We start from the raw sequence: 230686 nt of genomic DNA on the forward strand, positions 1-230686 counted from the left end.
CGTGACAATAACATCAATACCCAGCTCAGTGGCATAGGCAATCTGATGATAGGCACTGATACCAGTATCCACCGTAATGACGAGAGATACACCCTGTTGGACCGCCCAGTCAAGCGCATGATTATGCAGTCCATAGCCTTCATTGGAGCGATGGGGAATATAAATGTCAAAGGAGGCCCCGAGATGACGCAACAGGTAGATCATCAGCGCCGTGCTGGATACCCCGTCTGCGTCATAATCACCGTACACCAGAATATGCTCTTCCTCTTGCAGTGCCTTTTGTATCCGCGGCACCGCTTCAGCCATTCCTTTGAGCAGGAATGGATCATGTCTATCTTCCGCTCCCCCATCCATAAATACCTGTGCCAGCTCAGCGGTATCCATGCCTCTTTGCACCAGCAGTGACGAAAGGAGCGGAGAAATAGAAAGGCTCCGGGCCAGTTCCGAAATACGCTCGGAATCGGCTGCCGGAGATTGCCATCTTGTTTTTGAATGAAGCAATACAGCTCACCTTTCTCTCACCTTGCAGACTACTGAAGCAGCGTGGGAATATCGTTGTCCACGAGCTCATGATTGCTTTTATAAGGATAACCCGGATCATACGGCACAACATCCATATGAACCTCACCAACATGAACGAACCGGTGCTGCAGCAGCTTCCGCGCACATTCCGAAATGTCCTGAGCTTCCATCACGCTGATCCGCGGATTCACACTAATCTTCACATGCAGATTCACATAGCTGCCTTCCTCCAGTGCCCGGAGCTGCTCCACACGAATGACTCCATGCACCCGCTGAACCGTCTCAATGAAGCTAGCCGCTTCCTCGGAAGGGAGCTCCTGAATCTTCTTGCTGTACACAGAGGAAGCAATTAATGAATAACCTTTGCGGAGAATCAGACATCCGGCCAGCAGGGCTGCGATGGGGTCCATGTAGAGCAGAGGATGCCAGTTCAGGTATCCTCCAGTCATGGCCAAGGCAATTCCGATAAACACAGTTATAGACGTATACAGGCTGAACCGGTGGCTATCGGCATAAGCCGCATGACTACCGTCGCCCTTTTTTTTGAAATAACGGTACTGGTATTGAAATACAGCCTCTTTGAACACAATGCACAGCAGGACAGCGGCAAGGGCTGACTGCTCCGGTGCCGACAGATGTCCCCGGGTCAAATCACGGATCGCCGAGAAAGCAACCTGTAGCCCGCCCATAATAATCAGCACAGAGAATAGAATAGCCGCCATCGGCTCCTTGCTTCCTTGCGCAGCCCGGCCGCGTTCTGCTGCGCCTGCAACCTTGTGACTCTGCTTCAGGTTCCACGGAATCACCCCCGCCATTCTGGCAGCGGCATCTGCTCCGGAATAGATTGCATCCCCCAACAATGCCTTGCTGCCTGACAGATAACCGATACTTCCCTTGGCTACAGCGAGTAGAACATCACTAAGGATTCCGGTCCAGGCAACGGATTGTTTCTGGAGTAATGGTTTGTCACTCATAACGAGGCCCTCCTTACCACTAGCAGGTAAACTCATGATGATGAAATCAAGCAAGACATCCTGACCCGAAGATTCCGAAAAGCCGCGTCGCTACAGACGCGGCTCACAGAACAAGCGGATATTAGACTTTGGCCGGGGTATTCACCGCTGGCTTCTGGCGCTTCTTCAGGAGCAGCCAGAGCGGACTTGCGATGAAGATCGATGAATAAGCTCCGAAGAGCAGACCAATAACCATGGCAAGTGAGAACATGCGGATCGATTCACCACCCATAATCAGCAGGAAGAATGCAGCAATAAATACGGTGAACGCTGTATACAGCGAGCGCATAAGGGTCTGGGCCACACTTTTGTTAACCAGACTCTTAAGATCCTCGTACGACTTCTGCTTGCCGAAGCGCAGGTTCTCGCGTATCCGGTCAAAGATAACGATGGTATCGTTAATCGAGTAGCCGATAATGGTCAGCACCGCGACAATGAAGGTAATATCTACCTCCAGACGGAAGATCGAGAAGACCGCCACAACCATGAATGCGTCATGAAGCAGCGCCACAATGGAAGCCAGCGCAAAACGCCATTCAAAACGGATACTTACATAGATGATAATCCCGATACTGGAGAGCAGCACAGAATAGATCGCATTGCGGGCCAGTTCCTTAGCCATCTCAGTATCTACGGTGTTGATTTCAAAAGACGCCTTGTCATCAATCTTGTTGATTGACTTCTTAAGGGTCTCACTTTGTGCATCACTCAGCTCTTGATCATAGCGGATATTGACCCGCTTGTCGCCGATGGTAATGGTTGGTTCATGCTCAATACCTGCCCCCTTCAGAGCCGGCTGCAGCTCAGCCAGTGTGATACTCTTGGAGAGTGCTACGTCCACATTGGACCCGGCCTTGAAGTCAACACTGTAGTTCAGGCCGAAGGTTGCCAGAAAGACCAGACCCGCCACAGTAAGGGCAATCGAGAAGATATAGAAGAATTTACTTAAATGTACGAAATCAAGCTCTTTCTTAAAGCGCACTGATGTCACTCTCCTTTACCCCAAATTGCTTCGGCTTGTTGAGTGCGCCGGCTTTAACCAGCACTGTCAGCAGCCAGTGGGCAAAATAAAGGTTTGTTACGATACTAAGTACAATTTCCACGATCAGAATCAGCGCGAAGCCTTTGACCGCACCAGTACCGAAGGCGAACATGACAGCCGCTACGATAATCGTAGTGACATTCGCATCCATAACTGTACGGAAGGAGGTCTTGTTCCCTGCTTTGACGGAAGACATAATGCCTTTACCGCTGCGCATTTCTTCCCTGATCCGTTCATTGGTAATGATATTGGCATCGACGGCCATCCCTATACCCAGAATGAACGCAGCAATACCGGGAAGGGTCAATGTAAAGTCAGCCAGAACAAATACCAGAATCAGCAGCCACGTATGCAGGATCAGCGCGAAGCTGGCCAGTACGCCCGGAAGACGGTACATAAGCAGCATGAAGAGCAGAATAATCACTGAACCGATAATACCGGCTCTGACGGTCTCATCCAAGGATTGCTTGCCGAGGGTTGCCCCTACGCTCTGGGAATACTTCTCTGTCAGCTTAAGCGGCAACGCACCGAGGTTGATCGTATCGGCAATCTCACGGGCTTCATCCAGTGTATATCCCCCGGAGATCGAAGCTTTACCATCGGTCAGGACAGCTCGTACCGTTGGGGGTGAAGATAACAGGTTCTCATCCAGATAGATGGCAAGTTCCTTACCCAGCAGACGCTCGGTAATCTCTGCGAATTTCTTTTTGTCTTTGATAGAGATGCTAATTTCAGGACGGTTCAGTTGATCGCGCTGCACCTCTGCCGCACCTTCAACAAAGTCACTGCCTACCAGCTCAATCTTACTGAATACCCCGGCAGCATCCCCTTCATTAGCACTGCGGAAGGTCAGAACTGCGGGTTCTTTCATTTTCTTGCGGACCTCTGCTTCGTCGGTAACACCTGCGATCTTCAGACGGATGCGGTCCGTACCTTCGGTGGTCACCTCAGGCTCGCTGGTTCCGAGTGCATTTGCCCGCTTCTCCAGGCTCTCTGCAGTCTTCTGCAGCGATGCGCGGGTCAGAGTTCCTCCCGTATCCATTGGCTCTGCGTGGTACAGAATTTCGAATCCGCCCTTAAGGTCAAGACCCAGACGGACTCTGTCCAGCAGCCCAGGAGTTGTAAATACCATGACGCCAGTTAGAACGACCACGGTAATGATAAAGCTCAACATTCTCTTCATGCTCTAGCTAGTTCCCCTTTCATTACATCAATATTCCTATTATAGCTACGTGCGAAATGACCGTCAATTCAGAAGGAATGACGGTGTCTTGATTCACACAAAGAAACGGCAGGTTCTGCTGCAAAGCGAGGATACCTCCGTTTGATAGGACAAGTCTGAACACTCATTCCTTACTTTACTGCTTCCAGTACCCGTTTGCAAAAGAAAATCGTTCCTTTTGACAAATACTTCTCTTAATTCAATCCCCGATAGGCCGCCAGGGTCAGATAAGTCATATAACTGCCTGACTTGAGCGAATAGATGTCATTGACCAGCCGATGCAGGGGAGGTCTTCCCTCCTTGGCATAATTGCGGCTGATGCAATCCCAAATATCCTTACCGGTCACATATTCATAGCCGAGGAGCCGGAATTCCTCCGCTTTGCTGATGCACATGGCTTCGATATCTTCACTAAGCTCGTCATATCTCCATTGTTCCGATTCCACGTGCAGGCACCTCCAAAGATTCCTCAATTACGTATGCTCAGTGCTACGTATTCGACCTTACGTTCACACTTTCCTGCTTTCAGTCAAAAAACTTGTCTATGGAATGCTTGTCATGGAGTAGGCCTGTACTGGCATATCCTTATACAAGCCTGGCTTGATATTAACGATAATTGACCTGCAGTTTCATCTCATATGTAGGAAGAAGGAGTGCCCTGTGAGGAAACAGACCTTTATACAAGGAACGATCATCCTGCTGTTCGCCGGTATCATTAACCGGATGCTTGGCTTCATTCCCCGGATTGCCCTGCCCCGGATCATCGGCGCTGAGGGGGTGGGGCTGTATCAGCTCGGATACCCTTTTTTCATTGTGCTGATCACAGTAATTACCGGTGGCATACCGCTGGCGATTGCCAAGTTGGTTGCGGAAGCCGAAGGGGAGAACCGCCCGGAGCAGTCGCGCAAAATCCTGCAAACCGGCCTTGCCCTCAGCCTGTCGCTGGGCATTGTGTTCACCTTCGTGGCCCTGTTCAGCGCCTCCTGGGTCGCAAGCGTTCTTCTGACGGACCAGCGTGTCTATTATACGTTCGTCAGCATGACCCCCATGATCGCCATCGTCGCCGTCTCCTCCATCTACCGGGGGTACTTTCAGGGCAAGCAGAATATGATTCCCTCGGCGTTCTCTTCCGTGCTGGAGTCAATCATCCGGATCTTCTTCATGCTGTGGTTCTCCTGGCTGCTGCTGCCGAAGGGCATCGCCTTTGCGGCTGCGGGTGCGATGCTGGGTGTGACTGTGGGAGAGATCGCCGGAATGCTGGCCCTGCTGGGGCAATATTATTTTAACGACAAAAAAGACAGGTCTGAACTCCCGCCTTCCGTGGATACTACTATTCAGGATACACAGGGCAGTGACGGACGCGAGCCCGCGCAGACGACCACACCTGTCCTTAAACGCCTGCTCGGCATTTCTGTGCCGGTAACCGCCGGACGCCTGATCGGCTCATTCTCTTACCTTCTGGAATCGATTATTACCGTACGCAGCCTCGCGCTTGCCGGAATCGCGGCTGCAGCCGCAACCGCACAATATGGTTCCTTGCAGGGAATGGTGATTCCGCTGCTGCTGCTGCCGGGTGTGCTCAGCTCCTCGCTGGCCGCTTCCCTCGTCCCCTCCTTATCCGAGGCCGCCGCCCGCAACGATCTGCCCACGATTCATAAAAGAATGCACCAAGCCCTGCGGCTCGCCATGGTCACCGGTGCCCCGTTTGCTGCCGTTATGTATATTCTTGCCGTACCGTTGTGTTCGTTAATGTACGGCAATGCAGCGGATACGGCACCTATGCTAAGGATGATGGCCCCGTTCGCTGTGTTTCTCTACGTCCAGGCTCCGCTTCAGGCTGCGCTTCAGGCTATGGACCGGCCGGGCAAGGCACTGATCAATACACTGATAGGAGCCATTGTCAAAATCCTGCTGATTCTCCTGCTGGCCTCCCGGCCCGAATACGGAATCCTGGGCGCCATCATCGCCATTATGGTCAACAGCTTACTTGTCACGCTTCTGCACGGCTACAGTGTAGTCAAGCTGACCGCCATGTCCTTGCGCTGGTCGGACCCGCTCAAAATCCTGGCCGCTACGGTCATCATGGCCGCCGGGATGTCGTATGTCTATACATCTGTTCCGATCTCCCCGTCGCAGTGGATACAATTCCTGGCAGCTGCTGCCTGCGGAATGGCCATCTATCTGAGCATCTGCCTGTTATCCGGGTTGATTTCCAGGCGAGATCTGGAGCGCGTCCCCTTTTTCAGACGCTGGCGCAGTTAAGTCAGCTTGTCCTTATTGGGTTTAATTGGGGCAATATAGAGCTCCCCCTTGTGATCAACCGAGCACAGGAAGACATCCCGGAAATCAGAGACACCCTTCTGCCGGATTTGGGTTCTAAGCCAGAACCGGTTCTTGCCGATCATCTCCAGATTGCCGTCCTGCACCTTCCCGTCCATAATCAGCGGAATCGGCAGTCCTTCATAACGGATCTTATGCTTCGGCAGCTTCACGGAAGCAGAGTCGCCGCCGGATAATGCGGAATCATCTGAATCCTGCTGGCTATCGCCGTTCTTCTCCTTCCGCTCTGCACCGGAGCTGCTGTTGCCCGACTGATTGGATGAAGTGACATTCTGGTTCTTCTCAATCACCGTTAACTGCCCGCTTGTCTCCAATATGGCGAACTCCACATCTGCCGGACTGACAATATTCTGCCCGCGCAGCTGCAGCAGCAGATCATCAATATTATACCGCTGCCTGCGCATCTCGCCCCGGTGAATCTTCCCGTCCGAGATCAGGATGCTGGGTCTTCCGTCCACCAGCAGCCGCAGCTTCCGGCTCTTCAGGCTGAGCTGTGCGACGATCACCTGAATCAGCACCAGGGTCGCCATAGGTACGACTCCGTCATAGATGGGGCGTTCGATATCTTCAATTACAAACACAGCGATCTCGGCGATCATAATCGAAATGGTCAGGTCAAATACAGACAGCTTGCCGATCTCCCGTTTGCCCATGATCCGCATGCACAGGAAAATGAAGATATACATCAGCACGGTCAGAAAGATATGGGTCGTAATATGCTGGAACATATTCTCTTCGCTCCCCTTCCGCTTCTCCCCCATAAGGCGGATTAATGTATCCCTATTCTGACCTGACCTCCAAGGGAACATTCGGAAAGCTGCTGCTTAATTACTGGTAAAAGTCATACCGCCCATTCTTGTACTATTGGGGCAAGCCTCCCCATACAATAATTAGTATCCGGTTAACAAACTTTTAGGGGGTTTTACCATGTCTCTGATCAGGCGTCTATTCTCATGGAAAATATCTAGTCCGGTATTATCGGGTTTAATCCGCTCGTTCCTGTGGATGATGCTCGGTGCGTTCATCCTCTCTCTCTTGCTCTGGGGCAGCGGACTGCAGGAACAGGACCTCACTATGTACACCTACATTGTGCACGGCGTGGCTGCCGCTTTCGGAGGTTTAACCGCAGGCAGCAGGGCCGTCCGCAAAGGCTGGTACCAGGGCGCACTCACAGGCATGTTATACGGACTGGCTGTGCTGCTGATCGGATTTCTGGCGCTTGACAGTTCTCCGGGGGGAATGGACTTCCTGTGGGTTCTGGCAGCTGCAGGAATCAGCGCACTTGGAGGAATGTTTGGAGTTAATTTACAGAAATCCTAATTAATATAATTTTTCGAAAATTGAAACCTTCCCTTGAAAATATGGTACACTACCTATGTCTGACTTCACATGAGCGATTATCAAGGAGGCTTCGAATGCTTTGCTGTACCAATCCATGAATCTTGTAGTTGTATATACCGTTGCCATTGTTGTGATCCTAATCTGGATCGGCGCACGGCGCAATCCGCTGATGGCCTTAGTTGAAATCGGAAGAGAGCTGCTGCGGTCCTATAAATTCACACTCATTATTGTAGGAATGTTCAGCATTCTTGCCCTGAATAAATATGAGCTGCAGATCGAAGAGAAGATGCGGTTGACCGCAGATTACACAGGTTTTATATTCGGCCTGGAGGGGCATTTCGTTCGGATAGTACAAGAGCTGTTCTACGCACCTTGGCTGACCCCGGTTATTGTCTTCTTCTATATCTTCATGCTGCAAGCCGTGCTGGCGGCCTCACTGGGGATCTATCTGCTGGACAACAATCGTGTGATCCTCTATGCGACCTGCTACACCATTATTTTAACGTATGCCATTGCTATTCCGTTCTATCTGTACTTTCCGGTTAACGAGGTGTGGTCCTATGCGCCCGCTGGGGTACGGTTCATCATGCTCGATGCTTTCCCGAAGTTTGAACAGGAATACCGGCCGCTATCCGGCCTCAATAACTGCTTCCCGAGCCTGCATACCGCTATCTCCGTCTCTATGGCCCTGCTCGCTTACCGTTCCGGCAACCGCCGCTGGATGGTGATCAGTACAATCTCAGCCGTTATTATCGTTTTTGGAATCTTCTATCTCGGCATTCACTGGCTGACCGACATGATTGGCGGCACCTTGCTGGCTGTGCTGTCCACGGCTATCGCCGTACCGCTTGCCAAGCTTACCCTGCGCAGCGGGGAACAGGGTTTGAGAGTCCGGGGCCGGGTCACCAATTCACGGTAATTGCAATCATTTCTGCATATGAAAAGCATGAAAGCCTTATATATTAAAAAAATCGGCGTTTTCTCCAAGGAGAAACGCCGATTTTTATGTAATTTGGTGCAGAGACAATTACATCTTGTCTTCTACTTCCACAACCGAGTGACTGATCGAACCACGGTCAAAGGTCAATCGGGTCACATCGTTAACCCGCAGTATAACAATGTCATCCGAAATCTCCATGATCGTTCCGTGCAGACCGCCGATGGTAACTACCTTATCGCCCTTCTTCAGCGATTTGAGCATTCCGTTGCGTGCCTTGGTCTTCTTCTGCTGCGGACGAATCAGCAGGAAGTAGAACACAACAAACATCAGTACAAAAGGACCTACAAGGCCCAGAATGCTGCCTCCGCCGCCTGAACCTGCTGCCATATAAAACTGTGACATATCATTTCCCCCCTTTCAAGAATAAACATGAACACTCCACTCCGTACGATCTAGAAGCCTTTTAGATTATCATATAATCCGTATTGTGCAAAAAACTCATCGCGAAAATCAAGCAGCCGATCTTCCATGATGGCTTCACGCACTTTACGCATCAAATCCAGCAGGAAGTGTAAGTTATGGTACGTTGTCAGCCGCAAGCCGAAGGTTTCGTCGGCCTTAATCAGATGACGCAGATAAGCGCGGGAATAATTCCGGCAAGTGTAGCAGGTACACTCCGGATCAAGCGGCCCGAAATCACGGGCATACTGCGCGTTGCGCACGACGAGTCTTCCCTGACTGGTCATCGTTGTTCCATTACGGGCAATACGGGTAGGCAGAACACAGTCGAACATGTCTATTCCGCGAATTGACCCTTCCAGCAGCGCGTCCGGTGAACCTACGCCCATCAAATAGCGCGGTTTCCCTTGCGGCAGCAGCGGAACCGTGTAATCCAGCACTTCATACATAAGCTGCTTGGACTCTCCGACGCTGAGTCCCCCAATAGCATACCCCGGGAAATCCATGGAAGTCAAATCAGCCGCGCTCTGGCGGCGGAGATCCTCATGCATGCCTCCCTGCACGATGGCGAACAGTCCCTGATCATTCGGACGGGCATGGCTTTTGAGACAACGTTCGGCCCAGCGGGTGGTACGTTCGAGCGATTTCTTCACATACTCATATTCTGCCGGGTAAGGCGGGCATTCATCGAAGGCCATCATAATATCGGAACCGAGGGCATTCTGAATCTCCATAGCCACTTCGGGAGACAGAAACTTCTTGTCCCCGTTCAGATGAGAGCGGAAATGAACCCCTTCTTCGGTGATCTTACGCATGTCGCTCAGGGAGAATACCTGGAAGCCGCCGCTGTCGGTTAAGATCGGGCGGTCCCAGTTCATGAACTTATGCAGGCCGCCCGCTTCGCCAATGATCTCATGACCCGGACGAAGGAACAGATGGTACGTATTGCTCAGAATGATCTGTGCTTCCATCTGCTTAAGCTCCTCAGGACTCATCGTCTTGACAGTAGCCTGGGTACCCACCGGCATGAAGGTCGGTGTGTCAATAATTCCGTGCGGGGTGTGGACTCTTCCGAGCCGTGCTCCGGATTGCTTACAAGTCTTAATGTGTTCGTAAGTGATTGCTGCCATTGGTTTAACCCTTCCTCTTGCTTAATAAATGAACATTGCATCGCCAAAGCTAAAGAACCGGTACTGCTGCTTAATCGCTTCTTCATACGCAGCGAGAATCAGCTCCCGGCCAGCCAAAGCGCTTACCAGCATGACCAAGGTTGACTTGGGCAGATGGAAATTGGTGATCAGTGCATTAACGACAGTGAATTCATAACCCGGATAGATAAAAATATCCGTCCAGCCGCTGCATGCCTCAATCGGCCCCCCTTGGCATTGTCTGCCTACGGTCTCCAGGGTCCGGCAGGAGGTTGTGCCTACAGCAATTATTCTTCCGCCTCTTGCTCGGGCTTCATTGAGCACATCAGCTGCTGCCTGGGACAGCTCGAAATACTCGGCATGCATGACATGCTCTTCCACCGTCTCGACAGACATTGGACGGAAGGTCCCCAGACCGACATGAAGTGTGATATAGGCGATATTCACACCAATGGCTGCAATCTGCTCCAGCAGCTCTGTGGTGAAATGCAGTCCGGCTGTCGGCGCTGCCGCCGAGCCTTCATGACGGGCATACACGGTCTGATACCGCTCACGGTCATCCAGGGTTTCCTTGATATAAGGAGGGAGCGGCATGGAGCCGAGCCTGTCCAGAATCTCCTGGAAAATCCCCTGATAGATGAAGCGGAGTGTCCGCCCGCCCATATCTGCCTCATCTTCAATCACGGCACGAAGCTCTTCGCTGAAGACGATGACCGCTCCGGTCTTCAGCTTCTTGCCGGGCTTCACCAGTGCCTCCCAGCGGTCCCCCTCCAGATTCTTAAGCAGCAGGACCTCCGCCTTGGCTCCGGTATCTTCCTTGACTCCGAACAGTCTGGCCGGAATAACCCGTGTATCATTAAGTACAAGTGTATCTCCCGGGCGGAACTGCCCCAGTATATCCTTGAAATGACCGTGGTCCAGTTGGCCGTTCTCCTTGTCTACCAGCAGCAGTCTGGATGAACTGCGGTCGGCAAGCGGAGTCTGGGCAATCAGCTCCTCAGGCAAATTGAAATCATAAAGTTCAACATTCATAATAGGATCTTCATTCCTTAATTCTTGATTATAGTAACGTTATTAAAATAGTGTTGCAATATTTGCTTATAATCATACCCTTTGTCGGCCATTCCCTTCACGCCCCATTGGGACATGCCGAGTCCGTGCCCGTAACCCCAGCCGATGAAATAGAAGCCCGTACTGCCGGTCACGACTCTGGAGGTCTGATCCGCGCCCATCACAACCGTTCCGCTGCCGCTGGACGTCACTTGGCCCGAAGCAGACAACACTCCCGCTGAGCTTGAGCTGCCGATAGCAGCTGTAGAGCCGTCAGCGCCTAATACAGTATAACTTCCGGCAGGTACAATATCAAACAAGGTGCTGGGCAATCCCCCGAAGGAGGAACGGAACAGATCCGGGTACTTCACCTGCAGGATCTGGCCGTTCGCCTTGACCTCCACCGCTCTTCCCGATGGTCCTCGCCGGGTAACCTCCAGAGTGGTTATAGAAGAAGGCAGAGTGCCGCTGGTCTTGCCGGCCAGGCTCTTCAGCAGCTCTGCCGAAGAATACGGACCCTTGATCCAGCTGTAGCTGCCGGATTCATAGACCTGATTCAGCACTACGGCGTTCTGGCCGGGATTCAGCTTGCCAGCGGGAGCAGCACTGCTGTCAACGACAGGCAGCGGCCGGATATTCACATCCTTGGTAGTAGCTGTGGCAATCGGGAGCCCTGCTGCTGTTTTGCTGCCTGTTAATTTGATATTATCTTCCCGGGCATAGCCGGAGACGCCGCTGTCCAGCAGTACATAATACCACTTCTTGGCCGAACCCACCGCAGCCACATCCTCTGCGCTGGCTACACTGGTATAGTTGCCGCCGCTGTTCCATACTTCCGTCGGGTCAGCCGTAACGCCGCCGCTGTTCGAGGAGAATACCGCCTCTACGACCTTGCCGCCGCTCTGCAGCAATTCACCTGCCGTTGCATCGACCGCCTTGATGATTGTGGGTGCTTCTGCACCGATTCCGTTATAGACCTGGCTGAGCGTCGTATCCACCACATTAGCAACATCGAAGCGGTTCCCCTGGGACAGCGCATAGCTGCGTGCCGCCACAGCCTGGGCCTTCAGCGCCTCTTCCGGCCAGCCGGAGGATACCTCTCCCCCCACTACCGCATACAGATATTGCTCCAGCGGAACTACGTTAATGACAGCTAATGAACCATTCAGATTGCCAAGCTCCATATCGCCGCGGTAGATCCGCTTAGATCTCTCGGTAAGCATGATTCCTTTCTCATTGCCCGACAAGATGAACTTCGCGTCACTTCCGGATAACAGATAATGAAAGGCCTGGACTTCGCTGCTGAAATCAAGCCCTGCGTCCATGCGGATAATTAATCCGGGTGCGCCAGGAGCCACAGGCGTCAGGGCAAGCTGAGGAAGCAGCGTTGCTGCCGAAGCAGAGACCGCCGCAAGCTCGCTGTCACTTGACGCCTCGCCTACCCATACCTCGGTACGCGCACTGCCGCCCTCACCGGATACGAATACCGGCCAGGCATCTAAGCCGGCAGTGGTCAGGCTGCTGACTACTGCCTGGGCCTCCTCGAGTGTAGCATAGGAGCCCGCAGACAGATGCTTGGTTCCGGCCACTACAGGAGTCTGCCCTTCGGGAATCGCCAGACCGGCTTTGAGGACTGCGTTCAGCCCGTTATTGGCTGCACTCTCACTGGCATAGCCTCCGGTATATAACTGATATACCTTGGCGCCGCCTCTGGAAGCCATGAAGATCTGCGGCTTATTGGAAGAAGACTGGAGCTTCTTCGCCGCATCCGCAGCAGTCTGCCAGCTTGGTGTCTCCAATACCTTTACCCGGAACCCGTCCAGACTGACACGGACTTTGTTCTGGGCCGGAACCGACAATAATGGGCTGCCGCCGGCTGCCGGTAGCAGGCTGAAGCTCTGCTCGGATTGCAGGGTTACCAGCGGTACAGTAGATTTATATTTGCTGCCAATATCGGCATACAGTGCAACCCGGATCGACCCGCCGGAATCGGCGCGGGCGTGATCTGCCGGAATGAGCAGACTGCCTGCTGCAAGCAATGCAGCCAGCGCCCCCCGGCCCAGCAGCCCGATTCCTGTTGTTGTCCACTTCGCAAGTTTCATTGTAGGCCTCCTATAAATATTAATGATATAAACACGCACTTAGATGTTGTATTATGGACAGGATTCTCAGCAATCAGTTCTGTTGCGGAGGAAGAGGAAGGCCAAGATGGTGGTACGCCGCAGGCGTAACAATACGCCCGCGCGGCGTACGCTGCAGGAAACCAATCTGCAGCAGATAGGGCTCATATACATCCTCAATAGTCTGGCTCTCTTCGCCTATTGTAGCGGCGATAGTATCCAGCCCGACAGGCCCGCCCCGAAAAGAGCTGATCATGGATTGCAGCATCTTATGGTCGATGTTGTCCAGTCCCCGGGGGTCCACCTGCAGCATCTTCAGCGATTCGGCTGCAATCTCCGGGGTGATGATTCCGTCGCCACGGACCTGGGCGTAATCGCGTACCCGCTTCAGAAGACGGTTGGCAATCCGGGGTGTCCCCCGGGCCCGCAGGGCAATCTCTTCCGCAGCATCGCCCAGAATCTCGATGCCCAGCAATTCGGCGTTGCGGGCCACGATGAAGCTCAGTTCATCGATGGTGTAGTACTCCAGCCGGCTGACCACTCCGAAGCGGTCACGCAGCGGAGCAGACAGCAGTCCCGCGCGTGTCGTTGCCCCAATTAGTGTGAAGGGCGGCAGGTCGAGCCGAACCGACCGTGCGCTCGGCCCCTTGCCGATCATAATATCCAGCGCGAAATCCTCCATCGCCGGATACATGACCTCCTCCACCGTCCGGTGCAGACGGTGAATCTCGTCAATGAACAGCACATCACCTTCCTGAAGGTTGGTCAGCAGCGCTGCCAGATCACCGGGCCGCTCAATCGCCGGGCCGGAGGTGGTCCGCAGATTAACGCCCAGCTCATTGGCGATAATATTGGCCAGCGTTGTTTTGCCGAGACCCGGAGGCCCGTACAGCAGCACATGATCCAGTGCTTCACTGCGCATCTTGGCCGCTTCAATATATATTTTCAGGTTCTCTTTCACCTGGTTCTGGCCGATATATTCACCCAGATAACGGGGGCGCAGACTTAATTCCACCGCCTGCTCGTCCATCATCAGATTAGCCGATATAATCCGGTCATCCATTCTTCCTCACTCCGTTCTTCAGGGACCTATTTGGCGGTATACAGCAGCCCCAGCGCCTTCTTCATCAGCACATCCACCGGTCCGGTATCCGTGCCTTCCTGCTTCATCTTCAAGTACACCCGGTCCAGCTCGGCATCGGTGTAACCAAGCGCCTTCAGGGCGTCCCTGGCTTCTTCCCACGGAAGTGCCTCCGCCTTGCTCTGCGCTTCAGCCGCTACTGCGAACAATCCCGTCTGCAGTGCTGCTCCGCCGAAGCCGTCCAGCTTGTCCTTCAGATCCAGAATCATCCGCTGCGCCGTCTTCTTACCGATGCCCGGCAGCTTCGTCAGGAAGGTGATATTCTCCTGATAGATGGCCGCGATCAGCTGGTCCGGCGTTCCGCCGGTCAGAATGCCCAGCGCAACACGCGGGCCGATGCCCGATACCTCAATCAGCTTGCGGAACAGCCGCTGCTCCTCGCGTGAAGGGAATCCGAACAGAAGCGTCGCATCCTCGCGGGTCTGATAATGAATGAACACAGTCACCGGACCCTCAGTCTTGGCAAAAGCATACGGGTTCGGGCAGAATACCCGGTACCCCACGCCCTGCACATCCAGCACAACATATTCCGGCTCCAAATGTGCAACCGGCCCTCTAAGAAAATCTATCATTTTCGCAATACCTCATTTAATTTGGAATTAAGACTCACGGAATGGGCATGGCATACCGCCACCGCCAGCGCATCCGCCACATCATCGGGCTTCGGCACAACTGACAGCTTAAGGAGCAGCTTGACCATCTCCTGCACCTGCTTCTTCTCAGCCTTGCCGTAACCGACTACGGCCTGCTTCACCATCATTGGAGTGTATTCTGCAACCGGAAGCCCGCGCTGCACGGCCGCCAGAATCAGCACCCCGCGCGCCTGCGCCACCGGCAGGGCCGTGGTCACATTGCGGCTGAAGAACAGCTTCTCTACCGCTACCGCATCCGGCTTATATTTATCAATCAGCTGCACCATGCCTTCATAGACATGCAGCAGACGCTCTTCTTCCGGGGTATGTGCCTCCGTCTGGATGCAGCCGTATTGGACCGGTGTTAATTTGTTGCCAACCTTATCTACGAAGCCAAAGCCGACAATCGCCAGCCCCGGATCAATCCCCAAAATGCGCAAGATCCTTCTCTCTCCTCTATGCCCGGGCGGATACTTTCAGATAGATGCCAAGCCAAAATAATCCTGCGGGGCAAGCCCCAGACATCCATCCCTCCGGCCCTAAAGCGAACATATGTATTCCTTCCACCCATTATAGCAAAAAAAATTCCCCGGGAGACAAAAAGTTTGTCCCCGGGGAAATGAACCATGCATAACACAACAAAGACCCGCAGGCACCTGTGCGCCCGCGAGTCTTCATGCTAATAATTCTATAGTCTCTACCTCACTCCGCATGCATCACCTGTTCCGAGGAAACACGCGCATAGTCGCTGAAGGTGGAGAGTACGCTGTTGTACTCCTCCAGATCCTGCACCCGGATGCCCTGATGAAGCTGCTCCCAGATGCCTTTGGGCAAAGAGGATTTGATCGAGCCCATGTCCATCTGGAAAAAGGTCTTCATGACCCGCTCCGCCTCGGGCGGTCCTTGGAACAAGGTCAGGTTGCCCTGCTCGTCCACTCCGAAGTAGGCTTCTTTTTTGGTCAGCGGAGACAGGTCGTTGACCCGCTGTTCCAGCCACAGATCCCCTTCCCGGCTGAACCAGCCGCTCCAGCCCGCATGCCGGACAATCAGCTCGCTTAGCTGGGCCGGAGTCTGCTTGCCGGGCAAAGTCTGCACCTCTTCACCGGCTACATAGAGCGTCTTGAGATGCACCGTTCTGCTAATAGCTTCCTTACCCACAGCCTTCAGCAGCTCTTGACTGTTCATCACGGCGGCATCCTCTTCGGCATCATCGTCTGTATGTTTATATACGGCGGCTACAGCCGGTAAGCTGCTACCGGGTTCCAGATTCTTCCTTGCGCTGCCGCTCAGGAATGACGAAGATTTAAGCAGCGTGCTAATCTCTTCCGGAACCTGCATGCCACGCCAGGCGAGCAACGTCAGCACGAGGCACGCCGCACCTACCCAAGGAGCCTTTTTCCAGCGTCTCCACCGCCGCCACAGTTGTTTTTTCAGGCGAATAGCATTCACGTTAATCCCTTCATTCTGGTTTTTTCCTATTGTGACCTGTGAAGGGATCATTTATGCGTAAATGCTTGAAATTCATCCCAGCCCGAATTCAATCCGTGCGCTGCGGATTCTCAATCGCCCCAAGGAACAGCGTGGCTCCGGTCTGCGTGTCCCGGATCATGAACAGGAACGGCCGGTTGACGTTCATTTCAAAGGGCTTATCAATAGGAGGGGCTGATCCGGCACGCATATCAATTACAGTGGAAGCCGCCGCCTCCGTTCCCCGTTCGTTCACATCGATATAGGTTTTGTGGATGACCTGTTCAAAATAGATCGGGCTGTCCAGATCCGACATAAGAGAAAAATCACCCTGGCTCGGGTCAAAGGCCAGCTTTACACCCAGCGCCTGCAGCGCCTTGGAGAGCTCTGTCCCATAGCTGGCTGTAAACCTAGGCAGCAGCAGCGTCCCCAGGGTACTGGTGTAATCCTCATCTAGCGGCAGAGTCCCCTGCTCCAGTTGACCCACAAGCTCCGCGAGAGAAGATTGCTCACCCGGAAGGACCACTACCATCTCCATCTGTCCCTCTCCGTAGGGAAGCTTAACCGCCTGCCAATTCTTATGAGCTGCATACGGGAACATTCCGCCCCGCTTCATCATCATGACCTGTACTGCCGGTCCGTCCGGAGGATAAAAGTCCGCCTGCTTCGTAGCCTGTTCCTCGAACACATCCGTCCAGCCGCCTTTGAAATACAGAGCATTGACCAAGACGACCACAGCCTGCGGGCCCGGCGGCTTCGTGAGCATCTCTTGAATCTTGTCCCCCGTATGGTCCGCCACCCAACCGTTAATCTCCTTCACAGACTTCTCTGCTGCCAGGTCCGTAGTCTTAATCTGCGCATCATAGAAGTCCTCACCGGTCTTGAGATAGTCCCTGCGCAGCGGCAGGCCCTTCATACCCCAGACCGAATTCGCGATCTTCAGCTCCACGCCCGGTCCTCCATGATTCAAGAGCTCCATTAATGACTGATGGCCGGTATTCAGCTTCTGCCGTTCGTCCGGCGCATAGCCCAGCAGCTTCCCCAGCTCCTCTGCCGTCTCTCCGGCACTGCCGTTATAGGCCAGGGCCAGAGCGGCAGCAACACTGTACGGGGATATCGTCAGGTTCCCGCCCCCCTGCTTCCATAACTGGCCGAACAGCTTCACGCCCAGCCGGTTGCTGCTGTCAGCCAGACCCGATTCAAGCCCTGCTGCGGCAGCCTGTCTCTCCGCGTAATTCATGCCCGAACCCCCTTCACTGCAGCCGCCCAAGAGCAGCACGGTTAGTATAAGTGCGGATAATCTTTTGCCCATGCCCATGCCAATCCCCTCCCTGAATTCATCCGTAACCTCTCTACCAAATGACGCCGCGGATTGGGAAAAGTTGCAAATTCATAGCGGCAGGCATACAAAATTGCTATTCATTATATTGAAGGCTTATCTTTCTATGCCATCATTTGCTATACTCTATATTAACGAAAAAAGTTAAAAACTAAAACAAAGGGGATATCCTTGATGATTATTCAGCCAAAAACACGCGGCTTTATCTGCACAACAGCTCACCCGGAGGGATGTGCCGGACAAATACAGGAACAAATCGACTATGTACGGTCCCAAAAGAAGCTTACCGGCCCGGTGAACGTGCTGGTCATCGGCGCTTCCACAGGTTATGGACTGGCTTCGCGGATTGCCGCTGCCTTTGGCGCAGGCGCGAACACCATCGGCGTCTTCTTCGACAAGGCTGCTGAAGGCACCCGCACCGCCTCCGCAGGGTGGTACAATTCTGCTGCCTTTGAACGTGAAGCGGCCAAGCAGGGGCTGAAATCCTTCAGCATCGTCGGCGATGCCTTCTCGGACGCCATCAAGTCCACAACGATCGAGCTGATCAAGGCCGAATTCGGCACCGTAGATCTGGTCGTCTACAGCGTGGCCTCCCCGCGCCGCACTCATCCGGTAACCGGTGAGGTGTTCTCCTCGGTGATTAAGCCGGTAGGCGAAGCCTACTCGAACAAGACGATGAACTTCCACACCGGAGAAGTCTCCACCGTTACTATTGAACCGGCTACAGAGGATGAAGTCCGCCAGACCATCGCCGTGATGGGCGGGGAAGACTGGGGCATGTGGATCAGCCAGATGCAGGAGGCTGGTGTGCTTGCAGACGGAGCAACTACCGTAGCGTACTCTTATATCGGACCCAAGATTACGCATCCTATCTACAAGGATGGAACGATCGGCCAGGCGAAGAACCATCTGGAGCAGACCGCTATTGCTTTGAATGATCAGCTCTCTGCCACAGGCGGCCGGGCCTTCGTCTCCGTGAATAAGGCACTGGTTACCCAGTCCAGCTCGGCCATCCCGGTGGTGCCGCTGTATATCTCCGCCCTGTACAAGGTCATGAAGGAGAAGGAGCTGCACGAGAACTGCATCCAGCAGATGTACCGCCTGTTCGCAGACCATCTGTATAACGGCGGTGAAGCGGCTGCAGACGGCAGCCACCTGATCCGCATTGACGACTGGGAGATGCGCGAGGATGTGCAGATCGAGGTCATGAGACGCTGGAATGAGCTGGAGACGGATAATGTGCCTGAGCTGGCGGATCTGGCAGGCTATCAGGACGACTTCTTCCATCTGTTCGGCTTCCGTACCGAAGGCGTAGACTATGAAGCTGAGACAGACCCTGCCGTAGATATTCCTAGTATGGTGTAAAAGCTTGACGTTTGCTGTCCGCACAAGTGGAAACGGCTTTGCCGTCCTTTTAAAGGGTGGCATTCATTTCAGCGAGAAATAGAAGGATAATTTATCATGTGCAACATATAAATTCTTATATTTGCGCAAAGAAGCCGCTCCTCCCCGGAGCGGCTTCCTTTGCGTTCTATCCAGCCTTTAGCGCGGCCTGCGCCACGAATCGTCACAGCCCCGCCAGCCTATTCGTCCCGGAGCCGCTTCTGGTACAACACCACAGACACAAGGGTCAGCACGGCTGTCCAGGCCGCAATGATTAGAAGAGGCGACCACACTTCTGCCGCCGAATAACCGGCAGGGCTCAGGTTCAGTAAATGCACCAGCTGGCTGCTTGGCATGTAATCCAGCACCCCGAACACCGGATAATCCTTCGCCAGTACGGCACCCCAAGGTGCGCCCATGAAGATGAAGGCTACCGGGATGATCGATAAGGACGCATCCAGTAAGGTTTTGGAATAGAGACCGCAGATCGTCCCGGCTGCCGTGTAGAGAACAATGGAAAGCACGATCGCGGCTACGAATGCCCCTATATTTGCAGGCTCATAGCCAAACAATAGTGTAGAAATGGCGAGAACCACCGTCGACATGACAAAGACCAGACTGCTTTTGCCCATCAGCACATCCATTGTTGTAGCCGGTGTCAGCATGAGTGTACGCAGCGTGTTGCGCTCCTTCTCTTCCGCAATCAGGCAAGCTTGGGCGAAGCAGGTCAGTAGAACAAACGAGCTGTTGAACAGAAATCCGGCGGCTCCCGGCAAGGATGAACCTGCGCTTTTGAACAGCAGCGCAAACAGAATCGGAAACAGCAGCATAATGGACAGCGCATAATTGCGCGAGAATTCCTTGTAATCCTTCACAAAGATCGCGCTGGCCCGCTTATAGGAGATATTCATAGCAGCTCACTTCCTGTCATTTTGATAAAAATATCACCCAGGCTCGGTTCCTTCGTCTCTACCCGCTCAATGAGTCCCCGCTTCATCCAATCCGCGATCCGGTCCGCCGTATCCCCGTCCACCGGAAGCTCATAAGCCTCTCCGCTGGTCAGCTCCACCCGGATCAGGTTCTCGCGGTGCTGCCGCTTCAGCTCCTGCGGAGAGCCGATAGTCTGAATGCGTCCCTGATAGAGGATCGCTACACGGTTACAGAGCAGCTCCGCCTCCGCCATATCATGCGTGGTGATGAAGATGGTTGTGCCCTTCTCATTCAGATAACGTAAGCCTTTATAGATATGCGCTGAATTCACCGGGTCCAGTGCCGAGGTCGGCTCATCCAGGAACAACAGCTCCGGCTCATGGATAATGGCGCAGGCCAGCATCACCCGCTGACGCATCCCTTTGGACAGCGTGTTTGTTTTCTTGCGGCGCTCACTGCTTAAATTAACGAACTGCAGCACCTGATCCACCGCAGAGCGGGGAAGATCATACAGCTTCCGGTACAGCTCCAGATTCTCCTCGATGGACAACCGCTCGTACAGGCCGCTGTTATCGGTCAGAATGCCAAAACGCATCTTCTGGGCCGACTGCTGCATCGCCTCCGCCGGCTGATCGAATACTTTGGCCGCTCCGCCTGTCGGCTTCAGCTGTGCAGTCAGAATCTTAATCAAGGTGGTTTTGCCTGCACCGCTCGGACCGAGGAACCCGAAAATCTCCCCTTTCGGAATACTGAAGGACACCTCTGTCAGCGCATCTCTCGCCCCAAAGGTCTTGCGGACCTGTTCTACCTGAATAACCGCCATCTCACCACATCCTTATGTTGTTGATGACTTAACGTTATCCAGAATTCAGCCTTTCAGCCACCAAAACCGGGTGAATTGTACCCATTCCGGCCTGAACGGTACCTTTTACAGCTTAAGCAGCGCCTTAAGTTCCTGCAATTTGGAGCGGGATAACGGAACCACGGCCTCCTTGCCGGTGTTCAGCCGCAGACTGTAGCTGTTCTTCGTCCAGGTAATGATCTCGCGTACCTTTTGCAGATTAACAATGTAGGACCGGTGGCACCGGAAGAAGCCGAAATTCAGCAGCCGCGCTTCAAGCTGGGTCAAGGTCAGGGCACAGTCATAATGCTCACCGCCGACATGCACCAGGATAGAGCCTTCTACACTTTCAATAAAATCAATCTCGGGCGGATCAAATAAAATCACCTTATCCTCCCGTTTGGTCGAGACCTTCTGCAAGGTGATGTTGGCCTCATCCTGCTTCACTGCCTCCTGCTTCTCCTCTTCCGAATCGCGGATATCCAGCTGATGAAGCCCGGACCCGCTCAGCCGGTAGATGACATCACAGGAGATCAGCGCATCCTCCAGATTCGAGGTCAGAATGAGTATCCTTTTCTGCTGCGACAGGTCATCCAGTATCCGCTTCAGCTGACGGCGGTCCTGCTCCTCCAGATAGAAATACGGCTCCTCCAATACGAGCGTGGACTGATGGGCGAAAAAAGCCCGTAACAGGGTAACATACACCCTTTTCGAAGAGCTGAGATTCATCAATCTGACCTTACGTTCCTCCTTCAGCGCAAAATAATCAGTCAACACAGCCGCTCGCTCCTCCCGTCCCGACATTCGGATCAGAAACGAGATTAGCTCCTCTACCGTCAAGCGCATATATTCGTTCTGCCCGGCCCACGACAAATAATTGCCGGATTCCCGGGACAATTGCTCCATTAATAACTGCTTGCGCCTCAAATCCGTGATAATACCAACCGAAGGATTCGCAGACAGATCGAGTTCGAGCTTCGGCATAATTAATTCTCCGTCTTCATATATAGGTTGAAATTGCATATCTTCCTCCCGCTCCAGGCTCTCTAGGATATATAATGCAATTATAGAGTTATGCCATGTATTTGTCAGGTACGGCCACTATTAATGCACAGGAAGGCGGATTTCTGCGATGGGACTGCATGCTCAAGGATTTATCATATCTTTACTTGTATTACTGCCGAATCTCATATTCATATTCTTCCCGCCCCGGAGTGCTCCTGGCTCCCTGGACTCCGTCCCTCTGGTCTTCACGCTCCTGGAGCGGGCAGGCCAGATCACCTGCTTCATGATGCCCATTCTTTTAGGCCGAATGATTTCTACCCAGCCCCTGGGAGCATCCGCTATACTGATGGCACTCTGCCTGCTGGCTTACTACGGCTGCTGGGTGCGCTATTACCGGAGCGGGAGAGCTTTTGCGGTGCTGTTCAAGCCCTGGCTGGGCATCCCCGTTCCTATGGCCGTCTTCCCGGCCCTCTATTTCCTGCTGCTTGGCGTATGGCTCCAGTCCTGGCTGTTCGTTGTTCCGGCCTGTCTGTTCGCCGCCGGTCATTTAGTCAACAGCTGGAGCGTCTACGGGCAGGTCCGTTCATAGCAGATCCGCAATATAACTATAGTTTTGTGCAACAAACCTACAGCTTGACCGGCTTATAATATGGTTAAGCACACTATAGCGATATTATGGAGGTTATGGCGGGTATGATGAACTGGGAGCAGGCGATTGAGCAGACGCTTACGACTACGCGGCTTAATATGAAGCGATTTGGGGAGAGGTTTCCGATTGTAAGTATGGGGGACGGCAAATATCATCTGACCGACCACACCAACTGGACGGAGGGCTTCTGGCCCGGCATTCTGTGGCTAAGCTATGAATACAGCCGGGACCCGGAGATTCACGCTGCCGCCATCCAGGCGACAGATTCCTTCCGCCAGCGCATGCTGGACGGGCAGGCGCTGGATCACCACGATATCGGCTTCCTGTACTCGCTGTCTGCCAAGGCCCGCTGGATTGCAGACAAGGATGAAGCCTCGCGTCTGCTCGCCTTGCAGGCAGCGGACCACCTAATGAAGCGCTGGCGCTCCGGTCCGCAGCTCTTTCAGGCTTGGGGAGCCGAGGGCGATGAAGACAACGGCGGACGGATCATCATCGACTGCCTGATGAATCTTCCGCTCCTCTGCTGGGCCAGCGAACAGACCGGCGACCCGGTCTATGCCAGGGCTGCCCGTATCCACGCCGAGACAAGCCGCCGCTTCCTGGTGAGGGGCGACGACTCTTCTTACCATACCTTTTATTTCGACCAGCAGACGGGGGATGCCCTGCGCGGAGGTACGGCACAAGGGTACCAGGACGGCTCCACCTGGACGCGGGGACAGGCCTGGGGCGTCTATGGCTTCGCTCTCGCCTACCGCAGCTTCCAGGAGCCTCATTACCTCGAAGTCTCCAAAAGAATGGCCCGCTACTTCGTGGAGCATCTCCCCGCCGACCATGTGGCCTATTGGGATTTCGATGCCCCGCAAGAGGATGGCACCCCGCGCGACAGCTCCGCTTCCGCCATCACCGTATGCGGTCTCTTGGAGCTGCTGGAGCATCTGCCGGAGAATGATCCGGACCGGGAGTATTTCAATGACGCCGTGAACAAGTCCATGGATTCGCTGATCAATCACTACTTCACCGCAGGCCATCCATCTGAGGAGGGGTTTCTGCGCCACGGCTCCTATTCCGTCAGAGGCAACGCCTCCCCGGATGACTTCATGATCTGGGGCGATTACTTCTTCCTGGAGGCGCTGCTGCGTCTTGCGCGGGGGGTTCCTGGGTATTGGTATGAGCGGGGGAATAGTTGATTAGAACCAGCATCCGCTGATTCCCATTGCCAGAGGTCCGAGGTCTATAAAAAATTCCGGTCTACGATTAGTCCCAGTTGCTTGGCCTTCACTGTAGCCTCGGAACGGGAATGAACGCCGAGCTTCTCGAACACCCGGGTCAGATTATACTCTACGGTACGCTGGCTCATTAGCAGCTTACTAGCAATGTCCTTATTGCTGCGGCCGTCCGCCACCTCCTGCAGAATCTCCTGCTCCCGCTCGTTAATAGAGATGTCTTCCATCTGCTGCTCATCACGGGAGGCAGACACCCGCATGTCACTGCGGCGAAGCTGCCTGAGCAGGCTGACAGGGATGACGGATTCTCCCCGGAGCGCACAGCGGATGGCAGTAAGCAGCTGTTCTCTGCTCGCTGTTTTACTGACGATGCCCGAGACACCGGCCTCCACCAGAATGTTGAAGTTTGAGCTGATTTCGTAGCCTGTATAGATTAGAATCCGAAATTCCGGATTGATGCTGATCAGCCGCTTGGTCAGCTCAAGTCCGCTCAGCACAGGGATATTTAGATCAAACAGCATCAGGTCGTATTCCCCCGATTTAGCTATTTCCAGGGCCTCCGGTGAGCTGTACGACACTGTTACACCCATCTCGGGGTCCTGCTCGATCATATTTTTGGTCCCTTCGCAGACCGATGGATGATCGTCAACCAGTAATATACGAATCATCATCATAACCTCCTTCTTCAATGCCGGCTGTCAGCGGAAGCACAAGCCGTACTTCAAATCCCTGATCCGGCGCCGATACAAATTTGATCTCGCCGTCCAGACTCCGCACACGCTCCTGAATACCGGATATCCCCATATGGCCGAATGAATCCTTGAGCTCCTTGAGATCCAGCCCTTTCCCGTTATCCTTATAATAGAAGTATAATCTCCCGCTATGGGATTCCAGTGACAATATGATATATGAGGCCTTGGCATGTTTGTCAGCATTTCTGAGCAGCTCCTGAACGATGCGGTATACCGCCAGAATCTGGACATCATCCATTTCTATAGTATCAGGTTCCGTCTGAAGCTCCACCGTGTAGTCGGAACGGATCTGCTCCTGCTGGATCAACTGCTTCAAGGCTTCCACAATGCCCATCTCCATTAACAGCGGCGGCCTAAGCTCATTGCAGGTCTGCCGGATCTGATGGATTACATCAAGGAGCCCTTCCTTAATTTGGTCGAGCTGAACAATCAGGCCAGGCTCCATCGGGTAGTCCAGCATCAGCGATTCCAGCTTGCGGTACCAGATCAGCTGATCCTGAAGTGCCGCATCATGCAGGTCGGAGGCCAGCCGGCGGCGTTCGTTCTCTGACAGGGTGAAGATCAGACGCAGCACCCATGGCGGAGCCAGCGCATTGCGGTTCTTGATTTCACCCTCCAGATTCTCAATCAATCCCGCTACGAGATACAGGTTCTCATAGATAATGCTGCTGTAATGCGCTAAGGTTTTCAGCCAGTTTTTCTCGGCATAGTTATAACTGGTGTAGTTTGTTTTGTCATCGAGCCAGAGAATATGCCGGGCGGGACCATAATTTCCAATTACCAGGCAGATCCCCCGGTACATCCGGGTCATTTCACCAGCGGCAAGACCATTGACCGCCTGCTCCAGGTCCTGCTCTATCCGTGGATCGGCTCTCCCGTCACTGGTCACACTCGCCTGACCCTGCTCACTCCCGCGCGTAATCTCCAGAAAAGAGACCGTACGGACCGCCAGCACCAGTCCAATCTCCCGCTCCAGAAACTGCTCCAGGTCCGATCGCTTCATCACCTTCGAGATGCGTTTGGAGAAACGGTCAATACTCCCCTGGAAATCCTGTAAGTCCTTCATGAAATAAGGACGTAGCCGGTAATCCATCAGTTCCTTGAAGAACAGAAACAGCGTGATCATCAGATATACCGCGAGAAATATTTGCACCCAAACAATCCAGCCGTACGGATTCTGGTGAATCAGCAGGCCCATAACGCCAAGGATCAGCAGCGCGGGAACCAGCGACAGCGCCGTATAATAGAATAACCGGTTAAGCAGAAAATCGATATCGAACAGTCTATGGGTAACAAAAAGATAAAAGTAGACCACAGGAATCGCATATACAAAGATTGCGGTCATTTCTGCAGAAATAAACGTCACGCCAAACAGTCCCGGCAAAGCGTTAAACAGCAGAAACGGTGAAAAAGCTACCGCATGCGCCGTCAAGGCAAACTTGAACAAGGTATGCAGCTCACCTGTCCGGTGCTGGCGGAAGCCCGAAAGCAGCTTATAGACAATCAGGAAATTAGCGGCTACAAAAAAGATCAGCAGCATTTGAGTTTCAAGCGGATGAATCCGCCGAGTGAGCGCCACATCCAGAATCATCAGCACACTTACCAGACCTGCACAGACATACATAACTTTCAGAACGGCTCTGGACAGGAACGGCTCCTTGAACCTTTGAAGATAGGCCTGCATAAAGTGAACGAAAAAAACGGGAACAACAGCGAAGCTGGTACCCAGGCACACTCTCCCAACCTTATCCGCCATCCCGGAGGGCGTTGAACTGAAGTAACTTAGCCCGATACTGAGAAAAAACAGAATGAGCTGCAGCGCAGCACGGTCATTCCGCTTTTTCCGGTATACGTATACGGAGAATCCGAAGAGCAGCAGCAAAGAAATACCGGGGATCACCAGACGGAAGATCAGCTCATGCGCAGACAAGCCCGGCTCAACTTCCAAGCTGGAAGTCACCGGGTTTCCGTCCGGTTCCGTATGCTGAATGACGAGTGAATCCACATTCTCAATACTGTTATATTTGCGGATCGTCTCCAGAAGCAGCGGATCTTCCCCGTTAGCCTGAAGAACCGTATCTCCAGGGTGAATTTTATGCTCGCTCCAGCTGCCCGCTGCAACGCTAGTTACAGTAACACTGCCTTGCGGTGTTAACTTCACATCGATTCCTATCACAGGACGGGATAGAATCACATAGGTCAAATACGTGGCCATGAGGACAAAAATGGACAGGCCCGCAATAATTTTGGGATGATGGCTAGATAATTTAGGCAATGAGACAAGCCTCCAGGATTATATTATATGCTTTTAACACCAGTACATCTCTCTAAGAAGAGTCTGGCTGTTATCTTTATCACGGCTGTTCATAACATCCATCAGCGCCCGCTCTTCCAGCACAGACATTCCGGCAAGCTGAAGCTGTCCGCTCTGTAGCTGCATCAGGAACCCTGGCTCTTTTACCAACTTGCGAATGATTTCTTGTAACATAATTTGCTCCCCCTTATCATTGGTTCGTTTCTTCTTCCTGCAACCAATATATCAGGTTATCCCCCCGAGCAAAACGACATTATAGCCCGTAATTACCGCCAATTTGTTGCGGTTCTCCGCATGCGGTATTGCGTGGCTCCGAGCACTACATTGCGGCCTTAATAATGAGATCCCGCCACTTGGAATCCAGTTCCATACGTTCAATGATATCCAAAAATCGGTAATAATGCGAACGCATCCGCACCGAGGTATACAGCTGGGTGCCCGTACGTTCCACAGCCTCGCCGAATTCCGCGAACCGGTGTAGCACATCCTCCGGCTCCAGGCTGCCGGCAAAGTATTCCGCAATCCACTTATCGTTCTCACCGATCTCCGCAAGCAGGAACAGCAGAGGCAAAGTCCGCTTGCGGCGGATGAAATCATTTTTGCCATCCCAGTTTAACAGATCCCGGTAGTCATTCTTAATCTGGGCAGCAATTCCGATCTCTTCGGCATATTCGGCTACGCGCTGATCTGCACTTCCTGTAGCCAGAATTACACCGGTCATACAGGCACACACAAGGAGCGCCGCTGACTTCTGCCGCACCATGATGAGGTAATCCTCTTCCGTCTCAATTTCATTCAACAGGTCTAGCGTCTGTCCGTTAATCGCTGCGAAGAGCTGATTATTGAATAATGCTGCAATGCTCCTTGCGTGTTCGTCAGGCATGTCGCTATACAGCAGCGTTTCCTGGGAGAGGCTGAGGAAGCCGAGGGCCAGATTAAGGGCGATCTCCTTGGGCATCTGGCACCACGGCATATCTGTATGATCCTCATCCTGTATATCATCGATGATATCAAGCGCTAAAATCATCATTTCCACAGCGGCAGCCGCTTTATATATCCCGGAATCCTCCCCGCCGAACATCCGGTAGTGCAGCAGGGTCATTTTACCAAACAGCAATGATTCTGAACACTTTATATTGATGGCCGCCTGGGCCGCTTGGTGCAGCAGCTTCACCCGGAAATACCGGTCGATCTGAGTCTGAAATTCGGACATCACGTTTACTATAAAATACTCCATGAACCGTCCCCCGCATCTGTATCTATCATCTTCTGTTTCTCATGGTTCATTTTAATAGATACGGTCCGATAATTCCATTGTTTTCCTGTAAAAGAAATCCTCTCATTCTCTATTTCTGACATTGACAATGCGCGGAACGCGGGGAAATTAGGCTGGTGTAATGCATTGCATTGGCATCGAATACAATTTTACGCTCATGTACGTTAGAGAGAAGCGTAATGTATGAGCTGTAATGATCGACAAGCGCGCGCAGGAATTCCTCCTCCAGCACAGCAGACCGTTCCCCTGCCAGGGGGCTTGTCCAGCGGATATGATAGGTCTGAAGCCTGTCGATAAGGCAGTCGAAGCAAAAGGATGGATGCAGCGCATAGACCGGTCCGATCTCCGTAATCTCCCCTTCTGCTACCCGGCAGAGAAATATAGTATCCCTGCGTCTCAGATCAACCTCCTCACGCAGTCTCCGCAGCTGCAAGGGATCACTGTACATTACAAGATGATGCTGCGGGGCATTCTCATCCTTGATTAACGGGGCTGCAGGATAAGCAAAAGGGACATCGGCTCCGGCATACCGGATTACCCGAATCTCGGAGCGCAGATACCCGCCTGTCAGCACAAGTGATAGAGCATACGGGTCCACGTCGGCGTCCACACCCGCGAACATCTCTTTGAAGCGCTCAAGCACCGCCAGATGAACAGGGTCCACCAGGATGCCATTCTCATACAGCCGCCCCGCCCCCTTGGAGTCGGCAGAGAGCTGACGGTCTTCAAGCACCCGCTTCAGCCGCACCGGATCACGGTGGGAGATCGTGTAGAGCGGGCTGGTCCGGCGGTAGCAATTCATGACCTGAAGAGTATCTTCTGCTGCCTGCAGTTCAAAAAAAGCATTCAACATGTTCTTCTCCTCCTTCGTTTATCCCAGCACTATGCCATACACACAGTGCTGATATTTATGCTCCCTTAACAGCAGAAGCTCCTCTACCTTGTCCGCAAAATACCCGCAGATCGGCAGCGTATTCTTGTCCATGGCGGTGCTGAGCAGCTGTACATTCTGGGCAATATGGCCGGCTTCGAGCAGGGCAAGCTTATAGGCCAGACGGCCGTATTTCTTGAAGCTGTATTTCAAATCCGCCATGAAGAACAACAGAATGGACGCCCCTTCCAGCGCCAGACTTCTCGCATCCGTCTTGTACAGGGTCATGGGGAAAAGACGCTCCAGTTCTTCCGGCGGCAGTGCGCTGCGGAAGCGGTACAGCTCTTTTTGCAGCGGCGCATAATAGTACACACCGTCCTCAAGCCCTTCCACTCCGCGGATATACATATACAGCTTGATAGAATACATCGCCCCGCCCGAAGGATAGGTCCGCATGGAGATCTGCTTGCCTGCATGATGGCTGCCCATATGCCGGTCCTCATCGCGCGGTCCGGCGGACCAGCTCAGCATGGCAGCCAGCTCGTCCAGTGACCAGGACGCCCCCATCTGGCCCAGCAGTGTAGATCTGCGCTTCAGCAGCAGCTTGTCGAGCCGCACCTCATATTTCTCCGGCAGGGACGGGCCGCGTTCCAGACTGACCTTGTCCAGGTATTCCTCCAGCGGGACTTCATTGCCGGGGAATTCGTAGTTATCCAGCGGCCGCTGGTTGAATCTCCAGGCCACAGAGCGCGGCTCCTCCCCGGCTATCTCCTCGAACAGCAGATCATAATCATAGAACTCGGATATTTGATTATGGGACGGTAACATTTGAACCCACCTCCTGATTAATTGTGAGACTCCAGAGCGTCCGGTATAGCGCATATTCATATTCCGGACTGATTCCGCAGCGGTTGTTCAGCATGTGCAGGTGCGAATACAGGATGGATCTTACCCGCTGTTCATTCTGTTCCGCTGCTGCAATGGCGGTATAGCCATCAAGCAGAGCGGTCCGCAGGTGTCCGTAATTCCCATCGCTAAGCAGTAGACTGTCCACCGATTCCCGCCAGTCCGGGTGCGCTGTACACCAGCGGACCAGCTTGGTTGTAAGCTCCATGTCACCGAGCTGATACAGCCGCTGCCAGCTCTCCGCACTCTTGCGGTAAAAGGAATGGACCTCCCCCAGACGGGGAATTCGTGTAAAGAGACTCTCCGTAAGCTCTTCCAGCACCCGCATTCCCGTAAGCAGGCGCCGGGTGAAGGCACTGCCTGCCGTCAGCTCCAGGATACCGGCGGCCAGCCTGCTGGACTCCATGAACAGGGATTCCGCCAGCGGCATCAGTGAAGCACCGCCGTATCGCTCAACTTCCGGCTCATACGGCTTACTGATGATTTCGCCTTCCTCATACCAGTCCAGGTTCTGCAGCTCCAGCGGCTCCCCGTCGAATTTATGACCCTGGAAGTATTCTTCCTTGCTCAGCTTGCGGATCGAGGGATAACGCTGTATATAGGCTCTCACCTTGTCAAACAGCTCTTCTTCGTCAAGCTCTCCATCCATCAGATACCGCACCCGGATATGCGGGCCGTCTTCCCAATACCTCAGGAAGAACCATTTCGAGATTCTTCCCAGGGCCGCGAGCCGCTCAAGCTGTTCGGCCAGCAGCAGAATCAGTCCGTCATAGCCTGGCTGGAACTGATAATACACCCTGTAACTTTTCCATGTTTTCATAAACACCCTCCTTATGGAAATGGATGCGGGTCGGGGTTTACCGTAAAATCCTTGTCCAGCCCCCGCCGCTTTCTTTCCCGGATTAGTCTTTCCGGAATAATGCGTCGATGCTGCTCCCCGAACGTCATGGGCATCATGCCGGGAACCAGCACCTTGGCCGCGCGGTACCCGAAGTCCGCCACTTCATCTGGAGTCACATCGGCTATATACAGCTCCCCGTAATGTTCAATGATGGCAGCGGCCAGCTCCTCCAGATCACCGGCCAGATCATTATGAGTGAACGGGCCTCCAGGGTCATAGGCATCCGGGTAGAGTTCCTCCAGAGAAGCCTTCTGCCGCCCATCCCCCCGCAGTACAAAATCCAGTCCCTGGCGACAGTTGCTCTCGCTGGCATAATACAGGACATGGTCCTCGAATTCGGTGACCGCCCCCGGATTATTCTCAAGCTGCTGCGCTCTTGTGAACGCATGGCCGCCTTCCTTCAGCTCTGACGCATAGATCGGCAGCGAGGTGATGACCTCCATCGCTGCCGATTCCACAGCCTTACCGGGAATAACATGGGCGGCGGCGGCATTATAGGCCTTCATAACAGCCCCCTCGCGCGTATCATACGCCAGCGCCCATACACTGGGCACCTTAAGCTCCATTGAAATATCGAAGAAGCGGATCTGAATGCCCTCCAGCTCCAAGAAATAGATGAGCTGCTTCAGCTCCTCCAGCGGACTGCCGGAAATGTCAATCTCCCGCAGGGGAAGCCGGTTATACCAGGCGCAGAGGAAGTTATCGCGTTCGATGACCTCGAACAGACCATGCAAGGCCGCCTCTTCCCAGGTGCTACCCAATGCCAGGCCGTTGGAGCTGTCGTAGACGAACCTGTTCGTTCCGCTTCTGAAATGTCCGTCTGCGAAGTACACTAGCTGCTCCGGCACCAGTACTTCCCTGCGCTCCTTCATTGAGAACACCGGCGTCCAGTATACAGGCAGATTCTCCTTGTACTGCTGTAGTCTATAGGCCGGATGTGCCATGGTCTCAGCGTCGTGAAGACCGAATACTTCAGGGTCTACCGCCTGCTCAGAGAGCTGCTCATAGGAGAATTTCTCCGCCGCAGGCGCGGTCCGGTCACACATTCCGCAATACCGCTCCAGGGCTTCAAGCACCGCAAGCTTCATGGCCTCCGGCCTCCGGTAGGCCCGGCCGAATCCGGTCTCAACATAAGCTGGTCCTATCCGCAGCTCCATTCCGCCGGCTTCAATATAGGAGGAGCGCAGTTCACGGTAGCGGTGGGTGATCGTTCCGCCATCGGGATCATACCACTTGCGCAGGATAGCCTCTGTATCCAGCTCTGAGCGCAGCCGGTAGGTGCGTCTGCCCTGCTTCACCGTATCTGCCGTCTGCCGATGACGCGGGGCAGCCACGGATGGAGCTACCGCCGAGCATACGGGACAGCCTTTATGCTTCCGCAACAGATAACCTTCCGCGCGCAGGGCATCCCAGTGGATATGCTCAACATGGCCTATGTAGCGGTGAAGATGATCCGCCGCAAGGAGGGCGCCGCGGATACAATCGGCAGCGAATCCCGCCGCCTGCGGTTGAGGCACGTACTCCGTCTTCTCGCCATAGAGCAGCGATAACAGTCCCTCCCTTCCGGTGTCCTTATATTTCTGCTGCAGGCAGGCCATGCAGCCCCCGGTGTCTGCCTGATGGTACAGAGGACCCACAAGCAGTGTGTCCAGCAGATGATGGAGGAAGAATACTCCGCCCTGACCGGGAGCCTTCCGGTAGAAAGGACTAAGTTCCTCCTCCAGCAATTGATCCAGGATGACAAACAGCACGGAGCCGTCATCTGCAGACCGCTCATCCGTCAAACGGTAAGGGATCTCCTGCTTCTCCAGCTCAAGAACAACTTCCCGCAGAAACAGACTGTCCGTCTGGTATAACACGGCTTCCTTCATGGCCTCTCTCCTCCTTTCGCTGCACCTGCAAGATGGTTATTCCTGTATTCTCCAGAACCGGGATCAACAGCTCCCGGCTGTCATATCTGTCCTGAAATGCTTCCGTCAGCTCCTGCACCGGCAGTCCCGCCGGTGCAGCGCTAGTCTGCTCACCTGCGGAATACGCATTCGAAGTGCGGATACCATTCTGCTGTACCTGAGCGTAGAACCGGATTAACGCCTCCTGGATGGCTTCCTGCTGAGAGGAAGCGCAGCAGCCGTCGGTCCAGGCGCTGCCTGCCCTCCCGGCAGCAGCACGGTAAGCGCGGATTCCCGGAATCCGCTCCACATAGATCTCGAGCAGCTCCGCATCAGCTACGAAACGGCGAATCATGGCCTGTATCCGCGTATTCCCCGCAAGCTCTGTGAAGGCAAGCTTCCGGCCTTCCAGCGCTGCCGGGCCTTTCGCAGCTTCCCATGCCATGAAGAGCTGCCCGGCCAGCCGTTCCAATCTATGCTGCCGCCCTGCCGTAACCAGCCATTGTCCGGGCGGGCCGGGATGAACCTGATTCAGCAGCCGCTCCAGATTGCGGCAGGAGGCGCGGACGATCTGCTCTGCATTCCCCTCGCCGCTATGGTAGCTTCCGTCTGAAGCGGTGGCTATTTTATAGGGGATCTGCAAGAGATCATTTCCATGAAACACAAAGCTGTGCACAAGCTGGTTCTCCAGACGCTCCAAGGCATCCAGGCAAGTGGTCCAATTCACAATCTCCGCCGGTTCTGCAGAACAACTCCCCTCTTCCCACGTAGTAGACCGCAGAATATCGGCCAGCAGCCGTTTGGGCTCAATCACTCTCTTGTCACCGCTAAGGTCAAGCTGAATGACGCGTTTGGCTGCCTGTGCTTCCTCCCCCTTCAGACCTTCGCAGGCCGCTGCTATACTTCCGGCATAGCTGAGCAGGAGCGGCTGTGCTGCTGCACTCTTCCACTGCGGATTGCCTTCCTCAACGGCAGCGGTGATCTCCGGTTCGTCGTCTGGGGACAGATTGCGCAGCAGCAGCGCTTTGTCCGGAGTGATCACCCGCAGTTGCCATTCCCCGCAGGAAGTAAGAGTACCGTCTGAATTCCCGCGAGCAGACACAGAACGCTGCTCCCCGGGAAGCAGCCGCGCCGCCAACACCTCATCAATCGGCATCCAGTTTGCGGAGCGGTCACCGAACACGGCCTCCTTAAGCTTCCCAGCGGTTTGCGGGTTCGCTTTTAACTGGTGCAGCCCTTGCTTGCCATATAGATACAGCCGCTCTTCCCGTCTAATGAACCAGTGTGCCATGTCCACTCTCTCCTGCCATCTTCATCTCCAGATAACTGTAAGCATCCTTCCAGTCCATCCCGTAGCCTGACTCCACACTCTCGGAGGCCACGCCGGTGATACGCTGCTTGCGCATAGGCGAGATTTCCAGCATCGGCATTAAGGAATACAGGACAGCGGCTACGAATCGGTAGACGACGAATCCTTTTTCGTGATAATGCTTCAGGAAATCGGGGTTGGAGAAAAAAGTCCGATGAAACGTACTGACCTGATCATGTCGCTCGAAGAAATCATCGCCGTAATACAGCTTGTCATGCACCAGCTCTCCCCGTTCATACGCCTGCTCCAGAATCGTCCACAGTGAACTGATGAAGATCCGCAGCCGGCCGAAAATAAACTCCCGCTCAAACCGGCCTTCTGTGAAGCTCTTCACTCCGCCTGCTATAAATTCCTTTTCGGTATCCGTCCGTCCGTGCAGCGCTTTGTGAATTCTGGACTCCATCTGTTCATCTTTTCTGAACTCCGCCAGCTGGGTTTTGAAATATTCGAAATTGGAGCGGAGCGACAGGTACCCTATCTTAAGCCCCCCTGGACTGTGACTGCCGGTAATAAAAAACATCTTGGCCGCCTCCACGTTCTGTCTGTCTTCAGGCAGCTCCACCCAGGACTCATAAATATCCGCAATCAGCCGGCTCTTGAGCAGCTCAATGCTGTAATTCACCTTTGCGCTGCACAACGGATTGCCGTGGGTCAGCATGCTTCCCTCCTCAACCGTCACCTCACCATCACGGCGAAGCGGCAGGAACGTCCCGGAATACTCTTCCATTAGGGCAAGCTTGTTCACCATACGCTCGTATTTCACGTATTCCTCTTCAGACCGTTCTCTGGCATACCGCGCCGCATGACGGCGGATCAGCTCTTCAAGCTGCGGATTGGCATTAGAGGCGTCCAGTGTAACCTTAAGATGGAACCCATAGACCCAGCTTTTCTGGAGAATGAGATTCTCCAGCTTAGAGGTCTGAACGATCGACAGGATGGACCGGACCAGTAAGGCAATCGCTTTGCTGTCGTATAAATAACAATTAATAGTTCGCAGCTGCATATTCCTCTTCCCCCCCGCATGTAATTTCGTAGGTATACTCGAGCACATTATCCCGCTCCGGGTCCGCCACCGGATACTCCTCTTCGATTAAGAGATGTTCTCCCTTGGCCGCAAGCTGCAGGAAGACCTGGAAGAGCAGCGGCGAGGACAGATTGATGAATTGCGGCTTACGTTCTGTCGCCTCTGAAGCCGGTTCTGTGCTTGTGCTGAACGGCCTGGCGAAGAAGCGGGTAGGAATACCGTTACTGTCACAATAATCAAGGGTGCGCTTCCAGGCTGTGAAGCGGTCCTTCTCACTGAACGCTCCCGATAAGGCTGAAGTGCTGAGCAGCCATTTCTCCCGGGAAACCATCAGTTCATGTTCGCCCAGCCAAATCCGGGGAACATGGATAACCGTCTCATTCGTTCCTGCTTCCGGCTTCAGCCGTTCACGCAGAACCAGCTCCCCAAGGTCGAAATAACTGGTCCCATGCGAGGACAGGATATCGAAGGTCGTCAGAATGGCTGGGGCGGCTACCAGCACCAGCGTACCCAGAAATTGCGGACGTACGGTGTTACCCGTCGTAGGATCAAAGAACTCAGGGCTTTCTGTGGAGGGATTGTACCGGAATCCCAAATCCAGCCATGAGAGGGACTGCCCGCTCTCGGTCATAGACTGAATGGGCAAGGCGATCTCTTTCTGCACCGTTCTCTTGCGGATATTGGCATTGAAGCCGAAGGTATTACGGATATCTGCCACCTGATTCCCATCGAAGCATTCACGCAGATAAGCGGCGTATTCGTTGCCGGAGTCCTCCAGATACTTCAGGAAGCGGGCGAAATAAATCGAGAACCCCTTATACATATGGTTCAGTACCATGCGCTCACCGCTCTCCTGTACAAAAAACGAGTGCGAGAGCAGGCGTTCCCCGAGCACCTCCTGAATCTCACTCTGCCAGGCTGCTGTCTGTGTATCAGAGATGAGAATCTCATCCTGCGCGGCGGCTTCGTTCAGGAATCCCGTCAAGCGGCTGGCGATATTGTGCAGACGCTGAGTCTTCTTATGGCTGAATGCTTTATCCCAGTTGAACAGTCCGGAGGTCTCCTTCAATAACTCCGGGTCCGAGAAGAATACCTGGGCCATATCCCGGAGTACCCTTGAGGCCTCCTGCGAGTTCGCGGGAACGTAACTTGTACCGTAATGGCTCTTGAAGAACTCCCCTGCGGCGAACTGCATCTTAACGACCGTGTCGAAGCACATCATCAGCCATTGGTAACGGGACAGCTGGGCCAGCCGCCCTTGCCGGCCTGAATAGTCCTGGGTCTGCACCGTCTCGTCGATGCCGTCAATATACAGCAGGCTGCGGCGGGGCATCGGCTCCAGCTCGAACAATGCGGCCAGCGCTTCGGCACAATCATACAGGCGGTCAGTAGCTTCCACATCCAGCGAGTCGCTGAATTGTCCGGTCAGTGCGTTCAATTCGAGCAGCAGCGAAATACACGGGTGATCTACACCGTAGCGCTCAAGCTTCTGCAGCAGCTCTTGAGGCAGATTGCCGGCCTGCTCGTTCAGATAGTCCGTCCGCTCCAGTACCCCGTTGCTGATTAGCTGGCGCAGGGTATTGTCTGCCTGTTCACCAGAGACGCCGAGACCGGTTAACAGCTCCCGCATGGCCGGATAGGGCAGCACCTCCGCCTCCTTCAGTCTTCCGAACAGCTTGTGTAGCGCTTCGCTGGCACGAAGTGTGACAAGCCCTTGTCTGGATTTATACAATTGGCGTTCACCTTTGGTGTTCTGCAGCACGGTAATATAATATTTGCCCTCCAGCTCCACGCAAGTGGCATTCAGACGGTATTCCAGCCGCGTAATCCACTCCGGCTCAAGGAATAGCTTGTCGTAGATTTGCAGGATCAGCGAATCATTCAGCCGGGGATAGAGCCGCTTGGCCCCTGTCTTCCGTTCACCGCTGAAGTTCCCAATCCCGGAGTAGGTCAGATTAGCGAAGGGACTGGTCTTCATGCTCGCCCGGGTCAGAAATTTAACCAGGGTATAATCCAGCTTGCGCAGATTCCGGTCATGCTCTTCAGCCGGTGTACGCAAATATTTATCCAGCTTGGCTGTAATCGCACTGTTCACAAACGTCAGGGCATCCCGCAGCTCCCGGTCCTCCAGATAGATTCGCTGCAGCCAGCGGCGGTCCGCTGCGGCAAGCGCCTCGAATTCCTTCTGCACCGCCTCCATCCGGTCCCGGTGCTGCTGCCGCAAGGCGAATACCTGCCGGATCTCGCCGCGCAGCTCTTCTGTGAACAGGACCTCAACTTGGCTGTACCGCTTCTCGGCGCTGGCTCGCTCATTGAAGAAGTCACGCTTGAACCGGATCGCCTCCATCCGCTCGTCATCCCGCTCCAGGCTGCCGATCTGCCGCTGCATCTCTTCCGTTATATCAGCCAGCCGCAGCGCCGGTTCTCCCGCGCTGTGCCGCACCGCTGTATACTTCCCGCTAAGATTACCCATATACTGGGCTACATATCTAAGCGGGAAATTGGTCTGTCTGTACATATAAAGGGGTGCTACCCGCATCTTTCCCACTCCTGTCTATTATTCGGGGACCCTCCGGGACCGGCCGGCCTGCCCGAATATTTGAATAATGGCCTGATAACTTTGGAGTCCAAACAGCAATGCATGCTCGTCAATGTCAAAAGCTCCGGTGTGAACGTTGTTATTCTCCCGCACATAAGCGCCAATAAAATAATAGCAGGTCTTAACGCCAGGCAGTTCCCTGGCATAGAAGGCAAAGTCGTCGCTGGAGAACAGGAACGGTGCCTCCAGCACCTGCTCCCGGCCAAACCTCCTGCTAAGCAGCCGGGCGGTGAGCCCCGCAAGCGCCGAATCATTGACGCAGCAGGGATACTCGGAAATAATCCGGCTATCCAGAATACCCCGCACCTGAGAGGATGCGGATACGGCATCCATTAGCTGCTGATACCCGTCCCGGAGTGCGGCTGCTTCCGCAGAGCGGATCGTAAGATACAGCTTCAGCCGGTCCGGAATCACATTGTAGTAGCCATTCGTTTCCACATGCGTAATCTTGCAGAACTGCCCGGCTGTATGATAGGCCTCTTGAAAATGCTGCACCTCAGCGAGTACACGGAGAACATCCGGCTGGTCAGAAGCATGGCCGGAGGCCAGCTCCAGCAGCAGCTCCGCGTTCAGGCAGCCTGCCAGAGCAAGACCGGGCCGCAGGGAGAAATACCCGGCATACAGATCTGGTGTGACATGAAGCGAATACAGGTATTCCAGCTTCTGCGCCTGAAGCAGGGGAATGAGCTCCCGAGCTCCCGCCATCACTTCCTCGGCCGCCTGAAAGATAAAGCAGCAGTTCACGGCAGGTGCGCACCGGTCCACCCAACGGATGAGCTGCAGCAGAATAGACATATGGGCATCATGTCCGCACGCATGGCTTAGGCCGTGATGTATGCTTCGATAAGGAGCATCCGCCTTGGCATCCTCAACCGGCAGGGCATCCAGCTCTGCCCGGAATCCGATGACTGGCAATCCGGCGCCGCCCTGATATGAAGCGATGATCCCTTTGTCCGAGGAATGCTCGATCCTGATTCGGGTGGTATGCCTAACGATGTAATCCTCAATGTATGCCCGAGTCTTCTTCTCCTGCCTCGCAAGCTCGGGGATACGGTGCAGCGCCCTGCGGGTCATCCGCAGCTCTTCCAGCTCACCGGCTTCGTGCTTAAGCGACGATTGCATTCTTTTTGTAACGGTAGACTACGAGAGTTACGATCAGCAGCAGTCCGATGTTCAGCGTCATCATCAGAATACTCTGAAGGGCATCGCCTCCGGTATAGAGAGTCTTAACCGCTTTGCTCAGATAATAGCCCGGGAAGAAGCGCTGGATATGGGTCATGAAGCCCGGAACCGAGAAGCCCAAATCATTCGTGATGTTCATGGACATGAAGCCCAGGTACAGCGGGAAGGAGATTGATTGCAGCGACACAATGTCCAGCAGGAACCCGAGAATCAGGCCGAGGAAAATATAATATAGACTGGAGTACAGCGCCAGCAGCTCCATCTTCAGCAGCACCGTGTCCATTCTCAGGTGGAAGACAGCGGCGCCAAATGTGATGATTACAGCCGCGATAACCACATTCAGGATCAGTTGAACCAGAGCGGTGACGAAGATGAACTTGCCCGGCGAGTAAGGGGTGACGGTGTAGATGCTGCCGATATATGACTTCTCTTTGGCCACCCGGGTGCTCAGAGTATTCAGCCCGCTGCCCGCTGTTCCGAACAGGGTACAGAATACCGCCAGATAAGTAATAAACTCCCCTTGGCCGTGATCTGGCTTCACGAAGGCATTCAGTGCAAGGAAGAACCCAAGCGGCATCACGAGTGTGAAAAATACAAATCTCTTGTTACGCAGCACCTTGAGAATTTCATAGCGGATAATTGTAATCATGCCTGCATCACTCCTTCTTCATAATGGTCATAGATTTCACGGTAGCAATCCTTAACTTCCTTAAGCCGTTCTTCATAAGGAATATGCCGCTCCTTCAGGACATCCACCAGCTGGGATTGCTCTGCCGGATGAAAAACATACAGCCGTCCATCCTCCACCAGACCGCCGAACCGGCGCTGCAGCTCCTCTGCTTCCTCTGCTTGCGCGGGATGGACAACGAGGATTTTCTGAGCATTCAGGTCCTCCTTGCTTACAACCGCAGCGACCTTCCCTTCTTTGAGAAAAATAAACCGGCGGCAAAAGTCGTTCAGCTCATCCAGATGATGTGAGGTTACGAATATTGATTTGCCCTGCCCCTGCAGCTCCTTGATCTTGCTCCAGAACATTCTGCAGGCGGTAACATCCATGCCGACCGTCGGTTCGTCCAGGAACAGCAGCTTCGGATTGGCCGCCAGAGAGAGGGCGAAGGACAGTCTGCGCTTCTGCCCGCCGGACAGGCTCTGCACCATGCTGCGCGTCTCTTGCACCAGATCCCCGGCCTTCAGCAGCTCATTCGTATCCACCTTGGATCTGCTGTAGCTCTTATGCAGCTCAATCAGCTCCTTGACCCGCAGTCCGTCGGGGAAAAGATCCTTTTGCAGCATAATTCCGACATCCTTGCGGTTATCGAAATGCCGCTCTATGACCCCGGCATCGATACTGGTAAGCCCCAGAATGGAACGGATCATGGTCGTCTTACCCGCCCCGTTCGGTCCGATTAAGGCGATACTTTCACCTTCCGCCACATCAAAGCTCACTCCGGCCAGCACCTGCTTATCCTTGAACCGCTTCTCTACATCTTCTAATTTCAGCAGCATTTGCAAGTTGTTCTCCTTCTTTCTGTTATCGTTTATAGTGTTCAGGGAAATGGATGGGGCGCCTGGTAGACCTCTGCCGAATCCATCCTCCAGTGCTGCGCAGCCTGCCGGATACGCCGTCCGCAGAGCATCCGGCTTGCTTCACCGAACCACATAGGCTGCATCTGAGGCACAAGCACTTTGACTGCCTCCAGTCCAAGCGCCTTGTATCCCTCTGGTGTCTGACGGACGATGAACGCTTCGCCGTAATGGTCCGTCATCCGGTCCAGCAGCCTTGAGGTTTCTTCCGCCAGATCAATCACCGTATGCTGCAGCTCCCCGTAGAACCGGGCAAACCGCTCGCGGATACCGTATTGACCGCCGCTGGCCAGGAAATCGAAGTGATGCCGTTCCTCCTGAAGGAAATAGAGAATCGGATGATCCTCGACCCGCCATACCCCTTCATGGCGGATGCGCCGGGCTTTCTCATGGATCTCTGCGGCATGAGTGCCGTAGTATTCCAGCGCCAGCAGCATTTCTTCCAGCGCCGAGAGGATGGCCTTCTCCGGATGGGGATGGGCACCCGCCGTACTGTAGGCCGCGAACTGGTTCTCGGTCTGTCCCAGACAGAGAGCCCAAATGACAGGAATCTCTGTCTCCATCGTGATGTCGAACAGCTGCACGGTATACCCGAGTGCCGTAAGCCGTCCGGTCATATAACGAATCTGTGCATTCTCTACCGAATCCGGCAGGATCTCGGGCGGTGAACGCCGCAGGTACCAGTGATTCAGGAAAGCATCCCGCTCAATCAGCTCCAGACAGGCATAATAGATACCGTCCAGTACGGTTGTGCCCAGTGCATTCCCGTTGGAATTGCCTTTGTAAATCCGCGGTCCGGCTGAATATCCGTCATCCGGCTTATAATAGGCTAGGCATTCCGGGACATAGACTGTGCCTTGCCGCTTCCAGTCGAAGGCAGGTATCCAATTCAAGGGCAGCTCCTCATGGTAAGCGGCTATCTGTCCGCTTCTCTTCACCGCACCGGTGAACAGCAGCGGATCGATGGCTGTCTCCCGTTTCTGCAGGCTCCGGGTGCCGGATCTGACACTCAGCCCTTCCCTGCCGCGCGGGTGCATTCCCGCATAACGTTCCAGCGCCTCACACCTCGACTTTAGCTCGCTGGCTCTATAATCAGTAGAGCTGCCGATGCCCAGTTCATATGTCTCCTCCCTGTAGATCCTGAAGAAGCTGGTCAGCGAAAAGAAGGAACGGGTATTTCTGTCCCGATAGATCATAAAATTGGAGTCGGCATTGCCTGGCGCGAATACGGTATCACATACCGCAGTGGGCTCAGCCCGGTATGAACTGCCATACTGGAACATCGATTTCCGTTCCAGCTCCTGGAGGATTACAGCAGTATCGTCCTCCGGTTCAGCTTCAGCACAGGACTTGCAGCGCTGAGCGGGCCAGAAGGAATACCTGCGGACATTACCGCCACCAGGCTCCAGCCGGTAATAGTCCAGCACTCCAGACGTTCCAGCCTGTCGGAGCAGCAGAGCCAGACACTCCTGCACCAGCACTTCATCCACGCTGTAGCTGCCAACAAGTTCGCTCCGGCCTTCATCCCCAGGCAGCCGCTCATTCGCTCTCAGGTTCTCGTTCCTCCGTTGCGCGAAGCAGGACGGACAGCCTATCCCGCCCGGATTGAAGATAGGCCCGGCAAGCACTTCGTGAACATCCACCTGCAGAAGTGCAAATCTTTCCTCGCGGGGCCAGACCCGCTCCCTGCCTGTCTGGTGAGCGTAGGTTATGAAGCATAGCAGCCGTTCCCCGCCGAGCTCAAGAACCACCTGTTCCTCCAGGCGATGTACTGCCTGATCCAATGTCATTGCAGCTGTCTTCATCGCCGGTCACCCCCTAAGAGAGAGAAGCCGAATTTGCGGGACAGACCGTCCTCATACCGGCACAGCGCACCACCGGCCGTTTCAGGAGAAGGAGACGGGTAAGGCCAGGCAGGATCACAATCCTCTCTACGAATCTGGTTCCATACCCGGAACACCGCATCTTCCAAGGATTCACCAATTGCCCTGTACAGCTTCCCCTCATATTTAGCCTCCATAAGATACACAATCATCAGGGCTTGTAACCTCTTATATCTGATCTGTGAAGGAAGCGGCTGCTCCGTACCCGGCAAGAAGGCAAGGCGGCCTGAAGTCCAATCCCCCTGCTCCAGTTCTTCGGTATCCCCGGCTTCCTGGCGGTTCAGGTAATGCAGGTAGGCGGCCTGGTCGGTTAACCCCGGCGATAGCTGACGATAGCTGTAGCATTGCTCCAGCAGGTAAGCATACAGATCCTCCAATACCCGGCGTTTGCTGGGTCCGGCGAAGCTCACCACCCTGCCGCAGGCTTCAGCGTCCAGGATCCAGTAACGATCGAAACGGAATTTAATGTTCTTGACCACAGCGCTTACCAGCTCCTGTGAAAGAACCCCCTCGTCAACGGCCCTGTCCTCCAGATGCTCCAGCGGACTGCAATGAAGCGGGCAGCATTCGGCATGAGCCACTTCAGGCAGGGACTGGATGGACTGAAGTCCGCAGGCATCTAATTTGACCAGCTTATTACCGGTATACTTCCTTGCACTCATAAAGGCAGGAAGTTGGAATCTGAACCGGCTTGCTACAGGATACTGCAAGCCAAGACAGCGCGGGCAAACTCCGGCGGACAGAATCACCCGGTCACCCAGTTCATACGCATCTGCCTCTATGGACATCTCCTCTTCTCCGTTCAGCTTGTGCCGGAGATCCATCAGCCGCTGTGCCTCGGCAGGGGACGGATGCGGATTTGTGAAGAGCCGGACAAGCTGCTCATAACCTGCCGTTTTGAGCCTGATCCTCCTTTTGCGGCCAATTACTTCAGTTCCATCTTTAGTTTCCAGAATACGTACCGGTTGCTTGCCCATCGCTTCATCCCCCCATTCTGAGCGGTTCTTCATGCATTTCGTACACAACCTCAGCGGTATATTCATTGTCATACGGGTCGGGAAGCGCCTCTTCGAACACAACGGCTAATTCCCCATACTGCCTGCGGCAGCGTTCCATATGCTTAAGCCATTCCATACAATACTGCGGCTCCTCAGCATCCAGAAAGATCGGTTTGTGCAGCCCGGACTCACCATATTCGATATGCAGCCTGTTGCCGCGGACAGGAAACAGCCGGATGAATGAATGCAGCGGGACAGCATAGGCCTCAAGCACCTCATGAAGCCGCAGGTATCCGTCCAAATCCGGGGTCACTCCGGCAAACAGCTTCTCATGAAGAATGGTTCGCCTTCTGTGCAGGATCAGCTTCCCATAGCTGATTCTGCCGATATGCCGGTATTCATCAATGCCGAGCTCATCATAGTCCAGCCCGGTTCCCGTGATGAAGCCGGATTGGGTGAGCAAGGCAAGGTTCCTGTACTCTTCCGGCAGGCAAGCCGGTGCAAGCGATCCTGTATATAACGGAACAACCTGCTGCTTTCCAAGCTGCAGCTCGAAGCTGTGTCGTTCAGTATTCCAAATCAGCCCGGCAGCCTTAAGATCAGCAGCTAGACTATTGCCTTCTGCAAAACCATTCATATTGGGATTGAACCCGCAAGAGGGGGAGTAGGTGATTAGCTGCGCCTCGTCCCCGCAGTGGAGCACTGCTTGTAGCCGTTTAGCTATGGCGTCATGACTCTCGGGCAAATGATACATGGCATAGGCCAGATAGCTGTTCTTGCAATCATTCACTACAAGCTCTCCCGTACCGCTCCGCTGAAGCCAGAATCCTGCTATAGCAGGCTGGCGGATGCGGAGTTTCTGCAGCCCTGCCTCCAGCGAAGCCAGATCCGCATGCTCTAGCACAATATCCTCTCCCGATGCTGCCGCAGCCAGCTTCATCCGGTATTGATCTCTGAGCTCCTCCAGGCGCGCTACTGCGGGAGCATTCTCAAATACACTTCCTTTGCAGGTTCGGTTGAGTGCCACATGCTGCTCATACTCTGCGGCATACCTGGACAGGCTGGGCTCAAGGGAGGTATAAGGCACAGGGAGCGTATCATGCAGTTGATGCTCCATATAGAGCCGGAACTTCAGACGGTTATCGAAGATTGGCAGAACTTCAGCCCATTCCGCAAGCGGATCAGCGAACGGCTCCACTTCAACAGACGGTCCGGTTACTTCCGCATAGCTGTCCTCATTGAACGGGTTAACCGGATATTTGCCCTCCCATCTGAGCAACTCACAGCAGCGGTTCACATGCCTTCGGGTAATTTCCAGCAACCGCTCCCTCTGCGGAACCTCATTTGTCTGTTCGAGCTGACCGGACAACACACGGATGGCTTCCAGATGCTGAGCCAGGGACCGTATCCTGCTGCTTCCGTGACGCAACGCAGAGACGGTCTCGATGAATAATTCCAACGTAAGCGGCTCGCTCTCCCTGTAAATCGTATGCTTGAGGTAGCCGCAGCGCAGCAGTTGAACAGCCTTGGCTGTCATAGCTTCTATGCTTTCGTTCCAGATCAGCGCGAGTTCATCCAGGCTGACGATACTTCCCGGTTGGATTTTGGCGGCAGCCGGTGTCTTCAGGCGGTAACTTCGCTTCGTTCTGCTATATAGTCCGGGCTCCGCCGTTTGCGGTCCGGTACTTCCCTCCGTGAGGAGAGTCCCCTCTTGCTCCCTGTAATCCACCTTATAGCGGCTGGCCCGTATCACCTCAGGAAGCAGCAGCCATAACTCATACCAGTGAAGGAGAATCCATTGAGCGAAGCTGATCCGGCTCTCCTCTCCTGTCCCCGGCCCCCGGCAGATTGAAGTGAAGGAAGAGAGCGGTGCTGTTTTGGCAAAAGAACGCATCATCATTTTCCATACCTTTCCGCTTTTTTTCGAGCTATACGATTTGTTCAATGAACAATACATTTCATAGTTAGTTAGCAGCAGTGCATTCTGCACACTCGGTTGCTCCCGGAACAGCTTATACAGCTCCTGTTCCTGCATTTTACATTCACTCTTGAACCGGATGGTTAATTCCTGATACCGCTGTATCAGCTCGCTGCCGGTCTGCTCCAGAGAGAGCGCCTCCTCCATGAGCTCCGGTGCCACTAGGTTTGCCTTCGGAATCTTTCCGGGCTGGATTCGCCCTTTGCGGACTCCCTGTTGCAGCCGGATATAGGCAATCCGTACCTCCGGCTCTTGTTCTATGCGCTCAGACAGCCGCTGGTGCAGCAATTCCTTACGCTGGTTGAATCCTTTACGTTCTTCACAATAGGCTAGAAGCTCCTGGTAGAAACCATGCTTAATCTGCATCAGGTCACTGGAAGGAACATGATTCCGTCTTTCAAACAGGAAGGTTCGACTCAACACGGCTCCCCCTTCTGGGATTGTTTTTTGGATGGGCACGGCTTATGCCGCCCCATCCATGGTTGAATTAACAATTAAGCACAAGAGGACGAACACGACGAACACGATGATGATCCGCAGGTGGAAGAGCTTCCGCTTCCGCTGGATGCCGCCGTTGACGGAATAGCCTCTACTTGATCAAGTTCAATCAGTTCCAGGTCCAGATCTTCCAGTTCTTTATTTAAATCTTTCATTATTTATCATCCTTTTCATAATTAGTATTTTATTATCATTGCGATCCTGTTAATCTTAAGCACAGGAAGAAGAGCACGACGAGCATGAGGACGAACCGCAGGTAGAGGAGCTGCCACTGCCGCTGGTTGCCGCTGTTGACGGAATAGCTTCCACTTGCTCAAGTTCAATCAGTTCCAGGTCCAGATCTTCCAGTTCTTTGTTTAAATCCTTCATTTTTTCATCATCCTTTTCATAAAATTAGTGTTTAAGTATTCTTGTGAATCTGTCTGTCTTACGCGCAGGAGGAGGAACACGACGAACATGACGATGATCCGCAGGTGGATGAACTGCCGCTGCCGCTGGTTGCGGCTGTCGATGGAATGGCTTCCACCTGATCGAGTTCAATCAGCTCCAGGTCCAGATCTTCAAGCTCTTTTTCGAATGGTTTCATAGGTTACTTCACCTCCTTCAGTCCGTCCGGAATGCTGCTTATCAAGCGCTCCGTTTCAGTGGTTATTTTCTTTCTGAAGTAAGAGTATCACAGCTTATTCAAGCCTTCACCGACTACCATTCCAGTAATTCCCACAAATAAATTGCGGTGCGGCTGCAGCATTTTTGCGGGTTAACACGCTCATTCAGGTGTCAATACTGATAAAGCTCAACAAATATATCCATAAGGGGAAGAAGACAATGAAGGCAGACGGAAGACAAGTGCGGAGCAGAAGCTATCTGAATAAAAGAGTGTGCGGATTGTGGCTGATCTGGGTGGCCGCCATCCTGTTTGCGGGGCTGCTTGCGGGGGGAGCGCAACTGATCTCCATGCCGGTATTTTCACTCGGGTATATGGCCGGGTTTTTCTGGATCTTGACCGGCAAAGCGGTCAGCCGCAAGCTGTCCTACGGACCACAAACCGCCTTTCAGGGCAAAATGATGCTCTACTCTATCATTCTGATGTTCGTCATTATGGTGCTGGTAGGCGGTCCTCACTTCGGAGACGGAAACTACCGGATGGTCTGGCTGGGGGCTTTTTTGGCAATAGGTCTCCATTTCATTCCGATGGCCTGGGTGCATGGACGTTCCATGTTTCTGCTGGCTGTTCTGCTAAGCGCTAATGCTGTGGCGGGTATGGTCTGGCCGGGGCTGTCTTTTCACGCCTTGGTCTACGCGGATCTTGCTGTCAAAGTGCTCTGGGGGACTCTGCTCCTCTTGTCCGGCCGCCCTGCTGCTGAACCGTTCGCAAGCTCTTCGAATATCGCCAACTAAACGGAAATCAAATGGAAATCCAGAAAAATATTGTCTAGCAGACTCAGATAGCGTATAGTATATTCCCATGTTGGAAGGGAGAGATTACTATGCTGAACAGGATTGAATCATTTCAAGGCTCCAGGCATTTCCGTCTGCAATATCTTGCAGATAGCACCGTTGCGGCGGTTGCGGTTCCAGGCACAGGCTCACTCGCAAACGCGGCCATTATTGACCTGGGGGGACTCACTCTGGTGGTGGACACATTCGCGACGCTGGAGGCGGCTCTGGATTTGAAGGCTGCTGCTGAACACCTCACAGGGAACCCTGTATCCTATGTAATCAACACACACTGGCACAGCGATCATACCACTGGCAATCAGGTGTTTGTGCCTGACGCCCAGCTGATTTCCACATCGGGGACCCATGAGATCATGAATACATTCGCCAGAGACCGGGTAGCCCAATACCAGAACAACAGAGAGAAGATGCTAGAGGCGATCGGAGAAGCTGAATTGCAATGCGAGCAGGAGACGGATACTAAGCTGCAGCAGGAAATGGCCTGGGAGAATGCAACGGACCGTGAATTTGTGAATATGCTGCCGCAGCTGGTGCATACGGTGCCGACGATAACTTTTGACCGGCAAATGACCATTCACGGCAGCAACCGCAGCGCGCAGCTCATTACATATGGCGGAGGACACACACAAAGTGATGCCATTGTGTACCTCCCGGAAGATAAAATTGTCATCATCGGGGACCTCGTGCTCTCGAACCACCATCCGGTGCTGGCTAATGCCAACCCTCAGGAGTGGCTGCATATTCTGGAGCAGATTGAGCGGTTGGATGTGGAGACGATTATACCGGGGCATGGTGAAGTATGCTCCCTGCAACAGCTTCATGAGGTGAAGGGGTACATAAGCAGAATGATCGCCATCGTGACCGAAGCCGTTCAGAATCAGCAGAGTATTGAAGAGATCGAAATACCCGAAGAATACCGGGCTTGGTACTTCACAACCTATTTCAAGACAAATTTGAATAAGCTCTATGACCTGATTACTGCATCAGGGGAGTAACAGAGAGTATTCGATGTACATCTTATAACCAGACAAGGCAAGAAAAGAAGAGCATGTCCCCTCTTTTCTTGCTTTTCTCTATGCAGGCTGTCCCTTCCTAAGTACAAAACATAGCGTGTCTGCTCCCCCCGTATACGGACTCCCGCAACTATCATCGTAGACACTGTCCAGTTGGAATCCCCAAGGCAACACTTCATCCGCAAGGGTCTCCTGTGTAAACACCGTGTTCCAGATCAAATAATGATGGAGCTCATGATCGGCAAGTATGACCGTCTGACGGGCCTCCACGGTAAGTCCCTCGTAGAAATAAGACGCTTCGAGACATACATGCGGTTCAGCATTCCAAAAACCTCCGTCTGGATGCAACGTCCATGAGGTACTGTCCTGCTTACCCCAATTCGTCTTCTGCGTGAACACATCGAAGATAAACAGACCGCCTGGCTTTAAGGCACGGTATACCTTGGACAGCAGGATGTTACGCTCACTTAGTGTAAGCGCACCGTAATCACAATAAATCAAGGTGATGCTATCGAACGCTTCGGTATACTCCAGCTCCAAATAATTCTGACAGATATACCGGCTCCGCGTATCATGCTCTTGGGCATAGGCGATTGAACGGCTGGAGAAATCAATTCCCGTTACATCATACCGCTGTTCAGAGAGGCGTTTGGTATAAAGTCCCGGTCCACAGCCAAGGTCAAGAATACGGCTCCCAGCGGGATCAGACGGCTAAGCCACTTCACTGAACAGTCAATATCGCTATGCCTGCGGCTCGCCGCTTCCCAGTCCGGATTCAGATGAGCTTCCAGCATTTGCTTCGAGATATGCCCGTCATTCCAAAAGGGTTCAACGCTTCGTTGCCAGAGCACAGGTTGTCTAGCAAGTGAAAACAGGTGATTTATCATATGGTCTCCTTTCATAAAATAGCTTTCGGGCCGTTATACTCTCATTAACTCCCCGTACCTATATGGTATGCGATCCTCTATGTCTGTCTCCAGGCACAGAATGAGTATAATAAAAGTTGCTGCTGCGGGGCAGTGAGGCTGATCGTATACCGCTTCCACCCTTTCTGACTTCCCACCATCCTCCCCCGCTAACTTCCCTTACACCCTCACCCGTGTTATATATGTACTTAACTGAACAAGACAAGGAGAGCCGTGAAGATGTCCAGAATCATGATTGTGGAAGATGATCCGAAGATTGCAGATCTGCTGCACTCGGCTATTGAGAAATATGGATATGAAGTCGTAAAGGTCAGGGACTTTCGTCAGGTGCTACAAGAATTTGAACAGGTAAGGCCGGATCTGGTGCTGCTTGATGTGAATCTGCCCAACTATGACGGGTATTACTGGTGCCGGCAGATCCGCAGGGTCTCCACCTGTCCTGTGCTGTTCATCTCGGCGCGCGACGGTGAGATGGACCAGATCATGGCGCTTGAGAACGGCGGGGATGATTATATCACCAAGCCGTTCCATTCCGGGATTGTGCTCGCCAAGATCCACAGCCATCTCCGGCGGGCCTACGGGGAATATGCGGCTAAGCGCGAGGAGCTGATGCTGGAGAAGGAAGGGCTGATGCTGTATCCCGAACGACTTGAATTACAGTATGGACAGACGGTCGTAACCCTTACCCGCAAGGAATCGGATCTCATCGAGAGTCTGATGGAGCGTTACCCTAGGGTTGCCAGCCGGGAAGCACTGCTGGAGAAGCTATGGGACCCGCAGGCTTTTGTGGATGAGAATACGCTGAACGTGAATATCGCACGGGTCCGCAAGAAATTCCAGGAGCTGGGGATGGAGGATGCCGTGCTTACCGTCAGGGGTTCGGGATACCGGCTGAACAACAGCTGGTCAGAGGCGGAGTCATGAGGCTGTTTCTCCGAGAGCATGCGTTGTTATTGGCTGTGCAGATCGTGCAATTCGGCACTATGCTGTCCATTTACTGGCTGGACGGCTACCGCGATCTGCCGACCGCGCTCTATGCGGTCTTTATCGGCTTCTTCTTCATCAGCTGCTACTTAATCTACCAATATATCAGCAGGCGCCGTTATTATCTTCGCCTCAGCAGACCTCTGGAGACACTGGACGAATCCTTTCAGAAGCTGGAGAACCACCCTGTATCCACAGCGCTGGAGCAGCTGCTGCACACCCAGTACGGCTACTATCAGCAGCAGCTGACGGCAGTGAAGCTGCAGCAGGAGCAGCATCTGACTTTCATAGACCAATGGGTCCATCAGATGAAGACGCCTTTGTCGGTCATAGAGCTGACCGTGCAGAATATAGACGAGCCGGAGTTTGCCAGCATCCGCGAGGAGCTGGAGCGTATGCGCAGCGGACTGAACACCGTGCTGTATATGGCCAGGCTGCGGGCTTTTGAGAAGGATTTCCACATCAAGCCTGTCGTCCTGCCGAAGCTGGTGAACGAGGTTGTCCATGATCACAGACGCCTGTTCATCCGCAGCCATATCTACCCCGAGGTCCACGCCTCCGCTCCGGACATTACCGCCCAGACGGATGAGAAATGGCTGTTCTTCATGCTGTCGCAGATTATGAACAATGCCATCAAATATTCAGCGGCGGCTAACACGGAGAACGGCCGGAAAATCACTGTAGCCTGCTATCTCAGAGGAACGGATGCGGTCATTGAGGTCAAGGACCGGGGAATCGGGATTCAGGCGTCTGATCTCAAACGGGTATTCGACCCCTTCTTCACCGGCAGCAACGGGCGCGGACTGCGGGAGTCTACAGGAATGGGGCTGTATCTGACGAAGGAGTCCGCAGACCGTCTCGGACACCGGCTTGAGCTGGAATCGGCGGCCTGCGAGGGAACGGTGGTGCGGATTATTTTGACGGTGAATCCTTAGCTTACAGGCAAGTAATAAAAGTGAAATCTAAATCGATGGCTGAGCTGCTGCCTCCTCCGGTATATTGGTTACAGAACAAGTGTGTTGCACACATAGAAGGGGAGTACAGCCATATGCTGGAGGTAAAAAAGGTCAGTAAAATCTATGAAGGAAACGTGGCCTACCGGGCCTTGACCGAAATTGATTTAACCATTGCAGCCGGAGAATTCGTGGGGATAATGGGACCCTCGGGCAGCGGAAAAACCACTCTGCTGAATCTGATTGCCACAGTGGACGTTCCGACTACAGGAAGCATTAGGATTGATAACAAGGACACGGGCAATCTGGACAAAAATGAACTGGCTGTATTCCGCCGCCGCGAGTTGGGGTTTGTCTTTCAGGATTTCAATCTGCTGAATACCTTAACGGTAGAAGAGAATATCGTGCTGCCGCTGACACTGGATGGCACCCGGATCAGTGAAATGAAGCAAAAGTCGCGGGAGATTGCCGGGAAGCTGGGCATTAGCTCCATTATGAAAAAACGCACGTACGAGATCTCCGGCGGACAAGCCCAGCGGACAGCCATCGCCAGAGCCATGATCCATTCTCCCAAGCTGCTACTGGCGGATGAGCCTACCGGCAATCTGGACTCGGGTGCAGCCAGGGATGTAATGGATCTGCTGGAAACGATCAACCGACAGCAGGCAACGACGATGATGCTTGTTACCCATGATGCTGTAGCCGCCAGCTATTGTCACCGGGTCGTCTTCATTAAGGATGGCAGATTCTATACGGAGATTCACTGCGGGGATAACCGCCAGAGCTTTTTCCAGAAAATCATCGACACACTTTCGCTGTTAGGAGGATATAGCCATGACGTTCCGCCAGTTCGCATTCCGTAACGTCTCCCGGAACACAAGGCTATACACCGCCTATTTTCTCAGCAGCATGTTTACAGTGATGGTCTTCTTTACCTTTTCCATCTTTGCCTACCACCCGGTGCTGAGCGGGGACAATATTCAATCCAGTGCGGCTCTTGCGCTTGCGGTCTCCAAATGGGTGATCTACATATTCTCCTTCTTCTTCGTCCTCTACTCCATGAGTGCATTTCTGCAATCGCGTAAACGGGAGTTCGGGCTGATGATGATGCACGGTATGACTGTCCGGCAGCTGCGGCGGATGATTTTTCTGGAGAATATGATCGTCGGGTCAGGCGCCACTGTGAGCGGCATCGGACTTGGCCTTATCTTTGCCAAAGGGATTCTGCTTGCCGGGGAGAACGTGCTTGCCCTTAACGAGCCGCTTCAATTCTATTTTCCGTTCAAGGCGATAGTGTTGACCCTGTTCTCCTTCCTGCTACTGTTCGTCCTGATCTCCCTGTTCATCTCGTCCGTGCTGCGCAGCGGCAAGCTGATCACGCTCATTAAGGCAGACCGTCAGCCCAAGCCGGAGCCGAAGGCCTCGCTGCTATTGTCATTGCTGGTGGTATCGCTGCTGGGGGTCAGCTACTTCCTGTCTCTCCGGGCGAGTGGTCTGAATGTAGTACTGCTGCTCGTGCCGGTGGTCATTATGGTCACGATCGGTACCTATCTGCTGTTCACACAGCTCAGCGTGTACCTGATTCACAAGCTGAAGGCACGAGAGGGACTGTACTGGCGCCGGACCAATATGCTGCTGTTCTCTGACCTTTCCCACCGGATGAAGGACAACGCGCGCGCTTTTTTTCTGGTGGCCATCATCTCTACCGTTTCTTTCAGCGCGATAGGAGCTTTATATGGCTTCCAGTCGATGATCAACGGAGCGCTGACGCAGAAGAATCCCTATCTGTTCACCTATCAGTCCTTGGACGGAGACAGCAAGGCACAGGCCCATATACAGCTGATTGACGAGAGCCTTGGCGGAGCCGGGATTTCCGCCGAGAAAACAGGTCTGGAGCTTAACTACTATAAAGCTGTGGATGGCCGGACAATGGTTCTGGTGAAGCAATCCGATTATAACCGCCTGGCAGCGCTGATGGAGCTGAAGTCCATCCGGCTGGCCGCTGGGAAAGCCGCAGTTGTTGATTTCGGGCTGTCCCGCAAGGGAGAAGAACTGCTCAACCAGCCGGTAGAGCTGCAGCCGGGAGTCGTCATCGAGGCGGACCAGGCTGTCGTATCTTGGGCGATCCGGGGAGTCAGCGGTTATTATGTCGTCCCCGATGAGTGGATCAGCACGCTGGGACAGCCGCTCAAAGTGAGCCGTTATTATGCATGGCACGGGGCAACTGGACAGCCTGGAGTAAAGAAGGCAGGCGAAAAGCTGACCAATGAGCTTCCCTATGATGAGCAGTATACTTTCTATGCCCTTGAGTATTTGACCTCCAAGACAAATGAGGGCTTTGGCCCGGTGATGTTCATCGGTTTTTTTGTCGGGATCGTATTTTTTGTCTCTGCCGGCAGCTTCCTCTATTTCCGGCTGTATAGTGATCTGGATGAGGATAAGCACAAGTTCAAGGCTATTTCCAAGCTGGGGCTGAGTGACAAGGAGCTTGGCCGGATATTGAACCGCCAGCTCAGCCTGCTCTTCTTCGCTCCAATCGTGGTCGCCCTGGTACATGGAACCGTTGCCCTTACGGCCTTGTCACACATGTTCCAGTACTCCATATTCAGGGAGTCCCTGCTTGTGCTGGGCCTGTTCTTCTTCATTCAGGTGATCTACTTCTTCATTGTCCGCCTGTTCTACACGAGACAGATCCGGTCGGCATTAGCCGGCTAACCCCGGCACGACACTTTGTTTTGGAGTAGGATCAACGTGAGCACTTGGGTGGACGCTGCGTGAACGGACCGTTGTTCCAATCGCTGTGCTCTCCAGATTTTTTTCATTCCCCTTAGCGGTGAAAATCCGGAGACCAAGGCGAACGCTTCCGCTTTTCCACAATCGTTCCGTCCTCTCCGCTGTTTAAGCGGGAAAAGTTTTTTAAAACTTTTTCTAAAATCACAAAGAGAAACCGGCCTTTAGTAAAATGGAGTTACCACACAACCCTTTCAAAGGAGAGTTTTCTGTACATTCAATAGTCCATGGACCCACTTTGCTTGCCAATGGATCTGAAAGAAGATATCCCGGAAAGTCACCTCGTTCGTGCTCGTGAATGCCGCCGTCAATCGGCTGGACAACGCCATTTTTGACGCTGCCTATCCCGGCGGCGGCCGTGACAGCTACCACCGCCGTGCTTCAGTTTCTGGCTGACGAAAAAGCCAACCATGACCAAAAAAGCAGAGCAGCGATCCTCCAATAACGGGAGAATCGCTGCTCTGCTCACTTTTTGTAGCATTAAGAATGATGACAACTGCCTTCCGCCATAGAAAATCTGCTTTTGGTACAGCCTCTTTTGCCGTATCCATTGTCTGTTCTAACCGCACCCGTTATGGTTCTGCGCAAGTAGCGCCCGCCCTCCCTTACGGCAAGACCGAGAAGACAATATCGTCGAACAGCATATAAGCGAAGCCGCTGGTGTAGAAGCCGACCTTGCCGGACGGGCGGTGGCCCGGATCAGTGCCGGAGAGCCTTGGCGAACCATTGACAGATACGGCAATATCTCCGTCCTGCACCGTCACCTTCACCTCATATTCTGTATCCGGCAGCAGGTCATGTCCCGGCAGCACACTCTCGGTAAGCTTCTGCCACGCGGTATCATACAGAATCCAGCCGGAAGATCCGTCTGCCCGGGTCCGGTAGCCAATCCGGGTGGAGCCGGCGCTGTCCTGGCGGTCGAAGATGTACAGGATACCGTTATCCGGCATCACGGGTGGCGTCTTCAGCTTGAAGTCCAGCTGATAGTTCGTGAAGCTGCGGTCGAGCAGACCGCTGGCACCGTTCAGGAGCTTGTAGCGGCGGTTGCCGTCCGGATCTGCGGCAATGCTGCGGTTCGGGTCTACCGGCCAGCCGTTGCCTCCGTTCTCGAAGTCTGTCTCATGCATAATATTCGAGACGGTGACTGTGATATCCGCCTTCACGAGCGGATTCACCGTGGACACTGCAGAGATCAGGGTCTGCCCCTCGTATACGGCTTGAACCACTCCCGTACTGTCCACCGTAGCGACCGCAGGGTTAGCCGACTGCCAGGTGACGCCTGTATCCGGCGTATCCACAGGGTCGAAGGCCAGCTCCAGTTGCCGCTGTTCCCCGGCGGCTATACGCACTGTGCTCTCTGCCGGAATGATTCCGGCCAGCGTAGGGGTCAGCGCCTTGAACTGAATGTCATCGAAGTGCATCTGGCTGACATTGCTGACGTAGAAGCCGACTTTCCCTGCCGCGTTATGCCCCGGATCATTGCCCTTCAGACGAAACGCCCCATCCAGGTAGACGCTGATGTCGCCGCCCTTCACCAGCATCTTGACCGCATATTCCGTATTCGGCTGCAGATCATGCCCTGGCCGCTTAACCTCCTTCAGCACCGTCCAGGCCGAATTGTACAGCAGCCAGGCAGAGCTTCCGTCTGCCCGTGTCCTGTACCCGATCCGGCTGGAACCGCTGCCGGCCTGACGGTCGAAGATGTAGAAGGTCGCATTATCCCCCATGACCTCCGGTGTCTTCAGCTTGAAGTTCAGCTCGTAATCAGAGAAGGACTTGGGACTGAGCGACGAGGCCCCGTTCAGAATCTTGTACCAGCGGTTCGACCCAATCTTCTCAATGCTGCGGTTCGCATCCTGCAGCCAGCCGTTCGCGCCGGATTCGAAATCCGTGAAGTCCATCACGCCGTCCCCTGCCTCCACGTGCACCGTAACCGCAGCGGTCAGCAGCGGATTCTCCACCGAGGCTACCGTAATAACCGTGGTGCCAACCGACTTTCCGGTAACGACACCTCCGCTATCTACAGCCGCAACTCCGGGATCGGCCGAAGTGAAGGTCAGAGCGGGATGGTCCGCGTTCCACGGAAGCACCGCCGTGCGCAGCTTCACCGTTTTCCAGCGGTCCACGGTAATTTCACTGTCATAGACGGCTACTCCCTCAACAGGATAGCTGTCCGGACCGTCTGTTGTGCCCGCCTTGCCGTCAATGCCGATATCGCCAAACGGGATATCCGGGAAGCCGGGAATGACATCGAAGACCTCCGCATCCGGCCGCAGCGACAGATCGCCTCCCGCCAGGTTGGTGAAGCCGGGATCTGCTGTGGTCACCCAGTTATCCGCGTACTGGACCAGTCCGAACTTGTCATATGCCCCGTATACATTGGTCGTCACACTCCGCGGAACCGACGGGTTATAGACGACATTCCCCTGGAAGGTATTCGTGTCCGGATAATAACGGTTCTCCGTGAAGAAATCCGCCAGCTCCGGATACTTGGTCAGATAAGGGGTTCCGGTGAAATTATTGTTCGCCGCGAACAGCGCCTGCCATTTCGGCATGTAGTTGAGCGGCACCTGATCATCCGGCTCATCGCCCAGGAACATATCCGCATAATCATAAGGAATTTTGCTGTCGATGAATATATTGTTGCGGGTCAGAATATGTGCACCGCCGTTATTTTTAATAGCTGAATTGCCCATCTTGTAAAAGATATTCTCGTCGATAGTCAACCCCATCGTGAAATTGTCGGGATATACGCCCTCCACTCCGGCCTTGCTCTCGCCGATGTTATGGAAGTAATTGCGCCGGATGACCGTCCCCCGCTCATGGGGCTGCTCACCGGCATTCATGTAAATCGCGCCGAGATCCGAGAAGGTAGTGCATACGTCATAGATCTCGTTATACTCCACGGTATGATCATTGCCGAAGATCAGCACGCCCGGATGGGGCGCATCATGCAGCTCATTGTCCGACATGCGGTTACCGACGCCGGACAGCAGTACTCCGGGATTGTAGGCTTTGTGATAGTAGGCAAAATCGTGAATATGGGAATTCTCCACCACATTGTTCCCTGGCGCCAGCGTCGTTTTGTTGCCGCCTGTCAGTGTAACGGCGGTGCCGCCGATATGATGAATATGAGTGCTGATAATGGCGTGGTCCGTACCCGGCGCCCCTTCAAAGTTGTTGTAGTAGAACCGGCTCTGCGTATTGACCAGCACGCCGCTGTTGGTGAAGTTACGGATCTCGCTGTTCAGAATACGCATATGACTACCGCCCATGAATACGGCTGCCGAATCACGGCCGTTCTCAAGGATAAGCTCGGAGAAGTCGATATACGAAGCATTGAGCGCGTTAATCATCGGACTCTTCAGCATCGTAACTTCAATATCCGGGTTATCCGCTGCAAACTCGGCGTTCGGCAGGAAATACAGCTTCCCCGCCTGGCGGTCAATATAATATTCTCCGGGCATATCCATTTCCTCCAGCAGATTCTGCGCGAAATGGAAGTCCGGATACCAGTTCTTGAAGATGCCGCTCATTTCCCCGTAGCGGAGGGTGATGCTCTTAGCAGCCGTGTCAATGGATGCAATCTTGTTGTACGACCATTCCCAGCTGTAGCCGAAGATCCCGTCCAGCCAGATATCATCTGCCTGCGTCCAGTACTGGGGCCGGTCATACGTATAGGTGAAGGTGCCGCCGCGCGTATGCACCTCCCCGTTCGGGTCCTTCCTTGTCGGACCGGGATCAAGGATTTCATCCATCTGAACGGTGCTCTCATTGGGCCAGCGGGCCAGCGTCATGCCCTGTCCGGCCACATACAGCTCCATCGGCGGCACCTCGCTCAGATCATTGGCCAGATAATAGCCATGGCGGCTGAGCTGGCCGTAATCGGTGATGCCAAGCGCCCCCAGATCGGCTGCGAGCACTTTCGTTCTCGCGTCGGTACTGATAATCCGGCCGAGAATGGCCGGGTCAGTAACCGGAACGAACGCGGATTTGGCCAGCTTACGGGAGCCTGACAGAGTCACCGACTCCCCCGGATAAGCCGTGTACTTAACCGGCTTACCGGCCTCGCCGGAGTCCTGCTGGCGCAGCTCGAAGCTGGAGGTCCGTTCGTACCTGCCTTCACGCAGATACACGGTGACGCCGCCCTCTGGCAGACCGTCCTCCGTTTTTAGCGTCCGGATCGCATCGCGCGCCTTCTCCAGCGTCTGGAATGGGGCAGTCAGGGTCCCGGAATTGGAATCGCTTCCATTATTGGCGATATAAAAAGCTGTCCCGGACGTACCGCCCTCCGCTTGTGCAACTGGGGGAGCGGGGTTGAGCGTGAACAGCAGACTGGCTGCAAGTGCCGCAAGCAAACGTTTTTTCACCAAGGCTCCTCTTCCTTTCAAAGTGGGATGTAGGGGCTTACTTCTTCAGACCTTTATCCTTCAGGAATTGTTCAAATTGCTTGGTGACTTCCGCCACGTATTTCTCCTCGCCCGCTTCCTTCAGCTTGCCGTACAGCGTAGGCCAGGTCTCTTCAAAATCAAGCGTACCGGTAACCAGTCCCCGTTTGTATTCTCCCCACACGGCGTTCAGGTTGGCAATTTCGGTATTCACCGGCTCGGAATTGAATTTGAAGGCACCGACAGGATTGACCTCGGAATCAGAATTGATCTTCTTGGTCTCTTCCCAGACATTCTCCGGCTGTCCTTCCTTCAGATAAGAGTTGAACACACTCCCGAACACCCAGTCCATATTCGGCAGGTAACGGGAATCTGCTTTGGCCTTGATGTACTCTCCATCGGCCTTATCATAATGTTCACCGGCAATGCCGTTACAGAGCAGATTGTACAGCTCCTTGTCGGTATTCACCAGATTCAGGAACATCATCGCGCGTTCGGGATTAGGAGCAGTACGGCTGATGGACTGGTTGGTGGTGGCTGAATAGCCGTTGGAGAACCAGTCGCTAAGCGGAACGGTGATCACATCATTGCCGCCGTTTTTGGCCTTCACCTCAGCCTCAACCCCCGGCTTCAGCGTCACGTTGAAATCGACGGCAATTTGGCCTTTCGCCAGGTAATCATTCGCTTTTTCGGTGGCGGCATCCTTGTAAATATAGCCATCCTTATACCATTTGCTGGCCAGCCGGAAATTGTTCAGCTCTTCTTCGGGATAGCGCTGTAATGTATAAGTGGGATCATCCGTTTTAATATAGAAATGGTCATCCAGACCTGGAACCACCCAGTACTTGTCGTCATGAGCCTCGGGATTGATGAAGGAGGTACCGAATATGCCAAACGGAATGATGTCCGGCTCATTCTGCTTAATCTGGGCCAGGAATGGCTCGATATCGGCTACTTTTTTGATGGAAGCGGTGTCAAGTTTGTACTTGTCAGCGAAGCGCTTCTGGATGATGAATCCATACCGGGAGCCGTTGATCTGCTGGTTCGGGATGCCGTATATCTCCCCGTCCACCGAGAGGCCGTCCCACATGACCTGCGGCACATCCTTCTTCAGCTCCGGCGCATACTGCTCAAGCAGAGCATCCATCGGCTGGATGGCGCCCTTGCGCACCAGCTCTTCAGGCTTCAGCATGTAGCCGGTCCAGAGAATATCGAACTTCTCGCCTGCCGCAAGCACCGTGTTCATCTTCTGCACATAATCCCCGATCGCTACAGGCATCAGCTTGACGGTGGCATTGATCTTCGCCTTCGTAATCTTGTTTACTTCCTCCTGCACCTTAGCCTGATCCGCCTGAAGCTGCGACAACGGATAATACCAGGTCAGTTCAACCGGCTTCAGCTCCCCTGCGTTTCCAGATTCCGGAGCCGCACTTTGTGCGGTATCCGTCCCGCTTCCTTCCGTGCCTGTCCCGGCATTCGTGCCGCCGTTATTATTCCCACCGCAGCCTGACAGCACAGATGCAACCAGCATTACGGACGCCAATACTCCAACCAGCCTTTTTCTCATGTAAGTGACCTCCTGTACTTAGTACATGTAATTGTATGTTAACCCTTTAGGGAGCCAACCGTAAGTCCTTTGACGAAAAACCGCTGAAAAAACGGGAAGATCACCAGCATCGGTCCGCCGGCCAGTACAGCAATCGCCATCCGCGCCGAGCTGTTCGGGAAGCTGCTCAGATCAATCCCAAGCTGTCCGGTAAATTCAGAGTTCGTCGTCAGAAACTCGATGCTGTTGAGCGTCCGCACCAACAGAAGCTGCAGCGGCACCTTGTTCGGATCGTCGATATAGAGCATCGCGTTGAACCATTCGTTCCAGTAGGTGAAGGAGATCAGCAGGCCCAGCGTCGCCAGCGCCGGAGTGGACAGCGGCAGGATGATCCGGAAGAAAATGCGGAATTCCCGCGCCCCGTCGATTTTGGCCGATTCAATGATCTCCAGCGGAATCTTGGACATGAAGCCCTTCATGACCATGATGTTGAACGGCGACAGCAGAATAGGCAGAATCAGCGCCAGCAGGCTGTCCTTCAGATGCAGATATTGCGTAATCAGAATGTAGGAAGGAACGAGCCCCCCGCTGAACAGCATGGTGAAAAATACATAGAAGGTCGTCGCCCGGTTATACCGGTAATCCTGCCTTGAAATGACGTATGCGGTCATCGCGGTCAGCAGCAGCCCGGTCAGCGCGCCGAGGATGGTTATCGTGAAGGTCACGCCATAGGCCCGGAGCAGAATGTCAGGAGCGTCCAGCAGATACCGGTAGGCATCCATACTGAAGGACTCAGGGATGAACTGATACCCGTTTGCGGTCAGCGACTTCTCATCCGTCAGCGAGACTGCAATGACCAGCAGGAATGGCAGAATCACCACCAGCGACAACACCGTAAACAGCAGATTAATGAACAGCTTGGAAAATTCGAATTTCTTGCCCACGCTCAGGGCACCTCCTTACCACAGGGAATTATCGGGATCGACCTTGCGCACAATTCCGTTAGCCGTCAGCACCAGCACCAGACCTACAACCGACTGGTAAAAGCCTGTAGCCGCAGACATGCTTACATTGCCGACTTCACGCAGCGCACGGTATACATAGGTATCAATGATATCCGTAGAGCCGTACAGGAAACCGGAGTTATTCGGGATGAAATAATGCAGGCCGAAATCTCCGCGGAACATATTGCCGATGGACAGAATCAGCATAATAATGATGATCGGAGCCATCAGCGGGATCGTGATTTTGAACGCCATCTGCCGCTTGGTTGCCCCGTCGATCCGCGCCGCCTCGTAATATTCACTGTTAATGCCAATAATCCCGGCAAAATAAATCAGCGTATTGAAGCCCACGACCTTCCATAATTGAACCAGAATAAGAATGACCGGCCACGGCCCGGCATCCTGGTACCAGCTCACCGGATTCAGCCCGAAGGATTCCAGCGTGCGGTTGATAAAACCATCCGAATGGTTCAGGAAAGCATAGGCCACATAACCCACAAGTACCCATGAAAGGAAATGTGGCAGAAACAAGGCTGTCTGGTAGAACTTGCTCCATTTCGCCTTGATTTCATTCATTAGAATCGCCAGCAGCAGTGCGGCCGAGGTACCTGCCACAATGTAGGCGGTATTATATAGAACCGTATTCCGGGTAATCCGCCATGCCGTATCCGTAGTGAATAAATAACGGAAATTATCCAGTCCCACCCACTTACTGCCGAAGATACCGAGATCATACCGGTAATTCTTGAAGGCGATAATCAGGCCGATCATGGGAATGTAGGCAAAAATCAATTTGTACAACAGTCCCGGCAGTGAGAGCAGAAACAGCTCCCGGTTGTTCTTGAAATGATGCAGCTCTCTTCCGATCTTATTCAACATAACCAAAGCCCCTTCCTTTCCTTCCTTAGCTGCAGCTGTTTGCCTGTGTCCCAGGCTTTGCACGACTAACATAGCGCAGAATCCGGCTGTAGCGTTACTGTACAATTGCAAGAATGCTGTAACGGCGGGCTGTATTGTTGCCAGATTCCTGTTCCGGCGGGCGCAGAACTCAGGTGCGGCGCAAAAAGCCCGCTAAATGAGCAGCGCTCATTCAGCGGACTTGTGGTTGGCGTATGAAGAGAAGGGGGTTATTTGCTGCGGTCAATAGCCGATTTCAGACGGTACTCCTTCGGCGTAGTACCGTAGCGGCGTTTGAACAGGCGGTAGAAATAGCTCTCATTCCCGAATCCGACCTTCTCCATAATCTCAGTCACAGTCAGGTCCTTCTGCTCCAGATACTCTCTGGCACAGGACAGCCGGGCGGCATTGATCTGGTCGACCACAGTCGTCCCTTCCTGCGCCTTGAACACCTGCCCCAGGTACACGGAGCTCATCTTGAGCATATCGGCGATCCGCTGCACATTGAGATCGGGATCAGCATAATGCTTATCAATAATTTCCTTCACCGTTTCCGCCAGCAGCCGGTTCTTGTCTTCCCGCCCGCTCCGGCGCTGCTCCGCGACTTCACGCACCACCTCCAGAAGGACAGTCTCGATCTCATCCAGTGTTTCCTTTTCCAGAATCCGCCGGTTAATCGCCTGAAGGTTGACCGAGACCGGGTTCACGTTACGGCTGTTCATCTCGCCAAGCGTCTGGTTTAAGGTCACAGCAAGATGCAGCACCGCAGAGTACATATTCTCGTAGCTGAAGCCGCCGAGCAGCTCTCTCCATTTACGGATCGTCTGCTCCGTCTCTGCCAGATCTCCGCCCTTCAGCCCGTCCGTCAGCTGCCGTTCCAGCTCCTGCGGGATACGCAGCGCTTCATTCTGCTCATTCTCCCGGAGCAGCCCAGGCTCCATAACCGCTCCCTTGCCGAAGATCATCCGGTAGTTGGAGTGGCGTATAGCCAGATTGTAATGCCGGGTAATGAGGCGGTAATCGCTTAACACTTCGCTTAGTGTAACGGTAAAAGTAATATGATAATAACGGGCAATCTTCTGCTGAAGCTCCCTGAAGCGCTCCTCCAGCTTCGCCAGCTCCTCCTCCGTGTTCCCGGCAACGAAGACCAGATGGCCGCTCTTCATATCTGCGGCTTCACAGGACCCTTCCAGGCGCAGTACCTCCTGGCCGATGTTGGCTATGGCGAAATACAGCAGGGATTCCATCGGCAGTCCCGGCTCTGCCGCAAGCCCCTGCAGATTGTCGATCTGAACGAGCGCCAGACGGAGCGGGGACGGATAGGCGATGTCAATGCTGTGCTGCTCCCTGAGCTGCATGAAGGCCTGCTCATCCAGGCTGTGGCTTGCGCCGATCAGGCTGCGGAGCTGATAGAGCTTGGCAACATTGGACTGCGAGGCCCGCTCCAGCTCAAGGCCCTTGAGCTTACTGATCATCTCGGTGAGGTTGGCCGCAATCAGCGACAGCTCATCCTTGGCCTGCGGCGCCCCGCGGACATCCTGCGGAACCAGTGTCAGCAGTTGGCCTACCGGCTTATACAGACGTATCGCAAAGAACACGGACAGCAGGACGGCGAGCAGAACTACGGACAGTGTGACCGCGATCTCCGTCCATTTCATCTGCCGGACGCTGCCCAGCACCACATCATAATCCTGCATGCTGACAATCTGCCAGTTGTTCAGGGCTTTGCTCAGATAAGTAACCTTATACTTCGTGTCGTCATGCTTATAGTTGAAGGAATCCAGCGGCCTGCCCGATTCACTGATCCGCGGCAGCAGCTCCCCCTTGAGGTTGAGATCCTCAGGCAGCTGCCCGCCGGTGGAGATGAGTACCTCACCGTCGGTATCGGTCACGAATAGAACATCACTTTGCCGCTCGGCTACCTGGTTAAGCGCTTTCATGTTGTCCAGCATCCAGCCCGGCTTCACCGTCAGAATTAGCACATTGTCATTGATTGAACCCAGGGTCTCCCCGTCATACAGGAAGAACGCAAAGACATCAATGCCCTCGCCCTTTCCGTCCAGGTCCAGCGGAATAAGCTGTAGCTTCGGCAAGTCTGCTCTGGAGTCCATATAGCCCTGAAGGGAGCTGTACAGAAGATTATTATCAATCTCATGATTCAGCGACGAGAAGAAGCGGTGCTGGGCCCCGTTATAGAATACAGCCGCATGAAGATACGGGGACGCTGCGACCGTATGGTTAAGCCGTTCAATTTTGAGAATGCTCTGCCTGTAATCCGCACCGGACTTCAGCGCCAGCAATTCCTCGTCATTGTACAGGGACACCGCCAGATCTTTTACGATCCCGTTCATGTTCTCGATATTGTAATTGATCTGGGTCAGCAGCTTGCGGTCGGCTTCATTCTGCAGGCTAAGCACCTTGCTGCGGGCACCCGAGTTCACAAACAGCGAGGCCACAGCCAGTATAGCGACAACAAGCATGAAGCTGAGTAAGATCCGTTGCAGATATTTCCGCGAACGGATCGTCTGAAGTACATTCATAGGTGATCTCTCCCGGCTCTTAGGGTGACCTTACTATAATCCCGCGCCAAATTGCTTGTCAATCGGTGGTTCTGTGAGCCGCCTTCGGGAATTCTTACGTACCGGGCAGCTGATCCGGCTCGCACCGAAGCAGCTCCTGGAGAAGGGTCCGGGCAATCACCTCATGTCCCGGGGCATCCGGGTGGATGCCGTCGCCGTATCTATAGGAGGCATTCAGCGACCGCTCATGCCGGATATGCTCCAGCAGCGGTGTGCGCAGATCAATGACTCCGTCCGCCGGACACCCCCCGGACAGCAGCCAGCCTGCATAACGCTCCAGCACCTGATCATAGTCTTCATACGGCGCCAGATAGCTGAAGTCGGCCGCATCCGCCGGCTGCAGTGGACCGTTCATGGACAAGGCATCGAACGGCGGCGGTGTCATGAGCACTACCCCTGCTCCGGTATCACGAATCTGTGTGCTGAGCGCCAGCATCCCCGCCTGATAGGCAGCGAACCGCTTATCCGAGAACGGATGATAGATTCCGTCATTCATCCCATAACAGGCTACGGCCACATCGGGAGCGGCTGCCGCCAGTTCCCCGGCCAGCCGCTCATGGACGCTCGGCCGCGGGCCGGGATGCGCCGCTTCGCTGAGTCCCGAGACCGTCTCGCTGGGAACTCCGGCTGGAATCAGCTCAGCGGTCCACTCCGGCCGGTGTATGTTCAACCAATCCTGGATCAACCTGATATATTGTCCGTCAGCTGTAATACTGTCCCCGAGGAACAGTATCCGGGGATTTCTGTTATTCCGTGTAACTCTATCCTTAAGTATATTCCGCATTCTTTGCCCTCCTGACCTTGGCGCAGGTCTCACTGCCTGGCCGCAGCCAGGCCGGTACACCGCCACCCTAATGGTAGCGCCGCCCGCGCCTTTGCGCCTTGACGATCCCGACCTTCTTTAGCATAATATGGCCATGACTACCAAAATCCTAGCGCGGGATATCGGCCTTGAGCCGGGTTTTACCTTTAGAATCCAGAAATGCCCGCTGACCCACGATTACTACGTCCACAGCCATGATTTCTCGGAGCTTGTCGTTATTCTGTCGGGAAATGCCGTTCATATCATCGAGGGGAGGGAATATCCGGTTACCGCCGGCCAGGTTTTTCTAATCCACAGCAACGTTTCCCACGGCTACAAGAATGTCGACGGCATCGAATACGTCAATGTGATGTTCCAGCCGGAGCAGCTGCTTCAGCAGTCCGAGTTAAGACTTCTGCCAGGCTTCCAGGCACTGTTCTATATTGAGCCGTTCTACCGGAAGGAGATGTACTTCAAGGGCATGCTCTCTCTTGAAGCCGGGCAGCTAAGGGAAGCTACGCGGCTGCTCGATGATATTCTGGAGGAGCATGACCGGCAGCCGGAAGGCTACCGGCTGATGATCCGTACCTATTTCACCGCTCTGGTAGGCATGCTCTCCCGCTATTATCAGAACAGCAGCGGCCATGAGGATAACAAGGCGCTGCGGATCGGGGAGACCGTCACCTATATCGAGGAGCATTTCCTGCAGCCGGTCACGCTGCAATCCATGGCTGACCGGGCCTATATGTCTACCCGCCAGTTCCTGAGAGTATTCACCCGCAACTATCACACCACCCCTATGGATTATGTCATCCGCAAGCGGCTGGATTATTCCTGCACACTGCTGCGCAGCCCCGGCCTGAGCATCTCCCAGGTGGCGATGGACAGCGGCTTCCATGACCAGAATTATTACTCCCGCCAGTTCCGCAAGGTATTTAACTGTAGTCCCAGCCAATACCGCGAGCGGATGCTGGGCTCCTGACCGCTGCCCGGGCGGGCGCTCAGCCCTCCCCCAGATCGGTCACGGCAGCAGCCTCATCCCGCTGGCGCAACCGCTGCCGGTAGGCTCCGGGGGTCACTCCGAATCTGGCGCTGAACAGCCGGGTCATATAATTGGGGTCCTGAATGCCTACCCGTTCGGCAATTTCCGCGATACTCAGTACCGTACCGCCCAGCAGCTTCTTCGCTTCCTCCAGACGCAGATGTAGCACATACTGCAGCGGTGTGGTGCCGATATGCTGCTTCATGCACCTCGTAATATAATCCGCCTGGAAATGCAGCTCCTCCTCAAGCCGGGCCAGATGAAACGGCTCCCTCCAATGAACATCCAGATAGGCCGCGGCAGCCCGGGCCAGCCGGACTGCCGGCTCCGGCTGGATCGTCCGTTCACATTCCGCCTGCAGTCCCGCCAGCAGCCCGGCCAGCAGCAGATGCAGCCGCAGCGCGTTCCCTGCGCTGAGCCGGCTATGAATCTCGTTCATCTCCCGCAAGATCGGCTCCAGCCTCTCTACATCGACCGCAGCGAACTTCGGCAGGTACAGCCGCTGCCGGACAGGCTCCTCGTCCTCCACCGTTCCCTTGGACAGCAGGGAAGACCAGGGAATATCCCCGTGCCGGATATAGGCCGGCTTAGATTCATGGATGAAGTGGACCCAGAAGATCTCCGTATCCTCCTCGCAGGCCCGGTAGCCGTCATGTGGCCGTCCCGCCTCCAGCACCAGCAGCATTCCCGGACCCACTGCATACTCCTTGCCTTCTTCTGTCATATAGAGCGTTCCCCGCTTGACCAGCAGCAGATCATATACCCCGAACGTGCGGGCGAAATGCCGGTCCCCCGCCGACCAGACGGCATGTCCCACCGTGACGAACTGCGGCAGCGGCGGAATGGCAAATTCCAGGCACAGCATGATATCACCTCCTCTCTTAAGTCGGTTTTGTGCTATTTAAGGTCTATATTATCACTGGCTGCTGCGGCAATAAAGAGGTACATTGACTGGGAATTCGCTTTTCATTCTATTCCATAAGGGGCTGTGTATCCATGCGTTTTCGTCAGGTTCACCTTGATTTCCATACTTCAGAAGCCATTCCCGGCATTGGCCGTGAATTCTCCAAAGCCCAGTTTCAGTCCATGCTGCGCACAGGGCATGTAGACTCTATCACCGTATTCTCCAAATGTCATCACGGCTGGGCCTATCATCCCAGTGAAGCCAATGAGATGCACCCCCAGCTCACCTTCGACCTGCTGGGCGAAATGATTGAGGCTGCTCATGAGATCGGAGTCCGCACACCGGTGTATCTGTCAGCAGGTCTGGACGAGAAGCTGGCCCGCCGCCATCCGGAGTGGCTAATCCGCGACGACGAGGACCGGACCCGGTGGGTGAAGGATTTCATGACTCCGGGTTACCACGAGTTCTGTATGAACACGCCTTATCTGGACATCCTGCTGGCCCAGATTCATGAGGCTGCTTCCCGCTACGATGCTGACGGCATCTTCCTGGACATCGTTGGTTGCCGTAAATGCCGTTGCCAATATTGCGTCACCGCTCTGCGGGCCGCAGGTCAGGACCCCCGGGATGAAGCTGCCGTCATCGCCCTCGGTGAGCAGACTTACCTGAATTATGCCCACCGTGTGCGGGAGACCATTGATGCCGTGAAGCCCGGTCTTCCGGTCTACCATAACAACGGCCATCAGCAGCGGGGACGCCGCGACCTCGTGCAGGTCAACAGCCATCTGGAGCTGGAGTCCCTGCCCACCGGAGGCTGGGGATATGATCATTTCCCGCTGTCCGCACGCTACGCCCAGACGCTGGGCATGGAATTCCTCGGCATGACCGGCAAATTCCATACCTCCTGGGGAGAGTTCGGCGGCTATAAGCATCCGAACGCGCTGCGCTTCGAGACTGCGCTTAGCCTGGCCCACGGTGCCAGATGCTCCATCGGTGATCAGCTCCATCCCTCCGGCCTGATGGATGAGGCAACTTACGCCCTGATCGGCACTGCCTACAGCGAGGTCAAGGCGAAGGAGGAATGGTGCAGCGGGGTCACTGCTGTGGCCGATATTGCCGTCTTATCGCTGGAAGCGGCACGGGAGGCCTGTCCCGGCGGGCAAGCACGCAGAGGAGAGCGTAATCTGGCTGACGCCGGAGTGGTGCGGATGCTGACCGAAGGGCATTACCTGTATGATATCGTAGATACATTCAGCGATTTTAGCGCGTACAAGGTGCTGATTCTCCCGGATGAGGTATCTGTATGGCCTGAGCTGGCCGATGCCATAGAGAGCTTCACGGCTGGCGGCGGCAAGTTGCTGGTTACCGGATGCTCGGGATTGAACCTGGCCGGGAATGCATTTGCCCTGAACATGGGAATCACCTGGCTTGGAGAGAACCCGTACCAGCCCGCGTATTTCAAGCCCTATTTCACACCCGGTGCGTTATTGCCTGCTTCCTTTGTCATGTACGGCGAAGGTCAGCTAATCGAATTGCAGGAAGGACAAGGAGAGGCACTCGGACACCTGGAGAACCCTTATTTTAACCGTGACGTCTTCACCTTCTGTTCCCACCAGCACACGCCGGGCGCGATGGAGAACAATGGTCCGGGAATGACCGAGAGCAGCAGCGGAATCTATATCGCCTGGAAGGTATTCAGCGAGTACGCCGAAGCCGGCTCTCTTATCTTGAAGGAGTTGGTGCTGCATGCACTGTCTCGCCTGCTCCCCCTTCCTTCCCTGCGCACCAATCTGCCGGCCCGCGGCATAACGACCCTGCAGTATCAGCAGGCAGAGCAGCGTTATGTCAATCATCTGCTCCATGCTGCACCTGCCCTGAAGGGCCGGATTGAAGTCATCGAGGACCTCGTGCCGCTCCATGATATTACCGTCAGCCTGCGGCTCCCGTCTCCCGGCCCCGTCCACCGGGTTTATCTGGCTCCTTACATGACAGAATTGCCGTTCACACTCAGCCAGGATGGCGAGATTACTTACACGATTCCCTACCTGGAGAATCATCAGATGGCGGTAATTGAGCTGGTGTAGATTAGGTCCATTTATAGTAGAATAATAAGAGCTATACCATTGCCTAGAATGAGAGGATGACCGGGATGCTTCAGTCCATTGTGCACATTGCTCTAGTCGTTAAGGATTATGATGAAGCCATAGAATTTTATACAAACAAGCTGAATTTCACATTAGTTGAAGATCTCTATCAGCCCGAGCAGGATAAAAGATGGGTCGTAGTCTCCCCTCCCGGATCAGCAGGCACTACCCTTCTGCTGGCCCGGGCGTCGAAGCCTGAACAAGAGTCCTTTATCGGCAATCAGGCAGGCGGACGGGTATTTCTTTTTCTGAACACCGATAACTTCTGGAGAGATTATCATGAAATGGTCTCCAGAGGGATTGAATTCGTCAGAGAACCCAAAGAGGAAGCGTACGGAATCGTTGCGGTATTCAAGGATCTGTACGGCAACCTGTGGGACCTGCTGCAGATGAACGCGGACCACCCGATTTCCAAGCGGGTACAATGATTGTACAGCACAACAGGCCAACTCACTGGAGTCCAAATCTATCTTGCAGATAGTTATCCAGAATCCGAAGGGGCTCGTGTAATGCCTGGTTTGGAAACTTATGAGTGACCTTATAGCCTATTCTTGGGGGCACTGACACCGCCAGCTTCTGCAGAACAAATTCTCCCATCCCCATCATATGTGCGCCAATTGAAGCAGGAACGATCGTCCATTGTCTGGCATCCGTCAAAAAAGTAGTAATGAGTCCCGCTGTGTCCAGATGCACACGGGACGGGCACAGCGGGTCCCACCACTGGTCATGTCTGAATTGAAACTCCCGATTCCAATTGACGAAGACTTCATGCTCTGCCGCCAATTCTTCCATTTCTACTGTATCTCCAGCCTGCCGCCCTGGTGCAGCCAAGCGCAACAGCACCATTTCTTCAGTAAAAAACGGTTGAACAGTAACGCTAGGCGATACGATTTCCCGTACCACAAACGCCACATCCATCTCACGCCGCTCAATACTATCAAAAGCCTCCTGAGTATGCTGCGTACGAATCTGCAGCCGGATGGACGGGGTATGCTGATTTAGCATTCTATATACCGGAGGCAAGACAAAGTGGCTTATACTTTCCGCAGCGCTTATGGCCAGACTTAACTGCGAACCGTTAGCCTTTAAGATTTGTGTCTCCCTCCAGAGCGCCTCCCATCTTTCCGCAATGCTGAAAAGGTTCTCCCCGTTTGGAGTCAGACTGATTTTGGGTGCCCCCTTTCTTCGCTCAACCAACAGGCCGCCCATTTCCTGCTCCAACGTCTTTAACCGGTAGCTTACCGTAGCTTGTGACAGGTGCAGCAGTTCGGCCGCTTTACTGATACTCCCCGTCCGTACGATAGCTAGAAACGCTTCAATCCCAGGAAAATACATCGAATACCACCTCAATATATAGAAAATATTAATATAGTTCTCAAAATATTTGCGTTTTACAACATTATTCGTTATGTCTAAAATTATCATTAACACAGACAAGGGGTCAAATAGTCCAGGTTATGAAAAGGTGGTTTAACCATGAAGATTCTCATCGTTGGTCATTTTAACGAGACCGCACAATCAAAGATTACAAGGTATTTTCCGCAAAACTGGAATGTTGTCATTGTCCCGCCCGGACAAGAAATGCTGCATCATATTGAAGATTGCCAGGTCCTCATCCCTGAGCATATCAAAGTGGACCCTAGCCTGCTTGCTACCGCCCAAAAATTAAAATTGGTACAGACCGGTGCAGGTTATGATAATGTCGATATCCCTGCCTGTACACAGCTCGGCATTTGGGTGGCCAATGCAGCAGGAGTGAATGCACATGCCGTGGCCGAACACGTAATGGCACTAATGCTGTCCTATTATAAAAACATACCGTTTCTTGATCATTTCATGAAATCCAGGATGGATGAACATGACTTAGAGTATACAGGGAGTGAATTAGAGGGCAAAACCATTGGGATTATCGGGCTCGGTGCTATCGGAAAAAAAGTAGCTGCGTTTTGCAGGGTTTTTGATATGACTGTGCTGGCTTCTGCGAGAAAGACAGTGGTACAGGCTGACGATTTGGTGACAATGACGGATCTCGATACTCTTCTAAGTACATCGGATATAGTCAGTGTACATGTACCCTTGACTGAGCAGACCGAGCACCTGATCAACCAAGAAGTGTTCAAAAAAATGAAGAATACCGCCCTTTTTATCAATACAGCCCGCGGGGGGATTGTCAACGAAAGAGACTTGATAGATGCCTTAAAAACTGGGGAACTTTCCGGCGCCTGCCTGGATGTGTATGAATCCGAACCGCTTCCTATAGACAGTGAGCTCCGCACTCTGAGTAATGTGATCCTTACTCCCCATACCGCCGGAATGCCCGATGGCCGGAAATTCCACAAAAAAAGATACGATTTCTTTATAGATAATATAAAACGTGTACAAAACGGGAAAGCGCCTGTGAGCAGGCTCAATCAGTTATTATAGTTACGGTGCAATAAAAAAGGCTTATGACATTGTACAATGTCATAAGCCTTTTTTTAGTACCGGCGAGAGGACTCGAACCTCCACGGTTTCCCACTCGATTTTGAGTCGAGCGCGTCTGCCATTCCGCCACGCCGGCATATTATACGTATATATCCGCTAAGGATAATTAAATTTTAGATAGAGAAGCAATTAAAGTATGTTATGAAGTTAAAAATGGTGCGCCCTGAGAGATTCGAACTCCCGGCCTTTTGATTCGTAGTCAAACGCTCTATCCAGCTGAGCTAAGGGCGCAAAATATGGAGCGGACGACGGGAATCGAACCCGCGACCCTCGCCTTGGCAAGGCGATGCTCTACCGCTGAGCCACGTCCGCACACGGTATGTATTCAAATGCTTTGATAAAAATGGCGGAACCGACGGGATTCGAACCCGCGATCTCCTGCGTGACAGGCAGGCATGTTAGGCCAACTACACCACGGTTCCAAATATTGCGGGGGCAGGATTTGAACCTGCGGCCTTCGGGTTATGAGCCCGACGAGCTACCGGGCTGCTCCACCCCGCGTCAGTTATAAAATATTCTCTTCTGGCTTGCAAAGTCTGCATGGTGGAGGCTGAGGGGTTCGAACCCCCGACCCTCTGCTTGTAAGGCAGATGCTCTCCCAGCTGAGCTAAGCCTCCATCGAAGAAGCAACTTAATGATCATAACACATTTTTACGAGATGTACAACCATTAATTTATCAAACAAAAAAGTTGGTGACTCGTATGGGATTCGAACCCATGTTACCTCCGTGAAAGGGAGGTGTCTTAACCCCTTGACCAACGAGCCAGATGAACGAACAATCTTTCGACAACAAAAGGTATTATATCAAATAAAATAGAATAATACAATAGAAATAGAAATAGAAATATTCTATTATATGTTCAGTATCTACATCAAACGCGAAGAGCTCGCTCTTAAGCCCTCTAAGACATCTCTCTATCTGTTGGGCGGCCCAGGAGTCCTGCCTTCACCACGGCTCCCCAGTCTCCTGTGTAGGGTCTCAGAGGAAGCAGACAAGGTGAAATGACGGACATCTCTTCTTTCACTTCTCAGTCTGCCCACGATCTCTATGAAATACATCAGCAATAGCACAACAAAAAACCACCGTTGATAATCAACAGTGGTCTTAAGTGCTTGGCAACGTCCTACTCTCCCAGGACCCTTCGGTCCAAGTACCATCGGCGCTGGAGGGCTTAACGGTCGTGTTCGGGATGGGTACGTGTGGAACCCCTCCGCTATCGCCACCAAACATGATTTTTGCGCTGCGTTGACATCCGTGAGATCACTCCCGCAAAATATCAATCCTCAGAAAGGACATGCAGCTTAAAATCTTTCAGGAATTTGATTCCTGAAAACTGAATCCGAAATGAATCTGCGTGTTAGAAATTTGGATAAGCCCTCGACCGATTAGTATTGGTCAGCTCCATGCATTGCTGCACTTCCACCTCCAACCTATCTACCTCGTCGTCTTCAAGGGGTCTTACATACTGGGAAATCTCATCTTGAGGGGGGCTTCACGCTTAGATGCTTTCAGCGCTTATCCCGTCCGTACGTAGCTACTCAGCCATGCTCCTGGCGGAACAACTGATGCACCAGCGGTACGTCCATCCCGGTCCTCTCGTACTAAGGACAGCTCCTCTCAAATTTCCTGCGCCCACGACAGATAGGGACCGAACTGTCTCACGACGTTCTGAACCCAGCTCGCGTACCGCTTTAATGGGCGAACAGCCCAACCCTTGGGACCTACTTCAGCCCCAGGATGCGATGAGCCGACATCGAGGTGCCAAACCTCCCCGTCGATGTGGACTCTTGGGGGAGATAAGCCTGTTATCCCCAGGGTAGCTTTTATCCGTTGAGCGATGGCCCTTCCATGCGGTACCACCGGATCACTAAGTCCGACTTTCGTCCCTGCTCGACTTGTAGGTCTCGCAGTCAAGCTCCCTTATGCCTTTGCACTCTGCGAATGATTTCCAACCATTCTGAGGGAACCTTTGAACGCCTCCGTTACTCTTTAGGAGGCGACCGCCCCAGTCAAACTGCCCGCCTGACACGGTCCCCGTACCCGGTAAGGGCACTAGGTTAGAACCTAGATACGATCAGGGTGGTATCCCAACGGCGCCTCCGCAGAAGCTTGCGCTCCTGCCTCAACGGCTCCCACCTATCCTGTACAGATCGTACCCAAATTCAATATCAAGCTGCAGTAAAGCTCCATGGGGTCTTTCCGTCTTGTCGCGGGTAACCTGCATCTTCACAGGTATTAAAATTTCACCGGATCTCTCGTTGAGACAGCGCCCAAGTCGTTACGCCATTCGTGCGGGTCAGAATTTACCTGACAAGGAATTTCGCTACCTTAGGACCGTTATAGTTACGGCCGCCGTTTACTGGGGCTTCGGTTCACAGCTTCGGGTTACCCCTAACCACTCCCCTTAACCTTCCAGCACCGGGCAGGCGTCAGCCCGTATACTTCGCCTTACGGCTTCGCACAGACCTGTGTTTTTGCTAAACAGTCGCTTGGGCCTTTTCACTGCGGCCCCCTCGGGCTATTCACCCTACCGAGGCACCTCTTCTCCCGAAGTTACGAGGTCATTTTGCCGAGTTCCTTAACGAGAGTTCTTCCGCGCGCCTTAGAATTCTCTTCTCGCCTACCTGTGTCGGTTTGCGGTACGGGCACCTTCTCCTGGCTAGAGGCTTTTCTTGGCAGTGTGAGATCATGACCTTCGCTACTGTAATTTTCGCTCCCCATCACAGCCTGGCCTTAGTAGTGTGCGGATTTGCCTACACACCAGCCTCACTGCTTAGACGGACATATCCATCAGTCCGCGTCACTACCCTCCTGCGTCACCCCATCGCTCATAGCGGATTACGGTGGTACAGTAATTTCAAACTGTTGTCCTTCGACTACGCCTTTCGGCCTCGCCTTAGGTCCCGACTTACCCTGAGCGGACGAGCCTTCCTCAGGAAACCTTGGGCTTTCGGCGGATCAGATTCTCACTGATCTTTTCGTTACTCATACCGGCATTCTCACTTGTATGCTGTCCAGCGCTCCTTACGGTACACCTTCAACCTACATACAACGCTCCCCTACCCCAGATGCAAAGCATCTAGCCATAGCTTCGGTGGTGTGTTTAGCCCCGTTACATTTTCGGCGCAGAGTCACTCGACCAGTGAGCTATTACGCACTCTTTCAATGGTGGCTGCTTCTAAGCCAACATCCTGGTTGTCTGTGCAACTCCACATCCTTTCCCACTTAACACACACTTGGGGACCTTAGCTGATGGTCTGGGCTGTTTCCCTTTTGACAATGGATCTTAGCACTCACTGTCTGACTCCCGGCAAGAAGTACATGGCATTCGGAGTTTGACTGAGCTTGGTAACCCTTGCGGGCCCCGCACCCAATCAGTGCTCTACCTCCACGACTCCATTCACCGAGGCTAGCCCTAAAGCTATTTCGGGGAGAACCAGCTATCTCCGAGTTCGATTGGAATTTCTCCGCTACCCCCACCTCATCCCCGCATTTTTCAACATGCGTGGGTTCGGGCCTCCAGTGCGTGTTACCGCACCTTCACCCTGGACAGGGGTAGATCACACGGTTTCGGGTCTACGTCCACATACTCATTCGCCCTATTCAGACTCGCTTTCGCTGCGGCTCCGGCTTCTCACCTTAACCTTGCATGTTAAACGTAACTCGCCGGTTCATTCTACAAAAGGCACGCCATCACCCATAGAAAGGGCTCTGACTTTTTGTAAGCACACGGTTTCAGGTTCTATTTCACTCCCCTTCCGGGGTGCTTTTCACCTTTCCCTCACGGTACTGTTTCACTATCGGTCGCCAGGTAGTATTTAGCCTTAGCAGATGGTCCTGCTGGATTCATACGGGGTTTCACGTGCCCCGCACTACTCGGGATCCGTCTCGGAGAGAACACAGTTTAGGCTACAGGGCTTTTACCTCTATCGCGGGCCTTTCCAGACCTCTTCGCCTACCATCTTCCTTTGTAACTCCATGTGAGACGTCCCACAACCCCAAGAGGCAAGCCCCTTGGTTTAGGCTGTTCCGCGTTCGCTCGCCGCTACTGACGGAATCACTATTGTTTTCTCTTCCTCAGGGTACTTAGATGTTTCAGTTCCCCTGGTCTGCCTCTGCATTTCCTATGTATTCAGAAATGAGTAACTGCGAATTACCACAGCTGGGTTTCCCCATTCGGACACCCCCGGATCAAAGCTTGCTTACAGCTCCCCGAGGCAGTTTCGTTGTTCGCCACGTCCTTCGTCGGCTCCTGGCGCCTAGGCATCCTCCGTGTGCTCTTAGTAGCTTAACCAATGCTCCGGCGTTTCGCTTGTTTGCACAATCGAAAACCTTCGCTTAGCATCACTAAAATATTGAAACTTGTTTACACAAGTTCAGCTTAAAGGAATGTTCTAAAACGCAAATTCATTTCGGTATCCAGTTTTCAAGGATCAAAGTTAAAGATGAGAGCTTAAACTCTCAAAACTGACCAACGAGTGAGTATTCGAACCCAAGGGTTCTATTGTGGAAGCTTTAGCTTCCGATTTGAATGTTTCCGTTGCAGGAAACGATTCTCCATAGAAAGGAGGTGATCCAGCCGCACCTTCCGATACGGCTACCTTGTTACGACTTCACCCCAATCATCTACCCCACCTTCGGCGGCTGGCTCCCTTGCGGGTTACCCCACCGACTTCGGGTGTTGTAAACTCTCGTGGTGTGACGGGCGGTGTGTACAAGACCCGGGAACGTATTCACCGCGGCATGCTGATCCGCGATTACTAGCAATTCCGACTTCATGCAGGCGAGTTGCAGCCTGCAATCCGAACTGAGACCGGCTTTGCTGGGATTGGCTCCACCTCGCGGCTTCGCTTCCCGTTGTACCGGCCATTGTAGTACGTGTGTAGCCCAGGTCATAAGGGGCATGATGATTTGACGTCATCCCCACCTTCCTCCGGTTTGTCACCGGCAGTCACTCTAGAGTGCCCAGCTCAACCTGCTGGCAACTAAAGTCAAGGGTTGCGCTCGTTGCGGGACTTAACCCAACATCTCACGACACGAGCTGACGACAACCATGCACCACCTGTCTCAACTTTCCCCGAAGGGCACCTGATGCATCTCTGCTTCGTTAGTTGGATGTCAAGACCTGGTAAGGTTCTTCGCGTTGCTTCGAATTAAACCACATACTCCACTGCTTGTGCGGGTCCCCGTCAATTCCTTTGAGTTTCAGTCTTGCGACCGTACTCCCCAGGCGGAGTGCTTACTGTGTTAACTTCGGCACCAAGGGTATCGAAACCCCTAACACCTAGCACTCATCGTTTACGGCGTGGACTACCAGGGTATCTAATCCTGTTTGCTCCCCACGCTTTCGCGCCTCAGCGTCAGTTACAGCCCAGAAAGTCGCCTTCGCCACTGGTGTTCCTCCACATATCTACGCATTTCACCGCTACACGTGGAATTCCACTTTCCTCTTCTGTACTCAAGTCACCCAGTTTCCAGTGCGACCTCAGGTTGAGCCCAAGGTTTAAACACCAGACTTAAATGACCGCCTGCGCGCGCTTTACGCCCAATAATTCCGGACAACGCTTGCCCCCTACGTATTACCGCGGCTGCTGGCACGTAGTTAGCCGGGGCTTTCTTCTCAGGTACCGTCACTCCGATAGCAGTTACTCTACCGGACGTTCTTCCCTGGCAACAGAGCTTTACGATCCGAAAACCTTCATCACTCACGCGGCATTGCTCCGTCAGGCTTGCGCCCATTGCGGAAGATTCCCTACTGCTGCCTCCCGTAGGAGTCTGGGCCGTGTCTCAGTCCCAGTGTGGCCGTTCACCCTCTCAGGTCGGCTACGCATCGTCGCCTTGGTGAGCCGTTACCCCACCAACTAGCTAATGCGCCGCAGGCCCATCCCCAAGTAGCAGATTGCTCCGCCTTTCATTCTCTCTTCAGGAGAGGAAAGAAATTATCCGGTATTAGCTACCGTTTCCGGTAGTTATCCCAGTCTTGAGGGCAGGTTGCCTACGTGTTACTCACCCGTCCGCCGCTAAGTTAATCAGGAGCAAGCTCCATCATAACTCCGCTCGACTTGCATGTATTAGGCATGCCGCCAGCGTTCGTCCTGAGCCAGGATCAAACTCTCCAAATTGGTATTTAGAAAGAGCGATTGCTCATTTTGAAACATCTGACGAGAATTTTCATTCTCATTTTTGGATCTCGCCGAAGCGATTTCCGATACTCACTCGTTGTTCAGTTTTCAAAGATCAAGCTCGTTGTCAGCGCCGATCACCGCGTCACCAGCAACTTTTATAATATAACACGTTCTCCTTCTGAATGCAACACTTATTTTTAATGAAATACAATGTTTCGTCAGATCAACATGTCCAATCTTCTTGCAGGGCAGCTGCCTTGCGACTGGATATATAATATAGCATGATATATACCCGCTATCAACCCTTAATTTTTACCATTTTCGAGATAGTTCTATAGACTTTCATAGATATCCTATACAAGTCTCTGTACCTGCATAACCATGACCAAAGAGCACATGCAGGGCCTCATATCTAGCAGGACCTGCATGTGCAACTCTCTCCTTAGAGACTAGCCTCTTAATTCGGAATCCAAGGAGTCTGATTCTTCTTAGCTGTACTTGAACGTCCGTTTGAGTTCGAACTCGGCTTGGCGTGGGCCTTATCCTTAGTGGCAGACGTCTGGCTGGAGGTTTTCGCTTTCGCCGCTGCCGGTTTGGATTTTCCTGGTTTTGTATCCTTTGCTGCTGTGGCCTCAGTTCGCCCCTTATCCGGAAGCTCCTCCGTTTCCTGCACTACAGGTTCAGGAATCTGAATCTCGGGTACGCGGTTGTGGGCGAAGTTCTCCATGCCCGGATACGCCGGATATGGCGGAATATTCGATACCATAGGCTGTTCATACATCGGTGAGACCGCGTTAGGCATGGCATTCATTCCTCCAGCATACGGAGAAACCATCCCCATCTGCGGCATGCCGTACACCGGATAACCGTTATACATCGGCTGCTCATAAGGATAAGGCTGAATCGACATTGCGCCGCATCCGCAGGAAGGCCACGGAAGATTAACCTGCTCGCTCTGGTACTGCGGAGCAAATGCAGCATTGTCATTGACAGGGCTTACTGCAGACATATTCACATTGTTATAATCCGGCGCTTCATTAGGATACCATGCTCCGGGATATTGTCCAGGCGGACAAGGATTAATCGGCTGAGCATAGAACGGCGGGCAATCCGGCATAAACGCAGCAGGTTGAACATAACTCGGAGCATTGTTCATGTAATTCATATTGTTCATATTGTTCATATTGTTCATATTGTTCATATTGTTCATATTGTTCATATCCATGTTGGCCATTGGCTCATATACGGGATACACGGGTGCATAATTCATGAAATACGGATTCTCGCTGAGGCCGGGATAGCCATCGCTCTTTCCCCATGGCGAGGTTTTACCCTCATCCCAGGCGGCAGGCTGAACCTCTGATTTATGATGCACTTCTTTGGTTTTCTCTTCCTGCGCGGGAACAGTGATTTGCACATACAAGCTTTGTTTCTCATGCATGACTTCCTGGACAGGCTTAACTTCTGGTGCTTTATTAGGTGCAGGATTAGGTGCAGGATTAGGTGCAGGAACAGAGATTGGGATGGGAACCGCTTCTGCCAGAGGAGCCGGGGCTGGAGCAGGAGCTGGCTTTTCAATGACACCTGTGTAAGTTTTACCGCCAATCGCCGTTTTATCAACCACTGCCGGAGCGGAGGACTGAGCCTGAATTGGAGTTGTATTAGCTTTTACAGGAGAGATGGATTGGGCCTGGATTGGAGAAGTACTGACTTTCTTAGGGATATTCACGACTTCACCCGTCATCAGTGCATTAGGGTTCTTAAGCTGCGGGTTGGCATCAATCATGTCCTTGAGTGTAATTCCCCAAGCCTTGGAGAGCTTCCACAGGGTATCGCCTTGCTTGACAGTATGCTTATAGTAGATATCGTTGTTGTCCGGAACAGGCAGAGCTACAGGCGCAGCCGGGATTTTAACCTTATCTCCAACCGCAAGCACATCTGGATTGGCGATTTGCGGATTGGCCTCGATTATTTTCTGCAGCGGCACTCCATACTTCTGTGATAACGCAAACAGCGAATCACCTTGCTTAACAATGTGTATTTTCACGCAGCATTTACCTCCTAAAAGTATCTATTGATCGGCACTGCACCCCGGTTCAGGGATGATAGCCCTCCAGATTCGGTAGTTGCGGTACAGCCGCCTCCTTCGTTACTACATCTTATGCAGCCCATGGGCGAATGACATCCCTATATGCAAAAAAAATCCTTCCATGCTTGGCATGAAAGGATTTTTCTCTATTCGCTTTTGCGAAACTACTGTACTATTCCCAAACCTTATAGCCGTCTTTATCAACCACATTGCGGAACTCTTCCAGCAATTGCAGGGTAATCGGCCCGGCCTGGCCGGAACCGATGACTCTGCCGTCGATCTCACGGGCTGCAATCACTTCCGCTGCTGTGCCGGTGAAGAAGACTTCATCAGCAATATATACGTCATGCATAGTGAACGGTTCTTCCTTAAGCGGTAAGCCCAGTTTCTCACATAGCTCAATAATCGCCAGACGGGTGATTCCCTCCAGGGCACCCAGGTAACAAGGCGGTGTATAGACTACCCCTCTTTTGATAATGAAGATATTATCGCCGGAGCCTTCGGTTACATAACCCTGGGCGTTCATCATGATCGCTTCATCGGCTTCCGCCAGATTCGACTGGATCTTCACCAGAATGTTATTGAGATAATTCAGCGATTTGATCTTCGGATTCAGCGCATCCGGGATATTGCGGCGCTGGGACACCGAAACGGCACGAAGTCCGTTCATATAAGCCTCCTCCGGGTAAATGGCCAGCTGCTCAACAATGATAATTACACTTGCTATGGGACAACGGCGCGGATCAAGACCCAGGTTGCCGGGACCGCGTGATACGATCAGCCGGATGTACCCGTTGCGCATGTCGTTAAGGCGGATAGTCTCAGCCATAGCTTCCAGCATCTCATCATAGGTCAGAGGAATGTCCAGCATAATCGACTTCGCCGAATCATACAGCCTGTCCAGATGCTCCTTACATTTGAAGATGTTGCCGTTATAAATACGGATACCTTCAAATATTCCATCTCCATATAAAAAGCCGTGATCGAATACGGATACCTTTGCATTCTCTTTCGTTACATGTTGTCCATCCAGATAGATCCATTGCTCAGCCATGAACTTACTGCACCTCCGCTTTCTCTTCCTCATAAGTGTATGTGGGATAGGACCCCAGAATCCGTACCTGACAGCCCAAGGCTTTGATCTCTTCAATCGCCCCTGGAAGCAGTACCGATTCTATCGGCTCCAGCACATCAATATAGAAATAATAAGTACCCAGTTTCTTCTTCGTGGGTCGTGATTCAATACGGGACAAGTTCAGCTTCCGCCACGAAAAAGCAGCCAGCACCTGATGAAGCGCACCAGGAAAATCCTCCGGCAGTGTGACAAGAATACTCGTCTTATCTCCGCTGCTCTTCTGCGGAAGCTCCAGCTTCTGCGGGCCAACCAGTACAAACCGCGTGTAATTGTTGTTATGGTCTGTAATCTGGCGTTCCACTACCTCCAGCCCGTGCGTAGCGGCTCCAAGCGAGGTGCCGATGGCAGCCCAGCCTTTGCCGGGATTACTCTTCACAATCTCCACCGCTTCAGAGGTGCTTCCGACAGACTCCAGCTCAGCCCACGGCATAGCCTTGCGGATGAACTGCGTACATTGCGCCATAGCCACCGGATGGGACAGGATCTTGACCATCTTCGTATAATCCTTGTCCCCATTCTCCTTGGTGAATTCCTGCGGATGACTGATCAGATTCTGTACTGACGGGAAAATCCACTCCGCCTGCATCGGCAGGTTCACTTCATTAATGAGCCAGTCGATATGCAGGCTGACCGAGCCTTCTATCGTGTTCTCAATCGGAATGACACTGTAATCAGTAACTCCGCCAGCCGTAGACAGAAAGACATCGGATATAAGCTTATGGTGCTCAATATGAACAGGGTTACCGCCAAATAAATGCAGCAGCGCTTCATGCGAGACTGAGCCCTGAGGCAATACCGCTATCGATTTCATGACTGTAATTCTCCTTTTATCATATCCAAAAATGATTCGTTTTGCATCCCGTTTCTTTCAAGCAGCTCCGCAGTGACACCTGTGGTGCATGGGGACAGCCATACGGTACGGGCAGAAATCCCGTTCTCTTGCATCGTCGCTGTCAAAAACAGCTCCAGCTCCTGCTTCCGCCGCTCGCTGCGGTCCACCATACATAACAGGGTCGGGCCTGCACCACTAAGCGCAATCCCGAGCGCGCCGTGGCCCGGAGCTTCAGCCAGCAGCTTCTCCATCCCCGGCACTAACGGTGCACGGTAGGGCTGATGCAGCCGGTCCTGCATCGCTGTGCCAATCAAGTCCAACCGGCCTGCGGCTAACGCTGCGGTGAGCAGCGAGGTACGGCTGATGTTGTGAACAGCATCGCTGACCGTAACCTCCGCAGGCAGTACGCCTCTTGCCTTGACGGTCTCCAGCTCGAATTCAGGGATGACCACAAGCACTTCAAGCTCCTGAGGAGGCTCAATCCGGATATAATCGGCATGCTCGCCGTCCCACACGGCCGTAATAATTCCCCCGAAGAGCGAGGCTCCGACATTATCGGGATGCTTCTCAATCGCGGTAGCCATATCGAACAGCTTCGCCTGACTCAGCGGTGAACCAATCATAGCATTTGCCGCAGCCAGCGCGCCAATAATGGCTGAAGCACTGCTGCCAAGCCCGCGGGTCAGCGGGATTTCCGAATACATGGAGATGGACAACTCCGGAACCTGGACTCCGGCCTCTGCAAATACCATTTGAGCGACCTTGTAGAGCAGATTGCTTTTGTCCCGGGGAACGCCGGCCATCTCATCTCCGTACAGATGAAATACCGTTTCAGCGGCTTCCTCCATTTCAATCCAGGCGTACAGCGACAGAGCCATGCCCAGCGTATCGAAGCCCGGACCGAGATTGGCGGTACTGGCAGGGACCTTCACTCTAGACCTTCCGTAAATACTCATGGCGGGTAAATCTCCTTCATTATATTTGCGCGCAAGCCCTATGTTCCATGGACGCCTGCGATATTTAGCCTTCTACACGGTAATGGCTTTTGATGCGGTGAATGACGTTCAATTGCTCTAAATGCCGCATTACTTTATTCATACTCGCCTTGCTGGCATTGTGCGTTACAATAATGATTTCCGCATCCGGATTATTAGTATTAGCCTGCTGCACTACGGAATCGAGACTGACGTCATATTCGGCAAACACTTGAGTAATCTTCGCCAGCACACCCGCTTTGTCATCTACGTGCAGGAGGAGGAAGTTCTTGTAGAAGATATCCTCATCACTCTTCAGCTTCTTCTGCTTATATGGCACAATCTGCTTAAGCCCGTTGACACCCAGCTTCAGGTTCTTGATGACCGCCACGAGATCCGCCACAATGGAGGTTGCTGTAGGCATCGCCCCTGCCCCCGCACCGTAGAACATCGTCTCCCCTACAGCCTCACCATATACATATACCGCATTAAACACACCGTTCACGGAGGCAATCGGGTGGTTCGTACGGATCATCGTAGGCTGGACGCTAATGCTGAATTCCTCATCCTGGCGTTCAGCGATCCCCAGCAGCTTCATCTCGTACCCTAGCCGTTTGGCAAAAGCCATATCCTCCTTGCTAACGCCGGAAATCCCGCTTACACTGACATCGCTCAGCTCCACATTGGTGCGGAAGCCCAGCGTGCCCAGAATGGCCATCTTGCGGGCCGCATCCAGCCCCTCCACATCGGAGGTCGGATCAGACTCGGCATACCCCAGCTCCTGTGCTTCTTGCAGTGCATCAAGGTAAGACGCGCCTTCCTGGCTCATTTTACTGAGAATGTAGTTGGTTGTCCCGTTCACAATCCCCATAATCTTCATAATCTTATCCGAGGAAAAGCCTTCGATCAGGGTGCGGATAATCGGAATGCCTCCTGCCACACTCGCCTCATAGAACACATCGCACTGCTTCTCCTGCGCCTTCGCCAGAATCTCCGAGCCGTGCAGGGCCATCAGATCCTTATTGGCGGTTACGATATGCTTGCCGCGCTCCAGTGCCTCCAGAATATACTCCTTCGTCCCTGCGATCCCGCCCATGACCTCAACAATGACATCAATCTCCGGGTCACGGATGACTGCCCATGGATCATCGGTAATCTTCGACGGGTCCACCTCGATATCACGCGGCTTCTCGGTATTCTTCACGGCAATACGTTCAATAAGAATCGGCGAACCCACCTGGCTGCTCAAATCCTCCTGATTCCCTTCAACAATACGGACAACGCCCGTACCCACTGTACCCAGACCCAGCAAACCAACTTTGACCGGCTTCATTCGTATTCTCACCCCTGACCAATAATTAACGCACGCTTCACACCCGGAATTGCCTTGAGACTGTCCAGCAAATCACCCAATTCTTCATTCAGATGGGAAATCTCGACAGAGATCACCACGTTGGCCCGCCCCTGAAGCGGAATACTCTGATGGATCGTCAGCACATTCGCCCCGTGGACAGCTACAGAACCGAGCACCTTGGACAGCATGCCTGACTCGTGCTCCAGATCAATCGAGATCGTAACAATACGTTCGCGCTCCAGCTGATGAATCAAGTGTATCCCATCTTTGTATTTATAAAAAGCACTGCGGCTAAGACCGACCTGTTCCACGCCCTCGTGTACGGTTTTGGCATCTCCTGCTTCCAGCAGTTGCTTAACCTGCATGGTCTTCAGCACCGCATCGGGCAATATGTCCTCCCGGACCAAATAATAGCGTTCTTTCACGAACGTCCTCACCCCAAAGACTTTTGTATGTACATAGTGGACATTATACGGGATTGAAGGCTTTTATTGCAATAACTTTCTGCAAACCAAGTTGAAAAGGCTGTCCCCCCATCATCTAGGAGGAACAGCCTTCATCTGAGTACCCCGCTCAGCTGTAAGCAAGGGTCGTCCCGCAGTAATCACAGCTTGTGGACTGGCCGGGAGCGACCGTATTCTGCGCGCCGCAGCCCGGACAACGGACAGATTTGGGAAGCTGCTGCGCTCTCGGCTGCTGATATAACGGCTGTCCCCCAGGTGTTGAAAAGGGCGATGCGGCCGCTTGTCCCGCCGGGGCTTGAGGCTCCGTATCTGCTCCCTCATGGAAGAGAAGCCCGGAGTCCAGCACTCCATACTTTTGGAGATACAGCAGATCTCTGTTCACATCTCCTTCGCTCTGCCCGGTGCGGTCAGCCAGATTACCGGTATAGCGGACTCTGTCCACCGCGATAAGATGTACATACTGATTGGCGAGCTGTGAGAAGCGAAATCTGGCTTTGGCTGCACTTCTGGCAAATACGGCCGCAGGCAGAAGCGTTATCAATGAGAACATAATTAACATTCCAATCAACGTACCCGTATCAACAGCGACTTCACTGAAGATGGAATTGACGACAATTCCCAACAACTGCACGAAGCCGCCCACAAACACATGATGCATCAGATTATAATTGACAGCCTTGCGGTAATTTTTGTAATGGGTCGTGATTATGCGTACCAGCGCAAGCACAAGTCCCAACGGCATAAACAAATATCCGGCGCCGATAGTTACAACATCAAAAGTGGTCCGCTCATACTTAGGCAGACTATCAGAGGGCTGCCCTTCCCGGCCCGGCAACAGTCCCCCCAACTCATTCCCTATCCCCATTGCTGTGTATTCCTCCTATTTAAGCGCCGCCAGCTCCAGGTTACGCCGCTGGAGCGTGCCGGCAATACTTTCGGTTAATTCCTCTGTCTCCGTGTCCCAGCGGGCCGGCAGCTCCTTCAGGACAAGCAGCAGAGCCACATGGTCATGCAGCAGAGAGATCTGCTGCCTAATGATGTCTTCCGTTGCGTACAATTCCGGTCTCGATACCGGGTCACTATAGCGGAATTTCTCCTCCAGAGCCTCGATCAGCTCCACCAGCCTGCCCGCCTCAGGATGCTTCCAGGTGCCGGCAATCCCTCTGATCTCATGCAGCTCCTGCATGTGAGTGCGCAGGCTCCGCGAAGCGTCAGCAGCCCTACGCTCCCCGGAGGCGGCATTCCAGCCATATCCCCCTGTAGCCACAAGTACGATGGAAGCTACAATCAGGATCAGCAGCTGCTCTCCTGCATACCAGAGCGGACTTAGCTCCAGAATCCAGTCCAGCAGAATAGCCGAAGCAAGTACCGCAGCAACATAGAGGGCCATAATCACGGTTCCGCTGATGAATACTGGTGAAGTCCGGCCCGCTTCAGGAGCACGGCGCAGCCAGATCATGCAATATATATAAACCACAGTCTCTGCCATACCTACAGCAAGCAGAGTCACTACGAAGCGCAGCAGCGATTCCGAGAATTCAAACGTGAAGAAGGTACCCGCAGTAACTGCCAGAACAGCAACATAAATGCCAGTAACAAGACCCGTATATGACCTCTGCTTCTGCATCCCGCTCACCTGTTAGCCGCTCTGGTACCGCACTCTGGACAGAATTTCTGTCCGGGCTTCAGCTCATGCCCGCAGCCTGCGCACTTCAGAATCAGGCCTTCACCGCAATGCGGACAGAATTTGGCACCAGGGATGACCGCCTTGCCGCAGCTATGGCATACCTCATTCTCAGCCTCCGGCGGGGTTTGCAGACTGCGCCCGCAGCCGGTACAGAAGCGTGCATCTGCCGGATTAAGGGTCCCGCAGCCCGAGCAGGATTTAGAAGCAGCATCCGGCGCCGGCTGGCTGCCCGTACTGCCGTCCAGGGACATGCTCCGGGTCATCCGGGTGGCTATCTCAGCCGCAGGTCCGGCCAGCCCGAAGCCCATGCCGAGCCCCAGCCCGGCATTCATCATGCCCGCGCCTATATTGCCCGGATTGCCTGCCGCCTCCTCCATCGCATCAAAGCTTCGTTCCTGCTGATAGGTGAAGCCGATAATGTCCATCTCTGCTTTTTTGGCCAAGGCTTCCTTGAGACGCTGGGTTGCCGGATCATCATCGGGAATATTGATCGAGTCAATATAGAAGTTGTTAAGTTCAATACCGCTATCCAGGAATGAGGAGGACAAGCGCCCCTGAATATGCTTGGAGATTTCAACCACGTAGGCGTTGATCTCCAGGATGCTGATTTTTTTGTGCACCAGATAAGAAGAAATGAGTTCATTGATATTAGACATCAGCAGGCCGCGGAAATAACTCACCATCGTATCCTGATCGAAGACCGGCAGCGTCCCCACCAGCTTCAGCAGGAATTTGCGGGGATCTTCGATTCTCACTCCGAACTGCCCGAAGGCGCGGACCGCCACCATGAGTTTGTACTTGGGGTCTTGCAGTTGCAGCGGGGCGCTTGTTCCCCACTTGACATTCATAGAGTTCGTCTTGTTCACGAACCAGATCTCTGCGGTAAAAGGGGACTTGCCGCCGAACGGCAGATTCACCACATTCGACAGAATCGGAATATTCGCTGTGCTTAGGGTATGGCGTCCGGCCGTGAAGGAATCCAGCGCCTCTCCGCCCTTGAACAGAATCGCTTCCTGGGATTCATTCACAATCAGCTGTGTCCAGGTACCCAGCTCCTGATTCGGATACTTCCAGGCGAAGACGCCCGGAGGCCCGTCATATTTGACTACTTCAATAATTGCCATCTATCCATCCCTCTTTCTTGACAGGTATGTATGATATACGCAGATTACACCCTTTGGGTTCAACTTAACGTCCCTGACCGCATTCAAAAAAAGGCCGCATCCCCTCTCGGAAGATACAGCCGGTAAACTTGCTTCTCTATTAATAGTAACTGCTATTCTCTACAAATTCAAATTCAAAATCAGCAATCCGCACGATCGTACCTTCTACGGCGCCGCGTCTGCGCAACTCGGCATCCACACCCATGTGACGCAAAGTACGGGCCAGCTTAAGAATAGCATCATGTGTGCTAAGCTGCATCCGCTTAATCATCCGCTCAATGCGCGGACTGTTGACCACATAGGCCTCGTTATCACGGGTAATTGTGAATGAGTTATCCTCTTCTGCTTCCAGCTTATACACCTTGCGCTCTTTGCCAGCCACTTCTTCAACCACCGGAGCCACAGGAATACTGTCAAGAATATCCGTAGCACGGTAGAGCAGTTCCTGAACTCCCTGACGGGTCAGTGATGAGATCGGCATAATCTCAAGGTCCGGACGAAGCTCCGCGATACGCTCACGGAAGGAAACCAGGTTCTCCTCGGAATCAGGCATATCCATCTTATTCGCCGCCACGATCTGCGGACGGTCAATCAGCGCTGCATTGTATTGCTTAAGTTCATCGTTAATGAGCACCCAGTCTTCAAAAGGATCACGGCCTTCCGAGCCGGACATATCCACGACATGAATAATGATACGCGTGCGTTCAACATGGCGCAGGAACTCATGTCCCAGCCCCACTCCTTCACTCGCGCCCTCAATCAGTCCCGGCAGATCCGCCATTACAAAGCTGCGGCCGTCTCCGACAGCAACTACACCCAGATTCGGGGTAATGGTGGTAAAGTGGTACGCTCCGATCTTCGGCTGAGCAGCAGATACAACCGATAGCAGCGTAGATTTCCCTACGCTTGGGAAGCCTACCAGTCCTACATCTGCCATAACCTTGAGCTCCATGACCACGTAACGCTCCTGGCCCTCTTCGCCATTCTCGGCAAGCTCCGGCGCCGTATTGTTCGCTGTTGCAAACCGGGTATTCCCCCGGCCGCCACGGCCGCCACGGGCCACCACAACCTGTTGTCCATGACGGGTTAAATCGGCCAGGATCTCCTGGGTATCATCATCAATCAACACAGTTCCAGGTGGAATACGCACGATCATATGATCGGCGTTGGCCCCGTGCTGGCTCTTGTTGCGCCCCTTAATTCCCTTATCAGCCTTGAAGTGCCGCTGATAACGGAAATCCATCAGGGTCCGTAAGCCTTCATCCACGCGGAAAATCACATCTCCCCCGCGGCCGCCATCTCCGCCGGCAGGACCGCCATCCGGTACATACTTCTCACGGCGAAACGCTACGAGACCATCTCCGCCGTCCCCGCCTTTTACATAAATCTTAGCCTTATCTACGAACATAAATGTTCACCTTCCTTACATCTCCAGCGGTAACCGCAGTTCCACATAGCCCTTGGCAGGCTGAACCTGCTCCGCCTTCATGATTTTTCCTTGTACTATATTATAAATTTGCCCCTGAAGCAGCTCGGGATGACCTTGCTCTCCCTCACCTTTGAAAGAGATCAGAATGTCCCTTCCCTCCTGTGAAAAGCTGAGCTCAAGCTTCCGCGTGTCTCCATGCGGCGTTATTCCGCTGTACTGGTAAGCCCTAACCGTCTGCATAATTACCGAAGTCAGCTCAGACCCTGCCTCAGGACTCAACTTGTCCTCCAGCTGAAGCCCTTCCTCCACCTGTATGTCCAGCTCCAGACTGCTTCTGAACGTACGGAAGGATTGGAGGTAGAACACCAGGGAAGGCACTCCCAATTTGGCAATACGGCTGTCGAGCGCAATACGCTCCTTTATTCTTTCCACACATTGTACGGATTTATCAGGCTTGCCCAACTGGATATATCCGTAAAGCACCTGCAGATCATTCATCCAGTCATGACGATGATGATTCAGTGTCCGGTTTGCCGCCTGCTGCAGAGTATTCTCCTGTATACGCAGTTCCTCTTCATATTGACGCCGGTTGTAAACAAAGCTGAATGCAAGCACTGCCGCTACCCAGACTCCGAGCAGCAGGCATGTGAAAAGGGAGGTTTGCCAATACACGAGACCTAAAGGAAACACTGCGGATAACATGACTGCCCAGACCTTACTTTTCCAGGATTTCATTCTTTCTCCCCGTCCCTCGGTTCGCAAAATTGATTCCAATGTAAGCACTGCTCATCTTGCTTCATATTCACCATTTTCCAGTATAACACAGGCTTTCTCCGCAATCACCAGAATCCCCCCACAAAGTGAGGCTTAAGCTTCGATGCTTACTCAGGTACTGTGCGGGGACCCCGAAACAATTTCAAAAAAAGCCCCCGGCACTCATGCCGGAGGCTTCTCATCTTCATAGGTTCCGTAAGCTTACGCTTCCAGTGCCGCTGCTACCGGAGCGACATCCACCGGATACACGCTCACTTTTTTGCGGTCGCGTCCCCAACGTTCGAACTTCACTACGCCGTCCACAAGTGCGAACAGTGTGTCATCTTTACCAATGCCCACGTTCGTGCCCGGGTGGATTTTGGTTCCGCGTTGACGAACCAAGATGTTGCCGCCGGTTACTGCTTGACCGTCAGCACGTTTCACGCCAAGACGTTTGGAGTGGGAATCACGTCCGTTTCTTGTGGAACCTACACCTTTTTTCGATGCGAATAATTGAAGATCCAATTTCAACATGTTGTCAACCTCCTTCTTCAAATAATGACTTCCTGTATCTGAACAAATTTTCTGTAAGATTTAGCGATATCCTTGAGCATTAGCACCATGGATTCCAGCAAAAGCTGTACCTTGGCGGAGACTTCGGGATCATTCACGGGAACCAGGGTTCCGCTTAAGAATCCATCCTTCATCGAAGTATCCAGAACGACACCGGTCAGGCTCTCAATCGCATTCACAGTTCCAACGGTAACCGTCGAAACACCCGCGCAGACGATGTCTTTCCCATTCCTAGCGTATTCCGCATGCCCCTTGACGGCAAAACCGACAATGACACCCTGAGCAGAAGCCCGTGTAATCCGTACGTTAATCATTAACGCACCTTCTTACGCCTGAATCTTCTCGATAGTTACTTTGGTGTACGGTTGACGATGGCCTTGTTTCTTGTGGTAGTTCTTCTTAGGTTTGTATTTGTAAACTACAACCTTATGACCCTTACCATGCTTCTCGACTTTGGCTGTTACAGACGCGCCGCTTACCAGCGGAGTTCCTGCAGTCAAACCACCTTCGTTAGAAACAGCCAAGACACGGTCAAACGTTACGCTTGCGCCGTCTTCAGCTTCCAGCTTCTCAATGAACAAAACATCGCCCTCTTGGACTTTGTATTGTTTACCACCAGTTTCGATAATTGCATACATTGTACTTGCACCTCCTCATGTCTCAGACTCGCCTAGTCAAGGTGGCAATCCCCGGAGGAATTACACTTCATCTACCCGATCGGAGCGGTTACAGCATGTGCAGGAATGGAACAACCAAACACATACTTGAAGATATTATCATACATATTGGTCCAAGTCAATATCTCCCCACAAAACATATACATCCTATCGTCTCTCGCCTACTCCAGCCATGTTCCAACCTTGCCTGTACCGCCGCAGCACTGGCAGATCACCGGGGCAAATCCGGCGGAATCATGTCTGGCCTTCTTACGGGTCATCTCCAGCAGACCGAGATGGGTCCAGCCGAGAATATGGGTCTTGGTCCGGTCCCGGCTGATGATGCTCTCCAGCTTGTCCGTCACCTGCCTGCGGTGCTCTTCCCGTTCCATATCAATGAAATCAACAATAATAATGCCGCCCGTATCCCGGAGCCGGACAAGCCGCCCGATCTCCTCTGCAGCGAGCAGATTGGTCCGTGTTACCGTATCCTCAAGGTTCGTCCCGCCGGTGTACTGGGCTGTATTGACGTCAATGACGGTCAAGGCCTCTGTCTCATCCCAGATGAGTGTAGCCCCGCCTTCGAGGACGATTTTGCGGGCAAAGCTCTTGTGAAGCTGATCCATCACCCCGTAAGCGGAGAAAATGGACTCCTGTCCCCGGTAGAATCCCACAGGCTTGTACCCTTCAGGAGCCATATCTGTAAGGAAGGCTTCCGCCTCCTTCACCGACTTGGCCGAATCAATCATCAGCTCATCGCGCTGCGGATTGAAGGCATCCCGGATGAACCGCTGGACGATGCTCAGATCACAGTGCAGCAGGGCCGGTGCCGTCACTTCCTTGGAACGCCGGGTAATCACTTCCCATTGTGCCCGCAGAAAAGCCAGATCCCCTTCCACGGCATCCACCGGCTCGTCCTCGGAGACCGTGCGCATAATGAGCCCTTCCTCCCCTTGGCGCAGCCGCTCGCCGATGCCTTTGAGCCGACTGCGCTCGGATTCGCGGCTTATTTTTTTGGAGACCCCGACATATTCGGCAAAGGGCATGTACACCATCCAGCGTCCGGGCAGTGTATAATGCGTGGTTACCCGCGCACCCTTGCCGCCCCGCGGTTCTTTTCTCACCTGGACGACAATCTCCTGGCCGGGCTGCAGCAGCGTCTCAATTGAAGGCTTTACCTCCGGCTGCTTGTCGAGATGGGGATGCAGCACATCATCAACATATAGGAACGCATTCTTTTTCTGTCCGATATCTACAAAAGCCGCCTGCATACCCGGCAGCACATTCATAACCCGACCTTTATAATAACTCCCGACCAGGCCTTGCTGCTGATCGCGTTCAGCCGCATATTCTACCAGCCTCCCGTTCTCCAGAAGTGCCATGCGGGTAATATGCTGTGTACAGTGAACGATCATTTGTTTCATGGCTTCACCTCTGGTTTGAATCAAGCTCGCTTTTACTTTCCGAAATAAGAAGCAATCAGACGCTGCTCCGGCATAACGGCTACGATATCCCTATCGTTGTTCATCACATAGATATAATGATAATGGTTACGTTTAAATAGACGCAATATCTCATCCAAAGGTTTCGCGGAAGCGGCAACTATTGGACGGGCAATGTTCTCCGCCAGCAGATAACGCTCATAGATCCGCTCACGGTTCATCAAAAAACCAACAAACCGGTACGGCAAATTGCGCTGGTCCGTCCAGTTGGAATAGAGCAGAAACGCTCCGATCATCAGCAGGTTAAGCTGGAGGCCGCCCCCGCTCCCCAGCGGAAGAAGTGCGGACATTATCACAAGCAGGCTAGCCGCAATGCTGACTCTGCCGGTCCACAGCAGCGTGTAATAATAGGGGAGCAGCATACTCAGGGCTGCCTGAAGGACTTTGCCTCCGTCCAGCGGAAGCACCGGCAGCAGATTGAACAGAGCGATCATCGCATTGGCTCCGATAAAATAATCCAGATAGGCGATATTTCCATACTCCACCTGCTTAAGCGCCAGCGCCATCAGAATCATAATTCCGTTCTGCAGCGGACCAGCCAGGGCAATTCCGATCTCACGGACAGCCGTAAGCCGCCCATGATCCTCTATAACCGCAACGCCGCCGAAGGGCAGCAGTTGGACCGATCTGACGTTAACTCCGACCAGCAGCGCCGCGCACACATGTCCAAGCTCATGAATAAATACGATCAGGAACAATGTGAGCAGCTCCAGGAACTGTCCGGTAAGCACGGAAACCATGAGAATCAGCACGAAGAGCGGATGCAGTGACAATTCAATGCCGTAGACCCTAATCAAACGATACCACTTCGGCGGGATCAATATAAGACTTGTCTTTCATAATCGCAAAAAAAAGCAACGGGACCCGGGCATCCTCCGTCCCCTGAATCCAGCCTATTTCGTCTCCGCTCTGTACCCAGTCATCCACCGCGAGCCGTGTCCCGCTCAAATGACCGTATTCTGCCGTGATCTCCCCGGTATGGCGGACTGTAATACGGATGCCCCCCCGGGCTTCCTTCGAAACGGCCAGCACCCGGCCCGTATCTACACTTTTCACCGTGACGCTGGCACTTGAATCGTCTGCCGGTACAATTTCAATGCCATTAAGCGAAGTAGCAAAGGGACGTACAATGCTTCCCGCAAGCGGAGCGCTAAGCTCATGAGCGGCTGTCACCTTCTCTGCCGGCACCTGTTCATCTCCGAAAATCGGAATGAAGGACGGGGCTCCATTAAAATGTTCCTCGTACCACACCTGCGCCGCTGCAAAATCCATATCCTTGCTGAGGATGTCTGTAATAAAGTACTGCGCCTTCACTGCCCATGGCTGCTGGACTGCAAAGATGCCCCAGACCGCGCCGAAGACCAGCAGACTGGCCACGGTCCGCCGCAGCAGACCCGCACGGAAGCCCTGTCCCGGTCCCTTACCGCCTTCATCCTCCCAGTGACCCCGCTGCTGCTTCCACATCGTTTCGGGATCGGGCTCAGGGGAAGAGGCAAATTCATTCCTGTCACCTGCCCCCCATTCTCTGAAGGAGGGAGGACTGTCAGGCAACCGGAACCGCTCTGGTGCTGCTCCGGCTGCCGGCTTTTCCTCCAGCAGACTCTGTATACGTTTCTTACGTAGGTTCTTGGACTCTCTCGGGTATTCCATCCTGATCCCTCCGGCGGGCTTGTTTTACTTCTATTTTATGAGTGCCGGAAGCTGCTTTAGAACAAGCCCTGTCCAAGTTACCGAGAAACACCAAAAAGCCCGCTCGTGATTGCTCAGCAGCGGGCTCTTAACAGAAGATTACCGTGTATAAGTGCGTGGCCGGGATTCAGCCCATTCCAAAAAATTTCTTGAGCTTCTTGAAGGCGCCCGTCTTCTGGTCAAGCTGCATCAGCGGCACCGCGTCGCCAAGAATACGCCGGGCAATATTACGGTAAGCAATCGCTGCCAAGGAGTCCGGGTTCATTACGGTAGGCTCTCCGTTGTTCGCCGCCCGGATGACCTGCTCATCATCTGGCACAATTCCGATCAGATCAATATTAAGCACCTGTAGAATATCCTCAATATCGAGCATATCCCCGGATTTCACCAAGCCCTGACGGATACGGTTAACCACCAGCTTCGGAGATTCCACATGCGACTGCTCCAAGAGACCGATAACCCGGTCTGCATCCCGTACTGCAGCATGCTCTGGAGTAGTGACCACAATCGCTTTATCGGCACCGGCAATCGCATTGCGGAAGCCATGCTCGATACCTGCCGGACAATCGATCAGAATATACTCATATTCCTTCTTAAGTTCAAGAATGATGTCCTTGACCTGCTCCGGTGTAACTGCGGTCTTATCCTTGGTCTGGGCTGCGGGCAGCATGTACAGCTCATCGAAGCGCTTGTCCTTGACCAGCGCCTGATTCAGACGGCAACGGCCCTCCGCTACATCGACAAGATCATAAATGATCCGGTTTTCCAGCCCCATGACAACATCCAGATTCCGCAGTCCAATGTCCGTATCCACCAGACATACTTTTTTGCCCTGCAGGGCAAGTGCGGTCCCAATGTTGGCTGTTGTGGTTGTCTTGCCAACTCCGCCTTTGCCTGAGGTTACGACAATCGCTTCTCCCATGGAGGCTACACCCCTTTAAAGACATTTAAATCCTGACGTAACTTCACTATATTATGAATTTTGTCGATTTGCATAGCACCGCCTGATAAATAGGCAAATTCCATACTGCTCTCCCGGGTTCCCCATTCATCCGGCGGCCTGCTGATAATCTCAGCAATCCGGAGCTGGGTAGGCGCGAGGAGGGAAGCTGCAATAATAGCCTCCTGGTTACCGTTGATTCCGGCGTGTGCCATCCCTTTGAGCGCTCCAAGAATATAGATATCTCCTGAACAGGTAATGGTGCCTCCCGGATTCACATCGCCGAGGAACAGCAGATTACCCTCATGATGCAGCATCTGCCCCGAGCGGAGCATTCCGCTCATCATGAACAAGGCTTCCGTATCCTTCTCTTCAGGATCTTCAATCGCTTCAACCGAACGGATCAGCAGATTCCCCTGGCTCTTGAGGATATCCAATACCGCCTCTTTATCTTCTTCAGTAACAGCACGGTTGCCCAGCTTAATATCCACATGCACAATCGGTCCGGTCAGAATATTTTGATGGCTGTGCTCCAGCTTGTAGCGAAGCTCGCTTAAGAGATCTTCAAAGGGACACTTGTCGTCTAACAGGAATACCAGGCCATCCTTGATGCCCTTAATCCTTACATGCTTGGATTTAACTGTCATATGCCTGTCCCCCTATCCTCATTCATTCGTGCCGGGCCGGGCAAATTCCTTCTTTGGGCGATAAGAAAATACCGCTGCAGCTTAGGCAGCTTCCTCATCAAGCGTCTCTTTCTTCAGCAGCTCCAGCTGGCGCCGGAGCGGAATGTAGAGAAGCAGGCCTGCAGCAAAATGAATCAGCATAGTAGGCAGCATATGATGTAGTAGCGCCCAATTGTAAGGCTCCTGGCTTAGATTAAATACATTATAAATGGCAAAAAGAATACTGTCCTTCAGCAGGCTGCCCAGCAGCACCGCTGTCATCATCAGAGGCAGCGGCGCGCGGGGAATCTGGAATATCAGTCCGATCAGGTAGGCAGATAAGCCCATGGCAAAGGAATGTGCCCCCAGAATGCGGCCATAGAAGACCACATCATGCAGCATCCCGAAGGATAAGCCCAGAATAAGTGCCGTATGCCGGTGATGGTATACCGTTACGAACAGAATCACGATGAAGACGAGATCAGGAACAATCCGCATCGCCCAGGCATCAGGAATCAGCCAGGGAAGCACTGTGCCTTCCACAATAAATAATAAGAATAACAAAAGTACCAGGACAGGTCTGCGCATCCTCACTATTCTACACGCTCCTCCGTATAGACAACGAAGAGTTCCTTCCAGTCCTGGAATCCTGCCGCTGGCTTGATAATCGCTGTAGAGGTGAACCCGTACTGCCCTACCTTGACTTCTTCCACCGTGCCGATAGGCACACCGCGAGGATATCGTCCTCCAATACCCGATGAGATAATGATATCATCCTTGGCAATCGGATCGCCTACGGGAATTTTGTTCATCAGCAGCATTCCGGTCTGCTGATCATAGCTCTCAATCATCCCAAAGGTCTTGCCTTCCTTGTTAACAGCGGTTGCCGCTATAGGAGGCTGTGAGTTCGGGTCGTTGATATCCATCATTGTCATCAGCTTCACCGTAGAGGTGAAGTTACTTACATTACTTATAACTCCTACAAGCCCCTCGATAGAAGTTACGGACATATTCAGTCTAATGCCATCTTTCGCACCCAAATCAATAACAAGTGTATTATTGCCCGGTTCTGTCGTTACACTGACCACATTGGAGATCAGATATTCATATTTATACATGTTCTTTTGAGCTTTAGTGAATTGAAGATCCTTTTCATATTGTTCATTCTTGGCTTTAATGAAATTAAATTGCGCCTTATCCCGGGCGTACTGCGCAGCCAAAATCTTAAGCCGCTGGTTCTCTTCGGCCAGCTCATTCAGAGTTCCGATATCTTGGAAGAAGCCCGCTACGTATCCAGCGGGCTTGTAGAACAATTTCTGTACGAATCCGGTCGTATCCCTGAGGAAGTTCTCCGGCCAGGACAGGGTCTTTCTCTGCCCCAGGCTGAAGCCCATCAGAACGATAAACGTGACCAGCGTAATCAGCAATATAAACAGTCGTTTATTGTTAAACAGCTTAAACAATCTCGAGCACCCTCTAATAACCGTATTTCTCCAACCTCAGGGGTTGACGTTCACAGTCAGCATGATCCTAGCGTTTGGAGCGGAAGCCTGAACTGCTGCGGCTCTTGAACAGGTGGATATTCTCCAACGCCTTGCCTGTGCCGATTGCTACACAGTCCAGCGGATTCTCAGCCACGATTACTGGCATTCCGGTCTCACGCGCCAGCAGCTTGTCCAGGTTGCGCAGAAGCGCGCCGCCACCCGTAAGCACAATGCCGCGGTCCATAATATCGGCAGCCAGCTCCGGTGGACATTTCTCCAGCGTAACCTTCACAGCTTCAACAATGGCATTCACGGTATCAGACAGAGCTTCACAAATTTCATCGGAGGTAACGGTCAGCGTCTTCGGCAGGCCGGTTACCAGATCTCGTCCGCGGATCTCCATCGTCTCGGCCTTCTCCAGCGGCAGGGCAGAGCCCACATCCATCTTGAGCTGCTCGGAGGTACGTTCACCGATCATGAGATTGTACTGGCGCTTGATGTATTGAATGATAGATTCATCCGCATCATCCCCTGCCACACGTACAGAACGGCTGGTAACAATACCGCCGAGTGAGATCACCGCCACCTCGGTAGTTCCGCCGCCGATATCTACAACCATACTTCCGGTTGGCTCCCATACAGGAAGATCTGCACCGATGGCAGCTGCAAAAGGCTCCTCGATAATATAGGCTTCCCGCGCTCCGGCCTGCTTCGTGGCATCCTCTACCGCACGCTGTTCAACGGCAGTAATTCCGGAAGGTACACAGACCATAACATTCGGATGGCGCTGGAACATCGAGCGCTGCTTCTGGGCCTGGCGGATGAAATATTTGATCATGGTTGCCGTAGTATCGAAATCGGCAATGACCCCATCCTTCATTGGACGGATAGCACGGATGTTGCCCGGTGTGCGTCCGATCATTTTTTTGGCAGATTCCCCTACCGCTTCAATCGTCTTAGTATCAGTATTAATGGCTACCACGGACGGCTCTCTGACAACGATCCCTTTACCGCGCACGTAGACAAGCGTATTCGCTGTCCCCAAGTCAATTCCTAAGTCTTTCGTAAAACCACCTAACATCTTGTATGCTCCTTTTCCTTGTGAATCTGGACAATTGTATTACATATACCCTTTTTCTTTCAAACTTACATAGCTGCTGTCTCCGATAACCAGGTGATCGAGCACATCGATTCCGACAATCTCGCCTGCCTGCATCAGCCTGGAGGTCAGGGAGATGTCTTCAGGGCTCGGCGTAGGATCACCGCTCGGATGATTATGTGCGCATATAATAGCTGCGCTGCTGCATTTCATGGCTGCCCGGAACACCTCGCGGGGATGCACAATGGAGGCATTAAGGCTACCCATGGACAATGTTTCCTGCGCAATAACATGATTCTTCGTATTCAGGAACAGGCAGATAAAATGCTCCTTCTGCAAATAACGCAGCTGTTCGGTCAGAATCTCCGCCGCGTCCTGGGGACTGCGGATAATGACCGGTTCGGTAAGCCGGGAATTCGCCATGCGTCTTCCCAGCTCTATGCCTGCTTTGAGTTGCACGGCCTTGGCGGGGCCGATGCCGTTGATTGTTGTCAATTCTTCAATACTCAGATCCGCCAGTCCGCGGAGACCGCCTGCATGGCTCAAGAGCCGCTGGGCGATATGAATGGCTGATTCACGGTGCGCACCTGTGCGCAGCAGAATAGCCAGAAGCTCCGCCTGACTTAATGATTCCGCCCCATAATGCATCATGCGCTCTCGTGGTCGTTCTTCATGGGGGAGGTCACGCAGCATAAATGATTGCGACTCCATCCCTAACCTTCTTTCTTCGGCTACCCTTACCGGTTCAGCACCGAAATGCCAAACCCGGACAACATGCCGCTTAGCAGTGACAGCGGCAGACCGACCACATTAAAATAGCAGCCTTCAATTTCTTCCACCAGGGTGGCGCCCAGTCCTTGTATCGCGTAAGAGCCGGCTTTGTCGGCAGGCTCCCCGGTCGCTATGTAAGCGGAGATTTCCTCTTCGCTCATTGCTCTCATAGTTACAGAGGTTACCCTATGATCTACCAGGGTACGTCCCTCTGCGGGACCGATGCAGGCCACCCCGGTGTATACCTGATGCGTCCGGCCTTGCAGCATGCCCAGCATTCTGGCGCTGTCCTGTTCGTCCGCCGGCTTGCCGAGCACCATTTCGTCAAGCACAACAATCGTGTCGCTGCCGATAATAACGGCATCCCGGTCTCCGGCAACAGGAATCACGGCTTCTGCCTTACGCAGGGCCAGGTTCCGTACAATAGCTTCAGGGCTCCATTCAGGCGGCGTACTCTCATCAGCATCGCTGGACAGCACCTCGAAGGGCAGGCCAAGCGAGGCTAACAGTTCACGCCGCCGCGGCGAGCCTGAGGCCAGAATAATATGCCGTGTGTTGTTGTCAAGCTCCACTGTAATAAACGTCCCTTCCTGATGCTGCCAGCTAAGGCTACAGTCTGCGGTACAGCCATACGGCTGTAATGATACCGGCAAGACTGAGCAGGCACAGTTTCAAATGGATTGTAATGTCATAGGTTATGATGTCCAAATCGGCTTGCGGCGACCACTTGAGGACAGTCGAGGCTGTAAGAAAAGACAGAGCTTGTACAGGTTCCAGCAGCTTGGCAATCCAGGCTCCAGCCAGCCAGCCCAGAATAAGAAATAACAGCAGTGTTCCTACATTTTTCTTCTTCATTCAAGTCTTCCCTCGCCATTTTTTGACACCCTAATTATTATACGGTGAAACGGAGTTCAATACAAACTCAAAATCCATCCAGGGAATGTTTACCACGTATGCAGGCTGCAGATTTCAGCATAGCTCATGATTACCGCCGGAAATACAGCAATCCCCCGCCGGGCATCTCGTCCGGTACGGGGGATCTTTCAACCTATGGCTGGCGGTGCTTTACGCTTAAGCTGTCAGCTCATGGCGGACAGCAGGCTTTTTTGGCCGGTCAGGAAGCTCATCATGGCCTCCTGCACTTCCCAGAGCAGCCCCTCCGCCTTATTCTTGCTGTATTCATTCAGCGCCGCTATTCCCCGGCTCATGGATTTCTCCAGCCCGTCAGCGGTTCTCTGCCCTTCCGGGGTCAGGCCCGGCTCCAGCGCCTTGACCGCCTGGGTCCACTGCATATGGAGATCACTTACTGCTCCTCCGCCGTTCCCGCTGCCCCCCCCGACAAGCAGGGAAGCAGACAAGCTGCTCAGCTCGCTTAACAGCTGGCTGCTGATTGTGAAATAGCTGTCCACCGCCGCCCCCGTTCCGGTATAGCGGACCTGGTTCACAGCTGGCAGGGACACTTCTCTCACATACAGCTCGATGCCCTGCCCCTTGAGGCCATTGCTGAGCAGCTTGGCCTGCTCACGGTCAGGAGACAGCCCGGCGTACACACGGTTGCCGTCGGCCGGGTCAAGGCCTGCGGCAAGGCCTGCGGTCAGCAGCTCCTGCCGGGCCTGCTCCGCTCCTGCCGGTGTACTGAATACGCCATATTGCAACAGATAATAGCTCTGCGGTGCAACCTGAACCGGAATCTGCGCGCTCACCGCTTCTCCCGTCTGCTCAGCAGGCACACCCGTTATATCTGCTGCGGTACCGCTGTTTGCCGCATTCTGCCCCTGAGTGATCCCCGTCTTAACCGCAGCATTGCCGGGAGCTTTCCCCGTCTCCCCTGTCCCTCCTGTGATGAACGACAGGGCTGCGTATCCGAGCAGAATTCCCGTTCCCAGCGCTCCAGCTATGGACAGTGCGAACTTCCACCAATACGAGGGACGGCGGGTATGGAAGGAGCCACCGGAGCTGTTCCCCTGAGCGCCGGACTGACCATAACTGTCCGGCGCTGATTCCCGGTTATCTTCATACAGCGGATAGTACTCCTCTGCCGAATACAGATCTTCTCCGTCCGCTTCTCCATAGAAGGGATGCTCCTCCGAATCTTCACTCTGTTCCCACAGGTTCCTTGCAGAAGCAGGACGGGCAACAGAATACAGCCCCAAATCATAGTTATCCTCAGGAGCTTTCAGTTTCCGGCGGCTGGAGCCCGGGGGCTTCATGTAGGCTGTCTCTACAGACCGGGGCAATTCCACCTTCTCCAGATCCACAATATATTCATCGGCCTTGGAATAGGAGGATGTCTTAACTCCCCCGCGCTGCACCTTGTCAGTGTCCTTGTCCTCCACAACCACACCGGTTTCGTTCACCGCCCGGAGGTCTGCCGTCTCCATCCGCTGTCTGCCCTGGTCCCCGTCGAACCGGAATGTCATTCTACCGTTATTCAATACCCTCACCTCGCGATCTTCAGTTCTATACTGAAAGATATGAAAGCTGCGAGAGAGATATGCTATTTTAATATATTTACACCAGGCTCAGCACCTTCGCCTTCACGCCGTCTGCTGCATAATGCTTGCTCAGTGTCCGGTAGGCCTGATCCGCGATAATGGAACCAAGCTCCGGCGTCGTCAACAGTGTGATCAGATGCTCGGCAAAGGCAGCCGTTGTTTCTGCCAGCAGAATATTCCGCCCCGGCTCGCAGATCAGCTCCTCTGAGCCCTTCAGGCTGCTGACCACCGGAGTTCGGAGGGCCCAGGCCTCCAGAATCTTGCTCTGACTGCCGCAGTCCTCGCTGCACGAGGCAACCACAGCTCTAGCCCGGCGGATATAATCGGCTGTCTGTATAGCTTCGCCGATGATTAGAATAGAAGAGTCCTTCCGGGCCGCAGCTGCAACCTCAGGATGCACTTCCCCGCTAATCACGCAGCAACGGAGATCCGGCACTGCCACCTGAACCAGCGGGTATACCTTCTTGAAGAACAACAGCGCTGCATTCTTGCCGTGAGTGGAATGCATGTCCCAGTGCAGAACGATGGAGTTATCCTTGGCAGTATCTCCGGCAGCCGCATAAGGGGGTTCGCTCAGATCAATGTACGGCGGAACCACATGCACCTTGCCTGCATCGGCAAAGGATAACGCCTTGAAGGACAACGCCTCTTCTTCTGAAGCGGCGAGCAGCAGGCTGGTCTTGTTCATGAACCGGCGCTCCTCCCGGCGCATTAGGGCATTATTCAGCTTGCGGTAGCCTGTGCTGATTCCCCGCTTGCCAGCCGCCCGGCTCTGCGCCTGTCTGCCATAGGCACGGCGCACGTCGGTGACGATAACCGCACCGGGAAGCAGCGAGGAGACCAGATCCAGCCCATTGCCGAGCATGGCATACGAAACAAACACATGGCTGTAGTCGTGCTGGCTGCACATTTCAGTAATTACCGCCCGCAGAGACTTGTCATTGCCGATCATTGAGGCATCCGTACGGAGCCTGTTCAGTGGAAAAAGCAGGCTTCTGCGGGTGGCCGCAGGCCGCTTCACCTGATGCACGGTCAGGGCCGGACTGCGCAGAATCTGCGTCTCGCGGCGGTGGTGGCAATACTCCAGCAGATCAATATCAAACCGCTCCAGCAGAATATCAAGGAAATTCTCTGTTCTTATGTCTCCTTCCCGGTCTTCCGGCGTATGACTCCGGGCAGAAAGGAACAGCATTCTCTCTCTCATGGCTATAGCTCCTTGGTTCTATGTAAAATGTGTATGAATGTGTACGAAACAAAGAGGCCGAATGACATCCAGCCCAGGAATGTGAAACTTTCGATGTAGATCTATAGTAACGCATTCCCCTGGAGAAGGTTGTCGATTTATGGGGGAAATAATTTTTTTAGCTTTCACACCCCTTCAGACCAGGGAAAGCAGCTTCTCCTTGACACTTTCCGCCTCATAATGTGCCAGCAGAGTCTCGTAAGCACGGTCCGCGAGTACTACTCCTCTTTCGTGATCCTGAAGCAGCAGTGTCACACTATCGGCAAAAGAAGCGGGATCATCGGCAATCATAATATTCCGGGAATGCTCGCAGAGCAGCCCTTCCGCCCCTTTGGAGCTGGAGACGACAGGGATCCTCAGCGCCCAGGCCTCCAGAATTTTCAGCCGTGTCCCGCTGCCTTCCAGCAGTGGAGCAATGACAACCTGCGCCTTGCGTATATAATCCGCCACACTATCCACATATCCGGTAATGACGATAGAGGAATCCTTCAAGGCCAGTGCCGCTACCTCCGGATGCACATCCCGTCCGACAATATACCACTTAATGTCCGGTACCCTCGCCTTAATCAACGGATATACCTCGCGGTAGAAGTAGAGTGCTGCGTTAATGTTAGGGAAGTAGTTCATATTACCTGGAAGGATAATCCACTGCTCTCTGGGAAAAAGCGTCTTGGTCCGGTAATCCTCCATGCGTATGAAATTCGGAATGACATGGACCTTATGCGACTGGCTTGGAGCCAGTGCCTTGAAGGACAGGGCATCCTCTTCCGATGTGGCAAGCAGCACATTAGTCTTGTCCATCAGCTTAAGCTCATCCTTGCGCGTCCATACGGCATTAAGGGAATAGTAGACCTTGGCAATCCCCTTTTTGCCGCCTGCAAGCTGTGCAGATAATCCACTCTCGAAATTATGCGCATCGGTAATAATCACAGTGTCAGGCAGGGAGCGCTGTACAATGTCAATGCAGCAACCCAGCAGACTGTGCGAAATAAATACATGGCTGTAGGACTTCCGGCTGCAGAGCTCAATAATCATCGCCTTCATATCCACATCGACATGGCTCATATACGAGCAATTCCGCCAGGTATATAAAGAACGGAGAAGCGCTCTGCGGTAGCTGACCGTACGCTCCACTTCATGCACCGTAAGTGACGGCAGTCCCTCCGGCGTCCCTGTCTTCCGGGGATTGGCGTAGGTGATAAGCTCTACCTCATACTTGGCGAGCAGAAGCTTCAGAATATTGCCCGTTCTCAGCTTGCCCCCGCTATCCTGCGGATACGGATTCTCTGCGGAAATGAATAGCAATGGTTCCTTCATGGCTTGTTCTCCTACTCTCCATTGATCTATTACCCGGGACTGCCCAGGACATCTAGGATCTATTACCCAAGTTCGGGTGTTTGACCACGCAGTTCCTTCCCCGCTGCCGAACTGGCGCTCAATCCTGCGATTCTATGGGGAATATAGTAACTTCGTATGCAAAAAAACGGCCCTACACTCCCTATTAAAGGAATGTGGAGCCGTTTCTGTAATCAACACGATGCTATCTTACCGGTTCTTCAGGTTGTCTGCCAGCGCATAAGCGACCTTCCAGATATCGCCTGCACCCATGGTGATGACCAGATCACCGGGAGCAATGCGGTTCTGCAGGTCTGCCAGCACATCTTCCTTTGTCGGCAGATGCCGTGCACCGGCGTTGCTGTTCTGTACAATTAGCTCTACCAGCTTGGCAGAGGTAACTCCCTCGATCTGCTTCTCACCCGCAGGGGAGTAGATATCGGTGATAATCACTTCGTCCGCTTCGCTGAACGCGCGGCTGAACGCATCCAGCAGGAAGAAGGTACGCGTGTAGCGCTGCGGCTGGAACACGGCGATAATGCGTTTGCCGGTTGCCTTGGCGGCGCTGATCGTAGCCTGAATCTCTGTTGGATGATGCGCATAATCATCAATGACGAGAATCTCGTCAACCTCGCCCAGCACCTGGAAGCGCCGTTTGGCGCCGTGGAATTTCACAATGGCAGCGGCAATGGCTTCAAAGGAAATGCCTGATTTCAGACAAGAAATCACTGCCGCCATAGAGTTATACAGATTGTATTGTCCCGGAATAGAGAGCTCGATACGGCCTAATACCTCTTTTCCATGATTCATGGTATAGGATACCTGCCGGTCACCGAGGACAATATCAGTCGCCGTATAATCGGCCGTTTCTGATTCGATCCCATAGCTGATCACTGTACCTTTTACCTTAGGCAGCAGGGATTTCAGATTCTCATCATCTGCACACACGATAGCTGTTCCATCCTCGCGCAGCTGATTCATGAACTGAACATAAGCATCCTTCAGCTTGCCGAAGTCGCCGCCGTAGTTCTCCAGATGATCAGCTTCAATGTTCGTAACGATTCCCAGCCAAGGATGGTATTGCAGGAAGGAGCCGTCACTCTCATCGGCCTCCGCGACGACGAATTCCCCTTGTCCCGCTTTGGCATTCGTGCCGACATTCATAATCTCCCCGCCGATAATATAGGTAGGGTCCACGCCGCAGTCTTCCATGACCAATGCGATCATAGAGGAGGTGGTAGTCTTGCCATGCGCTCCGGCAACAGCTACACCCTTCCGCTGGTTCAGCAGCCGCGCGAGCATCTGCGAACGGTGCAGAATCGGAATCTTCAGCCGCTCCGCTTCCACCCACTCCACGTTATCTGCTGCAAGCGCCGTAGAATAGACGACCAGATCTGCACCTTTTACCTGTTCCGCCGTATGCCCGATGAAGACCTTGGCACCCTTGGCAATTAATTTCTCCGTTAACTCTTGTGCAGCTACGTCTGAGCCCGTAACTGTATATCCCATCTCCAGCATCACCCGGGCAATCGCGCTCATGCCATAGCCGCCGATCCCTATAAAATGCACACGTTCAGTAGTATCCAACAGTTCGTCACCAGCCTTTTTCAGAATCGGGTTGCCGTAAAAGCGTACTGCGCACATCAGAAATCAAATACAGCGTTCCGGACACAACCGCAAGGTCATCGTCCGCTGTGATCGTCTGCAGCTTCTGCAGCGCCTGGCCCCAATTACGTTCTACTATAATTTCCAAGTTGTCCTTGGCATACTTATTCCGCAGACTCTCTGCAATAGCCTGCAGATCTTCCGCGTCCATTTTCTTACGGAAATCCGGTTCGGTCAGGATGAGCGTATCCACTATAGGCAGTATATGCTTAAGATACGACTCGTGATGCTTATTTGCCAGCATCCCCATGAGCAAATTTAATTTACGGTAAGGCTGGAACTGCGGAAGACTCTTCGCAAGGCTCTCTGCCCCTTCCGGATTGTGCGCGCCGTCCAGAATAATTCTGGGTGAGGTACTCACTTCCTCCAGTCTTCCGGCCCAGAATGTGCCGCGAAAGCCCTCCAGCACATCCTCGTCCTCCAGCATGAAGGCCATATACTGCCGCAGCACCTCAAGCGCCATCATCGCCCCGGCCGCATTCTCCAGCTGGTGTTCGCCCTTCATGGCAATATCCAGCTCAAGCCCCCGGAACGGCCCGTTGAAGGTGAAGTGCTGGTAGCCGTCTCTCTGCTTAACCTTACTATAGCTGAAATCTTCTCCGGCTAAATAGAGTGTCGAACGGGTAGATGCCGCCTTGGCCTTCAATACAGCTACAGCTTCCGGCTGACTCACACAGCTGACTACAGGAACGCCCGGCTTAATAATCCCAGCCTTCTCGCCGGCAATCAGCGTAAGCGTATCTCCCAGCACATCGGTATGATCATGTCCAACATTAGTGATGACTGATATAACCGGAGTAACAATGTTCGTTACATCCAGCCTTCCCCCAAGCCCCGTCTCCCATACGACTACATCGGGATAACAGACTTCGCCGTAATAGAGTATCGCCAGCGCCGTCGCCACCTCGAACATGGTCGGTGAGCCCAGCTCACTGCCCGCAATCTCCTCGACCAGCGGACGCAGCTGATTGGCAAGCTTCAGCAGAGTCTCCTCGGGAATATCCGTCCCGTTGTACTGGAACCGGTTCGTGAACTTCGTGATATAAGGAGAGGTAAAGGTCCCCACCGAATATCCGCTCTGAATAAGGGCCGAGGTCAAAAAGGCGCAGGTCGATCCCTTGCCGTTCGTCCCGGCCACATGAATGAACTTGAGCTTGCGGTGCGGATGTCCCAGCTTCTCCATCAGCAGCTCTATCCGCTCCAGACCCGGCCGGATTCCAAAAGGAATCAGACTGTTGATCCAGTCTACCGCTTCTGTATAAGAACTTAAGGGAGCGGCAGCGCCGCTCCGGATGATCTCTTCCATGTCTGTTATCCTCTCAGCTCTGCAATACGGGCCAGCACTTTCTCGCGTCTGTCGGAATAGTCCGCCTGCTTCGCCCGTTCCTCTTCGATGACTTTTGCCGGAGCTTTGGCTACAAAGCCCTGATTACTGAGCTTCTTCTCCACACGCTCCACTTCGTTGTTCAGGGTCTGAACTTCTTTTTCAAGACGGATAATCTCCTGGTCGATATCGATCAGACCGGACAGCGGCAGAAGCAGTTCCGCTCCGGTAACCACGGCGGACATCATTTTATCCGGCGTCTGCGGCGCAAGACCTGCTTCGAACGAAGAGGTGTTGCAGAAGCGCCCGATGTAATTGTCGTTGCGGGAAATAATGTCCAGGGTGTCCTGGCTGCCGGCTTTGATAATCAGTTCGACCTTCTTGCTCATTGGCGCATTCACTTCCGCGCGGATACCGCGAACGGCCCGGATGATATCCATCAGCAGGTTCATCTCTGACACTGCCTGCGGATTCTCAAGCGCCGCATCGTACTTCGGCCATTCGGCCAAGGTGATGGATTCGCCCTGATGCGGCAGATGCTGCCAGATCTCCTCCGTAATGAACGGCATGAACGGGTGAATCAGGCGCAGTGTGCGGTCCAGCACGTAAGCCAGAACGGACTGGGTCTTGGCCTTGGCGGCTGCGTCCGCTCCATATAGCGAGAGCTTGGCGAATTCGATATACCAGTCACACAGATCATCCCAGATGAAGTTGTAGAGCAGGCGGCCAGTCTCGCCGAACTCGTACGAGTCAATTAGACGCGTAATATCGCGGGAAGTTTCGTTCAGGCGGTGCAGAATCCAGCGGTCCGCTGTGCCAAGCTCACCTGTAATGTCGATATCTTCAAAGGCTACGCCTTCCAGATTCATCAGCGCGAACCGGGAGGCATTCCAGATCTTGTTGGCAAAATTGCGCGCCTGCTCTACCTTTTCCATCCGGAACCGCAGATCCTGTCCCGCTGTACTGCCGGTAGTAATCATATAGCGCATGGCGTCAGCGCCGTACTGCTCGATAACATCCAGCGGATTGATGCCATTGCCGAGAGACTTGGACATCTTGCGTCCTTCGGCATCGCGTACGAGTCCGTGCATCAGCACATCGGAGAACGGCTTCTGTCCTGTGAATTCCATGGCTGAGAAAATCATGCGCGCTACCCAGAAGTAGATGATATCGTAGCCGGTAACCAGTACGTTGTTCGGATAGTAGCGCTGATAGTCGCTGCTGTCCCCGTCAGGCCAGCCTAAGGTAGCGAACGGCCAGAGATTCGAGCTGAACCAGGTATCCAGAACATCTTCATCCTGCTTCAGGTCGGACAGTCCGCTGATGCGGCGTGCTTCTTCTTCATCATGTGCAACTACAATCTCCCCGGTGGATTCGGAGTACCAGGCCGGAATACGGTGGCCCCACCACAATTGGCGGGAGATACACCAGTCGCGGACATTCTCGATCCAGTTCAGGTACGTCTTCTCGAAGCGGTCCGGCACGAAGTGAACTCCGTCTCCGTCCTTCTGTGCGGCGATGGCTGCTTCTGCCAGCGGCTGCATTTTGACGAACCACTGGGTGGACAGATAAGGCTCTACTACGGCCCCGGAACGTTCACTGTGTCCTACCTGATGTACGTGATCCTCAATGGAGATCAGCACGCCTTGCTCCTTCAGGTCCGCTACGATGGCCTTACGGCAGTCGCTGCGGTCCATTCCCTGGTAGGCGCCTGCTTCCTCATTCATCACTCCGCCTTCATCCATTACATTGATCTGCGGAAGGTTATGGCGGACTCCCATCTCGAAGTCGTTCGGATCATGGGCCGGTGTAATCTTAACCGCACCGCTGCCGAAGTCCTTATCGACGTATTCATCGGCAATCACGGGAATCTCACGTAAGGTAATCGGCAGAATCAGCGTCTTACCGATCAGATCCTTATAACGCTCATCCGAAGGGTGTACCGCTACCGCAGTATCGCCCAGCATCGTTTCGGGCCGTGTGGTAGCCACCGTGATATGGCCGCTGCCATCCTTAAGCGGGTAACGCAAATGGTACAGATGACCGTTCACTTCTTTGTATTCAACCTCGATATCAGACAGCGCTGTACGGGCAGCCGGGTCCCAGTTAATAATCCGCTTGCCGCGATAGATCAGGCCCTTCTGGTACAGCTCCACAAATACCTTGCTTACTGCCTTCTTCATTCCATCATCAAAGGTAAACCGCTCGCGGGAGTAATCCAGAGACAGGCCCATCTTGGCCCATTGGTCATGAATCGTCTCTGCGTACTGGTCTTTCCAGGCCCATACCTGCTCCAGGAACTTCTCGCGCCCCAGATCATGGCGGGAGATTCCCTGCTGTCGCAGCTTCTGCTCTACCTTGGTCTGCGTAGCAATGCCTGCATGATCCGTACCCGGCAGCCACAAGGTATCATAACCCTGCATCCGCTTGGTTCGAATCAGCACATCCTGAAGCGTGAAATCCAGTGCGTGTCCGATATGCAGCATTCCTGTTACATTCGGCGGCGGAATAACGATGCTGTAAGGCTCCGCATCCGGCCGCTTGCCGGCTTCGAAGAAGCCGTTCTCCATCCAGTACGCATACCATTTCTTCTCTGCCGCTCCCGGATCATATGTAGTCGGCATGTCGCTCTGCTTGTGATTAGCTGCGGCGGTATCTTCTGCCGCTTCCTGCTGGTTCGGCAGCTCTGCTGCTGCATTGTTATTATCAGCCATTGTGAACCCTCCACTGTTAATGTATTGAGTAGCTAGTGGTTTCTGAGAATACAAAAAGGCCCTTCGTCTCAAAGGACGAAAGGCCATTCTTTCGCGGTACCACCTTTGTTTCGCGCCAACAAAAAATAAAACTCTGCCTTAAGTCCCCTTACAGGTTCCTGAAGCTTAGCGCGACACTTCTGCAGATAACGGCTGCGTCCGGCCGCATCCTAACCGGTCTTCAGGATGAAGACAAGCTCAGAAGGGCAACTCCGGGGCGACTTCGGGGGCTGCATCCTGCGGAAATTCACACCAATAATAATTCCGCTCTCTGAAGGGCTGACCGCCTACTCTTCCCGTTCCCAGTCTTTATGCTAGTTATTACTTAGTTCAATAATACATTCAGTATTATCCCTAGTCAACCAGCATATGCACTAAACGGCAGGCAGCAGTTAAGCCGCAGCGCTTACTCCCCGCTCCAGATCACCTGAACCACATTGAAGCCCTGGTTGCTGCCTGTTCCGGGAGCTCCATCCAGTGTTACGGCGAACTTGCTTCCAACATCAATAATGGAGAAGGCCGAGGCTGAGACCTCCTCTGTTTTGGAGGTTGCTCCTTTTTGCACGAAATAGTCCTTATACGTATTGCCGAGCGTCTCCAGACTCTGCTTCGTGCGGTAGCTGAAAGTCGCGGACGGCGTACCGGTCGCCGAGCCTTCGATCAGATCAAATATCTTCGCATCGGCCGGAAGCGGGAAGTCCGCCGGCAGACTCTTCGGACGCTTCACGGAATCCGCTGGTGTTCCTGCGGACGAGCCGCCGGAGGAGACAGCCGGGGCAGCCGCATCGCCGATGATTACCCGGCTGGTAGCAGCGTCGTAAGTGACAGCGGTGTTCAGCGCTTCGCCGATGGAGCGTACAGGCAGATAAGTAATGCCGTTGTAGGTAATCGGGGCGAGGGTTTTGCCGTTGCCGTCTTTGGGCGTGTACGCCTGGCCATTCACGACGATCCCGATTTTGTTGTTCAGGAGCGCCTTGATCTCCTGCAGATTACTGGCGGCGTAGACACCGGCCGAGACTGTGAGCGTCAAGCATAGTGCGGCCGCAGTGGCTGCCACTTTTTTCTTCATGTGAGTTATCATCCTTCCAGAAGTGGTGTACCAGCGCATAGCTGCCTGAATGTGTAATGTATGTAGGCCGGTAGTGACTATTACCCCCGGCTGAACGGTTTGTAAACCAAAAGCGGATTTCACAAAGAAAACAGGAACAGCCCCATCCATAAGGCAAGGGCTGTTCCTGTTAAGCCTGAATTCTCCGCACACCGTCAATCTCAAGGAATGTATAAGACCTGTCCCTCTTCTACAATCTGGCCGGACAGCCGGTTGTACATGGTCAGCTCCCGGGTGCTAAGCTGATATTTCTCGGCAATGGTATCCAGCGTCTCTTCCCGCTGCACGATGCAGAGCCGTACCTTGCGGAACAGCTCCGTTCCGCCCATGCCGCCGATGAACCGGCTCTTCCACGCTGTATCATTGCCGGCCTCAGGGATAGCCTCCGCTACAGAGTCAATATTGCCCGAGAGCAGCTCCTCCTGCTCTCTGTTGGCGCGGCTTGCGCTGAGCAGCGAGGAGAAGGTGAGCGGCTCCTTCTCCGCGGCTCCCGGTTCTTTTTTGCTGCCAAGGGCAACCTTGAGATCCTGCTTCTCCTCCTGGGGAGCCAGAGATTCCGCAGACAGGAAGACTTCATTGTCTGTGGCCTGAATCTCCTCTGCCGTCTCCACCTCTTCGTTCCCGGCAAACAGCGCAGCAGCATCGTTGGCAGCGGAGGTAAGCACCGGCTCCGGCTGCGTGGCGGCATGAAGCTTCGCATTGCCCCAATGATCCACTGTGTTCAAGGCAGCGGTGCCTGTCTGAAGCGTGGTGTCTTCTTGAAGCGAGCCGTTCACAGCCGCTGGCGCCGTCTTCTCTCTGGAGGTGAGGAAGTGGCCGGAGACCGGATCAGCCGCCGGCTTGCTGCCTGCCGATGAAGCCGTATCCAGGCTATGGGTTCTTACTCTGGGTTCCTTGTCCTTCAGAGGTGTGGTGAGATAGGCAGCGGGCTGGGTGTACGCAGCGTCTTCCGCATACAGCGGCCCAGCTGCAGCCTCAGCCGGATCAGCAGCGTTCTGATCTTCTTCAGAGCCCTCTGCTGCTCCTTCGCCATAGGTCCAGAGCGAATTCTCATACAGGCTATCATTCTCCGGACTGCGTAATTTCTCCTCAGCCGCCCTACTGTCTCCTGCCTCCGGCGAATACGCTACCGTGTATTCCTCCTGCTGCCAGGCCGGCTGTGCATCTGCACTTCCGATTCCGCGCAGCGAGAGCACTCCGGTAATGTTGACGGTTCGCATCGTCAGCAGATCAATATCGAAATTCTCGATCTCCACCCCTATGTCATCAAGTGAGCTGACCCGGGTCAGCGGAACAGTGATTTCAACAGGAATTGCATGCTCCAGACGCTGTGTAAGGTCATCCTCCCCCCGGTAGAGTCCGGTGAGCAGCAGTTGACCGTGCAGCTCGGCCCGGTCCTCCCGCTGGATGACCTGGATGTCGGGAACCAGCTCGACTTCCTCCAGCTCTGCTATTCCCGGAAGCTCTTCCGAAAGGTGAATGCGTTCATAAATATCAAACCGCAAGCCATGGGACTGGTCAAACACGGGAAATGTCCTCCTTCTTGGCATAATCTATCCCTGAGACAAGCCCAGAGTATAAGCCCAAAATGTTACTCCCCTCATGTATATGCTTCAATCAGGCAGGCATGACAACTTTGCCGCTTCAATTGCGGACAGCGTCTATCCCAGGGGAGGAAGGGCAGTACGTGCATCAGGAATAGTGTAGTGCTGTGGAAGCTTGACACGCAGCGTTACGGCAAGCGGATTCCCCGGATCACACTCGTTAAGCACATCCGCCGGATGAAAAGCTGCCGGAAGCGTACCCGAGCCCGGCTCTTCCTCAAACCGGAGGTGATCCGGAATTCCCGGCCGCAGCCTGACCGCTCGCTGGTATACATTCAGCGTACCCGCAGCCATGACATCCAGCGACCGGGTCTGCTCTGCCCACTCTCTGGCCTGGAGGCCGGTGCGTCTTCTCAGCTCCACATCCCCCAGCAGCTGCTCGATCTGCAGGGCAAGCTGCGCGGCATCTCCGGGAGGAACAATCCAGCCCGTCTCCCCCTGCCGGACCATCTCCGGCATGCCTGCGGTTCCGGCGACAATCGGCGCGATCCCGGCAAGCTGTGCTTCCGTAACCGAGAAGGGCTGCGTGTCCTGGAGGGAGGGCTGCACATAGATGTCGGCAGCCCGGAGCGCAGCCGGAATGTTGTTCAGCTTCCCGGTGAAATGGACCTTCCCCGCGATACCCAGCCGGCGGGTCTGCTCCATGAGCTCCTCCAGGAGGCTGCCGATTCCGGCCACCGCACAGATCCACTGCTGACAGCGCTGCTCTAGAATGCCTAGCGCCTCTATCAGTACATGTACTCCTTTGATATATTCAAGACGTCCGGCAAACATGATCACAGGGATTCCTTCTGCAAATTGAAGCGGCGGCGTCTCTGCAGCCCGGGCGGCATATTGGTGCAGGTCCAGCCCGTATGGCAAGGTATGAATACGGTCCGGGCTGACTCCCAGGCTCTGCGTGAGCTGTCCGATCCACTCCGAAGAGACCAGAATCTGGTCGGCCGCCCTGGCACCCAGCGTCTCAAGCCTGCGGAAATAGCTCCAGATCGGCCGCTGTTCATATTCCTCCCGGGTCAGCCCGGGCTCAAGTCCCTTGTACTCATAGAAGGTCTCCTTGGTCAATGCCCCATGAACACTTGAGACCAGCGGAACGGGACGGCGCATAATCCGCCGCAGCGCGTACGAGGCTATAGGGTCCTGGGCATGAATAACATCATATTCCTCCAGCCCCAGCACAGCGGCTCCGCCCTCAAACACATAACGCCCCAGCTCGAAGCTGAAGATGCCATGCTCCAGATGCAGCGAGGGGAACCGGCCGATATCAAGCTGCGGCAGCAGAAGCGAATAGAACGTTTTTTTATCAAAAGACTCGGTCCGGTTCAGCAAATACAATGTATTGTTCTCCACATGGCTGCCCATCACTGTAACGGAATGCCCCTGCTCGCCCAGCTTATCTGCCAGCTGCTTCATATACGTCCAAATCCCGCCCATATTGGTGAGACCCCAGTAGGTGACCAGCAATATCTTCATGCATTCCTCTCCCCGGCTTATAGATTTATTTAGAGGCACAGGAGCAGTCTGCTCCACCTTAGCCAGGATAGTATATGAAGGCTACGGGCAGGCGGAAATGGATATATGGTCATTCGATACAAATTTCAAAAATAACTTTTAATCAAGAATCGTCTTTTCGGGTATAATCGGTATAAATCCTGAAAGGAAATTTCCGACATGTCAAAAGCGAGGGTATTTGACCTTTTCCTATTTGTCGCCTCCCTGGCTATAGCCTTCATTCCCACATATGCTGTAGTCCTGGACGTTACCTATATAAAAGCATTGCTGCTATACACTGTCTTCTCCAGCATCTACTTCCAATTGCGGATTGTGACCCGGAGCGGGAATTCTACGATCGATTATGCGATCAGCTATACTTCGTCTTTCGGGATTTTTGCCGGACCGCTGGGTACCCTCCTGTTCGAGACCGTATACCGGTTCATTGTCTATTTCTATAAAAAGAAAACAAAAACCGCCGATCCCGGAGAATTCCTGGATACCTTCTACAACATCGGCTCATTCACACTAGGCGGCTCAGCCGCGTATTATCTGTACACGGCACTCTCCCCCCTGGCGGACAAGCTTCCGCTCGGATACTGGCTGCTGTTCCTGCTCGTGGTCTGCGTCACCACTCTGCTGTCCTCCACCTTCCTGGTGCTGACCTTTGCCCTGTCGGGAGATATCAAGACACGCCGGGAAGCGCGGAACCTGCTGCTGCGGAGCCGGAATCTGCTGGACTTCAGCAAGGTGGCCCTGAGCAATGCTCTGCTGCTGCGGCTGCTGCAAATGGAGAAATGGGAGATGCTGATCGCCCTGTTCGTGCTCAACTATGTTGTCAGTATCTCGTTCTATTCCAAATCGCAGAGTGCCCAGCACAAGTATGAACGCGACAAATTCGAGCAGATGGCTTACCGCGATTTCCTCACCGGCACCTATAACCGGGCACATATGGACAAGATGATGAAGGAGCTGAACCAGAGCGGGGAGTATATCGGAATTGTAGTGGCGGATATCGACCGGTTCAAAAAAATCAATGACAGCTACAACCACGCCGTTGGCGACCGTGTCATTGTTCATTTTGCAAAGACGCTGCAGAAGCATCTGCAGGAGCAGGATGTTCTGTTCCGCAGCGGCGGGGAAGAGTTCACGCTGTTCCTGAGGGACAAGACCTTCGAGGAATGCCAGAGACAGATTCAGGAGATGCTGGACAGCCTTCACGATCACAGCGTAAGTGCAGAATTCGAGGAGCAGGTGATCCGCGTGCCGTATTCGGCATCCTTCGGACTCTTTTACTATAAGGCAGACCCGGACCAGAAGACCTCTATGGAAAAAGGGTACGTCTACGCCGACCAGCTCCTGCTGGAGTCCAAGAAGCTTGGCCGCAACCGTCTCTCTTACCGGAATGATCTTGAGTCTTAGCCAGGCACTAAAGGCCGCTCTCCGTCAACCGGAAGAGCGGCTCTTAGTGTTCGTGATGCTGGAATCGGCTATAGTTCAGCAGCCTTGAAGGTATCTCCGCCGGCAATCGTGCCGGAGTTAAAGCCCTTATAGAACCAGCGCTTGCGCTCTTCGGAGGTTCCGTGCGTGAAGCTGTCCGGCACCACATATCCCTGCGCCCGCTTCTGGATCGTATCGTCCCCCACCGCGCTCGCGGCAGTCAGCGCCTCTTCGAGGTCCCCTTCCTCCAGCAGATTCATCCCCTGGGCATGATGGGCCCATACCCCGGCATAATAATCAGCCTGCAGCTCGAAACGGACCTGAACCTTATTGAATTCGGTCTCGCTGAGACGCTGGCGCTCTGCATTCAGCTGCTTGGAAGCACCCAGCAGGGTCTGCACATGATGACCCACCTCGTGGGCAATCACATATGCCATGGCGAAGTCGCCCGGCGCCTTGAACTGCTGCTGCAGCTCATCATAGAAGCTGAGATCGATATACAGATTGGCATCCCCCGGACAATAGAACGGGCCGACGGCCGAACTTGCGGTTCCGCAGGCAGAGTTCACGCTGCCGCTGTAGAGCACAAGCGTCGGGTCCTGATAAGTCATCCCCTGCTTCTTGAAGATATCGGACCAGACATCCTCGGTATCGGCCAGCACCACGGATACGAACTCGGATAGCTCCTTCTCCTGGGCGCTCTGTTCATAGGGAGCACCAGAGTTTGTACTTGAACCAGTTGAGGTCAGATTCCCCATAATATCGCCGATATTCCCGCCGCTCAGCAGCGTTACAATCACTATAATCACGATCCCGCTGATTCCGCCGCCGATCAGCTTGCCCCCGCCTCCGCCGCCGCGGCCTCTGCGGTCTTCCACATTAGAACTGCCTCTTCTGCCCTGCCATTTCATGGCCTTACCCCCAGTTATGAATACTCGCGAATGCTGATGTCTTTATACTTATTAGTGTTATACCCATAATTGCAGGGGTGCCACTCTCTTGAGCAACGAAGTCGGTCTGGAGACAAATGGAAACAGCATAGCAAAACCCCTCCACAGCCGCAGCCACGAAGGGGTTAAAATCGGTTAAATGATGGAACAGCCGTTTATTTTGCAGCTTTGGCTGCGCTTAGAATGGCTTTCAGGTAACCTTGGGTATCCACCAGAGTTGCACCGCTTACAGCGTCAACGACTTGCTCTTTGCTTTTGTTAGTCAGTGTAGCTTCAAGGGATTTAATCGTTTTGCCTGTGGCGAATTTCTCGATGGCCGCCAGGTTCTTGTCATAGGCTACTGTTGATTTGGCTTCTTCCGTCATGTGCTCACTGTAGTATTTGGCGTTGGTCTTCTTGGAGGCCAGCACCATATTAGGGTCTTTGTAATTCTTGCCGAAATCCTTGTCCGAGTTCGGTACGCCAGTGGCTACATCGGTGCCCAGGAACTGATAATCATCCAGCGAAGCCGCAACGATTACGCCATTCTGTACTACAGCAACCGCAACGGTGAAGCATTTGGTGCCATGGGCAGCCGCTTCCACCCGGCCTACCTTAAGCGGTGCGCTCGCTGCCGAAGTGACATTGTTCAGGGCGCCGCTGTTCCCTACCCCGACAAGTGCCAATGAGATACCGGCCACGAGCATAAACTTAGTAATTTTTTTCACAAAATTTCCCCCAGTTCATCAATTAGACTGCGCTTACATACTATATTTATCAATATATTGGCAGCCCGTCAGTTACAAATGTTACTAGGGATCTGCAAATATCTGGATTGTTCATAGATTAGCTGCAGTTTTGTTTGATTGTCACCTTGTCATTCGTAATAATAACTTTGGAATATCCGGATAAAGTTTCGGTGTAGGAGCATATTCCGATGGTTCTGGGAACGTCCGGTTCTCTCTTGTCTGAATACTTCAGATAAATTCCGCCTTCGCCGCTTAAGGTCAGCCAGGGCTTAATTTTTACAGTTTTTCCGCTTTTGAGTAACTTGCCAACTTCGTCTACTGATGCCTCTGCTGCTGCGCCGGTTACTACTCCTGTCTCCAGAATACTCAGCTCAAAGTCCGATTGATTGTCTACCGTCACCCGGAAGCTCTGAAGCTGGGCAACCAGACCCAGTACTCCGTAGTTGTTGTTCAGTTGCACAACCACCATTATTCCGGCGGCAATCACCAGGGTCGAGGCGGCTAAGATTCCTAACACTCTGCGATTCCATCTCAATCTCACAGCCAGATCATCTCCTCATATTAGTAAGACGGGCTTGCGCGCGGAAAGGTATCAGAGGACACGTGGGCTAACTGGTGGCTACAATGAAATAAGTGGAAAAAGGGTAACTGTTCACCAGTAAATAAATAGCATAAATCCACTTATTGTCCGATGTTCCGGCTGGGGGAGGTCGCGCTAAACAACAACTAAAAAGCCGGGCCGCAATCCTCCAGATATCGGAGAAACGCGGCCCGGTTGAGTATAGCTTACCTTAACTTCACACAGCCGATTGGTTAATGGCTTACTTCTGATCTAGGCCGCCGATTTGCTCACGCAGACGGCACAGATCCTCCGGCCAAGGATCAGATACTTCGATCTTGATGCGGGTCCAGGGATGGGCGAAAATCAGCTTCTCGCCATGCAACGCCTGGCGGTCGGAACTCTTCCTTTTCGCCGTGACTCCCGGCTTGGAAGGTGGAGCTGGCTGCTTGCCGGTGACTTGCAGACCAGGGGTAAGCCCTGCCTTCTCCTGCTCTTCGAACCAGGCCGTAATGGCAGACTTCACCTGACCAGGCTTCGTGCGCAGCTGCTTCTCATCATATAAAGAAGGAATACCAGCGGTATGCCAGCCGGCTCCGCCGTAGAGATCATCCCCGAACAGCGGATGTCCCGCATGGCTGAGGTGGACACGAATCTGGTGCGTTCGGCCCGTCTCCAGCTGAAGCTTCACTACGGTTCCGCCGGGCAGGGCTTCGCGCCCCACAATCCGCGTTACCGCCTCCTGCCCTCCCGGGGATACCCGTCTGCGCGCTGCATGATGGCGGTCACGGCCGATGGGGGCATCGATCACCGCAAGCTCAGGCGGCACTGTGCCTTCAACAATCGCCGCATACAGGCGGGATACATTCTTCTCACGCATATCCTCATCCAGTACAAGCTGGGCGTATTCGTTCTTCGCATACAGTACGGGTCCGGTAGTATCCTTGTCCAGCCGATGGATATGGCGGACGGCAATCCCTCCGCCGGAAGCCGCATAATGTGCGGCTACGATATGATCCAGTGTCACCTCTGTGCTGCTGCCGTCCGGATGAACTGCCATACCCGCAGGCTTATGGACTACGAGGCAGAAGTCGTCCTCGAACAGCACCTCAGCCGCAGCTTCCTGCCACACCGGCTCTATTCCCGCTTCCCGGTGGGGGAACAGGGCCAGCCGCAGCCGGTCGCCCCTCCACTGGATGCCGTCCTCGCGGCGCAGCCGGGCGTGCAGCTTCTCCGGCATGCCGGCTACGCCCAGCAGCCAGGCATCGATGGCTGCCGGTCTGTCGGCAGCCGACGTAATGACCCGGCCAGGCATGGCTTCCAGCCATTCCCCGCGCCGGGTCCACTTGCCGCCGCCTGCGAAGCTCCCGGAGCTGGCGCTGGTACCTGCACCCGCCCCCTCTCCAGGGAGCGGTGCAGTACGGTCAGTGCCCGGGCCGCCCACGCGGCCCTCCGTTGCACTGCCATGTTGACCGGACCGGTCTTCTGGTCCGGCCGTCATAGCGATTTCAGGGCCTGGTAATGGCCCGTAATCGTATCGTCAATATCCTGCTCGCTGTGCGCAGCGGATACGAACATTCCCTCGAACTGGGACGGGGGAACGCTGATGCCCTGATCCAGCATTTTGCCAAAATAACGCTTGAACCGCTCCAGATCACTGGTCTTGGCTGTCTCGAAGTTAGTGACCGGCTCCTCCGTGAAGAACGGACATACCATCGAGCCCACGCGGTTAATCGTCAGCGGAATTCCCGTCTCCTGCGCATTGCGCTTAAGCCCGGCTTCCAGTCTCGCACCAAGCGACTCCAGACGGGTGTAGACCTCAGGGGTCAGCAGCGCAAGCGTGCTGTAGCCCGCCGCCATCGCCAGCGGATTCCCGCTGAGTGTGCCTGCCTGATAGATCGGCCCGGAAGGGGCGATCTGCTCCATGATCTCTCTTTTGCCGCCGTAAGCCCCTACAGGAAGCCCGCCGCCGATAACCTTGCCGAAGCAGGTCAGATCCGGGTCCAGCCCGAACAGTCCCTGCGCACATCCCCGGTCCACACGGAAGCCGGTCATCACCTCATCAAAAATCAGCAAAGCCCCGTACCCCGTAGTCACCTTACGAAGCCCTTCCAGGAAGCCCGGAAGCGGAGGCACCACGCCCATATTTCCGGCGATCGGCTCAACGATGATAGCGGCAATCTCGTTGCCGTAACGTTCAAAAGCAGTTTTGACCCCGTCCAGGTCATTATAAGGCACCGTGATCGTGTTCATCGCCACACCTTCCGGCACGCCCGGACTATCCGGCAGCCCCAAGGTGGCCACCCCGGAACCGGCCTTAATCAGCAGGCTGTCGGCGTGTCCGTGGTAGGAGCCTTCGAATTTGAGGATTTTGCTGCGTCCGGTGTAGCCGCGGGCCAGTCTGATCGCGCTCATCGTCGCTTCCGTTCCCGAGTTCACCATGCGGACAATGTCCACCGAGGCTACACGTTCTACCACGGTTTTGGCCATAATGGTCTCCATCAAGGTCGGCGCGCCGAAGCTTGTCCCTTTGGCCGCAGTCTCCTGCAGCGCCTTCACCACCGCAGGATGGGCATGTCCCATAATCAGCGGCCCCCACGAGCAGACGTAGTCAATGAAGCTGTTGCCGTCAATATCATAGATCCGCGAGCCTTCGCCCCGCTCGACATACACCGGGGTCAATCCTACGGATTTGAATGCCCGGACCGGGCTGTTCACCCCGCCGGGAATATATTGTTTTGCCTCTTCAAAAGCGGTGCGGGAAGCCTCTTCCCGGCGGTTCATCGGTATATTGCCCATGCTTGTGCCCTCCTGATCCTAGCCGCGCAGCCAACGGGCTGCGTCCTTGGCGAAATAGGTAATAATCACATCTGCTCCGGCGCGCTTCATGCCGGTCAGCATCTCCAGCACAACCGCCTGCTCATCGATCCAGCCCTGCTGCGCAGCCGCCTTGACCATCGAGTACTCACCGCTGACGTTGTAGGCTACGAGCGGCAGATCGAACTGGTCGCGGATCGTCCGGATTACATCCAGATAAGCCAGCGCGGGCTTCACCATCAGCATGTCCGCGCCTTCCAGCACATCGGAATCCGCTTCGCGAATCGCTTCCCGCAGGTTGGCCGGGTCCATCTGATACGTCTTGCGGTTGCCGAACTGGGGAGCGGAATCTGCCGCTTCGCGAAACGGGCCGTAGAAGGCAGAGGCGTATTTTACCGAATAGGACATGATCGGCACCTGCTCGAAGCCATTCGCATCGAGTCCGGCACGGATCGCCTGTACGAATCCGTCCATCATGTTGGACGGCGCGATAATATCCGCCCCTGCCCGGGCCTGCGAGACCGCCGTGCGGGTCAGCAGCTCAAGCGAAGCGTCGTTGATTACATCCCCGTGCACCACACCGTCCACTGTATGGGTATGCACCATGCCGCAGTGGCCGTGGTCGGTGAATTCACACAGGCAGGTGTCGGCGACGACCAGCAGGTCGGGGTACCACTTTTTGATCAGCCGTGTTGCCTCCTGTACAATGCCATCCTCAGCGAATCCGGACGAGCCAACCGCATCCTTCGTTTCGGGAATGCCGAACAATAATACCGCCGGAATCCCAAGGGCAGCAATCTCATCCACCTCCGCCTTCAGCGTATCCAGCGAGAAATGATAGACACCGGGCATGGAGCTGATCTCATTCTTCACACCGGTACCATAGGTTACAAAAATCGGCTGGATGAAATCCAGCACATTCAAAACGGTCTCGCGCACCATGCCGCGAATACCGGCCGACCCGCGCAAACGGCGGTGTCTGGTTATTGGAAAGCTCATTGCTGTAAACCTCCTGTCCAGTAGTTATACACACACATCTATTCGTCTTAAGCAGTATTGGGATGTTACCGTTATCGAAGCTAATAGGCCGGACCCGATTGCAACGCTCAAAGGCAGCGCTGACAGATCTGGCAGAAACAGGCTATCTCAGTCTTGTCGATTCATTCCAGCGGCACAGCTCCTGCACTAGTCCTTCAATGGTGGCTTCTTCCGGGAGCAGTCCCGGAGTGAGTCCTGCTTCGACTGCGGTCTGCTCGGTAACCGGGCCGATGCAAGCAATCTTAACGCCCGCCAGCAGCGCCAGCGGATCTTCCAGGCCCATCCGCTTCAGGATGCCGAGGAAATTGCGCACCGTGGACGAGCTGGTGAAGGTCACCGCATGAATGCGCTTCTCCTCCAGCAGCTTTACCAGTTCAATATCATCCTCGCCAGTGACAATCGTCTCATAAGTATCCACTTCCGTCACTTCCAGCCCCAGCTCCCTCAGCTTACCAGGCAGCCACTCACGCGCCAAATCGCCGCGCGGAAGCAGCACCTTTTGCCCCGGCAGCAGCTGTGAGCCAAAAGCTTCAATCAGCCCTTCCGCCTGGAAACGGCCGGGCAGTTCCTCGGAGATCAGTCCGCGCTCTGCAAGCGCCGCGGCCGTACCCGGTCCCACAGCGCACAGCCGCGCCCCGTGCAGGCTGCGGATATCCAGCTTCTGCTGCGTCAGATGACGCATGAAGAAGTCTACGCCGTTCGGACTGGTGAAGAACACCCAGTCGTACGCCGCAAGCCTGCCAAGAGCCGCAGCGATCTCCGCCTGCTTGTCCGCATCCCGCTGCATCACCGTCTCAATGACCGGGAACTCATACGGCTCGCCGCCCAGCTCCTCGATCCGGTCCACCAGCTCACTTGCCTGCGCGCGCGCCCGCGTCACTACAATGCGCTTGCCGAACAGCGGCAGCGCCTCCACCCACATCAGGTGCTCCCGCTGGAGCACAACGTCACCGACCACAATAACCGCCGGGGGCTGAAAATCCGCTGCCGTAACCTTTGCCTCAATATCGGCCAGCGTTCCGGTCAGCGTCTCCTGATCCGCACGGGTCCCCCAGCGCACCAGCGCCACCGGGGTCTCCGGCGGACGGCCGTGCTTCATGAGCTGGGCGCTGATGTAACCGATTTTGGCGACACCCATCAGGAACACCAGCGTGCCTGTAGCATTCGTTACTTTATCCCATTGAATGGAATGATCCAGCTTATCCGGGCTCTCATGGCCCGTAATAATCGACAGGGAAGATGATGCCTCCCGGTGGGTCACCGGAATACCGGCATACGCCGGGACGCTGATGGCCGAGGTAATGCCCGGAACAATCTCATAGTAGATGCCATGTCTGCGCAGGAGCTCCGCTTCTTCACCCACCCGGCCAAAAATCACGGGGTCCCCGCCCTTCAGACGCACCACCGTTTTGCCCTCCAGAGCGAGATCCACCAGCAGCTGATTAATATCCTCCTGCTTCATCGTATGGCGGTCAGAGAGCTTGCCTACGTATATTTTCTCACCGCCGGGCTTCATCCATTTCAGCAGCCTTGGACTGGCCAGCCTGTCATAGACCAGCACATCAGCCTTCTGGATACACTCCAGCCCTTTGACCGTAATCAGCTTCGCATCCCCCGGACCTGCACCTACCAGATATACCTTCCCCGCCATCTCCGTCATCCCCTTATCCCTATACACATGCGATTCTGGCCTGCATAAGCTTCTCCCCAACCCACACTGTTTCCCTATCTCACCCTTACCCTTATTCCCTTACATCCGCCAAAATCTTCTCCGCACCTCTGGCCACCAGCTTACGCGCGACCTCCGCACCCAGCTCCACCGGATCTTTGCCGGTGCAGGTCTCCTTCAGAATAACAGTACCGTCCGGTGTTCCGACCATTCCGGTTAACGTTATGGACGGACCCGCAGCTTCGCCTTCCGGCTCAAGGATCGCGTAGGCGCCAATCGGCACCTGACAGCCGCCGTTCAGGGCGCCGAGGAAGGTCCGCTCCGCTGTCACCGTGAGTGCCGTGCGCTCATCATTATACAGCGCCAGCAGCTTGCGCAGCTCCTCATCGTCCTCACGGCACTCAATACCGAGTGCTCCTTGGCCTACAGCGGGCAGGCAGACCTCAGGCGGCAAATATGCCGTAATCCGGTCCTGCCATCCCATCCGTGACAGCCCCGCCGCTGCCAGCAGAATCGCGTCATATTCGCCGCTCTCCAGCTTCTTCAGCCGCGAATCAATGTTGCCGCGTACCGGCTCAATAAGCAGATCCGGCCGGAGTGCAGCCAGTTGGCTGGAGCGCCGCAGACTGCTCGTGCCTACGCGCGCGCCTTGCGGCAGATCCTCCAAGCCCGCTCCGCTGCCCGAGATCAGAACGTCGCGCGGATCTTCACGCTTCGGCACCGCACCATTCATCAAGCCTTCCGGCAATTCGGAAGGCATATCCTTCATACTATGTACCGCCATATCGATGTCCTTGGCCAGCATCGCCTGTTCAATTTCCTTGACGAACAGACCTTTGCCGCCCACTTTGGACAGGGTCACATCGAGAATCCGGTCACCCTTGGTCACAATCTTATGCACCTCAAAAGTAAAATCAAATCCATGCTCTCCGCTAAGCCGCTCCAGATCGGCAATCACATGCCCCGTCTGCGTTAAAGCCAGCGCACTTTGTCTGCTGCCCACGATAATCTTCCGCATGCCCCATTCCCCCTGTTCAAGTCAGTCCCTTATCCCCGCTGTTACCGCCGAACAACTTGCCCCTGGATTCGCTCGCCTGGGCTGATTCGGCCTAAATTCAGGTGTATTTATACACCTCATTTGCTCGATTGAGCCGTTTTGGCCGAATTCAGGTGTATTTATACACCTCATTTGCTCGACTGAGCTGATTCGGCCGTATTCAGGTGTATTTATACACCTCATTTGCTCGATTGAGCTGTTTCGGCCGTATTCAGGTGTATTTATACACCTCATTTGCTCGATTGAGCCGTTTCGCCCGTATTCAGGTGTATTTATACACCTCATTTGCTCGACTGAGCCGATTCGGCCGTATTCAGGTGTATTTATACACCTCATTTGCTCGACTGAGCTAATTCGGCCGTATTCAGGTGTATTTATACACCTAATTTGCTCGCTTGAGCCGATTCGGCCGAATTCAGGTGTATTTATACACCTAATTTGCTCGACTGAGCCGTTTCGCCCGTATTCAGGTGTATTTATACACCTAATTTGCTCGATTGAGCTGATTCGGCCGTATTCAACGGCACTTTTGCCCTTGATTCGTTCACCTCGGCGGCTCAGCTACTTCCGCCGCCTATTCCTCCCGGTGGCGCGCCACCCAGGCCTCAATCTCCTCGGATGTCCATGGTATAAAGGTGCCCTGCCGCAGCTCATTCAACACATCCAGCTTCCCCAGCCGCTGCAAGAGCCGCGACCGGGTCTCTGCCGCTGGCTCCAGCTGCTTGATGGCCTTCCGCAGCTCATACAAAAAATCCAGATACGGCTCGTATTCCTCGCCGAGCAGCCCCGCAATCTGCTGCGTAATCTCCGCAGCAGCAGACGGTCCCGCTCCCGAGGTCGAGACCGCAACCGTCAAGCGCCCGCGGCGAAGCACGCCGGGCGTGATGAAGGTGCCCGCCTCCGCATGGCTGGCTACATTAACGGGCAGCCCCAGTTGCCGGGCTTCCCCCGCAACAGCCTCATTCACCGCCCTGTTATCACTGGCGGCATACACCAGAACAGCTCCCTGGAGATCCCCGGGAGCATACGGGCGGCTGATCCATTGCAGCCGCCCGCCATCCGCCATCGCAGACAGCGTTCCGCTAAGCGATGGGCTGATGATCACAAGCTCCGCACCTGCTTCCAGTATCGGGATCGCCTTACGTTCAGCCACCGCCCCGCCGCCAATTACCACCACTCGTCTGCCGCCCACATCCAGCATAATCGGCAAATACTTGTTCATCCCACCTCACTCCCCGCCCCAGCCATGGAACTCCGACCAGGAATTCAGCAGGAAGTTAAGAATAGTGAAGGCGTACCCGGCAATGGCCCAGCGGGCCATGACTGTACCGCTTCGGCGGCCGGAGAACTTCAGCACAAGGTAGACGATGTAGACGCCAAGGCCCGTAAGCGTAGTCAGGACTTTCGTATCCTGAAAAAGCGGCGCCCGCCCTTCCGCCACAATCGACAGCCCGGCAAGGATCAGCGAGGCCAGCAGCAGCGGAACTCCGGCCAGGATCGCCGTGTAGGAATATTTGTCCATGGTCTCCAGGCTCGGCAGCCTGCGGACACGGTCATCCCACTTCTTATTCTTAAGCTTGGTATGCAGGAATAAGTACATTATCGCAAATACCGTCCCCAGTGTCAGTGCGGCAAAGCTCAAATTGGCCAAAATAACATGCATCGCCAGCCACCCGTGCACCGCACTCCAGCTCTGCAGCGTATGATCCTCCGCCGTCAGCCATACCCGGTTCAGCAGGAATACGCTGAATCCCGCCATACTGAGCAGCAGAACCGTGAACTCTCCGCCGCGCATATACGCCACTGCAAACGAAGTCACAACCATACTGAAGGAGAACCAGAAGAGGAAATCATAAGGCGTGAAAATCGGCAGTCCGCCCTCCTGAGAGAAGCGGATTGCAAGCCCCGTGAGCTGGAGTAGGCCCACGACAGCAAGAAGCCCTGTGCCCAGCCGCTTTCCGCCCGGATTACGCCGAAGGCAATCCGAGAAAACAAACAGCAGGCTCAGGGCATATAGCAGCAGAGCGGCATCATATATTCCGTTCAGCAGTAGCATGTTGCTCACCCGCCAAGCAGAGCGGCTGGGGTAAGCACGGTCCCCGGCACCAGGATCTCTCCGCCGGAGACCCGTTCAGCAGAGCTGCGCTTAGCCGGCTCTGCACCGCTTCCGGCCGGACCGGAATCGAGCTGCTCCTGCAGGGCAAAGATTTGGGTGAAGTACTCCAGTGCTTCATTCCCCTGCTTGCCGCCGGACATTTCCTTGATTACATTGATCGGATCATGCATCATCTGGTTGACAATGCTTTTGGTCAAGCGGCGGATCACCTTGCGCTGATGCTCATCCAGCTCCGGCAGCTTGTTGAACAGACTGTCCATCGTATCTTCGTAAATTCCGTTTGACTTGTCCTGCAGCGCACGGATGACCGGTCTGACCCCAAGGGTCTTCAGCCATTGCTGGAATTCCGCCATCTCATCCTCAATCATGACTTCGATCTTGGCGGCTTCACTGCGGCGCATCTCCAGATTGCTCTCCACAATCCCCTCCAGATCGTCAATATCATAGAGGAACACATCAGGCACACTTGCCGCTGCCGGATCAATATCCCGGGGTACAGCAATGTCGATCATGAACAGCGGCCGTGATGGACGGCGCTTCATTCCCTCGGCGACCTGGGCTGCCGTAAGCACATAGCCGTCCGCACCCGTGGAGCTGATCACAATATCCACCTCATCCAGAGACTTCAGCGCCTCGTCAATCGTGCTGGGCTTACCCGAGAACTTCTCGGCCAGCTCCATGGCACGGGACAATGTACGGTTGGCGACGATCACCTCTGCGGCACCGCTGCTGTACAGATGCTTCACCGTCAGCTCACTCATTTTGCCGGCGCCGAGAATGAGCACCCGCTTGCCGGTGAACATGCCGAAGATCCGCTTGCCGAGCTCCACAGCCGCGTAGCTGACCGACACCGCGCTTTCGCCGATGGAAGTCTCGCTATGCGCCCGCTTACCAAGCGTCACTGCCTGCTTGAACAGCCGGTTGAACCAGGTCCCGGTCACACCCTCCGCCTGGGCAGTCAAAAATGCACTGCGCACCTGTCCCAGAATCTGCGTCTCGCCGATGACCATGGAATCCAGACCGCAGGTTACGCGCAGCAGGTGGGCAATGGCCTGTTCGTCTTCATATATATACATATGCTGTGCAAAACTATCGCTTTTAACACCGAACCACTGCTCCATGTAGCTGCGGATGAAATACCCGCACATATGAAGGCGGTCCACGACCACATAAATTTCCGTCCGGTTACAGGTGGCGACCAGAACCCCTTCCAGAACGCTCTTCGTCTGCAGCAATTGATGAAGCGCAGCAGGCAGATCCTTCTCGGCAAAAGCGAACTGTTCCCTCACCTCTACGGGAGCCGTACGGTAATTCAGGCCAACGACGACAATATGCATCGCTTGTTCACCATCCTAATCTCTATTCATTGGTGTAGGCTCTGTTACTGCTTAGCAGCAGATATTAGTATCAATTTCACAAGATCTCAAATCGCTGTGTTAAGTATATCACATCAAAATACGGCATTTTACATAACCTTTGAACTATTTATGAATTACAGATAATAATTATTATAAATAAAAAGTTGGAAAAGCACCATGCTTTAGCATGAGTTATTTAGAGTTTATTTATGAATCCGCCACTTAACTGACTAATATCAAATCAAATAGAGTCACGTAACCTAACACAATGATGAAATATTGACACACTTTATTACGGATGATAGCATATAACAAATGATCTGAGTAATGTTTTATAACACAAATAACAAATCAACTCTGATTACCCCCTTCAAAAGTCACTTCCATGTCAGTTATCTTAATTATTTCTCTTGTATAAGCCCGTTAATGTGGAATGGGCGTATCTACAGGCAACCGTAAATTGCCCCAGGCTACAAGAGGCCAGACAAGACGCTGGAATCATCAGCAGAGAGCTTACGGCCAAGCCGGGCTTTTTCCTTCTGAGGTATTCTGTCTTGACTTAGGCCTCTTTCGTTCCTGGGGTTTTTGCCATCTATATAATAGAAGGAGTGAGGGCAATGAGTGCATCCTACGCACGGTTAAGTGAGTCGATCAGCCAGGCCAAGAATGTGAGGATCTACACCAATAAGGATACCGCCTATGACTTCAAGCTCTACCCCTTCGGAGAACGCGGAACGTACATCGCCCCCGAGCTGATCAGTGAGATTACGGATAGTCTGGCAGCGGCCATCACAGAGCAGTTCCCCGATTTCGATTACATCGTATCTCCTGAACCGGGAGGGCATACCTGGGGGATGCTGGCTGCTTACAAGCTAATGAAGCCGATGAATATCCTGCGCCTCAGCACGGAGCTGTATGAGAATTATGAGGTTAGTGTCCGGCGCGAGACGGCGTATAATGAGAATTATATATATTTTGACGGCTTCTCTTCCGGTGACCGTGTGCTGCTGCTGGATGATGTCATTAGTTCAGGGGCTACGATCCGCTGTATTGCCGGGCAGATGTCTGTTATGGGGATTGAGCTTGTAGGGGTGCAGGCGATACTGGCCAAAGGAGAGCACTATAAGCAGCTTGAAGCGGACATTGGAGTTCCCATACGGTTTCTATCCAAGGTATGAAGTGTATACATTTACAATCGCAGCATATCTGCAAAATATAGCAGGGGAGTGACAAGCCATGGCTTATTATTACGAGCAGCCTTCAAGAACCTTCAGTGAGTTCCTGCTGGTGCCCAGTCTGACCACCAAAGAATGCATCCCGGGAAATGTGAATCTTAGCACCCCGGTCACCAAATTCCGCCAAGGGGAAGCCCCGGCGCTGACGATGAACCTCCCGGTGACTTCGGCGGTCATGCAGGCCGTATCTGACCACAACATGGCAATTGCCCTGGCTAAAAGCGGTGGTATTTCCTTCATCTACGGCTCCCAGTCGATCGAACAGCAGGTAGAAATGGTCCGCCGGGTCAAAAAGTTCAAGGCCGGGTTCGTCCTCAGCGATTCCAATCTGCGTCCGGAGGATACGCTTCAGGATGTGTTAGTGCTGAAGGCGCGAAGCGGCCACTCCACCATTGCCATCACGGACAACGGGGAACCGACAGGCAAGCTGATGGGCATTGTCACCAGCCGCGATTACCGCGAGAACCGGCTGCCGCCGGACTGCCCGATTACGGAGTTCATGACTCCGCTTGCTTCGCTGATCTATGCTGAAGAAGGAATTACACTGACCGAAGCCAACGACATGATCTGGGATCATAAGCTGAACTGCCTGCCGATTGTGAATGCCAGCGGCCATCTCGTCCACCTGGTCTTCCGCAAGGATTATGACAGCCATCAGGAATATCCGCTGGAGCTGCATGATGACAACAAACAGCTCATCGTTGGCGCAGGGATCAATTCGCGGGATTACAAGGAACGCGTACCGGCGCTCGTGGAGGCTGGTGCAGATATCCTCTGCATCGACTCCTCCGACGGGTATTCAGAGTGGCAGGCGGAGACCATCCATTATATTAAGGATACTTTCGGGGAGCAGGTGAAGGTTGGCGCAGGCAATGTTGTCGATAAGGAGGGCTTCCTGTACCTCGTGGAAGCGGGGGCGGACTTCATCAAGGTCGGCATCGGCGGAGGCTCCATCTGCATTACCCGGGAGCAAAAAGGGATTGGACGCGGTCAGGCCTCCTCCGTCATTGAAGTCGCGGCCGCCCGCCAGGAATATTACGAGCAGACCGGCATCTACGTCCCGATCTGCTCCGACGGCGGGATTGTCCATGATTATCATATTGTGCTGGCTCTGGCGATGGGCGCTGATTTCGTGATGCTTGGCCGGTATTTTGCCAGATTCGATGAAAGCCCCGGACGCAAGCTGCTGGTCGGCGGGAACTTCGTGAAGGAATATTGGGGTGAAGGCGCAAGCCGTGCCCGCAACTGGCAGCGTTATGACTTCGGCAATGCCGATAAGGAGAGCAAGCTTGAGTTCGAGGAGGGCGTGGATTCCTTCATTCCTTATGCGGGCCGGCTGAAGGATAATCTCGATCTCAGCATCAGCAAAATCAAATCCACCATGTGCAATTGCGGCTCGCTGACCATCCCGGAATTGCAGCAGAAGGCGAAGATTACACTCGTCTCCTCCACAACGATCTTTGAAGGAGGCGCACATGATGTTATGCTTAAGGAAAAGGACAGATCATCCTCCTGATCACATCCTAATCCATAAGGAGCGTCAACCATGACCCAAATTACCAAAGTTCTGGTCAGCAAGGACCAGCTGCAGCAACGAGTAAAAGAACTGGGAGCTGAAATCTCGCGTGACTATGAGGGCAAGGAGCTTGTCCTTATCTGCATTCTTAAGGGCGGCGCCGTATTCATGTCCGACCTGATGCGTGAGATCACCTTTCCGGTCGGCGTCGACTATATGTCGGTGTCCAGCTACGGGGCAAGCTCCACCTCCTCCGGCGTCATCACGATCAAGAAGGATATCGACATGGATATCCGCGGCAAGCATGTCCTGCTCATCGAGGATCTGATCGATACCGGCCTGACGCTTCAGCATCTGAAGGAGCTGTTCGCCCTGCGTGAAGCGGCAAGCGTACGCATCTGCACCATCCTCAGCAAGCCTTCACGCCGTCTGGTCGATGTTCCCATCGACTACAGCGGGATTGATATTCCCGACGAATTCGTCGTCGGCTACGGTCTCGACTATGCTGAGCAATACCGTAATCTGCCAGAGGTCTGGATCGTGGAGACCGGGGACTAACACGGTCAGATTTAAAAAGTTGGAGTGGGCGCGATGAGTGGGCTCTGACGGACCTGAGAGACGCTATTCCCCGGAAAACACCGCTTTTTGCCGTTTAACGGACGGAGTGGACCTTATCGTCTCTCTACGAGAGGTTTAAGCGTAGAAATTCCAAGAATAAGCCCTATGGGGTCCGTTACTTTGCCCAAGTGGTGGCTTTCATCTGGAATAAGCGCTCCTCAGTCCGTTACACCTGTTTAAATCTGATGATCCACTAGAACCAATAAGCCAGCACAAGGGAGCGCCGTACGGCGCTCCCTTGTGCTGCAATATTACCTCCAGGACCTAGAAACTCCATCGTCGCCCGCAAAAATTAAAGCCCGCTCAGCAAATCAACATTAAGATAGTTCGTATTTCCCTGTGCACTGTTATACCCCAATTGAATGGTGTTAGAGCCTGCATTCAGCGGTACCGTGACCGATACCGTTCCGTATGCACTCCAGCTGGATGTCGAATTGAACACCAGATTGGAGGCGGCAACCGTGCCGTTCACTTTTACGAAGCGGGAAGCATTGCCTGCCCCTGCCGCGTAGCGGAAGGTCACGGTTCTAGTTCCGGCCGTATTCTGGTTGACATAGAAATCAATGGAGGTGCCGCTTGTGTTCCAACCCCCAACATACCCTCTTCCTGTATAGCCGGCATTGGTGCTCTCATTGATCATACCGCCTCCACCAACCAGCGTCCGCGCTGCATTCTCCGCTTCGTAGGCCCCGTTACCGGCAATGTATCCGGTGTAGCCGTCAGCGGGAACGAGCTGCAGAATGGAAGCGCCCGCAGCGGCAGCTAGGCTCTGCACATAGGAAGTGCCCGTATTACGCAGCCAGTCGCTGCCGATGATTCCGTCGCTCATGCGGCGGTGATTCCAGGCCTGAGTTGCATTCTGCTGAAGAAAGCTTAAGTATTGCGGCTGTCCGCCCAGCGTACGGAGACGGTTCAGATTGCGGGCAAAGACCATTTTGAAACCCGCAGCATCATTCTCCCCTTCATACAACAGAGTCTGGGCGGAGACCATTTTATTAACGGCATACCCGGCTGCATTGTTGGCATCCGTTAGGTAAGCGGAAGCTCCGGTAGCCTGGTACAGGGATACAGCCGCCCCCAGGAACGTTCCGTAATTGTAAGTGAAATCCCAATCCTTAATGAGACCGCTGCCCGCACCTTCAATATGATCATTGATTTTGCTGCCATTGACCAGGGTGGATTTGGTCCAATTATAGATTTGAGTAGCCTTGGTCAGATACGCATTATCATTGTAGGCACTATACAGCTTGACTGCGGTCATGACCATCGGGGCATTCGTGGCCATATTCTTCTGGGCATTGGCTTGGCCCGGTACATGCGCATCCCTTCTCCACCAGATGCCGCCGCCGTACGCGCCGTCCCATTCGTTGTAGATTTGGCCAAACAGGAAGCTGGAACGGTTCAGATACTCCGTGGTTCCAGTCAGTTCATAGGCCCTTGCGCAGGCCAGCGCCCACCAGCCCAGATCATCGTTGAACGGATTCGTCATCATATCCGGGTATTTGGCGTTGAATCCGGTGTAAATGTCATCAATCATCGTGCGGTAGACATTGCTGCCCGTGCGTTCGTAGGCATCCATTACGGTCTCCCAGAGCTGTGCCTCCCACCAGAAATCGGTGTAGAGCCCCCCATCCGGTCCGTGGGCATGTTCGGAATGAATCAGATGATCGCTGTTCGTATAGAAGTATTTGGCGGAAGAATCATAGAATACCTGCACGAATGAGTTCATTGCAGCATCAGCATTGGATACGGTAAAAGCCTCTGCCGTACCTCCAGCACCTGGAGCAGGCACAGTCAGAGACAGGGACAATAGACAGAGAACAGCGGCCGTTCTTACTTTCTTCCAGATGAACATTTCCGGGTACCCCCTTCATTTGTACATTTCGTCCATAACCGTCAGTCGGCAATGGGCTAATGCGTAAGCTTGGCTGCTCCCTCAAGCAGCATCAGACCGCTGAGCTGAACACTGAGCTGTACCGGCAGCACGGGAATCTGCTCCCAAGAGGGTCCGCACAGCCCCAGCGTCCGGTCCAGCCCTTGCACCCATAGCGTACGGGCATTGGCCCATATGACTTCACGGACCCGGTCATTTCCGGGGAAATGCTGCTCCAGCTGTACCAGATAGCGGATCAGAATCCCCTTGAATAATCCGGTATCGTCAATCCCTTCATCAGGCAGCAGCATAGATTCAGCGTGGCATAAGCGGTCGATGCAGGCCTCAGCGGTCCGTCGGGCATCTGCGGCATAGCCGGAATCGCCGGTGACACGGCAGAGCTCGATCCCCGCTCCTATGAACACCCCCTGACAATAAGTGAATTCCCAGCCGTAATCTATCCGCCCATCCCCCTGCCGGTTGATTCCATCCCATACGAACCCGGTGTCAGGGTCAACCAGATTCGCCTGATTCCAGCGGTAAATACGGATCGCCCAGTTCAGATCCTCCTCCTGTCCAAGCAGCGAGTATAGGCGGGCGGCCAGAATAGCGGCCGGGGCATTCGCCGGCGTGTTCTTGTAATCCGGCTGATCCTTTTTCCAGGCCATTCCTCCCCCGCAGTGTTCATTCCAAGCCGTCTGAATATCCGCCCATAATTCAAGCACAGCACTCAGATATTCCGCTTCGCCGGTAGCCTGATATACCCTCAGCAGCGCAAGGGCAGTCCATTCCATATCATCATAATAATTATGCGTGAACGTCCCGCCGTTATAGGCGTGTAAGCTGCGGCTCAGACTGCGGATGCGTTCGGCATATTTGGAATCCCCCGTCCGTTCATAAGCATCGCTCAGAACATCAATGACATGAGCCTGCCACCAGTAGTAGAAATTGTCGCCTGCCCTGCTGTACTCCCGCGGATACCATTGGTTCATAATTCCGCTGTCCGCATTATAATAGTGCCGCCAGAAGGAGTCTTGAAGCCAGTCCGCACGTGCTGCCCAGTTCTCTGCTAATGCTGTCCCGTTATAATGATCCATAAGCCAGCTCCTCCTATTTAAAATGAGGGTTGAGCATTCGGCTGCCTGGTCCCTGTAAGCACAGCCATCCGCTCCAGCAGCTTAATACCGCTCAGCTGGGTGCTCAATTGAACAACATCCGAGGGCGCCGTAGTCCAGTCGGGTCCGAATAGCACCTTGTCTGCCGGCTTCCCTTGGCTCCACAGCATCTCTGCGTTGCTGCGCAGGAAGGCCGCCGCGGCGCCGTCTTCCGGCTCGGCCAGGGCCAGCTCTGCCGCATAGCGGACCAGAATGCCCTTGAAGAGACCGGCATCGCCGCCGCCTTCATCCGGAAGTATGCCGTCATGCGGGCCAGCCAGCTCCTTGACCGCTGCGGCGAAGGTGCGCCGCGCTTCCTCAAGATAGTCACGGTTCCCGGTAATCCGGTATAGCTCGATAGCCGCACCGATATACACACCTTGATTGTACGAATATTTCCAATCCTTATCGATTCCGCCGTCACCGGTTCGGTTCATCCCATCCCAGACGAAGCCCGTGTCCGGGTCTACCAGATGGGATTGCAGCCAGCCATACAGCGCATGCGCCCACTCCAGGTCCTGCGGATCTCCAAAAGCCTGATACAGGCGGGCGGCTAGGATCGCAGCCGGGGCATTCGCTGGGGTGTTCTTGTAATCCAGCTGTGTTTTCTGCCAGGCAATGCCGCCCCCTGAGTGGCTGTTCCAGCCGGTTCTGATATCCGTCCAGAGGATAAGGGCCGTCTCTTTGTATCCCTCATCTCCCGTTGCCTGATAAGCGCGGAGCCAGGCCAAGGCCATCCACTCCATGTCGTCGTACAGCTCATTGGGCCATACCCCGTCATTGCGGCGGAGCAGTCCCGCATGCAGAGCGGATAGCCGTTCACGGTATCCGGCAGCCCCGGTCCGCAGCAGACCGTCCACCAGCACATCCACGGCATGTGCCATCCACCAGTAATGAAAGACCGTATTACATGCTCCATCTGGACAAGGAGTCTCGATATCATACATTCCGATAGCTTCGTTCCAGAAGAATACCTCCAGCGCTTCCTGCGCCGAGTCCGCACGTTCCGCCCATTGTTCAAGCTCTTTTTGCTTCATATGGTCTCTCTCCCCGTCTATGATTTGCCACCGGCCGATAACTCAGCCTTTGATGCCGCTGAAGGCAATCCCCTGTACAAAATAACGCTGCAGCGCCAGGAACAGCACCAGTATCGGCAGAATTGCCACCAGCGCCCCGGCCATCATCGGCCCGTAGTCTGTCTGGAAATTATATGAAAAAGCCTGCAGGCCCATCTGAATCGTTGCCTTATCCGGATCATTCAGCACGATCATCGGCCACAGGAAGCTGTTCCAGCCGGCCTGGAAGGTGAAGATGCTCAAGGTAGCCAGCGCCGGACGGGTAAGCGGCAGATAAATCCGCCAAAAAATTTTAAATTCCCCGCAGCCCTCAATCCGGGCCATCTCCAGCATGTCACTGGGGAGCGTAAGAAAAAATTGCCGCATGAAGAATACCGCGAAGCTCCCGGAGGCCCCGGGAAGAATGATGCCCCAGAACGAGTTCATCAGCCCGTTGCCGCCCCCGCCAAAAATATCATTGCCTCCGGCAAATGGAATATGGCGCATCACATACACTGTCGGGATCATCGTCACAATGCCGGGAATCATCATTGCCGCCAGCAGCACGCGGAACACCGGCTTGTTCAGCCTGAATCTCAGCTTCGCAAAGGCATAGCCGCTAAGTGATCCAAAAAACAGGTTGGCCAGCACGCCCGACACGGCAAGCACGAGCGAATTCCAGAAGAATAACGCAAAAGGCACCGTTGAAAAGGCTTTGCGGTAATGCTCAAAGGTCAGATGCTTCGGAAACCACTGGATCGGCATCGCAAAAATCTCATCATCCGGCTTCAGCGAGGTTAGCAGACTCCAGTAGAATGGCAGAAACATAACAACTGCTATAAGGATACATACAATATAAAAAATGAGCTTGTAGAGGCCCTGCTTCAAGGCCGAACCGCCAGTAACACCCATCCTGTGAACCTCCTTTTCCTGGACAAGCTGCCCCTAAATGATCGACTCTTCGGCTTTGGAGACCCGCATATTAATCAGCGAAAAAATAAGAATGGCTACAGCAAGCACGAAGGCCTGCGCCGAGGCATAGCCCATTTGCAGCTGATTGAAGCCCTGCTGATAGATTAAATAGACCGGGGTCTTGGTCACATTGGCCGGACCGCCCTGCGTTAGCACAAATGCCTGGTCAAACAGCTGCAGCGCACCAATAATCGCCATCGTGCTGACCAGGAAGGTCGTCGGCCGCAGCTGCGGCCAAGTGATGAAGCGGAAGCTGGCCCATTTGTTCGCCCCGTCCAGCCGTGCCGATTCATAGAGATAATACGGGACACCCTGCAGACCGGCCAGATAAATAATCATGTTGGAGCCCACGGATTGCCAGAGGGTGAGCATCACAATGGACAGCATGGCCGTACTTGTCTCAGACAGCCAGGCCGGGCCGGTAATGCCCACATAGGACAGCAAGCCGTTCACCAGACCGAATTCAGGATGCAGCAGCCAGATCCATACGGTCGCCGCCGCTACCGCCGAGGTCAGCGTGGGCAAATAATAGAAGGTGCGGAAGAGCTTAACCCCCCGCCATGCCCTGCTCAGCAGCATCGACAGCAGCAGGGAAATGATAATATTCAGCGGAACAAAAATAATCGAGTACAAGAACACATTCTTGAACGTCTTCCATAGCAGACTGTCGTCTATCAGGCGACGGTAGTTCTCCAGGCCGACCCAGTCATTTCTGCTAAGCACATCATAGTTGGTGAAGCTTAAATATAGAGCCATCACAACAGGGATGACTGTAAATACAGCGAACAGCAGCACCGTAGGCGTAATGAATACATAGGCCGTCCGGGCTTCGTGCCGTTCCACTTTTCTCATGGAAGCCATACAACTCCCCCTCTCCTCATCCGGCAAGCTTCCAGGGCAGACTACTTAACAACCGCATTGTCCTTCAGCATCTTGTCGCCTTGCTCCTGAGCCTTCTTCAGCGTGTCTTCAATGCTCTGCTTGTTCTGCTGGTTCAGTTGAAGATTAGGCGCAAGCGCATCGGTCTCCATCACAGAATAGCCGGGATGCGCCGGACGGATTTTGGCAAATTCCAGCGTATCCAGGAACGGCTTCCACTGCGGATCATCCTGGAAAAACGGATCTTCCATCGAAGGCTTGAAGCCCGGAAGATTGAGGCTGGTCTTAGCCCACAGCAAGGCGTTATCCTTGTTCGCTGTCCACCATTTAATGAATTCCCATGCCTCATCATGATGCTTGGAGCCCTCAGGAATAACGAGTCCGAAGCCGCCCATCACACTGCCTTTGTCGCCGCCCGGTCCGGCAGGAGGCGGTACAATGCCATAATCGAGATCTTTACCGTATTTGTTATAGGTACTGAGCATCCAGGGCCCGGAATAGAGCATGGCGACCTTGCCTGTAACGAAGGCATCCTGCCCTTCGCCAAGTCCCAGCTCAAAGCCAACCTTATACACCTTTTCTTTGTTCATCAGGCGGTCCCAGAATTCAAGCACCTGCTTGCCCTGCTCATTATTGAAATTGGTTTGGCCATCCTCTGTAAGCATCTGGCCGCCAGCCTGCTGGAGATACATATTGAACAGGCCGAGGTCACCCATGGAGAAGCCTGCCACCTCTAGCTTGTCGCCGTTCCACTTGGTCAGCTTAGCAGCAGCCTGCTCCAGTTCATCCCAGGTAGCCGGAGGCTGAAGTCCCGCTTCGTCCAGCAGCTTCTTATTGTAGAATAACGCCCGGGCATCAACGGTCAGCGGAAGCCCGTATAACTTATTGTCATGGGAGAGCTCGGTCAAGGACTCGCTGTAGAAATCATCCTTGGAAATGCCGTCACGCGTTAAGTACTCATCCACCGGATGCAGCACGTTCTTGGGAGCATACAGCGAGGTCCGCCAGCGGTCCCAGAACAGCACATCGGGAGCGCCGCCATTCGTAGCCGCAGTCAGGAATTTGGTGATCATATCCTGCTGCAGCACATATTTGACATGAATCTTATCCTGGGATTTGTTGAAGGCATTCACCATGGTCTCGAACTGCTTCTGGCCTTCACCGCCCCAATCGCCCCAGAACGTGAGCTCCGTCTTCTTTCCGCTGCTGCCGCTTCCGGCTTTGCCCTCATTCGCAGCATTCTCTTGTCCCGAATTGCCACTGCAGCCCGCCGCCAAGGCAGCGACCATCATCACCGAGAGTGCCGTAACCAAACCTTTTTTCATTGCTTCATCCCCTTAATTTGTATTTGTCTGTTACAGGTTCCAGGGCTGCCAGCCTCTTTGCTCCACAAGTTAATCTTCCGCCAGACCCCTGCTCGCTTTCAGTCGGAATGACCTCCTTTTTATTCAATGAAGCGCTTTCACAAATGAGTATATTGGCATTTAAATGATATGTCAATATGTATTTATAGATAATAATATACTAACATATGAAATGCACTGTAATTGCTAGACTGCAAGCTTCACCTCCGAACCGGAGACGGATCCATTTGAGCGCACCAAAAAAACCCATCCGGCGGAATGGGTTTGCGGATTACAGCAGCTTGTTGTGACGGACAGGGCCGGTCGAATTCCCGGGAACCAGCTCAGCTTCCAGCATCACCTTATTGGGGACGGATTGGCCGTTCATAATACTGAGCACATTCTCCAGGGCAATCCGGCCCATCTCCTCTTCATTCTGCCGCATATGGGTGAAGGCATAGCCGCTGCCCAGATGTGTCGGCGGACTGTCAAAGCATATAATGGAGATATCCTCAGGTACACGCAGTCCCAGACGTTCCACCGCAGTCTTCGCGAGCAGCGCGATATTGTATTCAATGGCAAATAACGCCGTGATTGACGGATGGCTCTGCAGATGGGTTACAAGCCGCGAGAGGTCCCGTTCAATATTATCTGTATTAAAAGACTTTGGCAGCGTCGAGGTTAAATCGCTGACCCACAGCTCCTTGTCCACCACGACTCCCCGCTGGGCATGGGCTTGAATGAAGCCCTCAATCCGGTCCTCCACGGCAGTGGTATCCACGGGAGGCGGAGACAGAAATGAAATATGCGTATGCCCGAGGTCAAACAAATACTCCGTCGCATCGAGAGCTGCCTCCAGATTATTGGAGCTGATGGATGCCGCAGCCACTCCTTTGAGATGTCTGTCTACCAGCACGAGCGGAAACCGCCTGATGACCAGCTTCAGAATTTCCGCATTGAAATACTCGCCTTGGGCCGGAAAAATAATCAAACCGTCCACACCCAGTTTCAGCAGCTTCTGGATCGCCTGCTCCTCATTCTCCGGAATACCAAAGGTTCTCCGCAGCACCAGGAAGCAGTCACTGTCGCGTGAAGCCTGCTCCATCCCGTAGATCAGCCCCGTCCCGTAGCTGTTTCCAAAGTCGGTGATGATCAGGCCGACTGTTTTGTCACCGGAGTGAATCTTCATGGCAGCAGGGGTTGTGATGTTCATCCCCGGGTCAGGCTGCCCAGCGGAAGCATCTGCTACGAACGAGCCGCGGCCGGGCTTGCGAACAATCAGCCGTTCGGCGGCAAGCATCTCAAGTGCTTTCTTGCTGGTTATACGGCTGACCTTATAGGTTTCAGCCAGCTCTTTCTCGGAAGGAACCCGTTCTCCGGGTTTATAAGCCTCCGTAAGGATGCTCTCCTTCACTTCATCAAAAATCTTCTCATACATCGGCTTGGAAGAGGTAGATTCAGTCATAACGTTCTTGGTCCCCTGACATTCATTTTTCAGTATCATACATAATAATATATCATGATATATAAAAATTGTCGATCCAGGTCGCCAGAACTTATCTACCAATAACGCTGCCACTCTCCAAGCACCCGCATCAAGGCCTCACAGTAGAAGTAATCCCCCCAGAGGGTGCATTCGTCAATCCCCCAACCCCGTGGTTTGTTATAGACACCATGCAGCAGAATTCCGTTTGAATGAGGATGCTCCTTCGTTGTGTACCGCTCAGCAAGTACAGCCAGCATCTCCAGGGCAGTTTCTCTGTATCCGGCTGCACCCGGATCGTCAGCCGGTAATTGCCGGAACAGCTCCAGCAGCCCGCAGACAGTAATAGCAGCAGCCGAGCTGTCCTTCTCCTGGCCGTCGCCGTCCGTAAATATCAGATCCCAATACACAATGCCGTCTGCCGGAAGTTTTGCCAGGAAATAGTCGGCCAGCTGCCTGGAGGCATCAAGCAGCGATGAATCGCCCGTATGCGCGTAGGCAAGCGCGAAGCCGTATATGCCCCAGGCCTGTCCTCTCGCCCAGCAGGAATCATCGGCATACCCCTGATGAGTGTTGCCGTACAGCGGCTTACCCGTTTCCGCGTCCATATAATAGGTGTGATAGGAGGTATGGTCTGGACGGACCAGATACCGGGCTGATTGCCGGGCGTGTCGGTGGGCTATGGATGCCAGGGCGCTGTCCCCGGTCTCTTCAGCAGCCCAGTGGAGCAGCGGAAGATTCAGCAGGCAGTCAATAATCATCCGGCCGCGCTGCGCCGGGTCATTCAGATCTCCCCAGGCCTGAATGATTCCAGCCTCGGGAAAGTAACGGTCCGCCAGCAGTCCGGCCGCTTCCAGCGCCATCTCCCGCGCCGCCGGATTGCCGGTAATCCGGTAGGCAGCAACCGCCGAGAGGCTGTACAGAAAACCCAGATCATGCGTATCCACCGCGATCCGCTCCTCCACCCGCCTCCGGAAGCTGTCCAACTGCTCTTCTGCCGCTTCCCGGTACCTGCTGTCTCCGGTCCATTCATACGCCAGCCAGACCATGCCGGTCCAGAAGCTGGCCGTCCAGTCCGTATTCTCTATCGCAGGATAGACCAGACCTTGGCTGGCCGACGCCGGGAACAGCTCCGTATATACGGGCAGATTCTGCTCAATTTTACCTACCGCAAACTTCAGGGCCTGTTCGAAGAACAGCCGCTCATCCTCCTTGAGTTCACACAGTACTTTATGCATGGCCTTCCAGCCTCCTTTTTAAGCGGAGTGTAAGTCCGATTGTCTGCCGGCCGCCGGTCAGATTGAATCTGAGGAAGGCTAGCTTATCCTTAATCAGCTTAACTTCAGCACCGCCTGAACATGCGCTGACTTCATAGCCCGCCAGATCATCCCAGTACACTAACCCGAACGGAACAGCGCTGCTGCTCCCAATCTCATATTCAAGCTCAATCACCGTATCCGTCTTCAGGTACTTCGTCACGAATACCGGCGGAACAGCTTCTGTGAAATCATCGTTCATGTTCAGCTTGCCGATGTAATTGCGCAGCAGACGGGGCCTGCATTCTCCCTCCACGAAGGACAGCTGGCACTCTTTATCATAGTATAGAAAGGTTTCCGGCCAAGGGCCGAAGCCCACTCCGCCCAGAGTCATGGTGTATTCGTTAACCTCCGGCCGTACCGGATAATCATGGGTCAGCATATAAGATGGTGCCGTGTATTCATTCTGCTCTTTATACAGGCGTACAGCATGGGGTAAAGTCGTTAAGGTAATAGGATAGCTGGTAATATAGTTAAAAAAGAGATCCAGCATCCCTGCACATTCCTCGACATGGGAAGCCGGGAATACAGTGAACCGGTCTGTGAACTCCATCTCATGGCCTTCCTGCTGCTGGAGGAAAAACACCTGCCCGTTATGATCCGTATTGAACAAATATTCATCGAACAGATGCTTCCAGTAGTCGATATTCTCTCCCGTACACAGACCGGCGCGCAGCACATCGTTGGGATCCGTGGAATAGATGACTGGGCTGCCGGTATGGTAGGTGGCATGCAGGTCACGGGCGGTCCATTCACAGGCCACCACCTGGCCCCGGCCGGAATGCGGCACCTTGAAGCTCCCGCTGTTCACATACCAGGACCCCCAGGGAATGCCCTTATGGGTGATGCCATCCCACCAGAACTGCTCATAGCAATATCCCCACATGCCTTCAAAATCCAGTTCTTCCAGCACTTCAATCACTTCATTGTAAATCTTCCCCCTTGCGGCCACCTTGGTGGTGGCCCATGGGAAGGCCTCTTGCAGCAGCGACCAATCCTCTTCCAGCCGCCGCTTCAGCACCTCCTTAGAGGAGCCAGCCTCCTCTTCGAAAAAGGGGCATTGCAGGATGACATCATCGCCGTAGGCCGCATGCCATTCCCCGATCCGTTCCCGCAGGACCGGAATCGAGCCCCGGTTGACGATCCAGGTTACGGGAATCGCATATTTATGCGCAAGCTCCGCAGTCCGCTCAATCCCGTCAAGGGCGACACCCTTGCCCCAGTCTGCATCATAATGGGCAGCGTAGCTGACGAAGGTATAAATAAGTCGTTCCGGTTTCAACACAATCCCTCCAGATATTCATAGTTTGTTCCTGCCGGACCCTGCCCGGCGCGGCTTCTCCGCCGTTGCCCTAGTTATCTTCATACTCTCCCGGAAACCGGAGGGTTACGGCGGTAAGCTTGTAGGGCTCACTCTCCAGCTCCATCGCGGCCTTGTCCCCATAGTGCAGGCGCAGCCGGGTGTAGACATTCCGCAGAGCGTAGCCGCCATGCTCCTGCCTGCCTGCTTCGACAAGTCCGGCTTCCACCCGCTCCTTGTCGAAGCCTTCCCCGTTGTCCTCCACCTTACAGACGATGAAGGTCCCTTCCCGGTACACGCGGATGATGATCCGTCCGGTATGGCCTTCACTCCTGAATCCGTGGAGAATCGAGTTCTCCACCAGGGGCTGGAGCAGGATTTTTAGCAGCGGCTGCTCTTCCAGCCCTTCCTCCACTGTAATCTCATAGGTGAACAGCTCCTCGTAGCACTGCTGCTGCAGGCTTAAGTAACGGCTGACATGATCTACCTCCTTGGCTACGGTTGTCAGATCATGGCCGTTATTAAGCCCAAGCCGAAACAGTTGGGACAGGGAGACAATCATCTCCTTCACATCCTCCTGCTTGCGGGATTCTGATTTCCAGAGAATCGTATTCAAGGTGTTGTAGAGAAAATGAGGATCAATCTGCGCCTGTAGCGCCTTGACCTCAGATACGCGCTTCTGCTTCTCCGCCTCAGTGACGTTCTGGATGAGCTGCTCAATTTTGACCAGCATGATGTTGAAGCGTTCGCCCACCTGTGCCACCTCATCCCTGTAATCGCTGGAGAAGCGCACGGAGAGATCATTGTCACCGGCTCGGGACATCAGACGCTGCAGCCGATAGAGAGGGCGGATCAGCAGGCCGGTCATCCACTTCGACAGAATCAGTGCCAGCGGAATGAGCGCGAGAACGATAACAAGGGTGGCCCACCACATGTAACGGATATCCTTCAGCAGCACAGCCTTGGGCTGGAAGTAGAAGATCATCCAATTATCGGGAAAGGTCACCTTGGCCCAATTGACCAGATATTCCTTCCCTTCGAACCTGTATTCAAAATGATTGCGCCCCGCGTTAACCTCGCTCTGGAAGGCCGCTTCCCGCATCGGGGCTACGAAGCGGGAATGCTCATCCATCACCGGATTACCTGCTGCGTCAATGACTGCAATGCTTCCGCTGTCGCCGACCACATTCGTCTCGGCATATTCCTTGATGGCAGACTCCCGCACATTGACGACCACCTGCACATCGGTTCCCCGATAGGCCGAGATCGGCTCAATCAGCAGGCTGAGGACACGGCCGCTGTTTTCGAAGAGCCCGTCACGGTGGGCCGGAACCCACAGCGGCAGCGTCTTCTCCTGCATAATCCGGCTTAGCGGAGTGTCCGCGAAATCCAGATTCGTCCGCTTCGCCCCGGTGACAGAATAGAATTCACCGATGGGCGTGGACACAAGCACCGAATCAATGGATGGCTCGATCAGTTGCATTTGGACCAGGGGTACCTGCAGCGCGTTGTTCAGCGCGAAATAAGAATAGTAGCTGGCCTCTGTTCCCGGCGAGGCGCGGAGAATATCCTCGAAGGGCGGACTCATCATAAAGGTCAGGACCGACAGCCGGACCTTGCGCAGCTTCTCCTCCAGCGCCTGGGCCGATTTGCCGATCATCATCTGGCTGAGCTCTGCCGTCTTGCGCTCCAGAAGCCGCGAAGCCAGGTATTGTGAGGAGACGCCTGTAACCCAGATCGCCAGAATCACGATGGACACTATGCCGATCCAGAGCCTGGTCTTGAAGGTGGAATTGTGCATTAATGTCCGCAAAATCGGCTTTCTCATCCGTTGCCCTGTCTGGGCCCATAGGCCGCCCGGAATTCCGTGGGCGTCATGCCGGTCGTTTTCTTAAAGACATCGCTGAAATAGGAGCGCTCCTCATAGCCGAGGCTTTCGGCAATTTCGGCGATGGGCCGGTCACCGGCCAACAGCAGCTTGGCCTGCTCCATCTTCTCCTGGATGACGAAAGCGCCGACAGAGAGCCCGGTCACCTTCTTGAACAGGTTGGAGAAATAGCTGGTGCTCAGGTGAACATGGGCAGCATAGTCGCCAACCAGCAGATTGAGATGCAGATGCTCACGAATGTAGCGGATAGCCGCCTGAATCGCCTCTTGGGCGCTGAATTGCAGCCGGGACTGGACCTGCGCACAGCTCAGCTTGCTCAGCTGCTTCAGCGATTCGCGCAGATCGCTCAGCACCGCGCGGGGCGAGGTCAATGCCTTCATTAGCTCGGTCAGCTCCGGACTCCCGGCCAGTTCAGGCACCGCATTGCGGATCAGAGCGGCAAGCTCTACACAGAGCGCCTTCGCACTGTCCGGCGAAGGCAGGGCTTCTGTCTTCCCGGCAGTTTCCAGCAGCATCAGCAGCAACTTCTCGGCCTGCCCGGCATTACCGGAACGCAGCGCATAGACCAGTTCCTTCTCCAGATCGGCATCAGGACGCGGAAGCACCTCGGGGCGCTGCGTGATATGCTCCCAGAAGAATACACTGTTGCCTCCGGTATAGAATGTGTAGGTTAGTGCCTCTACCGCCTGCTGATAGGCAACGGGAAGCTCATCCAGCTCCTGAACCGTCCGGCTTACGCCTGCCGAGACCGTGCATTTGGAGTAACGCTCGGCGTTCTCCCGGCATTCCTCAGCGATTCCCAGTGCGCTGGCCCCGTCCCCTGTGTTGATAATGAGCACGAAGCGGTGAACCGATTCGCGGAACAGCGTTCCCTTGGCCACCCGGAGCACAGTCTCCTCTACGATGTTCTGCACGGCAAACCGCAGCAGCTCCGCATCATTGACCGGAATCTCCTCGCTCTTCTGTACGAAATGGTCAATCTCCAGCACCACGACGGCGAGCGGAGAGGACTGCATATCCATCTGCAGAAATTCCCAGCGCCTGCGCAGCGTCTCCGGCTGGGCCGAGAAGCGGACCAGCAGGCTGAGGTATTCCTGGCGCAATAACGGCATGCTCTCCCGCAGCTTCTGCTGCATGTCGCTCAGCTCCTCGCTATGCTGCCGCTCTCTCTCCAGCTCCTCCGCAGCTTTCTTCACCACTTCGGCCAGCTGCCTCGGCGTGAAGGGCTTGAGGATATAATCGAAGGCGCCCAGACGAAGCGCTTCCTGCGCATGATCGAAATCGGAATAGCCGCTGATGAAGATAAATTTGGCCTGCGGGAGCTGCGGCCGCAGCTCCCGCATCATCTCAATGCCGCTCAGCCTGGGCATACGGATATCCGTCACAATGATATCGGGCAGCTTCTTCTTAACGAGCGCCAGACCTCCCTCGCCACTGGATGCCGTGCCCACGATGTCTATCCCCAGTTCGCTCCAGTCCATATCCCGGGAGATCCCGTTCACGACAGCGCGGATATCATCAATTACGACCATGGTATATGTCCGCTTGATCATAGGTGCCTCCTCCTTCAAAAGCCTCCTCCGGCCGGAGGAGGCGGAACTGATTATTGTTGTTCCAGATAACGCGCGTAAGCCGTATTATAGATTTCCAGTACTTCATCCAGCTTCAGCTGCTTCAGCTGCTGAACGAATGCGTCATAGCTGCCCTCCACTGTCTCTCCGCCCATGAACCACTTCTGCGAAGTTTCCATCACATAAGTTTCGATCGGCGGGAACAGCTCCTTAATCTTCTTGTCTTCATCCAGGGTGAAGTTCAGCTGCGGCACCTGGTACTCCGGGGCGAAGTAGTTATTGTCCACATACATTTTCACGCCTTCCAGAGCGATCTTATTCGTCCATTGCTCTTCGTAGGCGAAATCCTGATGTCCGCCGATCGTCAACTGGGCACCGGTGGTCTTGATCAAATAATCGACTACAGCAGGCTCATTCAATACCTTCTCGGTGAATACCGGCTTGCCGTCCACCACCGTGTACGTTTCGCCTTCGATTCCAAAGTTATGCAGACGGCGTCCTTCTTCAGTCCACCAGAAGTCCAAATAGCGCAGTACAGCCGCCGGGTCCTTGGCATTCGCTGAAATCGCCCAGCCGGCATCGTTGCCCAGCGGATTGCGCTTGGTTACTTCAAATACCTTGCCGGAGATGCTGGCCGGAGGTGCGATAGGACGCAGCGAGAAATTAGGCAGAGTCGGCTGGAGCTTGTTGTTGTAATTGGCGGTGCTGGCGAACCAGTCATGCACAGAACCGCCGGTATCATTCGCAAAGAGAATATCACGTGCGGTATTGCCGCGGGTGAAGATCTCCTTATCAATCAGCCCTTCCTTGTACCACTTGGCTGTCTCGGTCGCAGCCGTCTTATACTCCGGCTCGTTCGGCCCGTATACGATCTTACCGTCCTTCAGCTTGAAGGACAGCGAGGCATCCCACAGCGGAAATAGGGAAGCGAAGCCGGAAGTGGCATTGCGGGAGAAGAAAGGCACCTCGTCCTTCTTGCCGTTTCCGTTAGGGTCCTGTTCACGGAACGCCTTCAGCACCTCGTAGTACTCCTGAACTGTTGCCGGAGCCTTCAGCCCCAGCTTGTCGAGCCAATCCTGACGGATATACCAGCCCTCCTGGGCTTCCCCGTCAGACACGAACGGCACGACATAAATCTTGCCGTCTGAGGCAGTGATAGCACTCTTAACCGCCTTGTTCCCGTCCAGGAACGCCTTGAAGTTCGGAGCATTCTCGGCCAGCAGGTCATCCAGCGGCACAAGCGCGCCCTGAACAGCGATATTATTAAGTCCGGACAGCTGGTAAGCCACAATATCAGGCAGTTCACCCGAAGCGAGCAGCAGATTCCACGCCTGGGCATCGTCGCCTCCGGTCGGAGCTACATTCTTCAGTGTGACGCCGGTAGCCTTGGCCGCTTCCTGAAAAATCGGCAAATCGCCGTTAATCTGAAGCGCCTGGCTATAATAATAGAAGTTAAGATTTAGCGGTTCCACATTTGCTGCCGGTGAAGCAGAGGCGGCAGGCGAAGCGCCTGAATCATTCGCTGATGGGGATGGGGCTGCCCCCTCGTTGCCGCCTCCGCAGCCTGATATCAGGACGGCCATAAGCGCTGGTGCAAGCAGCAGGCTTTTCATCTTTTTCATATACAATAATCCTCCCTTTTATCTAGTATATCTTATCCCTTTTCTATGCAAACAAGTACGCCTCCGGTCAAGGCTTCCCTGGCGGCACTGCTACTGGCTTCAGCCCTTGATGGAACCGATCATGACTCCGTGTACGAAATACTTCTGGATAAACGGATAGAAGAGCATCATCGGAAGAACGGCAACCACAATCGTGGCGTAGATGACCGTTTCTGCAATCAGATAGGAGCTGTCCGTGACCATCATGGAATCGCTCGGCTTCATCTGTACCACCAGACGGTTCAGCAGCACCTGCAGCGGCACCTTGTCCTCACTGCGCAGCAGCACCATGGCCCAGAAGTATCCGTTCCAGCGCCCCACCGCATAGAAGAGCGTAACTGTCGCCAAGGCAGCCTTGGACAAGGGCAGCATAATCCGCAGCAGAATGGTGGCCTCGCTCGCCCCGTCAATGCGGGCTGCCTCCTCCAGCTCTTCGGGAACAGACTGGAAGAAGGTGCGCAGGATAATAACATTAAAGGTCGAAATAGCGAAGCCGAAGATGATTGCACTCCGCGTATCGAGCATGTCCAGGCTGCGGAAGTTCATATAGATAGGGATAATGCCCGCATTGAAGACAAGCGTGAAGGATATCATCAGATTGATCGCCTTCCGGCCTTTGAGCCTGCGCTTGGACAAGCTGTATGCACCGCAGATCGTAAGTACCATGCTGACCAGTGTACCTGCGACAGTGTAAAAGAGCGTATTGGCGTACCCGAGCCAAATGGTCGGCTCCCGGAAGACCGCCTTATAAGCGTCCAGTGTCGGCTCGACGGGGAACAGAATCACCCGGCCCGACACCACCGCATCCGGAGAACTGAAGGAAGCGGACAGCACATAGAGTACAGGGAACAGGACAATGATCATCAGAAGCGTCAGGAATACATAATTGAAGCGGTAAAAAATCTTTTCGCCGCGGCTTTCTGTCATGATTTCTTCACCTACCAGAGACCGTTGCCGGTGTATTTTTTGCTGAGCCGGTTAGAGATTACAATGAGGAGCAGGCCCACAACCGAGTTGAATAATCCGACTGCTGTAGCCATGTCGTAACGGCCGTTCAAGATCCCTTCCCTGTAGACATAGCTGTTAATGACGTCTGCCGTCTCGTAGGTTGCAGGCTGATAGAGCAGAATAATCGCCTCATAGCCAACCTCCAGCAGACTGCCGATCTTCAGAATCAGCATGATCATGATCGTAGGCAGAATTCCCGGCAGGGTCACATTTAGCATACGCTTCCATTTATTAGCTCCGTCTACCACCGCCGCTTCATACAGATCCGTATTGATGCCTGCCAGCGCTGCAATGTAGATAATCGCAGAGAAGCCCATTTCCTGCCATATGCTCATCGAGACGAAGATGGTGCGGAAATACTCCGGCACGGCGAGGAAATAAATTTTCTCGAGGCCCAGCTGCTCCAGCAGAAGGTTAACGATCCCGTTGCCGGGTGCGAGCAGATTGGTTACGATGCCGCACACAACGACAACAGAGATAAAGTGGGGCAGGTAAGTAATGGTCTGTACCATTTTTTTGAACATGGCGTTCTTCACATCATTAAGCAGCAATGCCAGCAGGATCGGCGCCGGAAATGCGAATAACAGGCTGTACAAGCTGATCAGTAGCGTATTCTTCAGCACCCGCAGGAAGTAATCGCTCTGCAGGAATGTTTCAAAGTGGCTGAAGCCTGCCCACGGACTGTCCGCGATGCCCTGAAAAACGCTGTAATCCTTGAAGGCAATCTGCAGCCCGTACATCGGCTTAAAGGCAAACAGGATATACCATAATACAAAAGGCACAAGGATCGCATACAGGAACCAGTCCCTGCGCAGTGTCTTCCCCAGGCCCCCGGTCTTGACCGTTAATGCCGGCAAGCCGTTCTGACTCTCCTTAATCCGAAGTTTCATCACTTTTCTCTTCCTTCCTTGGCTGCCTGCTCGGCCGCCGCTGTCGTAACTTTATTATAAGTAGCGGCACTGCAAGCCATAAGGCAAAATCCGATTGTAAGGGACGGATATTCAACTGTAACCGGGTTCACCCGGATTGCACGAGTGATCCGAAGGCTTGTGTAAGCCACATTCTGCCCACAGCAAAAAACACCCGCAGCAGGAGAACTATCTCCAGTCTGCAGGTGTTCGGGTAGTATCGTTTCTGCCAAGATCAGGATACGCTAGAAGCTGCGGCTGTCCTGAACATGAATATAGTTAATGCCTTGCGCAGTCAGCTTGGAGCCGCTTGTATTCACGACACGGACTGCTTTTTTGCCTTTGCCGCTGAGGGAGAAGCTGATATTATTAGCCAGTTTGTTCTCCACAATCTGTTCGAGCGCGCTGTGGAATCCGCCAACCGTAATGCCCTCCAGGTTCTCCAGCACCGGTTCTTTGCCCTCTTCAATCGTCTTGAGAATTTGATAGATTAACGACTTGCTTCCGTCCATCCTGATTCGCCTCCTGCATCTATTGTGAGCGTTTACAACACATCTGCCTTGCATGCAAGCTTTTCCACCATTATCTATATTCTCTTATTCGACAGTGCAGAACGATTACCTCTTACCTGGAAATCACGCTTCAATAAAAAGTTTCATCTATATGTTTCCCGTACATGCTGCTGACCCCGACGAGTCTGAACACTCCATTTACTTTGGCATAGGTGTAATTCTGATCAGGTTCATCCTTATACCGTACCTCCGCTTCATAATCGCCCGATTTTAGGCTATAGACTCCACGGATCTCTTGAATATCTGCTGCGGGATACGCTCTGGTATGAACCAGGTACTCCCTTACTTCGCTTGCGATTTGGCTTCTTTTATACGGCAGCCCTGTAAGCGTCACATAGATCCCCCCCGCAACTATAGCGAGTACTACGCCAGCAATGATCACAGTCCGGTTAGTATGCCTCATGCGGATAACCTCCGTTCAACATTAGTTTTTGCTCTGAGTGGGAATAACATAATTTTACATGTGTCAGTTCATTTTACCACACTGATGAATGACAGCACATTGTATTCGGTTTTTCGCATACATTCTACTCTCCGGCCTTAACGCGCAAAAAAGCACCCCTCAAGGTGCTTCCTGCCACTAGCCACTTTTCCTGCCACTTTCCATCCTTATGCGTTCTGGCGGTATATTGGTGCGCCCAGCGGAGAGCTGCCCGCCCCGTCGTCAACAGCGATATCTGCGCCCTGGATATACGAAGAATCATCGGAGGCCAGGAATAGCGCTACCTTAGCCACCTCTTCCGGCACAGCCGCGCGACCCAGCGGAATCGAAGTCACATTGACCCGGAGTACTTCCTCGAAGGCGGCCAGCTCTGTACTGCCCAGCGGTGTAGAGCCCGCGATTCCTGCATTCGCATAGACCACATCCAGTCTGCCGAAGGCCTCAATGGCTGCATTCACAGCCTTCACTGCACTCTGCGGATTGGTCGCGTCCGCCTGAACAGCAACTACATGCTCCGCGCCCAACTCTTCTACCGCTGCATTCAAGGATACCGGATTGCGGCCGGTAATGACCACTTTTGCGCCCTCCGCCACAAACAGCCTGGCACTTGCCAGTCCAATCCCGCTATTCCCCCCAGTAATCAATGCAACCTTCCCGTCAAGCTTCCCCATCGTTAACACTCCTCATCCAGTTTATTCGAGACCATTCGTTCTACTATACTCAAAAAAATAATCTGCTTCGTACCAGCATCTTAGTACATTCGAGAACGATCAGTAAAGTATTATCTTTACCGGGCGTTCCCGAATACCATCAGCCATGAAAAAAACAGAAAATATCCCCCAATCCAAAGTAACGCCCCTATCATGATGAAGATTCCTGTGTACCCCGCCCAGCCTGGCGGTTTCCTTGTGTACTTCAACAGAAGAAGTGATACAACAATCAGAGCCACAGAGGGGATGCCTAACATCTGCAGCAGCATTATATTCAAGATATCCATAAAGAACCCTTGGAAGAACCATTGGTTCTTCAGCAGGACAAAGAGGGCCAAGCCTGCGATATTTACCACGACAGCGCTGATCCAGATTATTCTAACCGGTCTAACCATGCTTCACCCCCTATGCTATCCCATTACCCGCTAATCGAAAATATTACACCAAAGCTAACTCCCTTCTCCACAATACCTACCTATTCTTCTGCTGCACCACAAGCAAAGACGGGTCCGCCCTCATAGGGACAAGACCCGTCTTCGTCTTCGTCTTTCGTCATTATCTTACGGACAACCTACCGTCCTGCCGTCTCAAAAGAAAACCGCGCTGTCCAGGTAGCGCCTGCATCCTTCGTTACGTAGAGGGTGGAGCTGTTCAAATCCTTGACCGCCAGCCAGCCCTGATTGGCATCGGTGAACGAGATCGTTCCTTCGAATCCGGGAACCGCCTTCTGATTACTCCAGGTCCGGCCGTTGTTCTTGGTCAGCCCAACACCCACTTCTTCCGCTGCCGGCTGGTAACCTGCCAGGAATGCCGTCGTCTTGCCGATCAGCACCATATTGCCCGGGGTACCGGAAGCCGGTCCCTTCTTCACTGTGGCCGCGCCGCTTCCCGGAGCCGGACCGCCGCCTGCGGTCTCCTGGGCAATCACCCGGGTCCAGCTGCCGCCGGAGTTAGAGCTGCCGTAGAGAGAATAGGAAGTCTGCGACATACCAGAATCGCCGTAGAGCAAGGCGTACACTTGACTGTCATTGGCATAGATCTGACCGAATATAGGATCAGAGGTTGACGATTTCAGTACCTGCTTCCAGGCCGCTCCGCCGTCCGTTGTCTTCATTACCCGATAGCCGCTGCCCGGCACGACAACTACTGCCCAGCCGCTGTTACGGCTGGTGAAATAGGCTCCGCGGGTATTGGCAGGTGTCTTGATCAGGCTCCAGCTCTCCCCGCCATCGTTCGTATAGTAAGTAGAGGCCCGGTTGTAGCCGAATCCCTTACTGCTGTCCAGAAACTCTACGGATTCAAAGGTCACAGCCTTGTTCGACAGCCTTGTCCAGGTCGAGCCGCCGTCTGCCGTTCTTAACAGATATTTAGCCTGACCGTCCTTTACTGCGGCAAGCGCCCATCCATGAACATTATCCGGGAAATCAATCTGCTGGAAGCTCCACTGTCCTTCATAGATCTTCTGGAAATGGCAGCCGCCGTCCGAGGTTCCAATCAGGAAGCCGTTACCGGCTGCCCGGCCCGTATCTGCGCTAAGAAATTCTACATCCGAGAAGCTGAGCGGAATGCTGTCAGCTCCGCTATGTGCCTTTTGCAAATCCTGAAGCAGCCCGTGATCTCCAGTCCCGCAAGCCGGTGCCGCCGCCGAAGCTGCCGCCTGAACCGGTGAAGCCGCCGCTCCCCAACCTGACAGGGTAAGTAGACCTGCGGTAAGAAAAGTTACGGTTATCTGCTGTAATCTGGTCGTTCTGTTCATCGGTAACACCTCCTAGAATATATATACCCTCTGAGCAGAGTGTTACTCCGACAGTACATGAACATGTTACTCCATCTGAGGCCAACTATGTAGGTGTGAAATGGTACAAAACTGTAACCTATTTTGCTGTTAAAATTTCCTAATCGTGTTTAATAATAAGTAAAGAGATTTACGAGCACACTGCATTAAAGGAGGAAGTGAACCTTATGATAAAACAGGATATTCAGCATGCACTTCTCTCCAATCTGTGGCAACGCGTGCACCTGATCAGCGGAGAAACTTACACCGGAGTATGCAAAATCGACCACTCCTCCGATGCCCTGCATATTGAAACGAATAAAGGGAATTTCACCGTTCCTTATTGGACCATTAAGCGTTTTGTATAAAGCGCACAAAAAGACCTCATTCCCCGCATCCGTGGAGCATGAGGCCTTTTATATGTGATTATATCACCGGATTGGATACGAAATCTCCGCCCCGGCAATGCTTCAGGTAATTCAGCGCATGGACCTGGCCCATCATCTCCAGCTCCCCCTGATAGACGGGATCATGCCAGCCTTCAATATCAATCGTGCCCTGATAGCCGCCCTGCCGGAGAATGGTGATAATATCCGTCCAGTTCGTATCCCCGAAGCCCGGCGTCCGGTCCCATACATAAGGCTTAGGACCATGAATCCCGTACTCCTTGACTATGTCCCAGGCAATCGTCGCGTCCTTGCCATGAACATGGAAAATTTTATCCACCCACTTGCGCAGCTGCGGGATCGGGTCGATTAGCGCGGTCAGCTGATGGGCAGGCTCCCATTCCAGCCCGAGATTGTCTGCCGTAACGGCGTTGAACATTTTCTCCCAGGCTGTAGGGTTATGGGCGATATTCCAGTCACCCTTCTGCCAGCTCCCGCCCATCGCACAATTCTCAAAAGCAATCCGCAGACCCTTGTCTGCCGCCCGCTTCGACAATTCTCCGAATACCTCAGCGAATCTCGGAAGCGATTCGTCAATGGACGAGCCGGGCAGCCGTCCGGTGAAGCCGCCGATAATGTCCGTCCCGAACAAGTGGGCATGCTCAATCAGCTGCTCCCAGCCCGCCAAGGTGGCCTCCGTCTCAGACTCCGGCCCGCCGCCAAGCGGATTGCCGTAGATGCCGACAGCAGAGATGACGAAGTGATGCTCAGCCGCCAGCTCCCGGACCCGGGCTGCCGTCTCTACCAGATCAATCCCGCCTGTCGTCTGCCAGAAATTCAGTTGAAAGGACTCGAAGCCATGCTTCACAATCTGCGGAATGACCTGGACGGCTTCACCGCCGCGCACAAGCGTACCTATTCTCAGTGAATCTTGCATGATGTTGTCAACTCCAGTTGGTTTTATAGTCAGCGTCCTGCTGTTACCGGCCCTTAATCATCTTGCAAGAGCCCCGTTTGAGCAATACCGCATCATAGACAATGTGCTGATGAGAGGAATGTTTGGTAATCAGGTCGAACAGCACGCCCACACTGGACAGCGCCATTTCAGTGCCCGGCTGGCTGATCGTATCCAGCGCAGGATGATAATATTCCGCCATCTCAATGCCGTCAAATCCAATGATGGAAATATCATCGGGGATAGATAAGCCTGCGGTAAGCACAGCTTTGGCCGCACCGATGGCAATCGTATCGGAGGCCGCAAAGATAGCGGTTACGGTTCTGTCGCGGTTAAGCAGTCTGCGTGCAGCGTTGAAGCCCGAGCTGGGGCTGTATTCACAATCCTCTACGAATCCCGAATTATAAGGTATATTATGTTCTTCCAGCGCCATCTTGTAGCCAAGAAGGCGGCGGCTGCCTGTGGTGTCTTCCAGTAAAGGGGATTTGGCGAGAAAGCCGATGCTTTTATGACCAAGTGAAAGTAAATATGAGGTTGCCTTATAGGCTTCCTTGGATTCATCGATCGTTACGCTTGAGAAGATGGACGGGTCCACTTCCTGTGAGGTGGTGATCGTCGTAAGTACGAACGGGACCGTTAACTGCTTGAACTTCTCTTCGGAATGATTATAGGTACCGCCCATGAAAATAATCCCGCTAAGATTCTTCTCTTTCACCAGTTGAATCGCGGCGTTGATCTCATCGGTCCCGTCCTCCACCTGATGGATAAGGAACGGATATCCGCGCAGATTGACCTGACGTTCAATCTCTTTGATCATAATGGAGAAGAAGGGGTTAGTAATCCCTTTGACCATGAGTGCGATATTCTTGGATTGCGTTGTCTTCAAATTTCTGGCGTTGGAATTGGGAATATAGTTATATTCCTTGACGACACTCAGTACCTTCTCCCGGGTGGCATTGCTCACCAGACCCTTATTATTGATCACTCTGGACACTGTTGAGATGCCTACACCGGATATCCTCGCGATATCCTTAATGTTTACGTCCACACTACTCCCCCATTTATAGGTAAGGGAGCTATAAGATATAGCTCCCCTGTAACCTATACATTCTTTTAGTTAACAGGTGTAAATTCTGCCAATTGTTTCTCTACTTCGGCAATGACCTTGTCAACTCCTGCTTTTTTCAGCTGATCGCGGTATTCTGCTACAGCTGTCTTTGGATCTTTATTTGTTTTACCCAGCATGAGCTGAATACCAAGCTGTGCATTCACGTTCGAGATCGAGGCAATTTCAGTAGTTACATTAGCCGGGTCGAAGCTGAAGCCATTGTACGGATCATCGATCGCTTCTTTATCCCATGCAGCGAACAGGTCTTTACGGACCGGGTTATCAGTATCACTAGGAATCACGAACTTGTCGTTTCTGAGCGACCAGGCCGAGAAGCCGCCGCCGTCTGTTTTTTCATTGAAGCCCTGCGGCTGTTTCTTCACGCCATCTTCAATCACGTAGTGCTTGCCTTCGATACCGTATTGCATCAGGTTGTAGTAACTTGCATCGGTCATGAATTTCTCAATTACCATCAGTGAACGCTCTGGGTTAGAGGAGTTCGCACTGATTACTGTCGAGTTGTCTACACCCATCTTACGTTTGATTTTCTTATTGGCTTCAGCAAAAGTATAGAAGGCTGTAGGAGAATTAGGCAGCGCCTTGATATCTCCGCCATACTGGCCGATCCAGTCCTGGGCATGAGTCAGATAACCCGCAGAGTTCGCAGCTCTGAAGTTGTCTTTGCTGCCGAGGGAAGCAGACAGAACGTCTTTACCCCAGTAGCCCTTGTCGCCCCACTCACGCATTTTCACAGCCCAATCCTCGAATTCCTGGGTGAAGGCTGGATGGAATACTTTTTTGTAATCCTCCGGGCTCTTGGTAACCAGATTCAGTTCATTCAGCGAGATACCAGGTGCGTTCAGCCACATGTCTGTAGTATCTACGAGCATTCTGTACATGTTCTGAGCATCCTCAGCCTTACCGTTGATTGGCGGGAAGGATTCTTTGGCAACCACATTATCCATGTATTTAACCATATCATCAATCGACTTAATTTCAGTCATGCCGTATTTCTTCATCAGGTCGGTACGGTAGGCATAACCGGCAGGCGTGTATTCACTGAACAGACTCGGTACGCCATAGATTTTGCCATCTACCTTAGTATTCTGCCAGGAGGATTCAGGAACCTCTGCCTTCAGCTTAGGAGCCACCTTGTCCAGCATATCGGTAATGTCCGTCAGCGCACCTTCAGTAGCCAGGGTGTAGTAGGACACAGGAGCACCAGGTGATGCATGTGACAGATCGAACGATTCGCCGGAAGCGAACAGCAGCGGATACTTGGTTGCTACGTCTCCCCAGTCAATATATTTGATTTCAAGCGTAGTATTCAGATCGGCCTTAAGCTTCTTGTTAATCTCGGCCAGAATGTCTTTATTGGTAACTCCTTCACTGCCCCACAGGTAGTACGTCAACTTCGCTTCCTTAGAAGTGTCTACGCCTCCTGTGCTTGTGGATGGAGCATTTGACCCTGCCGGAGTATTGCCATTTGCATTATTGTTCGATGAACACGCGGATAGCACTCCAGTAAGCATGAGGACAGCAGCTAGAGAAGAAGCAATCTTTTTACCTTTCATTCGGTAAGCCTCCCTTTTCTTTTCTATATTATGGATCTTGCATCTATAACAAACACCCTTCAATTGAAGCAGGCGTCCATTAACCCTTGACAGCACCGATGGTAAGACCGGTTACGAAGTAACGCTGAATGAATGGATACAGGAGAATGATCGGGCCTGTGGCCAGCACGGCTGTAGCCATTTTGATCGATTGGGTCGGCAGATCGGCTGTATTAATTACCGCCCCCGAGTTGATGAGACTGCCCATATTCGCCTGGTTGATCATGCGCTGCAGGAAGTACTGTAGCGGGAACTTGCTCTGAGTGTCCATGTACAGCATTCCGTTGTACCACTCATTCCAGAAGCCCAGTGCCGAGAACAGTCCGATCGTTGCCAGTGACGGAACCGCCAGCGGCATGAAGATCCGCCAGTAGATGCGGAAATCGCCTGCGCCGTCAATCGTCGCTGATTCATACAGGGAATCCGGGATTGCCTTCATGAAGTTACGCATCAGGAAGATCGACCACGCCCCTACCACCGCCGGGAGAATCATGGCGAACAGATTGTCCTTGAGGTGCAGATGCTTAACCATCAGAATGTAAGTCGGAATCAATCCTCCGCTGAACAAGGTGGTGAAATAGATCAGGAAGGAGAAGAAGTTACGGTATTTGAAATCCTTGCGGTTCAGGACAAATCCGGCCATGGACATCATGAACAGCCCGAGCACCGTACCGACGACTGTGATAAAGATCGTTACCTGATAAGCATCCACCAGCTTGGAGGAGTTACTGAGCAACAATTCATAGGCCTTGAAAGAAATCTCATTCGGTATCAGCTTGTACCCCTCGCGGATAATCTCCTGCTCATTCATGAAGGAGGAAGAGATCATCAGCGCAAACGGGAACACGCAAATCAGCGCGAATATGGAGATACAAATGTAACTGATGAGCTTAATGAAAATGCTGCCTGAATCCTGTTTAATAGTACTGCTTGCCATATTAACACCCCTATTTCTTATCTTGTCTTAGAATAACGCGCTGTCCGGTTCAACCTTGCGTACAATAAAGTTAACGACAAGCACCAGAACCAGACCGAATAAGGATTGGTAGAAGCCAACAGCAGCACCCATGGAGAAGTTAAATTGTCCCACGAGCGACCGGAAGACATAAGTATCTATAATATCCGTCTGCGGATACAGCACGGAGTTTGTTCCAATCAAATTGTAGAAGAGATCGAAGGAGCCTTTGAGAATTCCGCCCATACCGAACAGGAGGAGCAGAATGAAGGTTGGCTTCAGAATCGGCAGAGTCATATAACGGATACGCTGCCAGGTAGTGGCGCCGTCCATATAGGCTGCTTCATAGAGATCATGGTTAATCCCCGTAATGGCTGCAAGATAGACAATCATACCGTAACCGGTACTTGCCCAGATCTTGAACCCTACAATGATGTATTTCCAGATTCCAGCGTCGGAGTAGAACTCAATCTTGTCTAAGCCCGTACTGGTAAGCATGGTATTGATAAACCCGGAGTTGAAATTGAACAGGTTATACGCGAACACGCCGACGATAACCATCGAAATGAAGTTCGGAAGCAGAATAACCGACTGGGAGATCTTCTTGAACCACTTGCCCGCAATCTCCGACAGCATGATGGCAAATACAATCTGGATGATGTTACCCAATGCGAGGAACACCAGATTGTAGAGCAAAGTATTCTTGGTGATATTCCAGAGGTCTCCGTTCTGAATCAGGAACTCAAAATTCTTGAGTCCGATAAAGTCACTGCCAAAGATCCCTTTGTTGAGCTTGTAATCTACGAATGCAACGTAAGCGCCAGGCATTACCGCATAATGAAACACAGCAAAATACACAATGACAGGCAGCAGCATGAGATACAGCACTTTGTTCTTCAATAATTCCCGGACAACATTTCCGCCCGATTGTACAAATCTTGCCAATGAACCCACCTCCAAATTGAACAATGCATTCTACTACAGCATAATCTAACCATTCTTCATACAAATAACCACTTCATTAACAGAATCACATCATTTAACACTTCTTTATTAACCCATATTAGCTCATATAGAAACGTTTCCATTATTTCTTTGTGTTTCCCCTGCTCAGAGCATACTCCTTCCTTGTATACGCTGTCAAACATTTTTTATTTTTAAATAACAAGTAATAAAATTACAATTTGCTGATCATAATAGATGAAAAGGCGTTTTTTTTATAGATAATTGACTTTTTTCGGTCAAAAGTCTAAACTCTGAATGGATAGCTTATGGAAACGTTTCTATTTATTCTTTACACGGACATGTTAGCCTTTTTAGTGACATCTGGTGATGAATTCCCCTATTCTGATCAATTTCATGTCCTATTCAAGCACTGGAAAGAGAGGGTCGATATGATATTCACTCAACAAATGAACATGATTACCTTAACCCGTGATGACCTGTCGTATACATTCCTGCCCACAGGAGATATCTTTGAATTCACGCAGGCTTCTACTCTTATTAATCTGTTCCAAGGCAATCCGGCAGACGGCTCTACCAATAATATCTATCTGCGCGTATATACGGAGCAAGGAATCAGCAGCTATCCGCTGCTCGGTATCCACTCAGGCTCCAAGCTGTCGGGTACGGATGACAGACTCATTTATGAAGGTTCTATAGAAGCAATAAATTACCGGGTCACCTTCGCACCGGCCAAGGACGGCATCTGGTTCTGGCAGCTTCAGCTCTCCGGCAGCGGCGAGACTGTGGATGTGGTGTATGGCCAGGACGTTGGTATTGCGGAAAAAGGCAGTATCCTCGCCAATGAGCTGTATATGAGCCAATATCTGGATCACAGCATCTGGGAAGGCCCGCAGGGCTACGCCGTATGCTCACGCCAGAACCAGCCGCAGGGCACGGACTTCCCTTATCTCCAGCAGGGTGTAGTCGGTTCACGGGCTGTAGGCTATTCCACCGATGGTATGCAGTTCTTCGGCATTTCCTATAAAGGAAGATATGTGCCTGAGGCGCTCGCCGGCAACCTGCAGAACCGTAATTATCAGTACGAGCTGGCTTATACTGCGCTCCAGACCGAGAAGATGGTCCTGTCTGCTCCGGTTGAATTCGCCTTCTATGGCCTGTTCCGTCCGAATCATCCGGCAGCTGTAACCGAGCTTGAATTCCAGGCGGAGCTGGAGGCAGCTTATGCAGAGATCGACTGGAGCGGCAAGGAAGCCGTGCCAAACCGGGATGTTCCTGTGCTGAGTGACGATATCGGCAAGCCTTATGTGTCTGCGCAGTGGTCACAGGCCGAGATCGATGCTGCCTTCCCTAACCGGAAGCTTGAGGAGACCCAGAACGGTCAGCTGCTCTCCTTCTTCACAGACGGACATGTCCATGTGGTCCTGCAGCCTAAGGAGCTGCTGGTGGAACGTCCGCATGGCCATATCATCACCTCACTGCTGGGCGACAAGCAGGTAGACAACAACCTGATCTCTTCCACCAACTATATGTACGGGATTTTCAACGGACAGACCGTGGTGGGGAATACCTCTTTCCATAAAGGGCTCTCCACGCCGCGCGGCCTGCTGAACATTCAGCGCAATAGCGGTCAGCGGATCTACGTCCGCATGGACGGGGTCTACCGTATTCTTACACTGCCTGCGGCTTACGAGATGGGCGTGAATTTTGCGAAATGGCATTATCAGCTTGAAGACGATGTGTTGACCGTTACCTCGATCGCCGCAGCGGGTCAGCCGGATGTTGCCCTTCAGGTTCAGTCGAAGCTGGGCAGATCCTACGATTATCTGATCACGAATCAGCTGGTGATGGGCGAGCATGAATTCAAGCAGCCGGTACGGGTGGAAGAAAAGGACGGCATCCTGCAGCTTCTTCCGGATGAAGCATCCCTTCACAAGCTCCCTTATCCGGGCCTGCATTTCGATATTCAGCTGCCGGGAACCGCATATACGTACAGTGACGACCGGATGTTCTATGCAGACAGACAGCCGCGCAACGGCACCCTGCTTACCCTGTCGGTGACACAGTCCTCCGGCTTCCAGCTTGTGCTTCAGGGCAGACTAACTGCAGCGGCGGCTCTTCCGCTGGCGGTACCTTACACACTGGAGAAGGAACAGGCGCAGTTTAACGAATTCTATTCTTCGTTCACCTCCGGCTTCCAGCTTGAGATTGATGGCGCTGAGCAGGCGCGGATTGATATTCTGAACGAGACCGCTTGGTGGTACACCCATAATGCGATGACCCACTTCATCATGCCGCATGGTCTTGAACAGCCGGGCGGAGCAGCCTGGGGCACACGTGATGTCTGCCAGGGACCGATGGAATACTTCCTGATGACCCAGCATTATGAGCTGGCCCGCAATACCCTGCTGAAGATCTATTCCCATCAGCTGTGGGAGAGCAAGGAATGGCCGCAATGGTTCATGTTCGACCAGCATCCGGTTCAGGCCCATGAATGGCATGGTGACGTTGTGCTCTGGCCGCTCAAATGCATCAGCGATTACATCATGGCTACCGGTGACTACTCGATTCTTAACGAAGAAATCGGCTATCACCATCTGGCGGATGCTCAGCCAAGCCAGCAGACCGAGACCATCCTTGAACATGTGAAGGCTGCCGTAGTGACCATCCGTGAACGCTTCATACCGGGTACGTCTCTGATCAACTATGCCGGCGGAGACTGGGATGACACCCTCCAGCCTGCCAATGAAGCGCTCAAGACCAAGCTGGTCAGCGCATGGACGGTAGCGCTCGCCTTCCAGGTGATCCGCAATCTGTCGCAGGTGACTTCCGCCGATCCTGAATTCTCCGCCAGCCTGGCAGTTATGGCCGAAGAGATGAAGGAATCGTTCCGTACCCTTCTGATCAAAGACGGCGTGATCGCCGGCTTCGCTTACTTCCAGGAGGACGGCAGCATTGATTATATGCTCCACCCGCTGGATCAGCAGACCGGCATTCATTACCGGTTATTGCCGATGACCCGCAGCATTATTGCTGAGCTGGTCACACCGGAACAGGCCGCAGCCAATCTGCGTCTGATCGATGAGCATCTGAACTGCCCTGACGGAGTACGCCTGATGGACCGTCCTGCCCGCTATGAAGGCGGCGTAAGCACCATCTTCCGCCGTGCCGAGCAGGCCGCCAGCGTTGGCCGCGAGGTCAGCCTGCAATATGTACATGCCCATATCCGCTATATTGAAGCATCCGCCAAGCTGGGCGAAGCGAAGCGTGCCTGGGACGGCCTGTTCCAGATTAACCCGATCAACATCCGTCAGAGCGTGCCTAATGCCCAGCTGCGCCAGAGCAACATGTACTTCAGCAGCTCGGACGGTGACTTCCCTGACCGTTACAGCTATCAGGAGAACTTCGATCAGCTGCGTGACGGCAGCGTAGAGGTGAAGGGCGGCTGGCGCTTGTATTCCAGCGGTCCCGGGATCTATCTCAATCAGCTGATCTCAGCCGTTCTGGGAATCCGCTTCAGTGAAGAAGAGCTGATTATCGATCCGGTCCTTCCGGCCAGCCTTGACGGCCTGCGCTTCACTTATGAGTGCTTCGGCAAGAAGCTGACCTTCGTCTATCACATTAGCGCAGGTAAGGCCCGCACCCCGGAAGTGCAGGCAGCAGGCGTTGCGGTTACCGGACAGGTTCTGTCCAATCCATACCGCCCGGGCGCGGTAAGCATTGCCAAGAATCATCTGCTTACGCTGCCCGGCGATGAGCTGCATATCTATGTAACACAATAACTTTCAGTACGCTTACGAAGGAGTTAGCCATGACTAAACCGTTTATCCAGGATCTCGTGAACGATATGACACTAGACGAGAAGTTAGCCCAGCTTACCCAGCTTGGTCCATACTATTGGGGTCTGGATGATACCGTGGATTTGACGGGTCCATTCAAAGAACTTAATATCGAGCCGCAGGTGATCAAAAGCATCGGAAGCGTTCTGAACGGCATTGGTGCACGGAATGTCATTGAGCTGCAGACCCGGCATCTGGAATCCAGCCGCCTGAAGATCCCGCTGATCTTCATGGCCGATGTCATTCACGGCTACCGGACCATTCTGCCGATTCCGCTCGCTATGGGCTGCACCTTCGATCTTGAGGCCTGCGAGCGATTCGCTGAGGTAGCCGCGCGGGAGAGCGCTGCCGCCGGCATTCACCTCACCTTCTCTCCGATGACCGACCTCGTGCGCGATCCGCGCTGGGGCCGCGTCATGGAGACCTCCGGTGAGGACCCTTACCTGAACGCCCGGGTGACCGAGAGCATGGTCCGGGGCTACCAGGGCAAGGACATGAAGGAGCCGGGGCGGATCGCTGCCTGCGTGAAGCATTTCGCCGGTTACGGCGCGCCTGAAGGCGGCCGTGAATATAACACGGTGGACATGTCCACCGGTGTACTCCGTGAATTCTATCTGCCAGCCTACAAGGCGGCAGTAGATGCCGGTGTCGCCATGGTGATGGCTGCGTTCAATACCATTGACCGCATTCCATCCAGCGGCAACAGCAAGCTCCTGCGCGGCATTCTCCGCGAGGAGTGGGGCTTCGATGGGGTCACCATTGCCGACTTCAACTCCGTGAACGAGCTGGTTCCCCACGGCGCGGCGCAAGACGGCCGTGAAGCTGCCTTGAAGAGCCTGGCCGCCGGACTGGACATCGAGATGATGTCCACCCACTATCTGAACCACGCTGCCGGGCTAGTTGAAGAAGGTCTGCTCGACCCTGGTCTGATCGACGAAGCGGTTACGCGGGTACTGGAGCTTAAGGATGCCCTCGGCTTGTTCGATAACCCGTTCAAGGATGCCGACCCTGTAGCAGATGAAGCCGATAAGCCAAGTCCAGAGCATCTTCAGGCAGCCCGCGAGATGGGCGCCAGTTCGATCGTCCTGCTGAAGAACGAAGGCGGAGTCCTGCCGCTGAAGCGCGGGATGAAGATCGGCCTCGCCGGTCCCTTCGCTACCTCGATCAATGTTCTTGGCGGCTGGGCCGGTACCGAGAAAGACCCGGCGGTCTCCCTCTACACCGGCATCACCGGCAAAATCCCGGCAGCGGACCTGCTCACGGCGATGACCGGCGAGCTGGGAAGTATGCTGGAGGGTGTATTCGATGTGGAGGATGAGTCCGAAGCGGCTTACGAGCAGCTTAAAGACTGTGATGTCATTCTTGCCGCAGTCGGCGAGAATCAGCAGGATACCGGGGAAGGCGGCAGTAAAGCCAGCCTGCGGCTATCCGCCAATCAGGAGAAGCTGATCCACCGCCTTAAGGCGGCGGGCAAGCCGGTGGTCACCATTGTGTTCAGCGGCCGCCCGCTGGAGCTTGCGCCAGTGCTTGAGTCAAGCGACGCGCTGGTACAGGCATGGTTCCTCGGCACGGAGTCGGGCAATTCCATTGCAGATGTGCTGTTCGGCGATTACAACCCGTCCGGACGACTCTCCATGAGCTTCCCTTACTCCGTGGGACAGATTCCTGTGTACTATAACGCTTATCAGACGGGACGCCCTTATGATCCCCAGTACCCTAATGTGCGTTATGTAACCCGGTATCTGGATATTCCGAATGATCCGCTATTCTGCTTCGGCTATGGTCTGAGCTACTCCACCTTTGCCTACAGCGGCTTCACGGTAGAAGCTGCGGCAGACGGTAAGGTGCTTGCCTCCATCCAACTGGAGAACACCTCGGAGGTTACCGGCAAGGAGACCGTTCAGCTCTATATCCGCGATGTTACCGCCAGTGTGGTCCGTCCCGGCAAGGAGCTGAAGGGCTTCCAGCAGATTACCCTCGCCCCGCATGAGAAGCAGACGGTATCCTTCGAGATCACCAGAGACATGCTCATGTTCTACGGCCAGGATGATCAGCTGGTGTTCGAGCCTGGAGACTTCGATATTATGCTCGGTGCAAGCTCCAGCAACCACAGTACGCAGCGGATCTGGATCGGCTGACCACTAATTGAATGACACAGCAAATAGCGCCAATCCGCTCACCTTAAGGTGAACAAGGATTGGCGCTTTTTATGTTGCACAGCTCCGCGTTAAGATCCGGTCAGCAGCTCTATATCCAGCCGGGCAAAGGTATCCTTCCATTCCGCAGAGCAGCCGCTGTCGGTCAGCACCATGGAGATATGCTCGAGCGGAGCAATCTGGGCAAAGGTTGTGATTCCGAATTTGGAATGGTCTGCGACCAGAATGGATTCTTCGGCCCGTTCCATCATTTTGCGGGAGATCAGCGCTTCCTCCAGGTGGTAGTCGGTGATGCCCTCCGAGAGTGAGATCCCGCCGGCAGAGATGAACGCCTTATTCACCTTGAACTGACCCAGCAGATCATGGGCGGTGCCCCCTACTGCCGCCTGATACCCTGCATTCACCTCGCCCCCGGCAAAAATAACCTTCCCCTCAAACTGCTCCAGCGCACAATTCAGGATCGGAACGGAGTTCGTAATCACTGTCACCTGTGTACGGTCCTTAAGCGCTCGCATAATCTCAAGGGTTGTTGTCCCGTTGTCGAGGATCACCGTCTCGCCGTCTTGAATAAGCGAGGCTGCCAGCCTGCCGATGGCCTGCTTGCCCGGCAGATGCATCTGGGCACGCTTCATGAATGTAGGCTCATGACTCTCCGACCGAATCCGCACCGCTCCCCCGTACACTTTGCGCAGCCGCCCTTCCTTCTCCAGCCGGTCGAGATCGCGCCGGATCGTCTCCGTCGTCACCCCGAACCGCTCCGCGAGAAAATGCACCTGCACCTTCCCTGCAAGCTCCAGCTGGGCGAGTATCGTGTGTTTGCGTTCTTCATAGGTCAGCGACATCCAAGCTTCCTCCTGTTGTTGTGGATTAATTATATAGATTGTACTTTTGTTATTTCTATGATGGGATTGGTCGTGACTCCAGAGAATATTTGGCCCTCCGGCCGCTGTTGTCCCCAGATTTCTTTGATTCAGCCGCTTCTCGCGGTAGAAATCCGGTGACAAAGGCGGACGCTATCGCTCCTACAGTTCCAAAATTCCCCTCCGCCACTTTTCCCTTTTCATATATTTTCAGTTCAAACTAGTTAGTAAAATCAATGTATGTTGAGTATCTCTAGTTGAAATGTTGTTTCTAGTTTATTGATGTTGATTTCTTCAGTATATGGACCGAAATTCCACCTGTCAATGCGCGCCCCTCGCCACAGAAATATCCTTGGTAGGCATAAGTTGCTTGACAGAATAACAACATCAGCCTAAAATCAACATGAAACAACAAGAAGAAACATGAATCAACAACACCACGAATGAACAAGGCTGGGCTGATGGTTACATCACCACACGCCTTATCCATGACCTGATTGACAAGAAAGGGGATTTCCCGCATGAACAGTAAATTATCATTTCGGCCAGACGGCACCTTCACCATCGTACAGTTCACCGACCTCCACTGGATGGATGGAAGAGCAGAGGATCAGCAGACCCGGGAGCTGATGGAGCTGGTGCTGAAGGCGGAGCGGCCGGACCTGGTTATTTTTACAGGGGATACGATCTATACGGGTCCGGTTCGTGAAGGCGAGCTTCCTTGCCAGGACCCCAAGCAGGCCTTTCGCGATGCAGTGGCTGCTGTAGTGAATTCCGGTGTGCCTTGGGCGTTCGTATTCGGCAACCATGACACGGAGAACGGAGTGACCTATAGCGAGCTGATGGAGATTGCACAGGAGTCTCCGCACTGCCTGGCTGAAGCTGGTCCGGCGGAGCTTGCCGGTTCAAGCAATTACGTCCTGGAGATTGAAGGCACGGGTCATAATGCGGGTGCCATCCTCTATATGCTGGATACTGGCGCCTACTCTCCGCTGGAGCAGATTCCAGGGTATAGCTGGGTCCGGCGTAACCAGATGGATTGGCTGGCAGAGCAGTCTGCGCGGCTGAATCCCGGAGAAGGTCAGGCCAAGCGGCCTGCACTGGCGTTCTTCCATATCCCGCTGCCCGAATATGACGAGATGTGGAACACTCAGACCTGCTACGGACATAAGTATGAGCGGGTCTGCGCTCCGGTTCTGAATTCAGGGTTATTCGCTACGCTCGTAGAGATGGGCGATGTGGCAGGCACCTTTTGCGGACATGACCATATCAATGATTTCACCGGCACGCTGCATGGCATCCGCCTCAGCTATGGCCGGGCAACCGGCTATAATACCTACGGGCACGACAACCTCAAGCGGGGAGCGCGCGTCATCCGTCTAGAGCAGGACCATCCGTCCTTCGATACCTGGCTCCGGCTGGAAGATGGCTCCCGGTGCTCTGAACAACCCGCCCATACACCTCTCCCTGCTGCCGAACCACAACATTAATGAATTCTTGAGGGGTTGACAATCCATGCTACTGCCTATTCTTTTGGTGCTGGCTTCCGGTATGTGCCACGCAGTGTGGAGCATGTTCACCAAGAGAAGCCTGAATAAAAGCAGTTTCCTGTGGTCGATCATGATGGTCTCCACGGTGCTGCTGCTTCCGGTCCTGCTTGCCGAGCTGTGGACACAGCCGCTGGCCCCCGGTGCTTACGCCCTGCTGCTGCTGTCTGTAGCGCTGCAGGCCTTATATTCCTGGCTTTTATCCATAACCTATGAGATGGGCGACCTCTCCCAGATCTACCCGGTAATGCGGGGAACCAGCACGCTGCTGATCCCGCTGATCGGGGTTATTTTTCTGAAGGAGTCCTTATCTGTCTATGGCTGGATCGGGATCTGCTGTATGCTTGGCGGCTTCGCTGTACTTAGCGGAATCGGCTCCAGAAGAAGCCTCCCGGCTGCATCCGGGTCAGGGTCTATGTCCGGCACTCCATCTGCATCCGGCTCCGGCACCACCTTAGGCTACTATACACCGGTACTCATGGCCCTCTGCGTGGGATTATGCACCACCTGCTACGTGTTCGTCGATAAGCTGAACCTTCAGCATATGTCACCGCTGGCGCTGCTTGAGGTGACGAATATCGGCTTCGTGGCCGGATTAACTCCGGCGGTCCTGAGATCGCGGAAGCTGCTTGAAGAGTGGCGCCGCAACACATTCACCATCCTGCTGGGCAGTGTGCTGAATCCGGGCTCCTATCTGCTGTTCCTGTTCGCACTTCAGCAGGCGCCGCTCGCCCACATCAGCCCGCTGCGGGAGATCGGGACGATATTCGCCACTCTCCTCGGTGTGCTTCTCTTGAAGGAGCGGCAGGGTCTGCGGCGGCTGGTGTGCTCGGTCGTCATTTTCTGCGGAATTCTGCTAATTGGCATCTGGGGGTAAGCAGGATAACTATCACAGATGTCGAATTGAAACCGTATGATGAAGATAACCTCGATGAGTACACACATGATGAACGCCAAAGCCAGATTCAACCCCAAGCAGGTTCTATTGCTGCTTTTCTATCTAACCATTCTGATCAGTCTGCGCTATCTGTGGTTCAATGCCAATACGGCGTCTGAGCATCCCGAGGCACAGCAAGGTGTGCTGGATATGCGGGGCTGGGACTTCGGGAATTCCCCGTCCATCCAGCTGGATGGAGAATGGGAATTCTATCCCGGCCAGCTCCTGGGCTATGAGGATTCCGCCGCACTTGCTGCGGCCACACCGCATGTTGTCCAGGTTCCCGGTGACTGGAGCAGCGGCTTCCCGGAAGGGGAGCAATCCTCGCTGGGCTATGGTACATACAAGCTGCGTATACTCGTAGACCCGTCACAGACTGAGTCTTACGGCTTCTGGATTCAGCGGATTCAGGCCGCCTCCAGCATCGATATTAACGAGCAGAGAGAGACCAGCTTCGGGAAGCTGGCGGTGATTAGCGGGGACTATATTCCTAAGGCGGTCTCTTACACCGCAGCCTACGAGAATCCGGGAAGACAGGAGATTGTTCTCCTCGTCCGGGCAGCCAACTACGACCATCCGCTGGAGGGCGGGATTGTGAGGTCGATCCGTTTCGGCTCCCAGGCAGCGGTGGATAGCGAACGGATGTATTCCATGGGCTTCCAGCTGGTGGCGTTCATGATCATGCTGCTGCATGCGCTGTATGCGGGGATTTTGTTCTTTTTTAACCGGAAGCAGCGGGCGTTCCTGCTCTTCTTCCTCCTGCTGATGGCAGTAGCAACTACCATTGTAGTCGATAACGATACGATTCTCCTGCTCTGGTTCCCTATTAACTATACCTGGGCACTGAAGCTCAAAATGCTGGCCTATCCTGCGTTGTCCCTATTCATGCTGCTGCTGACGCGCAGCTTCTCTGCCTACGAGCGCCCCGGCCGTCTGTTCAAAATCTATCTGCTGGGTCTCCTGCTCTATACCGCCTATGTCCTGATCTTACCGGCACATTACGTGGTCTATGCCAGACTGTTCTTCTCCGTCTTCTACCTGCTTCCGGTAGCCGGAGTTATCTATTCTATTGGCCGGATGGTGATGCGGCAGGAGCAGGATTCCTTCTTCCTGCTGTTTGCTGCCGCAGCCATCGGCTCCAGCGTCATGGGCGGGGCCATGGAATCCAATGCCAAGGGGAGTATTCTGTATTATCCTGTAGATGTCATTGCAGCCATTATCGGCTTCTCCTCCTACTGGTTCAAACGGTATTTCCGCAATGCAGAGGAGAACCGGCTGCTCAACCAGCAGCTGAAGGAGAGCGACCAGAAGAAGGACGAATTCCTGGCGAATACCTCCCATGAGCTGCGGACACCACTGCACGGCATTATCAGCATTGCCCAGACTGTTGCCTCCAAGGAACAACACATGCTGGACGAACAAAGCTATAAGGATCTGGAGTTACTCATTACGATCAGCCACAGGATGTCCCTGATGCTTAACGATCTGCTCGATGTGACCCGTCTTCAGGAGAAGCGGATTGTGCTGCAGCGCGAGCCGCTGGCCATGGGTTCACTGGTCTCGGGCGTGCTGGGGATGTTCGAATTCATGATCGAAGGTAAACGGCTACAGCTGCGTAATGAGCTTCCCGCTTCATTGCCGCCGGTCTGGGGGGATGAGAAGCGGATTGTACAGATTCTCTATAACCTGCTGCACAATGCCATCAAATACACACAGGCCGGAACGGTCACCGTCTCCGCTGTCGACGACGGCAAGCTTGCGTGGATCAGCGTAGCCGATACCGGGGCGGGGATCGACAAGGAGACACAGGCGCGGATCTTCTCCCCCTATGAGCAGGGCAGCAAAGGCATCATTGACGGCGGCGGCATCGGTCTCGGCTTAAGCATCAGCAAGCAGCTGACCGAGCTGCACGGAGGAGACCTCACGGTTGATTCAGAGCCGGGCAAAGGGTCAGTGTTCACCTTCACCCTTCCGCTGGCCTCCTCTGCCGGGGCCCGGGAGATGACGGATCAGGATACAGACGCCGCAAGGCAACCGGACAACCCGGATCTGCAAGGGCTGCTGCTTGAGGAGAGCCGGCTGCTATTACAGCAGTCCGATATCCGCAATCTCACAGTCCCCGTGGAGTTAACGACTCCGCCGCAGATGCAGGCAGCCTCCCGGGCAGCCAAATCTCTGATCCTGGCCGTCGACGATGACCCGGTCAATCTCAAGGTGCTCTCCAGCATGCTCTCGGCAGAGCATTATCAGCTGGTGACCGCCACCAGCGCCGAGGAAGCCTTGGAGCTGTTAGGCACCGAGCCGTGGGATCTGCTGATTGCCGATGTGATGATGCCGTACATGTCCGGCTATGAATTAACACGGATCGTCCGGCAGCGCTTCACCCTCTCGGAGCTGCCGATCCTGCTGCTCACGGCCCGCAACCAGCCGGTGGACATCTATACCGGCTTCCTGGCCGGGGCCAATGATTATGTCGCCAAGCCGGTGGACGCGCTGGAGCTGAAATACCGGGTCCGCTCACTGACCGGACTGAAGCAGTCCGTCACCCAGAGCCTGCGGATGGAGGCAGCTTATCTCCAGGCACAGATTCAGCCGCATTTCCTGTTCAACACGCTGAACGCGCTGCTGGCGCTGAGTGAATTCGACCTGCCGAAGATGCGTGATCTCGGGGAGGCTTTCTCCTCCTACCTGCGTATCAGCTTCGATTATATGAACTCGCAGCAGCTTGTTGGACTCTCCCATGAGCTGGAGCTGATAGAATCCTATCTCTTCATTGAGAAGGCGCGCTTCGAGGAGCGTCTGCAGATCGAATGGGAGGTTGAGCCCGGCATCGAGCTGCTGCTCCCTCCGCTCACACTTCAGCCGCTTGTGGAGAATGCCGTCAGACACGGCCTGCTGAGCCGCAAAGCCGGAGGCAAGCTCTATATCCGCATTCACCGTGAGAAGGGATACACCTCCTTCGAAGTGGAGGATAACGGCAAGGGCATGAGCGGGGAACAGGTCGCCCGTCTGCTCGACGACAGCTTCCAGGCCCACCGCGGCATCGGTCTGCTGAACACTAACCGGCGGCTGACCCAGCTCTACGGCGAAGGCCTGGTTATCCGCAGCCAGCCCGGGGCTGGCACTACGGTATCCTTTGTGATTCCTGAGCGGAGGCAGGGCTGATTCTTTATTACACTCCAAGCTTTTGACCACAACACAAAGCAGCGATTCTCCCATACCGGGAGAACCGCTGCTTTTTTAGAATTAGATATATTTAGTATTTCAACTGATATAACCGGTAGACCAAGGCAGCAGCCTCTGCTTTACTGGCGGTCTGGGCAGGGCGGAAGCTCTGATCCCCGAAGCCTTCGAACAGATGCATACTCTTGGTCAACGCCACACTTGAAGCCGCCCATTTTGATATTTTGGCTCCATCTGTGAAAGCTGCAATCACTGCTGCCGGCTGGGCAACAGCTGATTTACCGTTATACGCTGTAAGTGCACGTGCAAGCATTGTTGCAATCTCTTCACGTGTGATGGTTGCCTCAGGGTCAAAAGCAGCTGGCGATTTGCCATTAATGATTCCGGCTGCATAAGCCGCAGCAATTTCATCCGCATAAGGATTCGTTGTCTTAATATCCTTGAACGGCAAGATTAGCCCTTCCCCATTCAGCCCATAAGCTCTGGCGATCATTGCTGCAAATTGCTGGCGGGTAATCTTGTCAGATGGAGCGAATACTCCGCCCTCATCCACGATGCCCTTGGTCAACAGGTAATTGATCTCTTTAACTGCCCAGTGATTGGCAGGCACATCTGTGAATGCAGCAGCTCCAAGCATCACCGTGTACTTGCTGAAGTGTCCTCTTGGCGCAGTTACAGTTTGAGTGACAGGATCATATTTACCCCCAACCGCTTCCCAGGAAAGACTCTTCTCATTCAGGACGTACACGGTCAGATTCTCCAGATTCGCCTCCGAATATTTCGAAATATCAATGGCTGATACATCAAAGGTCACATCGATCGGCTTAGTGAAGCTCTTCACCGGTTGGCCGCCCACAGAGGCACTGAATTCCATCACAGGGATGTTGGCCAGCGGTTCTGCCTGGCGGGGTTTGTTAATCACAGCATTCTGTACAACTTCTGCTGCCAGATTAATCTTCTGGCCTGCCTCAATCTTACCGAAGGTATCCGGCTCAATGGTGAATGCCGTCTGGTCCATTTGAATCTTCAATCCGGCAATGTCATTCTCCCGTACCAGGGTAAGAATCTCGGAGGGAAGCGTGGTGTTGAGCTTATGAATCCCTTTATCCACCGGAGGCACCTTCACCGTCAGGCTCAGCTTCAGGTCAGCAGCCGTTCCGGCTCCAAGCTTGCTAGTCAGCTCTCCAGCGACGGATGCTAATGCCTGCTTGGCCGTTTCAATCTGTGCGCTGATGAATCCCGAATCCAGCTGCGAAGAGACGGCGTTTCCTTCTACAGTTACATTTTCTTTGGCAATTGTAGCTTCGCCAGCCTTGTTAAGCGCGGCCTGGCTGGAATGAATAACAGCATCCTTCAGCTTCTGAACCTCTTCAGCCGTGATGCCCTGCGCATTGCTCAGCACTGCAGCAGCATTATTAATAAGGGCCTGGGCAACTTCTACTGCCTTGCTGGAGCTATCCAGCTTGTTCAGTAAATAAGGCGCACTTCCTATCAATTGAGTAATTGAACTCACAATCTTCTGTTTCTCTGCGGAATCCTGAATAGTTCCCAGGAGCTGTGCTGCCGTATCCATAGCCTGAGACAGACTCTTACTGTTCTGTTCAGCCTGTGCAGGTGTGTTAGCCGATTTGAGTGACTCGGCAATACTGGACAGCGCATTCTGGGCAGCCGAAGCCTTCTCTGCTGCGGAGCCGGAAGTGTTCTTCAGCAGGTCTTGCAGCTTATCATTCTGCTGCTGAACATTCGCGTTATTACCAGTTGGCGCAGCCGGGGCGGGAGCAGGAGCAGCCGGAGCTCCAGCAGGTCCAGGTGCTCCTGGTCCGCTTCCCCCTGGTGCCGGTGCGGGATTTGGATTCGTACTGGTATTACCGCCGTTACCTCCATTATCACTTCCCGGCGGGTTAGGGTCCGGATTAACCACAGTACCTCCCGACGACTCCAGGATTACTTTTTTGTCCAGGGTATAGGTCTGTCCATCAATAGTCATTGAAGCTTTGATCACATAAGTTCCGTCAGTCAACATCTTGTTTTCTGTATTATCATAAGTCATTGCTCTTAGCGGGTATACCAGAAAAGCCTCTTTGGATAGTACTTTTCCCGCTTCGTTCTGAAGCTCATAAGTAGCCTTGTCCGGGTACAGACTCATGCTGCCACTGCTTGTTCCGCCATTGGCAACCAGAATTTGCGGCTTCTTGATTTGTCCGATGGAGTTGCCTGCTGTATCGACCAGTCCAATCTCAAGCAAGGTCGAACCAGCGGGCCTGATTAATTTGCCATTCTGCAACCCCACAATATCCAGCCCTTTCAAGGCCAGTGGCGTAATCTGTGTGAGTGTGCCTGCCTGCAGCATTCCAGGTGCGAAATGAATATCGTACTGGTATTCGATGGCACCCTTGATTTGGTCTACAGATACTACTACATCACCAGGGGTAATTTGCACCTGATTGGCATTGAACGCATAGCCTTGGAGTGTAGATTGACCCGCTGTCGTATATTTAACCGCATAGATGGTCCCCGATTCAGGAGCCACCAACGTAGCCAGCGCGGACGCACTATCATCCATCGACAAGCTATTGTCTCCTGCACCGATTACCACCTGATCACGGTATACAAAAGTGTCTGACCGGGTATGTGCCAGCATACTGTAGGTTCCTTGAGTTGCATAGAAATAATTCTCACCTGCAGGATTGTTGTCGATCACATAAGGAATATAATCTGCCCCTGCCAAATCCTGGCGTACCACATACAGCTCATCTGTCGGCTGATCCAATATAACCTTGCTGACTTCCTGAAGCTCTTGTCTGGCGTCCAGCACCAGCGAATAATCCTTGCCGGGTTCTGTGTTAATGGAGCCAAACATGTAGTAACCGTATTTGGCCTCCACTCCGTTATGGCTTCTGTTATATCGCATGAAGTCTACATCTACGGATGAAGGAGAATCTACCACCAGGAATCCCTGCGACCCAGGAGTGCGAATATAAGAATTGACAACGTAAGAAATCCCGTCGCTTCTTTTCACTGTAGCCTGGATATTCGCATCGTCCAGCGGAACCCCGCCCGCATAGTTCCCGCCTTCAGCCTTATCAAGGCCCCGCACACGGATGACAGCCTGCGATTGCGGATTAATGATCGCTAGGTATACACTTTTAGATAAATAATCAGTCTTCTTAAAATACAACTCACCTATATAAACAGCTTTGTCTGCCGGAATGGTGAACGTTCCCTGCTCATCGGTGGTGCCAAGCACCTCCCCATAACCGCTGATCTGCACTCCAGCCACCGGTTGCCCCTGGGCACCCGTATCATGCTGGCGTACAGTAACCCTTACCTTCTGTGCCTGGTCAACGGTCAGGTATGGCTTGTCTACCAGGTCCACCAGCTTGCCATCATTGTCTCTGATCTCAATATCCAATTCGTTCTTCGGCAGAACCTTCAGCTCGGCCTCACTCAGTAACTCTCCCATTACGTATCCGCCACTTTGGTATACATATGGGAATAATTGAACCTTATACGTTCCTGATTTCGCAGGCTTCCAATCCCGCTTATTGATCCGCTGCAATTTCCCGTCCTGTTCCTCAGTGGACCAATACAGAGAGTCATTCGAGATCACTGCACCGCTCTCATCTGTGATGACCAGCTTATAATTACTGCTGAGATCCAGACGATTCTCATACTCATCTGTCACTTTCACCAGAATATTCACACTCTCACCCAGAACAACCTGATTGCGGAGTTCAGCCCCATCATAGTAACTGGAGCCTGGCACCAGGAGACTGATCCCGGCCTTAAAAGTACTGCCGCCACGGATGTTATACTCATCGTCAACCGGAGTGAAATACGAATTCAGTACAAGTTCATTCGGGTTGCTGCTAGAATCCGTACCGCCAAAAGTGGTGTTTGCCGTCAGACGGTGGATTTGTTCGCCCTTAGGTACATACAGATGATCATCTACGGCAAGACCCATACTGATCTGGTTATAGTTATATCTTTCGTTCAGATATGAGATGTTTATTTTACCACGCCCCATCCCCATAGCCGGTATCTGAAGTTGCAGCTTGCTGAAATCCCGGGAATGACCCTCATAGAATATTTCATGTTTTGCTTCGGTTGGCGTAATTTTATTACGGAATAAGATATTGACGCCGGTATCACGATTTCTTGCAAGCGACGTGAATTCATATTCCTTATTCTTCTCCAGATAGATACTTTGCCCGAAAAAGAGCTGAGAACCTCTAGCATCGTCAATCTGTTTGTACCTGGTATTATCAATGAGAGAATAGTTCTCTACATATACAGGCTCACCGTCCAAGGAAGCACGGAAGCTAATCCGGCTGTAGTCACTGGCATCCTTGATGATTTCTTTGTGTATCCCTTCTTCCGTTGCGTACAATGAAGAGGCAGGAATCTGGAACATATAAGCTTCACGGTTCTCAGTGGCTATATAAGCTTTATAGTCTCCAGGCACCTCTCCCGTTCTGAATACCAGCACCGTATATCCCGGCACAGCAAACTGATTCGCCAATCCCCTGAGTCCGGAGTTGGTCAGAAACGGCTGGGTGAACAGCTTCCCCTTGGCATCCAGATAACGGACAGCCACCATATACGTACCCGCTTGCTCCAGATCAGTTACATAGATTGGCTTGGCTTCATACTGCTCGCTCCCCTGCTTAAGCAATACGAACATAACCGGACTATTCATATATAATTGATGATTATCCCTAAGCTGAATCTGTCCGTTCGCATCCGTGGTGTATTTAAAGGACTGATTATTCATCCATATCGCCACAGATCCATTCACAAGCGGAACACCGTTATTCAGGATGGTAAGCCTTACATTCTTATCATCACTGCGGATCTCTGATTGTGTAGCACTTTCATATGTATTGGAATTCTTCGTCATCCGTTCTACAGAGATATCAATCCCCGTAGCTGAAGGTACACGGATGCTCTGTGGCGGTGTCACCACCAGCCCCTGCTCGCCTGTGTATTCGGCATGAAGAGAGTATTCCTCACCGGCAGCCAGCCCTTCAAAAGAAAGATAATTGTATTCCATAGAAGTATACACTGCATCCAGCACAGTCAGCTTGGCTTCACTTCTCGCCTTTACCTTACTGGCTATCTGGGCATCTTCTTTCATAAGTACGAACTTAACCTCATTTAGAACCTTAAGATCACTATAAGTCACATCTACTACACTATTGACTGTGATCTTTTGTGTGCCGTCCGGGAGCCGGTCATTCGAGACTACCCCTGCCCTGAACGAGGCGGCTGATACCTCAAGCACACTGAATAACGATAATAATACAACTAGAACCATGGAAACTGCCGTTCTTAATTTCTGCGAATACATACTCCATCTCCTTCTCCCCAGTTCATACCATGACAATTGACAATTATAGTTATATTCCAACTCCCTTCCCATTTAATTCTATTAAGAAGACTCACAACAAGGATGTTACATTTTTTTCGCGAAAATGTCTATTACTTCCTTAACAGGGTCCCGGAAAGTTAACTTTACGCCGGGGTTTTGTCACATTTTGTCTAAATTATATTCCAAAACCATATAAAAAAGACGAAGACCCCAAGGTCCCCGCCGTTTCAATTCCACTATTCCTTACAACACCAAAGCCGCCGTCTCCCGCTTCAGCCACAGCCGGTGCTCCTCATCCAGCAGCGGAGCCAGCTTATCGTACACCTCAGCATGATAATGGTTCACCCAAGCCAGCTCCTCCCCGCTTAGCATAGACGGCTCAATCGCCCGGAGGTCTATCGGCAAAAAGCAGAGATTTTCGAATTTCAGGAATCTTCCGAACTCCGTAGTCACATCCTCCGTAATCAGCAGCGTGTTCTCCGTGCGGATACCATGACGGCCTTCCTTATAGACTCCCGGCTCTACCGTGATAATCATCCCTGCTTCCAGGACGACAGGATTCGGCTTGAAGCTGAACCGCTGCGGCTCTTCATGCACATTGGAGTAGTAGCCCACACCATGCCCGGTTCCGCACTTGTAATCCAAGCCATTATCCCACATCGGCTTGCGGGCGAGGATGTCGAGGGTAGATCCGGTGGAGCCGTAGAGGAACTTGGCCGTAGACAGCGCAATCACCGACTTCAGCACCAGCGTGAAATCTCTCTTCTCCTCATCCGTCAGCGGGCCAAGCGCCAGCGTGCGGGTGATATCCGTTGTCCCGTTCAGGAAGTGAGCACCCGAATCCAGCAAATACAGACCTCTGGCTTCCAGCTCTACCGGATGGTCGGCAGACGGCGAGTAGTGCATCATCGCAGCATTCGCGCCGTAGGCAGAGATACTGGAGAAGCTTAGCTCAGCAAATAACGGCTGCTGCCGGCGCAGCTCTAACCCCTTCTGGTCTGCTTCCACCTCTGTCACCGGACGCACGGGGACGGTCTCCTGCAGCCATTTGAACAATCCTACAAGGGCTACGGCATCCTTCAAATAGACATCACGGATATTACGGATCTCTACCTCGTTCTTGAGCGACTTGAGTGCCACCACGAGACCCACCGCCTCAATGATACGAGCGGAGTCGGGGATCGCAGCCGCCAGACGATATCCGGTTTTATTCGGATCATACAGCACGGAAGCCGCTTCCGGGAGCGTCTGCAGGAACGGTAGGATGTCATCATACTCCCTGATCTCCACTCCATCCCGGGCCAGCGTATCCTTATCTTCCGGGGTGGCTTTATGGCCTCCGGCGAACAATATTGCGTTATGTACCCCTACTATGGCAAAAGCCGTCACATACGGATTGTACGGGATATCCCGTCCCCGGATGTTGAACAGCCAGCACAGATCATCCAGCGCGGACAGCACATAATAATCAGCGCCCTTACGCTTCATCGCCTGCCGGACCTGCTCCAGCTTAGCCACCCGGCTGAGGCCCGCATACTCTTCATCATGCAGCATTAGCGGCTCGGCCGGAATGGGCGGCCGGTCCGTCCAGATCGCCCCTACCGGGTCGAGGTCGGTAATCGTCTGAATCCCTTTCTCCGCGAGCTTGGCCTGCAAGCCCTTCATAGCGGATACGGACAACGTTCTGCCGTCTACGGCCATACGTGCGCCTTGCGGCAATTCCTCGGCCAGCCATTCATCCCACTGCGGGACGCCCGGCTCTGCCATACGGAACAGACGGATGCCCGAGCCCTCCAGCTCCCGCTCCGCCTGAATGTAATACCTGCCATCCGTCCACAAGCCAGCATCCGCTAGCGTGATCACAGCCGTTCCGGGGGAACCGGTGAAGCCGGTAATCCAGCGGCGGCTTTTCCAGTGCTCCCCCTCATATTCACTGATGTGAGCATCCCCGCTCAATACCACACAGGCCGCTATCCCGCGCTCCGCCATCCATTCTCTTAACTTATGTACTTTCTCCTTAGGCAACATATCCGTAACTCCTTCTCTCTATCTAGTCTACTGAATCATCATACACCTGCATTTCCAATAAAAAAAGATGAAGACCCTCAGGTCTCCATCGTGTCACTATCGCCTTTCCGTACCAGCTGCCGCCGCTGCTTCCCCTTCTTGATCCACAGCCGGTCCTGGTCATCCCGGTAGAATCTGATCCCGAACAAGCGTAACGGTGTCCACACTTCCCTAAAATAATAATTAGGCATGGTCCATTTCTCCCAGACTATAAATAGATTTGCTCCTAATTATAGACCGGGATACCTGGTTTGTTTGTCGCATTGTGGAGGGGGATGGGGAAATGGATTACTTTTTTTGTAAAAAGACACTTTATAGGTATGCTCCAATTCGAACTTTGTATTGTTGATTCTCTTCTTCATCTGCTTGATTCCGATGCTGCCCAAACAGATCGACACATTTGATTACATTGCTCTTGTTATTGATTCTAACAGACGATTCTAAACTTTGCAGGATAAATCTAATTCCCTCTTTGCGATTGTCATGTAAATAGTAGGCTGCTAATTCAGCAAGGAATTGAGTGTGCTGGTCCAACATAAGCTGCCGATTATAATCGCCAAATGCTGTAGCATACGTCCGGTAAGGAATATAGGAAGAAAATCGCTCCAGAATATAATCGACATTCCAGTCATAGCGGTTAGCCGACAAGATAATATTGTATAACCCTATAAATATCTCATCTGGTCGGTGGGAGATATATTCGACATATTCAGAGAGAGCCTCATATTGTCCTGCCATCACCCGATAGAGCATTCTGTTAGCCGTACCCCATTCCTGGAACTGAGCTACAATCCGCTTCACTTCTTCATTGTCTTCCTGTATCCAGCTTCCATCCATATAGAGGGATACCCAATCTAATGCCGATGGGTAGTCTCCTATTTGCTCACATACATTTGAACAAAGAAGCCGTGCGTACAGGATATAGAAGTACAGGGGTTTCTCAGGATTTCTCTCGTTACTCTCTCTACGGTTTGACTGACGCTGGAGATTATAACGAATAGTTGCTAATTGCAGCATCTTCTTCGCCAGTTCATCCACCTTATGCCACCGATTCAATGAACCATAGACATGACCCAAGTGCTTCAATCCATCCAATTGATCCGCTTCATCCAGCCGGTCCAGGTAACCTTCGAAGAGATACGCAGCCTGTAAATTCCGCGCCTGGTCATCACCAATGGCGATACGGAACAAACGGTATTGGCATAACCCGAGTCGCTCGGAATTCTGATACTTCTCACTGACACTCACATTCTTATACAGCAATTCAGCAGCTTGCCACAGCCCCTCTTGAAACAGGCCTTCAGCCACTTCGAACAGCATGGGGGCATAGACCAGATTCTCCAGCAGATTCTGAACCACCTGTTCAACGCAGTCCAGACGGCCCAGCTCAGCTGAGCGCACAAGAAAAGGCCGCAGACGCCGCCAGTTAGGCGACGAGAAATAGAAACATTCATCCACGTATAAGCTGTAGAAATGATCCTCCGGCAGCTCCATCGCCTGGGTGATTCGCTCCAGATGGTTCATAGCAATGGGCTGCTGACCACTAAGTATCCGGCTGAGGTTCCTGAATTAATTCCGGATTGTTCAGAGAATTGATTAATAGACATTCCCTTCTGCGACAAATACAACGCTAATTGATCGCGAATCATAGTTCTAGTAGGGACCATGCAAACACCACCTAACTGGAATCCAATATAATTTCTTTTATAGTTGTAATAATATGTCACATTATTCCAATGGTCAATAACATAGAATACTACGGATTAGTCTAATCCGTGAACTACAGGCAACCCGTTTGCCATCATGGCAAAAAAATAGAGACCCTATTGGTCTCATAAGGTCTCTGTCGTCCCAGTAGAACCTGCTCTGTATCCATCGCGAAGGTGTCGTGCCTTATCAGCGGAACCAGCGCTTAAACTGCTCCAGCGAACTCTTCGCTTCCGGGCCATTGTAGCCGAAGGCATTGCCAATCATTTTAATGTATTTGCTGCCCGGTAAGCATCAACCATCACCTATACCGTGACCCATAGTTTGAATCCGAGTTGGAGTGCTGCTGTTTGCTACGGGCTCAGTACTACCAACCGGTATAATAATTACAATAACCAGACTACAGGAAGCTAGAAACTTGATAAATTTCCTTTTCATGTGAATCCTGCACCTCTCTAATTAGAAGTTTGTATTGCTCTTTCTCTTCTTCATCTGCCAGATGCCGATGCTGTTCGAATAGATCAACACATTTGAGAATATTGCTCTCGTTATTGATTCTAGCAGATGATTCCATACTTTGCAGGATGAATCTAATTCCTTCTTCGCGCTTATTATGTAAATAATAGAATGCCATTTCAGAAAGAAATTGCGAGTATTGGTTGGCTATGACTTGTTTGTTATGAAGAATGCCATACTCTGCAAGATTTGTCCGGTAAGGAACATAGGAAGCAAACTGCTCCATAATATGATCAACATTCCAGTCATAACGGTTAGCCGATAAGATAATATTGTATAACGCTACAAATATCTCATCTGGTCGATGGGAGATATATTCGACATATTCAGATAGAGCCTCATATTGTCCAGCCATTACCCGATAGAGCAGTCTATTCGCGGTACCCCACTCCTGGAACTGAGCCACAGTCCGCTTCACTTCTTCATTGTCCTCCTGTATCCAGCTTCCATCCATATAGAGGGATACCCAATCTAATGCCGATGGGTAGTCTCCTATTTGCTCACACACATTTGAACGGATAAGCTGTGCATACAGGATGTAGAAGTACAGGGGTTTCTCGGTTTTTCTCTCGCTACTCTCTATACGGTCCGACTGACACTGGAAATTATAACGAAGAGTCGCTAATTGCAGCATCTTCTTCGCCAGCTCATCCACCTTATGCCACTTATGCAATGAAACATATACATGAGCGAGATGCTTCAATCCCTCCAATTGATCCGCTTCATCCAGCCGGTCCAGGTAACATTCGAAGAGATGCGCAGCCTGTAAATTCCGCGCCTGATCGTCACCAATGGCGATACGGAACAATCGGTATTGGCATAACGCGAGTCGCTCGGAATTCTGATACTTCTCACTGGCGCTCACATTCTTATACAGCAATTCGGCAGCTTGCCACAGCCCCTCTTGAAACAGGCCTTCAGCCACTTCGAACAACATGGGAGCATAGACCAGATTCTCTAGCAGATTCTGAACCACCTGTTCAACGCAATCCAGACGGCCCAGCTCAGCTGAGCGCACAAGAAAAGGCCGCAGACGCCGCCAGGTAGGTGACGAGAAATAGAAACATTCATCCACGTATAAGCTGTAGAAATGATCCTCAGGCAGATCCATCGCCTTGGTGATTCGCTCCAAATGGTTCATAGCAATGGGCTGGTGACCACTAAGTATCCGGCTGAGCGTTCCTGAATTAATTCCGGATTGGCCCGAGAATTGATTAATAGGCATTCCCTTCTGCGACAAATACAACGCTAATTGATCGCGAACCATAGTTCTAATAGGGACCATGCAAACACCACCTAACTGGAATCCAAAAATTATTTGTTTGTTGTATAGTTGTAATAATATGTCACATTATTCCAATGGTCAATAACATAGGATACTACAGATTAGTCTAATCCGTGAACTACAGGCAACCCGTTTGCCATGAGGGCAAAAAAATAGAGACCCTATTGGTCTCATAAGGTCTCTGTCGTCCCGGTATCACAATTGCAAAGCCGCTGCCTCTACTGTTCCCCCTGCTTCACCCACTGCGGAACCAGCGCTTAATCTGCTCCAGCGAACCCTTCGCTTCCGGGCCATTGTAGCCGAAGGCATTGCCAATCATCTTGATATATTCGTTAAAAGTCGTCTCCCGGCTATACCGGTCACTCCACCACGCCTTCGCGTTATAGCCCGAGTCCGCCCCGATATAAGTCAGCTCAATCCCCGACTTCTTATACACATGATCGAAGATAAACTTCACCCGCCGCATATGAAAATCCGACGACACCACAATCGCCGACTTGAATCCCTTCTGCTGCATGATCGGGAGCGTGAACTGCGCGTTCTGGTAGGTGCTCTCGGCAGCGTCCTCGGTAAGAATGGCAGATTCCGGGATGCCCAAGGAGAGGGCCGTTTCGCGCATGTCACCGGCAAAGCCGGCCCCCTCCTTAGCGTTAGACAGCAGGAGCTGCGGCGCATAGCCTTTTTGAAACAGCTTAACCCCTTGTTCCACCCGGCCTCCCCCTCCACTGAGGATGATGATTACGTCCGCTTGCTTCGGAGCCTCGGATACGGGAAGGAAACGCCCTGCGCACAGGAGCAGCAAGACCATTAACAGAAGGGACAAGTACAGAAAGAGAATTCTTTTTCTGCGCTTGCCCATCTTCGTTCTAATTGGGTTACGGCTCATAATCTAATTCCTGTACTCGCCGCTAAGAATCTGTTCCCACCACTGTGCATTCTCCGTATACCACTGGATGGTCTGCGCGATTCCTGTTTCGAAGGTATACGTAGGCTTCCAGCCCAATCTCTCCAGCTTAGCCGGATCAATCGCATAACGTTTATCATGACCCAGCCGGTCGGCAACGAATTCAATCAAATCCTCAGATTTCCCCAAGGTATGAATAATCGTCTTCACAACCTCAAGATTGGTGCGTTCATTATGCCCGCCTACGTTGTACACCTCACCGCTTACGCCCTCATGCAGCACCAGGTCAATCGCAGCACAATGATCCCATACATGCAGCCAATCCCGGATATTCGCCCCATCTCCATAGACAGGAACCTTCTGTTCATTCAGGACCTTAGAAATCGTCAGGGGAATGAGCTTCTCCGGGAAATGGTACGGGCCATAATTATTGGAGCAACGGGTAATGTTCATCGGCAAGCCGAAGGTCTCGTGATACGCACGGACTAACAGATCGGAAGACGCTTTGCTTGCGCTATAAGGGCTGTTAGGCTGCAATGGCGTTTCTTCTGTGAAGAATACAGCAGGGTCCCAGTCCAGCTCACCATACACCTCATCCGTAGACACATGAACGAACTTGGTCACTCCAATCGCACGGGAAGCCTCCAGCAGCACCTGGGTTCCCATCACATTCGTACGGACGAATACCGCTGGATCTGTAATCGAACGATCCACATGACTCTCGGCTGCGAAATGAACTACATAATCAAATCGCTCTTGTTCAAAAAGAGACTGAATAGCCTCACGGTCAGCAATATCCGCCTGGATGAAGTGGTAGTTATCCCGATCTTCAATCTCCTTGTGCTTGGAGAGGTCACCCGCATAGGTCAACAGATCCAGGTTATAGACATCGTAATCGGAGTACTTGTCGATCATGTACTGTACGAAATTCCCGCCAATGAAACCGGCACCTCCGGTAACCAGCATTTTCTTTCTATTCATCAATTACACCTCAGAATCATCTGTTTGTATCGCGTAAGTTGAGTACCCTTAACAAGTGGGCCTGTTAGAAATCTACCTTCTTAAATAATGAGGAAGTTCATGCTCCTTCAACAAGCATAAATTAACTTTTCATTAAATCGTTTAAAGACCTCTCAACTCTAAATTTATTTCAAAATTTTAATTGTCCGTATCAACCCTGTTCGCAAATCATATTCAGGATACCACCCTAATTTTTCCAATTTTTCAGAATTTAAAACTGATCTCGTCACTGGATTAAAACTTGCCTTTTCAACCTCATCTGGTAATTTAAATATGACTTTCTTACCTGAAATATCCGCTATACATTCAGCTAATTCACGTATAGTTATATTTGATTTTGAATTTGCAATATTATAAGCATTTCCATTTTCGCCCTTTAAAAGAATAGTTAATATACCAGAAACACAATCTGCAACATGGCAATATGATCGTAACTGAGAACCTTGACTTTTCATTATAATATCATTACCAGCAAGGACTTCATTTATGAAATGGGAGGATGCTCTATTATCATTCAAAGTCAAAGTAGGCCCAAATATATGACATGGCCTAGCTATAATTGTATCCAAACCATATTGTTGAGAATATGAAGCACAAAGTGTTTCAGCAGCCCTTTTTCCATTCGGATAACATGATCTAAAATTAGTGCTATCAACTTCACCACTGTATGTTTCTAAAAACTCAATTATATTTTCCGCACCTTGTCCATAGACTTCACCTGAAGAAACAAATAAAAATCTTTCTAATTTACTTCGTCTTGCATATTCTAATAGGTTATACGTACCCCAAATATTCCCCATTATTGTACCAACAGGATCTTTTGAGAACAAATCAGGATATGCATTACTTGCAGCATGAATAATATAATCAAATTTATCGCTACATAAAAGAGGAAGATTCACATCTTGCTCGATAATATGAAAATTTGTATTTCTATAATGTGTTTCAAATCTTTTCCTCAACCTATCTTCACTTCTACCCATAACAAATATATTAATGTTATAAGCACGCTCTTCATTACAAAACATTAAAATATCGGATAAAAACGAACCAATCATACCAGAAGCCCCTGTTATGAGTACATTACAGCCATCTAACTTTTCAAAAGGAATATTGCTTTGTAACACAGTTCTCATATCAATTTTATAATCATTATTATTATACAGCATATGCCCTCACCTACTTCAGCCAATCAGAATTCTTAGTACTTAAGAGTGCCTTGAAAATTTCAATATCATCTATAGTAGTCAATTTTATGTTTTTTTCAGAACCAGCAGAAAAATGTACTTGATGACCTAATTCAATCATTAAAGTACAAGATGCTACTGAATTAGTAATTCCTCTTCTCAAAGCTTCCTTATGTACTTTTGCTAGTTTCCCCAGAGGAAATGCTTGTGGAGTCTGAGTCCTCATTATTTTTTCACGATCATATATTGAATTAGAAAAGACTTTACTTTCAGTTTCAAGTAATGCTTCAGCGCAAGAAATTGATGTCACGGCCGAGCCATGCAATCTACAAACTGCTATATTATCTGAAATAATTTCTTCTGAAACCATCGGCCGAATCGCATCATGGACTAAAACAATATCTTCATCGGCAAAATCTTCTTTGATAACAACAAGTCCATTATAGATAGAAGCTTGTCCTGTTTCACCACCAGATACTATACCTGCTAATTTTGTTATATTAAATTGTTTAGCATAAGCTCTTAAGATTTCATGCCAACCATCTATGCAAACTACATATATAGCATCAAGATCAGGGTGATTTTGAAAAACTTCTAACGTATATATAATTACAGGTTTATTTCGAACATTAATAAATTGTTTAGGAATATCTTGATTCATCCGTTGCCCACTACCACCGGCTATTATTAGGGCTATATTCAAAGTTAACTCCTCCTTTACTTTATCCAAAACGCTTCAAATGCATGGTGTGAAATCTGTTTTTCTTTTGGTGGTAACTTCATATATTCTCCGTATATACTTGTTAGCCATTCATGATATCCAATAGGCACATTATAATATTCACCTTCAAATTGCATCGGTATTACTTCACTAAAAATATTGTTTGATACAACTTCGCATTCTCCATACCCCCAAACAATTACTCCCATTGAGTTCGTATTGGTGTTTATATACCCCTTTGCTATTTTATTGATACTTGAGGAAAGATAACTAGATTTTTCGAATTTATATATTAACTTACCGATTAGAAGAATTGTATTTTTAAAAAAACTTCTGTTTTTATTGATCCTAATTAATTTAAGACTTAACTTATTTCTATATCTACGAATGCTGTTTAATAATTTCAATTGATCCACTTTTTTATCTGGTAAGATATCAACAGGAAAAATATCAATATTTACTCCTATTTTTAAATCCTCGTCAATAAATTCTTTTATAATAGTTTTAACAAACGATATTTTTGCGAACGGATAAGGATAGTCACTCGTATTATCTGAAGTATGAACTTTGAACAAATCGTTATAACCATTAAATTTTTTGATAAACTTGTCATAATCTGCTCTCAGTAATGCAACATCAATATCATCGTCCCAAGGTATATATCCCTGATGCCTAACCGCTCCAATTAGTGTACCACCACATAAAAAATAATCCATTTCATTTTCTTTACAGAATTCCACAAAGATATTGAGTATTTTGATTTGAATTTTTTTCAATTCATTAACCTCTATTTTATTCATTACGTCTCCTCTAATAACAAACTTTTAATTTTATCGCTTATATTTGTAGTCTTTCTTGAGTATAGTCATTTTGAAACTTAAGTTTCCCAAGAATACACAAGAGAAACATGATTTAAGATCATCTCCAACCTCGTTTACCTTGGTTATTTTGATCAAATAGACAGCATACTGAAGCCTTAGTAAAATAGTTGTAGGCAAGGTTAATCCATTGATCACACTGACTTTTGCCCCCCTAAAAACGCTACTTCACAACAGGCGATAAAGAACTACCATTTAAGACATTGGACAAAAGTTATTTAATATCTAATAGTTCAACTATTTTCTCCGATACAAATTCAGGCGTAGCTTCGTAAAACAACTTTCTTACCTCGCTAAAATCTAACGGAGGAATCATTGAATATTGCTTAACAAAATTCATGATCTCTCTCTTATTTTCTTCTAGAAGTAATTTATTTTGATTAATACAGCAGGAATACGGATATTTACTTAAAATGTCAATTACAGGGTCATTGTGATCGTTATATAAATGGATAATCGGCTTGCCACATGACATGTATTCATATACTTTACTGGGCTTTTGAGTAATATCAATATTTCCGATCGATAATAAAAAATCAGCCGACTTTAAAGCTTGATGAGCTATCTTAGTTTCAACACTTCCATAATTTATTATTTGTTGAGGATGTTTGTTAACGAACTGATCAACTAGCCCCTCGCAATTCCCAACAATATACATATGTAAAACATAATCAGAATTTTCTTCCATACATAATGAAAAAAGTTCTAAAGTATATTTCGGCGAACGCATATTGTGGTTTAAAGAGCCAGCATATACGAAATGAATTTTATTATCGGCAAATTTACCAGTTGAAATTTCATCTATTGGTTTTAATGAGGGAATTTCAGAAATATATATTTTTCTAGAATAATCACTAAAGTATTTCTCTATGTGCCCTTGCCAATCACTTGTGGCTATAATTTTTGTGCTACTATCCATCATCCACTTTTCTAGAGCTAAATGTTTTTTAAATTTTATTTTAAGATTCCATTTAGTTCTATGTAACGTATTACTTATGCTGAATTTATCGAATAAATAAGGAACAATATCTGTAGAGTTATCTATATTTTTTTTATAGGTTAGAGCAGCAACCACACTTTCATAAGGAAAGCAAACGGGTATTATAATATCAATTTTTTTTTCTAAATTAGCTAATGCCAGAACAAACTTATTTACAGAGTTATATTCTATATTTTCTTTTTTTAAAAGAGCACTTAAGTATCTAAAAGTTCTATTAAAAAAAACATGTGAGTAAATCACTTTTTTCTTTAGTAATTTTTTCTCATTTCTCAATAAAAACCTATTTTCATTTCTCTTTTTAATGTCTTTTGTTTCAATTCTGATTATAGATTGCCCATCATAGACCTCAAGTTCATTTTGAATGTATTCACTTTTCTCACAGATAACCGTAACTTGATATTTTAGTTTTAAAAAATCTATTATATTTTTGACACATAGTCCATTTGCAGAATAGTTCGGGTAATAATTACCAAGGATAAAAACTATATGTTTATTTTCCATTATAATCTCTCCACATAGAATCAGTTTTGTATACAACAAAAAAACACATTGGTATTCAGTCTTGATTGAGAATTCAAAATTTAATAAGTTCTTAAAGGAGTTTCAAAATAAACCTTCTTGAATTAGCAAATATTAAACCCGTTTAAAAATTCTATTCAATAATGAACGATTCTTATAAACCATAATAACCAAAAAACAAAAATATAAAATAAATGATATTTTCATATTTAATAAAAACGTTAGTATGGAGAATAGAAAAATATATAATGCTTCAAATACAATTCCTTTATAATTTTTCAATTTGAGTATTCTTCTTAGATATACTTCTGTTGAATAACATCTATACGCCATTACAATTAGTGTACAAACCGCTATACTCATTACACTTTCTGTTAAAGGAAATGCTATAACTGCCATAACTGTAAACAGTAAAACACTACTAATATTAGCCTTCATCATCTCAGTTTCTTTTCTTAAGACCTTATAAAAGGTATTATTTAATAATTGCATCTTCGCCTGAAGAATAATTACTCCGAATAAGATATTTAAATATTTTAAAACAGGCAAATATTTCGGTAGATACATAAATATTAATAGTGAAGATAAAAAATATAAAACAGGTACTATTATGCTAAAGCTTTGTAGGAATGTATTTATTTTTTCATAATAGAATGGATAGTTTTTATCATTTAATCTTTTCAAAGTGGGATAAGCAAGCATACTAATAGATGAAATTAATACCAAAACCAAATTTGTAATTGTAATTCCAAGAGAATAGTAAGAATAATCTTCTATATTCCCAAAAAATTCAACAATAATTCTTCCTATACCAGTTACTAGCATTCCCATTAATTGTGCTAACATTAATTGAATGCCTACTGAAACATTGGCTTTATACTCCTCTAATCCTTCTCTTAATCCTGTAATGCGTCCAAACCACAATTCTTTACAATACAGCATCATACCAATTACTGTTACAACTTTAGCGAAAAGATCTATAATAATTAAGATCTCGAAGTTAATATTCCTAAAAAGGATCATCCCAAAAGTCCCCAGAACGAAAATTATTTGCGGGAAAATCACAAAAAAACTATATTTTTTCATTTGGTTCGTTATTTGCATTACGTAGATGAATACTCCATTTAGTCCAAGCACAAAAATATTAATACTTACAAAAATCATTGAAAATTGTTTATTAGGATCATTAATTAAACTCGAAAAAATCAAGGCTATTATAAAAAATAGAAAAATTACAATGCTATGAATTTGAATAGCAATCTTTAATCTCGTATGGGGAAGTTTTTCATACTGATAATCACCATATCTCAAATAAATTCCGTCATTAAATCCTAATGCAAAAATCCCTACATAAGAAGCATAAAATAAATAAATCTGCCAAAATCCAAACCCTTGTACAGTCAGAATCATAGGTATAAATAACGACTTTATAAAACTGAGTAATAAAACCAATAGTTGAGAAGAAAATACATATTTAAAGTTTTTAAAAGATCTTTTCAAAACACCATCCATTTAGTTTATTCAAAGCAAAAGCAATTCTATTTAGTAGAACTACCCGCTAGCCCCTTCTTTTAATTTTCGACTTATAAAACCAATAAATATTTATTCCCCAGAATGCCATAAATGTTGATGGCATAGACAGTACTTGATTATTGCAAGAAAAATAAAAAAAACATATAAATAATAGACATAGTATTACTGATGTTATTGAATCTTTCTGTACAATACTTTTGTAACAGACAACGGCAAAGTATTTTCCCAAATAAAACATAATAATCAACACACCAAGAAATGAAAAGTCATTTGCAAGCCAAGTGTAAATACTATGCCAGTTAACAAATGGATTCCAGCCCTCATAAGCTAATCTAGCTTGAAATGTATTTTTCCATATATCTTTACTTAGTAACCCTTCAAAATTAGATATTAGAAAATATGAATTACCCACTCCGAACATAGGTATATAAGGTTCATCCAATGCTAAAGATAATCCATAATAGCCTTGTGTTAGATAAGAGGTTACATAGATGACTAAAGGATGTAGTGTTTCCGGCATTATTTTCATAATTGGAGATTTGGTGTTTATTATTGTATTATTTGTAATAGCAGAAACAGTTCCATAATTATTATTTATTCTAGAAGAAATATTATTTTGGAAAACAGATAGTCCAATAATCACTAAAATCATAGCAATAATAGTAACAGCAACAACTTTTCTTTTCCTTGCTTTGATTTTATTAGAAAGATGAAAGGATTTTTGAAGCTGTTTTAGGAAAAGTACCGACAAAATAATTAGAATTAAATCAATAATTCCTTTATTAGTTCCAGTAGATATCCAACGTACTGATTCAATTATTATTGTGAGTAGCACTAACCCTTTATTGAAAACATTTATTTTTTTAAAATATATAATGGACAAAGGGAGAACAGGCCATAAAAAAGGGGCTGTAAGTGTAGACAGTGGAGCAAGAATATTCCCTCCAAATAAATTTTCAGAATTAACTTTAGAGTCATATTGTAATCCAGGGTTTTCCAATCCATTCAGAAATTCATTCCAGAGATTGTTGATTGAGAAGGATGAAAGGCCAATGTTTCTAAGTGTCATAAGAACAGTCATAACTAAGTTTACAGCTATAAGTACTTTTAGTAATTTCACAATAGTAGTTTGCTTGAAGAGTACATATTCACTTTCCTCTTGTTTCACACTCTCGTTTCTTCTTAAAAGTTTATTCATAGTTATCTTGTAACCTATGTAGATCAAACTTTGACAAAGAAATAAATACAAATAAAAAACAGGAGGATTTTGTGTCCGCCATTCAAATGGGCCCCAAATGTATAGGACTATCAAACCAATGAAATAGATCATTACAATTTTTATAGGTCTATATAGTATATTATTAGTCGTAATATTTCCCTTAATGATCATTTGAATATAGAGCTCCTTTTAACTTCTCAAATCAACTTGCCTAATAGTTCAGCTTGTATTCATGTAATAGAGTTAATTTTTCTTTTCAACCTCTCTTTCCCCTTAACTTTTGCTATTATAAAATACACACTAGGACTGACTAAATATAAAAAGGCGCTTACTTTAACTTTGGTTTGAGAAAAACTCAATAAACTTTTCATATATTTTCGTGTATTAATATCTTTTAAGAAATTCGAAAATGCATTGTAATTAACACTTGCTACTGCCACCTGCCAAATTGTAGACCACACCCATCTGGCAACACCATATTTTTTAAACTCAAGATAAAAAACAGGGTTCTTATCTTGAAAATATTTTTCAAGTGCTTGCATTAACTTCAATCCATCCATTCTTCTTTCATCAACGTAGCTCATTGCAGAACCGTTTCTTATTCGATAAATGTATAACGGTTCACTAGTTAAAGCTATTAGGTCGGATGAAGCGATCATTTTCCAAACCATTTCTAAATCTTCACTATACTTAAATCCATCTGAAAACCTCAAATTATTATCAAGTAGAATGCTTTTTTTTATTAATAAAGACCACACACCTGTTGTAAATTTATTTTCCAAAAATCCATTTAGAGCTTCATTACTGTTCATTATTTTAAGATTGATTGGAGAAGATGATTGATTATTCCCAATTAACACAAATTCCTCCTCCACTGAAGATGTTGCACATATTACCATATCACAATCTTTATTTTCAATAATATCTAGCATACTGCCCAAGTAATTATTTTGAACCAGATCGTCTGAATCAACAAAGCAAATAAATTTTCCATTTGCTTCATCAATCCCCCTATTCCGCGCACTACTGACACCAGCATTGGCCTGACTAATTATAATTATTTTCAATTCTGATTGTTTAATATATCTTTCAACAATTTCTAGAGAACCGTCTGTTGAACCATCATTAATGATAATTATTTCAAACTCTACATTCTTACTTTGAAGTTCAAAAGAATCAAGACAAGCTTCAATGTAATCTTCAACATTATACAGCGGGATAATAACACTAATCATATTTTTCTCCAGATCATATTATTTATAATACTTACATAACTTTGAATTATTTTCACTACTTTAGTTGATACATTATCGTCAACATAGTCTATAGCTAATTTAGTTTTGGCGTTATCACTCAACATTTCAGAACTTAACTCAATACCTTGTAAAATTTCCGTTTCACTGATTCCTCCAACTATTACCGTCCCTTTATCTAATACCTCTGGTCTTTCGGTTGAAGTTCTTAATAGAACTCCTGGGAAATTAAGCATTGCACTTTCTTCAGAAAGAGTCCCACTATCAGAAAGAACGCAAAAACTATTTTTTTGAAGTTTATTATAATCTAAGAACCCAAATGGTTTCATATTATTAACAAGTGGATGGAATTTAAAGTTTCGCTTTTGAATAAACTTCATACTTCTCGGATGAGTAGAATATATAACTGGCATCTCATAGTGCTCAGCAATTTTATTAATTGCAGTCATAAGAGACATAAAGTTCTGTTCGTTATCAATATTTTCTTCACGATGCGCTGATACGATTATATATTTCTGTGGTTCTAGATTTAAACGTTCTAGTACATCACTTGCATCAATCTTATTCATATGGACTTGTAGCACTTCCTGCATCGGTGAGCCTGTTACAAAGATATGTTCTTTACGGAAGCCTTCGGATAACAGATATCTCCTCGAATGTTCAGTATACGGCAGGTTAATATCCGAGATATGATCAACAATTTTTCGATTAATTTCTTCCGGTACATTCTGGTCAAAACATCTGTTCCCAGCTTCCATATGAAAGATAGGTACTTTTAACCTTTTGGCGGCAATTGCACTGAGAGCACTATTAGTATCTCCTAAAATTAGAAGAGCATCTGGTTTTTCTTTCTCCAGGACTTCAAACGATTTGGCAATAATATTACCCATTGTTTCCCCGAGATTAGTTCCTACTGCCTCTAGAAAATAATCAGGTTGCCGAAGTTCAAGTTCATTGAAGAATACCTCATTTAAATTGTAGTCCCAGTTCTGCCCTGTATGTACAAGAATATGATTGAAATATTTATCGCAAGCTTTTATACACTCAGATAACCGAATTATTTCTGGTCTTGTACCAAGGATGGTCATGACTTTAAGCTTTTCCATATTTATACCTCCAAGTAATAAGTATCTGGCTTATCAGGATTAAACAACTCATTTGCCCAAAATAGAGTAATAACGTCTGAAGTACCCGTGTTAGTAATGGAGTGCGTATAGCCTGGTGGAATATCTATTACTTTTAGTTGTCGCCCATTTACGGGATACTCAATAATCTGTTCGCTTTCGATATGACGGAAATTCACTATAGCTTCTCCCTCGATCACAAGGAATTTCTCGACTTTAGTATGATGCCAATGGTTACCACGGGTAATTCCCGGCTTAGTGCGTGAGATGAAGACTTGCCCTGAATGTTCTGTTTTAACAAATTCTGCTAACCATCCTCTATTATCATGCTTCATTTCCAGATCGTATCCAAAATCATCTTCTGGTAAATAGGATAAATATGTACTGTATAAAAAACGTTCAAAATCATTCTTCAAATCCGAAATAACTAATGTGTGCCGACTTTTCTTAAACGCTAACAAGCTAGCTTCTAGATGTTTAAGCTTAATACTGAAAGAACGAGGAATTTCATAAAAATCAGTGGAATTCATCGTGTTCATACCATCTAGTTTATTCATGAAAGAATCTACTACGTCATCGATATATACCAATGTTATTTCAGCATCCGGATTATTTACTTGAATGGGTATATCTCTACTTATATTGAAACACCATGTTGCAACTACAGAATTATAATTAGGTTTACTCCACTTCCCGAACACATTTGGCAATCGGTACACAAACGTGTCCCCCCCTACTTCCCGTCCATAAGAAAGTACCACCTCTTCTGCTGCACGCTTACTCTTCCCATAGGGGTTATCTTGTTCAGCTTGTGTAGAAGATGATAATACAATTGGAGTATTCCTACCGTGTGAGTGCAGTATATTTACCAGATGTTGAGTATAATCAAAATTGCCAGTCATAAACTCTTCTTCATTCATGGGCCGATTGATCCCAGCAAGGTGAAAAATAAAATCTGCTTTAAGTGCGTACTCTTCTAAATCCCCTAGAGAATGTTTAGAGCCAATTCTTAATATTTCAATATCCTCTTTACTTTTAAGAGAAGCTATTAAATTACGACCAATAAAACCATATGCCCCCGTAACTAAAATTGTCTTCATTTCATTAGCCCCTGCCATTAAGTTCTTTTTTAATCAAATCTAGACTTAACAAGAGTTCTTTAATACCTGGCACATCTAATCTTTCAGTATTGTGAGAATTATATTCCCATCCTTCGGAAATCTCCTTGTCACCTTGTTCAAAGAATTTATCATAATTCAAATCTCTGGTATCGGCTGAAATTCGATAATAGCTTCCTAAGTCGTCTGCTTTAGACATTTCCTCTCGCGTAAGCAGTGTTTCGTATAGTTTCTCACCATGTCTTGTTCCAATAATCTTAGTTTTACTATCCGATTCAAATAATTCCTTTAGCGCGAGCGCGAGCTCTCCTATAGTAGATGCAGGAGCTTTTTGCACAAAGATATCACCTTGTACGGCTTTATTAAATGCGAAGAGTACAAGTTCAACAGCATCTTCTAAAGACATCAAATATCTTGTCATATCAGGATCAGTGATAGTTACATCTTCATAATTTTTAATTTGTTCTATGAATAACGGAATTACTGATCCTCGGGAACACATTACGTTACCATAACGAGTTCCACATATTAAAGTATTTTCTGGAGAAACAGTTCTTGATTTTGCAACCATTACCTTCTCCATCATTGCTTTAGAAATACCCATTGCATTAATTGGATATACAGCTTTATCTGTTGATAAACATACAACTTTTTTCACTCCAAAGGCAATTGCTGCATTAAGAACATTCTCAGTACCAATCACATTTGTTTTCACAGCTTCCATTGGAAAGAATTCACATGAAGGAACCTGTTTTAAGGCCGCAGCATGGAAAACATAATCAACGTTATGCATAGCAGCGGCTACACTATTATAGTCCCTAACATCTCCTATGAAGAATTTCACTTTATCATTTCTTAATTCTTTACGCATATCATCTTGCTTTTTTTCATCCCGTGAGAATATTCTAATTTCACTAATCTCCGTATTTAAGAAACGCTTAAGTACGGCATTACCAAAAGACCCAGTTCCACCAGTGATTAATAACGTTTTTCCAGTAAACAAAATAGTTCCACTCCTTAATATAATCTAAATATTACTTTCCAGACGATTTTTATATAACAGATGTTTTAATCAAATCTATATATTTGTTAGTACTTATTTGTCTTTCATAATTCTCTTTGAAAACTTTGAAGGCATTTGCTCCCATTTCATCACAAATATCAGTATTATTGCATAAATACTCGATTGCCTGGGCCAGTTTATCCACTTCACCTTGCTCAAATGAAAAACCTGCGGCATTATCAATAATTTTCATTGAGATATCTGTTGTCGAAGACATTATTGCTAGTAGTGGTCTCCCCGCAGCTAAATAACCATAAGTTTTACTGGGAACGCTCATTCCTTCAACCCCTCGTTCCAAACTCACCAGATAACAATCTGCTGAAGTGAGCATATTAATATACTCTTCACCCAACAAAAATCCATGTAATTCTACATTTTCAAGGTTTTTCTCTTTAATAAATGAGATTATTCCTTTAACTTTGTTCCCGTGTCCTGTTAATACAAACTCTACATTATGATTATTTCTCATAGTATAAATACAGTTAAGTATTGTATCCATATCTTGGCATGTCCCCATGTTCCCACTGTAAAGCACTCTGAACTTCCTATTTTCTTTTACTCTAATACCTTTTTGGAAATTCAGTTTGGTTCCATCATACCAATTAGGAATTACCTTAATTTTCTCTTCATATAAAGTTAATTTGTTTTCCAGCATATAGCTTTTCATTTCTTCACCCAAAGCAACTATATGCTCAGCATTCTTATATACTATCCTATTTGTAATTTTCATCATCTTATGGATCAGGCTACCCTTTTTTATTGTATCCATTAGAACCGCTAAGTCAGGATAGATATCATAAGCAACAAATATGAATTTCCTTCTAAAAATGACACTTAATAAAGCTGGGATTATAGGTAATAACGGTGGGTTAGAGTACACAATGATACTTTTATATTTCAGCATACTAGGCCATTTTAAAAACATACTAACTATGAAAGAAAAATAGTTAATAAGCCTATTCAAAGTTTTTTTCTTATCCAATTGAATATATTTTATACGCTTAATATTTATTTGCTTATAACGTTCTTTTTTAGGTAAATTCTTTGCTTTACTATATTCCAACGGATAACCGCAAAGAACATCTACAGTTAGCCCGCTAGCAACCATATCTTCTGCCATCTCCGTGGGGAGTGTTGCAGATGAAATATACTCAGGATAAAAATATTGGCATAATATCAGTACATCTCTTTTCAATTTTCAGCACTCTTTTCAGATGTTTTTTCACATAATTTAATAGAATCTGGAAAGTCTACTAGAGCATATTTATAATCAAAGTAATTTGAAATACTTAAATCATATGTTAAGTTCCCAAACATTTTATTGACAATGCTCTTCTTCTTGCCTACTTTCAAAACTAATTCCCCTAATTTTTTTGAATAAAAGGTACTTGCATCATTTTCTTCTGATATCAGTTTTACTAATTCATAGGTGTTCACATATTCCTTATTTTGAGGAGAAAAAACACCGTTTGTTCCATTATCTATCGTTAACTTTATGAACTCAGAAAGATTATCTATAAAGATCATACTTCTTTGATTATTTATGTAAGGAAATATTTTGATTTGCAGAATTAACTTTCTAAGTCTTTCATAATTCCCTGGAGAGTTTGGTCCATAAATCATAGGAGCTCTTATTATTGAGATCTTAAATTCTTCTGACTCCAAAAGTTGCAGTCCTAGTTCGGCTTCATATTTGCTCTTTCCATAATAAGAATTCGGGCTGCACTGAGTATTAGCTGATACCATAATATCTTTAGTTATATCACCTTCAATCCCATATACTGAAAATGAACTCATAAAGATGAAATGTTTAACACCAGCAAGTTTTGATTTATTAGCTAACTCTAAAGTTAAATCTCTATTCACTTCAAAGTACTGTTCTTCCATATACTTTTTTTCTTTCTTGTGAACAATAGCTGCAACATGAAAAACAACGTCATAAATACTTAAATCCACTAAACTCCACGAGGCATTTTTCATTGAGATAAAGTCAATATTATAGGCTTCAGGCCAGTTTCTAAGCCAGTCCCCTAAGGCATTCCCCACATAACTCGAAGAACCTGTAATTAAAATGTTTTTCATACTTGACCTCAATTATAATGTTGATATAGTTTGTATTGATTAAATCGACTGACTCTGTTTGCCTTCCCTAACACCTTCGCTCTTGATAACCATAAATAAGGTCTTTGTAAAGACTTTAATATCAAACCAAAAATTCATCTTACTACAGTAATCTCCATCCAGACTAGCCTTGAATTGAATTTCCAACTCATCCCGCCCATTAACCTGCGCCCACCCAGTTAGACCAGGCTTAATCTCATTCGCTCCATACTTATCACGCTCCGCGATCAGATCATACTGGTTCCACAGCGCAGGGCGCGGGCCTACTATGCTCATGTCGCCTTTGAGAATATTTATAATCTGAGGAAGCTCATCAAGGCTTGTCTTCCTAAGGAATTTGCCTACTTTGGTAATGAAAAAGTCTGGATCTTGCAGCAGATGTGTAGGCATATCACTTGGTGTATCTGTGCGCATCGTTCTGAACTTGAGAATATAGAATTCTTTCTTGTTCCTGCCTAACCGCTTTTGCCGAAATAGAACAGGACCTTTAGATGTAGACTTGATCACCACGGCGATAATCAAGAAAAAAGGCCATAACAGGAGCATTCCAATTAGAGCCAATATGAAATCTAAAGTTTGTTTGACGATAATATAAGGCTTCATACGCTCACCTTGTCCTTGAGATACTATGGTTTACAGCTACGGTTGAATAGATTGCATCCTACAACTGTAAACCATGTTTGTTCTGATACTGATACTTTTTCAACCCTACTATTTCCCCATACCCTCAGCAATAGCTCTTCCCTTATCCAGGTCAGCCTCGAAGGCCGCTCTATACTGAGCAATAATAGCCGTGCTATATCCATTAGTGTTTAGTTTTTGTTCAGCGTCAGCAATTATACTGTTAAATGAGGCTTTAAAAGAGGCAAGTTGCTCTAACCCTTTGGCCTTGATACTTTGCTTGGTTGCAGCATCTGTAGCACCCACATATTCAAAAGCAATTCCTAACAGTGTAGATGTACTCTGCGACTGTAGCGCACTCAGCTTCGCTTCAGTCTCACTAGTAATACTCTCATAAGAAACCTTACCGGACCCTGTTCCTGCCGATCCTGAACCGCCTGCTGCTCCACCTGGTTCTGCCGCTGGGGTTGCTGCTGGTGCCGGAGTCGGGCTAGCAGATGGACTAGTTCCCTTGTCGGTTGGTTTCGCCGAAGCCGTATTTTCTTCATAGTTCTTAGAATTTGCTGTGATGGTCTTTGTTTTCGGATTCCAGCTAATGGAATTTCCTACAGATTCCGATAAGAATCTTAGGGGGACATAGATCGAGCCGTTCAGCAGATAACTGGACTGGCCTGCTGGCAATGCCTTCGTACTCCCGCTAAATACATAACTTGCATTAACGTTGTTCAGGGTAATATTCTTGGCTGCAAAAGAAGGACTGGAAGTCGCATTCATCAGGTATTCCTTGATGACTACCATCTCTGAGCTGCTTGGCTCCGCTACGGTTACCTTCAGGTTCTTGGCATCCCAGCTTACGCTCTTCTGCAGGGCATACGACATGAAGCGCAGAGGGACATAAGTGGTGTTATTGTACATGAACACATGTTGTCCAGCGGGCGGCTGTAGTGCTACACCGTCGAATAGCATGGTCACATCTACATTCTGTACTTTGATAGCATTGGACGCCTTGATGGGAGCAGCTGTTGCAGTGGCTACAGGAGTAGCTGCCGCTACGGTGGTAACCGGAGCCGATGCTGTCAGGGGCTCACAGCCCATTAAGGCTACGCTCAGAAGTGCTGCTGCTGGAATCTTGATCTTGAACATGCCTATTCACTTCCTTTTTCTTGGGCTTTGAGTTGTTCTTCTTCAGCTAAGATCTGATCCCGGGTCTTGCCTTGGCTAACGCCGTACTTCTTGGCAATCTGAGCTAATTCGTTATATTGCTCCTCTGAGACCTTGCCGAGGATGATACTGCGGGCTTCCCGCTTCTCTTCATTGGTTAAGCCGCCTTGGGCTAACTCTTGTAATCTCTTAATATCTGATACACTGAGCTGCTTGGCTACGATGGCTGCCACATTCGCTTTATCTGTGATCGTTACGTTCTCTTGAACTTCCTTGGCCTTGTCCGTAGAAATATGGGCTAATCCATCCACACCCGCAGGGGTTGGAGCAGGAGTGCTTGCAGGCTTGTCTGTATTGGCAGGCTTGTCCGTACCACTAGTAGTCTGATCTCCGGTCCCGCCGGATGCAGGTGTGCTAGCTGGTGCAGAGCTTGAAGCCGGATCAACGGAAGCTGCTGGCTCCGCAGACGGATCGCTATCTGCTACCACAGGCTCAATCACTTGTCCTTGAGGGACACTGGGCGTATTGCCGGCTTCCACATCGAAGCCGCCTGCCATTGAGTTCATCAGCTTATCGACAGCATAATTGGCGGCGAATAGCCCGCTAACACCTAACACCACGATGACCGACAACGTCCAGATCAACACTTTTTTCCATCTCTTCACTTCAGGTACCTCCACATCTCTAATTAGCTAATGGCTGCCTGGATGACTGGCTGCATCGGTACGATCTGGTTAATCACTTCGCGGATGGCTTCTGCATCTTCGGTGACAACCCGTTCCAACCGTTTGAATTCTAGCTCCATCTGGCTCCGGGTGATGACGTTAGGTCTGCCGATGAAGATCCGGTCATGCTGAGTGGAACCCAGGTTCTCTTCATCTGTCAACAGTTCTTCATACAGCTTCTCGCCTTCACGGATGCCTGAGAAGGTGATGTCAATGTCCTTGTACGGCTCGTAACCGGACAGTGTGATTAAGTCCTCGGCCAGCGTCAGAATCTTAACTGGTGCTCCCATATCCAGGACAAATACTTCTCCGCCATTCGCGAAGGAGCCGGACTGGATCACCAGTTGAACGGCCTCGGGAATAGTCATGAAGTAACGGACCATCTCGGGATGCGTTACGGTGACAGGCCCACCGGCGGCAATCTGCTGCTTGAAGGCGGGAATGACACTGCCCCGGCTGCCTAATACGTTACCGAAGCGTACCGCAGAGAACTTGGTAGGGCTTGCTACATTGAGACTCTGCACATACATCTCGGCAATCCGTTTCGTGGCTCCCATGACGCTGGTCGGGTTCACGGCCTTGTCGGACGAGATCATCACGAAGCGCTCTGCACCATACATGTCCGCACAGTCGGCTACATTGCGGGTCCCGAAGACATTATTCTTGATGGCTTCGGAAGGGTTGCGCTCCATCAGAGGAACGTGCTTATGTGCTGCCGCATGAAAGACCACCTGCGGCTTATAGCTCTGGAATACATCCATTAACCGGGTGCGGTCCTGAACGTCAGCAATTACAGTCACGATCTCCAGGTAAGGGAAACTCTTGCGCAGCTCCATCTCAATCGTATAGATACTATTCTCGCCATGTCCCAGAATCAGCAGCTTGTCCGGTGCGAAAGGTGAGATCTGGCGGCATAGCTCTGAGCCAATCGAACCGCCCGCGCCTGTTACCAGTACGGTTTTGTTATGAACATAGCCCAGAATACTGTTCATGTCTGCAACAATCGGCTCACGGCCCAGAAGGTCCTCTACGCTGACATCGCGGAGCTTCTTGACAGAGATTTTGCCTGCGATCAGATCGTTCAGTGCCGGGATAATCTTCAGCTTCGCGCCTGTAGCCTTGGCCAGATTAATAATCTCGGATATTTGGGTTCTGGAAACCGAGGGCATAGCGATAATAATCTCGTGAATCTCCTTTTCCTTCACAATCCGCGGAATATCATAACGGTTACCCAGTACAGGTACACTCAGTATGGACATGTGATATTTATCTGCGCTGTCATCGATGAATCCAACCAGCCGGGTGCTCGCGAAGGAAGGTCCCGTCAGTTCTTTGGCAATGAGGATTCCGCAATCTCCGGCTCCGACAATCAGCGTATGAAGCTCTGTATTCTTATTGTTGCTCCGTTCACTGCGGAAGACTCTCCAGAAAAAACGTACGCCCCCCACCAGCAGCAGAACCGTCTCCATCGCCCGGACTTCTATGCTGAATGGCACGCGCTCGGGCAGGATGATATAAGCGGCAACGTAAGATAACAACGCTCCTACTACAATAGCTTTGAGAACCGATATAATCTCGTTAATACTGGCATATTGCCACATTCTGCGGTAGAGTCCGAAGTAGACTAGGCTTCCCCCGACGGCCACCGTGGAGATTAGGCCGAACACGATCATCTGTACCACATATTCCGGCGGAATCTCATTGTAGAAGCGGAACAGGTAGGACGTCACGATGCTGAACCATATGATCGCAACATCGATCATGAATAATACCAACACTCTTTTTTTTGCTGTCATTTTCAGTGCCTCCAAAAACAACAATTTATCTATTAAACAATTCAGTTGCCATAGTAGTAATAGTAGTAGCCTTCGCTGGCCTTGCGCTTCACGTTGTTAAGAACCACGCCCAGCATCTTGGCCCCGACCCGGTCCAGATTGGCCTTCGCCTTAGCTGCAATATCGCGCTTCACCTTACCGTAGCTGACCACCATGATTACGCCGTCACTCTTAGAGGCAACAATCTGTGCATCTGTAACGGCCAATAGCGGCGGAGTATCAATCAGAATGACATCATATAACTGACGCAGCTCCTGCAGCACTGCACTCATCCGGTTGGAGGCCATCATCTCAGCAGGATTCGGAGGAATCGGGCCGGATGTCATCAGATACAGGTTGTTCACACCGGATTCCTGAATCACATCGGCCAGATTCGCCTGCTGAGAGAGCAAGGAGGACAACCCATACCGGTTACTCAGGGAAAAAGTCTTATGCGCCGTAGGCTTACGCAAGTCACCATCGATTAGCAGCACCTTCTTATCCGCTTGCGCGTACGCAGCGGCCAGATTGGCGGTAACGGTTGATTTCCCTTCCTCCGGTCCGGAAGAAGTGACCATAATAATCTGGATCTGTTCATCTACAGAGGAGAAATCAATGTTCGTGCGCAGTGCCCGAAAGGCTTCGGATACCGGCGAACGCGGGTTGGTCACGGTGATCAGATGGCGTTGTTTATTTGGCTGCTGTGACATGCTCTAGTTCCCCCGCCTTTCTGCTCTGTGCCTGAGCCTGCTGCCCGGTGGTCTTGGTTTCTTCCTGACCCAGCCGGGTAATCATAGCTATAGTCGGAAGTCCAAGGTATTTCTTAATGTCGTCTTCTGTCTTCAGCGTATCATCGAGATACTCCAGCAGGAAGGCAATCCCCAGACCAATCATCAGGGATACGATAAAAGCAATCGCGAGGTTCATCACCACATTCGGCTCTACCGGTCCGGGTGTAACTGGCGGATTAAGCTTGGCTTCGTTGAGGATGGACACATTCTGTACGTTGAACAAGGACGGAATCTCCTGCTTAAATACAAGGGATATGGCATTCACGATCTCTGCGGCTCTCTGGTATGAATTATCTCGAACGACAAGTGTCATCACCTGCGTATTATTTACAGAACTCACGTTAACCTTCTTCAGCATTTCCTCTGCCGTAATCCCGAATTGCGGGTAGTTCTGGGCTACAACATCGAGGATTGCGGGAGTCTTGATAATTTCCTTGTACGTATTGATCAGCTGAATGTTGGTATTGATCTGATTCAGATCCAGCTGTGCTGCCGTAGCTTGGGTAGGCGTCTGATTAACAATGATCTTCGTTGAAGCTTCATAGACCGGATTCTTGATATATAAGCTGTAGATCCCGGCAAGAACACAGGCCACGATAACAATGCTGATAATCATCCACAGTCTCTTCCTGACAATCTGGAAATAATCGCGCAAATCCAATTCTTGTGCTGACAAGTGCATTTCCCTCCAAGCTGTAAATTCTTATATTCTCCAAAAAAGTGCCTCCTCTCTAAACGACGAGAGGAGGCTCTCCACAATACTATTTACTTACTTGAAGTTGATGGTGCGGTAGATAATCACTGCAGCTTCAGCACGTGTAGCTGTGTTGTTAGGATTGAACTTGCCGGCGTTGCCGATAACCAGGTTATTGCTGGCAGCGAAGGCTACTCCGTCTTTCAGGGAAGCAGCGATCTTGCCTGCATCGGAGAACTTGCTCAGGGAGCTGACACTAGTTGCAGCATCTGGCTTCTGCGACTTCACGGCACGGGCAATCATCGTTGCCATTTCCGCACGGGTAATCGTTGCACTAGGATCGAACTGGGCTGCACTGCGTCCAGTAATGATGCCCTTCTCAGCAGCAACAGCTACATAAGGAGCATACCAGGCAGTGGAGCTTACATCACCGAAGCTCTGCTTCGCGGAGTTGTTCTCCAGGTTCAGTGCACGGATCAGCATCTTGGCGAATTCTGCACGGGTCACATTGTTCTTCGGAGCAAAGTTGCCGTTGCCTACGCCTTCAATAGCACCCTTGGCTGCTACGACTGAGATCTGTCTTCCAGCCCAGGCCTGAACACTTGCAACATCCTTGAAGCTGACTTTGTTCTCCAGTACAGCATAGGAAGAGAAGCCGTCACGCGGTTCAGTGATGTGATCACCATCTACAACACCACCCTGATATTGCAGTTCTTTGTAGACTACCTTCGCAACGGACAACAGTTCACGGTCAAGGCCTTCTGTATTCTTAAGCGGCAGCTTGATAATGATTGGCTGCTTGAAGGTTGATGTAACCACACCGCCTACAGTCAGTTCGAAGTCATATACGCTGGATGCCAGCTTCATGCTGGACAGGGATGTTACGGTTGTATCTGCTACAGTGGAAGTAGTCAGTGTAATAGCTTCACTGAACTGTCCTACTGGAATCGTTACAGTCAAGCCGTTGAAAGTAATTGCAATGTTGGCAATGCCTTTCGCCTTGGCTGCTTCGATGATTGCTTTGGACAATGGCACTTCTACTGTTGCCGCGTTCACTGTACCCAGGTTCAGGGTAAGCGTAAGACCTGTCTTACCGGCATTAGCTGCAACCAGTGCATCAAAGGCTTTCAGTACATCAGCATCTACGAGCTTCAGGGTTGCTTTGTTGCCTACAATCGTTACCAGCTTGGATACATCGTATACACCTGGTGTAGCTGTAGGGTTCGTAACTGGAGTTGTTACTGTGCCGCCACCGCCACCGCCGCCAGTGCCAGTTCCAGGAGGATTAGGCTCAGTAATTACAGGCTCGTTAATGTAAGCTCTCACATAAGCTAAAGCAAGAGCCTTCACTGCTGGCGCGGCTGTTGGGATTGTATCCTTCAGGTTCTTAAGACTGAGCTTAATATCTCCTGGAGTAATGTTAAGGTTGTAGACTACCTGGCTTACGGTAAGGCCACCCTCAATTGTGTTGTGATTCAGAACCTTGGTAATGGCTTCATTCAGCAATGTATTCAGAGCATCATCAGTGCTAGAAGCATTAAGAACCAGGTTCATCAAGTCAGTTTTGGACTTATTGCTGATCATTGCGCGAAGTTCAGCTTCAACGCCTTTGTCGCCGAACAGGAATTCATTGAAATCGTCAGCCGTAAGATTCTTTACGCCAGCCTTAACTGCAATTCTCTTCAGCAGGTCCACATTCTTCTCATCATAGCGGATCGCCTTAATCGCAGTGTAATCCTTGTCATATACATCGTAGACTACACTGGATACGCTCGTGAATGCTTTATGAGCAGTTGCAAGATCATCAGCTTCTAAGGCAAGCTTGTCCAGCACTGGCTTGAAGATCTGTTCGAAAGTAGTAGCGCTGATATTGCCTGCTTCCTTCTCATAAGCAAGAAGTGCTTGTCTCTCAGTCTCTGTAAGCTGAGCATAAATCTTCTCAACCTTCGCCTTCACATCTGCCTGCGATACTGCTGCTGCGGAAGCTGTACTCACTCCAAAATGTTCAGCCAGCCCCTTGCTGCTGAACGGGAATCCGGCAACGGATGCCGCTGCCATGCTTACTGCTAGTGTAGATACTGCCAATTTTTTCTTCAAAGTCACTTGTCATCCACCTCTGTGTATGTATTTGTATTAATAATAGTGCAAGAATCCAGTAATACCCATTCTACCATTAATGACACAGAAGGTCACCCCTTACGAGAAAGAAATCCGAACAATCTATGACGTTTGCTGGTAGATTGAATAGGATTAGCTCGATTAATCTCCTTATTTGTAAGGAGATCGCGCGAATTTTGTAGAAAAAAGTCGAATGACTCTTCTCCCAATTCCCGCCGCACCACCCTATAAGCTTCGCTTAATCCAAAGGGACGGTGTACAGAATCATGCGCATCCGATGCAATAATATGCACGGCATGCTGCCGGCATAATTCGAGCGACAGCTTCTGCAGCTTACTCCCGAAGACGCCGGCCATACTCTGTGCAGTAACCTGTCCCAGAGCACCAATCTCTGTTAACCGCAGCAGCTTGGACGGATCGTCAGCAATCTCCGCGTTACGCTCCGGGTGGGCGATAACCGGCACCATTCCCTGAATGACCAGCTCATGACAGGTCTCTTCCATCGTGCGGGGCACCCGTGAAGAGGGCATCTCCAGCAAAATATACCGGGAACCGGCAAGTGTCAGCAGTTGTCCCCGCTCCAGATCATCGAGCAGCTCTCCGTAGATCCGGATCTCCTGCCCCGGCAGCACGACCAGCGGATTGCCTGCCTCCTGCAGCTTCGCATTCAGCACCCGCACCGCCGCTTGAATCTCCTGAGCCGGATTCATATAGACTCCGTTCGCATGGTGGGGGGTAGCTATTACAGTTGTAATACCATCGTTATGGGCGTCAAGCGCCATGGCGAGAGCGGCGTCGTAATCAGCGGCTCCGTCATCCATGAAAGGTAGAATGTGGCTATGGATATCTATCATATGTTGTATATCGGTCCTTTCGTAGAGGATATGTATAGTTTTCGCAAAAAAATACAACCATTTCACTAGGAAATGATTGCCATCTTTTAAAACATTATCACTTATGCTTCCAGTCGGAACAGCCGGTAGGCCGCCTCTGCAAGTCTCTCATCGACTTCCTTAATCACTGCCTCTTGCTGACTACAGTTGCGCATATCGAGCAGTCTATTAACCTCTTGACGGAGCTGCTCAATCTCACATTCTACGCTCTGAAGCTTGTAGACAGCCAGCATCTCTGCCACTGAATATTTATGCTGATAGATCAGCTTGATGCCGCCCGGCCTCACTTCCGAGATCCGGCGCACCGAGCCGCCTTCATAGTAATACATCATCGTTAGATCCTTATAAATGCGGTTTACGGTACCCGTGCCCTTATACATGAAGAATAATTTGCGGACTGCATTAATCAGATGAGGATTCACCACCCTGCAGGACAAGGAACCCATATAGATGCCGCCTTTGCGTTCAAAAGACAGATGGACCTCCTCGCCCCCGGCCTCCTCCAGCACAATCTCCTGTTCGCCCGCGCCAAGTACCTTCACACGGTGACTGATATAGCTGGTATCGGCGGTTAGCAGAAACTGGTTCAGCTGAAATTCGGTCATTTGCATCGTTGCATTCACATATTCCATCGCCAGACGCTGAGCCATAAACATCCCTCAATTCTTAATGACTAACCCTTAAGTCTCGGAAGGCGCTTCGTGCTGCGGTTCATCCCCGGAATCCTGATCATCCGGTTCTGCCGGAAGCTCTTCTTCGGTGGGTAGAGTATGTCTATCTATAAGTTCCCATAATTCGTCTTTGCCAAGTCCAATCTCCGATGAATACGCAATGAAGCTGTCTCCCGGCAGCACACCGAGCTCCTGCTTCATGATCTTGATATGCTTCGGCCAGCGGGTCTTCGGAATTTTGTCCGCTTTGGTGGCTACTACGCAGAGCGGCAGATCGTAGTGCTTCAGCCAGTCAAACATCATTTTGTCATTGACGGTCGGCGGGTGGCGCAGATCTACGATAAGCAGGACCATCTTCAGCGTCTCGCGTTCTGCCATGTACTTCTCGACCATTTTGCCCCAGGAGGCGCGTTGCGTCTTCGAGACCTTGGCGTAGCCATACCCCGGGAAGTCAACGAAATACATGCTCTCATTCACACGGTAATAGTTCATATGCTGCGTCTTGCCCGGTGTAGAACTGGTGCGGGCCAGATTCTTGCGGTTAATCATCCGGTTGATCAGAGAGGACTTCCCTACGTTGGAGCGCCCTGCCAGAGCAATCTCCGGCAAGGCATCCATGGGGTACTGGTCAGGGCCTACGGCACTGATAATAAATTCGGCGTTGTTAACTTTCATAAGACTTCCTTTCTAATGCACACTACTGGGCGCTTCAATGCTTATTTCTGTATCTGTATCTGAATCGGTGTTGATTCCATCTGCATGATCTACAAGCGCGTGCTTCAGTACCTGATCCATATGGGACACCGGCACGAACTCGACATCACTCAGGACACTCTCGGGGATATCCTTGAGGTCGCGTTCATTGTCCTTCGGGATAAGAATCTTCTTGTAGCCCGCACGGTGGGCGGCCAGGGATTTCTCCTTCAGGCCTCCGATAGGCAATACGCGTCCGCGCAGCGTAATCTCGCCGGTCATGGCCACATGCTTGGAGACATACCGCTTGGTGAGCGCGGAGATCAGCGCCGTGGCGATCGTAATCCCTGCGGACGGGCCGTCCTTGGGAATCGCACCTTCGGGAATATGAATGTGAATATCGTTCTTCTCGTGAAAATCAGGAGCAAGCCCCAGCTCCTCCGCCTTCGAGCGGGTATAGCTGAAGGCGGCCTGCGCCGACTCCTTCATCACATCGCCGAGCTGTCCGGTCAGCGTGAGCTTCCCGGTGCCTTGGACCACGGTTACTTCAATCAGCAGCGTATCGCCGCCAACTTCGGTCCAAGCCAGCCCGGTCACGGTACCAATCTGATCCTCCAGCTCTGCCATTCCATAGCGGAACTTGGAGGCTCCCAGATAATCCTTGATCTCTTCCGGAAGAATGCTGACGCGCTCCTTCTCTTCCGAGACGATCTGCTTCGCCGCCTTGCGGCAGAGGGCAGCAATCTGCTGCTCCAGATTCCGCACCCCGGATTCGCGGGTGTACTCGCGGACCATCTTCAGCAGCGTATCATCTCCGATGGACAGCTGCTCTTCCGCAAGGCCGTGGCTCTTGCGCTGCTTCGGCAGCAGATAACGGCTGGCAATCTGCAGCTTCTCAAGCTCCGTATAGCCAGGAATGAACAGCATCTCCATCCGGTCCAGCAGCGGACGCGGAATGTTGTGCACGGCATTCGCTGTAGTGACGAACATGACGTTCGACAGGTCGAACGGCAGCTCAACGAAGTGATCGCTGAATGTATTGTTCTGTTCCGGGTCCAGCACCTCCAGCAGGGCTGCCGACGGATCGCCGCGGAAGTCCGCTGCCATCTTGTCGATCTCATCCAGCAGGAAGACCGGATTAGTGCTGCCTGCCGTCTTCATTCCCTGGATGATCCGGCCCGGCATTGCGCCGACATACGTACGGCGGTGACCCCGGATCTCGGCTTCATCCCGTACGCCGCCCAGCGAGATGCGGACGAACTTGCGGTTCAGGGAGCGGGCAATGGAGCGGGCGAGCGAGGTTTTGCCGACGCCCGGAGGACCTACCAGACACAGAATCGGCCCCTTCAGACCCTTGACCAGCTTCTGCACCGCCAGGTATTCCAGCACCCGTTCCTTAGGCTTCTCCAGACCATAGTGGTCTGCGTCCAGCACCTCTTCCGCCTTGCGGATATCCAGATCATCTTCCGTGGCTTCGCTCCAGGGCAGACTGAGCAGCCAATCCACATAGTTGCGGATGACGCTGCCTTCGGCCGAGCTTGCCGGCATTTTCTCCAGACGGTCGATTTCCTTCTCAATCTTCTCCTGCACCCGCTCCGGCAGGTTCTTCTCTTCCATCTGGGCGCGCAGCTCATCGGCTTCACCGGCCCGGCCTTCCTTCTCGCCAAGCTCCTTCTGGATCGCTTTCATCTGCTCACGCAGGTAATACTCCTTCTGGGTCTTCTCCATCTGCTTCTTCACACGCTGGCTGATCTTGCGTTCCAGCTCCAGCACTTCGCGCTCATTATTAAGGATATCGAGCAGCTTCTCCAGACGCTTGCTGACGTCAATGGTCTCCAGGATCTCCTGTTTGTCCTTGATCTTCAGCGCCAGATGACTGGTGATGACATCCGCCAGCCGCCCAGGCTCCTCTATATCGGAGACCGCAGCGAGTGTCTCTGGCGTTACTTTTTTGGACAAAGTGATGTAGTGTTCGAACTGGCTCAGCACGCTGCGCATCAGGGCATCGCTCTCCTGGTCCACATCCTCCTGCTCCGGCAGCTCACGCGCCATCACCTCATAGTACTCCTCGTTGTCCGTATAATGAAGTATCTCAGCCCGCTCTACGCCTTCCACCAACACACGGATCGTGCCATTGGGAAGCTTCAGCATCTGCCGCACATTCGCCACCGTACCCACGCGGAATATATCCTCTTGCCCCGGCTCCTCAATATTGACTTCAGACTGGGAGCAGAGGAGAATCAAATTATCTTCAACCATAGCTTTCTCTAATGCCCGGACGGACTTCTCACGGCCTACATCCAGATGCAGAACCATACTGGGATATACAAGAAGACCTCTAAGCGGTAATAAAGGAAAACGACGACCCTTGGATTTACTTTGTATCATCGCTTTCGCACCTCCCATGGTTCATAAGTTGTGTCATATGCATTCATTCTAACAAAAGCCGCATGAAAACACCAACAACCCGTGTCTGCAATTGGTGTTATTGGCACGCTCACCCATTAGTATGTAGTATTCGCTGAACATTCGTGTCCTATGCCGCTGCTCCCCTCTCCTCATCCGCTCAAAAAAATCCCCCGGCAGCTACCCGCCAGAGGATTCCTTCGCACTATTCCTGTCTTATCCAGGCATACTCTCGCCCGAGGCGTCCGCCTTCAGCAGTGAAGGCGCCGAAGAGAAGGTCTCGCCCGATACAGCGGGCATTCTGATGTCTGCCGTGTCCGCGCCGAACAGGTGGCGGAAGACTTCCTCCACGGTGTCCACCGGGATCACCCGCAGCGCGCCGAGGTCGGCGAACAGCGATTGCCAGTTCTCCTTCGGGATCAGCACGGTGGTCGCTCCCGCCTGAAAGGCAGCCTCCACCTTGGCGACCACGCCGCCGACCGGCTTCACGCGGCCATGGATGCCGATCTCCCCGGTGATCGCCACCGTGTTATCCACCGGCAGCTTCCGGATGGCGGAGACGATGGCCACCGCCATGGCAATCCCGGCGGACGGACCGTCAATCGGTGTCCCGCCGGGGAAGTTAATGTGCAGGTCATACTTGTCCGGCTCCAGCTTCATGGTGCGCAGGACGGTCAGCACATTCTCAATCGAGCCCCGGGCCATGCTCTTGCGCCGCACGGTCCGCGAGCCTCCGCGCGTCTCCTCTTCATCGACTACGCCGGTGATATTCAGCCTGCCCGGCCCGTTAAGGGCGGGCGCGGCTGAGACCTCGATCTCCAGCAGCGTGCCCATGCCGGGTCCGTAGACGGCAAGGCCGTTGACCAGTCCGACCTGCGGGGCAGAAGGGATTTTGCGTTCCGTCCGCAGCGGCAGCTGGCTGCTGCTGGCGACCCATTCCACTTCCGCAGCGCTCAGCGTATCCCGGCCTTCGGTCAGCGCGAGACCCGCAGCCAGCTGAATCATATTCACCGCCTCACGGCCGTTCGTAGCATATTGCTGCACGACCTCAACCGCTTCAGGGCTTGGCTTCAGCCCGATCTTCTGGACGGCATCCCGTCCGATCACGGCAATCTCCTCCGGCAGCAGCGGACGGAAATAAATCTCCATGCAGCGCGAACGCAGCGCCGGCGAGATCTCGTCCGGTGATCGTGTCGTGGCTCCTACCAGCCGGAAATCGGCAGGCAGGCCATTTTGGAAGATATCATGGATATACGCTGGTGTATTGCTGTCCTCTGAGTTGTAATAGGCGCTCTCCAGCAGCACCTTGCGGTCTTCCAGCACCTTCAGCAGCTTATTCATCTGAATGGGATGCAGCTCACCAATCTCATCAAGGAACAGAATTCCGCCATGCGCCTTGGTCACCGCTCCCGGCTTCGGCTGCGGGACTCCGGCCACGCCCATGGCCCCTGCTCCCTGATAGATCGGATCATGCACGGAGCCGATCAGCGGATCGGCAATTCCGCGCTCGTCGAAGCGCGCCGTAGTGGCATCGATCTCTGTGAATTTGGCGTCGCGCTTGAACGGCGATAACGCATTCTTCTTCGCTTCCTCCATAACTACCCGCGCCGCTGCCGTCTTGCCCACACCCGGCGGCCCGTAGATAATGACATGCTGCGGATTGGCACTGCAGAGCGCGGCCTTCAAGGCGCGCAGCCCGTCCTTCTGTCCGACGATATCGTCGATGGAGGCGGGGCGTGTCTTTTCCGAGAGCGGCTTGGTCAGTGAGATCATCCTCATCTTGCGCAGCTTGTCCAGCTCCTTACGCGATTCCCGGTCCACCGCCGTCTTGTTCGTCTTCTGTCCCCGCAGCAGATTCCAAAAATAAACACCGATGACCAGCGCGAAAAAAAGCTGCACGACCATCAGCAATATACTTAGTTCCATAGGTCACCCTCCTGTATCCTTCCGTCTACCTGTTCTGTATTCAGCTACTACTTGGTAGTATAGCCGTTTCAAACATTCATAAACTCCCGCAGCAAAAAAACAAAAGCCTCCGCCTCCCTGACGGCCCGCATATTGCATACGATTTCCATAATCGGAAAGACTATACGCGAATGATTGGAGGCGAATGAACATGACACAGCTAGAGAACGCAGGCTCGCCGCAGGAGAAACTGCCGGATTCTATGTCCGCTTTTATAGAGGGGACACAGGCCCGTCTGGGCACAAGTACGGATATCATCTACAGATTCATTACCCTCGGCCCCTCGTCCGCAGTGGTTGTATATATTGAAGGAATGGCTGATCCGCAAGCTCTGATGAAGGCCATTCATGAAGACGCGGGCCAGTTCAGTGAGTACAGTGAACCGCAGCCGGAGCGCTGCCTGAAGCTCCTGCAGGAAAGAACGCTCTCGCTCGGCAAAGTTGGAGGAATTACGAATTATACAGAGGTAGAGACTGAACTGCTGGCCGGCAACTCGATCATCTATATTGATGGAAGCACAAATGCGTTATCTGCCGGGACAGAAGCGCTGAAGCAGCGTTCAGTGGAAGACGCGGTTTCCCAATCCGTAGTAAGAGGGCCGCGTGAAGGCTTCACCGAATCCCTGCGGGAGAACACGGCTCTGATCCGCCGGCGTATCCAGAACCCCAAGCTGCGTATTGAACAGCGGAAGCTTGGAGAGCAGACCCAGACCAATGTCGCGGTGATGTATATTGAAGGCAATGCCGATCCCGAAGTGCTGCAGGAGCTGCGCAGGCGGCTGGATGCTGCTAAGCTCGACAGTGTGCTGGAGAGTAACTATGTTGAAGAAATGATTCAGGACCAGCGCTACAGCCCCTTTCCGACCGTGTATAATACGGAACGCCCGGATGCTACCGCCTCCGCACTGCTGGAAGGCCGGATTGCCATTCTGGTGGAGGGTAGTCCGTTTGTACTCGTGGTCCCTGCGCTGCTGGTGCAATTCTTTCAGTCCAGTGAGGATTATTACCAGCGGAGCGATTTTTCCAGTCTGGTCCGGATGCTCCGGTTCTTCTGCTTTGCTATCGCACTGCTGACTCCTTCCTTCTATATAGCGATCACTACCTTCCACCAGGAGATGATTCCCACCACATTGCTGATCAGTCTGATCGGACAGCGCGAGGGGATTCCTTTTCCGGCCTTCCTTGAAGCCTTCATCATGGAGATTACCTTCGAGATTCTGCGTGAGGCCGGTATCCGTCTGCCCAAATCGATCGGTCAGTCGGTGTCCATCGTCGGAACGCTGGTGATTGGTCAAGCGGCGGTCGATGCAGGACTCGTCTCGGCGGCCATGGTTATCGTCGTATCCATCACAGCCATTTCCAATTTCGCCTTGCCTGCCTTCAATGTGGGGATATCGGTGCGGATGCTGCGGTTTGTCCTGATGATAATTGCCGCCTCCTTCGGTTTATTCGGCATCATTATTGCCTTGATTATTCTGGGATTGCATCTGTGCAGCCTTGAATCTATGGGCATCCCTTACATGACCTCTTTTGCCCCCATCCGCTGGCAGAGCCAGAAGGATACGTTCATCCGCTTATCCCGGCGCACCATGAAGAAATATTTTGGGCAGAATTAGCAGGTTGACCTGAACTCTCTTCAACGAAAGGACTGCTGGCCATGTGGAGAAAATTCCTGTGTATCCTTCTGATCATGAGCCTTACCTTGCTCACCGGATGCTGGAGCCGCAAAGAGCTGAATGATCTGGCTGTTGTCATGGCGCTCGGCATTGATCTCGATCCGGGCGGCTATGCCGTCACTGTTCAGGTGATGAATCCCGGGGAGACGGGCAATCAGAAGGGCGGTAGCTCCGGGGGGATGCCTGTGGTTACCTATCAAGCCATTGGCAGAACTGTTCCCGATGCGTTGCAGCGTATGCTGAGCATGACTCCGCGTATGCTGTATCTGGCTCATATCCGCGTGTTAGTCATCGGAGAGGCCTTGGCCCGCAAGGGAGTCAGCGATGTGCTGGACTTCATCTCACGCAACCATGAGCTGCGTACGGATTTCTTCCTGCTGGTGGCGAAGGAATCCAAGGCTTCCAAGATACTGGAAATTATCACTCCATTCGAGCATATTCCGGCGAACTCCCTGTATTCTTCTATTCTGGTCTCGCATAAAAAATGGGCAGCAACCGGGAAGGTGACCTTGCAGCAGTTCATTACCGAGATGGAGCGCGGCGGCTCCAATCCGGTGATGTCCGGTGTGCAATTGAATGGGGGCGGGCAGAATGGAGGGTCCGAGAACAATGTGGATACGATCAGCCCGAAGACCATGATCGAGCACGTGGGAATCGCAGTGTTCAAAAAAGACAAGCTGGTCGGCTGGCTGGACGAACCTGTCAGCAAAACGGTCAACTATGTCCTGGATGAGGTGGACTCCACGGTTAGCAATGCACCCATTCCCGGAGGCGGGCTTGCAGGCTTCAGAATAACCCGTTCAGACAGCAATCTGGACGTCCGGCTAGATGCACAGGGCAAGCCTGCATTTACGGTAAAGCTAAATATAGAAGCCAATCTCACCACAATTCAAGGCAAGCTTAATCTGAACAATCCGGCCAGCATCGAGGATATTCAGAGGAATCTGGAGCAGACTTATGACCTCAGGCTCACGCAAAATATCCGGGAGGTCCAGCAGAAATACGGCGCTGACATCTTCGGATTCGGCGAAGCCCTGCACCGGAAATATCCCCGTCTGTGGCGAACGTACCGCGAGCATTGGGAGGACAGCTTCAGAACCGTCAAGGTTAATGTACGTTCCAAGATAGTGATTCAGCGCATCGGTTCGATCATCCAACCCTTGAAACAGGAGATGGAGGAAAAATGAATTGGAATCTGATTCTGCTGTTCTTTCTGTTACTGGTATTGATCCTGAAGACACCTGCCGTCATTAGGCTAAAGTCACTGCGGGATGCAGCCGCCTTCTATAGTCTCTGGAGTCTTACCGTTGCGGCAACCTTATTGGACATGGCAGACCTGCCTCAGTTCAGGCCGCTCGACTGGGTACGCAGTATCATGCAGCTTCTGTCCTGAAATAACGTTCATGAGAGAGGGAGTGAACCACCCTGTGAAGAATCGTGCGGGTATTTCCTTACGGCAGTTCTATATCATGACATTCGGACTAACAATCGGAACCTCCATTCTGATCATCCCAAGCGGACTGGCGCATACCGCAAGAGAAGATGCCTGGATCGCTGCACTTTGCAGCCTCCTGATTAATCTGGTTATCGTCATACTGTATCTCGCAGTTGCCCGTCATTATCCCGGCAGAGATCTCTATGAAATCCTCGAAGCGGGTTTCGGCAAATGGATGGGCAAAATCATCTCGCTGCTGTATCTATTCTATTTCATGATACTCACCGGCACGCTGCTGGGCGATCTCGGCTTCTTCATCACCAGTGAGATTCTGCCCGAAACACCGATTGAAGCGGTCCAGATTATCTTCCTGATCGCTGCCGTCGTGAGTGTCAGTTCAGGGATTGTCGTATTTGCCAGAGTATGCGAATTATTATTCCCCTGGGTGCTGTTCCTGTTCCTGATTCTTGTGCTGGCCCTGATTCCCAAAATCGAATGGAATCATATCAAGCCTGTCCTGGAAGGGGGCTTATCTCCTGTGCTCATCGCTGGCTATCAATCCGCTGCGTTTCAGGAACTCATCGTGATGATGACCTTCCTGCCACTCGTCAGGAAGCCAAAAAGCGGGGAGCGGGCCTTTCTGCTGGGTACGTTCACAGGCGGCATGATCCTTAGCATCATCGTACTGCTCAGCTTGCTCATTCTGGGGATTGAACAGACGGAGAACAGCACCTTCCCCGCCTATGCACTCGCCAAGACGATTAATATCGGAAATATTCTGCAGCGGGTCGAAGGCATTCTGATCACCATTTGGGTACTGAGCTTTTTCATCAAAATCTCGTTGCTCTACTTCTCCATTCTGAAGGGGCTCCAATCCGTCTTTCATCTGCGGAAGCAGAACTATCTCATCTATCCCCTGGCCGTACTGTTCATCATCATCGCTTGGAATACCTATATCAACACCGTTTATATCAATGAAATTATTTCAAAAGTATGGGGAAATTTCGCGTTTATCTTCTTGCTGCTTCTTCCTTTGCTGCTCTATGGGCTAACTTTGCTGAAGAAGACTATCCACCGGCTCCGCACAAAATAAGCGCCCCGAAGCAAACGTCTGATCCAACAGACTTCTGCAGCGGGGCGCTTCAGGTACATGGACATAATTATGATGAGGGCAGGATTCGTGACGAAAGGGGCGTTCTGTTAATTACCGCTCTCCGAGTTGCCCAAGGCGACCGCCGGAGCCAGTCCGGCATGACTGCGGCCGGGAATCTCACCGGTCGCTTCAAAATGCTCGACAATAATGTCGATCTCCTTCTTCAGCTCAGAAACCAGCTCCGCCTCAGGCACCTTGCGGATCATCTTGCCGTAACGGAACAACAGCCCTTCTCCGCGCGCACCGGCGATGCCGATGTCCGCTTCTCTGGCTTCCCCCGGACCATTCACTGCACAGCCGAGGACGGATACCTTGATCGGCACCTTCAGCTTGGAGATGTACTCTTCCACTTCGTTCGCAATCGAGAAGAGGTCAATATCCAGGCGTCCGCAGGTCGGGCAGGAGATCAGGGTAGCCGCATTCGAGATCAGACCGAAGGTCTTCAGCAGCTCACGGGCCACCTTCACTTCCTCCACCGGATCAGCACTCAGGGAGATCCGCACCGTACTGCCGATGCCCATGGAGAGCAGCGCACCGATCCCGGCCGAGCTCTTCACTGTTCCAGCGAACAGAGTGCCGGATTCAGTGATGCCCAGATGCAGCGGATAAGGAATTACTTCTGCAGCTTGGCGGTATGCCTCAATAGCCATCGGCACATCCGAAGCCTTCAGCGATACGATAATATCGTGGAAATCCAGCTCCTCCAGAATGCCGATATGGTACAGGGCACTCTCCACCATAGCCTCTGGTGTAGGATAACCGTATTTCTCCAGCAGGTGATTCTCCAGTGAACCGGCATTAACGCCAATACGGATCGGTATCCCCTTGTCCTTACAGGCCTTAACGACAGCTTCAACCTTGTCACGGCGTCCAATATTGCCGGGATTGATCCGCACCTTGTCGATGCCGTTCTCAATCGCCAGCAGAGCCAGCTTGTAATTGAAATGAATATCCGCTACAAGCGGGATATGAATCTGCTTCTTGATTTCCTTAATCGCTGCTGCCGCTTCTTCATTGTTGACCGTTACACGCACGAGCTGACAGCCGGCTTCCTCCAGCCGCAGAATCTCGGCTACGGTTGCTTCTACATCGGCGGTCTTGGTCGTACACATGCTTTGGATGGCAACCTCGTTGTTACCCCCGATAATCACTCCGCCAACATTGACGGGACGGGTCTGGTGTCTCAGGAACATGGTTTTCTCCCCCATAACGATCAAAGCTCCACCCTCTCCGCTCCCGCAGGTCATGCGGGATGTGCGGGAGAAAGTGGAGACCCTGAGCTGTATTGTTAAGCCGTGTCAGGCCCGGTACTTACGCCTGGCTTACGCGCTTTCTTCTTTTTTCTTATCCTTCTTGAGACTAAGCTCCGGCAGAGACTTCTCCTGGACCACCTTCTCGGTAATGACACAATCCTTAATGTCATCGCGTGAAGGCACTTCGTACATCACATCAAGCATAATGCTCTCAATGATGGCACGCAATCCACGGGCACCAGTGTTCCGCTTGATCGCTTCCTTGGCAATCGCTTCAAGGGCAAGCGGTTCGAACTTCAAGGCTACATTATCCATCTCCAGCAGCTTCACATACTGCTTCACGAGTGCATTCTTAGGCTCGGAGAGAATACGTACCAATGTGCTCTCATCAAGCGGCTCCAAGGTCGAGATGACCGGCAGACGGCCGACGAACTCGGGGATGAGGCCGAACTTCAGCAGATCCTCAGGCAATACCATGGACAGGTATTCACCGGCCTTGAGGTCCTTCTGTCCTTCAACCGCAGCGTTGAAGCCGATGACTTTTTTGCCGATACGGCGCTTGATCATTTGCTCCAGTCCGTCGAAGGCACCGCCCACGATGAACAGAATGTTCGTAGTATCGATCTGGATGAATTCCTGATGAGGATGTTTGCGTCCGCCTTGCGGTGGAACCGAAGCAACCGTACCTTCCAGAATCTTCAGCAGCGCCTGCTGAACGCCTTCACCGGATACGTCACGGGTAATGGACGGATTCTCGGATTTACGCGCTACCTTATCAATTTCGTCTATATAGATGATACCGCGTTCGGCTTTCTCCACATCATAATCAGCCGCTTGAATCAGCTTCAGGAGAATGTTCTCAACGTCTTCACCCACATAACCTGCTTCCGTAAGGGAAGTGGCATCTGCAATGGCAAAAGGAACGTTGATGATCTTCGCCATCGTCTGCGCCAGCAGGGTCTTACCGGAGCCTGTAGGTCCGAGCAGCAGAATGTTGCTCTTCGTCAGCTCCACATCTTCAATCTTGCTCTGGCTGTTCACGCGCTTGTAGTGATTGTATACAGCAACGGAGAGCGATTTCTTCGCTTGCTCCTGGCCGATAACGTATTGATCCAGAATATCACGGATTTCCTTCGGTTTCGGAATATCCTTCATATCCAGCTCTTCTTCGTGGCCAAGCTCCTCTTCCACAATCTCCGTGCACAGCTCGATGCATTCGTCACATATATAAACGCCAGGTCCCGCTACTAGCTTACGAACCTGCTCTTGTGATTTGCCGCAAAAGGAGCATTTCAACTGCCCTTTTTCATCATTAAATTTAAACATCTTACCACCCCTTTAAGATTTGATCGGTGAAGAGAGTACCTGGTCAATGAGCCCGTATTCCTTCGCTTCTTCCGCGCTCATGAAGTTATCGCGGTCTGTATCCCGTTCGATTTTGTCAAGGGGCTGACCTGTGCGCTCTACATAAATCTGATTCAGCTTCGCCTTCGTCTTGAGAATCCAGTCGGTATGAATCCAGATGTCTGACGCCTGCCCCTGAACGCCGCCGAGCGGCTGATGAATCATGACTTCGCTGTTGGTCAGCGCATATCTCTTGCCAGGCGCTCCGGCTGTCAGGAGCAAAGATCCCATACTGGCTGCCATCCCTACGCAAATCGTTGAAACATCCGGTTTGATATATTGCATCGTATCATATATACCCATGCCGGCTGTAACAGAACCACCGGGCGAGTTGAGGTACAAGTGAATGTCTTTTTCGGGGTCATCTGCCGCCAGAAACAGCAACTGCGCAATAACCAGATTGGCGACATCATCGTCAATCGCACTGCTCAGGAAGATGATGCGATCCTTGAGCAATCTGGAATAGATATCGTATGAGCGTTCTCCCCGGCTTGTCGTTTCCACAACCATTGGTACCAGACTCATGCCACCAACCTCTTTTCTCTATACAGATTAGTCTTTCCGTTTCAGAAATATTTTAACACGTTCAAAGCGGGATGTCATTTATTCACTGTGCCATAAACCGCATTGCTCATGTGCATGCCATTATATCGCAATTCCACAGACAATGCCAATTGCCGGATTCATGATATGTACTTACAAACGTCTGCCCCGATAAAAATAAGGCACGTAACAAAAACTTACGTGCCTTATCAAATCTCTATGGAGGCTAATTGGATAGCCGTTCTAGGTAAAGGTTAGAAGCTTACTCAGCGCTTGCTTCTTCTGCTGCCGCTTCTTCTACAGGTGCTGCCGGAGCTTCAACTTCCACGCTGTTGCTAACGAGGAAATCGATTGTCTTGCGCAGGGAGATCTCATCATTCAGGCTGCTCAGGGAACCATTGGCTGCCAGAATGCTGCGGATTTCTTCAGGAGAACGCTTGTAAGCTTCAGCCATAGTAGCCAGCTCTTGCGTAACTTCTTCTTCGGAAACTTCGATCTTCTCTTCCTTAGCAATAACTTCCAGAACAAGGTTGTTACGAACGCGCTTCTCAGCATCGCCCTTCATTTGTCCCTGCAGGTCTTCACGGGTCTGGCCGGAGAAGCTAAGGAACATATCCATGTTCATGCCCTGCTGGCGGAGACGGGTATCGAAATCACGAACCATGTTCTCCACTTCGCTGGCGATCATGGCTTCAGGAATTTCAACTTCAGCATTAGCTGCTGCAGCGTCAACTACCGCTGTTTCACGAACGCCTTTGAGTTCTTCCTGCTTACGGGATTCGAGCTGTGCCTTCAGGTCTGCCTTGTATTCTTCCAGTGTGTCGAATTCACTAACATCCTTGGCGAATTCATCATCCAGCTCAGGAAGCTGTTTGCGCTTGATTTCGTGCAGCTTCACTTTGAATACAGCAGATTTGCCTGCCAGCTCAGCAGCGTGGTAAGTGTCAGGGAAGGTTACTTCAACATCCTTGAAGTCTCCAGTGGACATGCCCACTACCTGCTCTTCGAATCCTGGAATGAAGGAATTGCTGCCCAGCTCCAGGGAATGACGCTCAGCCTGTCCGCCTTCGAATGGCACGCCGTCTACCGAACCGTCAAAATCAATGATAGTGATGTCGCCGTTCACAGCTGCTCCTTCTTCAATGACAACAAGCTCAGCGTGACGCTCTTGCAGACGCTTCAGTTCAGCGTCCAGCTCTTCGTCAGTTACTTCTGCCTTCTGTACTGGAACTTCCAGACCTTTGTACTCGCCCAGCTTCACTTCCGGCTTAACTGTGATCTTCGCTTTGAAGATGAACGGCTGGCCCTTAGCGAATTGCTCGATGTCCACTTCTGGACGGTCTACAGGGAAGATGTCAGTCTGTTCAACGGCTTCGCCGTAAGCTTCAGGAAGAAGAATGTCGATAGCATCCTGATACAGGCTTTCAACACCGAAACGGGATTCAAAAATCGGACGAGGCACTTTACCTTTACGGAATCCAGGTACGTTTGCTTTCTTTACCACTTTATTAAAAGCTTTGTCGAGTGCTGATGCTACGCGTTCCGCTTCAACTTCGACTTCAAGAACTCCAAGGTTCTTCTCTATCTTTTCCCAAGTTGCTTTCATAATATACTTTTCCCTCCAAAAATAGGTTGCATGTTTACTTAAAATAGTCCAACATTTCACGCACAGAATAACCACTATATTATATACAACATTACTTTATTTATCAAGTAGAGAACTCTTTACAAATCCCCTGAGCGAACGGTAGGCCCCCTCGAATTGGAAGCGCATGCTGCCCGTGATACCATACATGCCCCGTGTTTCCTCTTCTTTGCGGTTCCCGTTCAGGCTCTCCGACACCATCTGGTGCAGGGCTCCCGCCCAAATATCGAGCTGCGAATACTCTCCGTCCAGCAGCTTGCGGTAATCCTCCGTCCCGTAGATGGACATGATGAACTGCCCCCAGAGCTCCTGGGCAAAATAATACAGCGTCGGCTCATGCACCTCCGCCTGCTCAGCCACCCGTTCCAGCACCTGGCTGATCTGCGGCGGGAACTCATCGTTCTGCAGGGGCACGGTCTCGATCTCCACCTCAGCGGTCTCATGGCCCCGGCTCAGCCTGATTGCCCCCTGCGCCCCTCTGCGCCGCAGGGTCTGCAGTGTACGGAACTGCAGCAGCGGATGCACCTCCGCCTGCTGGAGCCAGCCGGTCAGCGCTTCGTCCACCCCGCTCCCCTCCAGGTAGGAGAGCTGCTCCAGCGCAAGCACTGTCGCTTCGGACAGCGGTTCATTCATGACCCGCTTCAGCAGTTTATCCGGGTAGTCTGCATCCTCCTCCAGCTTGGATCTGGCCAGAATGCGGGCCATATCCTCTTCCCCCAGATCCATCTCCTCTGCATCCGGGGCACCGTCCCCGTCACTGCCCTGCGCAGCGTTAGGGAAGGCTGCCACCAGCCAATCCAGCAGCGACTGCCATTCCTCGTAGTGCCGCTCTTCCTGTCCCTGGCACTGCAGCAAAAAACGCAGCAGCTCCATCGCTTCCCCGTAACGTTCACTCTCCAGCATGACCGTGAGCTGTATCTGGTAGTAATCCAATGTCTTGGGAAACAGCACGATGTTCTCTTTGGCGGGGGAATTGAATTGATTCATGAGGGCACCTCCTTTTCTCCGAACTGTAATCGCTTCTGCGCCTTAATCAATTGTTGATTATAGCATATCCCTGCACGGTTTCAAAAAAACAAGTTGAAAAAGTTAACTATATATGATAATATAATTTTTGCTTGCTTTTAAGCCAGTCATCATGTCCCGGTAGCTCAGTTGGATAGAGCATGCGCCTTCTAAGCGCACGGTCGGGGGTTCGAATCCCTTCCGGGACGTCATAGAAACAGCCTTCCTTCGGGAAGGCTGTTTTGTCGTCCGGAGGATGAGAACCCTTGGCGCCAGCCGGGGACGTTGGAGCATACGCTTCGATAGCACTACTTCGCAATCAGCCGAATTTTGGCTGTATCCCTTCCGGGACGTCATAGAAACAGCCTTCCTTCGGGAGGGCTGTTTTGTCGTCCGGAGGATGAGAACCCCCTTTTATTTTGAGCGGGATGTTCTTTTGTCGCTTGGGTGAACGCTGCGCGAACGGACCGTTGTTACAATCGCTGTTGTCTCCAGATTTTATTTATTTCCCTAATCGGTAAAAATCCGGAGACAAAGGCGACCGCTATCGCTTTTCCGCGGGTCGTTCCGTCCTCTCCGCTGTTTGAGCGGGAAATGAACTTCACAGACCCGCCCTCACTCTTTAGTAGTGGAGGAATAAGAACCATGCACGAACTATGCGGACTGGAGATCCCTTATTCCGGCGGATCACGCCTGTCCGCAGGGTCATGCGGACTCAGGGGCCGTTAAGTAACCCGTTCCTTCGCATTTCCTGCTCAAATGAACAGTTTAACGTCCTCTGAGTCCGTTTAAGACAGAAAAGTTGGTTTTTTCGACGAATAGCGTACCCTCAGTCCGGATAGCTCTGCTGGTGGCTACGTTCTATTTGTTCAACATGAACCGGCTCTAGTCCCACCCATTAAGCATTAGCACCACAGCATTTCTTGTACTTCTTCCCGCTTCCGCAGGAGCAGGGGTCGTTGCGACCTACTTTAGCCGGGGCTGTGTACGTTTTGTCAGTTCCGTTCAGTCTGTTATAAGTCCCTATAGGGGCTTTGGTTCTAAACATCCGGTCCATTTCTTTCTTATGCTTGGCCATCCGCGCCTCTTCCGCATCAAGCTTCTTCTTCCACTGCGGCAGTGACGGGTGAGCAATATCTGAAATCACACAGTAGGCATACAGTGATTCCATAAGATTTAAATACCCCTCGTCATAGCCTTCCTCCACCATGGCCTCAACGAGCGGAAGTCCTTTTACCGATCCCAATTGGCAAAGATCATCAGCCAGTTTAGTCGCATTGGTAATATCACGTTCTTCCGGCAATAAGGCGAGCAGCGCCTCCTCGGAGTCCGGCAGCTTAATTCTTCCGAATACATCGGCGGCAAATATCCGGAAGAATTCCTGTGAAGCAGAGACATATTGCTCGGTTAACGTCTTGATCACCCCGGCTGTGCCTATTTGAGCCAGCGCGTCAACGGAAGTGGTTGGAAGCAAATCATCATCTGTACCCAAAAAACTGCACAGCACAGGGATAGCCGTCTCCAGCTTCATCTGACCTGCCAGTTGGATTAGATAGTGGACTTCGTAGCTCGGAGAATCCGGGTCGTTATCGCGCAGCTTCTCCAGCACAGTATCAGCGTCCAGACATTGTCTAAGCGCCAGCTCATTCACTAGCTCATCCCCGTACACATTATCGAACTCATCCCAGTATTTCCCTGAACTCTGCTCCATAAATAAGCTAAATTCGTCCAACAGCTCCTGGGCTGTCATCTTTGAGAGGCGAATCTTCTGATCAACCTTAATTTTCCATTCCGGAATTTCCTGGACAGACTCCATGAACGGGTCTAATAGCCGAAGATCACAATTCTTCAAAATTCCCAGCGCCAGAAATCTTGTATTATAGTGGGTGGAAGGAGATTGGTACCAAGCCAGCAGCTCACGGATCGTTTCCTCGGTCTGCGGGAACTTATAGGCATGAAACAGGTGAACCTCTTCGGTATCCTTGCATTGCTTCAGCTTTTGTAACACAAGCGGCATCAGCGCAGTATCGTGTTCATACAAGAAACTGTCGGCAAAATACCTCAAAGCGGTATTGCTCACAGCCGGCTCCGGATGGAGAATAAAGCTTTTTACTTGTTCGGTATTGAACATTAGCAGGTTCCTCTCTTATTATCTTGCTTACTCACCCTTCGGCTGCATATTCCCACTAGCCAACGATGGATTTCGAGGTACCTCCTGCTTAGCCGGCACATAATGAGTAGCGTAATGTTTCTCAACATTGGGATCTCCGGACTTTGAAAAGCGGAGCGGTCGCTTCGGGCCTTTGCCCCACCTCATATAGGCGGTGTAAGACGGCTTCAAATGAAGCTCCCGCGCGTTCTCGCGAAGCAGCGACATGATAAAGCTGAATTGAGACAGATTGCCCTGAAGCACACGTTCCAAATATGGCACTCTTCCGAAGCGCCACTCTTCTACGAGCTTAGGAGTGATTTTCCCGATCCTCAAGAATACATCCAGGGGACTTACGAAACCCTTCTCCGAAACGATTTCATTGACCACATGGCGTACCTTCGTTCGCAGTTCAAGCCTATTCATGCAAGGAATCCTCCTGATGCCGGCAATCGGGACACTTCTCCGGAAAGTAAATGCCATCTGCCCGGTAGCAGCTAAAATCAAGGTGATCGAATACATACGGATAGCCGCATTCCGCACACTGCAGCAGCACTGGATCGCGCGAACGTACAATCAGTGATTGCGCACGTTCCCGCAGCAGCTCATGCCACTCCATCTCCACCAGCCGTTCGCGCTCATTCAGGTCTGCTATTACCTGCCTGATCTCAGCCTGTACCTTCCTGAACTCTATGGGCTGCCATTGCTGTAAAAAAGGAATGTATTTCCGGTCACCGGAACACAGGATTTTGAACAGGAACATCAGAATCATCCCCCGGTTCCGGTCCTTCAAATACTCCATACTGACCGGCGTGATCCCTTGGTCCAGCCAGTTCTCCCACTCCCGCAGGAGTTCCTCCGCTCTTCGTTCCCGCTGGACGGTCCAGCCGTAGACGGTGAACTCGATCATGGGAAGCTTCCCGGACAGCTCGGTCTTCAGGTACCCGGCTTCGATGAGGACATCCACCTTCTCCATGATCTGCTCCATCGTCAGTTCGCGGAAGAAGCCATAGGCAGGAGTGTGATCCAAGCCGAGTTCAAGCAGCTTCTTCTCCTTCGAACCCTTCAGGATCTTGGCCAAAAGCGTACGCCCTCCGGCGGAGATAATTTCATCGGCTGCCTGCAGAATGGCTAGAAACTCCGGCCTTGGCAGCGGTGTGTTCAATGGATACGCGGTAGTCTGCTTCCGGTTCGGCTTATGGCGGCTCTTCTTCTGCGTACTCACAGCGTTCTCCCTCCTTCTCCTTGGATGGGCACAGGTTAGTCCAACCTGCACCTATTTAGTCGAATTATAACATATCCAGACGGGGGGACAGGAGACTCAGAGTTAAGTTTCAGAGCTTCCATGAGCTTCCATGAGCAATCCAAAGCCTCCTCCATTTCACAGCAAACAGGCTGCCCGTGTGGATTCCTCCACAGCAGGCAGCCTGTTCATCAACGTAAGAATAGCTTCGGTTCGTAGGATCAGCGCCCCCGGCGGCGGTTGCCCAGCCACAGCGGAAAGCGGAACATAAAGTTGATCAGCAGCACGACAAAGACCAGCACGGCGGCAGACTTATCCGCGATTTGCCGCGCATCCTCGACAATGGCCTCAGACTGTACGTACCACAGATGTACAGCCAGAGTCTCGCCTGGGGAGAACAGGTTGAAATCCCACATCTCGCCGGAGGTGCTGAGTCCGGCGGTCAGGAGAATGACCGCCGACTCCCCGAAGGCGCGTCCGGCCACCAGGCAGACACCGGTGACGATCGCCGGAAGGGCTACCGGCACGACGACCTTGCGGATGACATGGAACTTCGTCATGCCGAGGGCATAGCCGGCTTCACGGATCTCGCCGGGAACCGCGCGTACCGCTTCCTCCGTGACGCGGGCCAGCATGGGCAGATTCAGCAGCGCCAGGCTGACTCCCCCGCCGAGGATCGTCAGGCCGACGCCGAAGTACTCGGCGAAGATCGCCAGGCCCAGGAGGCCGAACACGATGGACGGCACCGAGGCCAGGGATTCCACGCAGATGCGCAGCGCACCCGTGAAGGCATTATCCGGCGCGTACTCTGCCATATAGATCCCTGCACCGATCCCGATCGGAACGGAGATCAGGAGGGAGATGAACAGGATATAGAAGGAGTTGAACAGGACGGGACCAATCCCGCCGCCGGGATCGATCTCCTCCGGCTGCTTGAGCAGGAAGTCAGGTCTGAGTGAAGGCAAGCCTTTGCTCAGAATGGTGAACAGCAGCCAGAAGACCAGCAGCATGACCAGAACTCCCAGCGTGTAGAAGCCGATGGTCGCCATTTTATTACGCCGCTGGGCTCTGGCCGTATGGCGTGTGCGGGTGAATCCGTTCATCAGGCATCCCTCCGTTTGCGGCCCAGGAGCCGGATAATCAGAATCAGCACAAACGAGATAAGCAGCAGCAGGAAGGCCATCATATGCAGCGAGTAGTTCCAGGTGGAGTCGAATTCCACGTTGGAAATCTGCATCACGATATTACTGGTCAGCACCGAGGTGGGTGCGAACAGGCTCTTCGCCAGCTGCGGCGTATTGCCGATGACCATCACCACCGCCATGGTCTCCCCGACTGCGCGGGTCATGCCAAGAATTACTGCCGAGATAATGCCCCGGCTGGCAGCGGGCAGAACGACACGCATAATGACCTGAAGGCGGGTCGAACCGAGCGCATAGGCAGCATCGCGGTATTTTCGCGGCACCGCAACAATGGCATCATCGCTGATCCGGCAGATCGTTGGCAGCACCATTAATGCCAGTACGAGTGCGGCGGCGAGCAGTCCGTCTCCCAGACCTTCTCCGCTGACTCTGCGCAGGAAGGGCAGCAGCACGGTCAAGCCCAGATAGCCGTATACAATAGAAGGAATACCGACCAGCAGATCGAGCACCGGACGGATGAAGCTCTTCAGCCATTTCGGGGCAATCTCTGCGCAGAGCACAGCCATCCCGACCGAGATGGGCACGGCAATGACCAGGGTCAGCGCGGTAAGCGACAATGTATTTACGATGAAGGCGGCGGCGCCGAAGGCCTCGTCTTCCGGCGTCCAGTTGAACGAGAAGAAGAAGTCCTGCGGGGAGATGCGGGTGAAGAGCAGCAGCGCCGTTTTGCCGATGAATACAATAACTAGTCCCAGCACAAGACAGAGCGCGAGGATGCTGAATAAGAAATAATAACGGGAGATGCTGTTGCCGAGCAGATGTCTGCGGTGCCGCTTGGTGTTACGTTTAACTTCCTCTAGGCTTGTCTGTATCTTCGCTGTCAGGCCATGAACCGGTGCCCCCATACTTTCCCTCCTGTAAGAGGCCAACCCCGTATTTCCCGGAGCTGGCCGCTGTTACCTATCAATCTATTGTGCTTGCTTGGTTCAAGGATCTTAGGATTGCATAGCAGAGATTGGAATGAACTTCAGCTTCTTGAGCGAGCCCTGCTGGAACTTCTTACTCTGTACATATTCGATGAATTCTTTGGTCGCGCCGGCCGGCTGGCCCTTTGTCATGTAGTAGCCGTAAGCCCAGATCTTGTACGAGCCGTTGATTACGTTATCCGTGTTAGCTTCTACACCGTTGAACTTTACAGCCTTGATATCGCCGCCGGTTACATAGACAAGGTCGATGTATCCAATAGCGTTAGGCGTTGTACCTACAGCTGTTTTCATGTCGCCGCTGGAGCCGGTTTCCTTGTAGTTCTTCTCTTTCTTCACGATGTCTCCGCCGCCCAGCGCCTTGGCCTGATAGTTAACGCGGGTCCCGGAGCCGAAGGCACGGGTGATCACTACGATGTTCGCATCTGATCCGCCGACCTCTTTCCAGTTCGTGATTTTCCCGGCGTAGATGCCTTTGAGCTGCTCTGTAGTCAGGTTGTCTACTCCGACATTCTTATTAACGATGGTTGCAAAAGGAATCACAGCGACCTTATTCGCCACCTGGCCGTCAAAGGCCTTGAAGCCCGGAACATCAATGCTGGCATCCCAGTCGCAGGCTCCGATATCGGCAATGCCCTTCTTCACGGCCTGCGGTCCAGTCACGGAGCCTTTGCCGGAAGCGGCGATCTTCACTTTAGGGTGAAGCTTCTGGAATTCTTTGGCCGCCTGCAGCGTCAGCGGAAGCAGAGCCGTAGAACCGTTAACGGTGATTTTACCCTTGAGGCTGTCCGCTGCTGCGGCTACCCCTGCAAAGGATGCGGTAACCGCGATAACTGCGGTGAGTGCTGTAACTGTGAACTTTTTGAATATCTTCATGTCTGAATTCTCCTCCCGGCGGTGTGCGCCGATAAATGTTGTGTTTAATTAACAGCTTCCGGTGAGCCTGACAGTTGCAGTGCTTTGCCGTTCTGAATGACCAGTACCTTCCCGTCGCTGATGATTCCCAGCTTGCTGCCGTCTGCCGATACCGCTACTTCCGATACATCTTCGGCTGTCCGGTACAGTTCAACCGGAGCTGCGCTGCCTGCAATAGAGTAGATTACCGTGCTGCCGTCCGTTGTAGTCCCGGAGACTACGAGGCCCGTGCTAACCCCTGTGGACCAGTTCACCTCTGCACCGAGGGCAACATCTGTGCTTTTACCGTCTGCGGTGATCAGCTTCAGCGTGTTAGCAGCATTGCCGTCCGCATCCGCGCTCAGGTAGGACACGCTGCCGTTTGCCAGAATCTCAGGATACAGCTTGTTGTCTGGTGTAGTAGTCAAGGCTACTGGCTTAGCACCTTTGGTGGTAAGATCCAGCTTATAGAGCTGTTCTCCAGCCTTACTGAAGTCTACGGTTAGTGAATCTTCTGTGCTGTCGGCATCATTCTTCGCGGTACCTGTGATGTTGATAATGTACACTGCGCTTTTGCCGTCTGCCGATATACGAAGCTCCGATTTGTTCTCTACTTTATCTTCGAGCAGAGCCTTGACCTCTCCGGTCTCTACTGAAATCTGTGCCAGCTTCTCCTGCTTGTCGCCCTGGACAAAATAGAGCGTCTTGCCGTCACTGGACCACACGATATCTGTCTTCACGCTGGTGTCCTTGCCGAGCGAACTGATTAGGCCGGTGGACAGGTTGATCAGCTTCAGCTGGCCGGTCTCATCGCTGAATGCGCCCCACTGCTGGTCGGCAGAGACTGCGAAATCCACCGCACCTTCGCTGGAAGAGAACAGATCATAGTTGCCTGGAGTCTGGGTAAATTTATAGAGCAGGGTGGATTCAGCGTCGCTCTGATTCGCAATCAGGCCACCGTCAGCGCTCCAGTGAAGGGTGTCAAATGAACCGGCGGGCCGGGCGAAGCTCAGGATCGTATGGTCATCGGCCGCAAGCTCACCGCCAAGCGCCGTAACCAGCTTCGTCAGTTCCACATACGTTTTGCTGTTACGCACAACCGGGACCACTGTGAATTCCAGGGTCTCGCCATCCACCTGATAGCTTTTTACACCTGCCTGGATCTGCACACTATGTAGACCTTTGCTGTCATTGAGCTGGATTCCGCTGCTGCCGTGCACAAGTCCTGCTCCCAGCTCTGCGGCTACCTGGCTTAATGAATAGAGCTTGTACCCGCCGCTGTTGATGGTGCTGAGTGCAACCGGCGTACCGTTGATGCTCCAGGTCATGCTGCCCTCAACGGCTGT

Annotated in this window: 192 protein-coding genes, 8 tRNA genes, 3 rRNA genes, 1 pseudogene, 1 riboswitch and 2 other annotated features (2 of these 207 cut by a window edge); of the genes and pseudogenes, 31 read left to right on the forward strand and 173 right to left on the reverse strand. The window is 52.0% G+C overall.

Annotated elements, in window-relative coordinates; genetic code table 11:
• The 5 genes from recJ to NST43_RS23605 all read right to left on the reverse strand — a co-directional run.
• A protein-coding gene (gene recJ, locus NST43_RS23585; protein ID WP_209994226.1) for a single-stranded-DNA-specific exonuclease RecJ crosses the window boundary here: on the reverse strand, positions 1-501 show its 5' end (the start). Its footprint begins 1902 nt before the window's first position; the window shows 501 of its 2403 coding nt (coding positions 1-501); its start codon is at positions 499-501; its stop codon lies off the left edge, out of view.
• Positions 502-530: 29 nt separating this feature from the next.
• A complete protein-coding gene (locus NST43_RS23590) occupies positions 531-1496 on the reverse strand; it encodes a cation diffusion facilitator family transporter (protein WP_339219724.1) in 966 nt (321 codons plus the stop codon).
• A 121-nt stretch (positions 1497-1617) separates the two neighbouring features.
• A complete protein-coding gene (secF, locus tag NST43_RS23595) occupies positions 1618-2517 on the reverse strand; it encodes a protein translocase subunit SecF (RefSeq protein WP_339219726.1) in 900 nt (299 codons plus the stop codon).
• The gene (gene secD / locus NST43_RS23600) at positions 2507-3760 is read right to left on the reverse strand and encodes a protein translocase subunit SecD (protein WP_339219728.1); all 1254 of its coding nucleotides are present in this window, start codon (positions 3758-3760) and stop codon (positions 2507-2509) included. The genes secF and secD overlap by 11 nt, the downstream gene beginning before the upstream one ends.
• Before the next feature lie 233 nt (positions 3761-3993).
• A complete protein-coding gene (locus tag NST43_RS23605; RefSeq protein WP_036690543.1) occupies positions 3994-4245 on the reverse strand; it encodes a post-transcriptional regulator in 252 nt (83 codons plus the stop codon).
• A gap of 214 nt (positions 4246-4459) precedes the next feature.
• Between NST43_RS23605 and spoVB the strand changes: the two genes are divergently transcribed.
• The gene (gene spoVB / locus NST43_RS23610) at positions 4460-6061 is read left to right on the forward strand and encodes a stage V sporulation protein B (RefSeq protein WP_339219730.1); all 1602 of its coding nucleotides are present in this window, start codon (positions 4460-4462) and stop codon (positions 6059-6061) included.
• Here the strand turns inward: spoVB and NST43_RS23615 are convergent.
• The gene (locus tag NST43_RS23615) at positions 6058-6867 is read right to left on the reverse strand and encodes a DUF421 domain-containing protein (protein WP_209994238.1); all 810 of its coding nucleotides are present in this window, start codon (positions 6865-6867) and stop codon (positions 6058-6060) included. The genes spoVB and NST43_RS23615 overlap by 4 nt on opposite strands.
• A 199-nt stretch (positions 6868-7066) precedes the next feature.
• On the opposite strand from NST43_RS23615, the gene NST43_RS23620 reads away from it, so the two are divergent.
• A complete protein-coding gene (locus tag NST43_RS23620) occupies positions 7067-7459 on the forward strand; it encodes a TIGR04086 family membrane protein (RefSeq protein ID WP_209994221.1) in 393 nt (130 codons plus the stop codon).
• A gap of 100 nt (positions 7460-7559) precedes the next feature.
• Positions 7560-8399: a phosphatase PAP2 family protein gene (locus NST43_RS23625; protein ID WP_339219732.1), complete on the forward strand. Its 840-nt coding sequence runs from the start codon at positions 7560-7562 to the stop codon at positions 8397-8399.
• Between the two features lie 108 nt (positions 8400-8507).
• Here NST43_RS23625 and yajC read toward each other — a convergent pair whose 3' ends face one another.
• From yajC to NST43_RS23670, 9 genes are all read right to left on the reverse strand, one after another.
• Positions 8508-8822 (reverse strand): preprotein translocase subunit YajC, encoded by a 315-nt coding sequence (gene yajC / locus NST43_RS23630; RefSeq protein ID WP_036690550.1) that lies wholly within the window; start codon positions 8820-8822, stop codon positions 8508-8510.
• Positions 8823-8872: 50 nt separating this feature from the next.
• Positions 8873-10009: a tRNA guanosine(34) transglycosylase Tgt gene (tgt, locus tag NST43_RS23635; RefSeq protein WP_339219734.1), complete on the reverse strand. Its 1137-nt coding sequence runs from the start codon at positions 10007-10009 to the stop codon at positions 8873-8875.
• Positions 10010-10030: 21 nt separating this feature from the next.
• Entirely contained in the window at positions 10031-11059 is a 1029-nt protein-coding gene (gene queA, locus NST43_RS23640; protein WP_209994218.1) for a tRNA preQ1(34) S-adenosylmethionine ribosyltransferase-isomerase QueA, read from the reverse strand.
• Positions 11060-11076: 17 nt separating this feature from the next.
• Positions 11077-13179 carry a SpoIID/LytB domain-containing protein gene (locus NST43_RS23645; RefSeq protein WP_339219736.1) on the reverse strand — a complete coding sequence of 701 codons (2103 nt, stop codon included), beginning with the start codon at positions 13177-13179 and terminating at the stop codon, positions 11077-11079.
• Positions 13180-13252: 73 nt separating this feature from the next.
• A complete protein-coding gene (gene ruvB, locus NST43_RS23650) occupies positions 13253-14260 on the reverse strand; it encodes a Holliday junction branch migration DNA helicase RuvB (protein WP_209994216.1) in 1008 nt (335 codons plus the stop codon).
• Positions 14261-14286: 26 nt separating this feature from the next.
• Positions 14287-14910 (reverse strand): Holliday junction branch migration protein RuvA, encoded by a 624-nt coding sequence (ruvA, locus tag NST43_RS23655; protein WP_209994215.1) that lies wholly within the window; start codon positions 14908-14910, stop codon positions 14287-14289.
• Positions 14907-15410, reverse strand: a complete 504-nt coding sequence (gene ruvC / locus NST43_RS23660) for a crossover junction endodeoxyribonuclease RuvC (protein WP_209994214.1) — start codon at positions 15408-15410, stop codon at positions 14907-14909. The genes ruvA and ruvC overlap by 4 nt, the downstream gene beginning before the upstream one ends.
• 262 nt (positions 15411-15672) lie before the next feature.
• Positions 15673-16419, reverse strand: coding sequence for a BofC C-terminal domain-containing protein (locus tag NST43_RS23665; RefSeq protein ID WP_339219738.1), 747 nt, complete (start codon positions 16417-16419; stop codon positions 15673-15675).
• A gap of 88 nt (positions 16420-16507) precedes the next feature.
• On the reverse strand, positions 16508-17755 hold the full coding sequence (locus tag NST43_RS23670; RefSeq protein ID WP_339219740.1) for a serpin family protein: 1248 nt from the start codon (positions 17753-17755) through the stop codon (positions 16508-16510).
• 195 nt (positions 17756-17950) lie between these two features.
• Here NST43_RS23670 and fabV point away from each other — a divergent pair, with 195 nt between their 5' ends.
• Positions 17951-19141: an enoyl-ACP reductase FabV gene (fabV, locus tag NST43_RS23675; RefSeq protein WP_339219742.1), complete on the forward strand. Its 1191-nt coding sequence runs from the start codon at positions 17951-17953 to the stop codon at positions 19139-19141.
• 218 nt (positions 19142-19359) lie between these two features.
• Here the strand turns inward: fabV and NST43_RS23680 are convergent, their stop codons facing one another.
• The 3 genes from NST43_RS23680 to NST43_RS23690 all read right to left on the reverse strand — a co-directional run bounded on the left by NST43_RS23680 (position 19360) and on the right by NST43_RS23690 (position 21953).
• Positions 19360-20070 (reverse strand): ABC transporter permease, encoded by a 711-nt coding sequence (locus tag NST43_RS23680; RefSeq protein ID WP_339219744.1) that lies wholly within the window; start codon positions 20068-20070, stop codon positions 19360-19362.
• Positions 20067-20912, reverse strand: coding sequence for an ABC transporter ATP-binding protein (locus NST43_RS23685; RefSeq protein ID WP_339219746.1), 846 nt, complete (start codon positions 20910-20912; stop codon positions 20067-20069). The genes NST43_RS23680 and NST43_RS23685 overlap by 4 nt, the downstream gene beginning before the upstream one ends.
• A 105-nt stretch (positions 20913-21017) precedes the next feature.
• Positions 21018-21953, reverse strand: coding sequence for a LytTR family transcriptional regulator DNA-binding domain-containing protein (locus NST43_RS23690; protein ID WP_339219748.1), 936 nt, complete (start codon positions 21951-21953; stop codon positions 21018-21020).
• Between the two features lie 265 nt (positions 21954-22218).
• Between NST43_RS23690 and NST43_RS23695 the strand changes: the two genes are divergently transcribed.
• Together NST43_RS23695 and NST43_RS23700 are read left to right on the forward strand one after the other, a co-directional pair.
• Positions 22219-22524: a hypothetical protein gene (locus tag NST43_RS23695; protein ID WP_339219750.1), complete on the forward strand. Its 306-nt coding sequence runs from the start codon at positions 22219-22221 to the stop codon at positions 22522-22524.
• A gap of 104 nt (positions 22525-22628) precedes the next feature.
• A complete protein-coding gene (locus NST43_RS23700; protein WP_339219752.1) occupies positions 22629-23771 on the forward strand; it encodes a glycoside hydrolase family 88 protein in 1143 nt (380 codons plus the stop codon).
• A 44-nt stretch (positions 23772-23815) separates the two neighbouring features.
• Here the strand turns inward: NST43_RS23700 and NST43_RS23705 are convergent, their stop codons facing one another.
• The 20 genes from NST43_RS23705 to NST43_RS23800 all read right to left on the reverse strand — a co-directional run bounded on the left by NST43_RS23705 (position 23816) and on the right by NST43_RS23800 (position 46417).
• Complete coding sequence (locus NST43_RS23705) at positions 23816-24475, reverse strand: response regulator transcription factor (RefSeq protein ID WP_339219753.1); 660 nt, start codon at positions 24473-24475, stop codon at positions 23816-23818.
• Positions 24453-26834, reverse strand: coding sequence for an ATP-binding protein (locus NST43_RS23710; RefSeq protein ID WP_339219755.1), 2382 nt, complete (start codon positions 26832-26834; stop codon positions 24453-24455). Before NST43_RS23710 ends, NST43_RS23705 begins: the two co-directional genes overlap by 23 nt.
• 33 nt (positions 26835-26867) lie before the next feature.
• Positions 26868-27047, reverse strand: a complete 180-nt coding sequence (gene comX / locus NST43_RS23715; RefSeq protein WP_339219757.1) for a competence pheromone ComX — start codon at positions 27045-27047, stop codon at positions 26868-26870.
• Between the two features lie 145 nt (positions 27048-27192).
• The gene (locus NST43_RS23720) at positions 27193-28110 is read right to left on the reverse strand and encodes a polyprenyl synthetase family protein (protein ID WP_339219759.1); all 918 of its coding nucleotides are present in this window, start codon (positions 28108-28110) and stop codon (positions 27193-27195) included.
• 109 nt (positions 28111-28219) lie between these two features.
• Positions 28220-29002, reverse strand: a complete 783-nt coding sequence (locus tag NST43_RS23725; protein ID WP_339219761.1) for a hypothetical protein — start codon at positions 29000-29002, stop codon at positions 28220-28222.
• Between the two features lie 18 nt (positions 29003-29020).
• A complete protein-coding gene (locus NST43_RS23730) occupies positions 29021-29848 on the reverse strand; it encodes a SagB family peptide dehydrogenase (protein ID WP_339219763.1) in 828 nt (275 codons plus the stop codon).
• Positions 29832-30746 carry a thiopeptide-type bacteriocin biosynthesis protein gene (locus tag NST43_RS23735; protein ID WP_339219765.1) on the reverse strand — a complete coding sequence of 305 codons (915 nt, stop codon included), beginning with the start codon at positions 30744-30746 and terminating at the stop codon, positions 29832-29834. The genes NST43_RS23730 and NST43_RS23735 overlap by 17 nt, the downstream gene beginning before the upstream one ends.
• 11 nt (positions 30747-30757) lie before the next feature.
• Positions 30758-32698, reverse strand: a complete 1941-nt coding sequence (locus NST43_RS23740; RefSeq protein WP_339219767.1) for a TOMM precursor leader peptide-binding protein — start codon at positions 32696-32698, stop codon at positions 30758-30760.
• Positions 32640-34007 (reverse strand): hypothetical protein, encoded by a 1368-nt coding sequence (locus tag NST43_RS23745; protein ID WP_339219769.1) that lies wholly within the window; start codon positions 34005-34007, stop codon positions 32640-32642. The genes NST43_RS23740 and NST43_RS23745 overlap by 59 nt, the downstream gene beginning before the upstream one ends.
• A complete protein-coding gene (locus NST43_RS23750) occupies positions 33988-35088 on the reverse strand; it encodes a hypothetical protein (protein ID WP_339219771.1) in 1101 nt (366 codons plus the stop codon). Before NST43_RS23750 ends, NST43_RS23745 begins: the two co-directional genes overlap by 20 nt.
• Entirely contained in the window at positions 35069-37648 is a 2580-nt protein-coding gene (locus tag NST43_RS23755; protein ID WP_339219773.1) for a lantibiotic dehydratase, read from the reverse strand. The genes NST43_RS23750 and NST43_RS23755 overlap by 20 nt, the downstream gene beginning before the upstream one ends.
• An 18-nt stretch (positions 37649-37666) precedes the next feature.
• Positions 37667-38830, reverse strand: a complete 1164-nt coding sequence (locus NST43_RS23760) for an amidohydrolase (RefSeq protein ID WP_339219775.1) — start codon at positions 38828-38830, stop codon at positions 37667-37669.
• Positions 38814-39539: an ABC transporter permease gene (locus NST43_RS23765; protein WP_036732404.1), complete on the reverse strand. Its 726-nt coding sequence runs from the start codon at positions 39537-39539 to the stop codon at positions 38814-38816. The genes NST43_RS23760 and NST43_RS23765 overlap by 17 nt, the downstream gene beginning before the upstream one ends.
• Positions 39536-40396, reverse strand: a complete 861-nt coding sequence (locus NST43_RS23770) for an ABC transporter ATP-binding protein (RefSeq protein WP_339219777.1) — start codon at positions 40394-40396, stop codon at positions 39536-39538. Before NST43_RS23770 ends, NST43_RS23765 begins: the two co-directional genes overlap by 4 nt.
• A 41-nt stretch (positions 40397-40437) precedes the next feature.
• Entirely contained in the window at positions 40438-42279 is a 1842-nt protein-coding gene (locus NST43_RS23775; RefSeq protein WP_339219779.1) for a TOMM precursor leader peptide-binding protein, read from the reverse strand.
• Positions 42276-43367, reverse strand: coding sequence for a hypothetical protein (locus tag NST43_RS23780; protein WP_339219781.1), 1092 nt, complete (start codon positions 43365-43367; stop codon positions 42276-42278). Before NST43_RS23780 ends, NST43_RS23775 begins: the two co-directional genes overlap by 4 nt.
• Positions 43339-45753 carry a hypothetical protein gene (locus NST43_RS23785; RefSeq protein WP_339219782.1) on the reverse strand — a complete coding sequence of 805 codons (2415 nt, stop codon included), beginning with the start codon at positions 45751-45753 and terminating at the stop codon, positions 43339-43341. Before NST43_RS23785 ends, NST43_RS23780 begins: the two co-directional genes overlap by 29 nt.
• A 74-nt stretch (positions 45754-45827) precedes the next feature.
• On the reverse strand, positions 45828-45986 hold the full coding sequence (locus NST43_RS23790; protein WP_339219784.1) for a thiazolylpeptide-type bacteriocin: 159 nt from the start codon (positions 45984-45986) through the stop codon (positions 45828-45830).
• A gap of 55 nt (positions 45987-46041) precedes the next feature.
• Positions 46042-46200: a thiazolylpeptide-type bacteriocin gene (locus NST43_RS23795; RefSeq protein WP_036732414.1), complete on the reverse strand. Its 159-nt coding sequence runs from the start codon at positions 46198-46200 to the stop codon at positions 46042-46044.
• A 58-nt stretch (positions 46201-46258) separates the two neighbouring features.
• Positions 46259-46417, reverse strand: a complete 159-nt coding sequence (locus tag NST43_RS23800; RefSeq protein ID WP_339219785.1) for a thiazolylpeptide-type bacteriocin — start codon at positions 46415-46417, stop codon at positions 46259-46261.
• A 239-nt stretch (positions 46418-46656) separates the two neighbouring features.
• Between NST43_RS23800 and NST43_RS23805 the strand changes: the two genes are divergently transcribed.
• Together NST43_RS23805 and NST43_RS23810 are read left to right on the forward strand one after the other, a co-directional pair.
• Positions 46657-47229, forward strand: coding sequence for a DUF6609 family protein (locus tag NST43_RS23805; protein WP_339219786.1), 573 nt, complete (start codon positions 46657-46659; stop codon positions 47227-47229).
• Positions 47230-47318: 89 nt separating this feature from the next.
• Positions 47319-48284 (forward strand): MBL fold metallo-hydrolase, encoded by a 966-nt coding sequence (locus NST43_RS23810; protein ID WP_339219788.1) that lies wholly within the window; start codon positions 47319-47321, stop codon positions 48282-48284.
• Positions 48285-48362: 78 nt separating this feature from the next.
• Here NST43_RS23810 and NST43_RS23815 read toward each other — a convergent pair whose 3' ends face one another.
• Complete coding sequence (locus NST43_RS23815) at positions 48363-48989, reverse strand: class I SAM-dependent methyltransferase (RefSeq protein ID WP_339225516.1); 627 nt, start codon at positions 48987-48989, stop codon at positions 48363-48365.
• Positions 48923-49153, reverse strand: coding sequence for a hypothetical protein (locus tag NST43_RS23820; RefSeq protein ID WP_339219790.1), 231 nt, complete (start codon positions 49151-49153; stop codon positions 48923-48925). Before NST43_RS23820 ends, NST43_RS23815 begins: the two co-directional genes overlap by 67 nt.
• Before the next feature lie 294 nt (positions 49154-49447).
• On the opposite strand from NST43_RS23820, the gene NST43_RS23825 reads away from it, so the two are divergent.
• From NST43_RS23825 to NST43_RS23840, 4 genes are all read left to right on the forward strand, one after another.
• Positions 49448-50152, forward strand: a complete 705-nt coding sequence (locus NST43_RS23825; protein WP_339219791.1) for a response regulator transcription factor — start codon at positions 49448-49450, stop codon at positions 50150-50152.
• Positions 50149-51147 carry a sensor histidine kinase gene (locus NST43_RS23830; RefSeq protein WP_339219793.1) on the forward strand — a complete coding sequence of 333 codons (999 nt, stop codon included), beginning with the start codon at positions 50149-50151 and terminating at the stop codon, positions 51145-51147. Before NST43_RS23825 ends, NST43_RS23830 begins: the two co-directional genes overlap by 4 nt.
• A gap of 113 nt (positions 51148-51260) precedes the next feature.
• Positions 51261-52028: an ABC transporter ATP-binding protein gene (locus tag NST43_RS23835; RefSeq protein ID WP_339219795.1), complete on the forward strand. Its 768-nt coding sequence runs from the start codon at positions 51261-51263 to the stop codon at positions 52026-52028.
• Positions 52000-53880, forward strand: coding sequence for an ABC transporter permease (locus NST43_RS23840; RefSeq protein ID WP_339219797.1), 1881 nt, complete (start codon positions 52000-52002; stop codon positions 53878-53880). Before NST43_RS23835 ends, NST43_RS23840 begins: the two co-directional genes overlap by 29 nt.
• Positions 53881-54320: 440 nt before the next feature.
• On the opposite strand, the gene NST43_RS23845 is transcribed toward NST43_RS23840, so the two are convergent.
• From NST43_RS23845 to NST43_RS23875, 7 genes are all read right to left on the reverse strand, one after another.
• A complete protein-coding gene (locus NST43_RS23845; protein ID WP_339219798.1) occupies positions 54321-54506 on the reverse strand; it encodes a hypothetical protein in 186 nt (61 codons plus the stop codon).
• A 54-nt stretch (positions 54507-54560) separates the two neighbouring features.
• Entirely contained in the window at positions 54561-58325 is a 3765-nt protein-coding gene (locus NST43_RS23850) for an Ig-like domain-containing protein (protein ID WP_339219800.1), read from the reverse strand.
• A gap of 37 nt (positions 58326-58362) precedes the next feature.
• Entirely contained in the window at positions 58363-59910 is a 1548-nt protein-coding gene (locus NST43_RS23855; protein ID WP_339219802.1) for an ABC transporter substrate-binding protein, read from the reverse strand.
• 38 nt (positions 59911-59948) lie between these two features.
• Positions 59949-60833 carry a carbohydrate ABC transporter permease gene (locus tag NST43_RS23860; protein ID WP_339219804.1) on the reverse strand — a complete coding sequence of 295 codons (885 nt, stop codon included), beginning with the start codon at positions 60831-60833 and terminating at the stop codon, positions 59949-59951.
• Positions 60834-60848: 15 nt separating this feature from the next.
• Entirely contained in the window at positions 60849-61772 is a 924-nt protein-coding gene (locus tag NST43_RS23865) for an ABC transporter permease subunit (protein WP_339219806.1), read from the reverse strand.
• Positions 61773-62020: 248 nt separating this feature from the next.
• Positions 62021-64330 carry an AraC family transcriptional regulator gene (locus tag NST43_RS23870; RefSeq protein WP_339219808.1) on the reverse strand — a complete coding sequence of 770 codons (2310 nt, stop codon included), beginning with the start codon at positions 64328-64330 and terminating at the stop codon, positions 62021-62023.
• A gap of 94 nt (positions 64331-64424) precedes the next feature.
• A complete protein-coding gene (locus tag NST43_RS23875) occupies positions 64425-65153 on the reverse strand; it encodes a GDSL-type esterase/lipase family protein (protein ID WP_339219810.1) in 729 nt (242 codons plus the stop codon).
• A 133-nt stretch (positions 65154-65286) separates the two neighbouring features.
• On the opposite strand from NST43_RS23875, the gene NST43_RS23880 reads away from it, so the two are divergent.
• Positions 65287-66153, forward strand: a complete 867-nt coding sequence (locus NST43_RS23880; RefSeq protein ID WP_339219811.1) for an AraC family transcriptional regulator — start codon at positions 65287-65289, stop codon at positions 66151-66153.
• Positions 66154-66172: 19 nt separating this feature from the next.
• Here the strand turns inward: NST43_RS23880 and NST43_RS23885 are convergent, their stop codons facing one another.
• Positions 66173-67078, reverse strand: a complete 906-nt coding sequence (locus tag NST43_RS23885) for an AraC family transcriptional regulator (RefSeq protein ID WP_339219812.1) — start codon at positions 67076-67078, stop codon at positions 66173-66175.
• 131 nt (positions 67079-67209) lie between these two features.
• Between NST43_RS23885 and NST43_RS23890 the strand changes: the two genes are divergently transcribed.
• The gene (locus NST43_RS23890) at positions 67210-69201 is read left to right on the forward strand and encodes an alpha-amylase family protein (protein WP_339219813.1); all 1992 of its coding nucleotides are present in this window, start codon (positions 67210-67212) and stop codon (positions 69199-69201) included.
• Between the two features lie 65 nt (positions 69202-69266).
• A complete protein-coding gene (locus NST43_RS23895) occupies positions 69267-69689 on the forward strand; it encodes a VOC family protein (RefSeq protein ID WP_209994237.1) in 423 nt (140 codons plus the stop codon).
• Positions 69690-69711: 22 nt separating this feature from the next.
• Here the strand turns inward: NST43_RS23895 and NST43_RS23900 are convergent, their stop codons facing one another.
• The gene (locus NST43_RS23900; protein ID WP_339219815.1) at positions 69712-70596 is read right to left on the reverse strand and encodes a LysR family transcriptional regulator; all 885 of its coding nucleotides are present in this window, start codon (positions 70594-70596) and stop codon (positions 69712-69714) included.
• A 141-nt stretch (positions 70597-70737) separates the two neighbouring features.
• Between NST43_RS23900 and NST43_RS23905 the strand changes: the two genes are divergently transcribed.
• The gene (locus NST43_RS23905; protein WP_339219817.1) at positions 70738-71685 is read left to right on the forward strand and encodes an NAD(P)-dependent oxidoreductase; all 948 of its coding nucleotides are present in this window, start codon (positions 70738-70740) and stop codon (positions 71683-71685) included.
• A gap of 57 nt (positions 71686-71742) precedes the next feature.
• Here NST43_RS23905 and NST43_RS23910 read toward each other — a convergent pair.
• The 44 genes from NST43_RS23910 to NST43_RS24125 form a co-directional block, all read right to left on the reverse strand.
• Positions 71743-71821: transfer RNA gene (locus tag NST43_RS23910), tRNA-Leu, on the reverse strand.
• A gap of 78 nt (positions 71822-71899) precedes the next feature.
• A tRNA-Arg gene (locus NST43_RS23915) sits at positions 71900-71976 on the reverse strand.
• A gap of 6 nt (positions 71977-71982) precedes the next feature.
• A tRNA-Gly gene (locus NST43_RS23920) sits at positions 71983-72057 on the reverse strand.
• Positions 72058-72089: 32 nt separating this feature from the next.
• Positions 72090-72167: transfer RNA gene (locus NST43_RS23925), tRNA-Asp, on the reverse strand.
• Positions 72168-72172: 5 nt separating this feature from the next.
• Positions 72173-72246: transfer RNA gene (locus NST43_RS23930), tRNA-Met, on the reverse strand.
• A 40-nt stretch (positions 72247-72286) separates the two neighbouring features.
• Positions 72287-72362: transfer RNA gene (locus NST43_RS23935), tRNA-Val, on the reverse strand.
• A gap of 74 nt (positions 72363-72436) precedes the next feature.
• Positions 72437-72511, reverse strand: a tRNA-Glu gene (locus NST43_RS23940).
• Between the two features lie 346 nt (positions 72512-72857).
• Positions 72858-72974 (reverse strand): 5S ribosomal RNA (gene rrf / locus NST43_RS23945).
• A 138-nt stretch (positions 72975-73112) separates the two neighbouring features.
• Positions 73113-76041: ribosomal RNA gene (locus tag NST43_RS23950) — 23S ribosomal RNA — on the reverse strand.
• Positions 76042-76310: 269 nt separating this feature from the next.
• A 16S ribosomal RNA gene (locus NST43_RS23955) occupies positions 76311-77869 on the reverse strand.
• Together the 16S, 23S and 5S rRNA genes with 7 tRNA genes alongside form the textbook arrangement of a ribosomal RNA operon.
• 460 nt (positions 77870-78329) lie before the next feature.
• Complete coding sequence (locus tag NST43_RS23960; protein ID WP_339219818.1) at positions 78330-79919, reverse strand: LysM peptidoglycan-binding domain-containing protein; 1590 nt, start codon at positions 79917-79919, stop codon at positions 78330-78332.
• Between the two features lie 214 nt (positions 79920-80133).
• Entirely contained in the window at positions 80134-81015 is an 882-nt protein-coding gene (ilvE, locus tag NST43_RS23965; protein ID WP_209993957.1) for a branched-chain-amino-acid transaminase, read from the reverse strand.
• 4 nt (positions 81016-81019) lie between these two features.
• Positions 81020-81907: a prephenate dehydratase gene (gene pheA, locus NST43_RS23970; protein WP_209993958.1), complete on the reverse strand. Its 888-nt coding sequence runs from the start codon at positions 81905-81907 to the stop codon at positions 81020-81022.
• Positions 81904-82884, reverse strand: a complete 981-nt coding sequence (thrB, locus tag NST43_RS23975; RefSeq protein ID WP_339219820.1) for a homoserine kinase — start codon at positions 82882-82884, stop codon at positions 81904-81906. The genes pheA and thrB overlap by 4 nt, the downstream gene beginning before the upstream one ends.
• Positions 82885-82948: 64 nt before the next feature.
• Positions 82949-84235 carry a homoserine dehydrogenase gene (locus NST43_RS23980; RefSeq protein WP_339219822.1) on the reverse strand — a complete coding sequence of 429 codons (1287 nt, stop codon included), beginning with the start codon at positions 84233-84235 and terminating at the stop codon, positions 82949-82951.
• An 8-nt stretch (positions 84236-84243) separates the two neighbouring features.
• Positions 84244-84681, reverse strand: a complete 438-nt coding sequence (locus NST43_RS23985; protein ID WP_036698990.1) for an ACT domain-containing protein — start codon at positions 84679-84681, stop codon at positions 84244-84246.
• Positions 84682-84829: 148 nt separating this feature from the next.
• Positions 84830-85585, reverse strand: coding sequence for a hypothetical protein (locus NST43_RS23990; protein WP_209993961.1), 756 nt, complete (start codon positions 85583-85585; stop codon positions 84830-84832).
• 15 nt (positions 85586-85600) lie between these two features.
• Entirely contained in the window at positions 85601-86347 is a 747-nt protein-coding gene (locus tag NST43_RS23995; RefSeq protein ID WP_339219823.1) for a hypothetical protein, read from the reverse strand.
• A gap of 5 nt (positions 86348-86352) precedes the next feature.
• Positions 86353-87531, reverse strand: a complete 1179-nt coding sequence (locus NST43_RS24000; RefSeq protein WP_339219824.1) for an SPFH domain-containing protein — start codon at positions 87529-87531, stop codon at positions 86353-86355.
• Positions 87532-87670: 139 nt separating this feature from the next.
• On the reverse strand, positions 87671-88978 hold the full coding sequence (gene obgE / locus NST43_RS24005) for a GTPase ObgE (protein ID WP_339219826.1): 1308 nt from the start codon (positions 88976-88978) through the stop codon (positions 87671-87673).
• A gap of 15 nt (positions 88979-88993) precedes the next feature.
• On the reverse strand, positions 88994-89734 hold the full coding sequence (locus NST43_RS24010; protein WP_339219827.1) for a Spo0B domain-containing protein: 741 nt from the start codon (positions 89732-89734) through the stop codon (positions 88994-88996).
• Between the two features lie 240 nt (positions 89735-89974).
• On the reverse strand, positions 89975-90286 hold the full coding sequence (rpmA, locus tag NST43_RS24015; RefSeq protein WP_209993966.1) for a 50S ribosomal protein L27: 312 nt from the start codon (positions 90284-90286) through the stop codon (positions 89975-89977).
• 17 nt (positions 90287-90303) lie between these two features.
• Positions 90304-90639 carry a ribosomal-processing cysteine protease Prp gene (locus NST43_RS24020; protein WP_042139581.1) on the reverse strand — a complete coding sequence of 112 codons (336 nt, stop codon included), beginning with the start codon at positions 90637-90639 and terminating at the stop codon, positions 90304-90306.
• Positions 90640-90651: 12 nt separating this feature from the next.
• Complete coding sequence (rplU, locus tag NST43_RS24025) at positions 90652-90963, reverse strand: 50S ribosomal protein L21 (protein ID WP_036698983.1); 312 nt, start codon at positions 90961-90963, stop codon at positions 90652-90654.
• A gap of 14 nt (positions 90964-90977) precedes the next feature.
• Positions 90978-91063 (reverse strand) — a sequence feature (ribosomal protein L21 leader region).
• Between the two features lie 100 nt (positions 91064-91163).
• Positions 91164-92405 (reverse strand): Rne/Rng family ribonuclease, encoded by a 1242-nt coding sequence (locus tag NST43_RS24030; RefSeq protein ID WP_209993967.1) that lies wholly within the window; start codon positions 92403-92405, stop codon positions 91164-91166.
• A 32-nt stretch (positions 92406-92437) separates the two neighbouring features.
• A complete protein-coding gene (locus tag NST43_RS24035) occupies positions 92438-93280 on the reverse strand; it encodes a site-2 protease family protein (RefSeq protein WP_209993968.1) in 843 nt (280 codons plus the stop codon).
• Positions 93273-94133 carry a M23 family metallopeptidase gene (locus NST43_RS24040; RefSeq protein WP_339219830.1) on the reverse strand — a complete coding sequence of 287 codons (861 nt, stop codon included), beginning with the start codon at positions 94131-94133 and terminating at the stop codon, positions 93273-93275. Before NST43_RS24040 ends, NST43_RS24035 begins: the two co-directional genes overlap by 8 nt.
• 166 nt (positions 94134-94299) lie before the next feature.
• Positions 94300-95094, reverse strand: a complete 795-nt coding sequence (gene minD / locus NST43_RS24045) for a septum site-determining protein MinD (protein WP_209993970.1) — start codon at positions 95092-95094, stop codon at positions 94300-94302.
• A 5-nt stretch (positions 95095-95099) separates the two neighbouring features.
• Complete coding sequence (minC, locus tag NST43_RS24050) at positions 95100-95759, reverse strand: septum site-determining protein MinC (protein ID WP_209993971.1); 660 nt, start codon at positions 95757-95759, stop codon at positions 95100-95102.
• Positions 95760-95840: 81 nt separating this feature from the next.
• Entirely contained in the window at positions 95841-96371 is a 531-nt protein-coding gene (mreD, locus tag NST43_RS24055) for a rod shape-determining protein MreD (protein ID WP_209993972.1), read from the reverse strand.
• On the reverse strand, positions 96371-97240 hold the full coding sequence (gene mreC / locus NST43_RS24060) for a rod shape-determining protein MreC (protein WP_339219833.1): 870 nt from the start codon (positions 97238-97240) through the stop codon (positions 96371-96373). The genes mreD and mreC overlap by 1 nt, the downstream gene beginning before the upstream one ends.
• A 67-nt stretch (positions 97241-97307) precedes the next feature.
• Positions 97308-98342, reverse strand: coding sequence for a rod shape-determining protein (locus NST43_RS24065; RefSeq protein WP_209993974.1), 1035 nt, complete (start codon positions 98340-98342; stop codon positions 97308-97310).
• A gap of 39 nt (positions 98343-98381) precedes the next feature.
• Positions 98382-99071 carry a DNA repair protein RadC gene (radC, locus tag NST43_RS24070; protein ID WP_209993975.1) on the reverse strand — a complete coding sequence of 230 codons (690 nt, stop codon included), beginning with the start codon at positions 99069-99071 and terminating at the stop codon, positions 98382-98384.
• Positions 99072-99097: 26 nt separating this feature from the next.
• Positions 99098-99703 carry a nucleoside triphosphate pyrophosphatase gene (locus NST43_RS24075; protein ID WP_209993976.1) on the reverse strand — a complete coding sequence of 202 codons (606 nt, stop codon included), beginning with the start codon at positions 99701-99703 and terminating at the stop codon, positions 99098-99100.
• 37 nt (positions 99704-99740) lie between these two features.
• Positions 99741-99986, reverse strand: coding sequence for a DUF4321 domain-containing protein (locus NST43_RS24080; protein ID WP_036698966.1), 246 nt, complete (start codon positions 99984-99986; stop codon positions 99741-99743).
• Positions 99987-100210: 224 nt separating this feature from the next.
• The gene (locus tag NST43_RS24085) at positions 100211-101551 is read right to left on the reverse strand and encodes an SPOR domain-containing protein (RefSeq protein WP_339219834.1); all 1341 of its coding nucleotides are present in this window, start codon (positions 101549-101551) and stop codon (positions 100211-100213) included.
• A 91-nt stretch (positions 101552-101642) separates the two neighbouring features.
• Positions 101643-102830, reverse strand: a complete 1188-nt coding sequence (locus NST43_RS24090) for a glycosyltransferase (protein ID WP_209993978.1) — start codon at positions 102828-102830, stop codon at positions 101643-101645.
• Positions 102831-103004: 174 nt separating this feature from the next.
• A complete protein-coding gene (locus NST43_RS24095) occupies positions 103005-104186 on the reverse strand; it encodes a glycosyltransferase (RefSeq protein WP_209993979.1) in 1182 nt (393 codons plus the stop codon).
• A gap of 228 nt (positions 104187-104414) precedes the next feature.
• Positions 104415-105791, reverse strand: coding sequence for a UDP-N-acetylmuramate--L-alanine ligase (murC, locus tag NST43_RS24100; RefSeq protein WP_209993980.1), 1377 nt, complete (start codon positions 105789-105791; stop codon positions 104415-104417).
• Between the two features lie 7 nt (positions 105792-105798).
• On the reverse strand, positions 105799-107175 hold the full coding sequence (locus NST43_RS24105) for a folylpolyglutamate synthase/dihydrofolate synthase family protein (RefSeq protein WP_339219835.1): 1377 nt from the start codon (positions 107173-107175) through the stop codon (positions 105799-105801).
• A gap of 5 nt (positions 107176-107180) precedes the next feature.
• The gene (locus NST43_RS24110) at positions 107181-109817 is read right to left on the reverse strand and encodes a valine--tRNA ligase (protein WP_339225517.1); all 2637 of its coding nucleotides are present in this window, start codon (positions 109815-109817) and stop codon (positions 107181-107183) included.
• A gap of 158 nt (positions 109818-109975) precedes the next feature.
• Positions 109976-110259: a binding site (T-box leader), on the reverse strand.
• A 93-nt stretch (positions 110260-110352) separates the two neighbouring features.
• Positions 110353-111015 carry a stalk domain-containing protein gene (locus tag NST43_RS24115; RefSeq protein ID WP_209993983.1) on the reverse strand — a complete coding sequence of 221 codons (663 nt, stop codon included), beginning with the start codon at positions 111013-111015 and terminating at the stop codon, positions 110353-110355.
• Between the two features lie 200 nt (positions 111016-111215).
• Positions 111216-112580: a LysM peptidoglycan-binding domain-containing protein gene (locus NST43_RS24120; RefSeq protein ID WP_209993984.1), complete on the reverse strand. Its 1365-nt coding sequence runs from the start codon at positions 112578-112580 to the stop codon at positions 111216-111218.
• 135 nt (positions 112581-112715) lie between these two features.
• Positions 112716-114128 carry a glycosyltransferase family 4 protein gene (locus NST43_RS24125; RefSeq protein WP_339219837.1) on the reverse strand — a complete coding sequence of 471 codons (1413 nt, stop codon included), beginning with the start codon at positions 114126-114128 and terminating at the stop codon, positions 112716-112718.
• A 198-nt stretch (positions 114129-114326) separates the two neighbouring features.
• Here NST43_RS24125 and NST43_RS24130 point away from each other — a divergent pair, with 198 nt between their 5' ends.
• The gene (locus tag NST43_RS24130) at positions 114327-115568 is read left to right on the forward strand and encodes a GGDEF domain-containing protein (protein WP_339219839.1); all 1242 of its coding nucleotides are present in this window, start codon (positions 114327-114329) and stop codon (positions 115566-115568) included.
• Between the two features lie 68 nt (positions 115569-115636).
• Here the strand turns inward: NST43_RS24130 and NST43_RS24135 are convergent, their stop codons facing one another.
• The 11 genes and pseudogenes from NST43_RS24135 to hemA form a co-directional block, all read right to left on the reverse strand.
• Entirely contained in the window at positions 115637-116497 is an 861-nt protein-coding gene (locus tag NST43_RS24135; protein WP_339219841.1) for a neutral zinc metallopeptidase, read from the reverse strand.
• A 194-nt stretch (positions 116498-116691) separates the two neighbouring features.
• On the reverse strand, positions 116692-117243 hold the full coding sequence (locus NST43_RS24140) for a hypothetical protein (protein ID WP_209993988.1): 552 nt from the start codon (positions 117241-117243) through the stop codon (positions 116692-116694).
• Between the two features lie 118 nt (positions 117244-117361).
• Positions 117362-117781: a hypothetical protein gene (locus NST43_RS24145; protein ID WP_339219842.1), complete on the reverse strand. Its 420-nt coding sequence runs from the start codon at positions 117779-117781 to the stop codon at positions 117362-117364.
• A gap of 637 nt (positions 117782-118418) precedes the next feature.
• Positions 118419-119138 (reverse strand): annotated as a pseudogene (locus tag NST43_RS24150) (RNA pseudouridine synthase); the annotation flags it as partial.
• 182 nt (positions 119139-119320) lie between these two features.
• Entirely contained in the window at positions 119321-120607 is a 1287-nt protein-coding gene (hemL, locus tag NST43_RS24155) for a glutamate-1-semialdehyde 2,1-aminomutase (protein WP_339225518.1), read from the reverse strand.
• 33 nt (positions 120608-120640) lie between these two features.
• Positions 120641-121639 carry a porphobilinogen synthase gene (gene hemB / locus NST43_RS24160; RefSeq protein WP_339219843.1) on the reverse strand — a complete coding sequence of 333 codons (999 nt, stop codon included), beginning with the start codon at positions 121637-121639 and terminating at the stop codon, positions 120641-120643.
• Between the two features lie 142 nt (positions 121640-121781).
• On the reverse strand, positions 121782-123329 hold the full coding sequence (cobA, locus tag NST43_RS24165; RefSeq protein WP_339219845.1) for a uroporphyrinogen-III C-methyltransferase: 1548 nt from the start codon (positions 123327-123329) through the stop codon (positions 121782-121784).
• A 91-nt stretch (positions 123330-123420) separates the two neighbouring features.
• On the reverse strand, positions 123421-124365 hold the full coding sequence (gene hemC / locus NST43_RS24170; RefSeq protein ID WP_209993992.1) for a hydroxymethylbilane synthase: 945 nt from the start codon (positions 124363-124365) through the stop codon (positions 123421-123423).
• Between the two features lie 613 nt (positions 124366-124978).
• Positions 124979-125626, reverse strand: a complete 648-nt coding sequence (locus NST43_RS24175) for an NAD(P)-dependent oxidoreductase (RefSeq protein ID WP_339219846.1) — start codon at positions 125624-125626, stop codon at positions 124979-124981.
• 6 nt (positions 125627-125632) lie between these two features.
• Positions 125633-126460, reverse strand: a complete 828-nt coding sequence (gene ccsA / locus NST43_RS24180; RefSeq protein ID WP_209994021.1) for a cytochrome c biogenesis protein CcsA — start codon at positions 126458-126460, stop codon at positions 125633-125635.
• Positions 126461-126465: 5 nt separating this feature from the next.
• On the reverse strand, positions 126466-127857 hold the full coding sequence (hemA, locus tag NST43_RS24185; protein ID WP_339219847.1) for a glutamyl-tRNA reductase: 1392 nt from the start codon (positions 127855-127857) through the stop codon (positions 126466-126468).
• Positions 127858-128268: 411 nt separating this feature from the next.
• A riboswitch (purine riboswitch) is annotated at positions 128269-128371 on the forward strand.
• A gap of 124 nt (positions 128372-128495) precedes the next feature.
• Between hemA and NST43_RS24190 the strand changes: the two genes are divergently transcribed.
• From NST43_RS24190 to hpt, 3 genes are read left to right on the forward strand one after another with little or no spacing between them, the layout of a single operon-like run.
• Positions 128496-129056 (forward strand): phosphoribosyltransferase, encoded by a 561-nt coding sequence (locus NST43_RS24190; protein WP_339219848.1) that lies wholly within the window; start codon positions 128496-128498, stop codon positions 129054-129056.
• 58 nt (positions 129057-129114) lie between these two features.
• Positions 129115-130629, forward strand: a complete 1515-nt coding sequence (locus NST43_RS24195; protein WP_339219849.1) for an IMP dehydrogenase — start codon at positions 129115-129117, stop codon at positions 130627-130629.
• 30 nt (positions 130630-130659) lie between these two features.
• Positions 130660-131187 carry a hypoxanthine phosphoribosyltransferase gene (gene hpt / locus NST43_RS24200; RefSeq protein ID WP_209993996.1) on the forward strand — a complete coding sequence of 176 codons (528 nt, stop codon included), beginning with the start codon at positions 130660-130662 and terminating at the stop codon, positions 131185-131187.
• Positions 131188-131539: 352 nt separating this feature from the next.
• Here hpt and NST43_RS24205 read toward each other — a convergent pair whose 3' ends face one another.
• From NST43_RS24205 to NST43_RS24295, 19 genes are all read right to left on the reverse strand, one after another.
• Positions 131540-133102 (reverse strand): glycoside hydrolase family 76 protein, encoded by a 1563-nt coding sequence (locus NST43_RS24205; RefSeq protein WP_339219851.1) that lies wholly within the window; start codon positions 133100-133102, stop codon positions 131540-131542.
• Between the two features lie 56 nt (positions 133103-133158).
• Positions 133159-134217: a glycoside hydrolase family 76 protein gene (locus tag NST43_RS24210; protein ID WP_339219852.1), complete on the reverse strand. Its 1059-nt coding sequence runs from the start codon at positions 134215-134217 to the stop codon at positions 133159-133161.
• A gap of 17 nt (positions 134218-134234) precedes the next feature.
• A complete protein-coding gene (locus NST43_RS24215) occupies positions 134235-135311 on the reverse strand; it encodes a glycoside hydrolase family 76 protein (RefSeq protein WP_339219853.1) in 1077 nt (358 codons plus the stop codon).
• A 42-nt stretch (positions 135312-135353) separates the two neighbouring features.
• Entirely contained in the window at positions 135354-136241 is an 888-nt protein-coding gene (locus tag NST43_RS24220) for a carbohydrate ABC transporter permease (protein WP_173132356.1), read from the reverse strand.
• A gap of 33 nt (positions 136242-136274) precedes the next feature.
• On the reverse strand, positions 136275-137162 hold the full coding sequence (locus NST43_RS24225; protein ID WP_339219855.1) for a sugar ABC transporter permease: 888 nt from the start codon (positions 137160-137162) through the stop codon (positions 136275-136277).
• Positions 137163-137203: 41 nt separating this feature from the next.
• Positions 137204-138505, reverse strand: a complete 1302-nt coding sequence (locus NST43_RS24230) for an ABC transporter substrate-binding protein (protein ID WP_339219856.1) — start codon at positions 138503-138505, stop codon at positions 137204-137206.
• Between the two features lie 310 nt (positions 138506-138815).
• Positions 138816-139988, reverse strand: a complete 1173-nt coding sequence (locus NST43_RS24235; RefSeq protein WP_339219857.1) for a GntR family transcriptional regulator — start codon at positions 139986-139988, stop codon at positions 138816-138818.
• 95 nt (positions 139989-140083) lie between these two features.
• Positions 140084-141244: a glycoside hydrolase family 88 protein gene (locus NST43_RS24240; protein ID WP_339219858.1), complete on the reverse strand. Its 1161-nt coding sequence runs from the start codon at positions 141242-141244 to the stop codon at positions 140084-140086.
• The gene (locus tag NST43_RS24245; RefSeq protein ID WP_339219859.1) at positions 141237-142604 is read right to left on the reverse strand and encodes a hypothetical protein; all 1368 of its coding nucleotides are present in this window, start codon (positions 142602-142604) and stop codon (positions 141237-141239) included. Before NST43_RS24245 ends, NST43_RS24240 begins: the two co-directional genes overlap by 8 nt.
• Positions 142605-142674: 70 nt before the next feature.
• A complete protein-coding gene (locus NST43_RS24250; RefSeq protein ID WP_339219860.1) occupies positions 142675-144423 on the reverse strand; it encodes a sensor histidine kinase in 1749 nt (582 codons plus the stop codon).
• Between the two features lie 23 nt (positions 144424-144446).
• Positions 144447-146063 carry a response regulator gene (locus tag NST43_RS24255; protein ID WP_209994004.1) on the reverse strand — a complete coding sequence of 539 codons (1617 nt, stop codon included), beginning with the start codon at positions 146061-146063 and terminating at the stop codon, positions 144447-144449.
• Positions 146064-146113: 50 nt separating this feature from the next.
• Positions 146114-147703, reverse strand: coding sequence for an extracellular solute-binding protein (locus NST43_RS24260; RefSeq protein WP_209994005.1), 1590 nt, complete (start codon positions 147701-147703; stop codon positions 146114-146116).
• Positions 147704-147802: 99 nt separating this feature from the next.
• The gene (locus tag NST43_RS24265) at positions 147803-148669 is read right to left on the reverse strand and encodes a carbohydrate ABC transporter permease (protein ID WP_076079419.1); all 867 of its coding nucleotides are present in this window, start codon (positions 148667-148669) and stop codon (positions 147803-147805) included.
• 11 nt (positions 148670-148680) lie between these two features.
• Positions 148681-149640 carry an ABC transporter permease subunit gene (locus NST43_RS24270; RefSeq protein ID WP_339219861.1) on the reverse strand — a complete coding sequence of 320 codons (960 nt, stop codon included), beginning with the start codon at positions 149638-149640 and terminating at the stop codon, positions 148681-148683.
• Between the two features lie 263 nt (positions 149641-149903).
• Positions 149904-150170 (reverse strand): hypothetical protein, encoded by a 267-nt coding sequence (locus tag NST43_RS24275; RefSeq protein WP_209994007.1) that lies wholly within the window; start codon positions 150168-150170, stop codon positions 149904-149906.
• Between the two features lie 130 nt (positions 150171-150300).
• Complete coding sequence (locus NST43_RS24280; RefSeq protein ID WP_339219862.1) at positions 150301-150633, reverse strand: DUF3139 domain-containing protein; 333 nt, start codon at positions 150631-150633, stop codon at positions 150301-150303.
• Positions 150634-150839: 206 nt separating this feature from the next.
• Positions 150840-151343: an SDR family oxidoreductase gene (locus NST43_RS24285; RefSeq protein WP_339219864.1), complete on the reverse strand. Its 504-nt coding sequence runs from the start codon at positions 151341-151343 to the stop codon at positions 150840-150842.
• A 116-nt stretch (positions 151344-151459) separates the two neighbouring features.
• Positions 151460-151777 carry a hypothetical protein gene (locus NST43_RS24290; RefSeq protein WP_339219866.1) on the reverse strand — a complete coding sequence of 106 codons (318 nt, stop codon included), beginning with the start codon at positions 151775-151777 and terminating at the stop codon, positions 151460-151462.
• A gap of 176 nt (positions 151778-151953) precedes the next feature.
• Positions 151954-153138: a hypothetical protein gene (locus tag NST43_RS24295; protein ID WP_339219867.1), complete on the reverse strand. Its 1185-nt coding sequence runs from the start codon at positions 153136-153138 to the stop codon at positions 151954-151956.
• A 206-nt stretch (positions 153139-153344) separates the two neighbouring features.
• Between NST43_RS24295 and NST43_RS24300 the strand changes: the two genes are divergently transcribed.
• On the forward strand, positions 153345-153524 hold the full coding sequence (locus NST43_RS24300) for a hypothetical protein (protein WP_209994012.1): 180 nt from the start codon (positions 153345-153347) through the stop codon (positions 153522-153524).
• A gap of 58 nt (positions 153525-153582) precedes the next feature.
• On the opposite strand, the gene NST43_RS24305 is transcribed toward NST43_RS24300, so the two are convergent.
• The 5 genes from NST43_RS24305 to NST43_RS24325 all read right to left on the reverse strand — a co-directional run bounded on the left by NST43_RS24305 (position 153583) and on the right by NST43_RS24325 (position 159118).
• Positions 153583-154479, reverse strand: coding sequence for a sugar phosphate isomerase/epimerase (locus NST43_RS24305; protein ID WP_339219868.1), 897 nt, complete (start codon positions 154477-154479; stop codon positions 153583-153585).
• Positions 154480-154522: 43 nt separating this feature from the next.
• The gene (locus NST43_RS24310) at positions 154523-155545 is read right to left on the reverse strand and encodes a LacI family DNA-binding transcriptional regulator (RefSeq protein ID WP_209994014.1); all 1023 of its coding nucleotides are present in this window, start codon (positions 155543-155545) and stop codon (positions 154523-154525) included.
• Positions 155546-155610: 65 nt separating this feature from the next.
• A complete protein-coding gene (locus tag NST43_RS24315) occupies positions 155611-157179 on the reverse strand; it encodes a DUF3502 domain-containing protein (RefSeq protein WP_209994015.1) in 1569 nt (522 codons plus the stop codon).
• Positions 157180-157258: 79 nt separating this feature from the next.
• The gene (locus NST43_RS24320) at positions 157259-158155 is read right to left on the reverse strand and encodes a carbohydrate ABC transporter permease (RefSeq protein WP_209994016.1); all 897 of its coding nucleotides are present in this window, start codon (positions 158153-158155) and stop codon (positions 157259-157261) included.
• A gap of 27 nt (positions 158156-158182) precedes the next feature.
• Positions 158183-159118 carry an ABC transporter permease subunit gene (locus NST43_RS24325; protein WP_339219869.1) on the reverse strand — a complete coding sequence of 312 codons (936 nt, stop codon included), beginning with the start codon at positions 159116-159118 and terminating at the stop codon, positions 158183-158185.
• Positions 159119-159591: 473 nt separating this feature from the next.
• Between NST43_RS24325 and NST43_RS24330 the strand changes: the two genes are divergently transcribed.
• Together NST43_RS24330 and bglX are read left to right on the forward strand one after the other, a co-directional pair.
• Positions 159592-162918, forward strand: a complete 3327-nt coding sequence (locus NST43_RS24330; protein WP_339219870.1) for a cellobiose phosphorylase — start codon at positions 159592-159594, stop codon at positions 162916-162918.
• Between the two features lie 29 nt (positions 162919-162947).
• Complete coding sequence (bglX, locus tag NST43_RS24335; protein WP_339219872.1) at positions 162948-165113, forward strand: beta-glucosidase BglX; 2166 nt, start codon at positions 162948-162950, stop codon at positions 165111-165113.
• An 89-nt stretch (positions 165114-165202) separates the two neighbouring features.
• Here bglX and NST43_RS24340 read toward each other — a convergent pair whose 3' ends face one another.
• Together NST43_RS24340 and NST43_RS24345 are read right to left on the reverse strand one after the other, a co-directional pair.
• Positions 165203-165973 (reverse strand): DeoR/GlpR family DNA-binding transcription regulator, encoded by a 771-nt coding sequence (locus NST43_RS24340; RefSeq protein ID WP_339219873.1) that lies wholly within the window; start codon positions 165971-165973, stop codon positions 165203-165205.
• Between the two features lie 289 nt (positions 165974-166262).
• Positions 166263-166514 carry a hypothetical protein gene (locus NST43_RS24345; protein ID WP_339219874.1) on the reverse strand — a complete coding sequence of 84 codons (252 nt, stop codon included), beginning with the start codon at positions 166512-166514 and terminating at the stop codon, positions 166263-166265.
• On the opposite strand from NST43_RS24345, the gene NST43_RS24350 reads away from it, so the two are divergent.
• Genes NST43_RS24350 through NST43_RS24360 form a run of 3 tightly spaced genes read left to right on the forward strand, consistent with a single transcriptional unit; the run spans position 166513 to position 171640 of the window.
• Positions 166513-167481 (forward strand): metallophosphoesterase family protein, encoded by a 969-nt coding sequence (locus NST43_RS24350; RefSeq protein ID WP_339219876.1) that lies wholly within the window; start codon positions 166513-166515, stop codon positions 167479-167481. The genes NST43_RS24345 and NST43_RS24350 overlap by 2 nt on opposite strands.
• A 25-nt stretch (positions 167482-167506) precedes the next feature.
• Complete coding sequence (locus tag NST43_RS24355; protein ID WP_209993580.1) at positions 167507-168415, forward strand: EamA family transporter; 909 nt, start codon at positions 167507-167509, stop codon at positions 168413-168415.
• 54 nt (positions 168416-168469) lie between these two features.
• The gene (locus NST43_RS24360) at positions 168470-171640 is read left to right on the forward strand and encodes an ATP-binding protein (RefSeq protein ID WP_339219878.1); all 3171 of its coding nucleotides are present in this window, start codon (positions 168470-168472) and stop codon (positions 171638-171640) included.
• Positions 171641-171731: 91 nt separating this feature from the next.
• On the opposite strand, the gene NST43_RS24365 is transcribed toward NST43_RS24360, so the two are convergent.
• The 31 genes from NST43_RS24365 to lonB form a co-directional block, all read right to left on the reverse strand.
• Complete coding sequence (locus NST43_RS24365; protein WP_339219879.1) at positions 171732-177008, reverse strand: S-layer homology domain-containing protein; 5277 nt, start codon at positions 177006-177008, stop codon at positions 171732-171734.
• A 264-nt stretch (positions 177009-177272) separates the two neighbouring features.
• Positions 177273-179057, reverse strand: coding sequence for an aminopeptidase P family protein (locus tag NST43_RS24370; RefSeq protein WP_339219880.1), 1785 nt, complete (start codon positions 179055-179057; stop codon positions 177273-177275).
• 77 nt (positions 179058-179134) lie between these two features.
• Positions 179135-179287, reverse strand: a complete 153-nt coding sequence (locus NST43_RS24375) for a hypothetical protein (protein ID WP_156949675.1) — start codon at positions 179285-179287, stop codon at positions 179135-179137.
• Between the two features lie 121 nt (positions 179288-179408).
• Complete coding sequence (locus tag NST43_RS24380; protein WP_339219882.1) at positions 179409-180620, reverse strand: transcriptional regulator; 1212 nt, start codon at positions 180618-180620, stop codon at positions 179409-179411.
• Positions 180621-181203: 583 nt separating this feature from the next.
• On the reverse strand, positions 181204-182604 hold the full coding sequence (locus NST43_RS24385) for a helix-turn-helix transcriptional regulator (protein WP_339219883.1): 1401 nt from the start codon (positions 182602-182604) through the stop codon (positions 181204-181206).
• A gap of 235 nt (positions 182605-182839) precedes the next feature.
• Positions 182840-183463, reverse strand: a complete 624-nt coding sequence (locus NST43_RS24390; RefSeq protein ID WP_339219885.1) for a YdcF family protein — start codon at positions 183461-183463, stop codon at positions 182840-182842.
• 30 nt (positions 183464-183493) lie between these two features.
• Entirely contained in the window at positions 183494-184489 is a 996-nt protein-coding gene (rfbB, locus tag NST43_RS24395) for a dTDP-glucose 4,6-dehydratase (RefSeq protein ID WP_339219887.1), read from the reverse strand.
• Between the two features lie 164 nt (positions 184490-184653).
• Positions 184654-185697, reverse strand: a complete 1044-nt coding sequence (locus NST43_RS24400; RefSeq protein ID WP_339219889.1) for an NAD-dependent epimerase/dehydratase family protein — start codon at positions 185695-185697, stop codon at positions 184654-184656.
• A gap of 10 nt (positions 185698-185707) precedes the next feature.
• On the reverse strand, positions 185708-186418 hold the full coding sequence (locus tag NST43_RS24405) for an IspD/TarI family cytidylyltransferase (RefSeq protein WP_339219891.1): 711 nt from the start codon (positions 186416-186418) through the stop codon (positions 185708-185710).
• Between the two features lie 14 nt (positions 186419-186432).
• Entirely contained in the window at positions 186433-187236 is an 804-nt protein-coding gene (locus NST43_RS24410) for a LicD family protein (protein ID WP_339219892.1), read from the reverse strand.
• A gap of 292 nt (positions 187237-187528) precedes the next feature.
• Positions 187529-188815 carry a hypothetical protein gene (locus NST43_RS24415; RefSeq protein WP_339219894.1) on the reverse strand — a complete coding sequence of 429 codons (1287 nt, stop codon included), beginning with the start codon at positions 188813-188815 and terminating at the stop codon, positions 187529-187531.
• A gap of 132 nt (positions 188816-188947) precedes the next feature.
• Positions 188948-190345 carry an oligosaccharide flippase family protein gene (locus NST43_RS24420; protein ID WP_339219895.1) on the reverse strand — a complete coding sequence of 466 codons (1398 nt, stop codon included), beginning with the start codon at positions 190343-190345 and terminating at the stop codon, positions 188948-188950.
• Positions 190346-190391: 46 nt separating this feature from the next.
• On the reverse strand, positions 190392-191564 hold the full coding sequence (locus NST43_RS24425; protein ID WP_339219897.1) for a hypothetical protein: 1173 nt from the start codon (positions 191562-191564) through the stop codon (positions 190392-190394).
• Between the two features lie 251 nt (positions 191565-191815).
• The gene (locus NST43_RS24430; protein WP_339219899.1) at positions 191816-192820 is read right to left on the reverse strand and encodes a glycosyltransferase; all 1005 of its coding nucleotides are present in this window, start codon (positions 192818-192820) and stop codon (positions 191816-191818) included.
• On the reverse strand, positions 192817-193944 hold the full coding sequence (wecB, locus tag NST43_RS24435; protein ID WP_339219900.1) for a UDP-N-acetylglucosamine 2-epimerase (non-hydrolyzing): 1128 nt from the start codon (positions 193942-193944) through the stop codon (positions 192817-192819). The genes NST43_RS24430 and wecB overlap by 4 nt, the downstream gene beginning before the upstream one ends.
• 2 nt (positions 193945-193946) lie before the next feature.
• Positions 193947-195062, reverse strand: a complete 1116-nt coding sequence (locus tag NST43_RS24440; RefSeq protein ID WP_339219901.1) for an NAD-dependent epimerase/dehydratase family protein — start codon at positions 195060-195062, stop codon at positions 193947-193949.
• 4 nt (positions 195063-195066) lie between these two features.
• Positions 195067-196083 carry a nucleoside-diphosphate sugar epimerase/dehydratase gene (locus NST43_RS24445; RefSeq protein ID WP_339219903.1) on the reverse strand — a complete coding sequence of 339 codons (1017 nt, stop codon included), beginning with the start codon at positions 196081-196083 and terminating at the stop codon, positions 195067-195069.
• A 49-nt stretch (positions 196084-196132) separates the two neighbouring features.
• Positions 196133-197338 (reverse strand): glycosyltransferase family 4 protein, encoded by a 1206-nt coding sequence (locus NST43_RS24450; RefSeq protein WP_339219904.1) that lies wholly within the window; start codon positions 197336-197338, stop codon positions 196133-196135.
• Positions 197335-198225 carry an NAD-dependent epimerase/dehydratase family protein gene (locus NST43_RS24455; RefSeq protein WP_339219905.1) on the reverse strand — a complete coding sequence of 297 codons (891 nt, stop codon included), beginning with the start codon at positions 198223-198225 and terminating at the stop codon, positions 197335-197337. Before NST43_RS24455 ends, NST43_RS24450 begins: the two co-directional genes overlap by 4 nt.
• 39 nt (positions 198226-198264) lie before the next feature.
• Complete coding sequence (locus NST43_RS24460) at positions 198265-198867, reverse strand: sugar transferase (RefSeq protein ID WP_339219906.1); 603 nt, start codon at positions 198865-198867, stop codon at positions 198265-198267.
• A 108-nt stretch (positions 198868-198975) separates the two neighbouring features.
• The gene (locus NST43_RS24465) at positions 198976-200028 is read right to left on the reverse strand and encodes a stalk domain-containing protein (RefSeq protein WP_339219907.1); all 1053 of its coding nucleotides are present in this window, start codon (positions 200026-200028) and stop codon (positions 198976-198978) included.
• A gap of 2 nt (positions 200029-200030) precedes the next feature.
• A complete protein-coding gene (locus NST43_RS24470; protein ID WP_339219909.1) occupies positions 200031-200711 on the reverse strand; it encodes a hypothetical protein in 681 nt (226 codons plus the stop codon).
• 23 nt (positions 200712-200734) lie between these two features.
• A complete protein-coding gene (locus tag NST43_RS24475; protein ID WP_339219910.1) occupies positions 200735-202567 on the reverse strand; it encodes a nucleoside-diphosphate sugar epimerase/dehydratase in 1833 nt (610 codons plus the stop codon).
• 41 nt (positions 202568-202608) lie between these two features.
• A complete protein-coding gene (locus NST43_RS24480; protein WP_209993559.1) occupies positions 202609-203295 on the reverse strand; it encodes a CpsD/CapB family tyrosine-protein kinase in 687 nt (228 codons plus the stop codon).
• The gene (locus NST43_RS24485; protein ID WP_339219911.1) at positions 203276-204052 is read right to left on the reverse strand and encodes a Wzz/FepE/Etk N-terminal domain-containing protein; all 777 of its coding nucleotides are present in this window, start codon (positions 204050-204052) and stop codon (positions 203276-203278) included. The genes NST43_RS24480 and NST43_RS24485 overlap by 20 nt, the downstream gene beginning before the upstream one ends.
• Positions 204053-204145: 93 nt before the next feature.
• Entirely contained in the window at positions 204146-206173 is a 2028-nt protein-coding gene (locus NST43_RS24490; protein WP_339219912.1) for an S-layer homology domain-containing protein, read from the reverse strand.
• An 86-nt stretch (positions 206174-206259) separates the two neighbouring features.
• Positions 206260-207042, reverse strand: coding sequence for a CpsB/CapC family capsule biosynthesis tyrosine phosphatase (locus tag NST43_RS24495; RefSeq protein WP_339219913.1), 783 nt, complete (start codon positions 207040-207042; stop codon positions 206260-206262).
• A 101-nt stretch (positions 207043-207143) separates the two neighbouring features.
• The gene (locus tag NST43_RS24500) at positions 207144-207731 is read right to left on the reverse strand and encodes a non-ribosomal peptide synthetase module (protein WP_339219914.1); all 588 of its coding nucleotides are present in this window, start codon (positions 207729-207731) and stop codon (positions 207144-207146) included.
• 30 nt (positions 207732-207761) lie between these two features.
• Positions 207762-208427, reverse strand: a complete 666-nt coding sequence (gene yihA, locus NST43_RS24505; RefSeq protein WP_209993554.1) for a ribosome biogenesis GTP-binding protein YihA/YsxC — start codon at positions 208425-208427, stop codon at positions 207762-207764.
• Between the two features lie 12 nt (positions 208428-208439).
• A complete protein-coding gene (gene lon / locus NST43_RS24510) occupies positions 208440-210833 on the reverse strand; it encodes an endopeptidase La (protein ID WP_339219915.1) in 2394 nt (797 codons plus the stop codon).
• Between the two features lie 234 nt (positions 210834-211067).
• Complete coding sequence (gene lonB / locus NST43_RS24515) at positions 211068-212777, reverse strand: ATP-dependent protease LonB (RefSeq protein ID WP_209993552.1); 1710 nt, start codon at positions 212775-212777, stop codon at positions 211068-211070.
• A 190-nt stretch (positions 212778-212967) separates the two neighbouring features.
• On the opposite strand from lonB, the gene NST43_RS24520 reads away from it, so the two are divergent.
• From NST43_RS24520 to NST43_RS24535, 4 genes are read left to right on the forward strand one after another with little or no spacing between them, the layout of a single operon-like run.
• Positions 212968-214431, forward strand: a complete 1464-nt coding sequence (locus tag NST43_RS24520) for a spore germination protein (protein WP_339219917.1) — start codon at positions 212968-212970, stop codon at positions 214429-214431.
• Positions 214432-214472: 41 nt separating this feature from the next.
• Entirely contained in the window at positions 214473-215678 is a 1206-nt protein-coding gene (locus NST43_RS24525; RefSeq protein ID WP_339219918.1) for a Ger(x)C family spore germination protein, read from the forward strand.
• The gene (locus tag NST43_RS24530; RefSeq protein ID WP_339219919.1) at positions 215675-215884 is read left to right on the forward strand and encodes a hypothetical protein; all 210 of its coding nucleotides are present in this window, start codon (positions 215675-215677) and stop codon (positions 215882-215884) included. The genes NST43_RS24525 and NST43_RS24530 overlap by 4 nt, the downstream gene beginning before the upstream one ends.
• Positions 215885-215894: 10 nt before the next feature.
• Positions 215895-217019 carry an endospore germination permease gene (locus tag NST43_RS24535; protein ID WP_339219920.1) on the forward strand — a complete coding sequence of 375 codons (1125 nt, stop codon included), beginning with the start codon at positions 215895-215897 and terminating at the stop codon, positions 217017-217019.
• A 107-nt stretch (positions 217020-217126) separates the two neighbouring features.
• Here NST43_RS24535 and ispG read toward each other — a convergent pair whose 3' ends face one another.
• The 5 genes from ispG to NST43_RS24560 all read right to left on the reverse strand — a co-directional run bounded on the left by ispG (position 217127) and on the right by NST43_RS24560 (position 222911).
• On the reverse strand, positions 217127-218272 hold the full coding sequence (gene ispG / locus NST43_RS24540) for a flavodoxin-dependent (E)-4-hydroxy-3-methylbut-2-enyl-diphosphate synthase (RefSeq protein WP_339225519.1): 1146 nt from the start codon (positions 218270-218272) through the stop codon (positions 217127-217129).
• 129 nt (positions 218273-218401) lie between these two features.
• Positions 218402-219658, reverse strand: coding sequence for an ATP-dependent Clp protease ATP-binding subunit ClpX (gene clpX, locus NST43_RS24545; protein WP_209993548.1), 1257 nt, complete (start codon positions 219656-219658; stop codon positions 218402-218404).
• A 12-nt stretch (positions 219659-219670) separates the two neighbouring features.
• Entirely contained in the window at positions 219671-220261 is a 591-nt protein-coding gene (gene clpP, locus NST43_RS24550; RefSeq protein WP_209993547.1) for an ATP-dependent Clp endopeptidase proteolytic subunit ClpP, read from the reverse strand.
• Positions 220262-220541: 280 nt separating this feature from the next.
• Positions 220542-221885 carry a trigger factor gene (gene tig / locus NST43_RS24555; RefSeq protein WP_339219921.1) on the reverse strand — a complete coding sequence of 448 codons (1344 nt, stop codon included), beginning with the start codon at positions 221883-221885 and terminating at the stop codon, positions 220542-220544.
• 96 nt (positions 221886-221981) lie between these two features.
• On the reverse strand, positions 221982-222911 hold the full coding sequence (locus tag NST43_RS24560; protein ID WP_339219922.1) for a hypothetical protein: 930 nt from the start codon (positions 222909-222911) through the stop codon (positions 221982-221984).
• Between the two features lie 153 nt (positions 222912-223064).
• Between NST43_RS24560 and NST43_RS24565 the strand changes: the two genes are divergently transcribed.
• Positions 223065-223138: transfer RNA gene (locus NST43_RS24565), tRNA-Arg, on the forward strand.
• 689 nt (positions 223139-223827) lie between these two features.
• Here the strand turns inward: NST43_RS24565 and NST43_RS24570 are convergent.
• The 7 genes from NST43_RS24570 to NST43_RS24600 form a co-directional block, all read right to left on the reverse strand.
• Positions 223828-225060, reverse strand: coding sequence for an SEC-C metal-binding domain-containing protein (locus NST43_RS24570; protein WP_339219924.1), 1233 nt, complete (start codon positions 225058-225060; stop codon positions 223828-223830).
• A 27-nt stretch (positions 225061-225087) separates the two neighbouring features.
• Entirely contained in the window at positions 225088-225504 is a 417-nt protein-coding gene (locus tag NST43_RS24575; protein WP_339219925.1) for a hypothetical protein, read from the reverse strand.
• Positions 225497-226303, reverse strand: coding sequence for an RQC-minor-1 family DNA-binding protein (locus NST43_RS24580; RefSeq protein ID WP_339219927.1), 807 nt, complete (start codon positions 226301-226303; stop codon positions 225497-225499). Before NST43_RS24580 ends, NST43_RS24575 begins: the two co-directional genes overlap by 8 nt.
• 239 nt (positions 226304-226542) lie before the next feature.
• Positions 226543-227424 carry a phosphate ABC transporter permease PstA gene (gene pstA / locus NST43_RS24585; protein ID WP_209993542.1) on the reverse strand — a complete coding sequence of 294 codons (882 nt, stop codon included), beginning with the start codon at positions 227422-227424 and terminating at the stop codon, positions 226543-226545.
• Entirely contained in the window at positions 227424-228368 is a 945-nt protein-coding gene (gene pstC, locus NST43_RS24590; RefSeq protein WP_209993541.1) for a phosphate ABC transporter permease subunit PstC, read from the reverse strand. Before pstC ends, pstA begins: the two co-directional genes overlap by 1 nt.
• A 90-nt stretch (positions 228369-228458) precedes the next feature.
• On the reverse strand, positions 228459-229322 hold the full coding sequence (locus NST43_RS24595; RefSeq protein WP_339219928.1) for a phosphate ABC transporter substrate-binding protein: 864 nt from the start codon (positions 229320-229322) through the stop codon (positions 228459-228461).
• 44 nt (positions 229323-229366) lie between these two features.
• A protein-coding gene (locus NST43_RS24600) for a hypothetical protein (RefSeq protein ID WP_339219930.1) crosses the window boundary here: on the reverse strand, positions 229367-230686 show its 3' portion. The gene runs 117 nt beyond the window's last position; only the last 1320 of its 1437 coding nucleotides appear in the window; its start codon lies off the right edge, out of view; the stop codon is at positions 229367-229369.

The sequence above is a fragment of the Paenibacillus sp. FSL H8-0332 genome, assembly GCF_037963835.1.
Classification (GTDB): Bacteria; Bacillota; Bacilli; order Paenibacillales; family Paenibacillaceae; genus Paenibacillus_AQ; species Paenibacillus_AQ rhizoplanae.

What these genes read in the sequence shown, in the direction of transcription:
- NST43_RS23590 (WP_339219724.1), bottom strand. Translation starts at nt 1,496, where the DNA reads ATGAGTGACAAACCATTACTCCAGAAACAATCCGTTGCCTGGACCGGA.
- secD (WP_339219728.1), bottom strand. Translation starts at nt 3,760, where the DNA reads ATGAAGAGAATGTTGAGCTTTATCATTACCGTGGTCGTTCTAACTGGC.
- NST43_RS23615 (WP_209994238.1), bottom strand. Translation starts at nt 6,867, where the DNA reads ATGTTCCAGCATATTACGACCCATATCTTTCTGACCGTGCTGATGTAT.
- NST43_RS23620 (WP_209994221.1), top strand. Translation starts at nt 7,067, where the DNA reads ATGTCTCTGATCAGGCGTCTATTCTCATGGAAAATATCTAGTCCGGTA.
- yajC (WP_036690550.1), bottom strand. Translation starts at nt 8,822, where the DNA reads ATGTCACAGTTTTATATGGCAGCAGGTTCAGGCGGCGGAGGCAGCATT.
- tgt (WP_339219734.1), bottom strand. Translation starts at nt 10,009, where the DNA reads ATGGCAGCAATCACTTACGAACACATTAAGACTTGTAAGCAATCCGGA.
- queA (WP_209994218.1), bottom strand. Translation starts at nt 11,059, where the DNA reads ATGAATGTTGAACTTTATGATTTCAATTTGCCTGAGGAGCTGATTGCC.
- NST43_RS23645 (WP_339219736.1), bottom strand. Translation starts at nt 13,179, where the DNA reads ATGAAACTTGCGAAGTGGACAACAACAGGAATCGGGCTGCTGGGCCGG.
- ruvB (WP_209994216.1), bottom strand. Translation starts at nt 14,260, where the DNA reads ATGGATGACCGGATTATATCGGCTAATCTGATGATGGACGAGCAGGCG.
- ruvA (WP_209994215.1), bottom strand. Translation starts at nt 14,910, where the DNA reads ATGATAGATTTTCTTAGAGGGCCGGTTGCACATTTGGAGCCGGAATAT.
- NST43_RS23670 (WP_339219740.1), bottom strand. Translation starts at nt 17,755, where the DNA reads ATGGGCATGGGCAAAAGATTATCCGCACTTATACTAACCGTGCTGCTC.
- fabV (WP_339219742.1), top strand. Translation starts at nt 17,951, where the DNA reads ATGATTATTCAGCCAAAAACACGCGGCTTTATCTGCACAACAGCTCAC.
- NST43_RS23680 (WP_339219744.1), bottom strand. Translation starts at nt 20,070, where the DNA reads ATGAATATCTCCTATAAGCGGGCCAGCGCGATCTTTGTGAAGGATTAC.
- NST43_RS23685 (WP_339219746.1), bottom strand. Translation starts at nt 20,912, where the DNA reads ATGGCGGTTATTCAGGTAGAACAGGTCCGCAAGACCTTTGGGGCGAGA.
- NST43_RS23690 (WP_339219748.1), bottom strand. Translation starts at nt 21,953, where the DNA reads ATGCAATTTCAACCTATATATGAAGACGGAGAATTAATTATGCCGAAG.
- NST43_RS23695 (WP_339219750.1), top strand. Translation starts at nt 22,219, where the DNA reads ATGATGCCCATTCTTTTAGGCCGAATGATTTCTACCCAGCCCCTGGGA.
- NST43_RS23700 (WP_339219752.1), top strand. Translation starts at nt 22,629, where the DNA reads ATGATGAACTGGGAGCAGGCGATTGAGCAGACGCTTACGACTACGCGG.
- NST43_RS23705 (WP_339219753.1), bottom strand. Translation starts at nt 24,475, where the DNA reads ATGATTCGTATATTACTGGTTGACGATCATCCATCGGTCTGCGAAGGG.
- comX (WP_339219757.1), bottom strand. Translation starts at nt 27,047, where the DNA reads ATGTTACAAGAAATCATTCGCAAGTTGGTAAAAGAGCCAGGGTTCCTG.
- NST43_RS23720 (WP_339219759.1), bottom strand. Translation starts at nt 28,110, where the DNA reads ATGGAGTATTTTATAGTAAACGTGATGTCCGAATTTCAGACTCAGATC.
- NST43_RS23725 (WP_339219761.1), bottom strand. Translation starts at nt 29,002, where the DNA reads ATGTTGAATGCTTTTTTTGAACTGCAGGCAGCAGAAGATACTCTTCAG.
- NST43_RS23730 (WP_339219763.1), bottom strand. Translation starts at nt 29,848, where the DNA reads ATGTTACCGTCCCATAATCAAATATCCGAGTTCTATGATTATGATCTG.
- NST43_RS23735 (WP_339219765.1), bottom strand. Translation starts at nt 30,746, where the DNA reads ATGAAAACATGGAAAAGTTACAGGGTGTATTATCAGTTCCAGCCAGGC.
- NST43_RS23740 (WP_339219767.1), bottom strand. Translation starts at nt 32,698, where the DNA reads ATGAAGGAAGCCGTGTTATACCAGACGGACAGTCTGTTTCTGCGGGAA.
- NST43_RS23745 (WP_339219769.1), bottom strand. Translation starts at nt 34,007, where the DNA reads ATGGCACACTGGTTCATTAGACGGGAAGAGCGGCTGTATCTATATGGC.
- NST43_RS23750 (WP_339219771.1), bottom strand. Translation starts at nt 35,088, where the DNA reads ATGCAGCTGCGAACTATTAATTGTTATTTATACGACAGCAAAGCGATT.
- NST43_RS23755 (WP_339219773.1), bottom strand. Translation starts at nt 37,648, where the DNA reads ATGCGGGTAGCACCCCTTTATATGTACAGACAGACCAATTTCCCGCTT.
- NST43_RS23760 (WP_339219775.1), bottom strand. Translation starts at nt 38,830, where the DNA reads ATGCAATCGTCGCTTAAGCACGAAGCCGGTGAGCTGGAAGAGCTGCGG.
- NST43_RS23765 (WP_036732404.1), bottom strand. Translation starts at nt 39,539, where the DNA reads ATGATTACAATTATCCGCTATGAAATTCTCAAGGTGCTGCGTAACAAG.
- NST43_RS23770 (WP_339219777.1), bottom strand. Translation starts at nt 40,396, where the DNA reads ATGCTGCTGAAATTAGAAGATGTAGAGAAGCGGTTCAAGGATAAGCAG.
- NST43_RS23775 (WP_339219779.1), bottom strand. Translation starts at nt 42,279, where the DNA reads ATGAAGACAGCTGCAATGACATTGGATCAGGCAGTACATCGCCTGGAG.
- NST43_RS23780 (WP_339219781.1), bottom strand. Translation starts at nt 43,367, where the DNA reads ATGAAGAACCGCTCAGAATGGGGGGATGAAGCGATGGGCAAGCAACCG.
- NST43_RS23790 (WP_339219784.1), bottom strand. Translation starts at nt 45,986, where the DNA reads ATGAAAGATTTAAATAAAGAACTGGAAGATCTGGACCTGGAACTGATT.
- NST43_RS23795 (WP_036732414.1), bottom strand. Translation starts at nt 46,200, where the DNA reads ATGAAGGATTTAAACAAAGAACTGGAAGATCTGGACCTGGAACTGATT.
- NST43_RS23800 (WP_339219785.1), bottom strand. Translation starts at nt 46,417, where the DNA reads ATGAAACCATTCGAAAAAGAGCTTGAAGATCTGGACCTGGAGCTGATT.
- NST43_RS23805 (WP_339219786.1), top strand. Translation starts at nt 46,657, where the DNA reads ATGAAGGCAGACGGAAGACAAGTGCGGAGCAGAAGCTATCTGAATAAA.
- NST43_RS23810 (WP_339219788.1), top strand. Translation starts at nt 47,319, where the DNA reads ATGCTGAACAGGATTGAATCATTTCAAGGCTCCAGGCATTTCCGTCTG.
- NST43_RS23825 (WP_339219791.1), top strand. Translation starts at nt 49,448, where the DNA reads ATGTCCAGAATCATGATTGTGGAAGATGATCCGAAGATTGCAGATCTG.
- NST43_RS23830 (WP_339219793.1), top strand. Translation starts at nt 50,149, where the DNA reads ATGAGGCTGTTTCTCCGAGAGCATGCGTTGTTATTGGCTGTGCAGATC.
- NST43_RS23835 (WP_339219795.1), top strand. Translation starts at nt 51,261, where the DNA reads ATGCTGGAGGTAAAAAAGGTCAGTAAAATCTATGAAGGAAACGTGGCC.
- NST43_RS23840 (WP_339219797.1), top strand. Translation starts at nt 52,000, where the DNA reads ATGACGTTCCGCCAGTTCGCATTCCGTAACGTCTCCCGGAACACAAGG.
- NST43_RS23845 (WP_339219798.1), bottom strand. Translation starts at nt 54,506, where the DNA reads ATGGATACGGCAAAAGAGGCTGTACCAAAAGCAGATTTTCTATGGCGG.
- NST43_RS23855 (WP_339219802.1), bottom strand. Translation starts at nt 59,910, where the DNA reads ATGAGAAAAAGGCTGGTTGGAGTATTGGCGTCCGTAATGCTGGTTGCA.
- NST43_RS23865 (WP_339219806.1), bottom strand. Translation starts at nt 61,772, where the DNA reads ATGTTGAATAAGATCGGAAGAGAGCTGCATCATTTCAAGAACAACCGG.
- NST43_RS23870 (WP_339219808.1), bottom strand. Translation starts at nt 64,330, where the DNA reads ATGAATGTACTTCAGACGATCCGTTCGCGGAAATATCTGCAACGGATC.
- NST43_RS23875 (WP_339219810.1), bottom strand. Translation starts at nt 65,153, where the DNA reads ATGCGGAATATACTTAAGGATAGAGTTACACGGAATAACAGAAATCCC.
- NST43_RS23880 (WP_339219811.1), top strand. Translation starts at nt 65,287, where the DNA reads ATGACTACCAAAATCCTAGCGCGGGATATCGGCCTTGAGCCGGGTTTT.
- NST43_RS23885 (WP_339219812.1), bottom strand. Translation starts at nt 67,078, where the DNA reads ATGCTGTGCCTGGAATTTGCCATTCCGCCGCTGCCGCAGTTCGTCACG.
- NST43_RS23890 (WP_339219813.1), top strand. Translation starts at nt 67,210, where the DNA reads ATGCGTTTTCGTCAGGTTCACCTTGATTTCCATACTTCAGAAGCCATT.
- NST43_RS23895 (WP_209994237.1), top strand. Translation starts at nt 69,267, where the DNA reads ATGCTTCAGTCCATTGTGCACATTGCTCTAGTCGTTAAGGATTATGAT.
- NST43_RS23900 (WP_339219815.1), bottom strand. Translation starts at nt 70,596, where the DNA reads ATGTATTTTCCTGGGATTGAAGCGTTTCTAGCTATCGTACGGACGGGG.
- NST43_RS23905 (WP_339219817.1), top strand. Translation starts at nt 70,738, where the DNA reads ATGAAGATTCTCATCGTTGGTCATTTTAACGAGACCGCACAATCAAAG.
- ilvE (WP_209993957.1), bottom strand. Translation starts at nt 81,015, where the DNA reads ATGGCTGAGCAATGGATCTATCTGGATGGACAACATGTAACGAAAGAG.
- pheA (WP_209993958.1), bottom strand. Translation starts at nt 81,907, where the DNA reads ATGAAATCGATAGCGGTATTGCCTCAGGGCTCAGTCTCGCATGAAGCG.
- thrB (WP_339219820.1), bottom strand. Translation starts at nt 82,884, where the DNA reads ATGAGTATTTACGGAAGGTCTAGAGTGAAGGTCCCTGCCAGTACCGCC.
- NST43_RS23980 (WP_339219822.1), bottom strand. Translation starts at nt 84,235, where the DNA reads ATGAAGCCGGTCAAAGTTGGTTTGCTGGGTCTGGGTACAGTGGGTACG.
- NST43_RS23990 (WP_209993961.1), bottom strand. Translation starts at nt 85,585, where the DNA reads ATGGGGATAGGGAATGAGTTGGGGGGACTGTTGCCGGGCCGGGAAGGG.
- NST43_RS23995 (WP_339219823.1), bottom strand. Translation starts at nt 86,347, where the DNA reads ATGCAGAAGCAGAGGTCATATACGGGTCTTGTTACTGGCATTTATGTT.
- NST43_RS24000 (WP_339219824.1), bottom strand. Translation starts at nt 87,531, where the DNA reads ATGGCAATTATTGAAGTAGTCAAATATGACGGGCCTCCGGGCGTCTTC.
- obgE (WP_339219826.1), bottom strand. Translation starts at nt 88,978, where the DNA reads ATGTTCGTAGATAAGGCTAAGATTTATGTAAAAGGCGGGGACGGCGGA.
- NST43_RS24010 (WP_339219827.1), bottom strand. Translation starts at nt 89,734, where the DNA reads ATGAAATCCTGGAAAAGTAAGGTCTGGGCAGTCATGTTATCCGCAGTG.
- rpmA (WP_209993966.1), bottom strand. Translation starts at nt 90,286, where the DNA reads ATGTTGAAATTGGATCTTCAATTATTCGCATCGAAAAAAGGTGTAGGT.
- NST43_RS24020 (WP_042139581.1), bottom strand. Translation starts at nt 90,639, where the DNA reads ATGATTAACGTACGGATTACACGGGCTTCTGCTCAGGGTGTCATTGTC.
- rplU (WP_036698983.1), bottom strand. Translation starts at nt 90,963, where the DNA reads ATGTATGCAATTATCGAAACTGGTGGTAAACAATACAAAGTCCAAGAG.
- NST43_RS24030 (WP_209993967.1), bottom strand. Translation starts at nt 92,405, where the DNA reads ATGAAACAAATGATCGTTCACTGTACACAGCATATTACCCGCATGGCA.
- NST43_RS24040 (WP_339219830.1), bottom strand. Translation starts at nt 94,133, where the DNA reads ATGGAATACCCGAGAGAGTCCAAGAACCTACGTAAGAAACGTATACAG.
- minD (WP_209993970.1), bottom strand. Translation starts at nt 95,094, where the DNA reads ATGGGAGAAGCGATTGTCGTAACCTCAGGCAAAGGCGGAGTTGGCAAG.
- minC (WP_209993971.1), bottom strand. Translation starts at nt 95,759, where the DNA reads ATGACAGTTAAATCCAAGCATGTAAGGATTAAGGGCATCAAGGATGGC.
- NST43_RS24065 (WP_209993974.1), bottom strand. Translation starts at nt 98,342, where the DNA reads ATGTTAGGTGGTTTTACGAAAGACTTAGGAATTGACTTGGGGACAGCG.
- radC (WP_209993975.1), bottom strand. Translation starts at nt 99,071, where the DNA reads ATGGAGTCGCAATCATTTATGCTGCGTGACCTCCCCCATGAAGAACGA.
- NST43_RS24080 (WP_036698966.1), bottom strand. Translation starts at nt 99,986, where the DNA reads ATGAAGAAGAAAAATGTAGGAACACTGCTGTTATTTCTTATTCTGGGC.
- NST43_RS24085 (WP_339219834.1), bottom strand. Translation starts at nt 101,551, where the DNA reads ATGACATTCCGGTTCGACGGGGACCAGGGCAGACAGCGGATGGAGACG.
- NST43_RS24090 (WP_209993978.1), bottom strand. Translation starts at nt 102,830, where the DNA reads ATGAGAGAGAGAATGCTGTTCCTTTCTGCCCGGAGTCATACGCCGGAA.
- NST43_RS24095 (WP_209993979.1), bottom strand. Translation starts at nt 104,186, where the DNA reads ATGAAGGAACCATTGCTATTCATTTCCGCAGAGAATCCGTATCCGCAG.
- NST43_RS24105 (WP_339219835.1), bottom strand. Translation starts at nt 107,175, where the DNA reads ATGGAAGAGATCATCCGGAGCGGCGCTGCCGCTCCCTTAAGTTCTTAT.
- NST43_RS24110 (WP_339225517.1), bottom strand. Translation starts at nt 109,817, where the DNA reads ATGCCGACTACATATGATCCGGGAGCGGCAGAGAAGAAATGGTATGCG.
- NST43_RS24115 (WP_209993983.1), bottom strand. Translation starts at nt 111,015, where the DNA reads ATGAAGAAAAAAGTGGCAGCCACTGCGGCCGCACTATGCTTGACGCTC.
- NST43_RS24125 (WP_339219837.1), bottom strand. Translation starts at nt 114,128, where the DNA reads ATGAAGATATTGCTGGTCACCTACTGGGGTCTCACCAATATGGGCGGG.
- NST43_RS24130 (WP_339219839.1), top strand. Translation starts at nt 114,327, where the DNA reads ATGTCAAAAGCGAGGGTATTTGACCTTTTCCTATTTGTCGCCTCCCTG.
- NST43_RS24135 (WP_339219841.1), bottom strand. Translation starts at nt 116,497, where the DNA reads ATGAAATGGCAGGGCAGAAGAGGCAGTTCTAATGTGGAAGACCGCAGA.
- hemL (WP_339225518.1), bottom strand. Translation starts at nt 120,607, where the DNA reads ATGAACCGCCGGGAAGAGGCTTCCCGCACCGCTTTTGAAGAGGCAAAA.
- hemB (WP_339219843.1), bottom strand. Translation starts at nt 121,639, where the DNA reads ATGAGCTTTCCAATAACCAGACACCGCCGTTTGCGCGGGTCGGCCGGT.
- cobA (WP_339219845.1), bottom strand. Translation starts at nt 123,329, where the DNA reads ATGGCGGGGAAGGTATATCTGGTAGGTGCAGGTCCGGGGGATGCGAAG.
- hemC (WP_209993992.1), bottom strand. Translation starts at nt 124,365, where the DNA reads ATGCGGAAGATTATCGTGGGCAGCAGACAAAGTGCGCTGGCTTTAACG.
- NST43_RS24175 (WP_339219846.1), bottom strand. Translation starts at nt 125,626, where the DNA reads ATGAACAAGTATTTGCCGATTATGCTGGATGTGGGCGGCAGACGAGTG.
- ccsA (WP_209994021.1), bottom strand. Translation starts at nt 126,460, where the DNA reads ATGCTACTGCTGAACGGAATATATGATGCCGCTCTGCTGCTATATGCC.
- hemA (WP_339219847.1), bottom strand. Translation starts at nt 127,857, where the DNA reads ATGCATATTGTCGTCGTTGGCCTGAATTACCGTACGGCTCCCGTAGAG.
- NST43_RS24190 (WP_339219848.1), top strand. Translation starts at nt 128,496, where the DNA reads ATGAGTGCATCCTACGCACGGTTAAGTGAGTCGATCAGCCAGGCCAAG.
- NST43_RS24195 (WP_339219849.1), top strand. Translation starts at nt 129,115, where the DNA reads ATGGCTTATTATTACGAGCAGCCTTCAAGAACCTTCAGTGAGTTCCTG.
- hpt (WP_209993996.1), top strand. Translation starts at nt 130,660, where the DNA reads ATGACCCAAATTACCAAAGTTCTGGTCAGCAAGGACCAGCTGCAGCAA.
- NST43_RS24205 (WP_339219851.1), bottom strand. Translation starts at nt 133,102, where the DNA reads ATGTTCATCTGGAAGAAAGTAAGAACGGCCGCTGTTCTCTGTCTATTG.
- NST43_RS24210 (WP_339219852.1), bottom strand. Translation starts at nt 134,217, where the DNA reads ATGGATCATTATAACGGGACAGCATTAGCAGAGAACTGGGCAGCACGT.
- NST43_RS24215 (WP_339219853.1), bottom strand. Translation starts at nt 135,311, where the DNA reads ATGAAGCAAAAAGAGCTTGAACAATGGGCGGAACGTGCGGACTCGGCG.
- NST43_RS24220 (WP_173132356.1), bottom strand. Translation starts at nt 136,241, where the DNA reads ATGGGTGTTACTGGCGGTTCGGCCTTGAAGCAGGGCCTCTACAAGCTC.
- NST43_RS24225 (WP_339219855.1), bottom strand. Translation starts at nt 137,162, where the DNA reads ATGGCTTCCATGAGAAAAGTGGAACGGCACGAAGCCCGGACGGCCTAT.
- NST43_RS24230 (WP_339219856.1), bottom strand. Translation starts at nt 138,505, where the DNA reads ATGAAAAAAGGTTTGGTTACGGCACTCTCGGTGATGATGGTCGCTGCC.
- NST43_RS24235 (WP_339219857.1), bottom strand. Translation starts at nt 139,988, where the DNA reads ATGACTGAATCTACCTCTTCCAAGCCGATGTATGAGAAGATTTTTGAT.
- NST43_RS24240 (WP_339219858.1), bottom strand. Translation starts at nt 141,244, where the DNA reads ATGCATAAAGTACTGTGTGAACTCAAGGAGGATGAGCGGCTGTTCTTC.
- NST43_RS24250 (WP_339219860.1), bottom strand. Translation starts at nt 144,423, where the DNA reads ATGCACAATTCCACCTTCAAGACCAGGCTCTGGATCGGCATAGTGTCC.
- NST43_RS24255 (WP_209994004.1), bottom strand. Translation starts at nt 146,063, where the DNA reads ATGATCAAGCGGACATATACCATGGTCGTAATTGATGATATCCGCGCT.
- NST43_RS24260 (WP_209994005.1), bottom strand. Translation starts at nt 147,703, where the DNA reads ATGAAAAAGATGAAAAGCCTGCTGCTTGCACCAGCGCTTATGGCCGTC.
- NST43_RS24265 (WP_076079419.1), bottom strand. Translation starts at nt 148,669, where the DNA reads ATGACAGAAAGCCGCGGCGAAAAGATTTTTTACCGCTTCAATTATGTA.
- NST43_RS24270 (WP_339219861.1), bottom strand. Translation starts at nt 149,640, where the DNA reads ATGAAACTTCGGATTAAGGAGAGTCAGAACGGCTTGCCGGCATTAACG.
- NST43_RS24275 (WP_209994007.1), bottom strand. Translation starts at nt 150,170, where the DNA reads ATGGACGGAAGCAAGTCGTTAATCTATCAAATTCTCAAGACGATTGAA.
- NST43_RS24280 (WP_339219862.1), bottom strand. Translation starts at nt 150,633, where the DNA reads ATGAGGCATACTAACCGGACTGTGATCATTGCTGGCGTAGTACTCGCT.
- NST43_RS24285 (WP_339219864.1), bottom strand. Translation starts at nt 151,343, where the DNA reads ATGGGGAAGCTTGACGGGAAGGTTGCATTGATTACTGGGGGGAATAGC.
- NST43_RS24290 (WP_339219866.1), bottom strand. Translation starts at nt 151,777, where the DNA reads ATGGTTAGACCGGTTAGAATAATCTGGATCAGCGCTGTCGTGGTAAAT.
- NST43_RS24295 (WP_339219867.1), bottom strand. Translation starts at nt 153,138, where the DNA reads ATGAACAGAACGACCAGATTACAGCAGATAACCGTAACTTTTCTTACC.
- NST43_RS24300 (WP_209994012.1), top strand. Translation starts at nt 153,345, where the DNA reads ATGATAAAACAGGATATTCAGCATGCACTTCTCTCCAATCTGTGGCAA.
- NST43_RS24305 (WP_339219868.1), bottom strand. Translation starts at nt 154,479, where the DNA reads ATGCAAGATTCACTGAGAATAGGTACGCTTGTGCGCGGCGGTGAAGCC.
- NST43_RS24315 (WP_209994015.1), bottom strand. Translation starts at nt 157,179, where the DNA reads ATGAAAGGTAAAAAGATTGCTTCTTCTCTAGCTGCTGTCCTCATGCTT.
- NST43_RS24320 (WP_209994016.1), bottom strand. Translation starts at nt 158,155, where the DNA reads ATGGCAAGCAGTACTATTAAACAGGATTCAGGCAGCATTTTCATTAAG.
- NST43_RS24330 (WP_339219870.1), top strand. Translation starts at nt 159,592, where the DNA reads ATGATTACCTTAACCCGTGATGACCTGTCGTATACATTCCTGCCCACA.
- bglX (WP_339219872.1), top strand. Translation starts at nt 162,948, where the DNA reads ATGACTAAACCGTTTATCCAGGATCTCGTGAACGATATGACACTAGAC.
- NST43_RS24340 (WP_339219873.1), bottom strand. Translation starts at nt 165,973, where the DNA reads ATGTCGCTGACCTATGAAGAACGCAAACACACGATACTCGCCCAGCTG.
- NST43_RS24350 (WP_339219876.1), top strand. Translation starts at nt 166,513, where the DNA reads ATGAACAGTAAATTATCATTTCGGCCAGACGGCACCTTCACCATCGTA.
- NST43_RS24345 (WP_339219874.1), bottom strand. Translation starts at nt 166,514, where the DNA reads ATGCGGGAAATCCCCTTTCTTGTCAATCAGGTCATGGATAAGGCGTGT.
- NST43_RS24355 (WP_209993580.1), top strand. Translation starts at nt 167,507, where the DNA reads ATGCTACTGCCTATTCTTTTGGTGCTGGCTTCCGGTATGTGCCACGCA.
- NST43_RS24360 (WP_339219878.1), top strand. Translation starts at nt 168,470, where the DNA reads ATGAGTACACACATGATGAACGCCAAAGCCAGATTCAACCCCAAGCAG.
- NST43_RS24365 (WP_339219879.1), bottom strand. Translation starts at nt 177,008, where the DNA reads ATGTATTCGCAGAAATTAAGAACGGCAGTTTCCATGGTTCTAGTTGTA.
- NST43_RS24370 (WP_339219880.1), bottom strand. Translation starts at nt 179,057, where the DNA reads ATGTTGCCTAAGGAGAAAGTACATAAGTTAAGAGAATGGATGGCGGAG.
- NST43_RS24375 (WP_156949675.1), bottom strand. Translation starts at nt 179,287, where the DNA reads ATGCCTAATTATTATTTTAGGGAAGTGTGGACACCGTTACGCTTGTTC.
- NST43_RS24380 (WP_339219882.1), bottom strand. Translation starts at nt 180,620, where the DNA reads ATGAACCATCTGGAGCGAATCACCCAGGCGATGGAGCTGCCGGAGGAT.
- NST43_RS24385 (WP_339219883.1), bottom strand. Translation starts at nt 182,604, where the DNA reads ATGGTCCCTATTAGAACTATGGTTCGCGATCAATTAGCGTTGTATTTG.
- NST43_RS24390 (WP_339219885.1), bottom strand. Translation starts at nt 183,463, where the DNA reads ATGGGCAAGCGCAGAAAAAGAATTCTCTTTCTGTACTTGTCCCTTCTG.
- rfbB (WP_339219887.1), bottom strand. Translation starts at nt 184,489, where the DNA reads ATGAATAGAAAGAAAATGCTGGTTACCGGAGGTGCCGGTTTCATTGGC.
- NST43_RS24400 (WP_339219889.1), bottom strand. Translation starts at nt 185,697, where the DNA reads ATGCTGTATAATAATAATGATTATAAAATTGATATGAGAACTGTGTTA.
- NST43_RS24410 (WP_339219892.1), bottom strand. Translation starts at nt 187,236, where the DNA reads ATGAATAAAATAGAGGTTAATGAATTGAAAAAAATTCAAATCAAAATA.
- NST43_RS24415 (WP_339219894.1), bottom strand. Translation starts at nt 188,815, where the DNA reads ATGGAAAATAAACATATAGTTTTTATCCTTGGTAATTATTACCCGAAC.
- NST43_RS24420 (WP_339219895.1), bottom strand. Translation starts at nt 190,345, where the DNA reads ATGGATGGTGTTTTGAAAAGATCTTTTAAAAACTTTAAATATGTATTT.
- NST43_RS24425 (WP_339219897.1), bottom strand. Translation starts at nt 191,564, where the DNA reads ATGAATAAACTTTTAAGAAGAAACGAGAGTGTGAAACAAGAGGAAAGT.
- NST43_RS24430 (WP_339219899.1), bottom strand. Translation starts at nt 192,820, where the DNA reads ATGATTAGTGTTATTATCCCGCTGTATAATGTTGAAGATTACATTGAA.
- wecB (WP_339219900.1), bottom strand. Translation starts at nt 193,944, where the DNA reads ATGGAAAAGCTTAAAGTCATGACCATCCTTGGTACAAGACCAGAAATA.
- NST43_RS24440 (WP_339219901.1), bottom strand. Translation starts at nt 195,062, where the DNA reads ATGAAGACAATTTTAGTTACGGGGGCATATGGTTTTATTGGTCGTAAT.
- NST43_RS24455 (WP_339219905.1), bottom strand. Translation starts at nt 198,225, where the DNA reads ATGAAAAACATTTTAATTACAGGTTCTTCGAGTTATGTGGGGAATGCC.
- NST43_RS24460 (WP_339219906.1), bottom strand. Translation starts at nt 198,867, where the DNA reads ATGAAGCCTTATATTATCGTCAAACAAACTTTAGATTTCATATTGGCT.
- NST43_RS24465 (WP_339219907.1), bottom strand. Translation starts at nt 200,028, where the DNA reads ATGTTCAAGATCAAGATTCCAGCAGCAGCACTTCTGAGCGTAGCCTTA.
- NST43_RS24475 (WP_339219910.1), bottom strand. Translation starts at nt 202,567, where the DNA reads ATGACAGCAAAAAAAAGAGTGTTGGTATTATTCATGATCGATGTTGCG.
- NST43_RS24480 (WP_209993559.1), bottom strand. Translation starts at nt 203,295, where the DNA reads ATGTCACAGCAGCCAAATAAACAACGCCATCTGATCACCGTGACCAAC.
- NST43_RS24495 (WP_339219913.1), bottom strand. Translation starts at nt 207,042, where the DNA reads ATGATAGATATCCATAGCCACATTCTACCTTTCATGGATGACGGAGCC.
- NST43_RS24500 (WP_339219914.1), bottom strand. Translation starts at nt 207,731, where the DNA reads ATGGCTCAGCGTCTGGCGATGGAATATGTGAATGCAACGATGCAAATG.
- yihA (WP_209993554.1), bottom strand. Translation starts at nt 208,427, where the DNA reads ATGAAAGTTAACAACGCCGAATTTATTATCAGTGCCGTAGGCCCTGAC.
- lon (WP_339219915.1), bottom strand. Translation starts at nt 210,833, where the DNA reads ATGATACAAAGTAAATCCAAGGGTCGTCGTTTTCCTTTATTACCGCTT.
- lonB (WP_209993552.1), bottom strand. Translation starts at nt 212,777, where the DNA reads ATGGAACTAAGTATATTGCTGATGGTCGTGCAGCTTTTTTTCGCGCTG.
- NST43_RS24520 (WP_339219917.1), top strand. Translation starts at nt 212,968, where the DNA reads ATGACACAGCTAGAGAACGCAGGCTCGCCGCAGGAGAAACTGCCGGAT.
- NST43_RS24525 (WP_339219918.1), top strand. Translation starts at nt 214,473, where the DNA reads ATGTGGAGAAAATTCCTGTGTATCCTTCTGATCATGAGCCTTACCTTG.
- NST43_RS24530 (WP_339219919.1), top strand. Translation starts at nt 215,675, where the DNA reads ATGAATTGGAATCTGATTCTGCTGTTCTTTCTGTTACTGGTATTGATC.
- NST43_RS24535 (WP_339219920.1), top strand. Translation starts at nt 215,895, where the DNA reads ATGAGAGAGGGAGTGAACCACCCTGTGAAGAATCGTGCGGGTATTTCC.
- ispG (WP_339225519.1), bottom strand. Translation starts at nt 218,272, where the DNA reads ATGTTCCTGAGACACCAGACCCGTCCCGTCAATGTTGGCGGAGTGATT.
- clpX (WP_209993548.1), bottom strand. Translation starts at nt 219,658, where the DNA reads ATGTTTAAATTTAATGATGAAAAAGGGCAGTTGAAATGCTCCTTTTGC.
- clpP (WP_209993547.1), bottom strand. Translation starts at nt 220,261, where the DNA reads ATGAGTCTGGTACCAATGGTTGTGGAAACGACAAGCCGGGGAGAACGC.
- tig (WP_339219921.1), bottom strand. Translation starts at nt 221,885, where the DNA reads ATGAAAGCAACTTGGGAAAAGATAGAGAAGAACCTTGGAGTTCTTGAA.
- NST43_RS24560 (WP_339219922.1), bottom strand. Translation starts at nt 222,911, where the DNA reads ATGAATCAATTCAATTCCCCCGCCAAAGAGAACATCGTGCTGTTTCCC.
- NST43_RS24570 (WP_339219924.1), bottom strand. Translation starts at nt 225,060, where the DNA reads ATGTTCAATACCGAACAAGTAAAAAGCTTTATTCTCCATCCGGAGCCG.
- NST43_RS24575 (WP_339219925.1), bottom strand. Translation starts at nt 225,504, where the DNA reads ATGAATAGGCTTGAACTGCGAACGAAGGTACGCCATGTGGTCAATGAA.
- pstA (WP_209993542.1), bottom strand. Translation starts at nt 227,424, where the DNA reads ATGAACGGATTCACCCGCACACGCCATACGGCCAGAGCCCAGCGGCGT.
- pstC (WP_209993541.1), bottom strand. Translation starts at nt 228,368, where the DNA reads ATGGGGGCACCGGTTCATGGCCTGACAGCGAAGATACAGACAAGCCTA.
- NST43_RS24595 (WP_339219928.1), bottom strand. Translation starts at nt 229,322, where the DNA reads ATGAAGATATTCAAAAAGTTCACAGTTACAGCACTCACCGCAGTTATC.